We start from the raw sequence: 230,686 nt of genomic DNA, 5'->3' as shown, positions 1-230,686 counted from the left end.
TTATTAGGAGTGTATTTAAAAGATAATATATATTTTAATCTTGATGTAAGCCAGATGAGAAGTTTAATAGGCATGAATTTAAGTAGTAAATATGACTCTATTTCATTAGGAAAAGATTTAAATATATATATATGCAATCAAAGTAAAGTAAATAAGGTAATAATGAATGTCGATAATATTAATAGAGTGATTAATCTTTATTTAGAAACTAGTAATCATAGTTTTTTAAAGCATATTCTGATTGAAGTATCAAATCTATATAGGCAAAAGAACTATATAAATTATATAATAGATTGCGAAAGAGAAGAGGATATTAAAATATTATTTGATAACAATGTATTGGAGAAAATAAATGGAAATTAGAGAAATATTGAACGAAGAAAGTGTTATTTTAGACTTAAAATCAACTACAAAAGAAGGTATAATACAAGAATTAGTAGATAAATTATACGATAAAGGAAGTATAACTTCAAAAAATAAGTTCATAAAGGCATTAAAACATAGAGAGAAGATAGGTTCTACAAGTATAGGTTATCAGATGGCCATGCCACATGGAAAGACAAAGTATGTAAGGAAAGCATCTGTAGTAATAGGTAAATCTAGAGAAGGTGTAGATTGGCCAAGTATAGATGGTTTACCTGTAAAAATAATAATTATGTTTGCTATGCCACAATCTGAAGGTAATGAAGATATAATATTAATGTCTAAAATAGCTTATATTTTAGGTGGTGAAGATATAAGTGAAAGGATTTTAAGTGCATCTACCAAAAAAGAAATAGTAGGTGTGTTTTGTGAAGTGTAGATATTGTATAAACTATAAATTCGAATTTATTTTGGAATATTGAATTAATCTAAAAGAATCTGATAAAATCTACAGGAATTATAACTTTTATAAAAGATAAAATTATTTAAAATGTACATCTAATTAGGGGTGTGCTTTTTTTTATAACAATAAACAAAAATAATAATATGAAGATTTTTTAAACTTAGACTATAAAGATGGCAAATATTTTAGAATAGGTTGATTTTTTATTATATGAAAACTATACTGTTTTAAAATCTATGAAAAGTTTATGTAATAGAGATATTAAAGATTTAATGGTAATCAAATTCTTTACCAATGAATATAAAAAACATCTTCGTGTTATAATAGTTTAAACTAATAAACGAAAGGTATGTGGATGAATATGAAACACCAACATATAATTGAAGTTAATAAAGATCTTTGTATTGGATGTGGACTTTGCAAAAATGATTGTCCAGTAAATAATATAACTATAGAAAATAAAAAATCAGTAATTAAAAGGCAAGACTGCCTAATGTGTGGTCACTGTGCAGCAATCTGCCCAAAAGAAGCTATTACATTGACGGGATTTGATGAACCACCAATAGAACTTACAAATAAGCCAAAATTAGACCCAGACGAATTATTAATGGCAATTAAATCTAGAAGAAGTATCCGTAAATTCAAAGATAAAGAAGTTTCTCCAGAAATAATAAATCAAATTATAGAGGCAGGTAGATATACACCTAGTGCTAAAAACTCACAAGATGTATCATATATTGTTTTGGATAATAAAAAAGCAATATATGAAAAGGAAGCAGTGAAGTTTTTTAGAAAAATAAAACCTATTGCAAACATTGTTGTTAAGCATTCAAAGGAAGTTCCAATTGATGATAACTTTTTTTTCAAGAATGCTCCTAATGCAATAATGATAGTTACAAAAGATAAGATTAGTGGTTCACTTGCAGCATCAAATATGGCATTAATGGCAGAATCTTATGGTCTAGGAGTCTTATTTAGTGGATATTTTTCAGATGTAGCAAATAATTCACCAAAGTTAAAAAAACTTTTAGGTTTAAAACACAAGGAACATGTAGTTATGACACTAGTGATTGGATATCCAGATGTTAAATATAGACGTACTGCACAAAAAGAGACAGCAAGTGTTAGATACTTATAAGGTATGGAGGTTTTTATGGAAAAAGAATGTCAGCAAAGAATACAAGAAATAACATCTAAATTTAAAGAATGTCGTAAAGCTATTTCTGCTATGGGTGATGAAACTAGACAGTTGATTTTAATTACACTCCTAGAGAGTGACTTTAATGGTATACGAGTAGGAGAAATTACAGAAAAAACACATCTTTCTCGTCCTGCTGTATCTCATCATCTTAAAATATTGAAAGAAGCAGAAATTGTTAATGTACGTAGAGAAGGAACGAAAAACTATTATTATCTTGATTCAAAAGAATCACAATGGAAATCACTAACAGAATTAATAAATCTTATATTTATTGGAATACAACATATTGGTGAAAATGATGTAAGAAAAGGTGAGTAAAGCAAAGTGACTTAACAAAAGGAAGTGTCTCAAAGTGAACTTTTTAGTTCATGAGACACTCTTTTTTGTATGAAATCAAATATATTTTCAGCATTTCAACAATGAAAAAGAGGCTTATCTTGTACTGCACCCCAATTGTTGGACTAAAAATCTAACGATTGGGGTGTTTCTATATGGCTAAATACGATTTTAATTTCAAATTAAAAGTAGTTAAGTCCTATTTAAATAGAGAAGGAGGATATGCTTCAATAGCAAAACAATATGGAGTTGCTAGCCATTCTCAAGTTGAAAGATGGGTTAATACGTATAATACATTAGGAGAGGATGGACTAAAAAGAAAAAATAAAAATACTTTTTATACTATACAGTTCAAGCTAGATGTTATAAACTATATGATAACAACTAAATCTAGTGCACAAGAAGTCGCTAACCATTTTGGAATGAACAATAGTACACTTATAGCAATATGGAAACAAAAACTTTTACATGGTGGTGTCGATGCCTTGTCTAAAACGAAAGGAAGACCATCAATGAATAAAAACAAAAACACTAAAGAAAAAAATAAATTAACAAGAGAACAAGAATTAGAATATGAAAATAAACTTTTAAAAGCGGAGCTTGCATTTCTAAAAAAGTTGCGTGCTTCAGGGATGAATGTTCCCGAAAGGTTAAAAAACAATACGAAGCAAAAGTAATTTATGATCTTCGTAAGGACTTTAAACTCTCCATTCTTCTTGAAGCTACTAAATTTCCTAAATCAACATATATGTATTGCCAGAAGAGATTTGATATTGAAAATCCAGATAAAGATATTGAAGAAAAAATCATGTCTATTTTTAAAGAACACAATGGCAGATATGGCTATCGCCGAATTACAGCTACATTAAAAAATAGTGGTATCCTTATTAATCAAAAGAAAGTTAGACGTATTATGAGAAAATTAGAACTTAAATGCATAGCATTTTCTCGTAAATTACGTAAATATAATTCCTATAAAGGTACAATTGGTAAGGTAAAAAATAATAAAATAAATAGAAGATTTAAAACATCAATTCCACATCAGAAAATAACAACTGATACATCAGAATTTAAAATATATACTACTGATAAAAATGGAAATTTAATTATAAAAAAAGCATATCTCGATCCATTTTTAGATATGTTTAATGGAGAAGTTTTATCATTTAGTATCTCAGATAGACCTAATTTTAAATCAATAAGTGATGCTTTAAATGAAACCATCAATATTACAAAAGATTGTCCTTATAGAAGAACTTTTCACTCAGACCAAGGTTGGGCATATCAAATGAATAAGTATGGCAAAACACTTAAGAAAAATAAAATATTTCAAAGTATGTCTCGTAAGGGTACATGCCTTGATAATTCTCCTATGGAAAATTTCTTTGGAATAATGAAGCAAGAAATGTATTATAGAAAAACATATAAAAGTTTCAACGAATTAAAGACAGCTATAACAGAATATATTTACTATTATAATAACAAAAGAATTAAAGAAAAATTAAATTGGCGTAGCCCTGTTAAATATAGACTTGAATATGAATCTAAAGTTACATAAAGTAAAAAAACAGGAATGAAAATTCCATTCCTGTATAAAGTCCAACTTTTGGGTCTCAGTACATCTCTCTATTTTGAGACAGCCACTTTTATAATGATTTAAATGATAAAACTGTATTATTTTAAATAGTACCTTTCTTTATTTTGGGTATTATTTTTATACTCAATAGCTTCAGCAGGGCAACCACAAATACATGCCATACAATGAGTACAGTTATTTCCCCAAACTGGTTTTTGATTTTTTAAATTAATATTATTTAAAGGACATAAGGATACACATTTTCCACAGCTAATGCATTTATCAGTATAGTGAAATCCTTTGGCATGGACAAATATTTTATAAAAAGCTACGTTTGTTATACCACTTTTAATTTTACCTCCTAAGCCACTAGGGGTAATAGTTTCAAACTCATTCTCATTACGTATATCAGAAATAATTTTAGATATTTGTTTATCTGCTTCTTTAATCATTTGCTTTGATGTTTCTTTATCTGTTGTGGAAAATAAAGCTATATAATTTTCTGGCATTTTAATTTCTGCCATACCTTTTAATTGCCACTCTTTATATTTACATAGCTTTTGGATATAGTTTATGGCTTTTGCTGTATCACCTCCACAAGTCATTATGAAGTAAACTTTGTTGTTTCCTAAAAATTTTATTTTTTTTATAAAATCTGTAACTACGATAGGCAATCTCCATGCATAAGTAGGGCATACAAATATGAATGGCTTATCTGTTGATATTAAGTCATCTGTTTTTTCTTCTTTTATAAGTTGATTTAATGATATTAGTTCATCATTTAATTCTTGTGCAATTTTGCGAGCTACATATCGGCTATTACCAGTACCGCTAAAATATAAAATCATGATTATATCTCCCTAACTATTTTTTATTTTAATCCTTAATACTTTTGTTTTAATAAAGTAGTTTATGGATATATTGCATTATAATAAATATAAAATTTACTAGTTAAAGAAATTATAGCACATTAATCTTTTTTATATTTATTGGTAAAGAATTTGATTACCATTAAATATTAAGTTTAAATTTATAATGATTTAAATTATGTACTTAAAATATAGGTTTCATTGATTTAATAGATACTTTGTATTAACTAAGGTGTAAAATAGATTATATAATGGGATATTTTTCAAATTTATACTTATATATATTGATACAAGAAACTCAAAAAATAGTATTAACTATTAATTGAAGTGAGGTTTACATAAAATTTTTAAACTTAATCGAAGAAAGCTGAAAGAGTCAGTATTAAAAAACGACTGTATTTATACGTGAGAAAGTAGATAGTTAGTATATATAATATAAAATCACTTGATAATGATAAAAGTTAAGACTTATGGTTCTTAAATATGTTATTTAAAAATAAATATAAAAATCTTCGAAATAATTGTTTTAAATAATTACGTTTGTTAATATTATAATGGGTGATGAAAATGGAAGTGACTCATGGTAAAGATATATATATTAATAATCAGAAAAAACAATTAAAGTGAGGTGATAGTAGTGGAAAAAGCTTATAAGTTTAGAATGTATCCAAATAAAAAACAGCAAGAGTTAATTAACAAAACCTTTGGATGTTGTAGATTTGTATATAATAAGTATCTTGCTAAAAGAATAGAAGTTTATAAAAACGATAAAGAAACTTTTACTTATAAACAGTGCAGTTCTGATTTGACCAATTTAAAAAAAGAATTAAAGTGGCTTAAAGAACCTGACAAATTTTCACTACAAAACGCCTTAAAAGATTTAGAAAACGCATATGAAAAATTCTTTAAAAAAAAGTCAGGATTTCCTAAATTTAAATCAAAGAAAACTAATAGATTCTCATATAAAACGAACTTTACAAATGGAAACATCATGTACTTTAGTCAATATATAAAATTACCTAAACTTGGTATGGTTAAAGTAAGGGATAAACAAGTTCCTCAAGGGAGAATACTTAATGCTACTGTATCTAAAGAACCAAGTGGTAGATATTATGTATCATTATGCTGTACTGATGTAGATATTGAAGCCTTTGAAAATACTAATAATCAGATAGGTCTAGATTTAGGAATTAAAGAATTTTGTATCTCAAGTTGTGGAGAATTAGTAAGACATATTTTAGTATGCAAAATTCTATGAAGCAGGAAATCTGTGACTTTAGTCATGGGAGGTTCAGAATTCTAATATATAATGGTTTAATCTAAACTATAAAAAAATATTTCATGACATAATATACATTAATTTTTAGACATAAGAAAGGAGAGGATATCTATGGCAATATATTTAGAAATGCCTAAATTAATACACGAGTTTCCTTTTCGTAGTCTATCAAATGAAGGAGAAGTATTAACAACACCACACTGGCATAAGGAAATAGAGATATTACTTATAACAGAAGGCGTAGTAAATTTATTTATAAATGATAAGCCTATGCAACTAAAAAAAGGCGAGATAGTGATAATAAACGGAGGTGATATTCATTATATATTACCATCACCAGTAAGTGAAAGATTAGTATTTCAATTTGACATATCTTTTTTTAATGATTTAATTTTATTAAATGAGGAAAAAGAAAGCTTAATTAATTTATTCAGTAGTATAAAAAAATGTAGTAGAGATTGGACATCAAAAATAAGAAAGTCAGTTTTCGATATATTGATAGACATCTATAATGAAGACATGTATAAAATAGAAGGATATAGCTATGCAATAAAAGGTAAAATGTATAACTTAATTTCTATATTATACAGAGAGATTCCTAGAGAAATTGAAGAAAATACAGCAGAATATGAAGTGAACTCTAAAGAGATACTAGAGCGATTAAGCGATATATTCAAGTATGTAGAAAAAAATTATAAACAACCTATAAAATTAGAGGATGTATCTTATGAAGCAGGGTTTAGTGTATATTATTTTACTAAATTTTTCAAGAAAAACACAGGAAAAACATTTATAACCTTTTTAAATGAATATAGATTAGAAAAGGCAAAGTGGATATTGCTTAATAATAATATATCTATTATAGATTTAGTTGAAGAAGTTGGTTTTGGAAGTACAAAAACTTTTTATAGAATATTTAAAGAAAAAATCGGAGTCTCTCCATTGGAATTTAAAAAAAGATATAATAGCTTGAAGAAAAAATAAGATTCTTATATAGGAATCTTATTTTTTTATATATAAATATACAGCAATATATGAGAATAAGATAACAATAATGAGGATATAAAAATGTATTTGCTATGTATATAATTATATATACATAGATATCTAATATTAATATGTACTATGAAAATATTGAAAATAGGTAATATCAATTATAATGAGTTAAAAAATATAATTGAATTATTTAAAAGATATAGTTATAGAAAAAAATCTTATAACTAAATATGAGATAGATATTATAAAACTTTATATTGTGAAAGAGGTAGATGTATGAAATTAGATAAAGATTTTTTATGGGGAGGAGCAATTTCAGCCAATCAAAGTGAAGGATTTTATTTAGGCTGGGGAAAAGGTTTGTCGCAATTTGATAAACTTCCATTAAATGATAAGAGATTAAAAGATGTATTTTTAGATGAGGATAATATTTTAAATGAAAATAATCAATATTATCCAAGTCATATAGGGATTAAATTTTGTGAAAATTATAAAGAAGATATAGCAATGTTAGCAGAATTAGGTTTTAGATGTTTTAGATTTTCTATCTCTTGGTCAAGAATATTTCCAACAGGAGAGGAAAGTGAGCCAAATGAAAGGGGATTACAACTTTATGATAATATAATAAAAGAATTGAAAAAATATAATATAGAACCATTGATAACTATAAGTCACTTTGATATACCTTATTCTCTTGTTGAAAAATATTCAGGGTGGGCAGATAGAAAGGTAGTTAACTTATATGTTAAATATGCTGAAATTTTAATGAAAAGATATAAAGATGATGTCAGATACTGGATTCCTTTTAATGAAATGAATATGATAATGCATATTCCATATATAGGAGCTGGATTAACTTTTATAAATAATGAAAATCAACTTCAAAAGAAGTATCAAGCAGCACATCATCAATTATTAGCTAATGCAAAAACTATAGAAATAGGAAAACGTATCAACAGAAAGTTTAAGTTTGGATGTATGTTAGCTGCTGGAAAAACGTATCCATATACATGTAAACCAGAGGATGTATTTGCAGCGTTAGAGCATGAAAAGCATAATTTATTTTTTTCTGATGTTCAAGTTAGAGGCGTATATCCGAGCTTTATGAATCATTATTTAAAATCAAATCAAATAAAATTAATAATAAAAGAGGAAGATTTACAAATGCTTAAGGATAATACTGTAGATTTTGTATCTTTTAGCTATTATTCTAGTGCTTGTAGTTCAGCTAGAGCTGAAGGCTTAGAAAAGTCAAAGGCAAATGGACCAGAAACCATAAAAAATCCATATCTTCCAAAGTCAAATAGTGTATGGCAAAATGACCCTGTAGGATTAAGAATAACTATGAATCAATTATATGAAAGGTATCAGCTTCCTTTATTCATAGTAGAAAATGGGCTGGGTACTCAAGATATTGTAAATGAAGATGGAAAAATAATTGATGATTATCGTATAGATTATATGAAAGAGCATATAAAAAATATGATTCTTGGAGTAATTGAAGATGGAATAGAGCTTATAGGTTATCTTATGTGGGGATGCATAGATGTAACTAGTGTAAGTGAAGGAAAGATGACAAAACGATATGGTATAATTCATGTTGATTCTGATGACTATGGAAGAGGTTCATTTAAAAGAACTAAAAAACAAAGTGCTTTTTGGTATAAAAAAGTAATAGAAACAAATGGAGAAATTTTATTTAATGATATGGAAACTCATGTATAATTCATTTAAGAAAGGAGTGCTATTATGAGTTTAATACTTAATACTAAGAATCAACTTATAGAGCAAGGGCTTAGTAAAGATATAATAAAATCCAATGAAACATTGTTTACACTAGCTAATGGGCATTTAGGAATTAGAGGGAATATTGAAGAGTCTGATTTTAATAATGAGTATATAGATAATATAGGTACATATGTAAATGGATTTTATGAATCATCTCCAATTACATATGGAGAAACTGCTTATGGTTATGCAAAACAAAATGAGACTATCTGTAAATTACCTAATGCTCATATAGTAAACTTCTCTATTGAAGGAGATTACTTTGATTTATCAAAAGGTATTACAAGTGAACATACTAGGATACTAGATTTAAATGAAGGGACTCTTACACGTTCATTTATATGGGAAAATTCTCATGGGAAAAAAGTTAAAGTATCTATAGAAAGGCTAGTATCTCAAGACATAGAAGAATTAATGATGATTTCATACACAATAACACCATTAAATTTTAATGGAAAAATAAACTTTAAAAATAAAATGGAAAATAATGTGGAGAAATTTAATTGTGAAAAAGTATATGACCCAAGGGTGGCATCTATAAATAAGAATCAATTTAAAATTGATATAAAAAAATATAATGATAAGTATTTTATGAATTTAATTACAGAAACAAGTAAATTAGGGTTATGGTGTGGATTTGATTCATATATTACTTGTGGAAATATTATAAATGAGACCTATAATGTTTTAGATGAATGTATAGAGCGAGAAATAGAAGTTTATGCCAAAGAAGGTGAAAGGTTAAATTTAGAAATTGTTGTAGGATATGGCAGAGTATATTCTGATTTGAATCTAAATGAAGAATGTTTAAAATCAGAAGAATATCTAGATTCATTAGAATATTTACAATCAGGAGAGCGTTTAAAATCATTAGAATTGGTTTTAAGAGAGGCACGTAACATTGGATTTGATAAAGTTAAAAATATTCAGAGAGAGAAAATGAATGAATTTTGGACAACTTCTAATGTAGAGATTGAAGGCGATAAAAGACTTCAATTAGGAATAAAAACTAATTTATTTCATATTTATCAATCGGCAGGAAGAGATGGAAAGACTAATATATCAGCTAAAGGTCTTACAGGTGATGGCTATGAGGGTCACTATTTCTGGGATACAGAGATGTACATATTACCATTTTTTATATATACTCAACCATCTATTGCTAGAGCTTTATTGGATTATAGATATTCAATTTTAGATGCATCAAGAGAAAGAGCTAGAGAGCTTGGAATAAATAAAGGTTGCTTATATTCATGGAGAACTATAAGTGGGAATGAATGTAGTGCATATTATCCAGCAGGAACAGCACAATTTCATATAAATGCAGATATAGCTTATGGGATTAGAACGTATTTTGAAGCAACTAATGATGAAGAATTCATGATGCAAAATGGCTTGGAAATTCTTATAGAAACAGCGAGATTTTGGTTCGAATTTGGAGATTATATAGAAACAAAAAATAATAAATTCTGTATAAATGGGGTAACAGGTCCAGATGAATATACAGCAATAGTAAATAATAATTACTATACTAATTTAATGGCTAAATATAATTTGACATATGCAGCACAGATGGTAGATAAATTTAAACATAATTTATATTCAAACGAAGTGTTTAGAAAAATTAAATTGCAAGAATATGAAGTAAAAAACTGGATAAAGGCAGCTGAAAATATGTATCTACCATATGATGAAAAGAAGAAAATAAGCAAACAGGATGATTCATTTTTAGAAAAATCAGTGTGGGATTTTAAAAATACACCAAAAGAAAAATATCCATTACTTCTTCATTATCATCCATTAACAATATATAGATATCAAGTAAATAAACAAGCGGATACTGTACTTGCAGCATTACTTTTCCCTGAGGAGTTTAGTGTAGAACAAAAAAAGATAGATTTTGAATACTATGAAAAAATAACTACTCATGATTCATCTTTGTCAAGGTCAATATTTGGAATGATGGCAAGTGAAATTGGAAATCATGAAAAAGCTTATAGCTACTTTATGGATACGGCATTAATGGATATTAATAACATACAAAAAAATACAAGTGATGGAATACATGCTGCTAATATGGGTGGAACATGGATGAGTTTAGTATATGGATTTGCAGGAATGAAAATAAAAAATAATAAATTAAGTTTTGAACCAAGGATTCCTAAACATTGGAAAAGCATTAAATTTAATATATTATTTAGAGATAGTCTAGTTTCTGTAAATATAGAAGAGAATAAATCTTGTTATAAGGTAATAAAGGGTAGAAATATAACCATATTACATGATAATAAAGAAATAAAATTATCAAAAAATGTAATAGAAGTTAATAGTTGTTTTAAAAGGAGTAATTAATATGAAAGCAGTTTTATTTGATCTTGATGGAGTTATAACAGATACTGCTAAGTATCATTTTGAAGCTTGGCGTGATATAGCAAAATCTTTAGATATAGAAATAGATGAAACTTTTAATGAAAAATTAAAAGGCATAAGCAGAGAAGAATCATTAGATAGAATATTAATATGTGCTAACAAAGTAGATAGTTATACTAAAGAAGAAAAGTTAAGGATGTGTGAAGAAAAAAATAAAACGTATATAAAGTTAATAGGTTCATTAACATCTAAGGATATATTACCAGGAATAAGTAAACTTATAAAAGAACTTAGAGAAAATAATATAAAATTAGGAATAGCATCTGCCAGTAAGAATGCACCTAAAATATTGGAATCTTTGGGGATAAAAGATGAGTTTGACTGTATAGTAAACCCATCTCTATTAGAAAGAGGAAAACCATATCCTGATATTTTTATTGAAGGGAGTAAGATGCTAAATTTAGAACAACATGATTGTATAGGAATAGAAGATTCTTATTCAGGTATTAAAGCTATAAATGATGCCAATATGACATCAATTGGTGTAGGAAAAAAAGAAGTACTAGGAAAATGTGACTATATTGTAGAAGATACTGGTTTATTGAGTTACAATACACTATTACAAGTTTGGAGTAAAAAGGTCGGTTTAGCTTAAGATTATATTAAAAATTATTTTAAAAGAGGGGATAAAGCATGAAAAATAAATATGCAAATGTAGCCTTATTGATAATCGATGGACTTGGAGGAAAAGATAATATAATTGACTTGACTCATTGCATGACACGATTAAGGTTTATATTAAAAGATAAAAAGAAAGTGAATGTAGATGAATTAAAATCTATAGATAAAGTAGTTGGAGTAAACTCAACTTCAACTCAATACCAGGTCATAATAGGCAATGAGGTAGGGGTTGTATTTAATGCACTAGTAAATGAGGGGATAAATACTAATGGAGATATTAAAACTGATATAAAAAATGAAAATAAGAAAAATAGTATTTTAAATAATATATTAGATACAATAACTGGTTGTATGACACCTATGATACCAGCTCTTACAGCGTCAGGTATGATAAAGGTTATATTATCTCTTTGTACTACTTTTAATTGGTTATCATCAAATTCAAGTACATACAGAATATTAGATATAATAGGAGATGTAGCATTTTACTTTATGCCTATAATACTTGCAATAAACGCAGCTAAAAAATTTAATGTTAATACGTCAATAGCAGTTATAGTAGTAGGTGTATTTTTACATCCAAATTTTTCAGCATGGGTATCAAGTGGGGACCCTATATCATTTATAGGAGTACCAATTCAGGGTGTTATATATGCAGCATCTGTTATTCCAGCACTTTTAACAGTATGGATGATGTCATATATAGAAAAATTTATTGATAAATTAATACCTAGTATGTTAAAAACGATTTTAAATCCAACTTTAGTATTATTAATAAGTGCGCCAATAGCATTAATTGTAATTGGACCAATAGGAAATTTCTTAGGAGAAGGATTAGCTAGCATAATAAGTTTACTACAAGGAAGGTTAGGATTTGTAATGGTTTGTTTATTAGCAGCTTTAATGCCATTTATTGTTATGACAGGAATGCATCATGCATTGACTCCTATATTTATATCAGCATTTGCAACTACAGGGCAAGAATCACTTATATTAATAGCACAAGTTTGTGCTAATTTAGCGCAAGGTGGGGCGACATTAGCTGTAGCACTAAAAAGTAAAGATAGTAAGATGAAACAGTTAGCATCAGCTGCATGGATATCAGCTATTATGGGTATAACTGAACCAGCTCTCTATGGAGTTACATTAAAACTCAAAAAACCTGCTATGTTAGCATCTATAGGAGCAGGAATTGCAGGATTATTTGCAGGAATTAATCATGTAACCTTATATGTTCCGCAAAATAGTATAATGGCAGTACTTGGACTATCAGGAGAAAAAGGGACTTCAAATATAGTAAATGGGCTTATAGTTATATTTATAGCATTGGTTGCTCCATTTATTATGACATATGTTTTTGGAGTTGAAAAAAATGTTAAGGAAAGTACAGATAAATTAAGGAAGTGTGTTAAGTAGTATGAATAATAAAAGTGATTAACCTATAAAACTTAGTAAATAATAGTTATATAATAATTAAGATAAACTCAATTTAAAACTTAAAAAAATAATGATAAAATACTAGTCTTTATTTACTGGTATTTTTTACTTTAGTGAATAAATTCATCAATTATGATTTAACTACTAAAAAAGATGAGTTTTGAGGGTATATTCATAAGAAATATTGGACATTTATAATATTCTATTGTAATTTGTTTGAATAAGTTATCTATTTATAATATAAGGTATTATAAATAGATAACTTTAAATGTATATAAAATTAAATAAATACTAGAATAATTATTATATTTTTATGAAAGCTTTAGATATTTTTATAGAAGTTAGTAAAATAGAGATACTAATGTATATACTTCTAATACATAATAAAATTTTATAGTCTTATAATGATGCAGTACTTATAATTAACAATACATACTAAATGTGAGATACTTATAGATGTACATTATGTATAAGAAAGTTATGGTATATCTACATACAATATAATATTATATTTAGTTTTTAATGACAAAATAATATTAAAGATTGAGAAGTATTTTAAAGTATATGAAATAAAATAAGTAAATCAAATCAACATATAAGTTTTTAATTGAATAATTATTTGAAAAATAAGGTTGTACGTAGTACTATATTAATATAGAGTATTAAATTAGTTATCAATATAAGATAAAAAAGTGAAGTTTAATTTCTCTAAACATTGACATAAATATATTAAATTTTAGTAAGAAATTTCAAGGAATAATAGTATTGCTATATATTTAAACTTAAGCTAATAAGGGTAGAACAAAATATCTCTAGGAATTAATATATTTCAAATTCTAGAAAAGAAAATAGAAAAATATACAAAAACTAAGGATGTGAAGTAATGGCTAATAAGATCGATAACGTTAAAATTACTGATATATATATTGATAATAATAGACTTTGGAAAATATATGATAGGGATTTAAAACCGCTATTAGAGTCAATTAAGGAAGAAGGTTTAATATCTCCAATAGCTGTTCAAGAAAGAAGTGGTAAATATAAGTTGATAGCAGGAGAACATAGACTTACTGCTTGTAAACAGTTGGGATGGGAGACAATACCAGCACAAATAATAGAAAGAGAGTATGAAGATAATGAAATAGAAAATGCAAGACTTACCATATTAGAAGCAGATGAAAATTTAAAAAGAAAGTACCCAGATTTTATAGCTGAAGCTCATATATTAACTAAAAGAAAAGAAGCCTATGATAAAATAGTTGGGTATAAAACAGGTGGATTGACACCTGAAGAATATAAAAAAAAAATAGGAGGTAAAGTTACATCACTGTTAAATAGTAGAACACCATTAACAGATAGTGAATTAAAAGAACTTGATTTTCTTGAAAAAGATTTAGTTAATGTAAAAACATTTGCACAGAATACGATTGACAGTACTGGCGGAAGTGAAGGTAATATAAACTCAAAATTAAAAATTGCAAAAATAATACCTAATGAAAAGGCTAAGGAAATAAAGGCAAATAATATAAGTTCAAAAACACTAACATCTATAGTAGTAGGTATAAATGAAGAAGAGATTAAGAAAGCGTCTGAAATACATCTTGATACAATAAAAAGTATAAAAATTCCTGAAGATTCTAATATAAATACTTTATATCAAAAGGCTATAAAGAAAACCAAAGATGAGTTAAAAGATAAGTATTTTCAAAGAAATAATCCAGTTGAGTTTGCTGAAAGAGTATCTAAGAAAATACATGAAGTAATAGATATTGAAGAAAAGAAAAAAGAGAATAAAATAGTTCAATTAACTCAAAATGATTTGGAGCATATAAATACAGCACTAGCATTGCTAGAAAACGCAGAAAAGCTGTCTATAATTGTAGATGATAGAATTGTGTTTACAAAATATATTAAATAATTTATTATTTAGGAGAGAATATGAAAACTACAATAAGAAAAGAAAAAGAAATAAAAATAAAAGAAATTTATGTAGCACAAAGATTTAAAGATGAAGAAGATAAAGCTAACTTAGATAATTTAATTGAAAATCTAAAATTTCATGGAATGATAAATGCCATCAATGTGTGGGAAGACCACAATGGAAATTACCATTTAATAAGTGGATATCATAGATTAACAGCATGCAAAATATTAGGTAAAGAAACAATACGTGTAACTATTGATACTACAAAATATAAAAATGAAGTAGATGCTTATAGGAATCATAGACAAGAAAACCTTCATGAAAATGGAATAAGAAAACATCACACAATATACCAATTATCTAAAATATTTGATGAGCTTCAAGTGTTATATGAACAAATAAACCCAGATAATAAATTTGCAGAGGAAGAATATTTAAGGGCAAGAAAAAGAGAAAAGATGGCAAAAGAATCTTTAAAAGGTAGGAAAGCAAAAGAAGAACAAGAATATTTCAAAAGAGAAATCGAAAAAGCTAAGCAAATACAAGAAAAAACTAAGTCACCTCTGCAAAGGTTAATTGATGATAGAGGGTTTTCAGAGGTAAAGGCTAAGCAAATACAATTTATAAATGGTTTAGACAAAATAATGCCTAATTTCTCTAAAAAAATGGAAGCTTCTAATATATCTGAGAATAGAATATGGAATTTAAGAAAAATGTTTAAAAAAGAAGATGTAATAGATCAATTTAAAAAAATTAATACTACAAGAGATATGAATAATTGGGTTAGTAAATTAGAGGGAAAAAAGGAAGGCTCTAAAATAAATGTATCAGAAATAGCAGATGAAGGAAATGGTATTGTTAGACTAGGAACAAAACATTATGTATGCTACTCTGATACAGAACATTTGGTAAGAAAGTTTAACTTTAACATAAGAATGGTTGTAGATGATAATGATGTAGCTAAAGCTGCAATAGAGGTATTAGGAATAAATCATGTGAAAGCACTAATTGTTTGTACAAATGATACAGCTCATGAGTTGATATTAAATGCAATAAAGAAATAATATTTAGTTTATTTAGAATAGTATATTTGAACTATAACTGTTAGGGCAGAAAAAAATACATATTTTGTGAATTAAAGGACTGTAGATAGGTTTGTTTTTGGACAAATACATTTGCAGTTTTTTAATATATTAAAATGGCTAAGTTTTAAGTAATATTTATTTTTAAAAATTTAATATACTAAGAATAAAAAATACAAAAAAATAAAAATAAATACATAGATACTATAGATATAATGTAAGATTAAATAAGAAACATATTATCTAAGTTTTAGAATTTATATTAGACAAAAAATTTAAATAAACAATAGAACGTTTAGAGCAGTCACCTAGTAAATTAAAAGCTTCTAATAGTGATATGATTAAAAAAGTTGTGGTTATGGATTGTATGTCAGTTAAGGAATCAACACTAAAAGTACTTTCATAAGAATATAATAGAAAAAATGTAAATAGTTTATTGGTTATGTCATAAAAAGTGGGAGCTAATATTAACTGCTAAAGGCAAGAACTAGCTATACATATCATGTAAAGGCGAAGCTAAAATTAGACTAAATTAGTTGGCAAATGGTAATGTAAAATAATTTGTGCTTCAAGGTTAATAAAAATCTTCTTTATGGCAATGATTTAAATATAATCAAATGTCGTAAAGGAGATTTTTTATGAATACTTTAAGAAAACAATTAGTCAAAGAAATTATATCAGATGGAGAATTTATAAAATCTGGAGATATAAGTAGCTATCTAAGAGATATGTTCAAAGATATACTACAAGAGATGTTAGAACAAGAAATGGCATTAGAGCTAGGTTATGAAAAGGGCGACAGCCATAACAAGAATACAACTAATAGAAGAAATGGATATAGCAAAAAAACTGTAAAATCACAATTTGGAGATTTACAACTAGACGTTCCAAGAGACAGAGATAATGACTTTAACCCAGTAGTCGTTCCTAAAAATATTAGAGATATTTCAGGAATCGAAGAAAAAATAATATCACTTTATGCAAGAGGTATGTCAACAAGAGATATACATGACCAGATATTAGATTTATACGGTATAGAAATTTCAGCTGATCAAGTAAGTAATATAACAAATATTATAATTCAAAGAGCTAAAGAGTGGCAAAATAGACCTCTTGAACAAGTTTATCCTTTTGTATTTATGGATGCAATTCATTACAAAGTAAGAGATGATGGAAAAATAAAAAATAAAGCTGCATATGTAGTTCTAGGAGTAAATAAGGATGGTTTCAAAGATATTTTAGGAATATGGATAGGTGAAAACGAAACTTCAAAGTTTTGGTATAGTGTTTTAACCGATTTAAAAAATAGAGGTGTTAAAGATATACTAATTTTTAGTGTTGATGGATTAAATGGCTTCAAAGAGGCGATAGCCGCAAGTTATCCTAATTCTATAATACAAAAATGTATAATCCATCAGATAAGAAATACTTTTAAATATGTTTCATACAAAGATTCAAAAGCATTAATAAGTGATTTTAAATCTGTATATAAAGCAGTTAATGAACAAGAAGCCTCATCGGCTTTAGACAAAATAGATGAAAAATGGGGTAAATAGTATCCTTCGGCAATTAAAATTTGGAGAAATAACTGGGATGTTATAGCACCATTTTTTAGTTTTCCTGAAGAAATAAGGACTATAATGTACACTACAAATATAATTGAAGGACTTAATAGACAGTTTAGAAAAGTCACAAAAACAAAGTCCACTTTTCCATCAGACGATTCACTATTAAAAATATTGTTCTTGGCAAGTGAAAATGTGATGAAAAAATGGACTATGAGATATAGAAACTGGGATAGTATATATAATCAGTTATCTATATTCTTTGATAATAGAATATAATTTTAAAAAATCACATTCTAAAAATTTTCCATAATATATATGTTTTCTAAAAATATTTAGAAATATCCCAGTATATATTTTTTACAATTTATTAGAATAAAATTCATATATTAGGAAATATTAATAGTAAATAAATAATTGTTGCTATAAAGTAGAAATTATCTTTAAAAGCACAAATTAATTTACAGTCTCTTGCAAATAAAGAAGAGATAACAGAAAATATGACTATAAGATTATATAAAAGATATTATTATAAGTATAAATAGTTATCTATTCATTAAAAATTCAACTAAAAGTTTGATTTATATTATGGAATTAGTAAGATTTTTGGAAAGTAGAAAATTATATCTCAACAATATTTTAAATACAAAATAAATAATAAAAAACGTACCAAAAAATTAGTCTAATATCATAACTAATAGCTATATACCTACATTTACAAAACCTAATAAAACAATCAAAAAGACACTTAGATACTTTACCCTTATCTACTAATTTTAAATGAACATATATGAATAAACTGTAATTACTCTATTATATAAAGTTAGAATTACTTTTTTTGGCGAGATATATCTTTATAAAAAATCAGTTATTTATTAAGTATATAAATTAAATACAAAAAAGAAATTAAATAATTTAATTACTTTATAAAGAGAGTGTAGAGTTTAATTTCTCTACAGTTTCTATTTTTTATTTTCAATAAAATGAGTGTAAATATCTATAGTTGTATTAATATTAGAATGTAAAAGCAAATGTTGAAATATTTTAAGAATAGTATCAGTTTTAAATAATCTAGTAAGATATGTATGATTTAGATTATTGAACTTGATTGATTCAATATATTATTTGAGTAATTCTTCAAGATTTAAATTGCATTGATATTAATATAATTTATTCAGTATAAGGTTGACATTTATACATAATATTAATATAATTCAATTAAGTACAGATGAGTAAATGGAGATGAGTAGATGGAATTGACAAAAAATGAAATTGAAATTATGGAAGTATTATGGAGTGAGCAACGTCCACTTACAAGAACAGAAATAGTGAACTTATCGGTTGATAAATCATGGAAAGATAGTTCAATACATATTTTACTTAACAGCTTATTGAAAAAAAATGCTATTCGTGAGGCTGGATATGTTCGAACTGGTAAAGGATTTGGCAGAACGTTTGAACCTACTAAATCAGGAGAACGTTATTATGCAGGTATATTAGCAAAAATTGCGAGAAAAACAAGTATATCTATGCTTTTTTCTAAACTTATTGAATCAGAGGATATTACAGATGAAACTATTGAAGAACTTGAAGAATTATTGAGGAAAAAAAGAGGATAGACTAAATGTTAATATCTGGAGTTAGTATATATTCATTTATGAGTGCACTTGTATTTTCTAGTTTTGGATTGTTATTAATTGCAGTATTAAGAAATCGTAATTCTTTCTTAATAAAGAATAGAACATCATTACTATTACTGTTATTAGTACTTTCAATAGTTCGGCTATTGCTTCCTCTAGACTTATATAATACATTGCTTATAGAATCTGATACATTTCTTCCATGGATACAGACAGTATTGGAGAAGACTATATTTAATGATGTAACTTTTGGAGAATTGATAGTGATTATATGGATTGTAGTAGCTATTATATTTTTTGTGATATCAATGTTATCTTATATAGCAGAGCATAGAAAAATAAAAATAGACTTTACAATAAAGGATGAACAGGTAGAGAAAATAGCGAAAGAAGAGTTTGCAAAAAATTCTGTTATTAAAGTATCTCGAAATATTGATACTCCTAGAGTTACAGGTATTTTAAAAGCATATGTATATCTACCACCTTTATCTTTAGGAGATAATAAATTAAGATATATAATTCAACATGAAATACAACATGTAAAGGGGAAAGATATCTTAATTAAACTTTTCTACACTCTACTAAGATCTATACTTTGGTGGAATCCAGTTATTCATATTTTTAATAGTGAAGTTGACAGTTTACTAGAACTAAGGTGTGATTTAGCAGTTACAAAACATATGGATTATGATGGAAGAATGGTATATTTACAAACTATTTTAAATGTTTTAAAGCAAACTAAAAATAAAAGAGAAAAATTTAGATTACCATCTTTTTGCAAAAACAAAAATACTCAGCTAATAAAACAAAGATTTGAAGTTGTTCTTAATGAAGAATCTCAAAAAGATATTAAGGAAAAATTAATTACTATATGTTTAGCATTGCTTTTATTCATATTTTCATATTTCATAATATTACAACCAGTTTCTTATCCACCTCAAGAGGAGCTTGTTTCAGAAGTTGCAATTACTAATGAAAATGCATATTTATTAATACGGAAAGATGGAAGCATAGATCTTTTTGTTAATGGAGAGTTCTTTGGAAAAGTAACAAATGATGACTTGGAAGCACAGCCAATTTCAGATATAAAGAATATTAGAAAAGAAAACTAAGGAGGTTATAATATGAAAAGTACTATGAAAAAAGGCATTTTTGGATTACTACTGGTAATTATGTGTGTAGCTGGAACAGATATGGTTTATGCTAGTGAAGTAGGTATTGCCATTAAAACAGATTCTTATAAGTCTGTAGATACAAAAGCAGAACAGCTTAAATGGTATTATAGAATCCATAATGGTAAAAAGCAAAAACGTCTTTGGTCAATTACATATGGATATTGGAAAACTAATTGGATTAACGTGTAGATGATTTATAGAATGTATTGATTTTAAAATTATGTAAAAAGAGATTAACATATAATAAATACCAATAAGGGTTTTTATGTAAAAATAAGTGTAATTGTTAGAGCAGAGTGCCTAAACATTTACACTTATTTTTAATTTGTATTTATTAGTAAAATTTAAAGTCATTTTAGAAATTCAAAGTAAGAATTTAGTGAAAATAATTAGATATAATAAAAATTATGGAATTATATTGACATAAATGCATTGGTATTATATGATTACATTAACGCATGATAATACAAATTTATGTAAGAATAAAGTATGTTTACTATGAATCATCAATAAATTTTATAAGGTTTTATGCATTTGGACTATTTTAGTTTTTATTTAAGCTGTTACTTTTAAATGATCAATTGTAGCAAAATTATCGATAATAGACAATAATATAAAAAATGATTTAAATCAATCTGTTAAATTTAACGAATAATATTATTAATAATTTAAAATATCGTAAAAAATAATTAAGTAGTGTTATCCTAGGAATGAGTTTAACAAAAATCATATGATAATCTAAAGAATTAGGAGAAAATTGTATGTCTAAAAATTATTTAATGGGATGTGGAAATGAGCAATGGAAGGAAGGAAAGGCATATGAAGTTACATTTATTGTAACTGAAGATTGTAATTTACGTTGTAGTTATTGCTATGAAGTTCATAAAAATAATAAAAAACGTATGTCATTTGAGATAGCAAAAAAAAGTGTCGATTATATATTGGATAATGAGGAATTGTATGATGCTCCAGCTGTAATATGGGATTTTATTGGTGGAGAACCTCTTCTAGAGATTGAGTTAATTGATAAAATTAGTGACTATATTAAGATTCAATCTTATCGAAAGAAACATAAGTGGTTAAACGATTATAGATTTAATATTGGAACTAATGGTACGCTTTATAATCAACCCCTGGTTAGTAAATATATTAGGAAAAATAAAGATAAACTTTCTATAAGTATGACTATTGATGGAACTGAGAGAAAACATAATTTACATAGAATATATGAAGACGGTAGAGGTTCATACAATGATGTATTCAAAAACATACCCAAATGGTTATCAGATATGCCAGACTCAACTACAAAAGTAACCTTTGGAAGTGAAGATTTGATATATTTGAAAGAAAGTATAATTCACTTATGGAATTCAGGTTTAAAAGATGTGCCAGCTAATGTAGTTTATGAAGATGTATGGAAAGATGGAGATGATAAAGTATTTGAAAATCAATTAATATCTTTAGCAGATTATGTAATAGATAATAAACTTTGGAATGAGGTGAATTGCACATTATTTGATGAAAATTTAGGTGGTCCAATAACTGATTTTAATCTAAAATCTAATTTTTGTGGAACTGGAAGGATGTTAGCTATTGATGCTAATGGAGATTTTTATCCTTGCTTAAGATTTTCTGATTTTTCATTAAATGACAAATGTGGTAGATCAATAGGAAATGTTAATGAAGGAATTATATTAGATAAAGTTAGACCATTTTTAGCCCTATCAACTGAAAATATAAGCAAAGAAGAGTGTATAAAATGTGAAGTGGCATCAGGATGTGCTTGGTGCCAAGGTTCTAATTATGATTGTGCAGATAATTCATCAATTTATAATAGAGCTACATACATATGTAAGATGCATAAGGCAAGAATTAGAGGAAATAACTATTACTGGGATAGGTTAAAAAGAGAACATAATATTCGCAGAAAGATTGAACCAAAGTTCAAGAAAAATATGTATTTTATACTTTCTGATGACTCTGTAGAACATTGTAGCTACTCTAGTAAATCAAATTCAGAAAATATTATGAGCAAAGAATTGTTAAAAAAGGCATTGAATTACTGTGAAAAGAATTTTTTCAAACCAATTATTTTGAATTCAAAAACCCAAGAGAATATTATTGACTTAGATAGTTTTTCGGTATTATCAAGAATTGAAATAAGGGATTTAAAAATCAAGCCAACATATAAAAATACAAATGAAATTGTATGTTTAAATATAGAGGATATTGATGAATATATTGGTGGAAGGAATTGCATTCTTAATATTTATTCTTCCCAAATTAATCAAATATATATTAGCATTAAAAAATTATTGGAAAAGTCAAAAAGAATTAACTTAGTTTTCAAAGGTAATATTAATGAGATCGACTTAAAACTATATGAAGGTGAACTTTTTAAAATTAAAGATTTATTAATCAAGCTTTATGAGCGAAAGCAATATAAAGAGGTTAATGTTATTACAGATAGAATATTTTTGAATAAAATGGACAATTGTGAATGTGGAGAGAATAATTATGCTATTGCTCCAAATGGGAATATTTATATTTGCCCAGCATTTTATTTTAATAATCCAGAAGATTTTATAGGTAATATAGATGAAGGAATAACAGAAGATAAATTATTTAATTGTGATATGGATCACTCTCCTGTCTGCTTAGCTTGTGATGCATATCAGTGCAATAGATGTGTATATCATAATATAAACTGTACTGGAGAGTACAATATACCTGGACATAAGCAGTGCGAAAAAAGCCACATTGAAAGAAATACCTCTATGATACTACAAAGACTTATAAAAGATTATAAATTACCTATAGATTTAGAGGAAGATATTAAACCATTAGATTATTCTGATCCAATTGAACTTATTCTTGGAGAATTAGATGTTAATCCATATGCAAGCATAAAATAAAAACTTAGGGGGATATAGAAAATGAATTTAATAACAACTATTTCTAAAGAAGATAACGAAACTTTAATAAATATAGTTGAAGAAATTAATACTTTAAGGAATCTTATGATTACATTGACTGAAGAAAATAATCTTTATAAAGAGAACAGTGATTTATATAAACAGATAACTGAAGATATCAAAGAAGCAAATCATAAATATACTTTATATTGGGAAATGTTAATCAAAAAGTACAATCTTAATTTAGAATTAGCTAATAAATATACTCTTAATTTCTCTGATTGTAGTATCTATTTAAATGAGTTTGATGAAGATCAAATGTTTTCTGATGAAGGTTATAAATGTGAAAATATATAGATAATATGAAGTATATTAAACAAATATAAAAAGAAAGAGGGGGATATTATATGAAATTAGATTCAAAGAATATTGAAACTTCAGTTGACCCAAGATGGTGTCCATGTAAAAATGCAGGTTGTCAGTTTTCTTGCATGAAAAAATGTACAGGATGCTTGGGTTCATGTGAAGGAGGTTGTAAAGGAAAAGTACTTATTCAACCATAATTGTTTATTTTAATAAAACTTGTATAAAGGGGAGTGTTAAAATATGAAGCTTGACAGTAAGATAGTTAATGATAACATAAATCCAAGATGGTGTCCATGTAAGGGTAATTGTGTTGCGAGTTGTAAAGGAACTTGTATACTAGGTTGTCACGGATGTGTAGGCACTAGATAAAAACAAAACATGTTTATAACCTTATGCATTCTAATTTTAATATACTTTTAAATTTAGCAATGTGTCTAATAAAATTACAGTACTTAAAAAGCTCCATGTTTTATGAAGATTCATAGCATGGAGTTTTTCAAAGTTATAAAAATGTTACTTAGAGGTGAAAATATATGGTCTCTGAAATTAAGAAAATTAAAAATTATAAAATATTTATAAAATACATAAAGCCTTATAAGTTAAGATTTATATTTTTATATTTAGCCACAATATTAAGTAATGTAGCAGATCTTTTTCCTATTTATTTTCTAGGTAAGATTATAAATTATGTAACAGAAGGAAAGTTTGATGGTATTGTCAAAATAATTTGTTTTCTATTTATTATTTTTATGATAAATTCTTTCTTTAGTATTATTGAAACTTATTTAACTAAGTGGTTAATATTTAGAATCAATCAAGATATAAAAGCTGATATTTATAAAAAGAGCATAGAGTTATCTATAATTGATTTCAATATGTTAGGATCAGGACATATTATATCACTAATTGAAGGAGATAGTGAAACCATATCTAATTTTTTTGTGGTTAAAATAATAGAAGTAGTTATTGCAATTATTAAGTCTATTGTTTCGTTATTTTTTCTACTTTATTTGTCAATACCATTAACAATAATAGCAATAATATCATTTCCAATAGGATTTTTGGGTTATGTAATATGTGGAAAGAAAATAAACATAAAAACTAGTTTATTAAGACAGCTAGGTGATGAATTGTATTCATTTCTTAATAATTCTTTAGATGGAATTAAAGATGTGAAAGCTTATACAATGGAGCAAATTATGTACAAAAAATTTAAAAATTATATAAAACGTTATAGGGAATTAAATATGGAAATTGCAGTTTTAGATATTATTGTAGGTTTTTTAAATTTATTTATTTCTTCATTAACAGAATGGATTATTATAGGTTATGGGACTTGGTTAATAATATATAATAAATTTACTATAGGTTCGTATGTCGCCTTTAATGGTTTTTTAGCAACATTTTTTGATGGAATCAAAAGTATATTAAATATTAACTTAGTTTATCAAACCGTTATTGCCTCAATAGATAGAATTTCTAACTTCTTTGATATTTCTATAGATCATAGTAATAGATATTTGATGATTAGCAAAATTAGTGGAAGAATATTATTTGATAAAGTTCATTTTACTTATCCGAATACGAATAAAAAAATATTAAGTGATTTTACAGCTATTTTTGAACCAAAATCATTATCAGTTATTGTGGGATTAAATGGAGCAGGAAAAAGTACCTTGTTTTCATTGATTGAACAATTTTATTTGCCTAACAATGGTGATATATATATTGATAACAATAACATTCGAAATGTTGACTTAGATAACTTAAGGAAGAATATTTCAATAGTGCATCAAAGACCTGTCATGATTAACGGTACTATAAAGGAAAATTTATTATATGGAGATATTAATGCTACGATAGAGAAAATAAATCAAGTTTGTGAAAAAGTAGATTTAGCAAAATTTATTGAAGAACTACCTGATAGATTTGATACAATTTTGGAGGAATTATCAGGTGGACAAATGAAAAGAATAGCTATTGCTCGAGCATTAATAAAAGATCCTAAGATATTATTAATGGATGAAATAACTTCTGATTTAGATGGAAAAAATGAAAATGAAATTATGTGTCTTTTAGATGAGTTATCAAAGGAGAAGACAATCATAATAATTTCTCATAGAATTACTTCTATAACCAATGTACCCAATATTTATGTTTTAGATAATGGTCACATTGTTGATAGAGGAGACCATGAATCTTTATTAAAGAGATGTCCTATATACTCTGTTTTAATTAATAATCAATCTTAAAAGTTTTGTATGAAAGGAAATAATGGTATGAAAAAAATGATAATTGAAGTTTCAAACTTATCTAAAGTTGTAGACTTGTTAAACACAGAACTTACTATACTAAGGAATATAGATTTATACATAGAAGAAGGAGAATTTGTTTCTATAATGGGTGCTAGTGGTAGTGGGAAAAGCTCTCTAATAAGTATATTAAGTGGTCTTGATAAAAACTATACTGGAAACGTGAAAGTTTGTGGTGAGAATTTATCGAAATTAACTGATGATGAACTTGCTGAATATAGAAATAGAAAGATAGGGATTGTATTTCAATCATTTAACTTAATTACATCAATGTCTGTTGAAGAAAATATAAAATTGCCATTGATTTTTTCTGATAATAAAGATTATAAAATAGTAGATAAGATGATTAAAAAGGTTGGGTTGACATCCAAAACAAAAAATAATATTAAACAGTTATCAGGTGGTGAGAAGCAAAGAGTTGCTATTTCAAGAGCTCTAGTTTGTTCTCCAAATATACTCTTTGCTGATGAACCAACTGGATCATTAGATAGTACTAATAGTCATGCTATAATGAAATTGTTTAAGAATATAAACAATGAATATGGTACTACAATAGTAATGGTTACTCATGATATTCAAATGGCAGAATATAGTGATAGGATTATAAGTATTAAAGATGGAACTATTATAAAATAGGTGGTGATACATTGATATTTCATGAAGTTTATAAAATATATAGTAAGAATAGTTTGAAGAATAATAAATTATTAAAAATCTCTTGTATAATATCTATTGTATTTGCCACATCAATATTACTTTTTACAAGAGTGTTAACGGATACATATTCAAGTGAAGTTAAGAGAAATATGGCTATAACAAATGGTGGAGATATAAAAATACAAAATATAGAATATAATAAATACTACTTTACAAGTGAACAAATAGGTAAGTTAGAAGAATTAAAAGATAAAGAATCTATTGATTTTCAGTTGGGAAGTAGTATGAATACAAATATATTGTCAAATGGTATGATTGAAAGTACTGAATTGACTGTAGTAAATAATATAAAAATGCAAAATACATATTTAAAATTAAGAAATGAAAATGATATAGTTTTATCCCAAAAAACAGCTAATAAATTAAATGTAAATATAGGAGATAAAGTGTTTTTAAAACTACATTCTTCAGTTTATGATGATACATATTTTAAAGTTAGTGATATAATACCAAAACGGTTTTCATTAAGTACAGCTCAAAAAGAAGCAGAGGTTGGCCAAGAGGTAGTTGGAGAAAGTTATGTATATTTGCCTAATGAAACTAAATATAATGTGGCTTATATAAATATAATAAACAAAGAAAATGTGAAAAATATTAAAAATGAAATAAAAAATGTATTTAAAAACCATTTTGAAGTTAGAACAACTGATGAACTAGAACAGTCAATAATAAAGAGAATATCTATGCAATTAGATTCAATAAATTTAATTGGAGCTATTTCATTATTAATCACTGGAATTTGTCTATGTTCTACATTTATTGTATTTATTTTAAATCGAATACATGATTTTTCAACTTTTAAGGCTTTAGGAATTAAAAAAAGAAGTTTATCTTTTCTAGTATTTACTGAACTTATGTCAATTACTATAAAGGGGATTATAATAGGTATTATTTTGGGGATTCCTATAACTATATTCTATATTAACTTACAACATATTAATCTATTTAATATTTCTATTTTGAGTATTATCAAAAATATTTTCATTTCAATAGTTATTATAATAATTGAAACATCAATATTCTCATTAATTCCTATAAGTTTTGTTAAAAAAATACCTTATGAAGGAATAAATAGAGATAATAGTATGTTGTCTTCATATAAATTTAACTTTATTCCAGATATAATTCTTGTAATATTTTTAACAAGTATTTCTTTTACAATATATGTGAAGTCCTTTCTAGGTATTTTTTTTATTTTAGGATTAATACTACTAGATTTATTGGTATACAGTTTGATATATGCATTATTAAAAATGGTATGTTTAATTAAAAAAATTATTAAAGGAAAATACTCGATTACTTTTATATATCTTAATAATGATTGTAAAACCAATGCTTTTAGCTCTAGTCTATTAACAATAACAATAATATTTGTTTTGTTGTTGTTTATGATATCTGAAATAACCTTTGCTATGTTTAGCAATTATGAAGTTGATAATAGTATAAAAAATTCAATTGTATATCAAACAACTTTAGAAGGAAAATTAATTACAGATAAAAAACTTATCGAAAATGATATAGATTATTTTCAATATTATCCAATTAAAATAGATAGTATAGAGTCAGTAAATAATATTTCTGTTAATGATTATATTGAAAAATTTCCATATGAGAATAGAAAAGATGTAATGAATGATTTAAATGACTTAAGTGTTGATTTATTCAATACTAAACAGACAATATTAAAAAGTGATTTAGAGTATGGAAACTGGTTCAAAGAAAATGATAAAGAAAATAGTATAATTATAAATAATTATCTTCATAGATACTTAATAGATTATAAACTAGGTGATACTGTAAAGTTAAGAATTAATGGAAAGGATATAGACTTTAAAGTAATAGGATTTTTAAGTCCAAAATCATTGAACAAAGGTGTAGATTTAGGATATATAAATATAAATGAAAATATTTCACCTAAAACCCTTGATTTATCTAAAAATCAACCAGTAATATATTTTTTTAAAGAAAAGTTAGATAACACTTTACTTAGCAAATTATTACATAATGATAAATATGCTAATTTAGAGGACTATAATGATTTTGCTTATTCTATGAAAACATATGTTGATGATCAAAAGTCATTACTTTTGAATATTATATTTGCTGTGTCATTGTCAAGTATACTTCTAATACTAACATCTCAAATAATTATTTTTATAAGGAGAGTACTAGATTATCAAATTATGTATAGAGTAGGAATGAGTAAACGAAAATTGATAAAAATAGGTTTATTAGAAATGATAATTGTATCAATTATCCAAAGTATTCTTATAGCAATTTTTTATGAACTATTTAGATTCTTACTAATTTCATTGTTACAGAGAGATTATAATATTAATTATTTATTGATTTTAATAGAATTTTTAGTAGTATTGTCTATAAATTGTTTTATATTTATATTGGCTCAAAGAAATATTAAATTAGACTTATAAATTTTTTATTGATACAAATCTAGTATAGATTTTAAGTCAAATGAAGAGGTTAATAATTGAATTTATAAATCGAAAAACGACCTCTTGTGAGAGATTAAATTACTAAAGGAGGTCGTTTTTTATTACAGAAATAAATAAGAGATAGAGAATAGTTTAGAGGTCAGAAAGAAAATATAATTTAAAACATATAACAACATATAATCTTCTAATAAATAAAGGATTTAATGTTGTTGATTTTAAAAATTATAATAAAACTATTAAAAATGAACTCTATTAAATTAATATTAATGAGAATAATTATTATAACTGACAAAAAGCAACACAAAAGATTGATGCAGTATATGGAAATAAAAAGTTGACAAAATATGTCTGATGTTTTATCATATTAATTGGAATTAGGTAGTAATTGTTTAAGTACAAGCTAAGCTTATTCATTAATAATAGCAGTATCCTAGGAAGGAGTATGCCCATTATTATGGATAAGCTTTTTTTATGCTTAAAAGGAGGATAATCATGATAATTAATAAGATATTAAATAATAATGTTGTAATCACATTAGATGACAATGATGAAGAAATTATTGTCATGGGTAAAGGAATTGGTTATCAAAAATCAAAAGGAGATTTGATAGATAAAACTAAAGTAAATAAAGTATTTAGAATATCAAATAAAGAAATATCGAATAAGTTACAAGAATTACTTAACAATATTCCTATAGAACACATGAAATTATCTAGTGAAATTATAGAGTATGCCCAAAAAAAACTAAATAAGAAGTTAAATGAAAGTATTTATATATCATTAAGTGACCATACATATTCTGCGATTCAAAGAATGAAAGAAGGAATAAACGTAAAGAATGCAATACTTTGGGAAATTAAAAGATTTTATAAAGAAGAGTTTGAAATTGGGATGAAAGCACTAGGTATTATTGAAAGCAAAACACATGTAAAATTACCAGAAGATGAAGCTGGATTTATAGCCTTTCATATAGTAAACGCTCAGTTAAGTGAAGGTCATACCTTAGCATCTGATATCACAAAGTTAATACAAGAAGTACTTAGTATAGTTAGATATCATTTTAGGATAGAGTTTCATGAGGAATCAGTATTTTATTATAGATTTATAATGCATCTTAAATTTTTTGCACAGAGATTACTTTTAGATAGTGAACATGAAGGTGAGACAGACAAAGAATTATTAAACATTATTAAATCTAAATATAATAAAGAATTTGAATGTGTAGCTAAGATTAAAAATTTTATTAAAAAACAATATAACTACATATTAACATATGACGAGCTTATATATTTAACTATACATTTAGCTAAAGTAGTTAAAGATTCAAATGTGTAAGCTGAATAATTTTTAGTAGTAATATAGTAATAGCTATTGAAAGGAGTGATACTAAAAAAACTATACCTATGGTTGGATGGTAACATTGAGTTGGCCAAACCTTCAAATTTCAAAAAATTAATTTAAAGAAATATGGAGGAAAAAATGGGAAAATACAAACAATTAGCACAAGAAATAGTAAAAAATGTTGGTGGAAAAGAAAATATTAGTGGATTAGTACACTGTATTACGAGATTACGTTTTACATTAAAAGATGAAAGTATAGCAAATGATAATATATTAAAAAACATGGAAGGTATTGTTACCATAATGAAAAGTGGAGGACAGTATCAAGTAGTCATAGGAAATCATGTTGAAGCTGTCTATAAAGATGTAATTGAAATAATTGATTTAGATGACTCAAGTGCAAATTCAGAAACTAAAAAATCAAGTAGCATGCTAGATAAATGTATCGATATAATATCAGGAATTTTCCAGCCAGTACTAGGAATAATGGCAGCCTGTGGTATGTTAAAAGGTTTTAATGCTTTATTTGTAGCAATGGGGCTATATAGTGATGTATCTGGTGGATATATGGTAATAAATGCAGCGGGAGATGCATTGTTTACATTCCTTCCTTTATTTTTAGGATATACTTCAGCTAAGAAATTTGGTCTAAAACCAATGTTGGGATTAGCACTAGGGGCTGCAATGTGTTATCCTGCTATACAAGGTAGCAGTATATCAGTAGGTACAGATGTTATGTACACTTTATTTAAAGGAACAATGTTTGCATCTCCAGTATACATTGACTTCTTTGGACTACCAATGATATCAATGGATTACACTGGAACGGTCGTACCAATTATATTTATAGTGTACTTTGCATCTAAGTGTGAAAAATTATTTAACAAGTTTATTCCAGATTTAGTTAAGTTTTTCTTTGTACCAATGCTTACATTATTAGTAACATTACCTGTTGCACTTATAGTTATAGGTCCTATAGCAACATTTGGTTCTACACTTATTTCACAAGTTGTAATTTCGATAAGAGATTTTAGTCCATTATTAGCAGGTGTTATAGTAGGATTTACTTGGCAAATTCTTGTTATTTTTGGTATGCACTGGGGATTCATTCCTGTATATATAAATAATGTTATGACTTTAGGATACGATAATGTTATGATGCCATTCTTTGCTTGTACATTTGCAAGTTCGGCAGTTGTATTAGCTATATTTTTTAAGACTAAAGATAAGAAGTTAAGAGAGATGGCAATACCAAACTTTATATCTGGTATATTTGGAGTTACCGAGCCAGCAATTTATGGAATATTATTACCTTTGAAGAAACCATTTATAATAAGTTGTATTGCTAGTGGTATTGGGGGGGCTTTCTATGGATTCTTTAATCTTAGAAAGTTTATAACTGGAGGAATGGGCATATTCGAACTTCCAGCAATGATTGAACCAGATGGAGGAATGGGTAACTTAATAGTAGCTCTTTCTGGTATAGCTATATCAATGATTGTAGCTTTTGTATTAACTATGGTTTTATATAAAGATGAGCAAGTAGGAGAAGCTAAAGAAGTAAAAAATAAAGTAAAAGAAGAAACAAAAGAAGTTAAGTCTACTAAATTAGAAAGAGAAGTAGTAGCAAGCCCTATAAAAGGTGAGGTATTAAATTTAAGCGATATAGAAGATGCGGCATTTGCATCTGGTGTACTAGGTCAAGGTATAGCTATAGTACCTAGTGATGGAAAAGTAGTTGCACCAGTAGATGGATTGGTTACAACTTTATTCCCCAGTCTACATGCTATAGGAATTCTTTCAGATGAAGGTGTTGAAGTGCTTATTCATATTGGATTAAATACTATTCAGTTAGAAGGAAGAGGTTTTGAGGCATGTATAAAGCAAGGTGATAGAATTACAAAAGGTCAAACTATATTAAACTTTGATATTGATATAATAAAGAAATCGGGATATAGTGTTGTAACTCCAATTGTTATTACAAATTCATCACAATTTTTAGATGTGGTAGAAACAGAAAGTAAAAATGTCGAATTAGAAGATAATCTGATTACAGTTATATTTTAGTAAGAGATTAAAGTATTAATAAAAGACTAAAGCATTAGCGTAAGTTAATGCTTTAGTTGTAATTTTAGGAGGCTTAACTATGAGTTTTAAAAAAGATTTTTTATGGGGAGGAGCTACTGCAGCTAATCAATGTGAAGGTGGATATAATGAAGGCGGAAGAGGGTTAGCAAATGTAGACGTATGTCCAACAGGAAAAGACAGAACAGCAGTTATTACAGGAAAATTAAAAATGTTTGATTTTGATGATAAGCATTATTATCCAGCTCAAACTGGCATCGATATGTACCATAATTATAAAGAAGATATAAAACTATTTGCTGAAATGGGATTTAAAGTATATAGAATGAGTATTGCATGGAGTAGAATATTCCCAAAAGGTGACGAAGATGTGCCAAATGAAAGGGGTCTTCAATTTTATGAAAATATATTTAAAGAATGTAAAAAATATAAAATAGAGCCATTAGTTACTATTACACATTTTGATTGTCCAATGCATTTAATTAAAAAGTATGGTGCATGGCGTAATCGTAAGATGATAGGTTTCTATGAGAGACTGTGTAATGTTATTTTTAGAAGATATAAGGGGTTAGTTAAATATTGGTTAACTTTTAACGAAATAAATATGATTCTACATGCTCCATTTATGGGTGCTGGTATTTGTTTTGAAGAAGGTGAAGATGTTGAAAAGATAAAATATCAGGCTGCTCATCATGAACTTGTAGCTAGTGCAATTGCAACTAAAATAGCACATGAAGTTGATGCAAATAACTTAGTTGGATGTATGTTTGCAGCTGGAAGTGTATACCCTTATAGTTGCAATCCTAATGATGTATGGGAAGCTACGAAGTTAGATAGAGAAAATTATTTTTTTATAGATGTACAATCTAGAGGAAAATATCCTAATTATGCATTAAAGTATATGGAAAAAAAAGGTATTACACCAAAAATGAAACCTGGCGATATTGAATTATTGAATAAACATACTGTAGATTTTATTGCATTCTCATATTATAACAGTCGCTGTGTTAGAACTGATGAAAATGCAGATGATGTAGCTGAAGGAAATATATTTACATCTGCTAAAAATCCATACCTTTCATATAGTCAATGGGGATGGCCAATTGATCCATTAGGTTTAAGAATTACATTAAATCATGTATATGATAGATATGAAAAACCACTATTTATTGTAGAAAATGGATTGGGTGCTAAAGATATAGCTGATGAAAATGGTTATGTAGAAGATGATTATAGAATTAATTATTTAAGGGAGCATATAAAAGCTATGCATGATGCAGTTTCTATAGATGGTGTAGATTTATTAGGATATACTATGTGGGGTCCTATTGACTTAGTAAGTGCTAGCACAGGTGAAATGGAAAAGCGTTATGGATTTATATATGTAGATAGAGATAATATTGGTAATGGAAGTTTGAGAAGAACGAAAAAGAAAAGTTTTGAATGGTATAAGAAAGTAATTGCTTCAAATGGTGAAGATTTATATTAAATAAAAAACTATAAAGATAGCTTTAAATTTAAAATGTACCCTATAGAGTAGATACCTAAAAATCATCCTATAGGGTATTTTTGTATATAATCAAGGAGACAATGGAGGGGTTAATACTTAATAGAAAGTGTAATTATAAATATAGCAATTGATATAATAATAAAACTTATATAGATACATATATTATTACAATAATTAAGGGAATCCATGGGAATAAAAAAGATGATTTCTATTAAAAACAGAAATCATCTACTTAATGTTGCATAGCTTTAAATATTTTATAGATTTTAAAAAAATATTTATTTTTTGCTTTGCTTTAAACAAATATCTATACAGTTATTTAGCCATTTAATTTGACCTTCTTCTCTTATAATAGCTCCATCTAATACAAGATAATCACCAAAATAATCATCATAAAAAGCGGGAATTTCAGTATAAGCATCTTTTTGACTTATTAGGAATTCAAGTCGTTTACTGTGCTGAATACGTTGATTTTTAAGTAAAGCAATCCTACTTTCTAAATCTAAATTATTATAAAAATATACTCTCAATCTAAATTTATTTTTAGGAGTAGGTTCCATTGGCATGTCTTTAGATAACCAAGTTAAAAACTCATCTTTTCCTTTTTCGGTTATGTAGTAAACTTTTTTTTCTAACACATCACCACTAATTTCAACTTCATGAACTATTAAATCTTCATTAGTTAATTTTTTTAACTCTGGATAAATTTGGCTATGTTTTGCACTCCAAAATTCATTTAATTGAAAATTAAACTCTTTACTTAAATCGTATCCTGTCATAGGCTTTCTATTTAATAGTCCCAATATTGCATATTTAAGGGTTCCCATATTTCACCTCTTTAGTTTTATTATCTATCAATAAGTCTATTATATCATTATTTATAAAAAAATAGGTTAAATAAAAAACTAAATACAAACATGTAAATAGTTACATGTTTGTATTTACATGAAAATATTATTATGATAATATTAACATAAATAAAATGAATAGATTGAATTATTTGGAGGGGAGAAAGTAATGAACTATACTAAAAAAAGATGGATTATATTAATCGCAAGTTGTTTTATCAATTTGTGCATTGGGTCAATTTATGCATGGAGTGTATTTGCTACACCTATGGCAGAATACTTAAGTGGAATTAATGGAACAGTATTTACTGCAGGAACTTTAGCAATAGTATTCACAGTTACTAATTCTGTTGGACCTATAACTATGATTACTGGAGGAAGAATAAATGATAAATTTGGTCCCAAGAAAGTTATTTTTGTAGGCGGTCTTATATTTGGTATTGGAATGATTTTATCTGGATTTTCAAAAAGCTTGCCAATGTTAATATTAACATATGGAATCATACTAGGGCTTGGGGTTGGTATGGTATATGGATGTACAATAAGTAACTCTGTTAAATTTTTCCCAGATAAACGTGGCTTAGTAGGGGGAGTAACAACTGCTGCTTATGGATTTAGTTCTGTAATTATACCACCAATAGCAAATAGTATAACTACTAGCTTTGGTATTACAACAGCATTTAAATCAATAGGAATTGTATTTCTTATAATTGTATGTGGAGCATCATTTTTTATTGAAAAATGTCCAAATGATTTTGTACCAGAAGGATGGACACCACCAGTTATGAAAGGCAAACAATTAAAAAATAAAGATTGGAAAGAGATGCTTTCTTCATCTATATTCTATGTGATGATTATTTTATTAACATGTGGAGCATTTTACGGATTGATGTGTACATCAATGGCATCTGCTTTAGCACAAAATATGATAGGAATGACATCAGCGACAGCTGCAATTGCAGTTTCTGTTTTAGCTTTATTCAATACAGCAGGTCGTATTGTAGCAGGTTATATATCAGATAAGATAGGTAGAATAAATACTTTATCAGTGGCATTTATAATTTCAATTGTAGGTTTATTGTGTTTATCAACTTCAGTACAAGGAGATATAGTGAAGTTTTACATAGGAATTTCTATTATAGGAGTATGTTTTGGGTCATTTATGGGTGTATTCCCAGGTTTTACAGTAGACCAGTTTGGTCCTAAAAATAATAGTGTTAATTATGGAATCATGTTTATAGGATTTGCATTTGCAGGGTATATTGGACCTACAGTAATGAAAAATGTTTATGCAGTAGATGGTAATTATACAAGAGCCTTCACAATAGGAATTGTTATGGCAATAATAGGCTTAGGATTAACATTTGTTTATAGATTTGTAAATAATAAAGAAATATCCAAATATCAAAGTAAAAAAATAAGTTAATATGGAGGGAAATAGTATTATGAAAAGAAAATATCCAAATTTATGTAAGCCAATTCAAATAGGAAATGTAATATTCAGAAATAGAATGTTTTCTGCACCAATGGGTGGAACAGATATAACAGCTGATTGTACAATAGGACCAAAGTCAACAGCATTTTATGAATTAAGAGCAAAGGGTGGAGCTGGGGCTGTAACTATAAGTGAATGTATGGTTCATCCAGAAACTGATGGTTCACATGCGTATCATTTAGATTTAAAAATAGTTGATTCTTTAGCTAGTTTTACATATACAGCAGATGCTATAAGACGTCATGGTGCAATACCAAGTGTGGAACTATCACATTCTGGTCAATATGCAGGGACTTACTTAGTTGATAAAAACAAGAAGCAAGGTTTGTCACAATATGGAGTAAGTCCAAGTATAAGGGCTGATGGTTTAGAAATAAAGGAATTAACCCAAGAATTAATAGATGATATAGTAAAATCTTATGGTGAAGTTGCAGGTCTTGCTAAAAGAGCCGGATTTGAAATGATAATGATTCATGGAGGGCATGGATGGTTAATCAATCAATTCTTATCACCATACTTTAATAAAAGAACTGATAAATATGGAGGGACTTTAGAAAATAGAGTACGCTTTGCACAAGAAGTATTAGATAGTGTTCGTAAAGCTGTAGGTCCAGGATTCCCAATAGAGTTTAGATTAAGTGGTTCTGAATTATTTGAAGGTGGATATGATTTAGCTGAGGGTGTTGAAATATCTAAGCTATTAGAGTCAAGAATTGACTTACTTCATGTTTCAGCAGGAACATATCAAAGAGGATTTGGAATAACACATCCATCTATGTTTGTACCTCATGGATGTAATGTTTATCTTGCAGCAGAAATCAAAAAACATGTAAATGTACCAGTTGCAACTCTTGGTGGATTAAATGACCCAGCTCAAATGGAAGAGATAATAGCAAGTGGAAAAGCTGATGTAGTTGAAATGGCAAGAGCATTATTGGCAGACCATGAACTTCCAAGAAAGGTAATGACAAATAGAGATGAAGATATAGTTAAGTGTTTAAGATGTTTCACTTGTATGGCTGAAAGAGCTGCAACTTCCACTAGAAGATGCACAGTAAATCCACTTATAGGTCGTGAAATAGAAGGTATGGAAATAACTCCAGTATTAAAACCTAAAAAAGTTTTAGTAGCAGGTGGAGGTCCAGGGGGATTAAAAGCAGCAATAACAGCAGCACAACGTGGTCATAAAGTAATACTTTGCGAAAAATCAGATGCATTAGGTGGAATATTAAAAGGGGAAAAAGCTATACCTTTTAAATATGAAATGTATGAACTTGGAAATACTCTTAGTAAATTAGCAAAAGATGAAGGTGTAGAAATACGCTTAAATACAGAAGTTACTAAAGAGTATGTAGAAAAAGAAAAAGTGGATGCCTTAATAATAGCAGTAGGTTCATCTCCACTAGTTCCACCAATTTCAGGGCTTGATGGTGATAATGTAGTAGTTGTAAACAATTATTATCTAGAAAAAAATAAGGTAGAAGATGCAAAAGAAATAGTAGTACTTGGTGGAGGTCTTGCTGGATGTGAAACAGCAATACATTTAGCTAAAGAAGGTAAGAAAGTTCATTTAGTAGAAATGAGAGGTGAACTTGCTCCAGATGCAAATATAAGACATCGTCCAATACTTTTAAGTGAAATAGAAAAACAAGGTGTTGAAGTACATACAGAGTTTAAAGGATTAAAAGTGTCAGAGGAGGGTGTTCTTTGTGCTGATAAAAATGGTAATGAAATTTTAGTTTCAGGAACACATGTTATATGTGCGCTTGGTCAAAGGGCTAATCGAAATACAGTAGATGAGTTAACAGATTGTGCTCCATATGTGGCACAAATAGGTGATTGTGTACGTCCATCTACTATAACAACTGCAGTATACCAAGGATATCATGCAGCACTTGATATATAATATATGTGAAGTTTATAAAATAAGAATAAAGTTTGAATAGTGAGTAATAGGTAGATTTTTGCAAAAATAAATCTATCTATTCTCTTTTTTAACAAATTAATAATTGTAGATATGATTTTCTATGAAAAAAGTAAAATTTGCATTGAAAATAATACTAATTTTTTCTATGATTAGGAATTCTAGATATAATTTTAAAACAAGAGAGGCGAAGGATTTATAGAGTGACTATAATATAGCATTTAATAGTATCAATTTAGTATGTAAACCTTATAAGGAGATTGTTTGACAAGCTTATACTTATCAAGTTTAAAAAATATCTAGGAAATCGTTGACAGATTTACGTAGATAGTATAATATATAGAATATAAAATTAAACGAAAAAGAATTCTAATTATGGCGACGTAGTCATAATTTTGAGTATGTTACTGATTAGCAGGCAGAACTCAAGTATATATGTATAGAGGAATACTCTATGCATATATACTTGAGTTCTTTTTATTGAAAGGAGGAAGATATGAAAATAATTCAGATTTTAAATAATAATGTAGCTTTAGTAAAAAAAGGTAAAAACGAAATTATTATATTTGTTAAGGGCATTGGCTTTAAAAAAAGAGTGGGACAAGTAATAAGTGAAAGTGAAATAGAGAGAACTTATATACTAGATTCATACGATATGCTAGAACACTTTAGCTATCTACTACAAAACTCAGATTCTAACAACATAGTTCTTATTAATGAAATAATTGAATATGGTGAAAAAGTTTTAAATATAAAGTCAAGTGATTATCTAAGTTTAACCTTACTAGACCATTTAGAATTTTTGCTAAAAAGATGTGAAAAGAATCAGTTTATAAAAAGCCCCTTAGTATGGAATGTTAAAAGGTTTTATCCAAAGCACTTTGAAATTGGCATGCATGCACTAAAATTAATTGGTGATAGTAAGGGAATTAATCTTCCTGATGATGAAGCAGTATCAATAGCACTTCATTTTGTAAATATGGAAGTAAATAAAGAATCTCATGATGACACAGTTGTGGAATTAAGGACTTTAGGAGACATAGTTTCGATAATAAAATATCATTTTAATGTAGAGTTAGATGAAACTTCAACAAACTATATGAGATTTACAACTCATCTACAGTACTTTATACAAAGAATTATGTCAGATGAAGCTTCAACAGATGAAGATGGTTCAATAGATTTATATAAACAAGTAAGTAAACTTTATCCGAAGTCATTTGGAAGTGTTCAAAAAATAAGAAAATATATAAAATCACAATTTAATGTTGATATATCTATAAGTGAAGAAACCTATTTAATGTTGCACATAAATAGGGTGACTCAAAGACTGGAGGTAAAATCAGATGAAGTATAAAGATTTAAATGAAAATATAATAAAACTTATAGGCGGAAAAGAAAATATAAAATCGGTAGCACATTGTGTTACTCGTTTAAGACTTACGCTAAATGATAGAAGTATAGCTAAAACAGAAGAAATTAAAAAATTAAACGGAGTGATTGATGTAGTTTCTAATGATGTAGCTTACCAAATTATAATAGGAACTCATGTTGTAGATGTATATAACGAGTTTATGTCTATGATAGGTTTAAGTTCAAGTGAATCAAGTGCAAAGAGTGAAAGAAAAAAAGGAGTTGGAGGTATCAAAGGTATATTTAATTCCATATTTGTGGTAGTTTCAGAGACTATGACTTCAGTAATTGAGGTATTACTTGCAGCCGGTATACTTGCAAGTATATTAGCACTTTTAAATATGTCAGGTATACTTCAGAGTGATAGTCCTACGTATCAAATATTAGATACATTAAGAAGTGCTACATTTCACTTCTTACCAGTATTAATTGCAATAGCATCAGCAAAAAGACTTAATGTGAATCCCTATATAGCAGTAGTGTTAGCAGTTACTCTACTATCTTCATCAATAGATGGTGTAGAAGGGTTAAATCTATTTGGTATAAACTTGCAGGCTACAACTTATGCAAATAGCTTTATTCCAATACTTTTAGGAGTATGGGCAATGGGAATTATAATTGGAGGTTTGAAAAAAATATTACCTAAAGCACTACACTATTTTTTAGTTCCAGTATTATCTTTAATAATAACTTTATCAGTTACATTAACTATATTTGGACCTATCGGTATGTGGATTGGTGATGGATTAAACTATGCATGTATGTTTTTAATTGATACATTGGGTAATTGGAGCGTTGTTGCACTATATGCAGCTTTGCAACCACTCTTAATAGTTTTTGGTGCAGCAAATTTTACTATGCCTATAGCTTTAAATTCCGTGACAACATTAGGATATGACCCAATTTTTATGGGGGCTGCAACAATATCTGATATTGCAGTTTGTGGTGCAATGTTTGGATATTTCTTAAAAACTAGAAATAAAGAGCAAAAGCAGTTATTTGGTACAGTAAGTTTTAGTGCACTTATGGGAGTTACAGAGCCTTCAGTGTTTGGTGTGTTTATGAAATATAGAAGACCATTTGTAGCAGTAATGATAGGTGGAGGTCTAGGTGGTTTAATAGCAGGTTTAGCACAAGTTAAAACCTATGGAATGGTTTGGGGATTAGCAGCATTACCAACATATCTTGTTGGAGGAGAGGTATCTAACTTTACATTTATGATAATAGGTGTAGTAGTATCATTTGTGGCAGCAACAGTAGCTTCTTACTTATTAGGAATACCTTCAAATGAAAAAGAATTAGAACTAGTAATCGACGAAAATAATTCAAGAACTATTAGTATTGGAAATGTTGCAAAAGGTCAGGTAATTGCACTTGAGGAAGTTAATGATAAGGCATTTTCCTCTGGAGCATTAGGTAAAGGGATTGGAATTATACCTAGTGAATCAAAATCAACTGTTATGTCTCCTGTAGATGGAACTATAACTATAGTATTTCCAACTAAACATGCCTATGGTATAGTGACTGACGAAGGATTAGAAATATTAATTCATATTGGGATAGATACTGTAAACTTAGATGGAAAGTTCTTTGAAAGTCTTGTAACACAAAATCAAAGAGTTAAAAAAGGAGATACTTTAGCAGTATTTGAATCTGATAAAATTATAGAGGAAGGATTTGATTCGACTATAATAACTGTAGTTACAAATACTAGTGATTATTTAGATGTAATTTCATCAAATGATGAATCAGACGAACTATTAACTGTAATAGTATAAATTTTAGGAGGAGAAATTCATGAATTTTAAAGATACATTTTTCTGGGGAGGAAGTATTGCAGCTCATCAATGTGAAGGTTCATGGGATGTTGATAACAAAGGACCTGCAATTATGGATTTTGTAACTAAAGGCTCTTATGAAACACCGAGAGTAATTACTGATAAAATAGACGAAAAATTAGATTATCCATCTCATAATGGAATAGATTTTTATAATAGATATAAAGAAGATATAGCCCTATTTAAAGAAATTGGATTTAGTGCATTAAGAATATCTATAGATTGGTCAAGAATTTTTCCAAATGGGGATGATGAAAATCCTAATGAATTAGGGATTAAATACTATGAAGGCTTAATAGACACTTTAATAGAAAATAATATAGAACCTATTGTAACACTATATCATTTTGAATTACCTATGAAGCTAGTACATAAATATGGCTCATGGAATAATAGAAAGCTTATAGATTTGTATTTAAAGTACAGTGAGACTGTAATGAGAAGGTTTGATGGCAAGGTAAAGTACTGGGTTACATTTAATGAGATGAACCATATTGACCCTCAAACAGAGCACTCGGATATTTTTACTTATATGATAGCAGGTATTAAGTATAGTGAGATAGAAAATAAGGCTCAAACATTGGCAAATATAGGGTACAATATGACTTTGGCAGGTGTAAAGGTTGCAAAGTTGGCTAGAGAAATCAATGTAAATAATAAAGTTGGATGTGTGTTTGGACTAAATCCAATTTATCCATATAATTGTAATCCTAGTAATGTGTTAAATGCATTTTTAGATAATGACCGTGACTATTATCAAATTGATGCAATGTGTAATGGAAAGTTTCCTCAATATAAATTAAGAGAATATGAAAAAAATAATATAAATATTGAAGTGACTGATGAAGATAAAAAAGCATTTGAAGAAGGTAGATTAGATTTTATAGGGCTTAATTATTATTTTTCAAGTGTGTCTACTCCAAAAGAAAATTTATCAGGTGATAAATCTTTATTTGGGGGAATTCAAAATCCATATTTGGAACAAAGTAAGTGGGGATGGGCAATAGACCCTATAGGTTTAAGATTTACTTTAAACTATATTTATAGAAAGTATCAGTTGCCTATCTTAATTACAGAAAATGGGTTAGGGGCGTATGATAAAGTTGAAGAAGATGGAACTATAAATGATGATTATAGAATTGAGTATTTAAGTAAGCATCTGTCTCAAATGAAGTCTGCAATTGAAGATGATAATGTTGAATGTTTTGGATATTTAATGTGGGGACCAATTGACTTAGTTAGTGCAACTACAGGTCAGATGAGTAAAAGATATGGATTTGTATATGTTGACTTAGATGATGAAGGTGAAGGTAGTTTTAAGAGATATAAGAAAAAGTCATTTAATTGGTACAAAGAAGTGATAAAATCTAATGGAGATAATTTAAATTCATTAGATATATAAAATAAAATGTGTACTCTCCTAAAAATGGTGGTAATAAAGAAGTTAAGTCTAATTACTACTATTGGAGGTACACATTTTTTATGTATAGTAAAAGTGTCTAATTCTATAATTATTTAAACTATAATAAATGGTGATAATTAGAATTTTAAATATTGCTATACAAATGATAAGGAATATTTTTTATATTTAGAAAAAGAAGTATTAAAAAATATATTGAAGTAGATGTTTAAAAATGATTTTATCTACAAATATAAACAAAGTATAATATAAACTATCATTTTAAGATTTATTTGAAGGTGGTGGTTTATAAATGGGAGTACTACTAAATAGGTTGCTAAATATTTTAAATAATGGAAAAACTGAATCTACATACTATCATATAGCAAATATTTTAATATGTAATTATGACAAAATTAAAGATATGACAATATCAGAAGTAGCAGAATTATGTTTTGTTTCAAAGTCAACAATATCAAAATTTACAAGATATGTTGGATTTGAAGATTTTTCCGATTTAAAATCGGCAGCTGGATATAAAAGTAATAAAAATCAAAATGTATTAAATTATAATGATAATATACTAGGGTATCTTGATGGTCATAGTGTTGAAGATTATATAAATACAATAATGAAAGATTTAGAAGATTTAAAGTTAAATATTCAATATAATAAAATAGATGAACTAGCTAAAGATTTAATCAAGTATGAAAGCATTGCAGCATTTGGTGTGCTTTATTCTCAGTCTGCAGCTATAGATTTTCAAACTAAATTAGCTTATAACAATAAATATATTTTTTCTAGATTGGATGATATAAAACAACATGAATTTATCAGAAATGCAAAAGAGGATACTCTAATAATTATATTCACAAATTCTGGTGATTATATAAAGAAATATCAGTTGATAGGAGGGAATATAAATAAGGGAGTTTTTAAACAAACAAAAGCTAAAATTGTTGCAATTACATCAAATAAAGAACTAGAAAAAAGCCCATATGTTGATTTATGTATCTGTTTTGGGCATAAGTCAAGTGTTCAAACACATCCTATAATATATCAGGTAATTACAGATATTATTGTATCTAGATACAAAGAACTAATAAATAGCAAAAAAACGTGGTGACCTAAATATTATACCACGTTTTTTTATTTATAATCATAAAGTTTCCAAAAATCGAAAATTATAAGGTAAAAAAAGTATGATGATATAATTCAATTACAAGAATGAAAACGATGTCCAGAAAGGATTGTGAAAGGGGAGAATCATATGGCTAAAAAAGACTACCGAGATTTAGCAAAAAAAATTGTTAAAGAAGTTGGGGGAGTTGAAAATGTAAACTCATTATTTCATTGTGTTACAAGGTTAAGATTCAAACTTAAAGATGAATCTCTGGCAAATAAAGAGGTTATTAAAAAAATAAGTGATGTATTAACAGTTGTAGAGGGAAATGGACAATTTCAAGTTGTTGTAGGGAATAATGTATCAGATATATTTAATACTATATTGAATATATATCCTGAAATAAGGAGTGAAAAAGAAAATAACAATGATAAAGGTGAAGAAAATACAGGAAATGTACTTACACGTATGTTTAATGTAATGTCATCAATATTTAATCCAATAATTATAGCACTTGCAGGTGCAGGTATGATTAAAGCACTGCTTGTAATATTGACGACATATAACTTCATGAGTACAGAGTCAAGTACTTATAGTATTTTAAGCGCTACAGGAAATAGTGTATTTTACTATTTACCATTATTTTTAGCATATAGTTCAGCAAAAACATTTAATTGTAATGCATTTATATCTGTTGCTATAGTTGGAGCTTTACTGGAGCCAAATTTTACAGGGCTTATGCAAAACACAGGAGATGTAGTTAGTTTCTTTGGGATACCAGTTGTACTTATGGGATACTCAGGAACAGTTATACCAGCAATCCTTACCATTTACATTTATAGTTATATAGAAAAATTATTAAAGAGATTTATACCAAATAGTATAGAGATATTCACTTTATCTATGGTTGCTTTATTAATAATGGTATCATTATCATCTATGGTGATAGGTCCAGTTGGGGTTATATTAGGAAATGGAATGGGAGATATAATAAATTTCTTAAGTGATAAGAGTGGTCTTTTAGCAGGTGCTATTGTAGGAGCAGGGTGGACATTTTTAGTAATGATGGGAATTCACTGGGGAGTAGTTCCTATAATGATAAATAATATAGCAAATTTAGGATATGATGTTATAAGACCTATGATAGCAGCAGCAACTTTTGCTAGTGCAGGTGTAGCACTAGGAATATTTTTTCGTTCTAGAAATAAAGAAACAAAAACATTTGCAGTATCAACTATGATACCAGCATTATTAGGTGGTATAACAGAGCCTATAGTATATGGGTTAAGTGTAAAATACAAAAAACCATTAATAGCACAAGTAATAGCTGGAGGTATAGCAGGAGCATTTATGGGATTATTTAAAACAAAGGCAATAGTATATGTATTCCCAGCACTTACTACTCTACCTGCCTTCTTTGGAGATACATTTGTTATATACATAATAGGTATAGCAATGTCATTCTTTTTATCTGCAATTTTAACTTATATATTGGGTTTTGAGGAAGAAGTAGTAGAAAAAGAAAATAAAGTACAATTAAGTAATGATATAGAATTACCAGTTTGTATTGAAGGTACATTAGTAAACCTTGAAGAAGTAAATGATTCTGTATTTGCAAGTAAATCTATGGGAGATGGTATAGCAGTAATACCTTCAAAAGGGATAATAAAAGCTCCAGAAGATGGAACTATAGAAGTTGCTTTTCCAACTGGTCATGCAATAGGAATGAGATTTGATGATGATACTGAAATATTAGTTCATGTAGGTATAAATACTGTTGAAATGAATGGTGAAGGATTTGAACTTTTGGTAAGACAGGGCGATAGAGTGAAAAAAGGTCAAGAGTTAATTAAATTTGATATAGAAAAGATAAAAAGAAAAGGCTATGACACAACTACCATGATAATAGTAACAAGTGGTCAGTATGAAGTTGTAAGTAATATATCAAAAGAGGTCTTAGAGGAGGTATAAAATGGGTTTTCAAAAGAATTTTTTATGGGGAGGAGCAATATCTGCAAATCAAGCAGAAGGAGCTTGGAATGTTGATGGAAAAGGAATGTCAGTAGCTGATGTAGCTAAGTACAAGCCTAACATAGATATAAAAGACTATAAAAGTCAATGGCATGTGGGAATCAAGGATTTGGAAGAAGCTATGAATACAGAAGAAGATACTTATTATCCTAAAAGAAGAGGTATAGATTTTTATAATAGATATAGAGAAGATATAGCACTATTTAAAGAAATGGGATTTAAAACATTAAGAGTTTCAATAGCTTGGACTAGGATATTCCCAAAGGGTATAGAAGAAAAACCAAATGAAAAAGGGCTCCAATTTTACGAAGATTTATTTAAAGAGTTAAGAGCAAATGATATAGAGCCATTAGTTACACTATCACACTATGAAATGCCAATATATTTAGTAAATAATTATAATGGGTGGATATCCAGAGAAGTTGTAGATATGTTTGTAAAATATTCAAAAGTATGTTTTAAAAGATACAAAGGCTTAGTAAAATACTGGTTAACTTTCAATGAAATAGATAGTGTATTTCGTCATGCATTTACTACAGTAGGGGTGTTAGAAGAAAAGTATAAAAGTAAAAGAGAAACAGAAGAAGCAATATACCAAGCACTGCATCACCAATTTGTAGCAGCTTCATTAGCTACAAAATATTGTCATGAGATAATAGAAGATTCCAAAGTTGGATGTATGGTTACTAAAACTTTAACTTATGCAGAAACATGTAATCCAGATGATGTAATATTAGCTCAAAGAGACAATAGAAATAATTCTATGTATAGTGATGTACAAGTATTTGGAGAGTATCCTATCCATATTAAAAGATATTGGGAGAAAAATAATATAAAGGTGAAAATGCTTGAAGGGGATGAAGATATATTAAAGCAATATACAGCAGATTTTGTAGCCTTTAGTTATTATATGTCAATGGTTCAAAGCATAAATGCTGAAGAAAGAGAGAAAGTTGGAGGTAATTTAGTAACAGGGGTTAAGAATCCATATTTACCAACCAGTGAATGGGGATGGCAGATAGATTCTAAGGGGTTAAGAATAGCACTTATTGATTTATATGATCGTTATAGAAAACCACTATGGATAGTTGAAAATGGTGTAGGGTCATATGATACCGTAGAAGATGATGGGTCGATAAATGATGATTATAGAATAGAATATTTTAAAAATCATTTTGAACAAATAGCTATAGCAATAGATGAAGGTGTTGAATGTATGGGTTATACGTCTTGGGGGTGTATAGATATTATTAGTGCATCGACATCTCAAATGAGTAAACGTTATGGATTCATATATGTAGATCAGGATGATATGGGAAATGGTACTAAGAACAGAGTTAAGAAAAAATCATTCTATTGGTATAAAAATGTAATAGCTACGAATGGAGAAGTTTTAGATTTCTCCACGGATATGGTAGTAGGGCAGAAATAAGATAAATAAAAGTTAGGTACTAATGCTAATTAGTATCTAGCAAAGCATTTAAAATAAAGTGTAGGATTTTTAAAATAAAGTGTGTATTCTTCCTAAAAGTAATGACAATTAAAATTATTATACAAAGGAGAATGCACATTTTTTATGTCTATACTTAAGTAAATATTTAGACACATTCATAGTATGATTTATTCATTACATAAAAATAGTATGATTTACTCACTATATAAATTTATAAAATTTCTGGAAAAATGTCAGAATATATTGACAAAGAAAAGGTTTGAAATTATAATCTATGTTAAGAATAGTTCGACAATATAAAAACTAGTGATTTTATAAGTAGCAAAATTATTTTTATTGTTAATTTAAGAATAATTTAGGACTACTATAAAGATAAAGGTATAGACGTTATTATATGATAAGTTATACTTATCTAGAAAGAGTTTTAAAGTATAGTTTATCATTGATTTAATATAATAAATGATTTTTGTTTCTGGGAATAGTTTCTGGGAATAAGATATCTAAATTCACTTAGAAATAATCTAATTTACAAATGAGGGGAGGCACTAGTAGATAAAGTTTGTACATAGAGAAGACTTAAAATTAAGTGTATTCTGATAATATTAATTTAATGGGTGTATTATTATTTTATTTTAAGTATTTTGAGAATAATTTAAGACGTTTATAAAATATACATTCTATATTTAATATTTAAATAAATATAAGTCTTCCAACATGTATATTAAAATTTAATATAGTTGTAATATAATCCTGCATTTATAAAATAATGTAGAAAGTAAAAATTAAAAAGAAATCTAGTAAATTAATAATTATGGTTAATATTTAAAGCGTTAACTCTAGTTATATTTATTTAGCTATTTTAGGAATAATTTGAGACGTATAAAATGTCACCAAAAAAATCAAGCTATACCACATGTAGTTAAGAATAACTACAGAATATACATTTTATAATTATTGTTTTATTGATAAAAAATTATTATATTTAGGAGGAAACAACAATGGAAAATTTTTGGAATCCACTTACTTGCTTTACTGTATGTGTAATGATTTATGCTTTTAGTGAGTTTTTATCTAAGAAAACAAAAGGTGCAATTTCAACATTGCTATTTGTATGTATTATATTTTTACTAGGATTTTGGACAAATATTCTACCAAAAGACATTACAGGAGCATCAGGTATATTAGCTGCAATGAGTAACTTTGGTATAGCTTTATTAATAACTAATTTAGGAACACTTATAAATCTTGAAGACTTATGTCATGAATGGAAAACGGTTGTAATTGCATTAGTAGGTATTGTAGGAATAGGGGTTGGTTGTTTAACAGTGGGTAGTATGTTGTTTGGTAGAGAGTATGCTTTAATAGCAGCTCCCCCAATAGCAGGTTCTACTGTTGCTGGTATTATTGTAACAACTGTTGCAGAAGCAGCAAATAGACCTGAACTTGCAGCATTTGTAATTCTAGTATTATCATTTCAAAAATTTTTTGGAATTCCAATAACTACATATTGTATAAATAAAGAATTAAAATTTAAAAGAGATAGTGGAGATTTTTTGAAAGATGAATCAAAAAGTAATTTTAAGCTTCCAAGTATGAGAATTTTTAAAGAAGATTCAGGTAAAAAATCATCTACTCTAGTATATCTTGCAAAACTTTCATTTGTTGCTATGATTGGTAATTTTGTAGGATTAGCTACTCTGATACCAGGATTTACTCCTGCAAACTATTATTTAAATCCCAATATAGCATGTTTGTTAGTAGGATTAATTTTTACAAGAATAGGTTTTTTAGAAAAAGGAATTTTAGATAAATCTCAATCTAATGGGATTATAATGTTTGGTTGTATGTTAATGTTACCTGGAGGACTTGCTAAGGTAACTCCAACAGCATTGTTTGGAATGATTGTTCCAACTATAGGAATACTTGTTGTAGGTTCTGTATTTATAATATTATTTACTGCGATTGTAGGAAAACTATTGGGATACTCTCCAAGAATGTCAGCTGCAATTGGTGTAACTTGTATGCTTGCTTATCCAGCAACACAGATAATTTCTAATGAAGGTATTGATGCTATGGAAGGAACTGAAGAAGAAAAACAAAGAGCAACAGATTATTTGTTACCAAAGATGATTATAGGAGGATTTGTTACTGTAACTATTGCATCAGTGGCATTTGCTAGTATAATAGGTCCAATTATATTTGGTTGATAGGAAATAGACTTATAGGGGGTAGAGGTAATGATAGGAAATATATCTATAAATGAGATAGATAAAAAAAGATTTAAACTTGATGATTTGAGTAAGAAAATATGGAAAAATCCTGAAAAATCATTTAAAGAATTTAAAGCGTGTGAAAATACAGCAAATTTTCTAAGAAGTGAAGGATTTGATGTGGAAGTAGGTGTAGGAGGTTTAGCCACAGCTATTAAGGCTAGTTTTGGCTCAGGCAAACCAGTTATAGGTTTTATGGGAGAATTTGACGCATTACCTGGTTTAAATCAAAAAGTTTCAACAAAGCAAGAAGCATTTGAATTAGGAGCTTATGGTCATGGATGTGGACATAATTTATTATGTACAGCACATGTAGGAGCGGTAGTAGGACTTAAAAGAGAAATGATAGAAAACAATTTAAGTGGGACTATAGTATTTTATGCATGTCCAGGAGAAGAGCAATTAACAGGTAAAGGATTTATGGCTAGAGGTGGAGCGTTTGAGGGTTTAGACTTGGCTATAAATTTTCATCCAAATAAAATTAGTGAGGCTACAATTGGTATTTCAACAGCTGTTAACTCTGTAAAATTTCATTTTAAGGGAAAAACTGCACATGCAGGCTCAGACCCTCAAAATGGAAGAAGTGCACTAGATGCCGTAGAACTTACTAATGTAGGAGCTAATTATTTGAGAGAGCATGTTACTTCTGATGTAAGAATTCATTATACAATTACAGATGGAGGAGTAGCACCCAACATAGTTCCTGATAAAGCATCAGTATGGTATTACACAAGAGCTTTAAGTAGAGAAGCTGTAGAAAATACATATGAAAGACTTATAAAGGTAGCAAAAGGAGCTGCAATGATGACTGAAACTGAGGTTGAAGTAGAGTTTTTAGGAGGATGCTATAATACTTTAAACAATCATGTTTTAGCAAATCTTGTATCAGAATGTATGGATGAGATTAAACAAGAGCCTTGGACTCAAGAGGAATTGGATTTTGCAGCTAAGTTAGATAGACAAAGCCCACAACAATATAAGGCTATGATAAGTAAATATAATTTACCAGAAGGAACTCATCTATATTATGGTGGAGGAAATGTTACAAACTTTAATAGTTATGGCTCTACTGATATTGGAGATGTAATGCATATAGTCCCTACAGCATACTTTTTTACAGGATGCACAAATCTAGGTGCACCAGGTCATAGTTGGCAGTTTACATCTTGTGCAGGAAGTTCCATAGGAGAAAAAGGTATGATATATGCAGCGAAAATTATGGCTATGTTTGGAGCTAAAATATTAAACAATCCAGAGATAGCTAAAAAAGCAAAAGAAGAATTTGAGAAATCTATGAATGGGAAAACATACAAATGCCCTATTCCAGAGGATATTCCGACTCCTTAAAAGAGATATAAAGTTTAAATTATAATTTTTATGCCAGTATTGTTTCCTTATCAAAAGAAAGTGGGATTTTGCTGGCTATCCGATTAGGAGGAAGAGATATGAAAAATTTTTTTAGAGAAGCAAAGTCAATAGAAGGTGAGATTATTAAATGGAGAAGATATTTACATGAAAATCCTGAAACTGGTTGCAATCTACCAATAACAGTTGCATTTGTTACCAGTACTTTAAAAGAAATGGGATATTCTCCAAAATTAACGTCTAATAATGGAATAGTAGCTGTTTTGGACAGTAATAATGATGGAAAAACATTATTGTTAAGGGCTGATATGGATGCTCTGCCTATTATGGAGGAGACGGATTTACCTTTTAAAAGTAAGAATAAAGGTGCATCTCATAGTTGTGGACACGATAATCATACAGCAATGTTATTAGGTGCAGCCAAAATACTTATGGATAATAAGCACTTACTTAAAGGTAGAGTAAAGTTTGTATTTGAACCAGATGAAGAGACTACTAGAGGTGCAAAATCAATGATTGCTGATGGGATATTAGAAAATCCTCATGTCGATGCAGCTATGGCATTTCACAGTATGGTGGGCAAATTTCTTAACACAGGTCAAGTGGCTTACTCACGTGGTCCAGCTATGGCATCTGCAGATATATTTGAAATAACAGTAGAAGGAAAAGCAACTCATGGAGCAAGCCCTGAATTTGGAGTGGATCCAATAAATATAATGTCACACATACAAATAGCATTAAATACTATACTCTCAAGAGAAAAACCTCAGAAAGAGCCTGTAGTTTTAACTATTGGAATGTTCAATGCAGGAAGTGTACCAAATGCTATACCAAATAAAGCATCTATGTCAGGAACTTTAAGAACGTTTAACCAATCTGTTAGAGAGAAATTAAAAAATAGGATTATTGAAATATCTACGGGAATAGCTAAATCATTTGGAGGAAGTGCTAAGATAGAGTTTAAAATGGGTACTCCTGCAGTTATAAATGATTTAGACATAGGAGATGAGATTGTATCTTATGTTAAAGAGGTTATAGGATATGAAAATGTAATAGACTTTCCAGCTGCAATGGGTTCAGAAGATTTTTCAGAGATTTTACTAAGGGTACCAGGAGTACTTTTATGGATTGGAATGGGAAGTATTAGCCAGGGATATAATTTTGGTATGCACAATCCCAAGGCAGTTTTTAATGAAGAGGGATTAGTTTACGGTTCAGCTTTATTTGCTCATTGTGCAGTAAAATGGTTAGAAAATAATTTTAATAGATAATAGCATAAATTATTGTTAAATATCACAAAAGGTATATCTTAAAAAATAAATATTAAGATATACCTTTTAAAAAATTATATATAACTTTATTTTACATCAGATGATAAAATATTTTTATGTATTCTAGATTTTAATATTTATTTTCTGATATAAATAATTTGTATACCCTTTCAGGTCTACCTTTTGTTGAGTTTTGTTTTTCATATAATATAGTAGCATTTCCAGACTTTAAGAGACTACTTAGAAATCTATTGGCAGTTCTTACTGTTACATTTAAACATGAAGATAATTCCTTAGGAGTAACTTCATCTCTTTGTAGAATTTCAGTAACGGATATAATCTTTTGAATAGTAAGAGTAGACAATTTAGAATTTTTAGCGATTGTATTTATGTGTGGAGTTACTTTATTTGAAACAGTAAGTAACTTATCACATAATAAAGGGCCTATTGTCTCATAATTTTCATTAACTAAGAAACTGTAATTTAAAGGGTTTATTTTAGATTCCTTATTAGCACTTATGGCACTAGACATAGCTTGTTTTATATCATTACCAATTCCATATCCAACACATACCTTAATATTTATACTATTTTCAATAGATTCTTTTATATAACACGTAGTAAAATTTTTAGTTAATGATTTAATAGTTTCACATTTAGTGAAGATTTTAAAAGAGCTACTATTTTTTTCAATTATAAAATCGGTTAATTTATCTTTTTTTATGCTATTTAATATTTTATAAACTTGGTCTAAAGTATAATCGTTGTAATTTGTATCTTTAACTGTTATATATATTACACTTGGTTGATTTCCCTTCATTCTATGTAAATGAATATCTTTTATTAAGTTGTTAAAAGTACTTTTTAATAAATCTATGTCAGGGTATATGAAATGAAAATTTACTCCTGCATCTTGTAACATAGGAACAATACTACTGAAACGAGTAGTAGAAAAATCAATTTTACCTTCATTCCATAAATTAATATGTTTTTTTGCAATATTTTTTTCGAGTTCTGCTATATCAGATAAACTCATTTTAGATGCATTTTCATCAATACTATCCATTAAGTCTCCAAATGTGCCATTTGATAAATAATATGATATATCTTTTGGATTATCTGCCCAGTCCATTAGGTCAAAGTATGCTCTAGAAAAATCTAATGTACTGTATTTAAAGATAAGTTTTAGAAACATATCGTAGTAACTTTGTAAATCAGTACCAAAATCAACTAAAGGTTTTTTAATAGTCCCAACCTTTTTTGTAATAGCTTTTTTGGGGATAGGACCACTAACTGCAAATCCATCAAACCTATCTTCTATTTCTAAATATAAATCTCCAACATGAGAAAAATCTTTATAGATATATATTTCAATTTCTGCATTAATATTTAACTTTTTTATAGAATTATCTACAAACTCTTTTAAAAATTCGGTTGTTATGACTGCTATTTTCATCATAGATTACTTCCTTTTCAATTATTATAGTTATTTTATATTAAATATTACATTAATCTATTGTGTTAGTTAAAATCATATTCAATTAAAATAAAGAGTTCTTTATAAAAAAACAATTATTTAGATAGAGTAGTATTTATTAACTTTAATTTGATTTAAGTTATTATAATCTTACTAATTTTATAATTGTAGATTTAACTACTTTATGTTCTTTTATTGTTTATGTCGTTGATTTAGAATTTATTTTAACTATTTATTTTAATTGAAGTTATTTGGTTTTTAAATCCTTTGCTTAATCTTTATTTTTCTAGTCATGATAAAAGTATTTTCATTTGTATCACTATATATAATAATATCATGACAAAATATTTGTTGTCTAACTAATTATAATCTATCCAAAATGAAAATGGGTATGAGACATTATTACGGAAAATCTTATTAGTATTAAAGTCTATTAAGTGACTGTCATATAACAATTTATAATTTTATTTAACAGCCACTTAAGTACTTAAGAGTAATGGAACCTAGTGTATATCAAATTATAATAATTTCCTAGTAAAGAGTTGAAAAATAAGGTAGTCCATTTTTATACTTAATATCTGGGTTACCTTGAATAAGTGGATATAGGTAATCTAGAGCTTCGTCAGTCACATAATTACATTCTTTATTTATCCACTTTCTAGGAAAATACTTTGTCTTATTAGCTATTTTAGAAATATCAGTATGACTAACTTCATACTTATAAGGAGTATTGCCTATTCTGTTGATGGTAGCCATAACTCCTGTATATCCTTTTTTAGAAAGTTCTAGTCCATATGCACCAACTTCAGATGCTTGTTTTAAATCAGTCTCTGAAGCTAGATGTATAGCACATCTTTGTATTACACCGAGCTCTAAAGTCTTTACTCTTGTTGTGATTGATGAGGATACTATAAGGTTCTTTAAATAGTTACTTACTCCGCCTAATTGAGAATGACCAAACTTATCGTGAGCAGATGTTTTTTGCTCACATATAAAGTTGCCGTCTTTATCTCTTATACCTTCTGATGCAACTATATAAGCCTTATTTTTTTCTTTAAATATTTTTCTAACATCTTCTATAAACTTATCTTCATAGAAATCAATTTCTGGAAGGTATATTAAATCAACTAGTGGGGTATCGTTGAGTCTAGCTAGTGAAGAAGAAGCTGCTAACCATCCAGTATCTCTACCCATAGTTTCTACTATAAATATTCCGTTATTTTTATATATAGAAAAATCTAAGTACGTTTCCATTATTAGTGTAGAAATAAGCTTTGCAGCAGAACCAAATCCAGGGCAGTTGTCAGTTCCCAATAAATCATTATCTATTGTTTTAGGAATTCCTATAAATTTTATTTTACAAGTAGTGTTTTTGCAGTATTGGGAAAATTTCATGACTGTGTCCATAGAGTCATTTCCACCTATGTAAAATAATGTATCTATTTCATATTCATATAGTATATTTATAACTCTATCATAATCATAAGAATTTATCTTATAATCAGCAAGCTTATATCTACATGAACCAAGACCAGAAGAAGGGGTTTGTTTTAAATTTAGTACGTCTTCCTTATTTAAGCATTCTGAATCTACTATATTTTTATTTAATATACCTTCAATCCCATTGATACCAAAATACACTTTGTCAAAGTATTTAGTTTCTAAATTTTTTTCATAAATACCAATTGCAGAAGCATTGATAACAGCTGTAGGACCTCCAGATTGGGCAATAATACAGTTTCTCATTTTACATCTCCCTTTCATTAATATTGTTATGAATGGTACTTTTTATTGAGTAAATTTATATTTATAGTCTGATTATATATTAAGTGAACTAGCTATATCAATTGAGCTAGTATAGATAATAAATACCATAAGAATGTGGTAAAAAACTAACTTTTTATACATAATTAATGTCTATAATTTGCCACAATATAAAGGTACTTTTAAGGAGTAGTAAAAGTGTTGTGAAAAAAAATATATCAGTGTAATATTAATTTACAAAGCAAAATAAGTTCACAGTTCATAAAAGCAGAGTAAGTTCATATAAGAAATACGTACAACAATAAAAGTAGTACTAGATTAAGAAATATCAAAAACTAATATTTAATGCTAATTAAAGAAAAATATGGAGGTACATAAATATGAAACACATAAAAATAGCAGCAGGATTGGCACATGTAAATTACGGTCACATATCAGCCGTAGTTAAGGAAGCGATGGATGCAGGTGTAGACTACGTGCATTCAGATGCAGCAGATATGCATGATTTGAAAAATATGCAACTTATGGGTGGTCATCAAATAATAGAAGCAATAAGACCAGTAACAGATAAACCAATAGAATGTCATATATACACAAGAGATTGCGATAGATTATTTATAGAAAAAATAGCAGCAGCAGGATGCAACATGTTGATAATACCAGCTGAACATTTCTTAGGAGCTCCTCTTGCATACATAATAAATTACTGTAGAGAATTTGGTATGAAAATAGGATTAACAGTTGGATGTTACACGCCACTATGCTTTGTTGATGAAGCTATATATGATATAGATAGATTGCAAATAGTCGTTCATGGTGTTGATGAAACTGATGGAAAAGATAACTGGGGATGGAGAAAGAGTGCAGTTGATTTAGTTAAAAGAGCCAGAAAAATGATAGACGAAAAGAATCCTAAGTGTGAATTGGCAATAGATGGCGGACTAAGAGCAGACAATATGGAGCCATTAATAGAATGTAATCCAGATGTTGTAATATTATCTTCAGCAATATTCAAGGATAAAGATGGCATAACAGCAGGTGTTAAGAAGTGTAGAAAAGCTATAGATGAAGCAGCTACAAAGTTTGGTTTAGAATAAGATAATAAACTATAATAAAAGAGATGCTTTCTTAATGTTTTAAGGAAGCATCTCTTTTATGAAAAATTATAGGAGGTTAGACTAATTTAATTTATTTTTTATACTGAAATAATACACGAGATATAAGTAGGAGGTTATTAAATGAAAAAAGAAATGATAAAAGACTATTTATTGATAACAATATCAGCATTTTTAATGGCATTAGCAGTTAATTTTTTCTTTGCAGAACATACACTAGCTCCAGGAGGAATAACAGGATTATCAGTTGTACTTAGTACATTTTTATCAATACCTGTTGAGAATATATCTTTAGGAATATCTATGCCACTTTTAGTAATGGGAGTATTATTTTTAGGTAAGGGATTTGGAATAAAAACATTATATATAACTCTTATGGGGCCATTATTCTTAAAAGTAATACCACAAATTCATATAACTGACAACTTATTAGTAGCAGGAGTGATAGGTGGATTATTGGTGGGAACTGCTATAGGTATAGCCATAATAAGAGGTTGTAGTACTGGTGGAACTGATTTAGTTGCAATGCTTATTAATAAGATAATTAAATTTCTGAAGTTGCCAGTTATATTATTTATGCTAGATGGATTTATAATAGTCGCGTCTGGAATAATAAGTAAGAATTTTATGATATCTATATATTCATTAATATCTTTATTACTCATAATAAAGACAATAGGATTTGTAACTACAAAGTTTGATAAAAATACTGAAGAAACTAATAATATAAATAGTACTTGTACTCAATAAAAATAATAAAACTTACTTTAAATATAAAAGTTTAAATATAAAGTTTAAATATAAAAAAAGGAGGTGTCTCAAAATGAATTTTTTAGTTCATGAGGCACTTTTTTTGTATGAAATCAAATATGTTTTTATCATTTCAACAATGAAAAAGAGGCTTATCTCTATGTTGGATATGTCCCTGTCAAGTAGACAGACTTAAAAAAGGCTATCTTTACGCACAATGAGTTCGATATTCAATCGGACTCATTCCGTTTTTTAATTGTATTCTTTCATTATTATAAAAATAAATATAATCATTTATTAGACTAATCATTTTCTTTGGATCTGTAGTATCAATTAAATATATTAATTCAGATTTAAAATGACTGAAAAAACTTTCTATAGGAGCATTATCCCAGCAGTTGCCCTTTCGGGACATTGATTGTATAATACCATTATCCTTAAGCCTTTTAGAGTAAGATCTACTTGTATATTGTGAACCTTGATCTGTATGTAAAATACAATCTTTAGCTAAATTCATATTTATTAGTTGATTTACTGTATTATTAACTAATTTAGTATCCATTTTTGTACTTATCTCATATGCCACTATTTCACCATTAAATAAATCTTTGGCTACATTCATATATAAGAATTTTTTACCGATAGGTATGTATGTTATATCCATACAAATTTTTTCTAATGGTTGATTAGCTCTAAATTCACGATTTAATATATTATCATATATCTCATATGATTTAAACTTACGTCTATATACTTTCTTTCTAATAATAGATTTAATACCTAGTTCTTTCATCAACCTATATACTCTCTTATGATTAATAGGGCTATCAAGTATTTTATTTAAATAAGTACAAATTCTTTTTCTACCGTAAGTTCCTCTATATTTTTTATGTATTTCAATTATATAATCCTTAATAATTCTATCTTTGATACCCCTATCGGAAGATTTTTTAGAATAACTTAGCCATTTATAGTAACCGCTTCTTGACACACCTATCAACTTACACATACTAGAAATACTATACTTCCTAGACATAAGTTTAATTGTTTTAAATTTATCGCTTACTTTGACTTGTCCAATAGGGTACTTAACTTTTTTAAGAATTCATTCTCCATGCGTAAGTACTTCAATTCTTCTTCAACAGATTTAAATTTTCTATTATCATTTTCTAGACTAATATTTTTAAATCTGCCCCTAGTTTCATCATTAAACGCAGTTTTACCTTTATTTTTATAATCTTTTACCCAGTTTTGAACTTGTGTTTTGCTTCTTATATTCAGCATCTCAGCAATTTTGTATGATGAGTATCCTTCTTTTATATATAAGTTTACAGCTTTTAGTTTAAGTTCTTTGCTATATTTTTTGTGTTTTTTAGACATAGAAAAACCCCCTTAGAGTATACGCTTTTTAGACCTATTATAATAGCCTTTTATTTAAATGTCTACTATAAGGGGATTATACTAATGTTGAGACAAACCCATTTTTTACTTATTTATAAGATAATATTTTATTTTTTTCAGAATATAGTTTTTTTATAATTGTACTAAGCCTAGAAATATCATTTTTACTTAAAAGAGCATTTATATTTATCAGCTCAGCATGATGTTCAAAGTCTACAGGAGCAGTAGTTAGTATTAAATCCACATCATCAAAGTTTGTAAATGAAATAGAAGATAGAGGTATAGATTTAACTATATTAATTTGATTAAACTCAAAACTTAATTTTTGTACTAGTAAGTTAGATACACCATCACTGCAATGACATATTAAAATAGTATTTAGGGGAGACTTGCTTCTATCTATTGCTGATATTAAATATAAAGCAAGATGTCCTATTTCATCCTCATTAACTTCATAATTCATCAACTGTTTAATAACAGTATTAGACTCTTTAGCAGCCTTGTACGTATAAGGGAATGTTCTCTTTATATCATTTAATATGGGATTTGTAATAGTAAATCCATAGTTTATTCGGTGTAGAACTGACTTAAGGTGATTAGCAAGAGATTTTATTAATATTAAATCGTCCTTTAAGTTTAAATTTAGTATATCTCCCCAATGAGTAGCTATTGCTTCAGATAGATTATACTCTGTAATCTCTTCATTTCTAAGAGGTTCAAGAGTAGTAGTTTTCTTTATGGATTTAAGTAATCCTTCTATATGAAGAAGGATATAACAGACTTCCTCATCAATAAATTCTACATCAAAAGCTTCACTTAGATTGGAGCATAAGGTTTTTGATTTTTCAAAGCATTCATGTTCTAATAATTCTCTAAAGAAACTTTCAGATAAGTTAATATATCTATTAATTGAAATTCTCTTAATACATATAGCTATATGTATTAAGAAATTTATATAATACTCATCACTAAGATTACTTTTTTCTACTTGTAAAGTGTGTAGAGTGATTTTAGATAATTTCTCAAAATTATAGTTGAATAACTCCTTAAATATTTTTGTTGAAGGAGTGTCATTACATTTATCAGATGTTGAGAATAAGATTTCTTTAAGTTCAGTATAACTTTTATTAGTAGTAGTAAGTTCAAAAACTGCTTTTCTAATATCTTTTTCTTTACCTTCTAGATATACACCATTGTTGGTTTTTCTAACTAGCGTTACTTTAAAGTTTTGCAAAAAATTTTGAATAACTACCAAGTCCTTATGCACAGTGGCTCTGCTAACATGTAGTTCATTGCAAATGTCACGAATCCTAAACTTCGAATTTTTAATGAATAATTTACTCAGAATATATCTTTTTCTATCTTCAGGAGAATATGCATATATACAATTTGATTTATCATTGATATCTCTAATAACTTTAAGTTTTATATCTTCATTACCTAGAATAATAACTCCTGAACCTGTTTTTTTATCTAGAGATAAATTAAACTCTAAAAACCATTCATCTAAAATAACAAGGTCATTACGAATAGTTTTATTACTAACATTTAATTCTTGGGCAATAGTATCTACAGTAATATAGTCTGAACTATTTAGTAATAATTCTGCAATATCTAATAATCTTTTGTTCAATGCAAACCCTCCTAAATCTTAGTTGCTATTTATTAACTTTAGACCAATCTTTTTCAAAAGTTTTAGTCCCATCTACTGTAAGCTGGTTAAAAGAAGCTTTTTTAAATAAATCATATGTTACAGCTGCATAATCACATCCACAAATAGATGCTTGAGTTAAGTGGAATACATTTTTAATAGAAGCTGCAACAACCTTAGTATTATATCCATTTATTGATATAAGGTCACATATTTCTGTAAGATTTTTTATACCATCGTACCCATTTTCATCATTTCTACCTATAAAAGGGAATAGGTAGTCAGCACCTGCGTTTACAGCCAATGATGCTTGATTTGTATTGAAAATCAAAGTACATGCAGTTTTTACACCTTTACGATTCAATATGTTTATAAGTTCTAAGCCAATTTCAGAAAAATTTATTTTTATTATAATGTTATTGTTTATATTTGATATATTATCACAAGACTCAAGTAATTCATATAAATTATTTCCTATAACTTCAGCAGTTAATATTTCTGGATTTAAATTAGTACATGTTTCAATGAATTCATAAAAATTTACATTTTCTTTAAGATACATAGATGGATTAGCTGTTATTCCTTTAAACCCATACCTTAAACACTTTTGAATCTCATCAAGATTCGCACTATCTATTAAATATTTCATAATTTAATTCTCCTTTAAGTTATTTATTACAATAAAAGCACTCTTTTATTAGCCATAATCCTCTTCTGAAGGCAATAATTTTTATTTATTAAGATATTAAGTTAATTATACAATAAGATTGTTTATAAAATTATCCCATGACTACTTAATAAAATTTACATAATGATATGGTAATAATAAAACGTTGATTGTTTATTAATTTCCATAAACTTTAGTAAATAAGAGTTAACAGTTAAAGTATTGCCTTAAAAATCCTGTGATAGGTATAATTTGAATATGAAGGCAATAATTTAAGGGAGGAAAAATATGATTAACTTTTATCAACCATCAAGAATAAATTTTGGACAAGGAACTTTAAGCGAGTTACCTAGAATAATAGGAAAATATGGAAAGAAATGTTTGTTAGTTACTACTCCAAATGTAGAGCCATTAGACAAGCTATATGAAAGAGTTAGATTAGATTTAATGGGAAAAGGTATAGAAGTTGTACACTTTGATAAGGTAGAGCCAAATCCAACTGTAGAACTAATAAATGAAGGATTTGAATTAGCTAAAAAAGAATCTGTAGATGTTATCTTAGCTGTTGGTGGAGGTTCAAGTATAGATACTGCCAAAGTATTAGCCTTAACTTTTGGACTAGAAAAAATAGATTGGGATTATATGTTTAGTACATATACAAATCCATTTAAAATATATGATAAAGTAAGTGAAAAAGAATTACCATTAATTGCTGTATCAACTACTTCTGGGACGGGAAGCCAAGTTACACAAGCAGCAGTAATATCAAGAGGAAGTGAGAAAAATACAATATTCCATCAAAATTGTTTCTCAAGAGAATGTATAGTAGACCCAGAACTTATGCTAACTTTACCAGAGAGAATTACTGCATCAACAGCATTTGATGCCTTTACTCATGCATTTGAAAGTTACATAAACCCAAATGCTAATGATTTTACAGAGATAATGTCTGAAAAATCTATGGAATTAGTTATTAACTATTTACCTAAAGTAATGAAAGAAAGAAATAATATAGTATACAGAACAAAATTGGCAATGGCAGATACACTAGGTGGAAGTTCATTAGCAAATGCTGGAGCAGCAGCACCACATCCTCTAAGTGAAATAATAGGTGGAGTTACGCATATTCCTCATGGTGAAGCTTTAGCTATAGTGTTTCCAAAGTTTGTGGAAAAGTTCTGTGAAAATAATGTAGCTAAATTTGCTAAAGTAGCAAGAATGTTCAACGGAGAATTAGAAAAAGTAGAAGATAATGAAGCAGCTAAAGCTTTAAAAAATGAAATAGAAAGCTTTTTAAAGAGTGTAGGGCTTAAGACAAAAATGTCTGAGTTTAATGTAACAAAAGAACAGTTAGAAGAAATAGTAGGCTATCCAGTTTTAGGTTTTTTACCATTTGGAAAAAAAGAAGACCTTGTTGAAATATTAGAAAAATCTTACTAGGATGTGATACAAATGAATTATAAATTAATTTGTACTGATATGGATGGTACTTTATTGGGAAAGGGATTTGAAATATCAGAAGAAAATATTAAAGCATTAAAAGAAGCTATGGAAAAGGGGATTAAAGTAGCCTTAGTTACAGGAAGACCTTATAATGTTATGAAATATTTTACAAGTGTCTTAGGTGATGATATATATATTATATCAACTAATGGGACGTATTTTAAATTACTAGGATACGAGTATAAGAAGGTGTTAAGTAAAGAGTCTCTAAAAAAAATATATACAATAAGTGAAAAATATAATTTAAATAAACATTTTAAAGGATGTAAAATAGTCATATCCAACAATGAAATAGGTCAAGAACATCCATATAGACTAATAAATAGTAAAAATAAAGAAGAAGATAGAATTGAAATAATAGAAAATGCAAGCTGTGAAACTTTATTAGAAAGAGCTGAAGATGAGATTTTAAAGTGTATACTTTTCTCAGAAAACGTAGAGTCTTTAAGAGAAGCAAAGGAAGAGTTTAAAAAGCAAAAAGATTTAGAAGTGGTAAGTTCTGGAAAGTTAAATTTTGAAGTTATGAGTAAAGGTACTTCAAAAGGTATTGCAGTTAAAAAATTTTGTGATATATTAGGTATAGATAGCAAAGAAGTTATATGTATAGGTGATAATGAAAATGATATATCCATGATTGAATTTGCAGGTCTTGGTATCGCTATGGGAAATGCTACAGATGAAGTAAAATCTATGGCAGATTTTGTAACTGATACTAATGCAAATAATGGTGTAGCAAAAGCTTTAAGAAAAGTATTATCATAAAATTTTATAATGTGGAGAGTGTGTTATGTTTAATATATTTAAGAAAAAAGAAAATAAAATTGAGAAAATATACAGCCCTTTTAAGGGAAATTTAGTTAACTTAGAAGATGTTCCAGATGCAGTTTTTGCCCAAAAGATGATGGGAGATGGAGTAGCAATAATACCAAGTGAAGGTAAGTTATATTCTCCTGTTGATGGTGAAATAGTCAATGTATTTGATACAAAGCATGCAATAATGATTAAGAGTAACGATAATACAAATATGTTGATACATGTAGGTTTAGAGACAATGTCACTAGAAGGAAAGCCGTTTGATGTTAAGGTAAAGGCAGGAGATAAGGTAAGAGCTAAAGATTTAATAATGGAAGTAGATTTAGATTTTATAAGGTCAAATGATTTAAACATAATAACTCCTGTAGTTATAATGGATGATGCTAATTCTGTTAAGAGAACAGTAAAAGATAGACTAGAACCTGGAAATGTAGATACTAATAGTGTAATAATGGAAGTTGAATAGATATAAGAAAGGGGCTGTCACATTAGAAAATAATGTTACATCCTTTTTTTGTTTAAAAAAATAAATCCCACATTCAAAAGAGCTCGAGATTCTTGTATAATAATTGTATGCTAAAACAAAATACTATACATATCAACTATACTATTTATGGTGATAATTATCAATTTAAATTACCACTAAATATTGATTACATGATTCCAAAAAATGATTCTGTAAGGTTATTAAGTCAAATTATTGAGGAGATGAATTTAGAAAAATTATAATATATGCAAACATGAACTGTATTTATTTTTTACTAGTAAGTAAAAATTTAATTGCACAGTTTACAAACTTTCTTGGAGGTAATAAAGAAAGTTCAAAGGATACTCTATTTATGAGATATAAACAATAGTTTGAGATTGCTAAATGACACAAAAATATTTTTTATGTGGTAGAATTGTAAGGGGAGGAGTTTATGGAATTATTTGTATTGGAAATGTCACAGACGTTATTAACTGTATTTAAAATTTTAGTATTTAAAAATTTCCTTGATATTTATCAAAATAAAAAAAGAGAAGATAAAGAAGTAAGAAGCTCTCTTTGGAAACTTATAATATTAGTTGTGGTTTTAGTTTGTCTGAATAATCATTTTCATTTGAATAGAATAGTTAAATTAGGTTTGTGGTCGATAGAATTAAGTTTGTTACAAATTGCATTTATTTGTATAATTATATATTTTTGTAAAAAAAATTATGAAGTGAAGTTCTGGAAAACACTTATGTTTTTTATAGTTTATAGAAATATACTTTTTATTACTGGAAATATAATTTATTGGGGAATTACATTTTTTTGTATGGTTATTGGTTTTGGTAGTGATAACTATCCAAGTGTATTAGTTTTAATTTTACGTGAAGTACTAGTTTTTATCATTTTATTTGTATTAAATTTAATATTAAAAAAATATAGAAATATTTTTAAAGATAAAAAATACATAATAAGTATATTAACTGTTATATTTTTAGTAATGTTTTTGTATATATACAATTTTATAGATAAGTATATTTTGGTATATGTAGTTAAATTTAAAAATTCAACATATAAATATATATGGAGTTCGATAGATAGTTTTTTATATCAAAATATAATTCCATCATTGGTTGTGATTGTTATACTTTTAATATTTACAATTAAGAAGATGAAAGAATCCATAATTTTAGAAAAGGAAAAAGCAGTGATAGAAGAAAAAATAAGAGCTCAATACAATTACTATGAAAGAATAAAAGAAAATCAAGGTAGAACTAAACGACTTTATCACGATTTAAAAAATCATTTGGTCTGTATCAATAATATTGATGCAAATGAAAATGCTAGTAGATATAGCATGGAACTTCAAAAAGAAATAGAGAAGATAGAGTATATATATAATACTAAAAATGATATACTAGACATTGTACTTAAAGAAAAAAATGATATTTGTATAGATAATAATATAGATTTTTTTGCAGATATAAATTTTGAAAAATGCAACTTCATGCAAATGATTGATGTGTGTAGTATTTTTTCTAATATATTAGATAATGCAATAGAAGCATGTTTAAAGATAAAAGATAATGAAAGAAAAATATATATAAGAGGAACTATAGTTAAAAATTATTTTGTATTAAAGAGTGTGAACTCAAAAATAAATGATATAAAAACAGATGATAATAATATTCTAAGTAGTAAAAAAGATAAATATCTTCATGGAATAGGTTTAAAAAGCGTTGAATATTCATTGAATAAGTACAATGGAGAGTTTAAATTTAAGGATTTTGGTAATGAATTTGAGCTAGATATTTATATTCCAATAGAAAGTGAAGTGAATTTGGACTATGAAAAAAATAGTATTATGTGAAGATGAATTAAGCCAACAAAAGTTGATAAAAGGGTATATCGAAAAAATTTTCGAAAGCAGAAATGAAGAATATGACCTTTTGATTTATAGAAATGGAGAAAGTTTAATAGAAGATTATCCAAAGAATATAGATATATTTTTATTAGATATACAATTAGAAGAAATTGATGGAATGACTTTAGCTAGAAAAATAAGAAGTATGTATGATAAAAATGTAGAAATTATATTTACAACATCTTTAATAGACTATGTACAAGAAGGATATGAAGTAAGAGCTTATAGGTATTTGCTAAAGCCTATAAAGTTAGGTGACCTAGAGAGGCATTTGATTTCTTGCTTCAATGAAATAGAGAGAAACAAGGGTAAAGAGTTAATTTTGAGTTCTAAAACCGAAATATTTAAGATAAACACAGCAGATATTTATTATATCGAAGTTTTGAAAAGAGAAATAACTATACATACAAAAACATCCAAGCACTCTATTAATATGACTATGGATAATATAGAAAGCAAAATAAACCAAAAAAATTTCCATAGATGTCATAAAAGTTATTTGGTCAATTTGGACTATGTAGTAAATGTAAAACAATATGTAGCTACTATGGAGAATAAAGAAGAAGTTCCTATAAGTAGATATAGATTTAAAGAGTTTAAAGAGGTATACCTTGAAAGCCTTTTAGCAGTATTATAAAAACTAAAACATGACAGTTGTAACATTAAAATGTACAGTTGTGCATGGTTCATTGTACATAAAAAAAATAGATGCTATCCTTTAGTCAAAGAAGGATAGCATCTATTTTTTGCGTATAAAAAGTATATCTTTGTTTATTAAAAGATAAAATAAGTTGTTAATAAAGGTAGATATATTAGTTCAAGTGAACTAATTAGCATTAAATAAATATATATTAATCAAAAAGGAGGCAATTATGAAAGGTATTTTTACATTAGCTTTTTCTTATCTGAGAAAGCAAAAAGGGAGAAGTTTTTCTATAATAATAGCAATAGGGCTAGCTACATTGATATCATTTTCTAATATAGTTCAAAAACAAACAGATATAAAATTAGGAACTGAAAAATTACATGAAATATTTGGAACTTATAATTATGAATACAATGATATTGATAATCAAGCACTACAAAAAATATTGAATGACAATACTAGTGATATTACATATAGGTTTAAAAATAGAGTCTCTAAGACAATCAATTTAGGTAGTATTGTTTATAAAAATGGAGTTAAGAGTATTCTTAATACATATAGTCCATATTATTTAGAAGAAAGCAAGTATGAACTTATAAAAGGGAGAGCACCAAAAAATGAAAATGAGATAGTTTTAGATAATAGAGCTATAGAGGAAATGAATTTAGAAAATAAATTAGGTGAGGAAATAGACTTTAACATAGTTAAAAAATATAAAAACACTGATGGAAAACAAGAGATATACAATAAAAATCATAAATTTAAGTTAGTTGGAATAGTCAGTAGACATAAAGACTATTATCAGGAGTATAAAGAATATACACTTAGAGCTTTTACAGGTGGATATACAAATTTAATATCAGAAAACCTTATTACTAAAGGTGGATATACAAATTTAATATCAGAAAATCTTATTACTAATGATGGTTTTTTAAATGTAGAAAATGAAAAGCCTACAAAGGAGAATCTGTATAAAAGGTTGGACAAATACGGTCTTACAGAGTATAACTTTACTGTGAATGTAGGTTTAATTCAAGGACTAAATTCTATTGGTGTTAGTGAAGAGGCAATAAGCTATGAGATAAGGAAGATGCTATTACCTATAGCTGTATCAGCGCTTTTAATATGTAATATTTTTATGATGACTTTATTTGATATGAAAAAATCAATAGGTATGTTGAGAGCGATAGGTGCTAAAAGGCATCAAATATGTTCTATAATTTTTATACAGAGTTTAATACTGGTAATAATTGGTGTATTATCTGGTTTTTTAATTGGAGGAGGTTATGTATATAATTATATATCTAAAGTTTATCCTCAAAATCCAAGTCTTTATATAACCAAAGAAGCAATATTGATACCAATATTAATAGCAGTAATTATGGTTTCTATTTCAAATATAGTTACTATATATAAGGCGTCCAGAGTATCTCCTGTAGAAGGTATGAAAAATAATGACTTTAGAAAACCTAGAAATAGATTTTATTATAAATGGATAAGAAAAGTATTTAATATAACTGGAGATATGGCATATAAAAATACATTTAGATTTAGGACAAGAACTATTCTTTGTATATTATCTATGGGATTAGTTGGATCTATGTATATAACTGCATTATCAAATTACAATAAAAGTGATATGGGTGTAATGCATATACCAAGTCAAAATATTGGTGAGTATGATATAAAACTAACTAAAGATAATTATAATGTGGAAAATGCTTTAGGGATGTACAGTAAGAGTGATATAAAAAAAATTAAAAATATAGACGATGTAGATGATGTAGATGGAAAATTAGTGTTATCTGGGTTTATGAATAAGAATGAATCACATTTAGAAGTTAGGGGTTATACAGAGAAAGATTTGAAAAAATTAGATAACTACATAGAGGAAAAAAGTGATGAGAATAATAGTGAGTATATAAATGTTTTGATTAACAATCATACTTTTGGAACCAATAAACCAATAGATAAGAATTTGAAAATTGGAGAGCTGATTGAAATAAAAATACCATCAGTAAATGATGGAAAGTTAAGTTATAAAGTTGAAAAAGTTAGAATTGCTGGTTTCTTAGATAGAAAGTGGATTTTAAATAATTCCTATGGAATTATGATAACGGTAATAATGCCAATAGAAGAATTATCCAAATTGACTAATATAAGTGATGTTAATGTAATAGGCGTGAAAGCTTCTAGTGGAAAAGAAAAGGAAGTAGAAAATAAAATAGAAAAAATTATTGGAAGGAAAGATTACAATAATCTAGAAAGTAGAGCGAAATACAAAGTAGAACATGAAAAATCACAAGAAATTGTTGAAATGCAAAGTATGTTTTTATTATTACTTATGTCTGTAGTAGCTTCATTAAATATTTACTACACTATAAAAACAGGAATACTAATTAGAACTAGGGAGCTATCCACTTTGAGAAGTATTGGTATGAGTATGAAAAAGATAAAAAGCATGCTTATTAAGGAATCATTAATTTATGCATTTCTTAGCTGTATAATAGGGTCTGCTCATGCTATATATAAAGGATACAAAGATGTATCTATGGTTAATGAGGTTATGGAAGTTGGATTTGGCGCTAAGAATCTAGAAAAATTTGAAGTGCCTTTTAATGAAATAGTAATATTTACTTTTTTAGTGATAGTAGTTTGCATTATATCAGTACATTTGTCTAAACAAAAACTAGAAAAAATGAGTATATCAGATGGAATTAATAAGGATGAATAAGGAGGAATTAGTATGACGATATTAAAAGTAGAAAACTTAAACAAAGTTTATGGTAAAAACGAAAATGAGTTACATGTTTTAAAGAGTATAAATTTAAATATAGAAGAAAATAAATTCATTGCTGTAGTAGGTGCTAGTGGCTCTGGAAAAAGTACATTATTAAATTGCATGGCAGGTCTTGATAAACCAACTGATGGAAAAATTTATTATAACAATGAAGAAATAAGTAATATGCCAGATGGAAAACTGGCTGATATAAGGATAAATAACTTTGGATTTGTATTTCAAAATTTTAACTTAGTACCAGTTGTTAATGTGTATGACAACATAATAATGCCTTCGTTATTAGAAAATAAAAAAATAGATAAGAACTATCTAGAAAAATTACTAGAGAGACTACAAATAAAGGATAAAATAAAAAAATTTCCTAATGAATTATCTGGAGGTCAACAACAAAGGGTGGCTATTGCTAGAGCGCTTATAAATAAACCTAAAATTATATTTGCAGATGAGCCTACAGGAAATCTAGATACAAAGTCAACAAAAGAAGTTATGAGTATATTAAGAGAATGTGTGAATGATTATAATCAAACACTTATAATGATAACTCATAATGACATGATAGCTAAAGAAGCTGATATTTGTATAAAAATACAAGATGGAACAATAATGAATTAATTTAATATATAAAAAATAAAACTCTAATAATATTAGGGTTTTATTTTTATATAAAAGTTTAAGAAGTAATAAAAAATAGAATATGAAAATTCAAGAAAGGAGTTGAATTTAAAATTTGATTAGAAAAAAATCAATTTTGAGATAACTTCTTTTTTTAATAAGTTTTACTGGAATAAAATTATATTAAATCTAGATAAAACAGGTCAATTAAAATGTTAATAAGTAGTATAGTATAATTTTGTCATAATCTGTTGATTATTTACCGTATCATTATGGTAATTTAGAGAAGTATTTGAAATATTGAAAAAATAATATTCAAAATTTATAATGTAGATATGAACTGAAATGCTTTGTAAAACTAATATAAAGGGGTGATAAATAATTAAGATGATAGTAAATAAAGAGCTAATTATTGATTATTTAAAATCCAATCAAGAGAACATAGTAAAAGATATTGCGAGTCTAGTTGAGATACCTTCAGTTAGAGATGAGAGTACAGTAGATGTAAATCAACCATTTGGGATAGAAACAAGAAATGCCTTTGATAAGCTTATTCAAATAGCAAAAGATAAAGATTTTGTTGTAAGAGACTTTGATGGATATGCAATTCATATAGAATATGGAGAAGGTGAAGAAGTAGTGGGGGTGCTTAATCATATAGATGTGGTGCCAATATATACAAAAGAGTTGTGGAAGAGTAAACCTTTTAAAGTCTACCAAAGAGATAACTATCTTTACGGAAGAGGAGTTAATGATAACAAAGGACCTTTAATAGGGGTTTTATATGCATTACTTTTCTTAAGAGAACTTAATGAAAAGCCAAAGAGAAAGATTAGATTGATAGTAGGTGGAGCTGAAGAGACGACTTGGGAATGCATGGAGCATTACTTTAGTGTCAATGAACAGCCAAAATTTGCATTTTCTCCAGATGGAAACTTCCCAATAGTAAATGGAGAAAAAGGTATTTTATACTTTAATCTAAGAAAGAAAATGGATAAAGATAAACTTAGGAATCACAATTTAGTTGATATAAGGTCAAACAAAGAAGATGGATTTGTATGTGATAAAATCGAAGCTGTTTTTAAAACTAATGACAAGAAAGAGTTAGTAGAATTATTAGATTATTATACAGAGATAGAAGAACTAGAAGAAGAGAAAGTATTAGTAAGATATATAGGAGAAAGAGCTTTATCGAGAAACCCACACAGGTCATATAACTGTGCATTTAATTTAGCAAAAGATTTAGAGAAAATTAAAAAGTTAAATGATAAAGGAATCATAATAAAAGATATTTTAAATTCATACTTTACAGATGATAATCATGGAAAAAAATTAGGACTATATACAGAAGATGTAGATATGGGAGTTTCTACAATATGTATAATGAGTATATTCTTAGAAAAAAATGAGTTGAATATGAAAATAGATTTTAGATATCCTAAGGGTATAAGTTGGGAATTTATAACTAATAGAATTAATGAAATTGGAAAAAAAGAAAATTTAATAGTTGATATATATAAAGATTTAAAATTATTGTATGTAGAACCAGACAGTGAATTAATAAATAAATTATCAAGTGCATATAAACAAGGTTTTGGAAAAGAAGCAGAACTTTTTACGAAAGGAGCTGCATCTTATGCAAGAGTATTAGAAAATGGAGTTGCATTTGGACCCACAATAGAGGGAGATAATCCAAATTCACATCAGGCAAATGAAAATATAAGTATAGACACATTATATAAAGCGATAGAAGTATATATATATGCATTATATAGCCTGGCATTTCAATAAAAATGGAGGAAATAATACTATGAAGGATAAATTACAAGTACTTTCTGGAGCAATGATGATTCCTGTTATATTACTTGTTGTAGCAGGAGTATTTATAGGATTAGGGTCAGCTTTTGCAAATATGGAAAACGTTTCTGCGTTGGGGCTTAGCGGACTAATAAAAGAAGGGTCATTTATAAATGTATTCTTTAAAGTAATAAATGACCTGGGGTTTATGGTAATGGGATACTTACCAATATTCTTTGTTACTGGTATAGCTTTTGGATTATCTAAAAAGGAAAAAGGATGGGGTGCATTAGGAGGAATTGTTTTATTTATAGGAATGCACACAGTTATAAGTACATTACTAGCAGCAAATGGTATAAATTCAGATACAGTTACAGCAGAAGCATTTATGTCATCTGGATTGAGCGAGGCAGAAGCATATAGCCGAAGTTCCTTATATGGTTCTTTCTTAGGAATATTTTCATATGATTGTAGTATATTTGGAGCTATAATAGCTGGATTTGTAGCTAGTACAGTACATAATAAATTTGTTGACATAGAACTTCCTAGTGCATTATCTTTTTTCTCAGGTTCGAGATTTTCAATGATTATGATGTTTATAGCATCAATAGTATTGGGTACAGCAATGTACTTTATATGGCCACCAGTAGGTTTAGCATTATCTAAGCTTGGTAATTGGATAGGTTCTAGTGGATTATTAGGAACATTTACTTTTGGAGCAATGGATAAAGCTTTATTGCCATTTGGCATACACCATTTAATTGCATTCCCTATAGAATACACAAGAGTTGGTGGAACAATGGAAGTAGGTGGAGCAATTTACGAGGGTGTTAATAATATAAGATTGGCTCAAATGGGAGACCCAGATACACTATCTTATATAACTCGTAACTTTACAACAGGACGCTTATTAATACATTTTGCAATATTACCAGCAGCAGCTTTGGCTATGTATAAATTAGCTGACAATGTTAATAAGAAAAAAGCAATAAGTATATTGATACCAGCAATAGTAACAGCTATGTTGGTAGGGGTAACGGAACCAATAGAGTATACATTCTTATTTGTTGCACCATTATTGTACTTTGCAGCATATGTACCACTAGCAGGATTGACATATGTATTTACAGAAATGTTTAATGTTTCTATAATGGGAGAATCATTTAGAAATATGTTTCCCAATTTATTACAACCTCAAAAAGTGGATGCGTTACCTTTATTATTTTTGATACCAATATTCTTTATAGTTACGTATATAATATTTACATGGGCAATCAAGAAGTTTGATATAAAGACACCAGGAAGAAGTTCAGAAGAAGTTAAGCTTTATAGTAAGAAAGAATACAGAGAAAAACAATCTGGGGATGCTGTTAAAGCTACAGACAAAGGAACAGTAGAAGATAAAGATACAGAACTTGTATATTCTATAATAGAAGGTTTAGGAGGAAGTGGCAATATAAAAAATATTACAAACTGTGCAACTAGACTTAGAGTAGAGTTAAATTCAATTGATGGATTCTATGAAGATAGTTTCTGGGTAAATGAATTGGGTGCAAGTGGAGTTGTTAGAAAGCAAAATTCAGTTCAAGTTATATTTGGACCAAGAGTTATTACAATAGCATCAAAAGTTAAAGCTGTATTAGGTGTAGATTAATAGATATATAGCCATGCAAATTAGATTAGTTTGTATGGTTTTATTTTTTACTTATTTAATAATAGGTAGAGTATGCTTAATAATTGGTAATAAAAACAGTAAAAATTTGAATGTATCAGATAAAAAAGAATTGTTACTATAAAAAATTAGATAAATAGTCATACAAGCTAAAATAAGGACGCTTCTCTATTTTTATGCTATAATTTAAACATATTTATAAAAATTAAGGGGAAAATGATGCAAGAATCAAAACAACTAATTATAAATTCAAAATATAGTAATTTATTAAATGAACTAAAGAAAAGCTTAAAAGAATGTAAAGCCTTTTATTTTAGTGTAGCATTTATAAATTATAGTGGAGTACAGTTGTTGCTAGATACATTTAAAGAGTTAGAAGAAAAAAATGTAAAAGGCAAGATAATAACTACTACATATCTAAATTTTACAGAGCCAAAAGCATTAGAAAAAATAAAAGAATTTAATAATGTAGATATGAAAATATTCATAGCAGATAGAGAAAAAGGTTTTCATACAAAGGTGTACATTTTTGAAAATGCAGACCATTATAAAATTATAATAGGTTCTTCAAATATTATTCAAAGTGCATTAAAAAGCAATATAGAATGGAATGTAAAGATAGTTTCAAAAGAAGAGGAGCCATTTATAAAGGATGCATTAAAGGAGTATGATAATCTTTGGAATATGAGTTCAAATCTTAATGATGAAGTGTTACAAAGATATATGTTATTTTTGAATGAAATTAAGAGAACAGAATTAAAAAGAAAAATGGTGTTTGATAATTTTGTACCTATTAGACCTAATAAGATGCAGATAAAAGCTATGGAAAATCTAGAAAGGCTAAGGGTTCATGGAGAAAACAAAGCTTTAGTTATTGCAGCTACTGGGACAGGGAAAACATATATGTCCGCATTTGATGTGATGGAATTTAAACCGAAGAGATTATTATTCATAGTTCATAGGGAAGAAATTTTAAAGAAGTCAAAAGAAACATTTGATAGATTATTAAGAGAAAGAAATTTAAAAACAGGTTTATTTACTGGCAATAAAAAAAACTATGAGGCAAATTATCTATTTGCAACAATACAGACTATGAATAAGCATTATACTGAATTTGAAGAGGATTATTTCAATTATATTATAGTTGATGAAGCTCATCATAGTGCTAGTAAATCATATCTAAATGTTTTGAATTACTTTAAACCTCAGTTTACATTAGGTATGACTGCCACTCCAGAGAGATGTGATAGTTTAAGTGTATTTGAGCTTTTTGATAATAATGTTGCCTTAGAAGTTAGATTGCATGAAGCACTTGAAGAAGATTTAGTAATACCATTTCATTACTTTGGTATAACAGATGTTGAGGGTGTAGATTTAGAGGATATTAATTTAGATGATACATCAGAGTTGGCTAAACGTTTAATGATACATAAAAGAGTAGATTTTATTATTGAAAAAATGAAATTTTATGGACATGATGGACAGTTTAGAAAATTATTAGGATTTTGTGTAAATATAGAACATGCAAGATATATGGCTGAAGAGTTTAAGAAAAGAGGTATAAATAGTGTTGCACTTTGTGGCGAGGATTCTATTGATAAAAGACAAGAATACATTAAACTACTAGAAAGTAATAAGGATAGCTTACAGGCTATATTTACTGTTGATATTTTTAATGAAGGTGTTGATATACCTTCTGTAAATACAATTTTAATGTTACGACCTACTGCATCTCCTATAATATTCATTCAACAATTAGGGAGAGGACTTAGAAAAAGTGGAGATAAAGAATTTTTAACAGTACTTGATTTTATAGGAAATCATAATAAGACATTTTTAATAGCTATAGCTTTAAATGGTGCAAGATATTATGATAAGGATAGTATAAAAGTAGCTGTAAGTACTGATTTTGCTAATATACCAGGATGCACTCATATTCAAATTGATGAGATTTCCAAGGAAAGGATTCTAACACAAATTGATGGAGAAAATTTCAGGTCAGCAGAATATTTGAGAGAAGAGTATAATCAGTTCAAAATCTTATGTGGAGGAAAAGTACCATATTTGTTATTAGATTATATAAAATTTGATGGCTCACCAGACCCAGTTAAGTTTATAGATAAAGATGGGACCTATTTAAGTTTTGTAGGTAAAACAGAAAAGGATGATAGTATTAAAACTTTATTAATGGATGAAAATTTTGAAAAAATATTAAGAGAATTAAATACTAGTCTACCTTTAAAAAGAATAAATGAATTTATTATACTTAAATATTTATTAAATCATGATAGTATTAGCATAGAAATGGCAAGTAATGAAATATTGAAGTATATTAATAAAGTAGACCATGATAGTATAATTCATGCTTTTGAATGTTTAAATCATCAATATTGTGATTCATCAATAATAAAAAATAAGGTTAAACTAATAGAGTATGAAAGGAATACTTTATATAGAAGTAGTATATTTAATCAAATAATTAATGATAAAAAATATAGAAAATATATAGAGGATGCTATTAATTACGGTATTATTAGATATGAAAAAGAGTTCAAAGAAGATTATTATGGAGTACCATTCTTAAAGTTATATGAACAGTACAAAATGATTGATATAGCATTACTTTCTAATTATAGAAAGATTCATTCTTCATTTAGGGGTAGTGGACTTTTAGCTAATGGGAATGAATATTTCCTGTTTATCGATTTGCATAAGGAAGAAGGAATAGACGAAAGAATAAACTATAAGGATAAATTTTTAAATCAAAATTATTTTCAGTGGCAATCTCCAAATTCTACACGACAGTTGACTGATAGAGGTAAGAATTTAATTCATAATAAAGATAGAAAAGTTAACTTACATTTATTTGTGAGAAAATATAAAGAAATAGATAAGAAGGCACAGCCATATATTTATATAGGTAAGGGTGACACTGTAGAATACAGTGGGGAGAAACCTATAACAATGAAAATAAAACTTCATCAAGAAGTTCCTGTTAAAATATATAGAGAATTTATAAAAAAAGTAGAGATAATGAAATAGGGATACATCAATATATCCCTATTTCATTATCTCTTTTACAATAGGGATATCTGCAGGAGCCCATACTAAAGAGCTTAAATTTTCCTTTGAAAGGAAAACTAACTTAGAATGTTCATTAGGAGTAGGAAACCCTTCTATTAATGAACATTTTATACCAATTAAGTTTACTATAATTTTTTCATATTCATGAGTGTTTTCAGCAAATATAATATCTGCTTTTACTTTACAACTTAATTCTTCTTGTATTTCTCTTTCTATTGCATAAAACAAAGATTCCCCTTCTTTAACCTTTCCACCTGGAAATTCCCAGTAATTTGGTAGAGACATATTTGGGGCTCTAAGAGCGCATAGAATTTCATTATCCTTATTTTCTATAATTGCAGCAACAACTTTTATTGTTTTTTTCAACTAAATCACCTCATAAAATAAAATACCATAATTAATAAATTTAAACAAATTTAAAATTATAGAGTTAATTGTAAGTACAGTAGTGTATATTAATTTTGTGAAGGATTTACTCATTTGAAGCAAAAGTCATGGATGGTGAAAAAATTGGAGACATAATAGATATAAAATTACCTGTATATTAAAGATAGTATTAAAAAGTATGAAATATTTAAGGTTGAAGTTAGTGCTATTATGAAAGAAGTTTATGTAATATGTTAAGATGTGAATATTTATACCAATGGAGCACAGTTAATATTTAGATAAGATGACTAATAGAGAATTAACAGGCCAAAAGGTTATAACAAGATTTATGTAATGACTAAAAAAGGTAGGTTATATCTAGTTTACTTATACTTTCTATAGAGAACATTTTAAAAGTAAATAAAATAGACTATTGAAATTTTAAATTAGGTATTTATAAAGTATCAATACCTAATTTGTTTATCTAAAATATTGATTTAATTAATAACATATCATCTTATATTATGTTTTAAATAGGTTTTTCTCTGTTATATCTCTAGGAGCAGACTTAAATTTATCAATTTAATGAATTACATACTAGACAGTAAATAAAATGTACAATAGAAAACACCTTAAGGTAATTTAAAAGTTATATGGTAAATATCAAATTCAATTCTAAAGTATTTACTCTGAAAATATTTACAGTCTAGACATATTATGCTACAATTATCTACAATAAATAAAATTTAATAAGAATTACCTCATCTAATAAAAAGATTGAGGTAGAGGTTGCATTTACTAAGAGTAATATTGAAGAGGTCGGAAACCAATGAGACAATATAAAAGGAGTAAGTGCCGAAGTGCTAGTGTCCAAAGCTAGTGCTGGGACTGTATTTAATAAGTACAGTACTGTCATCAAAATTATCCCGAATTTTGATGGAGAGCTATCTTAAATAAGATAAAGGGAAGATGCAGGTATGTTGTATTTAGCACATTTAGCTCAACATGTATCCATGTTGAGCTTTTTTACATCTATACAAAATAGGATAAAAAGGGATGCAATAATAAAATATTTTAATTTAAAAAGTGGGGAGATTAAAAGTGAGTAGTTTAAAAAAGAAAAAGTTTACTATGCCTCAAACACTTACTATAATATTTTTATTAATAGTAGTGATGGCAGTTCTTACTTGGATAGTACCAAGTGGAAATTTTGAAAGGGTGGATATAGACGGAAGATCAGTTGTTGTAGCTGGAACTTATGAAAAAGCACCATCAAATCCACAAGGGATTACTGATGTATTTACAGCACCTATAAACGGATTTATAGATGCGGCTGAAGTAGTTGGGTTTGTTTTGATAGTTGGAGGAGCTTTTGGAATAGTTAATAAAACAGGAGCTATAGAAGCTATTATAGCTCATACTGTCAAAAAAATGAAGAGGTTTCAATTTTTAATAATACCTATCTCAATGATTCTATTTGGGCTAGGTGGAACGACATTTGGAATGAGTGAAGAAACACTACCTTTTTATATGATATTTATTCCACTCATGACCAGTATGGGATATGATTCATTAACAGCAGTGGCAACGGTATTTGTAGGAGCAACAGCTGGATTTGGGGCAGCTACGACTAATCCTTTCTCTGTAGGAATAGCACAAGCATTGTCACAAATAACACCAGGTTCTGGAATAGAGTTTAGAGTTGTTATGTTTATAATATATATGACTATATCTATAGGATTTGTTATGATATATGCCAATAGAGTTAAAAAAGACCCTAAAAAGTCTTTAGTACACGATATATCACTAAATCAAGAATCAATGACTAATAGTGATACTAACATAAAAGAATTTACAAAAAGAGAAGCTATGGTAATATCAATTTTCGTGGTAGGTATGGCGATTATGATATTTGGAGTTTTAAAGTTAGAATGGTATATAACTGAGATTGCAATGATATTTACAGCAATAGGTATAATATCAGGAATAGCATCAGGGCTTAAACAAGATGAAATAGTTAATTCATTTATAAATGGAGCAGGAGATTTAATGACAGCAGGGCTATGTATAGCATTTTCTCGTGGAATCGTAATAATAGCAGAAAATGGATTTATAATAGATACAATTTTAAATTCTGCAGCAAATTTATTAAATGGACTACCAAAAACTATATTTATAAATTTAACTTTCTTAATAGAAGGTTTGATAGCATTTTTAATACCATCTGCTTCAGGGCTTGCATCACTTACAATACCTGTACTTGCACCACTTGGAGACTTAGTTGATGTATCTAGACAAATGATAGTTACAGCTTATCAATTTGGTATAGGTGTAACTAACCTAATAACACCTACATCAGGTGTTTTAATGGGAGCATTAGCAGTAGCTAATATTCCTTGGTCAAAGTGGGTTAGATTCATAGTTCCTCTAATGGTAGTATTAACAATTCTTGTAATGGTATTCTTGACAATAGGATTATATCTAGGATTATAATAGGAGGTAAGTTATGATAGAGAATGTAAAGAAAAGAGCTTATGAGATAGAGGATGAACTTGGAAAAGAAATTGAAGAAGTATGTGATTTTATATTCAATACCCCAGAGCTAGGTGAAGAAGAATATATATCATCAAAGTACTTAGTAGAGAAAATGAAGGAATATGGATTTGATGCAACTTATCCGTACTGTAATATGGATACTGCTTTTAGAGCAGAATTAGGAGATAGTGATGGTCCTACTATAGCATTTTTAGCTGAGTATGATGCACTTCCTGGATATGGAGAAGATAAAGAACCAGCTCATGCTTGTGGGCACAACTGGATTGCAGCATCTACACTAGGAGCTTGTATAGTATTAAGTAAATTAAAAGAAAATTTTAAAGGAAAAATAGTACTAATAGGAACACCAGCTGAAGAAACAACAGGAGGAAAATGTGATTTAGTTAAAGCAGGAGCTTTTGATGATGTTGATGTAAGTTATCAGATGCATATAGAAGCTTTTAATAATATAAACTGCAAGGCTTTGGCAATAGATTCATTAGAGTTTAGTTTTGAAGGGGTATCAGCACATGCAGCTAGTCATCCTCATATGGGAGTTAATGCGTTAGATGCAGTACAACTTACTTTTGCTGGGATAAATGCACTAAGACAACATGTAAAATCAGATGTTAGAATACATGGGATAGTTTCAAATGGAGGAGAGGCTCCAAACATAGTTCCAGAAAAAGCAGCCTGTAAATTTTTCGTAAGAGCTGCTGAAAGAAGTTATTTAGATGAAGTAACTAAAAAGGTTATAAACTGTGCAAAAGGAGCAGAGTTAATGACAGGAGCTAAGCTTTCCTATAGATATTTTGAAAATTCTTTTGACAACATAATAAATAACAAAGTGCTTCAAAAGATAACAAAGAATAATTTGATTGAGGTGGGTATAACAGATATATTAGAAGGTAAAGATGGACCAGTAGGTTCTACAGATATAGGTAATGTAAGTCAAGTTTGCCCTACTATGTATACAGAAATAGCTTTAGATATAAATCCAATGGTGTATGTTCATGAAAAAGAGTTTCTAAACTATGCAAATTCTGAGGAAGCTTATGATAAACTTCACAAAGCAGTAAAAGCAATGGTAGGATGTGCATTAGAAATTTATCTAGAAGATGGACTACTTGATGAGATTAAGAAAAATCACTTAAACTAAAAATAAAATAAATGGGTATTACTTAAAAAATGGTAATACCTTTTTTATTTTGTTTATTGATAAAAATAATATTTTTGTGGATTCAATTTATATAGTTTGTTTAAAATTAAAATATTGAGAAAAAGTTGACACTAAAAAATAAATTTGCTAACATATAATAAATAATAATTAAAATAAAATACAAACGGATAGTGATTGTTTAAATACAAGCTAAACCTATTTATTACTCAGGATTCATGGGAGTCTATTTAATGTGTAATAAATAGGTTTTTTTTTATGTAATAAATTACATTTTAAATATTCTAAATAATTAAAAAAGATTTATTTTAACTTAATGCTAGTAAAGGGGGCATCACAATGATTATTGAAAAAATACTCAATAATAATGTAATTATTACAACTGATGAAAATCATAAGGAAATAGTAGTTATGGGAAGAGGTTTAGCTTATAAAAAACGTACAGGAGACCATATATCAAAAGATAAGATTGATAAGATATTCAAACTTTCAGATCCAAATATATCTGATAAATTTAAAGAATTAATAGCGGATATTCCTATGAGATATATGGAATTATCAGATGAAATAATTTTATATGCTAAAGAAAAATTAGGGAAAAGATTAAATGATAGTATTTATATTTCTTTAACAGATCATATGTATACCGCAATAGAAAGAGCTCATGAAGGAGTAAATGTGAAAAATGTATTACTTTGGGATATAAAAAGATTTTATAAAAATGAATTTAAAATAGGTCTAGAGGCTTTAGATTATATAGAAAAAAATTTGAAATTAGACTGCCAGAAGATGAAGCTGGATTTATAGCACTACATATAGTTAATGCACAAATGGATCAAAATATAAAAATTATATATGAGATTACACAAATAATACAAGAAATTGCAAATGTGGTTAAGTACCATTATAAAATAGTATTTGATGAGGATTCAGTTTATTATCATAGATTTATTACTCACTTAAAGTATTTTGCAGAAAGAATTGTTAGTAATAATTTACATGAAAATAATGAGGATGATTTATTAAATGTAATAAAAGTCAAATATAAGAATGCTTATAAATGCATAGAAAAGTTAGATGAGTTTATACATAAAAAATATAATTACGATTTAACAGATGAGGAAAAATTATACTTAACTATTCATGTTGAAAGAGTGGTAAGCAAAAGTATTAAGTCAGATATAAACCCTAATAATTAGGTTTATATATATTGGGTGGTGACATTAAGTTGGCCAAACCTTCATATTTCAAAAAGAAAATGGAGGAGAAAAAATGAGAAAGTATGAGCAATTATCAAAAGACATTATTGCTAACATTGGTGGAAAGGAGAATATTAGCAGTTTATCTCACTGTATAACGAGACTACGTTTTAAGTTAAAAGATGAGTCAATAGCAAATGATGATGTACTAAAAAAGATGGATGGTGTAGTTACTGTAATGAAAAGTGCAGGTCAATACCAAGTAGTTATTGGTAACCATGTTCCAGATGTTTATGAAGTTGTGTGCGATTTGGCTGGATTAGGAGGGGATGCAATAGATAATTCAGATTCAGACGTACCAAAAGGATTACTTAATAAGTTTATAGACATAATATCAGGAGTTTTTCAACCAATACTAGGAGTATTGTGTGCTGCTGGTATGATAAAAGGATTCAATTCAGTATTTACAGCACTGGGTTTGTATGGAGAAACTGATGGTGCATATATTATGTTAAATGCAATTGGAGATGCGATGTTCCAGTATATGCCGATAATTCTTGGATATACAGCTGCCAAGAAATTCAAACTAAAACCATTTATCGGTATGCTTATAGGTGCAGTTTTATGCTATTCAGGTATTCAATTAGATACTCTAGCATCTACAGGTCAACCTTTATACAGTTTATTTACTGGAACAATATTTGAATCACCAGTATATATAACTTTCTTAGGACTACCAGTAATAGCAATGAACTACACTTCAACAGTAGTTCCAGTAATTTTAATAGTATTATTAGCATCTAAGTTAGAAAAAGTGTTTGCTAAAATAATACCAAATGTAGTAAAGAATTTCTTTGTACCAATGGCAGTTTTACTAGTTTCTTTACCCTTGGGATTTATGGTTATAGGACCTATAGCTACCTATGCTTCCAATATAGTTGGGAATGGATTTTTAGCATTATTTAATTTCTCATCAATTTTATATGGTGTATTAATTGGTTTATTATGGCAAGTGCTTGTAATATTTGGACTACATTGGGGGCTAGTACCAATAGCTATTTCAAACGTTATGACTATGGGGTTTGATACAATATTAGTGGGAGCATTTGTACCATCTTTTGCACAAACAGCAGTAGTAGCAGCAATGTACTTTAAATTAAAAGATAAGAAAATAAAAGAGTTGTGTATACCTGCAATTATTTCAGGGATATGTGGTGTAACAGAGCCTGCAATATATGGAATAACTTTACCAAGAAAAACACCATTCATATATAGTTGTATAGGTGGTGCTGTAGCAGGAGCTGTAATGGGAATAATGAATGTAAAAAGTTATGTAATAGGTGGACTTGGAATATTTGGTATACCTAATTATATAAATCCAACAACTGGAGATATGGCAGGTGTTTATGCAACGATAATAGCAATAGTAGTAGCTATTGTAGTAGGATTTGTGTTAACATTCTTTCTTTGGAAAGATGATACTATAGTAGAAATTTCTGAAGATGATAATGGGCAAGGCGTTGTAGAAAAAAACAAAAGAGAAGTAGTATATAGCCCAATAAGAGGAGAAGTAAAGGCTTTGGAACAAATGCAAGATGCAGCATTTTCAACAGGTGTATTGGGAAAAGGTGTAGCAATAACACCCAAAGAAGGAAAAGTAGTAGCACCATTTGATGGGACTGTAATGACTTTATTTCCTACAAAACATGCAATAGGAATTATATCTGATAATGGTTGTGAACTACTTATACATATAGGGTTAAATACTATTCAGTTAGAAGGTAAATATTTCAAATCTTTTGTTAATCAAGGAGATAAGATTCAAAAAGGTCAGACCTTAATAACTTTTGATATAGAAAATATATCAAAAGAAGGATATTGCTTAGAAACACCAGTAGTTGTTACAAATTACTCTGATTATGTGGATATTATAGAAAATACACAAAAGTATGTAAATAGTAGCCAAGAATTGATAACTGTTCTAGCGTAAAAGATAGGTTTATTAATTAAGAATTGGATATACGTATTTTTATTTAAAAATAGATTTACTATAAATAAATTATTGGAGGTAGAGTTATGGCACTTAGAAAAGATTTTTTATGGGGTGGAGCAACAGCCGCAAATCAATGTGAGGGTGGATATAAAGAAGGTGGCAGAGGTCTTGCTAATGTTGATGTTACACCACAGGGAAAAGATAGATTTCCAGTTTTGGCTGGGAAAATGAAAATGTTTGAATGTGATGATGAGCATTATTACCCAGCACATGAAGCAATAGATATGTATCACAATTACAAAGATGATATAAAATTGTTTGCAGAGATGGGCTTTAAATGTTATCGTATGTCAATAGCATGGACTAGAATATTTCCAACAGGAATTGAGGAGGTTCCAAATGAAGAGGGACTAAAATTCTATGAAGATTTATTTGATGAGTGTTTAAAGTATGGGATAGAACCACTTGTAACAATTTGCCACTTTGATGTTCCTATGTATTTAGTAGAAAAATATGGAGCATGGAGAAATCGCAAATTAGTAGATTTATATGTAAAATATTGCGAAGCTATATTTACAAGATTCAAAGACAAGGTGAAGTATTGGCTAACATTTAATGAAATAAATATGATACTTCATTTACCATTTATAGGTGCAGGGCTATATATAGCAGAAGGTGAAAATGAAGAACAAACAAAATACCAAGCTGCTCATCATCAATTAGTTGCAAGTGCATTAGCTACTAAACTAGCTCATGACATAAATCCAGAATTTAAAATAGGGTGTATGTTAGCAGCAGGAAACACTTATGCAAACACTTGTAACCCATTAGATGTATGGAAATCTATAGAAAAAGATAGGGAAAACTACTTTTTTATAGATGTACAATCTCGTGGAGAATATCCAAGATATGCACTAAAAGAATTGGAGCGAAAAGGAATAGATATAGTGATGGAAGAAGATGATAAAAAGATACTTAAAGAGAACACAGTAGATTTTATATCGTTCTCATATTATTCATCAAGACTTACAAGTGCAGACCCTGAAGTAAATATTTTAACAGAAGGAAATGTTTTTGCAAGTCTTAAAAATCCATACTTAGATGCGAGTGAGTGGGGATGGCAAATAGACCCACTAGGGCTTAGAATAACTATGAACTCTTTATATGACCGCTATCAAAAACCATTATTTATAGTTGAAAATGGACTAGGAGCAGTAGATACTCCAGATGAAAACGGCAATATAAATGATGATTATAGAATTGATTATTTACGTGCTCATATAAAAGCTATGATAGATGCCGTTGAATTAGATGGTGTAGAATTATTAGGATATACTCCGTGGGGATGTATTGACTTAGTAAGTGCTAGTACTGGAGAAATGAAAAAGCGTTATGGATTTATATATGTAGATAAAGATAATGATGGAAATGGAACTTTAAAACGCAGTAAAAAGAAGAGTTTTGACTGGTATAAAAAAGTGATAGCATCAAATGGTAAAGAATTAGAATAGGGGGTATATAGATATGGCATTTAAAAAAGATTTTTTATGGGGTGGAGCAACAGCTGCAAATCAATGTGAAGGAGCTTGGAATGTAGATGGGAAAGGTCCATCTTGCTCAGATATGTGTACAGGAGGTTCTCATACAGTAAGTAAAAGAATAACAAGAATTATAGAAGAAGGGACGTTCTATCCAAGTCATGAAGCAATAGATTTTTATCACAGATATAAGGAAGATATAGCTTTATTTGCAGAAATGGGATTTAAGGTATTTAGATTTTCAATAGCATGGACTAGAATATTTCCAACTGGAATGGAGAAAGAACCAAATGAAGCAGGGCTTAAGTTTTATGAGAATGTAATAGATGAATGTTTAAAATATAATATAGAACCATTAATAACAATATCTCACTATGAAGTACCCTTCGCAATAACAGAGAAATACAATGGATGGGTTTCAAGAGAGGTAATAGGCTTATATATGAATTACTGTGAAACAATATTTAAAAGATACAAAGGAAAAGTAAAATATTGGTTAACATTTAATGAAATAAATTCAGCTACTATGCCTATGGGAGGATACTTATCGCAGGGGATATTAAATGAAGGGACTACAGATTTTATAAACCAAGTAGATATACCTCAACTTCGTTTTCAAGGGTTACATCATCAATTTGTAGCAAGTGCTAAGGCTGTTAAGTTAGCTCATGAAGTAGATTCAAATTACCAAGTTGGATGTATGCAAATATTTGCAACAATGTATCCTTATACTTGTAATCCAGATGATGTAGTTAAAACTCAAAGAGACAGTAGAGTAATGAATTATTTCTGTGGAGATGTACAAGTGCGTGGCGAATATCCAACTTATATGAATAGGTATTTTGGAGAAAATAATATTGAAATAAAAGTGGAAAAAGGAGATTTAGAAATTTTAAAAGAAGGTTGTGTAGATTTCTATACATTTAGTTACTATATGTCTACATGTGTAAGTAGTAATTCTAAAGAAGCTAATACAAGTGGCAATATATTAGGTGGAGTAAAAAATCCATATCTTAAGTCTAGTGAATGGGGCTGGCAAATAGACCCTAAAGGACTTAGATATGCACTAAATGAAATTTACGATAGATATAGAATACCTATGATGGTAGTTGAAAATGGTTTAGGAGCTTACGATAAAAAAGAACCTAATGGAGTAATAAATGATGACTATCGTATAGAATATTTAAAAGAGCATATAGAGCAAATGAAGGAAGCTGTAGAAGATGGTGTTGATTTATTTGGATATACTCCATGGGGATGCATAGACTTAGTAAGTGCATCTACTGGTGAGATGGCTAAGAGATATGGATTTATATACGTAGATAAGTATGATGATGGAAGTGGAGACTTATCTAGGATTAAGAAGAAGAGTTTTAACTGGTATAAACAAGTAATAGAATCTAATGGTGAAAAGTTATAGTATGTAGATACTGTTTATGTTTATAAGAGTAGTAAATAGTGTCAATATAATACAATTTTTTATCATAAAGAAAGATGGAGTAACGATTCGTTATTCCATCTTTTTTATAATGAATTTAAAAGGTAAAAGTGATATATGATTTGTATAATTTAATCTATAAAAATAGATTAATAATATAAAGACTTATAAGCTATAAAGGTTAAGTTTGTAGATACTATTGAGAAACTTTAAAATAAAAAGTAAGAAAATTATCAAATTGGCACAATTTTTGCTCTACATAAATGTAAAAAATGCAGGATTTTTTGGTAGTGTAAAAGTGAAAACCAAATGTGTATTATAAAAGAGTAGAGTATATTTTAAAAGGAGTAATAAAATGAAAACAATAGCAGTAGTAACTGATGGTCTATCTAAATTAGAATGTTTTTTAAATAAAAATCTAGAACTGATATTTAAAGATAAAGTAATAATAAAAAACTATTATTTAAATAAAATAACAGAAAAGGAATCGATAAAAGGTGACATAATATTAGTAATGATAGATGATAGAGTATTAAAAATAAAAAAATATGTAAAAGATGTCTCAAAAATAATAACTATAAATAGGAGTATAAAGCAAAAGGAGATATACAAGTTATTTTCATTACCAGAAGGAATAGATGTATTAGTAGTAAATGACAATAGTCATACTATATTGGAAACAATATCTAATCTATGTAATATAGGAATAAATCACTTAAATTTTATACCATATAATCCTAATGAAGAATATAGAAACATTAAGATAGCTATAACGCCAGGAGAGGCAGATTTAGTTCCTAAATATATAGAAGAAGTTATTGATTTAGGGCATAGATATATTGATAGTTCAACCTTTATTCAAATAATAGCAAAACTCAAATTGGATGATAAGGAAATTACTGATAGGTTAATTAAGTATACAGATGAAGTGATTAGTTTATATTCGGGAATAAATACTAAATATAAGGAACTTACTATAAAAACAGATGAATTAAATTCCATAATAAACTTGTCAAACTTAGGTATGGCAATGGTATCAGATAAGGGAAACGTAATTATCTGTAATAATAGTTTAAGTGATATACTAGATATTCAAGGTGATATTATAGGAAAAAATATAGATGAATTAGAGAATGAGAATATTAAAAAGATTTTTAGGTTAAGTAAGGCACATGATGAAGTTATAAAGCTTAATAATAAATATTTAAATGTAAATAAATATAATATAGAAAGTTTTGGAAAGGTTACTGGATATTATTTTTGTATTCAAGAAATAACTTACATAAGAAAATTAGAACAAAACTTATCAAGGAAGCTTAGAGAAAAGGGTCAAGTGGCTAGATATACTTTTGATGATATAAAAACAGTATCACTGAAGATGGAAAGAACTAAGGACTTAGGTATGAAAATAGCTGAATCTGATTATACAGTTCTTATAACTGGAGAAAGTGGAACAGGAAAAGAACTAATGGCTCAGTCTATTCATAATGCATCACCAAGGCATAGTCAACCATTTATAGCAATAAACTGTGCAGCTATGCCAGAAAATCTACTTGAAAGTGAACTTTTTGGATATGAAGAAGGTGCTTTTACAGGAGCTTTAAGGGGAGGTAAAAAAGGCTTATTTGAACAGGCTAATAACGGAACTATATTTTTAGATGAGATAGGGGACATGCCTATATACTTACAAAGCAAATTACTTAGGGTATTACAAGAAAATCAAGTCATGAGAGTTGGAGGAGAAAATGTAATAGATATTGATGTTAGAGTAATTGCAGCTACAAATAAAAATTTGTTAGAAATGATAAAAGAAGATAGATTTAGAGCAGATTTATATTATAGGATAAATGTATTGCCTATAAACATACCACCTTTAAGAGAGAGAAAAGAAGACATAGAATTTATGTTAAAGTATTTTATGAAAAGAAAGAAGAAAATTAGTCAAGATGTTGAAGATATTATTAATTCATATCAATGGCCAGGTAACATAAGAGAGTTAAAAAATACAGCTATGTATATTAATATTATGAGCTCTGAGTATACTATTTTAATTAATGATTTACCTCATAATTTACTAAATATAACTGAGGATTATAGTAAAGAAATAAGTATATTAAAAGATAGAACATCTATAGAAAAAGTAAAATTAGTAATGAAATGCTTAAGAAATGCTAATAATCTTAATAAAAACATTGGAAGAAATAGTATTGTCAATTTAATAAATGAATTAGGTTATGGTATAACTGAAGGTGAGGTAAGGGGGATACTTAATATCCTTAAAGAGTTAGATTTAATAATATGTGAATCAGGTCGAAAGGGAAGCGAATTAAATAGAAGAGGTAAAAATATATTAAATATTATTTAATAGGTAAATAAAAAGGAAAGTATAAATACCTATTTTACCTATTAATTAAGTTTAGGAGTATTTAAAAAAGTCAAATTAAACAGAAGAAAAAAATATAAATTAATAAAGTTATTTATATTACTAGTATTTAGAAAAAGTATTTCTAAAATGAATTATAATCTTCAAATAAATAAAATATTGGTATGCTACTTGCTCTTTAATAGAAAAGTAGCATTTTTTATTGTTCATAAATAAGTTAAGGGGTGAAGAAAGTGGTTAAAAAGAAATATCCAGTGATAGGAATATCAGGTAATTTATTAATTGATGAGGGGGGAATGTTTCCTGGCTATGAAAGGGCTTATGTAAATAATGACTATATACAATCAGTCGTTATGTGTAAAGCTATACCATATATTGTACCGATTGTATATGATGATGAGATTATAAAGGAGCAAGTATCTAATATAGATGCGCTTATACTATCTGGAGGACAAGATATAAATCCACTTATATGGAAAGAGGAACCTCATAATAAGCTAGGTGCAATATCACCAAAAAGAGATGTTTTTGATATGAAACTATTAAAACATGCTTTAGATATGAAAAAACCCGTTTTAGGTATATGTAGAGGAGAACAAATTATAAATGTAGCTGAGGGAGGTAGTTTATATCAAGATTTATCTCTAATTGAAGGAGCATATATTAAACACAATCAGCAACATTTATCTAATGTACCTACACATACAGCACAGATAAAGGAGGGTACAAAGTTATATGAAATATTAGGCGAAAAAGAAATTTTAGTTAATAGTTTTCATCACTTAGTTGTCAATGAAGTAGCTCCAGGATATATTGTTTCAGCTACAGCTAAAGATGGTTTAATTGAAGCTATAGAAAAGGAGGGAAGTGAGTTTGTAATAGGGATACAATGGCATCCAGAAATGATGACTAGAGATTATGATAATATGAAAAAAATATTTATGGCAATAGTTAAAGAAGCATCTAAATAAAAATAATTATGACTATATTAAGTTGGGTTTGGAGGGAATAACAATGGAAAAAGGCATTAAGTTAGGTTTTTGGAGTATTGTATTATTAGGAATCAATGCAATAATAGGGTCAGGTATATTTGGGTTACCTGGCGATGCTTATACAGATATAGGTCCAGCAAGTATATTAGTATTAGTTTTTTGTATGTTTTTAGCTGTTTCTATTGCTTTATGTTTTGCTGAAGCAGGTAGTTGGTTTGATACTGATGGTGGACCATATCTTTATGCAAAAGAGGCGTTTGGAGATTTTATTGGATTTGAAGTTGGATTTATGAAGTGGATAGTTAGTATGATTGCTTGGGCCACTATGGCAAATTTCTTTGCTGTAACACTATCATCTGTATGGCCTCAAGCAGCAGAACCACTTACTAAGAATATAATAATTGGTATATTAGTTGTAGGGCTTGGGATTATAAACTTTATGGGAATGAAACAATCTAAGCATTTAAACAATATAATGACTATAGGAAAATTATTACCAATAGTTTTATTTATAGCTGTAGGATTATTTTTTATAAAAGGTTCTAATTTTACACCATTTGTAATAATACAAAAAGGTCAAAGTGCATCATCAGCTTTTGTAGCAGTATCCATAACTTTATTTTATGCTTTTACAGGATTTGAATCTTTAGCTGTTGCAGCAAAAGATATGGAGAATCCTAAGAAAAATGTACCTAAAGCATTGGTAATGGTAATGTTTGTGGTATCAGTAATATATATGCTTATACTGGGAATAAGTATAGGCGTATTAGGCAATGGATTAGCAGGGTCAGCTACTCCTGTTGCAGATGCTGCTATTAAGATGTTGGGTCCTGTAGGTGGGTATATAATTACAATAGGAACTATAGTATCTGTTGGAGGTATAAATATTGCATCATCTATATTTACACCAAGGTCTGCTGCTGCTTTGGTTGAACAAGGATTAATGCCTAAGTCTATAAGAAAAACTAATAAAAATGGAGCTCCGTATATAGCAATTATAGTATCTGTTATAGGAACTCTACTAATAGCGTGGTCGGGTTCATTTACAACATTATCTCAAATAAGTGTTGTATCTAGATTTATTCAATATATTCCTACCTGCTTAGCTGTATTAATATTAAGAAAGAAGTATGCTGGTAAAGATGTAAATTTTAGGATACCTGGAGGAGCGATTATACCAATATTTGCAGTTATTATAAGTATATTATTACTAATAAAAGCAGGTATCGATGAACCTATGAAGATAGTTTGGGGATTAGGTGGAATGATAATTGTAGTTCCTATATATTTCTATATGACTAAAGTATACTCAAAGAAATATAATGATGTTGAAGTCAAATAATTCTTGTAATTTGCAGAGATTTTATAAAGATTATTTTGAGTTTAGGATACTCGGTATAACACTTTGGTGTTATACCATTTTTTACATAAATAACTTTATTTTTTGACTGCTCTAGTTGCATAGAATGTAAATATTAAAAATAGGCTTAATATAATTTTATTTATAATATATCATTATACTTTCGTAAGGTTTTATTTCCATTTCACTCTCAATTGTACCTCTAGTATAATTGGTTTCAAGTATCGTGTAGTTTAATTTATTCAAATAAGTTTCAGGTAATTTATACACTACATTATCATGAGTAAAGTTACTTATAACAAGGAGATTTTGGTTTTTATATTCTCTTTCATAAATAAATAGATTTTTATGATTTTCATCTAACAATCTGTAATTACCTTCTGTAAAAATATCATATTGCTTACGATATTTTATTAATCTTTGATAAGTGTAAAATACTGAACGAGAATCCTTAAGTTCATTTTCTACACTAATATTGTCATTATTAACTTTTAACCAAGGTTTATGATTAGAAAATCCCTTATAAATAGTATTATCCCATTGCATAGGAGTACGAGCGTTATCTCTAGATTTTTGTTGAAGTATAATCAATGCTTCCCTTTCATCAATACCAGATTTAATCATATCATAGTATGCATTCTTACTTTCGGCATCATCATATTCATCTATTTTAGTAAAGTAGGCATTTGTCATACCTATTTCTTCACCCTGATATATGTAGGTAGTACCCTGTAAACCAAATAGTGTTATAGCTAACATCTTAGCACTTTCTTGACGAAAAAATCTATCATCTCCAAATCTAGATAAAGCTCTAGGTTGGTCATGATTAGAGTAAAATAGAGCATTCCATCCTTTTCCTTCATACATTTTATATTGGAAGTCAGATTGTGCTTTTCTTAATTTATCTAAAGAAAACATTTTATTAGTCCATTTTACGCCTCCTTTATAGTCTGTTTTCATATGATGGAAGCTGAAAACCATAGATAATTCTTCTCGATTTTCTCTAGTATAATTAATACACTCTTCGGGTGTAGTAGATGACATTTCACCTACAGTAACTATGTTTTTAGGTTTGAAAACTTTTTGATTCATGTTATGCAAATATTCATGTATACGAGGACCATCAGCGTAGTGAGTTCTTCCATCTCCTTTTGGACCTGTTATAGGGTCATCAGGTAATCCAGGTGTTTTAGATAATAGGTTGACTACATCTAAACGAAAACCATCAATACCTTTATCAGCCCAAAATTCTAGTATTTTGTAACATTCTTCACGGACTTTTTCATTTTCCCAGTTTAAATCAGCTTGAGTTTCTTCAAATAAATGTAAGTAGTATTGATTCGTAGTCTCATCGTATTTCCAAGCAGTTCCACTAAATCTAGATATCCAGTTATTAGGGACAGAACCATCAGGTTTAGTGTCCTTCCAGAAATAATAATCACGATATGGATTGTCTTTGCTTTTTTTAGATTCTTTGAACCACTTATGTTCAGTAGATGTATGGTTTAAAACCATATCCATCATTATTTTTATGTCTCTTTTATGAGCTTCTTTTAAGAGTTTTTCAAAGTCGCTTATTGTGCCATATCTTGGGTCTATATTATAATAATCTTCTATATCATACCCATTATCTCTTTGAGGTGAAACATACATAGGAGTCAACCATAATAAATCAACACCTAAAAAAGAAAGATAATCTAACTTTTCTATAATACCATTTATATCACCTATACCATCATTGTTGCTATCTTTAAAACTTTTTGGATATATTTGATAGACAGTTGCTTTTTTCCACCAATTTTTCATACTTGATACCTCCTGTAATTTATAACTTAATTATAATATGTTTAAACAAATTGTCAAGTATAAAACTAGTACTAAAGTTATAACATGGAAAAAACTAATATTTGTATAAACATATAATTGCATAGAGAATAGTGAAGTTGCTGTGGTATAAATAGGTAATGTATTAGGTTTTTAATTTCATTTTATAGTGAAATTAAAAACCTTTTAAAAGTATTGTGTAGAAAATATAATAACAATATAAGCATCTTACACAAATCGATATTAAATTATACAATGATAAAAAATGAAATAATTCTACAGTATTTTTTAGAATGTAAGAATAAAAACTATTATGGATAATAGGGAGGTGTAAGAATGCGAATATTAAATATTATAAATGATTTAAATGACACAAATAAGTATCTATCTATAACGTATTTTATAGATAAGTATTCTGTATCTAAAAGAACACTACAAAATGACTTTTCGTATTTATCTAAAGTATCTAGTAATAAAGGTTTTAAAATAATACAAAAAAGAGGATTAGGCTATTTATTAGAGATTAAAGATAATGCTTTATTTGAAAAATTTAAAGTTGAGTTGTCTGAGTATTTAGACCAACCTAAGTTAAACGCTGAAAATATAATTTCATGTATTATCTTAAATGAAGATTATATAACTATTGACAAGATATTAAGAAAGTTAAAGACAAGTAGGTCAGTAGTAAAAGGATATAAAGAAGATATTGATTCTTATTTAGAAAAATATAATCTTAATCTAGAAAGAAAGTCTCACTATGGATTAAAAATTATAAATAGCATGAAAGAAAGGAGAGAATTAATAGTAGACCTTTATATAAAAGAAAATGAAATTATAAAAGAGTATATTGATAGTAGTCTGGAAAACGATTTTAAAAAAATTCAGGAAAAATTTATTAATAACTTAAAGGAAAATAATTTGACCATAAATTATATGGAGCTAAAAGAAATACTATCTTGGTTAAAAGTAACTATGTATATAGATAAGCAAGCTAAATTATTAGAACTAGATGATAATACCAATGAATATGAATTAAATTTATCTAATGAAGATTACAAGATATTGCAATCTTTGATAAAGAAAAAAGCTAGACAAAAATTTAGCACACAAGGAGGTGCAGATAGCTTAAGAGATGACTTAGAAGATTTTTTAGAGAAATTTGATTAAAAAATAGCTACGCATACTCGTGACTTTAGTCGTGAACTAGTAGCTAAGGTAGTCAGCATATAGGGAAACTTATATGTAGAGATAGGATAGAACCTATCCAATACTACTTGAATTGCTAAAAACCCCTAAAGCTAACCAAACTAAAACATAAGGATGAAATAAACCTAAGTGTGAAAGTTACGAAAGTAGAAAAAATTGGTTAGATGGTATAAGGTTAAACCCTAAGTACTTTAAAATGGGCAATCAGCAGGTAAGCTCCGAATAGGAGAAACTTCAACGACTATTCCTCTTGAGGGAAGTACACTACAAGCTATTGGTAGTGGAAGTGGGTAGACCTTAACGGATAATGCCGAAGGATAAGATATAGTCTGTGCTTACATGAAAGTGTAAGAAGTTCATAAGAGAACTGCATAGGTAGTAGCGAACTTATGTGAACGACAACCTCAAAAATGATAAAAGTTAAGACTTACGGTTCTTAAATATGTTATTTAAAAATAAATATAAAATTCTTTAAAATACTTGTTTAAAAAAATTGCGCTTGTTAATATTAGGATGGGTGATGAAAAATTGAAGTGACCCAGATATGTATATTTAGTACAATACCATATAGCATGGTGTGTAAAATATAGACTTCCAGTATTAACAAATGAAATTGAAGAAGATTTAATTAATATATTTAGTTGCTACTGTATCATAAAATACAGGGGAGCAGATAAGAAAATATATTAATTAATCAGAAAAAACAGGTAAAGTGAGGTAATAGTAGTGGAAAAAGCTTATAAGTTTAGAATGTATCCAAATAAAAAACAGCAAGAGTTAATTAACAAAACTTTTGGATGTTGTAGATTTGTATATAATAAATATCTTGCTAAAAGAATAGAAGTTTATAAAAATGATAAAGAAACTTTTACTTATAAACAGTGCAGTTCTGATTTGACCAATTTAAAAAAAGAATTAAAGTGGCTTAAAGAACCTGACAAATTTTCACTACAAAACACCTTAAAAGATTTAGAAAACGCATATGAAAAATTCTTTAAAGAAAAGGCAGGATTTCCTAAATTTAAATCAAAGAAAACTAATAGATTTTCATATAAAACTAACTTTACAAATGGAAACATTATGTACTTTAGTCAATATATAAAATTACCTAAACTTGGTATGGTTAAAATAAGGGATAAACAAGTACCTCAAGGGAGGATACTTAATGCTACTATATCTAAAGAACCAAGTGGTAGATATTATGTATCATTATGCTGTACTGATGTAAATATTGAAGCATTTGAAAATACTAATAATCAGATAGGTCTAGATTTAGGAATTAAAGAATTTTGTATCTCAAGTTGTGGACAATTTATAGAAAATCCTAAGTATCTTAAGAAGTCATTAAGAAAACTTTCTAAATTACAAAGAGAATTATCGAGAAAAACAATCGGTAGTTTAAATAGAAATAAAGCAAGGTTAAAAGTTGCAAGACTTCAAGAACATATAGCTAATCAAAGGAAGGATTTTCTACAAAAATTATCTACTAAATTAATAAAAGAGAATGATATTATTTGCATAGAAGATTTACAAGTAAAGAACATGATTAAAAATCGTAAACTATCTCTCTCTATTTCTGATGTGTCGTGGTCAGAATTTGTTCGTCAATTAGAATACAAGGCTAATTGGCATGATAGACAAATTGTAAAGGTAGGTAAGTTCTTTGCAAGTTCGCAAATATGCAATAAATGTGGGTACAAAAACGAGGAAGTGAAGAACTTAAATATAAGAGAATGGATTTGTCCTTGTTGTAATGAAACTCACGATAGAGATATAAATGCAAGTATAAATATATTAAAAGAAGGATTAAGACTAATAACAGTTCAAAATAAATAACTTATGTAAGAACCGTAGGAACTGCGGGGATAGCCTGTGGAGAATACATATTTTAGTATGCAAAATTCTATGAAGCAGGAACCCTGTGACTTTAGTCATGGGAGGTTCAGAAAGAAAATAATACATATTTTAATGAAGATGAAGAATTTAAAAAGTCATTACTAAATCATTTGACAGAATTATTAGAAAGGTCAACCTTTAGTATATCTTATCAAAATCCACTTATAGATGAAATACAAATTAAATATCCAGTTGCTTTTAATATAGCTATATTACTAGGAAAAATAATGTATAAAAAGTATAATGTTAAAATCCAAAGAGATGAAATTGGGTTTATAGCTACATACTTTGCTATGAATATGGAAAAGCAAGCTATCTATGAATTTAGAAAGTATAATTCAATAGCAATAGTATGCTCATCAGGTGGTGGAAGTGCTCAGTTAATAAAATTTAAGATAAGTAGTTTGTTTGAAAAAACTAATATAAAAACTTTCTCTCTTATACAGATGAAAGAATTAGAAAAATTTAATCCAGATATTATCTTCTCGATTTGTGAACTAGATATAAAACTAGAAGTACCTATTGTATATATAAAAGAACTTTTAGATGATTATGATATTTTAAGAATTAAAGAGTTGATTATGTTTGAAAAATTTAAGGAGTACTCTTTAGAAAATAAAGGTCAAGCATTTATCAGTAAATTTTTAAGAAGTGACTATTTTAATATAGACAATGATTCAATAGATTATATTGAATGTTTAGAAGATATGTCTAAAAATATAGAATTAAAAGGTGCAGGAAATTATGGATACTCTGAGAAGGTTTTGAAAAGAGAGTCCTTTGCAACAAATATATATATAAATGGAGTTGCAACACCTCATCCTATAGATATTGATGGAAATGAGAATTTAATTTCAGTAAAGATTTTACAAAATCCAATAGTATTTGAAGGTAAAAAAGTTTCTTTAATATTTATGATTTGTTTAAAAAAAGAAAATATTGGACTTTATAAAAAAATTAGTAGCAGTTTATATGAAATAATGAATGATATAGAAACTGTTCGACTACTTGTAAATGCTAAAACATTCAAAGAATTTGTAGCTTTAATAAATCAAAGAATATAGAGGGTAATCGTATGAGTATAGATTATTTAAAAAAACTATGTGAGGCAGATGGAATAGCTTCAAATGAACAAGAAATAAGGGAGATATTAGCTGAGAATATAAATGGAGAAATTAGTTTTGATAACTTAGGAGGTATGATAGTTCACCATAGAGGTGAAGGATTAAAAATAATGTTTTGTGCTCATATGGATGAAGTTGGATTTATGGTAAGACATATAAGTGATATTGGAATGCTACATTTAATTACTGTTGGTGGAGTTAAAGATAGTGCAAAGTCTTTCCAAAAAGTAAATATAAGCAAAGTTGATGGGACTAAGGTAAAAGGGCTTATGAATTGTTCATATGATGAAAATCACAAAGTAAAAGATGTATATGTAGATGTAGGAGTAAGTACAGCTAAAGAGGTTGATGCTTTAGGCATAAACATAGGAGATATAGTATGCTTTGCTAGTGATAGTGAAATGTTAAGTGAAAATGTACTTATGGCAAAGGCTTTAGACGATAGAGTAGGATGTTATGTACTTAAAGAGATAGATAGAAGAATTAATCAAATAAAAAAGAATGACAATGATGTATACCTTGTGTACACAAGTTCCGAAGAAGTTGGGATAAGAGGAGGTAAAACGGCATCAAAAGTAGTGAATCCTGATGTAGTGTTTGCTATAGATGTTGCTTGTGCACCAGATTTAATTAGAAATTACACAAATCAACGCCAATTATCTAAAGGCTGTATGATAGTGCATTATGATAAGACAATGATTCCTAATAAAAAGTTCTTAAATTATATGAAAGACTTGGCAACTAAGTATGATATAAAATTCCAGTGCGATATGTTTAGTGGCGGAGGAACAGATGCTGGAAATGCACATCTAGTAAATGAAGGAAAATTAGCTATAGTTTTAGGTGTTCCTTTAAGATACTGTCATGGAAATTATTCAATGGTAGATATGAGGGATGTTGAAGAGGTTATCAATTTATGTACTGCTGTTATTAATGATATGAGTATGGAGAAGTACAGTGATATATTAAAGTTTATTTAACAACATAGGAGGTAAGCATGGAAAATTTAGAAGTGAAAATAATGGAGATAATAGTTTCTTCAGGGGATAGTAAAACAAAGTCATTTGAAGCTTTAAATAAAGTGAAAGAAGGTGATTATGAAGGAGCTAGAGCTTGTATGGAAGAAGCTAGAAAAATAGATATAGAAGCTCATAATGCACAAACTGCATTAATACAAAGTGAATTATCTGGAGATTGTGAGAGTAAGTCAATGGTGAGTTTATTAATGGTACATGCTCAGGATCATTACATGACTTCACAGTTATCTAGAGATTTAATAGAAAAATTAATAGATATATTTGAATCTAAGGAGGCGTAAAAATGAGAATAATATTATGTTGTGCAGGTGGATTTTCGACTACAATGCTAATGAAAAACATGGAGAACACTGTAAAAAATAGTAAAAAATTAAATTCTGATGATTTTGAATTTAAAGCAATACCAGTAGATTTATTAAAAAATGAGGTTGATAATTGTGATGTACTAGTTATAGGACCACAAATAGCTCATAGACTTGATTACATAAAACCTATACTAGAGCCTAAAAATGTACCATATGTAATAATAGATCAAAATACATATGGAAAAATGGATGGTGCAACTGCACTTAAGATGGCATTAATAGCTCACAAAAAAGCTAATATGTAATATTCATTAAAGTATACTATGATGACGGGGGGAAAATAATGTTTAAAAAGTTCGAACAATTTATGAATAAGCATCTTACACCAATTGCACAAAAGATGGACAAGCAACATCACTTAAGTGCAATTAAAAAGTCAATGGTGGCAATGACTCCAATACTTATAATAGGAAGCTTAAGTCTTATGCCAGAGGCTATAGGAAACTTAGCAGAAAAGGCTATGGGAGCAAATGCTATAACTTCATTTATAACAAATAATATGGACTCGTTACAACTTCCATTTCACTTAACTATAGGAATGATGGGATTTTTAGTATGTATGTGTATAACGTATTTCCTTTCAGAACACTATAAGCTTTATGTGCCAGGAGCAATGTCTTTAGCTGCCGTTGGTTTTCTTTTAATGAGTTTTAATTTTACTGAAGATGGTGGAATGGATATTAAATATATGGGAACTAAAGGTTTGTTTATAGCAATGGTGGCAGGTGTATTAGCTGTTGAGTTGTATAGATGGTGTAAAAAGAAAAACTTTACTATACGTATGCCAGAAAGTGTGCCTGATTTTGTATCAAGTTCATTTGAATTAATACCTACAACAGTAATAATAGTTGGAGTATTTATGGGTATAAGAATAGTGACTTTACAAGTGTTTGGAGTACTGCCTCCAGAAATACTTACTCAATTTTTAGCTCCATTAGTTGGTTCTTTAGATAATCCATTTACATTTGCATTTATAACATTCTTAGGAATAACATTATTCTTCTTTGGAATACATCCATCCGTATTATCGCCAATAACAGCACCAATAACAGCACAATTTTTAGCTGAAAACTTGGAAGCTATGGCAGTAGGTCAATCACTACCACACTTCTATACAGGAGGAATGGTAAGTGCATTTGCAAACTTTACAGGAACAGGAGTAACATTTGGTTTGGTATTTTGGTATTTAATGTCTAAGAGAGTAGATTTCAAGCGTATAGGTCAAGTTTCTTTAGTACCAGCATTATTTGGCATAAATGAACCTATATTATTTGGTGGACCAATAGTTTTAAATCCGACATTCTTTTTACCTTTTGTAATTGGAGGAACTATACTAGGAACATTTCCAGCATTCTTGATGCATGCAGGAATATTGGCCAAACCTTTTTTCAACCCTCCATATTTAGGAGTATTTATAGAAGGATTCTTAGTAAATGGGCATTGGCTAACTCCAGTAGTTCAAGCAGTTCAAATGGTGGGCTCTATATTAATATGGTATCCATTCTATAAAATGTATGAAAAGCAATGTGATGAGAGAGATACTAAGCAGGCTCAAGAAGTTCAAGAAGAATCTGTAATATCTCCAGAAGATTTAGGTTTATTAGGTGATTTAGATTTCTAGAAATATAATTTAAGCATATAAATAAAAGCTGTGAAAATAGAGCTACAAATCTATATTCATAGCTTTTATTTTATAGAGTAGCAAGATATTTTAATAATAAAAGATAATCAATATTTGATTTTAGATGGAAGATATACAAATTAAACAAAAAATACTCCATCAAAATCTAATAAATCACACTTTAATGTTGTATATGAGAATTATATTGGAGAATTAATATGAAACACAATTTTGATGAAGTTTATAACCGCAAAGGTACTTATTGTACACAGTGGGATTATATACAAGATAGATTTGGTAAAAAAGATTTGATTCCATTTTCTATTTCAGACACAGATTTTACAATACCTAAGCCAGTATATGAAAAGTTAAAAGAGATGTTAGAGCATCAGATATATGGATATTCTAGATGGAATCATAATGATTTTAAAGGAAGCATTGCAGGATATTATAATAGACGATTTCAAGCAAAAATAGAGAATGATTGGGTATTATATAGCCCGTCAGTTATGTATTCAGTATCATTACTACTTAGATTACTTTGTAACAACAAAAAGAAAGTAGCTACATTTAATCCTATGTATGATGCATTTTTCAGTGTAATAGAAGAAAATGAATTTGAGTTAGAAAAAATACAATTATATGAAAAAAATGGCAAATTTAATATAGATTTTAATGAGTTTGAAGATAGTGTAAAAAATTGTGATGTATTATTGCTATGCTCACCTCATAATCCAACAGGTAAGGTTTGGAAAGAAATTGAATTAGGATTTATAATAAATACTTGTAAAAAATACAATATAAAAATTATAAGTGATGAAATACATGCTGATATAATCATGCCAGGAAATAAACATTTACCAATAGTTAAATATTTAAGTGAATATAAAGAGCTATATTTAGTGTCTTCTGGAAGTAAAACATTTAATTATCCAGGGTTAATAGGTTCATATGCTGTTATACCAAATAAAAATATATATGATGAATTTTTAGCAATAACAAGAAGAAGAGATTTTCTAAACTCTGTAAGTTTACCAGGTATGTATGCAACAATGGTTTCTTACAATGAATGTGATTATTATATAGAACAACTTGTCGAATACATAGATAATAACTTAAGTTATGTGTCGCAGTTTATAAAAGAGAATTTTGAGGATATTAAATTTACAAAGCCAGAGGGTACTTATTTGGCATGGATAGATTGTAGAGATGTTCCATTTACTTGTGAAGAAATACAAGAGTCTTTAATTAATATTGGAAGAGTAGGAATAATGAGGGGAGAAGTATATGGAAGTGAGAAATATTTAAGATTAAATTGTGGCTGTCCAAGAGAAAAATTAAAAGAAGGTCTTGAAAGATTTAAACTGAGTATAGACTATTTATACCTTAATAACAAGTAGTTTAAAAAATAAACTATTAAAAATAGATAGGGACAATTTGTTCCTATCTATTTTGCAAGTGACAAAAAATTGATTACTAAAATGAATAATTTTAATTTGATAAAATAAAAGAAGATGATTCAAATTTTTATTTTGAGACATCCTCTTTTAATATCTTTGAGTAACATCCATGAATATAAATGTTTCAGGTGTATGCTTTGATTCTGTATATTCAAAAAGCTTTCCATCATCAGTATATACACTATTTCTAATAACACCCACACAATTATAATCATTTAGAGGTAATGTTTTTAACTCAAGCTCAGTAGCTTTTTCAATTTTAAATATCTTTCTGGATGAAACAATTTTTGTTCCTAGATGCTCTTCTATATATTTGTAAATAGAGCCTTGTGCTATAGAAACATCAAGGTCTTTAACTACACTACATAGAAAATAGTTAATGTCGAGTATTTTAGGTATGTTATCAATATATCTTAGTCTGTGAAGGTGATATACTTCACTACCAACCTTAAAACCTGTCTTTTTGGACAATTTCTCATCAACCAAAATTTTGCTGAAATGAAGAACACTAGTAGCAGTATTAACCTTTTTATCTTCTACAATCGACTCTACACCCTTGAAATTGTGCATATTTAGAAAAAAATCATTAGAAAAACTATTTTCTAATACTACAACACCCTTACCTTTTATACTTTGGACGTATCCTTCTGTGTTTAACTGGGAAATTGCTCTACGTACAGTGTTTCTACTACATGAAAATCTTTCAATAAGTTGAAGTTCAGTAGGCAACATCATATTACTTTTATATTTACCATTAAGTATTTCTTCTTTTAAGACTTCATATATCTCTGAAAATTTATTTTTAGCCATATACCCCTCCTTAAAGGTTTTTAGTAATATTAGTAAACTGATATGAACAAATTATATCAAATGTGTTTAGACATGTATAGTGAAAATGAAATTATATAAACCATAAAAAGGATAAAATTAAACTATTTTGTGAGTTGTTTTAAATATATGATTAAACATATTTTAAAAATGAAAAATTTAATCTAAAAAAATAGGCTAGATATAGCAATATACTCAAAAGAATTTAGATATGAACTTAAATGAAAAAAATAAAACAAATAAAAAATATTGACAATTTGTTTAAACAAATATAATATTTAAAATATAAAATGTAAATAAATCGTTTTCACAAAAAAATAAATCGAAAGAGAAAGGGGATTGGATATGAAGAGATTCTTAAACAAAATGATGCAACAACTATCACTTTTAGGTAAGACTATGCTGGTGCCGATAGCTGTAATGCCAGCAGCAGGTATACTAGGATTATTATTTGGGTCAAATATGCTTAATGTCCCAGCTATATCTAATATATCTAATATAGTATTTTCAAATGTGGACTACTTATTTTTATTAGGAGCAGCTAGTGCCTACTCAAAGTCTAAAGATAAAACAAGTGTAATGGTTGCAGCAGTAGTTGCATATATGATATTTAAGTCAAATTTAGAGTTATTGAATGATACATTAAATGCAGGTGTATTTGGTGGGATAATTGTTGGAGCTTGTATAGCATGGACTTACAATAGAACATATAAAGTTAAAGTTCCTGCGTTTTTAAGTTTCTTTGCAGGAGAAAAATGTGTAATTACACTAGCACCAATAGTAGCTTTAATTTTATCATATATATTTAGTTTATTATGGATATATCCACAAGCTGCAATGAATCAATTTGGTTTTTGGTTGGGAGGAGCTGGTGCAATAGGAATATTCTTATTTTTATTCTGTAACCGTGCACTAATACCAACTGGATTACATCAAGTTTTAAATGCTTACATACTATTTGAAATGGGGGAGTATACAACATCAACAGGAGAAGTTATAAGAGGGGAGATTCCTAGGTTTATGGCAGGAGACCCAAATGCAGGATTCTTCTGGACAGGATTTTACATAATTATGATGTTTTCAATACCTGCTATTTCATATGCTATATATAAAACAGCACAAGATAAAAATAAACAAGAAGTAAAAGGAGCAATGACGGCTGGAGCATTGACTTCTTTTATGGCAACAGTAACTGAACCTATAGAATTTTCGTTTTTGTTTGCATCTCCTAAGCTGTATATAATTCATTCTTTTTATTCTGGTCTAGGAGGAGTTGTACTATATTTATTGGGGGCTCGTTTGGGTTCATTTAATGGGGCAAGTATAATTGACTATATCTTAAGCTTTAGTTATGGGGATAAATCTTGGCTAGTTGTACCTATAGGGATTGTATTCTTTGCATTATATTATGTAACATTTAAATACATAATAATAAAAGACAATGTACAAACACCAGGACGTGAAGTTGAGATAGAGATAGGTAATAATGTTAGTGAAGAAGAAAAAAACTTACAACTTTCTCATAGTAATTTTTCATATATGGCTAAGCAGATAATTAAAAATTGTGGTGGTTATGAGAACATAGTGACACTAAATAATTGTATGACAAGATTACGTTTAGAAGTTAAGGATGCAACACTTTTGAATGATGATAATATAAAAAAAACAGGGGCAAAAGGGGTAATTAAATTGAGTAATACATCAGTTCAAATTATTGTAGGAACGGATGTTGTTAAAGTGAAGGATGAAATGGAAATGCAACTTGATGAGTTAAGAAAGCAGGCAGAAGCATAAAATGAAAAAATTAGTAGTTAGGGCAGATGATATAGGATATTCAGAAGGTGTTACACTAGGAATAATATCTTCTTATAAGAATGGTATTGTTACAAGTGCTGGAATCATGGTGAATATGCCTTTTTCAAGACAAGCTATAGAAATGGTAAAAAATGATGATATATGTTTTGGTTTACATGTTAACTTAGTAATAGGAGAACCTTGTTGCAAAGAACATATTAAGATAAAGAATTTGTTAGATGAAGGTGGAAAATTTGTTTCTAGCAAAATAAGAAGAACGCAACTATTGACAGGTAAAGAGGTTTTTAATTATGAAGAAGTATATGAAGAAGTTTGTGCTCAAATTGAAACTTACAAGTGGTATATGAATAAGTTGCCTGAATATATTGATATACATGGTATAGAAGAAGATGTATCAATATCGGCAATGTGTGATGCTGCAAAAAAATACGGTATACCAAGTTGTCCCTATTATTTAGATTCATGTATTAGTATGCCAAGTAAATATCCTCAGAATGATTTTTACAAGTTAAACAAATCTTTTGTTAAATTATTTGAAGAAAAATATATAAATTTAGATAAAGATATAACATTGATGGTTACTCATCCAGGATTTATAGATTATAGTCTTATAAAATCATCCTCTCTTGTTCAAGAGAGAGTATATGAACATGCAATGTTATGTGATAAGGAAGTTAAAATGTGGTTAAGAAGAAATAAGATTGAGTTGGTTGATTTTAAAGACATTTTAAAGGCTAATAATTATATATAAAGAATAGATTAGCTAAAATGTTAATTAAAAATAAGTATTTGAAAAAAATGTGTATTTCCTAAAAGAATATTGATAGAGATGTATCAAAATAAAAACTTGAATCATCTCTATCAATATAGGAAGTGCACATTTTTTATGTATAATAAAAGGAGTAGTATGCATTAAAAAATTAAAAATATTAAATTATAATAATATTAACGAAAATTTTAGATAATATTTTTGAATTTTACTTATGAATAATAAAATAGATGGAGGAGAAACTATGGAATTTTATGAAAGAGCAAAAAAATATGAGTATAAATTTACAGATACAGAGGACATGATAATTGAATATATGAGAAAAAACAAAGAAGAAGTAATAAAATTATCAATACAATCTTTAGCAGATAAATTTTTTACTGTGCCAAATACCATAGTTAGGTTATGTAAAAAGATGGAGTATGATGGTTTTTCTCAACTAAAAAATAATTTAAAAGAGGAGTTAAAAGATGAGAATAAGGAGGTTAAAGATGGCTTTGAATCAGACATAAAAAAGACATTAGAGCTAATAGATTATGAAAAAATAAATAAAGTAGCAGATATGATTCAAAAATCTAGGAGTATTATAGTTTATGGAATAGGTCAAAACATTCCTTTGTGTGAGATATTAGTAAAAGAAATTAGAGGTGGTCATAATAATATAACCTACTATAGCCAAAGACATGAAGTACTTCATGATATAGGAAAATTAGGTGAACAAGATATGTTTTTTGCCCTTAGCTTAAGTGGAGAAACGAAAGAAGTGATAGAAGCAGCAAAGATAGCAGTTGATAAGGGATGTAAGGTAGTAGCTCTAACACATATATGTGAAAATAAATTACAACAAATTGCGGATATAAGTTTATATTGCTATTCAACAATTAGACAAGTAAATGGATATAATATATCAGATAAGGTTCCAATCATGATGATTATGAGAGCGATAATAGAGCAGTACTGGTTAAGATAGAGGTTTGTGTATAAATACACAAATCTTTATTTTTTAAGAAGAAATTGTGTGTATAATTTCAAAAAAACATTTTCATGATTTATTTTATGCTATATTCATAACATTAAATGATTTAAGGAGGGCGTAATTTTGGAATTTAAGAAAATCACAAATGAAAACCTTGTTTTTTTAAAACAAAAAGTAAAAACAAAGGAAGACGCAATAAAGTTCTTAGCAAGAAAGCTATATGATGAAGGTAAGTTAACATCTTATGAGGAATATTTAGAAGCTGTAATGTATAGAGAAACTTTATCTCCAACAGGTTTTGAAAAAGGACTTGCAATTCCTCATGGAAAATCTAAGTCAGTTAAAGAGGCAGCATTTGCAGCTATGACTTTAGAGACACCAATAGAGGACTGGGAAAGTGTAGACCCAGATAATAAAGTAGAGTTAATATTTTTGATAGCAGTACCAGAAAATGAAGGTGGAAATACACATATACAAATACTTTCTGAGTTAGTTACTAGATTGTCAAATGAGGATTATATGAATATGTTGTTAAATTCAAAAACTAAAAAAGAATTATTTGATAACTTAGATATAGAAGAAAAGAAAGAAAAAACAAAAGAAGAGATTATAATTCAAAATAAATCAAAGAAAATTGTGTTAGCAATAACAGCGTGCCCTGCAGGTATAGCACATACATATATGTCAGCAGAAGCATTAGTTAAAGCTGGTAAAGAAATAGGTGTAGATGTATATGTGGAAAAGCAAGGAGCTAATGGTATGGTAGACCCTCATACTCCAGATATAATAAAAAAGGCAGAAGCAATAATATATGCAACAGATGTAGCACCTAAAAATACAGAAAGATTTGAACACTTGCCAAGTGTAAAAACTTCAGTAGCAGCTCCACTAAAAAGAGCAAAAGAAATAATATATGAAGCTTTAGAAGTATCACAGAAACAAGGCAAAGGTGAATATATAGAAAAATCATCAGATACATCATATAATGAAAAATCATCATGGAAAAAAGATGTGAAATCAGCAATACTTACAGGAGTATCTCATATAATACCACTTATAGTGGCAGGAGGTATGATACTTGCATTTGCAGTATTAGCATCTCAGGCATTTGGTCTACAAGACTTGTACAATCAAGAAGGTTCTTGGTTATGGCAACTTAGAAAACTTTCTAGTGGTATGTTAGGGACATTAATGGTTCCAGTATTATCAGCATACATGTCTTACTCACTAGCTGAAAAACCAGGTCTTGGACCAGGGTTCGCAGCAGGTCTAGCAGCAGATTTAATAGGTAGTGGATTTCTTGGAGGTATGTTAGGAGGTTTACTTGCTGGTTATATAGTAAGATTCTTAAAGAAGAATATACCAGCTAAAGGTACGTTAGCAGGATTTGTAAGCTTCTGGGTATATCCAGTGGTTGGTTCTTTGGTAGTAGGTTTGTTGATGTTATTTGTAGTAGGAAAGCCTGTAGCAGCACTTAACAATGGTCTTATAAATTGGCTAAATGGAATGACTGGAGTAAATGCAATACTACTAGGTGCAATAATAGGAGCTATGGTTTCATTTGACCTAGGTGGACCAATAAACAAAGCAGCCTACACATTTGCAATAGGAGCAATAGCAAGTGGTAACTTTATACCTTATGCAATATTTGCATCAGTTAAAATGGTTTCAGCTTTTGGAGTTACAATAGCTACTATTTTAGGTAGAGATTTATTTTCAGAATCAGAAAAAGAAATAGGAAAGCAAACTTGGATATTAGGATTGGCTGGAATAACTGAAGGTGCTATACCATTTATGATAGAGGACCCAATTCGTGTTATACCATCATTAGTAGCTGGTTCAGCCATAACTGGTTCTATAGTAGCATTCTTCAATATAGGGCTTCAAGTGCCTGGAGCTGGTATATTCTCATTAGCCCTTTTAGAGGGAAGTATGTCAGGAGTTATGGCAGCATCAATATGGTTCTTTGCAGCAGTATTTGGAGCTATAATATCAGCAGTGTTATTAATAATAACTAGGAAACAAAAAAATCAAAGAAAGATGAATTATTAGAGATTTAATTATATTAATAAAATAAATATTGAAAAATTATGTAAACTCAGTAATATTTTTATTTGATTTTTAATTAGACAGAAAATATTATCAGATAAGTTTTGGAGGATAAATAATGAAAAAAAATGTACACATAGTTCCTCATATGCATTGGGACAGAGAGTGGTACTTCTCAACCGAGGAATCTAGAATATTACTTGTAAATAATATGGAAGAAATCATGGATATGTTAGAAAATAATCATAACTATCCATATTATGTGATGGACGGTCAAACTGCTATATTGGAAGATTATCTAGCAGTTAAACCTGAATATAAGGATAGAATAAAAAAATTGGTTCAAGAAGGAAAGTTAATAATAGGTCCTTGGTATACTCAAACTGATGAAATGGTAGTTGGTGGAGAGTCAATACTTAGAAATTTATTGTATGGAATAAAAGACTGTGATGAATTTGGAGAATACATGAAAATAGGATATTTGCCAGATTCATTTGGGCAAAGTGCTCAAATGCCACAAATACTAAATGGTTTTGATATAAAATACTCAATGTTTTGGAGAGGATGTTCTGAAAGAAAAGGAACTAATAAAACAGAATTCAACTGGAAGAGTGATGATGGGTCTTCTGTTTTGGCTCAAATACTTCCATTAGGTTATGCAATAGGGAAATATCTACCAATGGATGAATACGAGTTAAGAACAAGAATGGATAAATACTTACCAGTCCTTGATAAAGGAGCAACTACAGACCATATAATACTTCCAAATGGGCATGACCAAATGCCAATTCAAGAGAATATATTTGAAGTTATATGCAAATTAAAAGAATGTTATCCAGAGAGAGAATTTTTCTTAAGTAGATATGAAAATATATTTAAAGAACTAGAAAAAAACGAAGACATAGATACACTAAAAGGGGAATTTCTAGATGGGAAATATATGAGGGTGCATAGAAGTATATTCTCAACAAGAATGGATATAAAAGCAGCAAATGCTAGAATAGAATCAAAGATAACTAATATTTTAGAACCATTAGCTTCTATTGCATATTCTCTAGGTTTTGAATATCACCATGGATTAATAGAGTTAATTTGGAAAGAAATAATGAAAAATCATGCTCATGACAGTATTGGATGTTGTTGTTCAGATAAAGTTCACCAAGAAATAATGAATAGATTTTTCTTAGCTGAGGAAAAAGTAGACCAATTAATAATATTTTACAAGAGAAAAATAGCTGATGCTATGAGTTGTGAAATGGCTTTAGACAAGTTAGTAGCATTTAACTTAATGCCTTATGATAGAAATGAAACAGTAAGTGCCCAAGTTATAACTAAGATGAAAGCATTTGAAATATTTGATAGAGACAATAATAAGTTGGATTTTGAAGTGATACACAAAGAAGAAATAGATGCAGGATTAATAGACCGTCAAATAGTTCACTATGGAAACTATGACCCATTTATGGCATATACAATAAATTTTAAAGATGAAATACCTGCAATGGGGTATAAGGCATATATGATAAAAGAAGTTGACCATATGCCAGAAAAAGCTTACGAAGTATGTGATATGGTAGACAATGACTTTTATACTATTCAAGTCAATAAAAATGGAACATTAAAGATATTTGATAAAAAATTAAACAAAACTTTTGAGAATGTATTATTGATGGAAAATGGAGGAGATGAAGGAGACGAGTATGATTTTTCACCACTTCCAAATGAGAAATTAATATTTAACGATAATTTAGTAGCAAACCATACTATAAAGAAGAATAGATTTAATAATGAGATAAAGATAAATTATAGGTTAAAAGTACCAAAAGATATACAAGCTAGAAAAAATAATATAGTAGACTCATTTATTGACTTTGATATAATTATAAATGTTCCAAATGATAAAGCCATAATAGATGTAGTATTCAATATGAATAACCAAGCAAGAGATTGTAGAGTTAGAACTTATATACCAACGAATATAGCAGCAAAGTTTTCTGTATCTGATAATCAGTTTGGGCATATAAAGAGAAATGTGTATGATGATGCTATGGAAGTTTGGCAACAGGAAGGATGGAGTGAAAGACCAGATTCTATATATCCAATGCTAACATTCGTTGGATTATCTGATGAAGAGCATGGAGTAGCTGTTCTTACAAACAGTACAAGAGAGTTTGAAATAGTAGGAGAAAAATTTGATACGATAGCTGTAACTCTATTTAGAAGTGTAGGATTCCTAGGTAAAGAAGAAATGGTAAGACGTCCAGGTCGTCCATCAGGAATAAAGTTACCTACTCCAGATTCTCAAATGATAGGAAATATAAAAATAGACTTAGCAATAGTTACTCATGAAAAATCTACGATAGAAGCAAATGTTGCAAACATGGCTAAAGAATATCTAACAAAAATACAAACTTACAATAAAATGCCATATAATGCTATGAAATTGAATCAATCAGGAATAGAAGTGGATTATTCATATAGTTTATTCAAAGAAACTAATAAGGAACTTGTGTTAAGTGTTGTGAAAAAGGCTGAAAAAGAAGATGCATTAGTAGTTAGACTATACAATACTAAAGAAGAAACAAAATCAGCTAACATAGTATTTAACAAAAATATTAAAATAGCTAAACAGGTTAACTTAAATGAAAAGGAATTAGAATTTTTATCAATAGATAAGAATTCTGTAAGTGTAGAGTGTACAATGAACCAAGTTAAAACTATATTAGTTAAGTAATGATATAAGGGTCAAATATGTTTTATATATATTTGACCTTTTTTACAAAGTAAAAAGAAGATAAATAGTATAAGTTATATACAAAGGAAGATGTAAGGTATAAAATATAAATTATACTTAGAAAATTGTATCTCTAAAATAATGTATGTTTAAAATAAGGAGTAGATAAATATGAAAGTATTAATTTCTATAGATTCCTTGAAAGGAAGCTTATCTTCAATAGAGGCAGCAAATGCAATAAAAAGAGGAATATTAAAAGTTAAAAAAGATGCAGAAGTAAAGATATTACCACTTGCAGATGGTGGAGAAGGAACAGTAGATGCTTTAGTGCAAGGAATGAATGGTGAAAAAGAAACTATAGAAGTTACTGGACCAATAATTGAGAAAGTAAATGCTACATATGGATTATTAAAAGATACAAATACAGCAATAATAGAAATAGCTCAAGCATCAGGACTAACATTAGTTCCAACTGAACTTAGAAATCCTTTATACACTACGACTTATGGTGTTGGAGAAATAATAAAAGAAGCAATAAATAAAGGATATAGAAATTTTATAATTGGAATAGGTGGAAGTGCTACCAATGATGCTGGAGTAGGTATGCTTCAAGCTCTAGGGTTTGAATTTTATGATTCAAATAACAACTTAGTAAAGCTGGGAGGAAAAGTTTTAAATGAAATAAGACACATAAAAGTAGGTAATAGATTAAAAGAATTAGATGAATGTAACTTTAAAATCGCTTGCGATGTAAATAATCCACTGTTTGGAAAAAATGGAGCTGCATACATATATGGGTCTCAAAAAGGTGCAACATTAGAAATAATTGAGGAGTTAGATAATGGTCTTAGAAATTTTTCTAAAGTAGTCGAAAATTGTTTAAATAAAGATATAGCTAATGTAGAAGGGGTAGGAGCAGCAGGAGGATTAGGTTTTGCGTTTTTGGCATTTTTAAACTCAAAATTAGAACCTGGAATAAAAATAATATTAGAAGAAATTAAATTAGAGGAAGAGTTAAAAGATGTAGACTTTGTTATAACTGGCGAAGGTAGATTGGATAATCAAACTGCCATGGGCAAAGCACCAATAGGAGTTGCAAAACTGGCAAAAAAATATGGCGTAAAAGTAATAGGTTTGGCTGGAGCAACAACAGAAGATGCAGTTAAGTGTAATGAAGAGGGGATAGATGCTTATTTTTCTATAGTAAATAGAGCTATGACAATAGAAGAAGCAATGGATAAAGAAACTGCCAGTGGTAATATGACTGCCACAACCATACAAATATTTAATCTTATAACTAGTGTACAACAATCAAAAAATAGGTCATATTAAAAATAATGTATATTAATTAAAAAAGAAAGCTATCACGTAAGAATTTAAACTTTTCAGCGTGATAGCTTTTTAATTTTGCAGTAATAGTTTTAACAATATATATGTAAGTACATGGATTTAGATATTCTGAATAAGATAAGCTATTCTATTCATAAAACTACTATAGCTATCTGCCTTAGTAAGTTCTTTAACATTATTCCACTCAGATAGTATTTCAATAAAGCTTTCGAATATGTAATTGAATTTTTCTTTTTCTTTTTCATTTATGGGTATCATGGCTATAATTTGTACTTTTTCCCTACCCCATTTAACTGGTTTATCGTTGACAATTAAACAGACACCAGTTTTTAAAGCATCCATTTTCATGCTATGAGGAATTGCTACGTTGTTATTAAAAGCAGTTGAAGACATGTTTTCCCTTATAAGAACATCATCTACATAAGTAGTTTTAACATATTTATTTTCGTATAGAATATTTCCCATAAATTTTATATAATCTTTAGCACTATCTAAATATATATTTTTCATAAATAAAGACTCACTGAAGTACATTTCTAAATGGTTTTGTACAGTAAGTATGTTTTTTCTATCTTTAATTTGAATAAATTTACTTTGGATATTATCATAATCTTTTCTATTTGGATAAGGATTTATATAGACAAAAGGTATGGGGCATCTATTACTAATTGGTAAGGTAGTGATGACCATGTCTACTTTGCTATCAAAGTCTAGATTATGAATATCTGAAAAAATTTGAATAACTTCTATAGATTCATTAAATCTTTTTTCAAGGTCTCTTACTATTCTTAGTTGTAAATCATAGTAATTTGGAGTAATTAATGCACAAAGAACTTTATCTTCTAGTAGTTTTTGTCTATCAAAGAATGAGCCTACATGGAGAGATATATACGATATTTCATCTTCATCTATCTCTATATTTTCTAAAATTTGAATCTGATTACAAATATAAACAGATATGTCGTATATCAGAGGATAGGAATCTTTCAACTTCTGAGGTATTTGATTTCTCAAAACTTGATTATTCTTAGCCCTACTGATTAAGTTTTTTACGTGAAGAGTAAATTTTACAACAAATTCATCATCAGATAAATCTATAAAGTATAAATCATATACATTTTTAATTATTTTTTTAGTTAGATTAACAAAATGTTCGTTTATATAATTTGACAAAGACTTAGTATCCATTTTATGATAGTTTAAAACTGTGGTTTTGTTTGTTAACTGAAATACTAAATAGTATAATTCTGTACTAGTTAAAGTTATGTTGTACTCTGATTCTAAAAAATTTGATATATCTTTTGCAATATTTACATCTATATTATTGTCTATATAGTTTACTACTTCAACAGGCTCTATGTAGTTATTCTTTTTTATTCTATCTATAGTTATCATTAAATGAAGAAGTATGTTATTTATAGCATACTCATTTATAAATAAATTGTATTTTTTTAATATATGTATTATATTTTCTTTTAGTTTAGTTAAATTATACTCTTGATATATTTTTTGTACATCAAATAAGCTTAAAAAATCACTTCCTGTTTCTTTAAATATTATAGAGCTCATTAATTTACGCTTTGCAGACTCATTTCCAACTAGTTTCAATAAAAATCTAGATTGTTTTATTTTTAAATTATAACTTCCTATAAATTTATTGGCTTTGACTATGTCACTTTCAATGGTAGCTGAACTAACGAATAATTCTTCACTTAAATCAAACATATTAATTCCATTACTGTTAACTATAAGTTCTTTTAAAATTAAATTTAACCTATTATCAGGTGATGTATTTTCTGAACTATCAATTTTAGTTTGACAATTATTATTAAGGTTAACTTTGTATCCTTTTTTAGAGGACAGTATAAATTCACCAGTAGAATTAATTTCGTTTACATATTTTCTAATCGAACGTGTTGATACATTAAGGTAATTAGCTAATGTGGATGAATCTATCCAATCATGTTGCGTTTTTATGAAATTTAAAAATAGCTCTTTTTTAGATGTTTTCATTAGATTCCCTCGCATAGTTTTAAAATAAAATCTGTATGATATAGTATATTATATAATTGAATGTACGTATTATAAGATACATTATACTATATATTAATATGCCTAATTAAGAGTAAATGATTTCCTATTATTAGGAAATATATTTATGTGAAATGAGCTTATTTAGGAAGTACAATATAAGCACAATTAAATAAAAAATTCATTAAGAAATAAATTAATGGATAAAAATACTGGAGGTATCAATATGAAAAATATAAGAGTATTGTTGGCGTGTGGTTCAGGAGCAAGTACAGGTTTTATGGCAACTAGTATGAGAAAGAGTGCAAAGAAAAAGGGTATAGAAGCAGATATAAAAGCTAGAAGTGAGTCGGAGATAGATAAGTATTTACCAGAAATAGATTGTTTATTATTAGGTCCGCACTTAGATTATATGAAGGAAGAAATTCAACAAAAAGCTAATGAATATAATGTGCCAGTAGCATGTATATCTAAAACTGCATATGGAAGACTAGATGGGGCGAAGGCTTTAGAAGAAGCATTAGAGTTAATATCAAACAAATAAAATACTTATGGGGAGAGTGTTTATGAATAAATTTATAGATTTGTTAAGTGAAAAATTTACTCCTGTTGTAAATAAGATAACTAAGAATATATGGGTACAATCGGTTCAATCAACTATAATGAAAGTTTTACCTATGGTATTTGTAGGTTCTTTAGTAACTATAGTTTCTGTCTTGAAAAATTACATAAGTTTTTTGCCTGATTTAAGCCCAATAAATCAATATACATTTGGGCTTTTAGGATTATTTATAGCATTTTTATTGCCTATGGAAATAATGAAGAATAAGAAATTTGAAAGTATGAGTGTAGTTGCAGGTCTTGCAGGAGCAGGATTGATGCTAATGATGATTCGACCAGAGATTACAGAACAGGGTGCTTTATTTAACTTCAATAGATTCGGAGGAGAAGGGATGCTTGTGGCACTAGTTGCAGGATTATTCTCTGGATTAATAATGTCTTTATTTGGTTCTTTTTCATTTTTCGGCGAAGATTCAGCACTTCCGGATTTTGTAAGTAAATGGTTTGACAGTATGTTACCTATAGCAGTGATAATGTTTATAGGTTGGGGATTAATTTATGGGCTTAACTTTGATGTGTTTGAAATAATAGTTAGAATATTTAAACCAGTATCAGATATAGCACAGACATTACCTGGATTTGTACTCTTAAACTTCTTAGTAGTATTTATATATTCCTTAGGTATAAGTGGATGGGTACTATCCCCGATAACTTATGCAATTCAGCTTAGTGCAATTGCAGCCAATGCAGCAGCTGTAGCATCAGGTGGTGTGGCAACTAATATATATACTTATGAAGTTATTCAAACAGGTTGGATAACTTTAGGGGGATGGGGAGCAACATTACCATTAGTATTAATGATGTGTATATCCAAAGCTAGTAGAATAAAAGCAATAGGAAGAGCATGTGTCGTTCCTTCAATAATGAACATAAATGAACCAGTAATGTTTGGAGCTCCAGTAGCATGGAACCCATTTTTAATGTTGCCTATGTGGATAGGTACAATAGTAATATCAATAACTACTTATTTATCAATGAGTATGGGATTTGTTACAATTCCAAGTAAGGTGTTTAATTTATGGTATGTTCCTTTTGGTATATCTACTTTTATGGTAAATCAAGATGTTAGAGGTCTTATTGTTTTAGCAATAAACATAGTATTACTATTTATGATATGGTATCCATTTTTTAAAGCTTATGAAAAAGAAGAACTAAAATTAGAGAGTCAAGAAGCTTAAATTTAGATGTTGAAAGGAAATTATAAATATGACAATTGAAGAACATATAATAGATGAAGAGTTAGTAGAAGTAGCAATGCAAATAATACTTCGTGCAGGTGAGGCTAGAACAGAAATTAAACAAGCTCTTAGTGATTTAGAAAAGTTTGATTATAAAAATGCTGATTTAAAACTAGCTAAAGCAAAAGAGTTTATGACAGAAGCACATAGAGCTCAAACTAATATCATACAAGGTGAAGCTAGTGGAGAAAAAAGAACTCATTCCCTGTTATTTGCACATGCTCAAGATACTCTTATGACAATATTCAGCGAATTAAATATAACTATGTCTTTAGTAGGAATAGTAAAGTCTATAGAATATAAGGTAAATAATTTAAATAATAAATAGAATAAGGAGTGATTAAATTGAGTAAGTTTCCTAAAGATTTTTTATGGGGTGGAGCTGTAGCAGCTAACCAATTAGAAGGTGCCTGGAATGAAGGTGGAAAAGGGTGGTGCTTAGCTGATGTACATATATATGATAAAGATAGAGATATATCTAAACATTATGAGTCTGATATGACTATAGAAAAAATAAAGTTTGCTATGAAAGATAACAATGGGCATTATCCTAAGCGTAGTGGAATAGACTTTTATCATACATACAAAGAAGATTTAAAGCTTTTAAAAGAACTAGGGTTAAAGTGTTTTAGATTTTCAATAAACTGGGCTAGAATATTTCCAAATGGAGATGATTTAGAGCCTAATGAAGAGGGGTTAAAGTTTTATGATAATCTTATAAATGAAGTAATAGATAATGGTATGGAACCTATTGTAACACTACTTCATTATGAGACTCCTTTAAATTTAGTATTAAAATATAAAGGATGGTCTAATAGAAAAGTAGTAGATTTCTTTGTTAGATATGCAGAATTAATATTAAATAGATACAAAGATAAAGTCAAATACTGGATAGTTATAAACCAAATAAATCTAATATACCATGAGTCATTTAATTCAGTTGCATTTTGTGTAGACCAGGTAGATGATGTAGAAGAGGCTAAATATCAAGCTATTCATCATCAATTCATAGCTACAGCTTTAACCAAGAAGCTTGGAAAAGAAATAAATTCAGATATGATGATAGGTATGATGATGGCAGATTGTACATCCTATCCAGAAGACTGTGACCCTGAAAATGTAGTATTTGCTTTAAAAAGAAATAGGATACAATATTTCTTCACTGATGTAAGTTTTAGAGGGGAATATCCAGCTTATATTAAGAGGTTTTTCAAAGAAAATAATATAAATATAGTTATGAAGGAAGGGGATGAAGAGGTATTAAAAGAAAATACTATGGATTTTCTAGCTCTATCATATTATTATTCTACAACAGTTTCAGCAAGTAAAAATACTATGAATCCAATTGATAATATAAAAAATCCATACTTAAAAGCAAATCCGTGGGGATGGGCAATTGACCCAAAAGGGTTATATAATACTTTATCTCAATACTATGATAGATATCAAAAGCCAATAATGATAGCTGAAAATGGATTTGGAATGCATGATAAATTTGAAGATGGAAAAGTCCATGACAATTATAGAATAGATTATTTAGGAAAACATATAGAGCAAATAGGTGAAGCTATAGCTGATGGAACGGAAATATTAGCTTATTGTATGTGGTCGCCAATAGATATAGTAAGTTGTTCATCTCAAGAAATGGAAAAGAGATATGGATTTATATATGTAGATATAGATAATAATGGAAATGGAAGCAAAGAACGTTACAAAAAAGATAGTTTTTATTGGTATAAAAATGTAATAAGAACTAATGGAGAAGAATTAAAAGAAAAAGTAGATAGTTTTTAAACATAAATAATCCCTCTTATAAATACTATGTTATTAATACAGTTTTATAAGAGGGATTATAATTATAAATAAGGTGGTTTATTAATTATGAATGTCATAAAAAAATTTATATTTGTAATTTTAATTATAAATATACTGGGATGTGGTATATCTCTTATACTTCAGTCAAGCCTTGGTAGTGATGCAATTACACTTTTAAATGAGGGTATACATATAAAGTTAGGTATAAGTTATACAATAGCAGGGCTAATATATAATGGAACTCTATTACTTATAGCATTGCTATTGAATAAAAAAAGTTTGGGATTAGGAAGCTGTGTTTATGTACTAGTAGCAGGAATATTTATAGATTTGTATATATACTTATTATTAGATTTTAATATAAGTAGTTTAGGGATTATCATTAGAATAATGAGCTTTATAATTGGACATATACTTATGTGTAGTGGATTTGCAATGCTTATAAAATTTGACATTGGAATGAGCCCTTTAGATGCTATATTAATCTATATTGAGGGCAAATTTAAGTATCCATATAAAGTTTTAAAAACTATAGCAGATGTAATATTTTTAATTTTAGGTGTATATTTAGGAGGAAATTTAGGGTTTGGAACTATATTTTCAATATTATGTACTGGAACTACAATTTCAATTGTTAGTAAGATGATTTCTGTTAATAAAAAAAGGTATTACTCAAATATATAAATTGATAAGTGAGAGTATAGGATAATGTTTATGAATCATTTTCAATAATTCGAGTTAATTTGAGGTCGTAAAAATTGGAGTTACTCATTTTCAGTAATTGAGTAACTCCAATTTTTATTACAAAATACTCTAATAATTACATAATTAATTGAAGCATAAAATTATTATATTATAAATTTACATATATAGACATTGACTAAATCTTAATTGTATATAAAAATAAGTAGTTAAGAGGTAATATATTATATTACTCGATAAATTTAGACAAATAAAACTTATATAAGGGGAGATAACATATGATAATTGAGCTAAATAAAAGTAATTCTGAAAATCTAACGAAGACGGAACTTGAAATAATTAAATTTATAAATGAAAATGAATCAATATTACCAGAATTATCTATAGTAGAGATTGCTCATGAAACATATTCATCTCCAGCAACCGTTTCAAGAGCAATTAGAAAATGTGGTTTAAATGGATTCAATGAACTTAGGTATAGATTAACAGTAAAAGATGAAAATGATGATATACAAAATATGGGGGATATAATAAATAAATCCTTTATAGAAGCACAGAGAGTTATAGAACAAATATCTTTAACTACACTAATCAATATAATAAAAACTATAAATAAATCTAGTAAGATATATATTTTAGCAAGAGGGCTTACTGAATATGTAGCAAAAGAGTTTAGTCTTAAATTGCAATTACTTGATTTTAATATTGTTTTTATAAATGACCCCAACATAATGAAAATAAAATCTAAATCAATAAAAAAAGACGAACTTATAATTATATTTTCATTGAATGGAAATACCATAGAGCTTGTAGAATCAGCACAGAATGCCAATTTAGTTGGAGCTAAAGTTATAACTTGCTGTTGTAGTGAAAGTGCAAAACTTATAAAGTATTCGGATTTATATATTGTAGGATACAAACATGAACATATATCAATTTCTGAATATGAAGTATCCTCCAGATTGCCCTTGTATATTATATCTAGGATAATTATAGATTATATGGTCAGATATAATAATTCTGAAAATTAAATTAAAAAGTCTATGAAAATCGATTTTCTATTTGTGAAAAGATTTTCATAGACTTTTTTATTATAATGAAAACATACACAGCATAAGCAAGGGGGAAGACAATGATATATACATTAACTACGAATCCAGCAATAGATATGAATATATCTACTAATGGTATAAAGAGGAAATTGGTAAATCGTACATCAAATGCTGTATATTCTCCTAATGGAAAGGGATTAAATGTAACATTTGTACTAGGTCATTATGGTATAGAATCTAAGATATTAGGATTCTTTGGAGGATTTTCAGGAAAATATATAGTTGAAGAAAGTGAAAAGAGAGGATTTGATGTATTGCCTACCTGGGTAGAAGATACAACTCGTATAAATATATTTTTAAACGATGGAAGTGATGAGTTTAAATTTGTAAACTCTGGGTCGTATGTAAACGAAAAACAAAAACTAGATATGCTAGAGAAGATAGAGTCTTTAGAAGATATAAGCTATTTATCAATAAGTGGAAGTTTACCGCCTGGTATTGATGATAGTTACTATGAAGATATATTTAAGATTTGTAAAAATAAAAGTATAAAGACAATACTCGATATAAGTTCACCAAAATTAAAGGAGTTGTTACAGTATAACCCATATTTAATAAAGCCAAATGATGAAGAAATCAAAGATATATTTGGAATTATTGTAAGAGATGAAGAAGATATTAAGGATGTACTTAAACTACTGCATTTAAAAGGTGCTCAAAATATACTGCTAACTTTAGGAGAAAAGGGTTCTTATTTTTACAATGGAAAATCAATTTATTATGCTAGTGCTCAGCCAGTTACAGTAGTCAGCTCTGCATGTGCTGGAGATTCTGCATTAGCTGCTTTTCTAAGTATATGGTTGGAAAATCCAGAAGATATTGAATATGCGTTAAAAAGGTCGGCAGCAACAGGAGCAAGTGTGGCTGAAAGTAATGGTATAGGTAATTTAGAGAATGTGGAAGATTATATAAAAAATATAAGAGTCAGAAAGGTGGTATAAAAATGGGAAAGAAGATGATTCTAGGGGTAACAGGTTGTCCAACTGGAATAGCTCATACTTTTATGGCAGAAAAAGCATTAAAAAATTCAGCTAAAGAATTAGGCTGTGATATAAAAGTTGAAACGAATGGAGCCATAGGTGTAGAAAATAAGTTAACAGCAAAAGATATTGAAATGGCAGACGCAATAATAGTTGCTTGTGATAAAAACGTTGATATGGACAGATTCAATGGAAAGCCAGTAATAGAAGTGCCTGTTAAAGAAGGTATACATAAAGCTAATGAACTTATACAAAGGTGTATTGATGGAAAGGTACCTATTAGAAAGGGAAGTTCATCAAGTAGTAAAGTTGCAGAGGAAGGAAATTTATCATTTGGTCAAAAGTTATATAAAGACTTAATGAATGGTGTATCTCACATGTTGCCTTTAGTAGTAGCAGGTGGAGTACTTACTGCCATATCATTTTTATGGGGGATTTATTCATTTGACCCAAATTCAGAACAGTATAATCAAATAGCAGCTACATTAAAATCTGTTGGTGGATATTCTATGAATTTGATGGTTCCTGTATTGGCAGCATTTATAGCTCAATCTATATCAGGAAGACCTGGTATGTTAGCAGGTCTTGTTGGAGGAATGATATCCTTTGACACAGGTTCGGGCTTTTTAGGTGGAATTATAGCAGGATTTTTAGCAGGTTACTTAGTTAAATTATTTGTGCATGTATTAAGAAAATTACCAAGACAGTTAGAAGGGCTAAAATCGATTTTTATAATTCCTATAGTCAGTGTAGGTATTGTTGGTGTAGCCATGCTATTGCTTGGAGGACCATGCTCAGCACTTAACAATGCTATGATGAACTTTCTTTCAGGATTACAAAATTCAAGCCCTATAATCTTAGGAATAGTAATAGGATGTATGTCAGCATTTGATATGGGAGGTCCAGTAAATAAAGCAGCATATGTAACTGGAACTATGCTTTTAGGACAGGGGAACTATTTATTTATGGCAGGTGTATCGGCAGCTTGTATAACACCACCCCTAGTAATAGCAATAGCATCTACTTTATTTAAAAACAGATTCACAGAAGAAGATAGAGCAGCAGGATTAATTAACTATATACTAGGTAGTACACATATAACAGAAGGAGCAATACCTTTTGCGGCAAAGAATCCATTAAAAGTGTTGCCAGTACTTATGATTGGTTCATCAATATCAGCAATTTTAACTTATATAATGAAAATAGAAGTACCAGCTCCACATGGAGGATTTTTGGTTCTAGGATTAGTAAATAAGCCACTTTTATGGGTAGGATGTATATTGGTAGGTTCATTAATAGGTGCTGTACTTTATATGATGGTTACACCTAAAGTAGTAGATAACAAAGCTACTACAGAAAATACAACTAAAATTAAAAATGAGGATGAGCATAAAAGCACAGATAAAATTACAACATTGGAAAACGTATCTAATGATATGTCTTTATATAGCGAAGAAACAGTAGTTTTAGATATTAAGGGAAAAAACAAAGCAGATGTAATTGATGAAATGGTTGAAATACTTGAAAAATCAGGTGTTCTTTCAGATAAAAATAAGTTTAAGGAAGAAATTTATAAGAGAGAAGAAATATCGTCTACAGGTTTTGGCATGGGGATAGCAATACCACATGCAAAAACAGATGCAGTAAAAATACCACGTGTAGCAGTGGGTGTATCAAAAGAAGGATTTGACTTTGAATCAGAAGATGGAAATCTAGTACACATTATATTTATGATAGCAGCTACGGACAATGGTGATAATTTACACCTAAAGACATTATCTCAATTATCTTCAAAGTTAATGAATGAAGAGTTTTTAAATGAATTATTAAATAGCAAGACAAGTAGAGAAATAGTATCAAAATTAAATAATGAAGAAATCAAATCAATATAAACATATAGGAGGATGAATTATGGCATTAGTGACAACTAAACAAATATTATTAGATGCACAAGAAGGGCATTATGCAGTAGGAGCATTTAATGTTGAAAATATGGAGATGGTTATGGCAGTAATAGAGGCTGCTGAAGAACTTAAATCACCTGTAATACTACAAACAACACCTTCAACAATAAAGTATGCAGGATTAGATTATTATTTAGCAAATGTAAAGGTAGCATCAGAGAAGGCAAGTGTTCCTGTAGCAATGCACTTAGACCATGGTTCAAGTTTTGGACTAGCTATGCAGGCACTTAGAGTCGGGTATACTTCTATTATGATTGATGGTTCTCATGAAAGTTACGAAGATAATATTTCAATATCTAAATCTGTTGTAGACGCATGTATGCCTTCAGATATACCTGTTGAAGCTGAATTAGGTAAAGTTGGAGGAAAGGAAGATGACTTAGATGGTGGAGATGGTGGAGCATACACAGACCCATTAGAAGCAAAAGAATTTGTAGAGAGAACCGGAGTATCATCTTTAGCAGTAGCAATAGGTACAGCACATGGGCTATATAAGGGAGAGCCAAAGCTTGATTTAGATAGATTATCTGAAATTAGAGAGGCTGTATCAGTTCCATTAGTATTACATGGTGGGTCTGGGATACCAGACGAGATGATTAAGGAATCTATAAAAAGAGGGATTTGTAAGGTTAATTATGCAACAGAGTTAAGGATTGCTTATAGTAATGGGGTTAAGGATGTGATTAATTCTGACCCAGAAGTAATTGACCCTAAGAAATATGGTAAAAAAGGTTTAGATTCAGTTAAAGAGTTTGTTAAGAGTAGAATGGAAGTTTGTGGATGTGTAGGAAAAGCAATAGGGAAAGTGGAGTGTTGATAATAAAGGGAAATAATTAAGTAAGATTAGATTAAGGGGGTGTCTCAGAATGAATTTTTTAGTTCATTTTGAGACACTCATTTTTTTGTTTATATATTATAGGTTTTTTTTATAACCTTGGATATCCGATGTAATTTTAATTTCCATTGTTTAACTTCTGCTGACTAAATATTTAGTAATATAAACAAATATAAAACTAAATAAAAATATGAATAATAATAAATATTTACTAATTTAAAAATAAGTGATAATATAAAAATATAACTAAATATTTACTAAAAATAAAAAAGAAAATGAAAATTTATATGGAGGGGATTATGGATAAACAGATTAAAAGGTTAGAAGAAAAATCAAATCAAATAAGAAAAGAAATATTAGATGTTGTATATAATGCAAAAGCAGGTCATATAGGAGGTGCAATGTCTAGTACTGATATCTTGACAACTCTTTATTACCATGTAATGAATATAAGCCCTGAAAACGCAAAAGACTCAAATAGAGATAGATTTATATTAAGTAAAGGGCATATAGCAGAAGCTTTATACTGTGTGTTGGCAGATAAAGGATTTTTTAGTAAGGATAAGTTAAAAACCTACAGCCAATTTAATTCAACACTTATAGGTCATCCAAACAATAAAAATGCAGGCGTAGAGGTCAATACAGGTTCTTTAGGTCATGGTCTTTCATTAGCTGTAGGTATGGCTATAGCAGGAAAGCGTGATATAAAAAGCTATAGAGTTTTTACTCTTATGGGAGATGGTGAATTAGCTGAAGGGTCTGTATGGGAAGGAGCTATGGCAGCTAGTCATTATAAGTTAGATAATTTAATAGCGGTTATAGATAGAAATAAATTGCAAATATCAGGAGCTACGGAAGAAGTTATGACACTTGAAAATCTTCAAGATAAGTGGGAGAGCTTTGGCTGGGAAGTAGTTCAGGTAGATGGAAATGATATAACAGAATTGGTAGAGGTTTTCGATAATATGCCACTGAAAAAAGATAAGCCAACAATTATAATAGCTAATACTATAAAGGGTAAGGGAATATCTTTTATGGAAAATAACGTAAAGTGGCATCATGGAGTACCAACTGAAGAGCAATACATAAAGGCAATTAAAGAGTTAAAGGGGGAGAAATAGATGAACAATATAGCAAATCGTAAAGTAATCTGTGATACTTTAGTTGAGATGGCAAAATATGATAAGGATATAATGGTTTTAACTAGTGACTCTAGAGGTTCTGCTTCAATGACAGAATTTGCTGAGTTATATCCAGAACAGTTTGTTGAAGTTGGTATAGCAGAGCAAAATCTAGTTAGTATTGCATCAGGATTAGCATCTTGTGGAAAGAGGGCTTATGTAGCTTCTCCAGCATGTTTTTTATCAATGAGAAGTATAGAGCAAATAAAAGTAGATGTAGCTTACTCTAAAAATAATGTTAAACTTATAGGAATAAGTGGGGGTGTAAGTTATGGAGCTTTAGGAATGACTCATCATTCTCTTCAAGATATAGCAGTGACTAGAGCGATACCAGATATACAAGTACTGCTTCCAGCTGACCGATATGAGACTAAGAAAATGATACAAGAATTGTATAAAAGTGATATTCCTGCTTATATAAGAATAGGAAGAAATCCTGTTGAAGATGTATATGAGAATGAAGAATTTGATTTTAAAATAGGTAAAGCTAACGAATTACATAGTGGAAATGACATAACAGTGATAGCAACTGGCGAGACAGTAAGAATTGCTCTAGATGCATCTATAGAACTTGAAAAACATGGTATTGGATGTAGAGTAATAAATATGCATACAATTAAGCCTCTGGATAAAGAAGCTATAATAAAATCTGCTAAAGAGACGAAGGGAATTATAACAATAGAAGAACACAGTATATATGGTGGGTTGGGAGCCGCAGTATCAGAGGCTGTAGTTCAAAACTTCCCAATTAAAATGAAAATGTTAGGGATAGCAGATGAATCTCCTATAACAGGTAACAGTAAAGAAGTATTTAACTATTATGGACTTAATAGTGAAAATATAGTTAAAATAGCTAAAGAAATGCTATCTAATGAAAGTTAATGAGGAAAAAGCATGGATAAAAAGTATATATTAACTATAGACCAAAGTACATCAGGAACAAAAGTGTTACTGATAGACAATAAAGGAAGAATAATAAATAAATTATCCAAGAAACATACTCAATACTATCTTAATGATAGCTGGGTAGAGCATGACCCTATTGAAATATATAATAATGTAATTTATTTATTAAAGGAAATAATCATAGCTAATGAAGTGTGTACAAAAGACATAGCTGGTATTTCCATAACAAATCAAAGAGAAACTGTAGTAGTTTGGGATAAAAATACAGGGAGACCTGTATACAACGCAATAGTATGGCAATGTAGAAGAACTAGTGATATATGTCAAAACTTGAGTGCATATAAAAATGAAATACAAGAAAAGACTGGTTTAAAATTAGACCCTTACTTTTCAGCTACTAAGGTCAAATGGATATTAGATAATGTGACTGGAGCTAGAATTAAAGCTGAGTGTGGAGATTTATTGCTTGGTAACATTGATTCATGGTTAGTCTGGAAGCTTACTAATAGGAAAAGTCATGCTACAGACTATACTAATGCTAGTAGAACATTATTACTTAATATAAGAGATTTGAAATGGGATGATAGACTATTGAATATATTTGATATACCAAAGAGTATGTTACCAAAAATATATCCATCAGATGAAATATTTGGAGAAACTAATATTGAAGGATATCTTTCAGATAATATTAAGGTTAGTGGAGTAATTGGAGATTCTCAAGGTGCTTTGTTTGGTCAAAGATGTTTTGAAATAGGCATGGCAAAATCTACATTTGGTACTGGCAATTCTATAATGATAAATGTAGGTGAAAATTTTATACCCTCTCAAAATGGAATTGTATCGACTGTTGGATATATTACTAAAAATATAATTAATTATGCAGTTGAAGGAATTGTAAATTCTAGTGGAGATACAATAAACTGGATAAAAAATGAACTAGGTTTATTTTCGGATTTTGAAGAGTTTAATAAAGCTGTCGAAGAAGTTAAAAATAATGAAGGAGTATATTTTGTACCAGCATTTATAGGAATAGGTGTACCCTTTTGGAAACCAAATGCTAGGGCATCTATAGTAGGTATATCTAGAAATACTACTAAAAAACATATAATGAGAGCTGCCATGGAGTCAATTGCATATCAAGTTAAAGATGCTATTGATATATTAGAATCGGAAAGCAATATAACAGTTAAAAATTTAAGTGTTGATGGTGGAGTTACAGTAAACGATATGTATAATCAATTTTTAGCAGATTTACTTGATTGTAAGATTGATAAAAATAAAAATCAAGAGTTATCAGCTTTAGGTTCTGCATATTTAGGAGGTATAGGGTTAGGTATTTGGAATGGTATAGAAGAAATTAAAAAATTACCTAAAGATATAAAAAACTATACTTCTAATATAAGTGAAGAAAATAGAGAAAAACTATATAGAAAATGGACGAATGCAATGAAAAGCGTATTATATATGACAGAGTTGAACAGTTAAAATGTTAATTGATAGGAGAGATAATATGATAGAGTATAAAATAAAGCTAGGAGTTGCACCAACTCGCAGAAATATATTTAGTAAAGAGGAAGCTATAAAGTATAAACAATTAATAAGCAAGAAATTAAAATCCATGCACATAGATTTTGTTGATATAAATGATATAAATGAAGAGGGGTTATTATTTAAAGAGTCAGATGCAGAAAAGATTGTTGATAAGTTTAAACAGGAGAAAGTAGATGCATTATTTTTTCCACATTGTAACTTTGGTACTGAGGATTTGGTGGCAAAAGTTGCTCATAAATTACATCTACCAGTTCTTTTATGGGGTCCTAGAGATGAAGCTCCACTGGAAGATGGAACAAGACTTAGAGATAGTCAATGTGGTCTATTTGCTACAGGTAAGATACTTAGAAGATTTAAAGTTAAGTTTACATACATACCAAATGCATCTCTGGAAGATGAAGCTTTTGAAAGAGGAGTAAATAACTTTATTGCTGCAGTTAATGTAGTAAAAGAACTTAAAAATTTAAGAATACTTCAAATATCAACTAGACCGTTATCTTTTTGGACTATGATGTGTAATGAAGGTGAACTACTTGAGAAGTTTGGAGTTCAAATAAATCCAATTTCTTTATCAGAGTTTGTTAGTTGTGTAAAAGATATAGAATCTAAAAATGATGAAAAATTAAAAGAAACAATTCAGTTCCTAAGAAATAATTTAGAAATAAATGCTGAAAATGAAAGTGTAGTTAGGGTGGCAGCACTTAAGTTGGCATTTAACCTTTTAACTAAAAAGTACGGATGTAAAGCAGTAGCCATTCAATGCTGGAATGCCTTACAAGAGGAGCTTAAGATAATGCCTTGTATAGCAAATGCTATTCTTACTGATGAGGGAATACCAGTAGTTTGTGAAACTGATATACATGGAGCGATAACTTCCGTTATAGCTCAATCTGCTGCAATGAGGAAAACACCACCGTTTTTTGCTGATTGGACAGTAGCACATCCAACCAATAAAAATGGAGAATTGCTTCAACATTGCGGATGCTATCCTATATCTTTAACTAAAGAGGGCGAAAAAGCAAAACTTGGAACTCCTTTTGCCCTTGAAAGTGGATGCGTAGGTTCATCATTTGCAGAGATAAAAGGAGGGAATATATCTTTATTAAGATTTGATGGAGATAATGGAGAGTATTCTTTGCTGTTAGGACATGCAAAAGGAATAGAAGGACCTTATATACAGGGAACATATCTTTGGGTTGAAGTAGAAAACTTAACAAGGTTAGAAGATAAGCTTGTAACTGGTCCATATGTGCATCACTGTGTTGGAATACATCATGATGTATTACCTGCTATTTATGAAGCTTGTAAGTATTTACCTGATTTAAATCTAGATTTTTATGATGATGTAGAAGAGGATGTAAAGTCATGGATAAGAGGAGAATAAGATGTTATTTATTAAAAATTGAAAAGCATCACTAAAATAAAAATATTTACTAAATATTTAGTTTTAGTGTTTATTTTATTTAATTATTGCCTTATACTATAATTTATGGAGTGTGAATTTAATCATTTAATATAGAAAAGGTAGTGATAAAATGAATAGTAAAACTATAATGCAAGATATAGCTAAATTAGCAGGTGTATCACCAGGGACTGTTTCAAATGCATTGAACAATAGAAAGGGTGTAGGAAAAGAAACCAAAGAAAGAATAATTAGAATAGCAGAGGAAAAAGGTTATTTTAGAAATCAGAAGAAAAATGAAGATAATGCAATTAGACTAATAGTATTTAAAAAACATGGTTATGTTGTTTCTGATACTCCTTTTTTCTCTGCACTTATAGAAGGTTGTGAAAGAGAGTGCCGTAATAATGGTTATGAACTCTTGATTTCTCATGTTAGAGATGATGTTAATTCAAAAGAGAATATCGATACAATAATAAGACAAAAGAATGTAGATGGTATTTTATTGTTGGCAACAGAAATGAATGAAGAGGATTTAAGATTTTTTGAAAATTTAAGCATATCTATACCTATAGTTATAGTAGATAGTTATCATGAAACTAAAAGTTCAGACTATGTTTGTATAAACAATGTCAGTGGTGCGTATTCTGCTGTAAAGTATTTTGTTGAAAAGGGACATAAAAAAATAGGTTACTTAGGAAGTTCTAGAAGTATAAAGAACTTTGAATACAGAGCAACTGGATTTGATAAGGCTCTAAATGATTTGAATATAGGACAAAATCAAGAATATAAGTTTTTATTAGAACCTACTATAGATGGGGCTTATAATGACATGAAAAAGATAATAGATGAAAAAGTAGAGCTACCAACTGCATTATTTGCATTCAATGACATAATTGCTTTGGGAGCAATGAAAGCAATGAATGAAAAAGGAATAAAAATTCCCGAAGATGTATCCATAATAGGATTTGATGATATAACTTTTAGTGCACTTGCCAACCCTGCACTAACAACTATTAAGGTACAGACAGTAGAACTGGGTAAAATAGCTGTAAATAGACTTATAGACAAGATTAATAATCAAATTAATTTGAAGTTAAAGATAGAGGTAGAAACAGAATTGATAGAAAGAAATAGTGTTAAAGATATTAATAAGTAATAGTTTTAATTTTGTTTAAGACTATTGTTAAGGAAGAGGGGTGTAATAGTGAGTAAATTACAAGTAGCATCTGACAATAGAACTTTTACTTTGGATAAAGAGTATTTTTTTTATTTAGCAGATACATGCTGGAGTGCATTTACAAATATAGATTTTAATGAGTGGAGATTTTACCTTGAGAAGAGGAAACAGCAAGGTTTTAATACTCTTCAAATAAACATACTTCCTCAATGGGATAGAAGTACTAAGCAAAATGAGTTATTACCATTTGATATAAATGATGATGGAGCTTTCGACTATTCAACTTTGAATAAACTATATTTTGAAAATGCTAGAGAGATGTGTTTATTAGCTAAAGAATATGGATTTCAATTAGCTTTAGTTGTATTGTGGTCAAATTATGTACCAGGGACATGGGCAAGCGCTATTATGGATAAAAATATAATACCTATATCGTTTTTGCCAACTTATTTTGATGTAGTGAATAAAACTTTTAATGATATGAACCCGATTTATTTAATTAGTGGGGATACTGATTTTGAAAAAGAAGAAAGTATAGAATATTACAATAAAGCATTAGAATTTTTTAATAAAGTATCTCCAAACACCTTAAAAACTCTCCATATCAGAGGGAGGCTAGAGGAAATACCAGAGGTATTAGTAAGTAAAATTGATTTTTATATGTATCAGTCAGGACATAATAGTTCATTTACCAATATGCCTTACTATTTAGCAGAAGTATTTTACAGTAAATATCCATGTAAACCAATCTTAAATTCAGAACCATGTTATGAGCAGATGGGTTATAGTAGAAAGGTGTATGGCAGATTTAATGACTATGATATAAGAAAGGCAGGATGGCAAAGTGTACTATCTGGAGGTTGTGCTGGACTAGCGTATGGAGCTCATGGAATATGGAGTTGGCATACTAGTGATGCAACATTCTTTATGGAAATAGGAGAAGCTTTTGACAGCCCTTTATTGTGGCAAAATGCGCTTCAATTACCAGGAGCTTTTGATTATGGTATGTTAAAGTACCTGCTTGAACAAAACAATTTAAAAAATATTATCCCTAAAAATAATCTTGTTGTTAATGATACAAGTGAAATAAGATATGCAACCAATGAGGATAAATCATCTGTTGTATTATACATACCAATAAATACTAATGTTAAAATAAGTGAAAATTTATCAGAGTATAAATTTTATTTATTTGATTTAGAAACAAAAAATATTCTTAGTCCTTTAATTGAATTTAAAGAAGATAGTACTTTATTTAAAATGCACTTATGTAATAAAGACGTAGTAATTATAGGAAAAAAATAAATATTGTAATAAATTTTGAGAATCCTAAGCACATAAAATATGGCTTAGGATTTTCTTGTTTGATAAAAAAATAAAAGAAAATTAAATAAATATTTAGTTTGAAAATAATAAATATTTACAAAAATAATCAGGTATGCTACTATAAAAATATAAAGAATATTTGGAATTAGAAAGGAGTGAAAACATTAATGTTCTAACAAGTGATGTTGACTTCTTAAAGCATGATTTGATTAGATTTAATATCCATTGATAGTTTGAAAATTATGAAAAAAGTTTATATAAGTAAATATTTAGTACTAGTTAATCTACTTGAACTAAATAAAGTAAAAATATAAGCTGAATAAGATGTTTATAATTATCTTGAAATCGTTTTCAAAAAGATTAGTAAGTAATTCAAAACATGTAAAAGAGAAGTTGATATAATAAGTTATTTGAGATAGAAATTGATTTTATATTGAATGTGGGAGGTTTATTATGTCTACAAAATATTGTGACCTATCTAAAGAGATAATTGAAGGAGTTGGTGGATTAGAAAACATATCATATGTTACTCACTGTGCAACTAGATTGAGATTTAAGTTAAAAGATATAGGAAAGACAAATACAGAAAAGCTAAAGAAAAATAATGGAGTAATAGCAGTAGTAGAAAGTGGTGGTCAGTATCAAGTAGTTATAGGAAATCAAGTTTCTGAAGTTTACAACCAACTGGTAAAAGGAACTATGTTTGAAACACAGGTTGATAATGTAGATGATAAAGAGAAAACAAAAGAAAAGCTTATTGATAGATTCATATCTGCTATATCTGCAATTTTTTCTCCTTTAATGATGGCTCTTTCAGGTGCTGGTATGTTAAAAGCTTTATTAATATTAGGCACTACAGTAGGGATTTTACAAGAGAATAGTGGCACATATATGATTTTGTATGCAGCAGCAGATGCAATTTTTAATTTTTTACCTATAGCTTTAGCATTTACATCAGCTAAATATTTTAAGGCAAATCAGTTTTTAGCATTTATCATTGGAGCATCATTAGTATATCCTAATATAGTTGGTTTATATAATGAAGGTCAAAGTATAAGTTTTTTAGGATTGCCAGTTATTCTAGTAAATTATACCTCTAGTGTCATACCAGCGATTATTAGTGTATGGGCACTTGCTAAGGTAGAAGCATTTTTAAATAAAATAATACCAAGTATATTAAAAGGTTTTTTAGTTCCCTTACTATGTATATCAATTATTGTTCCATTAACATATTTAACTATTGGACCAGTTACAAGCTATGCAGGAGTGTATTTAGCTGATGGATATAAGTGGATTATGAGTATAAATCCTATAATTGCAGGAGGTTTAGTATCTGTAATATGGCCAACAGTAATAATATTTGGATTGCATTGGGGATTTGTACCTATAGTATTAAATAATATAGCTACATATGGTAGAGATACTTTATTTGTAATAACTGGACCTAATAACTTTAGTCAAGCTGGAGCTTGTTTGGGAGTATTTTTAAAAACAAAAGATAAGGATTTAAAAGCTATAGCAGGACCTGCAGCAGTTTCGGCAGTATTAACGGGAATAACTGAGCCTGCAATATATGGAGTCAATTTAAAATTTAAAAAGCCTTTTATTATTGCAAGTATATTTTCTGGAGTAGCAGGTGCTATAACAGCAGCAGCAGGTACAGGTGTAGGAGCATTTATTGGGACAAGTTTAATTACATTACCTGCATATATAGGTGTTGGTTTTGTTGGTTTCTTAATAGCATGTGCTATTGCTTATGTAGGGTCAGCTGTTACAACTTTTATATGGGGATTTAATGATAGTATGATTTCAGCAGAAGTTGATGATAAGAATATTTCAAATTCAACATCCAAAAATGTAGTATTAAAGAGTTCATTACAAGGGGAAATTATATCTTTGGAAGATGTACCTGATAAAGTTTTTTCAGAAGGAACTATGGGAAGAGGGATTGCAATAAGACCATACAAAGGTGAACTATATGCACCTGCAGATGGAGAAGTAAAACTTGTTTTTCCTACAAAACATGCTGTAGGGTTTGAAACTATTGAAGGTGTAGAGATATTAATGCATATAGGAATTGATACAGTTGAACTGGAAGGAAAGTATTATGAGACACATGTTAAAGCTGGCGATAAAGTTAAAGCTGGAGATTTGTTAGTTACATTTGATATTGATAAAATTAGTGAAGCTGGTTACTCAACAATAACACCAATTATTGTAACTAATTCATCAGAGTTCCAAGATGTAATAGTAAACACTAATAATAAAGAGTTAACGGTAGAATCTAACTTATTAACTGTAATAAACTAAATATAGTTACCAAGGAGATTCACTTTTATAAGCATAAATACTTACATATCTATATGTTTAAGAAATGAATGTTAATCCATTTAAATCTGAAGATAATAATCTTCAGATTGGTATAGATAGTAAAAAAGTAAATTGTATAGATATATTTCTCAAAGATTACACTGTAAGCAACATTTAATATTAAATAAAGGGAGATGGTAGTAAATGAGTAGATTTCCAGATGGATTTTTATGGGGTGGAGCAGTAGCTGCGAATCAATGTGAAGGTGCATATAACGTTAATGAAAAGGGGTTAAGCATACAAGATGTAACTCCAAACGGAATTATGACACCTAGAACTGAAAAGCCAACAGAAGATAACATGAAGTTAGTTGGTATTGATTTTTATAACAGATATAAAGAAGATATTAAGTTATTTGCAGAAATGGGATTTAAAGTATTTAGAACATCAATAGCATGGTCTAGAATTTTTCCTAATGGTGACGAATTAGAACCAAATGAAAAAGGTCTTAAATTTTATGATGACTTATTTGATGAGTGTATAAAATATAATATAGAACCATTAGTTACTCTATCTCACTATGAAACACCGTTATATTTAGCAGAAAAGTATGATGGATGGATAAGTCGTGATTTAATAGATTTTTACTGTAGATATGTAACTACAGTTTTTGAAAGGTACAAAGATAAAGTAAAGTATTGGCTTACATTTAATGAAATAAATTCGATAGTACATGAACCGTTTTTAAGTGGAGGAATCAATACTCCTAAAGATAAATTAACAAAAAGTCAAATATATCAAGCTATACATCATGAGTTAGTAGCAAGTGCAAAAGCAGTAAAGATAGGTCATGAAATAAATCCTAATTTTAAGATAGGATGTATGGTGTTATCTATGCCAGTTTATCCATTAACTCCAAACCCTGATGATGTAATTTGTGCAATGGAAAAGGAACACGAAAATTTATTCTTTGCAGATGTTCATGTTAGAGGTAAATACCCAAGTTACTCAAAACGCTACTTTAGAAAAAATAACATACATATAGATATAATGGATGAAGATATTGAGATATTAAAAAATACAGTAGATTTTATATCTTTTAGTTACTATATGAGTATTTGTGAAAGTTCAGATAAGACTATTAAAGGTAGTAAAGGAAATATCATGGGAGGAGTGAAAAATCCGACATTAAAAGAAAGTGAATGGGGGTGGCAGATAGACCCGCAAGGTCTTAGATATGTACTTAATCAATTCTATGATAGATACCAAAAGCCATTGTTTATAGTAGAAAATGGATTGGGAGCAATTGATGAATTAATAGTAGGAGAGGATGGAGAACCTACAGTTAATGATGACTATAGAATAGACTATCTAAGAGAGCATTTAAAACAAGTAGCTGAAGCTATTGATGATGGTGTTGAACTGATGGGATATACTACATGGGGATGTATAGATTTAGTAAGTGCATCAACAGCAGAGCTTAAAAAACGTTATGGATTTATTTATGTAGACCGCAATGATGATGGAAGTGGTACTTTAAATAGATATAAAAAGAAGAGTTTTAATTGGTATAAGAAGGTTATAGAAACAAATGGAGAATATTTATTTGAATAGATATACAAAATGTAGTGAAATTGAATATGTAGAGTAAAAAAGGAGCTGTTGCATTAACAATTATAAATTGTTATGTGATAGCTTTTTTTATAAATATAGGAAAAAAGCTAAAAAAGACCTATAAAGTAGCGTAGAAAATACCTAATATATCGTTAAAAAATAATATAAACTATACTTAAGTTGAAGCAAAACTAATATTAGTCGGAGGAGGAATATTAAATTGAAATTTAGCAATGGAATGTGGTTGAACAAAGAGAATTATAAGGTTTTACATCCTGTTGAGCTTTATGATATGTATATAGAAGATGTAAAATTAACAGCATATTGTCCGTTTGTAAAAGTAAATACAAGAGGAAACACTTTAGATGGAGGAATGTTAACAACAGAAATATCTTCTCCTATGGAAAATATAATTAAAGTCAGAATTACTCATCATGCAGGAGAAAATGAGCAATCTTATTTCAAATTAAATGAAAAAACACCAGATATTAAAATAAAAGAAAATGATTATAACTATGAATTTATATCGGGTAGCTTAAAAGCACAAATAGGAAAAGGTGAAAACTGGGGAATTAAATTCTATAATAATGATAAGTTATTAACTGAAACAAGCAAAACAGGTACTGCCTATATTACAACAGACAAAAAAGAAATTTATATGAGAGAACAATTAGCACTAGGAGTCGGGGAGTTAGTATATGGTTTGGGAGAACGTTTCACCCCTTTTGTAAAAAATGGTCAAGCAGTAGATGTTTGGAACCAAGATGGTGGAACTGCAAGTGAACAGTCATATAAAAATATACCGTTTTACTTAACAAATAAGGGATATGGAGTTTTTGTTAATCATTCTGAAAATATATCTTTTGAAGTAGGTTCAGAGTCAGTTAGTAAAGTTCAATTTAGTGTAGAAGGTGAATCACTTGAATATTACATAATAGGTGGAAATGACCTAAAAGAAGTTATAAACAACTATACAAATTTAACTGGAAAGCCAACACTTCCACCAGCGTGGTCATTTGGTCTTTGGCTAACAACTTCTTTCTGTACAAATTACGATGAAGAAACAGTAATGAGTTTTATAGATGGAATGTTAGAAAGAGATATACCACTTGAAACTTTCCACTTTGATTGTTTCTGGATGAAGGAATTTGAATGGTGTAACCTTGAATGGGATAATAGAGTATTTCCAGACCCAGAAGGAATGTTAAAAAGAATTCATGATAAAGGTATAAAAATTTGTGTTTGGATAAATCCGTACATAGGTCAAAAATCATCTCTATATAAAGAAGGTGCTGAAAAAGGATACTTTGTCAAAACTGGAAATAATAAAATATGGCAATGGGATAGATGGCAAGCAGGTATGGCTTTAGTAGATTTTACTAACCCAGAGGCTTGTAAGTGGTATAAGTCACACCTTGAAAGATTGATTGACATGGGAGTAGATAGTTTTAAAACTGACTTTGGTGAAAGAATACCTATTCAAGATGAATTCTATGGAATAGATGCACTAAAATACGGTATAAAATACTACGATGGGTCAGACCCTAAGAAAATGCATAATTACTATACTCATTTATACAATAAGCTAGTATTTGAACTTTTAATAGAAAAACTAGGAAATGAACAAGCATGTGTGTTTGCGAGGTCAGCAACAGTTGGAGGACAAAGCTTCCCAGTACATTGGGGAGGAGACTGTTTATCCAATTATCCTTCTATGGCAGAATCATTAAGAGGTGGATTATCTTTAAGTCTTTGTGGATTTGGATATTGGAGTCATGATATAGGAGGATTTGAAGAAGGGTGTACAGCTGATATTTATAAAAGATGGACTCAATTTGGTCTTTTATCATCGCATAGTAGATACCATGGAAATGTTGAGTACAAAGTACCATGGGTATATGATGAGGAAGCTGTTGAAGTAACTCGTAAATTTGCTAAATTAAAAATGAAACTTATGCCTTATTTATTCAAGTATGCTGTTGAAGCAAAAAATACTGGCATACCTATGATAAGACCTATGGTACTTGAGTATAGTGATGATGAAACTTGTATAAACCTAGATCGTCAGTATATGTTTGGTGAAAGTTTATTAGTAGCTCCTATATTTAGTAATACCGGAGATGTAAGCTATTATTTACCAGAGGGTAGATGGACAAATTTATTAAGTAATAAAGTACTTGAAGGTAGAAGATGGTACAAGGAAAATCATGATTATATGTCACTACCTTTAATGGTTAAAGATAATACTATAATTCCTATAGGATATAATGATAAAAAACCAGATTATGATTACTTAAATGATTTAGAGATTAACATATTTGAATTAAATGAAAATAATAGAATAGAAACGATACTATATAACTCACTTGGAAAAGAAGTAGGAAAAGTATCTGCAATAAAAATAAGAAATAAAATAAGTGTTCAAACAAAAGGAATAAGTGGAAATTATAAAATAGTTCTTAGAAATATTAATGCAACATCTGAAAATGCTAAATGCAAGTACAATTCAGAAATAGGAACAGTGGCACAAGCTAAAGATAGTGAAGTCATATTTACAGTAATGAGTAATTTTTAAGCATTTAGAATTAGGCAGTACTATTATAAAATGAGCTGGTATAAATTTATACCAGCTCTAGGATAAGGGGGTTAATTACATGGAAAATAATATGAAGCAACCTATTATAGCAAGTGACAAGCTTTCAGGGAGAGAAAAGGTCGGTTATGCTACAGGAGATTTAGCATGCAACTTAATATTTAGCACAGTTGGAGCATTTTTAATGTATTTTTATACAGATGTATATGGATTAGCTCCAATGGCAGTATCTATGATTTTTTTAGTAGCGAGGATTTGGGATGGTTTGAATGACCCTATAATGGGTGTTATTGTAGATAGAACAAAATCAAAGCATGGTAAATTTAGACCATATCTTTTATACGGTGCATTGCCGTTTACATTACTAGCTATTTTATGTTTTACAGTGCCAGATATATCTCCTACTGGTAAATTTATATATGCATTTGTTACTTATATAGGATTAGGGATGGTATATACGTTAGTAAATGTACCTTATGGAGCATTAACATCAGCAATGACACAAGACTCTACAGAACGTGCAAACCTTTCCGTAGTAAGAATGTTCTTTGCATCAGTAGGAACTCTTATAGTAACTTATGGTGTTCCTAAGTTAAGTATAATATTAGGGGGAGGAAATTTAGCCAAGGGTTATCAACATGCAATGATAATATACGGTGTAGCAGGTGGATTATTACTATTATTCTGTTTCTTCACTACTAAAGAAAGATATAGTGTAGTAAATGAAGATAGTGAAAAAGCTGGGTTTAAGGATATAATAGTTTTACTTAAAAATAACAAGCCATTAGTTATATTATCATTAATATTCATATTGATGTTTGGTATTATGTCTATAGTAGATGCTGTGGGTATATATTTCTTCCAGTATGTATTAGGTAGAGAAGACTTACTTCCAACATATATGATACTAGGAAAGGGTGCTGTGTTAGTTGGGTATGCTGTTACTCCACTTTTATTAAAGAAATTTGATAAGAAAGAAATAATATTTTGGTTTACTGTAGTTACCTTATCTCTTCCAATAGGAATGATGTTCTTAGGAAAAGAACATATAACTTTAATTATGATTCTTAGAGTAATTCATGGTATAGCTTATTCTAGTACTGGAATAATGTGGAGTTTAGTTCCAGATACTATTGAATATGGTGAATTAAAAACAGGAAAGAGAAGAGAAGGTATAACTTATTCTATAATAGGATTCTTCTTTAAGTTTGGTATGGCTTTAGGTGGATTAGTTCCAGGTGTGGTGCTATCTATGACAGGATATGTTGCAAATACTTCTCAAACTTCACAAGCTTTGTACGGTATTCGCTCTATAAATGGTGTTATACCAGTAGTACTTACAATAGCTATGTTAGTACTTATAAGGATGTATCCATTAACTGAAAAAAAATGTAGAGAGGTAATAAGTGAATTAAGAAGTAGATAATATATATAGGGAGTGTCTCAAAGTGAACTTTGTACTGCACCCCAATTGTTGGACTAAAAATCTAATGATTGGGGTGTTTCTATATGGCTAAATACGATTTTAATTTCAAATTAAAAGTAGTTAAGTCCTATTTAAATAGAGAAGGAGGATATGCTTCAATAGCAAAACAATATGGAGTTGCTAGCCATTCTCAAGTTGAAAGATGGGTTAATACGTATAATACATTAGGAGAGGATGGACTAAAAAGAAAAAATAAAAATACTTTTTATACTATACAGTTCAAGCTAGATGTTATAAACTATATGATAACAACTAAATCTAGTGCACAAGAAGTCGCTAACCATTTTGGAATGAACAATAGTACACTTATAGCAATATGGAAACAAAAACTTTTACATGGTGGTGTCGATGCCTTGTCTAAAACGAAAGGAAGACCATCAATGAATAAAAACAAAAACACTAAAGAAAAAAATAAATTAACAAGAGAACAAGAATTAGAATATGAAAATAAACTTTTAAAAGCGGAGCTTGCATTTCTAAAAAAGTTGCGTGCTTCAGGGATGAATGTTCCCGAAAGGTTAAAAAACAATACGAAGCAAAAGTAATTTATGATCTTCGTAAGGACTTTAAACTCTCCATTCTTCTTGAAGCTACTAAATTTCCTAAATCAACATATATGTATTGCCAGAAGAGATTTGATATTGAAAATCCAGATAAAGATATTGAAGAAAAAATCATGTCTATTTTTAAAGAACACAATGGCAGATATGGCTATCGCCGAATTACAGCTACATTAAAAAATAGTGGTATCCTTATTAATCAAAAGAAAGTTAGACGTATTATGAGAAAATTAGAACTTAAATGCATAGCATTTTCTCGTAAATTACGTAAATATAATTCCTATAAAGGTACAATTGGTAAGGTAAAAAATAATAAAATAAATAGAAGATTTAAAACATCAATTCCACATCAGAAAATAACAACTGATACATCAGAATTTAAAATATATACTACTGATAAAAATGGAAATTTAATTATAAAAAAAGCATATCTCGATCCATTTTTAGATATGTTTAATGGAGAAGTTTTATCATTTAGTATCTCAGATAGACCTAATTTTAAATCAATAAGTGATGCTTTAAATGAAACCATCAATATTACAAAAGATTGTCCTTATAGAAGAACTTTTCACTCAGACCAAGGTTGGGCATATCAAATGAATAAGTATGGCAAAACACTTAAGAAAAATAAAATATTTCAAAGTATGTCTCGTAAGGGTACATGCCTTGATAATTCTCCTATGGAAAATTTCTTTGGAATAATGAAGCAAGAAATGTATTATAGAAAAACATATAAAAGTTTCAACGAATTAAAGACAGCTATAACAGAATATATTTACTATTATAATAACAAAAGAATTAAAGAAAAATTAAATTGGCGTAGCCCTGTTAAATATAGACTTGAATATGAATCTAAAGTTACATAAAGTAAAAAAACAGGAATGAAAATTCCATTCCTGTATAAAGTCCAACTTTTGGGTCTCAGTACACTTTTTAGTTCATGAGGCACTCTTTTTTATATTAAATCAAGTATATTTTAATCATTTCGACAATGAAAAATAGACTTATTTATATCTTGAGACAACTTCTTTTTTAGTTTTATTTATTTGTTGTCGTTTTTGACTTGGTGTACAATTATATATTTTCTTAAATAACTTCATAAATTGTTTATAATTATAAAAGCCATTGTTTTGAATAATATCTAATATATTATTATCTGTATTTATAAGGTCACTGTACATCTTTTCAAGTCTGATATTGTTTACATAAGAGGTAAACGTTATTCCCATATGTGTTTTAAAAAATCTAGATAAATATTGAGGTGTTAAGTTTACAACTTCACTTGCTGTAGATAGAGAAATTTGCTCTTTGTAATTTTCTTTTACATAATCAGTTATAATTTTTAATCTATCAAAATATTTATCTGTATTTTTGTAAGATATTGAATCTATAGAAATTGAATAATTCCCATATAAAATATATAAAAATTTATATAATAAAATCTTTGAGTTTAATATATATAGTTGAGGTTCTTTGCTATATACCTTATATAATTCATTTAAAGTATTTTTTAATTTATTTACAGTAGCATCATCAACATTAGTAAGCAATTCTTTATAATTAATACGTAACTCATTTATATTAGGTATATTTTCTTCTAAAAATTTATAAGGAATTTGAAGAACTATAGATTCATTACTATCAGAACAAATAGCTGAATGAATTTGCTTTGGATTTAATATTACTAAATCATTTGCTTTTAAATTTAATCTTTCATTATCTATAAAAAGATTAAAGCTTCCATTAAGTATAAGAATGACTTCAAGACTATAATGCCAGTGTTTAACTGTAAAACTTCCGTTATCAATAGATAGATAGAGCTTCACGCCTATATCATCGTGGATATTTACCGATTCATGTTTAAGTGTATTCATAATAGACTCCTAAAAAAGCAATTTTTTGATTTTCAATGAACATCTAATGTATATAAATATTATCACAGATATTAAAAAGTTTAAATAAAAAATATTAAAAATTACTTTCTATCACTTAATTAGAAAATTATACCAAATTTCGGAAAACGATTGACAAATAAATTCAAATAAAGTATATTATTCGTAAGTTAGTTTAATGTACAAATGAATTATATATATAATATAATTTATAAGATAGTGATATTAAACGACATTATTTAACTTAAGATACATAAAAATAGAATATCATATCATTGATTTAGGAGGGTAGCTATGATAAAAATATCTGAAGATTATATTGAAAAAAGGTTTGACAATGAACTATTGCGAATAGAAGCATGGGGGAAAAACTCTTTACGTATCAGGTCATTTGTAGACCAAAATTTTGTTGATGAAAACTATGCTCTTAACGAAAAACCTAAGTTAAATAAAGACGATATTATGATTAATAAAAATGAAGATGGAAGCACAATCATTAAAAATGGAAAGATAAAAGCTATCTTAGACCATAGAGATAGAATTACTTTTTACAATGATAAAAATGAAGTATTATTGAAAGAATATATTCGATTAAGAGCTGTAAAACATGATGATGGTGGAGAAGATGTAGGGACAATTGAAATTACCAAAGACTTTAACTCTACTCTCAAATTAAAATCAAGAGAATATCGACCAAGTTATAGTGGAGAATTTGAAGTAACTACTAGATTTGAATCTGAGCCCTCTGAAAAGATTTTTGGAATGGGACAATATCAACATAAATTTTTAGATTTGAAGAATACTGTGCTGGAATTAGCCCAAAGAAATTCTCAAATATCAGTTCCTTTTTATATTTCTAGTTTAGGTTATGGATTTCTATGGAATAATCCAGGGATTGGAAAAGTATCTTTTGCCAAAAATATTACAGAATGGAAGATGTTTTCTACAAAATTTATAGATTATTGGATTACTTGTGGAGAAAGTCCAAAAGAATTAAACAAAAATTATTCTCAAGTTACAGGCACTGTTCCTATGATGCCTGAAAACCTTTTGGGGCTATGGCAAAGTAAATTAAGATATAGAACTTCAGAAGAAGTTTTAGATGTTGTGAAAGAATATTCTAAAAGAGGAATTAAACTTTCATCAATTGCAATTGATTATTTTCATTGGCCTAAGCAAGGTGAATATAAATTTGACCTAGATTATTGGGAAAATCCTAAAGAGTTAGTTAGGAAACTAAAAGAAGAGTATTCAGTAGAGCCAATGGTATCTGTATGGCCTACAGTTCAAAGTGATGCAGAAAACTACAATGATTATTTAGAAAATGGATATTTAGTTAATGTTAATCGTGGTGTCAGAATGACAATGCAAATTCAAGGAAATACAGTCTTTGTAGACATGACAAACAGAGACGCGAGGGAATATGTTTGGGATAGAATAGATAAAAATTATAAACAGCTTGGAATTGATTATTATTGGTTAGATGTAGCTGAACCAGGATATTCTGTTTATGATTTTGATAACTATAGATATAAAAAAGGAAATGTTTTAAGTTGTGGTAATATTTATCCTATTGATTATTTAAAAATGATTTATTATGGTTTACATGATGATAAAGAGTCTATTGTAACTCTTGTAAGAGGAGCTTGGGCAGGGGCTCAAAAGTATGGAGCCTTAGTATGGTCTGGTGACATTGATTCTAGTTTTGAAGCTTTTAATAATCAAGTTAATACAGGGCTAAATATGGGACTAGCAGGTATACCATGGTGGACTACTGACATTGGAGGTTTCCATGGAGGAAATCCTAAAGACCCAGAATTTAGAGAACTTATGGTGAGATGGTTCCAATATGCTACTTTTTCACCAATTTTGAGAATGCATGGAGATAGGTTGCCTCATAGCAAACCATTATCAAATAAAGGTGGAGGCTCAATGGTAACTGGAGCTCCTAATGAGATATGGTCTTATGGTGAAGAAGTTGAAATAATTCTTACAAAGTTCATAAAAATTAGAGAAAGTTTAAAAACTTACTTAAAAAAATTGATGAAAGAAGCACATGAAGATGGAACACCAGTTATGAGAACTTTATTTTATGAATTTCCTGAAGATGATAAAACTTGGGAGGTTGATAATACATATATGCTTGGAGATGAAATTTTGGTTGCTCCAATAATGAATTATAAAGATAGAAGTAGAGAAGTATATTTACCAAAAGGACATACATGGGAAAATATATTTAGTGGGGTTAGTTATGAAGGTGGGACAACTTATGAAATTGAATGCCCACTTGAAGAAATTCCTATTTTCTTAAAACAAGATTGTAATTATAACTTTGAAGGACTGAAAAATATTTTGAGTGAGGTGAAAGCATAATGGAGACACAATTATGGCAATTATTATTAATCGTACTATATGGATTTTTTATAAACTATGAAAAAAATTCAACAATGTTTGGAACATATCAACCAGTAACAGCAGGTTTTATTACTGGTCTTATCTTAGGAGATATAAACACAGGGTTATATATTGGAGGTACATTGCAACTATTATCATTGGGTATTAGTAACTTTGGTGGAGCATCAATACCTGATTATCAGACAGCCAGTATAGTAGCCACATTTATAACTATTACGACTAAGCAAGAAGCATCTGTAGGAATATCTATAGGTATTCCAGTTGCTTTATTGATGGTACAGTTAGATGTTCTTAGAAATACTATTGGTATATGGCTAGTTCATAAAGCAGAAGATGGAGCTAAAAAAGGAAATTATAAAAATATAACATATATGCAAATGTTAGGAGTATTATTAACAGCAGCTACGACAGGTATTCCAGTTGCTCTATCTGTAATATTTGGACCTTCTTTAATTAATACTATTTTAAAATATACACCTGAATGGTTAACAGGTGGTTTGACAGTAGCTGGAGGATTACTTCCAGCAGTAGGAATAGGATTATTACTTAGATACCTTCCTGCTAAGGAGTATTTTAGTTACTTAGTAATTGGCTTTGTTTTAGCAGTATACATGAAAGTACCATTATTAGGTGTAGCTTTAATTGGAGGAGCAATTGCACTTATAATTTACAAGAAGAATTTGGAAAATCAAGCACAACATTATACTGTAGTAGGAGGTATGGACGAAGATGAGTGATAAGGTATCATTAAATAAATCAAATGAAAAAGTTAAAAAAAGTGTTTTATGGCGTTGGTTTTTTACTAGTTCTGTTTCTTCAAACTATGAGAAGATGCAGGCTTTAGCATACTGTTATGCAGTACTACCATTTTTAAAAGTAGTATACAAAGATAATCCAGAAAAGTTGCAAAACGCTGTATTAAATCATCTACAGTTTTTTAATACTAATCCATGGGTTGCACCTTATATTTTGGGTATTAATGTAGCAATGGAGGAGTTATCAAGTGAAGGGACTGAAGAGGCTGTTGCTTCAATTAAAACAGGCTTGATGGGACCAGTAGCAGGTTTAGGAGATAGTTTATTTGTCGTTATTCCGTGGACAATTTTTGGAGCTATAGCAGCTAATATGGCAATAGACGGAAGTCCGTTTGGAATCTTACTGTGGATTATAGTGAGTGTAGCATTGAAATTATTAAGTATACCATTATTTAATGCTGGTTATACATCAGGTACTAAGCTAATATCTTCAATCGAAAAAAGTTTGAAGATTTTAACTGAAAGTACATCTATTTTAGGCTTAATGGTGGTAGGTGCATTAATACCTTCAGTAGTAAAAGCTAATGTCGCTTTGAACTTTCAACAAGGTGACTTTACAATGAAAGGTCAAGAAATATTAGACCAAATTATGCCTGGTTTAGTTCCTGCAATTTTAGTTGTAATTGTTTACTTGGCTCTTAAAAAGAACATAAAACCTATATACTTAATTTTAGGTGTGATGGTTGTTTCAATAATTTTATATGCGTTAGGTATTTTAAAATAAGGAAAGGGTGGTATTAGATATGGAAATGAAAGGTATTAAAAATATTCGTATAGATGACCGTTTAATCCATGGTCAAGTTGCAACTATGTGGAGTAATAAGTTAGGTGTAACAAGATTAATGGTAGTAAATGATGCAGTAGCTAACAATTCTGTTCAAAAACAAGTTTTAAGAATGGCTACACCTGCAGGAATAGCATCATCTATAATTACAGAAGAAACTGCTATAAAAAATATTACTGCTGGGAAGTATGAAGGACAAAATGTATTATTAATTGTCAAGTCTCCTGTTGACCTTATTCCATTTGTGGGGGCAGGATTAAAAATACATAATATAAATGTAGGAAATATGTCAAGTAGAAAAGACACAACAGTACTAAAACCTAATATCAGTGTTACTGAAGAAGAGAAAGAAGCATTTAAAAGACTTTTAGATGAAGGAATTGAAATTACAACTATAATGACACCAGATGATAAGAAAACTTATCTTGTAGATATTTTATAGATTTAGAGAGGTGTATTAAAGTGAATAGTATTATTTTGATGAGTCATGGCAACATGGCTAAAGAAGTCTTAAATTCCGCAAAAATGATAATAGGAAATTCTATAGATTATCCTACTGTAAATATGAAGCAAGATGATGGAATTGAAGGGACAATAGAAAAACTAAAAAAAGCTTTAGAAGTATATAAGGAAAGTTCAGAAATAATTATAATGGTGGATTTACTAGGTGGAACTCCTTGTAATGCTGCTTTATTAGTAGCCAATAATGATAGTAGAATTAAAATTATTTCAGGGTTAAATTTAGGTATGGTTATTGAATCAGCTTTTTTAGACACAAAAGAATTGGCAGTAAAATTAGAGAAGATAGGTAAAGAGAATATTTCTATAGTTGAACCAACTACAAGTTTATTATCTGATGATGAGTAGGAAGATTATATTGATATTTAAAATAAAATACTTATATTAATATTTAATTAATATACAACTTCTTAAAAAGATATAGCTAATCTTGTGTAAACTATATAATAGATTTAATTTTAGAATATATAATTTAAAGGGTTATGCATGTATATAGTCATAACCCTTACATTTAATTCATCAAAGTTAAATTTTGTATATTCAAAAAGCTCTTGATATTTACAGCAGAACCACCATATAGAGATGCCTCAGACCCTAATGATGAAATTTCTATATTTATGCCTTTGTTAAAAGAGCTAACTAACATATCTTTTGTAATTTGCAATATCTCAGGTATATCTCTTATTATTTGACTATTTAAATATATTATCTCAGGAGCATAAGTTGCAATAGCATTATTTATAGCTATTGATAAATAACTACAAAACTCATGGACAACTTTTTTAGTATTCTGGTTATCTTCATAGTATAATTGCCTTAGCACATTAGAGTCTATCTTAGGAATATTTTCTAAAGAAGAAAGTTTTTCAAATACTTTTTTCTCTGAACAATACTGTTCTAAACAGCCACGGTTTCCACAAGGACATAGTTTACCATTAGGCATGATAATAGTATGACCAATTTCTCCACTCATGCCATTTCTGCCATTATATAATTCATTATTTATTATAATTCCTGAACCAAATCCCCTATGAATACTCAGGCTAAGTAGTGAGTTATGTACAGTTGAGAAAGTACTCTCAGCTAAAGCTGTTAAGTTTGCTTCGTTTTCTATATGAATAGGGAAGTCGTACTTTTTACTAAGGATACTATGTAAGTCAATCTCATTAAGATTGTAATATGGAGTAAACAATATTTTATTTTTACAAGTAATCCCATGTATAGCTAAAGTAAGCCCTATTAACTTATAAGGAGTGTCTATTTTGGATATGTTATAGCTATTTATAATTTCATCTATTAATTGTATAACGTTATCTTTATTTACTTGTATATCTGTTAATTTCTTAGAATTTATGATAGTTCCATCTAAGTAAGATAGAGAAGAGAATATATAGTCATATCCAATATCCATACTTAAAGAAATCCCTGCACATTTATTAAATACTAATAATATGGGTTTTCTTCCGCCACTATGAGTACTATTTCCAATTCCTATTTCATGAACTAGAGATTCATCAATAAGTTTTTTGGTAATAGCAGATATAGTTGCTTTATTTAATCCTATAGTAGAGGCTATACTTGCTCTAGAAATAGGAGCATTTTTTATAATTTGTTCAAGTACCAATCTTTCATTCATTTCTCGAATAGTGTATTTATCAGTAACCAATTTGATATTCCTCCTTAAAATAATATTGTAATACTTTTTAGACAAAAATAAAAGGCTATTTTGCATTGACAAAGATAATTAAATATTTTATTATTAGTTCATAAGTTAGTTTAATATACTAACAAAAATAAAGCAAGTAAAATATAAAAAAAATAGGGTAGGAAAACGATAATTATGAAGTGGTGTCTCAAGGAGGGATGAAGTTGGAGTATGTATTAGGTGTGGATATTGGTACATCAGGTACTAAAACAGTTTTATTTGATAAGCTAGGAAATACTATAGAAAGTTGTACATATGAATATCCTCTTATACAAGAGAAAACAGGTTGGGCAGAACAGGATGCAAATGATTGGTGGGAAGCTGTAGTCGAATCTATAAGGCATGTGGTTCAAAGTTCAAAGATAAGTAGTGAATGTATAAAAGGAATTGGATTATCAGGGCAGATGCATGGTCTAGTTATGCTAGATAAAGAAGGTAATACTCTAAGAAACTCTATAATATGGTGTGACCAACGTACAGTAAAAGAGTGTGAAGAGATAACTGATTTAGTAGGTAAAGAAAGACTGATTGAAATAACTGCCAATCCAGCACTTACAGGATTTACAGCATCAAAGATACTATGGGTTAGAAATAATGAACCTGATATTTATAAGAATACTAATAAAATACTTCTTCCAAAAGATTATATAAGATACAAATTAACAGGAGAATATGCTACAGAAGTATCAGATGCAAGTGGTATGCAGTTGCTTGATATAAGAAAAAGAAATTGGAGTGACGAAGTACTAGAAAAGCTAAATATAGATAGAAATCTTTTAGGTAAGGTTTATGAATCTCAAGAAATTACAGGATATGTAACTAGAGAGGTGGCAAATTTAACAGGGCTTAAAGAAGGAACAATAGTGGTAGGTGGAGCTGGAGATCAAGCAGCAGGAGCTATAGGAAATGGAATCGTTAAAGATGGAGTAGTCTCATCTACTATTGGTACATCAGGTGTAGTATTTGCATATACAAAAGAGCCAAAAATTGATAAAGAGGGTAGAGTTCATACTTTCTGTCATGCAATACCAAATACATGGCATGTTATGGGTGTTACTCAAGGGGCTGGATTGTCATTAAAATGGTTTAAAGACAATTTTTGTCAAAGTGAAGTGGAAGTTTCAAATTCTTTAGGTAAAGATGTATATGAGATTATAAATAGTCAAGTAAGCCAAGTACCAACAGGATGCAATGGACTACTTTACTTACCATATATGATGGGAGAGAGAACTCCTCATCTTGATCCTTATGCAAGAGGTGTATTTTTTGGGTTATCTCCAATCCATTCTAAAAAAGAAATGGCAAGGTCAATAATGGAAGGTGTTTCGTATAGTCTTAAAGACTGTATGGATATAATAGAAAACCTTAATATAGAAGTTAATGAAGTAAGAGCCTCAGGTGGAGGTGGTAAAAGTAAAGTATGGAGACAGATGCAAGCAGATATGTTTGACCAAGCTGTATATACTATAAATTCAAGTGAAGGACCAGCACTTGGAGTTGCAATTCTTGCATTAGTAGGAGCTGGAATATACGAAAATATACAAAAAGCTTGTGATATTATAATAAAAACTTCAACTAAATTAGAGCCAATAAGTGAAAATGTAGATACATACAAGAGATATCACAGGTTGTATAAAAAAATATACAAATCTTTGAGAGATGATTTTAAGTCATTAGATGAAGTAGTTAATTGTAAAAATAAATAACTAAAATAGCTTAAAAATGAAAATAAAAATAACGATAGAAAATAGTTTTAAATTAAGAAAACATATTATGTAGATTATATTTATAAAATATTGGGAGGATATAAAATGAGTGAAATATTTAAAGGAATAGGACAGATAAAATTTGAAGGAGTAAAATCTAACAATGAGTTAGCATTTAGATACTACAATCCTGAACAAGTAGTAGGTAATAAGACTATGAAAGAACATTTAAGATTTGCAATGAGTTATTGGCATACTTTATGTGGAGAGGGTAATGACCCATTTGGAGTAGGCACAGTAGAGAGACCTTGGAACAATATGACAGACCCAATTGAAATAGCAAAGATTAAAGTTGACGCAGGATTTGAATTTATGTCTAAAATGGGAATTGAGTATTTCTGTTTTCACGACAGAGATATAGCTCCAGAAGGAAGAGATTTAGAAGAAACAAATAAGATACTAGATGAAATAGTTGAGTACATAAAAGTTAAAATGGGAGAAACAGGAATAAAATTATTATGGGGAACTGCTAATATGTTTGGAAATCCAAGATTTGTTCATGGTGCATCTACAACATGTAATGCAGATGTTTATGCATATGCAGCAGCTCAAGTTAAGAAAGCTATGGAAGTAACTAAGTATTTAGGAGGAGAAAACTTTGTATTCTGGGGTGGAAGAGAAGGTTATGAAACTTTACTTAACACTAATACAGAACTTGAAATGGATAACTTTGCAAGATTCTTACAAATGGCTGTAGATTATGCTAAGGAAATAGGATTTACCGGACAATTCTTAATAGAGCCTAAACCAAAAGAGCCTACTAAACACCAATATGATTTTGATACTGCTACTGTTTTAGGATTTTTAAGAAAGTATAATCTAGATAAATACTTCAAAATGAATATAGAAGCAAACCATGCAACACTTGCAGGTCATACTTTCCAACATGAATTAAATATAGCTAGAATAAACAATGTTTTAGGGAGTATAGATGCAAATCAAGGAGACCTATTATTAGGATGGGATACAGACCAATTCCCAACAAATATATATGATGCAACACTTGCAATGTATGAAGTGTTAAAGCAAGGTGGAATAGCTCCGGGAGGATTTAATTTTGACTCTAAAGTAAGAAGAGCATCTTTTGAGGTAGAAGACTTATTCCTAGCTTATATTGCAGGGATGGATACATTTGCAAAAGGATTATTAATAGCTCATAAATTATTAGAAGATGAGGTATTTGAAAACTTTACTAAAGAAAGATATGCAAGCTTTAGTGAGGGTATAGGTAAAGATATAGTAGATGGTAAGGTTGGATTTAAAGAGTTAGAATCTTATGCACTGAAAATGCCAGTTATAAAGAATAAGTCTGGAAGACAAGAAATGTTAGAAGCTATACTTAACAGATATATATATGAAGTAGATACAATTTCTAATAAGTAATTGTGTAGTAATTAAACTTGGATGTTTGAATAAAATAACAGGATATGTTCTTGTTTTTATTCTAAAACAGAAAAAGATAAGTGTTTGTAAAAATTCTCATAATCATGATAAATTAAGGATATAGACTTAAGTGCAATTAGTTTATATCCTTAAAATTTCCATCAAAAATAATCATTTCTATAGTTATCAATATTTTTAGTTATAAATATCTTTCTCAACTAAGAACCAAAAAATCAGTAAAGTATCCCGATTTAAGCCATTATAATGGATAAGTTTTTTAGCATATCTTTTTTAGCATATCACTGATAAGAATTTACTTTCAGGATATGGCAGTAAAATAGATTTTTGAATATGATTGTTATTTTATAACTTTCATGAAATAATTTTGAAAATACAAATAAAAATTTTTTAAAGAGAGTAATCGTGGAATATATCTTCAGGAATTTCTTTTAATTGTTTAGGTGATAATAAAATAATGATACAATGTATTAAAATATAGAATTTGAAAGTTGATGGGAATTATATGAAAAAGAAAGTATTATTTTTAGTAATTATTTTAGCATTTACAATCTTATTAGGTAATTCTACTTACTCTCAAAAGAATCAGTTATCTGAAGAGGAAAAGGTAGAGGATTTTAATTATGTATATAATGTTATAAAAACAGGATATCCATATCTAGATGTAAATAAAACGCTTAATAATATTGATTGGTTAGAAAATAAGGATAAATATACAAAAAGAATAAAAAGTACTGAAAATGATGAAGAATTTATAGAAGAATTGTCATCTATATTATCTGATTTAAATAATAAACATACAGAATTAATAGATAATAAGAAACGATATGAACTTTTTAAGAAATCATACTCTAATAATGACTGGTATGATTTTCTTAATGATAAAAAAGTTGTAGATAGATATGACTCTATAAATCCTAAAATAAAAATGCCAAATGAGATTCTTGTAAAAAAAGAATTAATTTTAAAGGATGCTGTTAATGGTAAGATTGGATATATGTATTTACCATCAATGTCAGCAAAGAAGGAGTCTTTAGAGAATGATTTAAAAGTAGTTGGAGATTATATTAACAGTTTAGAAAAACATAAAGCCTTAATTATTGATGTAAGAGGGAATTTAGGTGGAAGTGATAGGTATTGGCAAGGAATTGTATCTAAACTCATAAAAAATGATGTTAAAATAAATGGCTATAGAATTTATAGAAATAATAACGAAATAGTAAAAAAATATACCAATGCAAGAAATATAAAATTAAATCCTATAGAAAATTTACCAATAAATGTAAAGGAAAATGCACCTAAAGAAATTATAAAAGGCTTTAATAGTTTTGAGGATACTTCTTATGCTATAAAATCTACAAATGATTTAAAATTTAAAGGGAATATATACGTACTTATCGATAAAAAAGTATATTCATCATCAGAGTCGTTTGCAATGTTTTGTAAAGAAATTAAATTGGCAACTTTAGTGGGTGAAACCACTGGCGGAGATGGAGGTTGTATAGACCCCGTGTTGTTTAATCTAAAAAATAGTGGTCTGATAGTTAGAATGGCAAGTTGTATGTATTTAAATAAGAACGGAATCTGCGATGAAAAATTTAAAACCATTCCAGAATTTAAAGTAAAAGATTGTAAAAGAACCAAAAATTTTAAAGATGATAATTGTATAAAAAAGGTACTAGAACTTGAAAATATCAACTATTAGATAAAAGAACAGAATCAAAAAATACATTTTTTAAATTAGCCTATTCTTTTTTCAACTGTCATTGATAAGGGTAACACTTAAAAAACTACCAACTAAGCCAGTATTTCTTATAATAAATTTTATGGGTTGAATATGAAATATAAGAATATGCTGTAATTTAATGTTGAATATTGTTATAATACTTATGACGGTTTTTACTTGGAGGAGGTAATAGTTTATGAGATTAGAAGAAATGATTTTTTTAAATTATAATAAATTGAATGAGACAGATTTATTAATATGGAAATATATAACTGCAAATAAAAAACATTGTAGTAAGATGTCAATAAATGAACTTGCTATGAAATGTAATGTGTCTCGTGCAACTATTACAAGATTTGTTAAAAAATTAGATTTAAAAGGTTTCAGTGAATTTAAAGTATTATTAAGCTGGGAATCAGAAAAGGTTCATGTCATAGAAAATCAGTCATTTGATATTGCGTGTAATTCAATAATTAAGTATGTTGAAGATCAAAAAAATAAAGATTATGATGCATTGTGTAAACTTCTTTATGAATCAAGAACAATATACGCTTATGGTTCAGGTGATATTCAAAATGTGGTTGCAAAACAGATAAAGAGAATGTTTTTATCATGTCAAGAAATAATATATGATTTTGAGGGAAGAACATTTGACGATTCTTTTTACAATATTGTTAGTAAAAACGATGTCATGATTATTATATCCCTAAGTGGCGAGAATGAGAATACGCTTAATATTGCTAGAAGATTAAAATTAATAGGAACTAAAATAATTTCAATTACAGAGTTTAAAAATAATACCTTAACTGATTTAAGTGATGAATCAATTTATATTTCAGCTACTAATATCTCATTTTTACAAATGCACCCTAGTTATAAACTAACAATGTTATATTTTATATTGATTGAGTTACTATTTATTAAATATAGTATTTATAAAAGGCATAGAATGATTACAGAAGGGATTGATTGCAAATTGTAGTCATTCTTTTTTTTATGAAAATTTGAACATAAAAATGTGCAAAAACTTATTTGATTGTGAATAATCTCCAAATACAGTCTAAAGATTGTATATATTTATTAACATGTTAAAATAATAGATGTCTAAGGCCAAGGATAAAATAAAAATATAAGGGGGGAGTAATTTATATGATGAAGAAAATACAACGTTTTGGAGGGGCAATGTTTACTCCAACATTATTATTTGCTTTCGCTGGTATAATGGTTGGGTTCTCAATTGTATTTCAAAATCAGTCAATTATGGGTTCGCTTGCTACACCGGAAAATGTTTGGTACCAATTTTGGGGTGTAATATCCAGTGGAGCTTGGATGGTATTTAATCAGCTGCCATTATTATTTGCTATTTCTTTACCAATAGCACTTGCAAAAAAGCAACAAGCAAGAGCTTGCATGGAAGCTTTAGCAACATACTTGACTTTCAATTATTTCGTAGGTTCTATGTTAAGTTTTTGGGGAAAAAGCTTTGGGGTTGATTTTGCAGCTGAAATAAGCACTGGAAGTGGACTCGTAAGCATTGCTGGTATTAAAACATTAGATACTGGTATGATAGGTGCTTTATTAATATCAGGAATTGTGATTTATGTTCATAATAGATTTTATGATAAAGAACTACCAGATTTTATTGGATTATTTAGAGGTTCATCACTTGTAGTTGCAATTTGTTTCTTTGCTATGATACCAGTTGCATTATTAACTTGCTTTATTTGGCCACATGTTCAAAATGTTATTAGGCATTTACAAACATTTTTTATAAATAGTGGAAATATAGGAGTTTGGTGTTATGCATTCTTACAAAAGATTTTAATACCAACTGGATTGCATCATTTTGTATATGCACCAATTTGTTATGATAATGTTGTTGTTCCAGGTGGAACATCAGTATATTGGGCTACCCATATTCAGAATTTTCAAACTTCAAGTCAGACTCTAAAGGAAATGTATCCAATTGGATTTTCATTATCTGGCTTATCAAAGGTGTTTGGTTCATTAGGTGTATTTGGTGCTTTCTATGTAACTGCAAAGCCAGAAAAGAAGAAGAAAGTATTAGGTTTAATGATTCCTGCTACTCTTACTGCAGTATTAACTGGAATTACTGAGCCGTTAGAATTTACATTTTTATTTGTAGCACCGCTTTTATTCTTAGTACATGCATTTTTAGATGCATGCTTGCAAACGATTTCATTTGCTTTAGGGGTTGTTGGTGATTTTGGTGGAGGAATTATTAACTGGGTTGTATTAAATTGGCTTCCACTTGGAATGTATCACTGGAAGGTATACATTATTCAAGTTGTTATAGGGATTATATTTTCATTTATTTGGTTCTTTGTATTTACTTTCTTAATTAAGAAATTTGATATGAAAACTCCTGGTAGAGAAGAAGATACTGAAGAAACAAAACTATATACTAAAAATGAGTACTTAGAAACTAAAGATGAAAAAGGAAATAAATTAAGTAAAGCATCTCAACAAGCGGCTGAATATATAAAATTAGTTGGTGGAGCAACAAATATTGTAGATGTTACAAATTGTGCTACAAGATTGAGGTTAACTTTAAAAGATGACTCAATCATTTCTAAAGAAGAAGAATTTAAAGCAGTAGGCGCACATGGTCTAGTGCATAATGGAAAAGCTATTCAGATTATTATTGGGCTTTCAGTTCCAAGTGTAAGAGAAGAGTTTGAAAATTTATTGTAAAGGAGATATAAAGATGGAAAGAAAAAGACAAAGAATACTAATTGCTGGAGGGGGAAGTACTTATACTGCTGGAATTGTAACAATGCTAATTGAAAGTATTGATAAATTTCCTATTGAATCAATTAAATTATATGATAATAACGATGAGAGACAGAGAAAAGTTGCTGAAGCATGTGCAATAATTGTTAGAGAGAAAAATCCAGAAGTTAAGTTTAGTTATACAACAGACCCAAAAGAAGCATTTACTGATATTGATTTTGTAATGGCACAAATTCGTGTTGGTTTATATGCTTTACGTGAACAAGATGAAAAAATTCCACTAAAATATGGGGTTGTTGGTCAAGAAACTTGTGGAGCAGGTGGAATTGCTTATGGATTAAGAACAATAGGACCAGTAATCGAAATGATTGATTATATGGAAAAATATTCTCCAAATGCTTGGATGCTTAATTATTCAAATCCAGCAGCTATAGTTGCAGAAGCATGTCGTGTATTAAGACCAAATTCAAGAATTATTAATATTTGTGATATGCCAGTATGTTTAGAGGAAATATTTGCTAGAATTTTAGGTTTAAATTCTCGTAAAGATTTTGATGTTAGATACTATGGATTAAATCATTTTGGGTGGTGGACAAGCATTAAAGATAAAGAAGGAAATGATTTAATGCCTAAATTAAAAGAATATTGTGCTAAAAAGGGATATGAGGAATTTACGCCTCAAGGTCAACACAAAGAATCTAGTTGGTTAGAAACTATGAGAGCGGCAAAGAACTTATTGGAAATAGAACCAACTACATTACCCAATACTTATTTAAAATATTATTTAATGGCTGATGAAACTGTTAAACATGCTAATCCAAATTATACAAGAGCAAATGAAATTATGGATAGAAGAGAAAAAGATACATTCGAAGAATGTGAAAGAATTGTAAAAAATGGTACAGCAAGAGATACATGGTTTGATGCAAATGAACATTCTCAATTTATTGTTGAATTAGCTTGTGCATTAGCATTTAATACTCAGGAAAGATTTTTACTGATTGTTCCTAATAATGGGGCTATTGAAAATTTTGCAGATGATGCAATGGTTGAAATTCCTTGTCTTGTTGGAAAAAATATGGTTGAACCTATGTCTATAGGTAAAATACCGACTTTCCAAAAAGGTTTAATGGAACAACAAGTTGCTTCTGAAAAATTAGCTGTAGAAGCATGGATAGATAAAAGCTATCAAAAATTATGGCAGTCATTTACTATGAGTAAAACTGTTCCAAGTGCAAAAGTAGCAAAAGAAATCTTAGATGAAATGATTGTGGCTAATAAGGATTTCTGGCCAACTTTTAAATAAGGAGAATAAAAACATGATAACAAATAAAATAAAAAATATCACAGTAGTATTAAAAGATGAAAATATATTTCTTTCAGTGATAATGGGTTATTTTCTAATATTGCCTGTTCTATATATAGTGTATTTAGAATTGACATCATTATTTACAAATGTTTCATTTTCACAACTTTTAAATAATGATGTTAATGCAAGTTTAAATTTAGTCTCTAACTTTAGTGCAGTATACAGTGCATATGTTATTTATAATATAAAAAAGAATAAAGATATAAAAGAAAACATGATTGCTTTCTATTTAGTCTTATTAGGGCAGGTATTCCAAATTTACACAATAACTATTGTTATCATGTTTACCTATGTTTATAAATTTGTTGGAATTAAACAAATCATAAGCAGTATTAAAGAACTACAATGGGGAAAGAGCTATAAAGCTCTTTTTTCCTCAGTTGCAGTATGTTCAATATCGTTATTTGTAATGATAATCAGAATAAAGTTAATTATGTAGAGGAGTGTTTATAATGTTCTTTAAAAGAAAAAAAGAAGCAATTACAATTAATTCCTATATTGATGGAAAAATAATTAATCTTGAAGAAATTCCTGATAAAGTATTTTCAACTAAGGTAATGGGGGATGGATTTGCTATGATAGCAAAGGATAATGTTCTTAAATCACCCACTAGAGGAATAATAAATTTTATTGCTCAAACTAACCATGCTATAGGAATTAAATTGAAAAATGATGTTCAAATTCTTATTCATATTGGATTAGATAGTGCAACGATAAAAACAGAAAAATTTAAACTAGAAATTAAACAAGGTCAAGAAGTTAATATGGGTGAAAAATTAGTAGAAATCGATAACAAGTTACTTGAAAATACTTTATATATTCCTTTAGTCATTATAGAAAATCCTAATAAGGTAAAATATCATCTTTCAAACTTAAATCATGAGGGAAGTAGTGGTATTAAAGTTATCAGCTTTGATTAATTATGATTAATAAAGCGATTAAATTTAGATTTATCATATTCTATTTTCTCTCATATATTATTTTTGCCTTTGCATCTACAAAATTCACACCTTTTTTATCAAAATTAGGTTACTCAGCATTTGAAAGAGGAATTATATTATCGAGTTATGCAATAACCAATATATTATTTCAATTATTGTTTGGAGTATTGGCTGATAAGTATCAAACAATGAAAAAAATTGTTTTAATTAGTCTATCAGTTTATGGAATTGCATCAGTTATTATGTTTTCTACTGAATCTGCAACTTTTATAATATATTTGTTACTTGTTGCTTTATCAGGAGGATTATTAAATACTTGCTGTAGTTTATACGATACTTGGATAATAGGTTGTGGAGATAGGCTTAATAATTATTTGTCATTCATTAAGACTTTTGGGTCAATTGGATGGGCTATTGGAAGTATGGTAGCATCTTACTTGATTCTTAAGTTCTCATATTTTGGATTATCTGTAGCTATTGGTTTCATTGTAGTATTACTTATTATAAATATATTATTATTACCTGATATTGAAAAGATTAACAAGAAAATAAGTGTAACTAATAAAGATATTATTGAATTATTAAAAGATAAGCAATATATTTTACTGGTATGTATTTTATTTCTGCTATACTCAATGGTGGTAGCAAATAACTGTACTGTAATAGATAAAATGATATCTTTAAATGCTACAAATTCTCAAATATCTTTAAAGTGGTCTTTACAGTCATTATTGGAGATACCAACATATTTGGCTGGCTCTTATTTATTAAGGAAATATAGTAGCTTAAGCTTATTAAAATTAAGTGCTATTATGATAACAGTTCAGTTTTTATTGTTTGCTTTAGCAAGTGATTCGAATATAATTATTGTACTATGTGTTTTTCAAGTGTTTTCTACTCCTTTAATTTTAATTACGTCAAAAACATTAATATTTGAAGTTTCACCTAAAAAACTTAGAAGTAGTAGCCAGTTAATAGCTTTAAGTATATTTATGGGTGGCTCATCTCTAATTATTCCAACTATTGCTGGATTCTTGAGTATTAATATTGGTTATAATTATACATTAATGGTATTAAGCCTTTTTGGATTCTTAGCTTATGGCTTGATAGTATGTTTAAAAAAGAAACTTTTAAAGTGAAAAATTATAAATGTTTCAATGTCTAAGAGAAATACCATTTGTTTATAACACCTGTATCTGATATAGTTAAGGTGTGGTTTTTGGTTTTTCACAGAACAATTATCGCATATATTAGGGGGTTCTTACGAACCTCTTTTATTTTTTCTACAAATAAAGATGAATAAAATTTTTATTTTAAGACATTCCCATTATGATTATGATAGTCTTTTATCTATGTTACAAAAGTGTAATGCTAGCAGTTAAAATGTAATATTTACTTAAGGATTTATTTACATAAAACCTTTAAAATAAATATATATTAAAAAATTAGCAACTGGAGGCTATTATTACGAAAGAAATATTAAAAATAAAAAATATATCAAAAGATTATGGAATAAAAGGATTTAGAACAAATGTATTAAAAAATATATCTCTTACAGTCAATGAAGGTGATTTTATATCGATAATGGGTCCATCTGGTGCAGGTAAAACAACATTACTCAATCTGATGTCTACGCTTGACAAACAAACTTCAGGAGAAATAATACTAGATGGAATCAACATATCGAAAGTGAAAAATAATGAACTTTCGAAATTAAGAAGAGAAAAAATAGGATTTATATTTCAAGACTATAATCTATTAGATAACATGAAACTAATGGATAATATAGCACTTCCTCTAGCACTAGGAAAAAAGAAAAGTAAAGAAATAGAATCTAAGGTATTTTCTATAGCCAAAAAATTTGGATTAGAAAATCATTTAGATAAATATCCTTATCAACTATCAGGAGGACAAAAACAGAGAGGTGCAGCAGCTAGGTCATTAATTACAAATCCAGCAGTCATATTTGCTGATGAACCAACAGGTGCTTTGGACTCTAAATCAGCGTATGAACTTCTAGAATCATTAGAAAGAATAAACAGAGAAAACAACTCTACTATTATAATGATTACACATGACCCATTAACTGCAAGTTATTCAAATGAAGTGTATATGATAAATGATGGAAATATAAAGTGTAAATTAAACAAAGGAAGTAGTAGAAAAGAATTTTATGGGAAAATTATGGATATGCTAGCCTCTATGGGAGGTGAGATGTAAGTGAGTATACTTGGGATTGCTTATAATAATTTTAAGAGTAACATAAGAACGTATCTAGCATTTTTTATATCTATGGTTTTTTCAGTAGTTGTGTTAATTAATTTTGAGTTATTAAGATATGGTGATGCTATAAATGTATTACAAGGAGAAAATAAAAGATTTACGCTATCAGTGTTAGTGGCTGTGATAATGATACTATCAGTATTTTTATTTTTCTTTATATGGTATGCAACAAATATATTTTTTAAGAATAGGTCTAAAGAAATTGGAATATTGTCCTTTATGGGTTTGGATTTATATACTATAGGAAAAATATATTTTGTAGAAAATATGCTTATAGGAATAAGTTCTTGTATAACAGGAATAATTATAGGAATAATAACATCCAGATTTTTTCAAGTAGTGATAATAAAGTTATCTGGATTTGATATAAAGGTATCTAATGGGCTTAGCATAGAAGCTATACTGTATGCAACTTTAATATTTATTTCTATATTTATAATAATGGCTATAAAAGGCTTTATAACAATATGTAGAAGTAGTGTAATAAATTTAATTAATACATCTAAAAAGCAAGAAAAAATACCAAAGATAGGAATAGGTATATATATATTAGCTATGATATCGATTATAGTAATAGGATATGGTTATTATCTTTCTACTAATATAAGAACTGGAAATATAACTAGTGTAATACCTATTATAGGTATAATAATAATAGGTACTTATGGTCTATTTAAATCAGTTGTGCCTGTTATATTTGATATTATAATAAAAAATAAAAAAATATTATTCAATGGAAATAATATAATTGCAATAAACAATATAAATTATAGGTTAAATAAAAATTATAAAACTTATGCTATAATAGCAATAATTATAACTACTACAATATCCACTCTTGGTGCTTCAGTTGCAATGAATTATGTATATAAGAATGCAAAAGAGCAGAGAAATATATACACTGTTAGCATAGTTTCAATGAATAAAGACGAAGTGAATAAAAAACAAATAGAGAATATAATAAAAGATACTAATAAGATAAAATATTCAGTAAATCCAGAACTAACAGTTTTAGAAAAAACAGATAGTAAAGAAACTTATGATACAACAGATGCTATAATGAAATATAGTGATTTTTGTAATATTCTTAAAGTAAATGGTAATGGTGAAGAATTAAAGGAGTATAGTGAGAAATTAGTTAGAGGAAATAGTGTAATAGAGTTAAAGAGTCCTCAAACGATAGTATCAATGGCTACAAAAGAAGCTAATATAAAACTTGATGGACAGTTATATAGTATTTCAAAGGGAGGAGTAAAAGTTCCAGTATTAGGTACAGGATTTAATAAAAGTATTATAGTAGTAAATGACAATGCATATTTCAAATTAAGAGATAAGGGTCAACAAGTATATTTTTATGGAGCAAAGGTGTCTCAAGAAGAAGATAGCCAAGTAATGTTCAGCAATATTGAAAAGAATTTAAGTTTAAAAAATGGATATATTATGAATGGATATAAAGGTCTAAATGAGGGTCAATGGATGAAATTTGCATATGTAGTGCTTGTGTTTTTATTCTTAGTATTTGCAATTGTAGCTGGAAGTATAATATATATGAAAATATATAATGATGCATATGAAGATAAAGACAAATACAAGATTTTATTAAAAATAGGCACTACAGAAAAAGAGATAAATAGAGCTATACTTAAAGAAGTAGCTATATTTTATACTTTACCAATGTTAAGTGCAACAATATCTAGTTATTTTGCATTGAGATTAGCAGGAGATTTATTGATGGCAAATTTATTTGGTATATATATACTAAGTTTAGTTATATGTTTGATAATTTTCATAATATATGGAGCAGTATCTGTTAATAAGTTTAAGAGTGTAGTATATAAAAATTAGTTGATAGAGTAGTAAAAGACAAGGTAGATTCTTACAATAAGAGTCTCCTTGTTGTTTGATTAATAAATTTATATAAAATATGTTGTGATATTAATAATTTAAAGAGTTAGGTTTTGATGATTTTAAGTATAGATTAAATAGACATTAGTTTAGATGGTATAGATGAGGAGACATATTTGATAATAAGATTCAATCAAATAGTAGTATTAAACATATATAATTACAATATCTATATATAATTAAACCTCAAAAGAAGAAAAGCAAAATATAGATATAATTTGTTATGAAAAAAAATTACACTAAATTACATTGACACTGAAAATATTTTAAGGTAATATTTAGCTAAGACAAAAAACATAATAAAATTAATTTAAATGCATTTTATGAAAGTGAATTGGTGTAGTTAAAATGAAGCTGATGATGCATTACATAAGGCTCATAAAGTTCAAACTAGAATAATCCAAGCTGAAGCAGGAGGAGAAAAAACAGAATTGTCTGTATTATTTGTACATGTACAAGACCATCTAATGACAGCTATGGAAGCTAGAAGCTTAGTCGAACATATAATAAAATTACACAAAAAAATAGATGCTAAGTAATTTGATATATTGAAAATATATGCCTTGTGCAATAATGTACAAGGTATTTTTAGTACAAAATATTATAAATTTAAGGGATGATAATTATGTATAGTGTAGGTTTGATGTCAGGAACTTCTTTGGATGGTATTGATGCAGTATTAGCTGAAATTAGTGGAAGTGGATTAAATACCAAAATTAAGCAAATTGAATTTATAACTCTAGAAATTCCTAAAGACATAAAAGAGGAAATAAGAAATTGCTGTATAGAAGATAAATCAAGTGTTGATTTAATTTGTAGCTTAAATTTCAAGCTTGGATATTTATTTAGTGAAGCTGTAAAAGCAGTATGTCATAAAGCAAATTTTGATGTAGAAAACTTGGATTTTATTGCATCTCATGGTCAAACTATATTTCATATACCTAGAAGTTATAATAACTTTATATCTTCAACACTTCAAATAGGCGAGCCAGCAGTTATAGCTCATGAAACAAAGACAAAAGTAATATCTAATTTTAGAACTATGGATATAGCTGCAGGTGGAGAAGGGGCTCCGTTAGTTCCATATAGTGAATTTTTATTATATAGTGATAAGAATAAAAATATAGCTCTTCAAAATATTGGTGGAATAGGAAATGTCACTGTAATACCCAATACATGTAATATAGATGATGTATTTGCCTTTGATACAGGTCCAGGTAATATGATAATAGACGGGGTTTGTCAAAGATTGTTTGACAAAAAATACGATAAAGATGGATACTTTGCATCAAAAGGTAAAATTAATGAAGAAATGTTGAAAGATTTGATGAGCCATAAATATATTAGCCAATCACCACCAAAAAGTACTGGAAGAGAAGTATTTGGACAAACATATTTAGATAAAATGCTTAACAAATACAACTATATAGATAAACATGATTTAATAGCAACAGTAACTATGTTTACAGCAAGAACTATCTATGATAATTACAAAAACTTTGTGATTCCAAAGGTTAATATAGATACTTTATTAATTGGAGGGGGAGGAGCTCATAATGCAACCTTGATGGGGTATATAAAAGGCTTGTTACCAGAAATTGAGGTTTTGACTCAAGATGATTATGGATATTCTTCTGATGCAAAGGAAGCTTTAGCATTTATAATCTTAGGAAATGAAACATTAAATAATTCATTCTCTAATGTAGTATCCGCTACAGGAGCAAAAAATAAAGTTATTTTAGGTAATATAACACCAAATCCTTTTGGAGGTAAATAGGTATGTCTAAGAATAATAAAAAAAAGAAAAACAAGCAAAATAACAATTATAAAAACAATAAAAACAGGCAAGAGAACTTAAATACTAAAAAATACACAGAAAAAAAGACAAAAACGGATTACAATATTCCAACCATAAGTTTTAAAAGTGGGCTAATATTAATGGCTTCAGCACTAATAGGTACTATAGCTTTTCCATTTCTCTTATCAATGTTTGGAATAAATTATAAAATTGGAGTTGTTATAGGAAATACAATAATTACTTCTTTTGCAGTTGCGTATACTAGATACTTTATTGAAAGCAAGAGAGGATTTTCTTTGGGATTTTTTAGAATGTATATTTTATTTGCATTATCGTTTGCAATAATAGGCTATTTCTGGATATATAAAGGAATACATATTTAAAAGATTACTTAATATTTAGTTTAAAAAGGGAGTATAGAAAATATGTTTGAAAAAAAATTACATTTAGATTTGAAAATTATGAAAAAATATGTGAAAATGTATTCCTGCAAATTAAAATACATGTTATAATGAATAAAAAGAAATACAAAAACAGGAGGGAATAAAGATGAGAGTATTATTTGTTTGTTCAGCGGGGATGTCAAGTTCTATAGCAGTTAATGCACTACAAAAAGAAGGTGCAAAAAATGGCATAGAGATAGATGTATCAGCTATTGGGACTCAGGAGTTTGAGGATGAAATTAAAAATGGATGGGATGTTGCTATGGTAGCTCCGCAAGTAAGACATAGATTTGATTACTTAAAAGGTTTTGCTGATGAGATTGGTGTTCCATGTGCATTGATACAAGCACAAGCTTATAGTCCACTAGGAGGGGCAAAGTTATTAAAACAAGTTCAAGAGCTGTTGGCAAATAATATATAGAATATTATTGCAGTTATTGAAAGAAAAATTTTACAATAAATTGCCGAAAAGCCTCCTTCTTTAGATTTGGGGATGAAAGGCAAGGTTCTAATTATTTGGGATTAAAAAATAAATATCAGATGGGGAGAAAAAAGATGCTAGATAAATTTACAGAATTTTTAGACACTAAATTGTCAACATCTATGGCCAGGTTGGCAGAGCAACGTCATTTAAGGGCTGTAAGAGATGGAATAGTAGCTTCATTACCACTTATAATAGTTGGTTCATTTTTCTTGATATTAGCATTTCCTCCGTTACCAGATTCATGGGGAGTGACTCAGTATCTAAAGGCAAATGCAGTTACAATATTACTACCATACAGAATGACTTTTTTTATTATATCGGTATATTCTACATTTGGCATAGGTTATAGTTTAGCAAAGTCATATAAGTTAGATGGATTGACAGGAGGTTTATTAGCTACAGCCACATTCCTTTTGACAATAGTTCCTACTGCAATAGATGGGCTTGCACCTGATTTATTGAAGATAGTTGAAAAGAGTCCAGAACTTTTAGCTTGGTATAATTCCATACCTCAAGGATGGCAAATGCCAATGGCTAACCTTGGCGGAGGCTCAATGTTTGTTGCTATTGTAGCATCTATAATAGGTGTTGAGATTTATAGATTTACTGACAAATCTAAGTTTAAGATAACTATGCCAGATGCAGTTCCAGCATCAGTTACAAGGTCTTTTGAAGCTTTAACACCAGCTGCATTAATAATAATATTAATGGCTATTATTACTTATTTCTTAGGATTTGATTGGCACGGATTCATAGCTAAATTAGTAACTCCATTAGTTTCAGCTACTGACACATTACCATCAGTAATTGTACTAATATTTTTAATAACGTTTTTTTGGTCATTTGGAATACATGGTGTATCAATAATCGGTTCATTAGCAAGACCTTTATGGATACAATTATTAGATGCTAATACAGCTTCATATGCTGCAGGTCAAGCAGTTCCAGGAATTGCTGCTGAGCCGTTTTTTCAATGGTTTATATGGGTTGGAGGTTCTGGAGCTACAATAGGCTTGGCTTTACTTCTTGCGTTTAGAGCAAAATCAGCTTATGGAAAATCTTTAGGAAAAGCAACTGTAATACCAGCAATATTCAACATAAATGAACCAATAATATTTGGAGCTCCAATAGTATTAAATCCAATATTAATAATACCATTTGTTGTAGCTCCAATAGTAATGGGAACAATTTCATGGTTTGCAATGAGTGCTAATTTAGTATCTAGAGTAGTAGTTACTGCTCCTTGGACGTTACCTGGACCGGTAGGAGCATACTTAGCCACTGGTGGGGATTGGAGAGCTTCAGTTCTTAACTTAATATGTATAGTTATATCAATAGTAATCTACTATCCATTTGTAAAGATGTATGATAATAGGTTACTTCAAGAAGAAAAAACAGGGGAGCAAGAAGTTTATTAGTTAATTTTAAACTATATTAAATTAAAATAAATTTTAAAGTATAACAATTTTGAAATAAATCGAAAAGATACTTTGTTGATTATTTATAAAAAAAGAAAAGTTTACCTTTTCTTTTTTTATAAATATACATGAAATTTTATTTCATCAAGTGGTGGAAAAAATTTCAAATAACTTGAAATAAATTTAAATATATAACAGAATACAAGGAGAGACAGAAATGGGAAGGTTAGGAATATCAATTTATCCAGAAAAGACAACAGATAAGGAAATATATGATTATATAGATAAAGCAGCTGAAAATGGATTTACACGTATATTTTCATGTTTATTATCTGTTGAAGATACTAAAGAGAATATAATCAAAAAATTTAAAAATATAAATGAATATGCTAGATTGAAAGGCTTTGAAGTGATACTTGATGTAAATCCAAGGGTTTTTGGAGAATTAAAAATAAGCTATAAAGATTTAACTTTTTTTGAAGAGACGAAGGCAGATGGAATAAGACTTGACATGGGATTTACAGGTTCCGAAGAGGCATTAATGACTTTTAACCCTCAAAATATAAAAATAGAAATAAATATGAGCAACAATACTCATTATATAGACACAATAATGGACTATCAACCTAACAAAGAAAATTTGATAGGGTGTCATAACTTTTATCCACATAGATATAGTGGATTAAATTTAGAACACTTTATAAAATGTACAGAAAGATTTAATAAGTATGGATTAAGAACAGCAGTTTTTGTAACAAGTCAAAATGAAACCACATTTGGACCATGGCCTGTAACTGATGGGCTTCCAACAATTGAGATGCACAGAAATCTACCTATAGATATTCAAGTAAAGCATATAATAGCTATGAATAATATAAATGATATAATAATATCAAATTGTTATCCAACATATGAGGAGCTTAAGGTATTAGGTTCTATGAGAAAAGATATGGTTACATTTGATGTAGCAATAGAGGAAAATATACGAGAAGTTGAGAAGAAGATACTATTTGAAGAAATACATTTTAATAGAGGGGACATATCTGACAATCTGATAAGGTCTACTCAATCTCGTGTTAAATATAAAGGATACAAATTTGAACTATTTAATGCTCCTAAAATGATAAAAAGAGGAGATATAGTAATTGAAAGTAGTGAATATGGACACTATGCAGGAGAGTTACAAATAGCTTTGGCTGATATGAAAAACAGTGGTAAATCGAATGTAGTAGGATGTATAAGGAAAGAAGAATTATTTATATTGGATTATATTAAACCATGGCAAAAGTTTAATTTTAAGCCTTCAACAAAATGATTTATTATGGGGATATAATTATCAAGGTTAGAATTAAATTGTGTTTAAAAATTTAATATTTAGAAAATGAGGAAATGGTATGTTAATAAAAACTTTAGAAAATTTAGTTACAGAAGGTAGAAATAAGAATACATTACAAATAGATAAAGAAGATACATTAGGTATAATAGAATTAATAAATAACGAAGATAAAACTGTAGCTTATGCTGTTGAAAAACAAAAAGAAAGTATCGCAAAAGCTGTTAATATAATAGTGGATAGAATGAAGCAAGGTGGTAGATTATTCTATATAGGAGCAGGTACTAGTGGGAGAATAGGAATACTAGATGCCACAGAATGTCCCCCAACTTACGGAGTTGATTTTGAGCTTGTTCAAGCTATAATAGCTGGTGGAAACCAAGCAATATTTAAAGCAGTAGAAGGTGCTGAAGATGATAAAGAACTAGGAAAGCAGGATATAATAGATAGAGGAGTTACCTCTAAAGATGTTATATGTGGTATAGCTGCATCAGGAAGAACACCTTATGTAATAGGAGCTATGGAATATGCTAGGGAATTGGGATGTGCAGTATTATCAATAACTATGAATCCAAATAGTGAGATGAGTAAAAAAGCTGATTTACCAATAAGTATTATCGTAGGAGCAGAAGTAATCATGGGTTCAACTAGAATGAAAAGTGGAACAGCTCAAAAAATGGTTTGTAATATGTTGACAACAGCTTCTATGGTTAAAATGGGTAAAGTGTATTCAAATTTAATGGTAGATGTCAAAACGTCAAATGAAAAGTTAGTTGAAAGAGCAAAAAGGATAATAATGATAGCTACAAATGTAGAATATAGTGTAGCTGAAAGGTTTTTAGGAGAGGCTGGTAATAGTGTCAAATTAGCTATATTTATGATAAAAAGTGGTCTAGATATGGATAGTGCAAAGAAAATTCTTGATATGCACAAAGGTTATATAAGTGAAGCTTTAAAATCTATAGATATATTTTAAAATTAATATACTAATAATCTTTCAATATTAAAATCAAAGTATTGGAAGTTTATTTTTAAGTATGTGAATATTTATCAGACATTAGAGGAGTGAAATATGTATTTTTTAGGTATAGATGGTGGAGGAACTAAAACAAGATTTACATTAACAGATGAAAATTTAAAAATAGTGGGGAGTATACTTAAAGGAACTTGTCATTATAATCAAATAGGATTTGAGAATCTAACAAAATTATTAATAACTGGGTTGGAAGAAGTTTGCAAAGATGCTAAGATAAATATAGAAGAAATAAAGTATGCATTTGTTGGTCTTGCTGGATATGGGAAAATAAAGGAAGTATTATATGCATTAGAATTAGCAACAAAAAATGCATATAGCCATATAAATTATACTCTGGGCAATGATGTAGAAATAGCTTTAGCAGGTTCTTTAAATGGAGAAAAAGGTATAAATATAATTGCAGGTACTGGTTCAATAGCACAGGCTTTAGATAAAGATGGGAATCTTCACAGGTGTGGAGGATGGGGCTATGTATTAGGAGATGAAGGGTCTGCGTATTATATAGGAATGACTACTCTAAAAATGTTTACAATGCAGTCTGATGGAAGATGTCAAAAAACAAAATTATATGATTTAATAAAAATACATCTTGATATAGAGAATGATTATGACATAATAAAATATGTAAATGATGAAATACAAGGAGATAGAATAGAAATAGCAAAGTTTGCTACCATATGTTTAAAAGCAGTTATTGAAGGTGATGATACTGCTAGTAAAATATTTGATGATGCAGCTTATGAACTAAGTAGGCTTGTAATAGGATTAGAGCATTACTTTGAAAAAGATACAAAGATAAGAGTATCATACTCAGGTGGAGTATTTAATTCAGGAGATTTAATATTAGAACCACTTAAAAATTATTTAGATAAAACGAGATTTGAGATAGTGAGACCAGTGTTAACTCCAGACTTAGGGGCATGTTTACTTGCAAAAAAGAAATACTATGGTAGATAGGTAAGGCGGTGAATTATGAGTTGCATTCTAAAATTAAAACAAATATATGAAGACTTAACAGAAGTAGATAAAAAAATAGCTGATTATATACTGGATAATACAGAAACTATTAGTAAACTTTCTGTATCAGAGTTAGCATCAAATTCAAAAACAAGTACAGCAAGTATTGTTAGATTTTCTAGAAAAATGGGATATTCGGGTTTTGGAGATTTAAAGATTGAAATAGCTAAAGATTTAATAGGAAAAGAAAATGATTACACATATGTAGATGAAAATTATGATTGTAATATAGATAGTGTTATAAATAAAATTACGAATAAAAATATAGAGACTATTAACCAAACAAGGTTACTAAATGAAAAAGATATAATAAAAGAAGCAGTTGAACAGATAATAAAGGCTAAAAATATATACATATTTGGAGTTGGTGGTTCGGCTTTAGTAGCACTAGATTTGCAGATGAAACTTTTAAGAATAAATAAACAAGCATTTACCTCTTTAGATAGTCATACACAACTTATGGTATCTTCCAATGTAGAGAAAGAAGATATAGCTATAGCAATATCTTATTCTGGAGAATCAAAAGAAGTAATAAAGTCTATAGAAAATGCAAAATTAAAAGGATGCAAGGTCATTTGTATAACTAAATATAGTGATAATCATCTTAGTAAGATTAGTGACTTAAAGTTAGTAGTTCCAAATATAGAAAAAAGACTTAGAGAGGGTGCTATTTCTTCGAGAATAGCAATGCTTACATTGATAGACATAATATATATTTCTATAATTCAAGAAAATTTAAATGAGGCAGAACAGAAATTGCTAGAAACAAGAAGAATACTTGATTATTTAAATATTGATAACGCTTAAAATTAGGTCATATATTAACCAAACAATGAAGTTAGAATATGAATATAAGTCGATAAGAAATAGATAAATATTTAAAATATTGACTTACTCAATAACAATATATAGTATTTTTATAGATGCATCCTATATTTTTCCAAAAAGTGTATTGAATATACAAATTATAATAGATATAATGTTATTGGGGGGAGAATGTATAAAGTGTATACAAAATTGGTTTTAACTGTATTATTGACAATTCTATCTATTCTCACAATTATAATAACTGAAAAAAGGTTTTATTTACTACATGATAATGGTTTTGAATATATTAATCATCATCATTTTCTTAATCTAACAGCAAAGGTAGTGATTTGTTAGTTATATTGTATACTAATTATGTAGAAAATATCGACTAGATTTCCCATGAAATTTAAACATTTCACGAACGCATGAATGGAGAAACGAATATGTTGACAATTCACCTTTTTAAATCCAAAATGAACCTCATTAATGGCACGAAATAGGAAGTAACAATATTTTGTAAAGGAGAATACTAAGTATGAAGAAGTTTAGGAAATTAGCTGCAAAGCTGTTGATTACAACAATGGTTTTAACCTCAGGTATGAGTATGACAGTTTATGGTATGACAGCCAAAGAAGTAACAGCAAAGACACCAAAAAGCTATATAACTGGAACTAATAGCATATATGGTCCGAAGCTGTCACAAGCACAATTGAATTCAGTAGCACAAGCAACCGCGGATTTTATGAACAAGAAAATCACAAAGAATATGACTACAGACGCTAAGATTTTAGTTGCCTATAATCACATTAAAAATAACACAACATATGTTAACTGGAACGCAGTAGAGGGAGCCAATACTGCTTATACATTGGTTACTAAAAAGGGAGCATGCTCTGGAATGGCTAGGAGCTTCAAAGCTTTATGTGACGCTATGGGAATTGAATGTTATTATGTCCATAGTACATCAAATGACCACCAGTGGAATCTTATCCGTTTTGGTGATGGGCGTTTGTATCACGTAGATATTGATGCTAATAAATCGGCAGGAAAGGACATCATATATAAGAGTCTTAACCACCCATTACCATTTGACAAGAAGGCATATCCAGAAGTTGGGGCAGTAGTACAGACGACAAAACCAGAACAGACACAGAAACCAGCACCACCTGGTAAGCATACTATGCAAGCACATCAAGAAGGGTCAATAATTGTTGGAAATTTTGGAAAAAATGGAGAAGATATAAATGAGAAACATATAACATATCAGGGTGTTCGATGTAGTTTAGTTAATTCATCAGTAAATACAATTACATTTTCTGGAAAGGAATCAAACTTAGACCCATCAAAACATACATATACTGTAATAGGATTTATGAACACACCAGATGGCATGTTTGCATTAGCGCCAGAAGGTATACCTGTTGAATATCCTTTTGAATATGATAAGCCTTTTTCTTTAGATTTTAGTGGTAAGAACCGTTCTGGTGCAGAATTAGCGAAGTACTGTAAAGAAAATGATGTGACTATTAAAATAGAAATCGCTAATACAGAACTTAATAATGGAATTGGTCAAATAATATATGTTCGATATGAATAATGATTCATTCATGACAGTAGAATAAATTATAAACATTGCGCCCTCTTACTAGGGGCGCATTTAACATTATATCTGATATTTCATAGTCAGGTCAACTACTGGATTTCGCCTCTTTTTATTTAAAAAAATTATTATCTCTAAGAACTTGGGCACGTCTACGATTAATTAGAAACTGTTTTAATTCAGTTAAACAAAAAAATAAAATAGCTCTATTTTCAAATTCTGTTCTATCAACAGGTAGAGGTTGGTTTTGCATACTGTGCATTAATCTATTCAATTCTTCAAGAAGAAGATTGCCTGTTTCAGCTTCAAATTCGGTATAACCTATCTTATGTATGAAAGCAGATAGAATATGAGCTTGCGGTGGTGTAGAATTTAGTTGAGATACATAACTATACAAATTTTCTAATATATCCCGTTGGCTTTTTATAATATCCATATGCTCTAAGAAGAATCTAGTGTCACTTAATAAAGTATTATTAATATTATCATAAGTTTCAGAAATACTTCTATCAATAAGCGAATTTAGTGTATATAAATCTCTACTATATCCATTTTCTTTTTTAGGATTTACAATAATATCTGCAATGTCTATAAGTACAACGCTCACTTCTTCCTGTAACTTTTTTTGAACTTCATAGATTTTATGTATATTTGTTGGAATGTACATGTTTATTATGACACCTATTCCAGTTCCTACTGCAAATATCCCAGCTTCGTTTAAAATCCACTTAATAGATGTTTCTCCTTGGATGAAGTAGTGGGATGCGATGACTACACACATAGCAATGACATCTTGAATATTTAATAAAAAACAAAGTGGTATAATTATAAATATAAATATTGAAAATGAAGTCAAATTATATCCTAAAATATTAAAGCATAAATAGGAAAAAATAGTACATAAAAGAAAACCATAAAACTTTCCAATAAAGCCTTTAAGAGTTTCTTTTTTAGTGTCTTTTACTGTAAGTAGTACTATAACTCCAGCAACCATTGAGTATTCTAATTTTAATAGCCAAGCAATAAATATAGCAAGAGAACATCCAAGAGATAATTTTATTACTTTAAGTGAATTAATTTTGTTCAAATGTAAACCTCCTGTAAATTAATATAATAAAGACAATTTTAACATAAAATTAATGTTGCTCGAAATACAATTAAGTATACTTAATTATTTTATTGCCCTATTTATTTGAATACAATCAATATATTTTTATTTTATGAAAATTCTATTTTTTCTATGTAGGTCATGCTTTTACAAATAGTTGGTTCTACGTTTGGAAACTCTTTTACTGAAATACCCCAAATTACATTGCCTTCTCGAATGCCTTTTTCAGCACAAACGTTCTAAAAGGCATCTAAATCAATCGGTATATAATCTTTTACCAATTCTCGTCCTGTGCGTAGAGAGTTACTAACGAAAAACCAATAATCTTTTTTGTCCAGTTCTTCCAACCCCATTTCTCGGCAAAAGCCACACTTTAGATGTTCGCTTGGTTTTGAGCCACTTTCACACTCCCATAGTTTCATAGCGTTTTCATAAGTATCTAATTCACAAGAAAAACAAGCTAACACTCTTTGAAAAATAAGTTTGTACGGAAACCATTCTTTTTCATTTTTGTGTTTAGGAACTAATGCTCCATTTATTTCTCCTATAAAAGTCATATTATCAATATTGTCATGTGAAACAACATCAAGATATATGCATTCTCTTCCATGCAAAACACCTAAATCAGTATCTATTTGAATTGATTTCTCCATCTGCTATCCTCCCTACACAACTTCTAATTTATAGTACTATTATACTTCTATGTAGTATTACAGACAAGAAAAGACATTGTCCATAATCAGTGAAAAACTTCCGCTTACACTTTCTTTTTCCTCTTGATTACAATTAACATATGATGAAAAATTTATCCTTCAGCAATTTGAACAGAAATTCGGGCTGACAGCTTTTACTTCACAAGTGTAAATATTGCCATTGACGACGAATAGGAGATGCTATTTTTTACGGCAGAACAAGTAAAGCGAAAACAGTTTGAAAAAGTTATTGATAAGTTAGACACAATCTAGTGCAAAAGAGTTTGGCATATGCTATCATATAGTCATATCAGTCCACATAGGAAAGGATTAAGACAGCATGTTAGAAAATAGAAGAGACAATAAAGGCAGAAATGAGAAGTTTTAAATAATCTTAATTTAATGAACTTAACTATTATTTATAATTACAAATTGGAGGAGATAAGATGAAAATTACTGAAGGATATATGCCTTTTGAAGGTTTTAAAACCTATTACCGCATAGTAGGAGAAAATACTGAAGGAAAGAAACCATTAGTGTTACTTCACGGAGGTCCAGGTTCTACACACAACTATTTTGAAGTATTGGATAAGATAGCTGAGAGTGGTAGACAAGTAATAATGTATGACCAAATTGGTTGTGGAAATTCATTTGTAGAAGGGCATCCTGAGTTATTTAATGCTGACACTTGGATAAAGGAGCTTATTGAACTAAGAAAGCACCTAGGACTTGAAGAAATTCATCTATTAGGTCAATCTTGGGGGGGTATGCAGGCTATTTGGTATGCTATTGAATATAAACCAAAAGGGATTAAGTCTTATATTCTTTCATCCACTCTTTCTTCTGCAAAGCTCTGGGAGAAAGAACAAAAAAGAAGAATATCATATATGAGTGAAGCTGACCAAAAAGCATTGCTTGATGCAGTAAATACTGGAGACTACTCCAGCAAAGAATATGATGACGCATTAGAAAGATTTATGGAAATGTATTGTGCAGGTGAAGTGACAGAAGATTCTCCAGAGTGCCTAAGAAGACCTAAAAAATCAGGTTCTGAAGCATATATTGTAGGATGGGGACAAAATGAATTTTCTCCTACAGGAACTCTTTCTGGATATGAATTTACAGATAGGTTGCATGAAATAAAAGAACCTTGTCTAATAACTAGTGGAGCAATAGATTTATGTTCACCATATATTGCAAAAACTATGTATGATAGAATTCCTAATAGTAAATGGGAGTTATTTGAGTATTCAAGACATATGCCATTCGTTGAAGAAAATGATAAATATATAGAAGTACTAACTGAGTGGCTAGATGCGAACGATTAAAATTATATAAATATATATATAGAAAGATGGTGTCTCAAAATGAACTTTTTAGTTCATGAGGCACTCTTTTTGTGTGAAATCAAATATATTTTCAGCATTTCAAAACTGAAAAAGCAATGAAAAAGAGGATTATCTCTATTTTGAGACAGCATTTTTTGTTGTTAATATTAGCATTGTATTTTAAATTTTATAAATAATGGAAATGTATTTATGCTTATATACTTGATTTTATTAGTTTTTAGAAATTTTTTTATATATTGGTATAATTATTCTGTTTAAATTTGCTTAAAAAGTATATTAATTATAATAAGAAACCATTATATAAATAGGAATAGATTATTATAATTAACATAGATATAAAAATAATTATAGAAAGAAAGGCACATTATGGAAAAATCAAGAGTTATTGAAATGATAAAAAATAATCCTAATATTATAGCTACTATAGATAATCCAACTGACGAAATGAAATTATTAGCTATTAAAGAAAATGGGCTTGTACTAGAATATATAGATAATCCAACTAGAGAGATGCAAGAATTAGCAATAGATAATAATATTAGAGCAATTAAATTTATAGATAATCCAACAGAAGATATGATGATAAAAGCATTAAGTGAGGGATGGAGTATACTGGATTATATCAAAAACCCAACTGACAAAGTTATTGAGATGGCTATAAATCAAGCAGGATGGGCAATTAAATATGCTAAAAATCCAAGTGAAGAGTTACAATTATTAGCAGTAAGAAAAAATTACGATTCAATAAAGTTTATAAAACAACCTTATGAGAGTGTACAAGAGGAGGCAGTGAGAATAAGTTATGATGCCTTGAGATATATAGATTCACCTAGTTATAATGCAGAACTGATAGCTATAAAAAATAATGAAGCAGCTATTAGTTTTATAACTGATTTAGATAAGAATAAAATGTTGGAATTTCTAAAAGTGAATATCTTAGTGATTAAGTACATTATAAAGAAAATATCTAAAGATGAATTGGAAGGAGTATTAAAAGAAGTACTATCAAAGGAAGATGTTGAGGAGAAGTATATCCGAGATTTTTTAAATTGTAGTGTTATAGATAGAAATAGTGAGAATATGCCAATAGATAAAATTATGTTTATTTATAAATACGGAAGTAAGACAGCAAAAAAAATAGCTGTAGATGAGAAATTAAAGATTATGTAGGAGAGAGAAAAATGAATTTTATAGACACATTAAAAAGCGTTGATTTAATATTATCCACTGGAGAAGTACCTTTAATAGTAGGTGAAAGTGGGATAGGAAAAACAGCTTTAGCAAATAAGCTTGCAAAAGAAAATGATTGGAGTTTAGTTGTTATTGATGGAAACCTACTTAAAGAGGGTGAAATAGGTGGTCTTCCAACTATAGAATCTTATGTAGGAGTTAATTCTGATGGATATAAGACTGAAAAGAAAACAACAGTATATGCTGTTCATAACAAATTAAGAGAAATTGATGAAGAGATATCTAAAAGTAAGACAGTTCTTCTATTTATAGATGAGATAAATCGTTGTGAGCATACAGTACAGCAAGAACTTATGAATTTAATTTTAAATAGAGAAATTAATGGATATAAATTACATGATGATGTAAAGATTTTAGCAGCAATGAACCCATCAAGTAAATATGGTTCAGATTTTGATTATCAAGTAGTAGATATGGATGCAGCTCAAGAAAATAGGTTTGTTTGGTTAAATATGGAGAGTGACCATACACAATGGATAAAATGGGCAATAGATGAGGGTATTGAAAGAAAAGTTATCGAGTTTATTTCCACTTTTCCAGAATACCTGCATAAAATAAATGAAGATGATGTAAGAGCTACTCCTAGAAGTTATGAAAGAGTATCTAAAATTTATAAAGTTTATAAGGAAAAAAATAATTCTATTCCTAGAGCAGTATTTTTAAATGTTATAAAAGGTAATGTAGGTAAGGTTATTGCAGAAGAGCTTATAAGTTTTATTGAATCAAATTCTAAACCATTAATATCTTACGAAGATGTTTTTTTAGGAGAATCTATTGATGAGTCTATTATAGAAAGAGTAAAAAGTGAGAGTCATACAAGACTTTATCTGTCAGCTATGAATATCTTAAAAAACTTAGAGCTAAATATTAAGAATGATAAATATGAATCAAACCACTATATTAATAGATTTATTGAGTTTTTAAAAATGTATCCTGTAGATTTAATGATAGGAATTATGAAGGATATTAGAAACAGTTATATTGAAGTATATAAAAAAGCTATAGAAAATGAGGAGTTTGTAAAATCATATTTTGAATCTTATAGTTTAATAAGGGGATAATGTATGGAAAATTATTTTGATAAACAAGCAAAAGAGCTTTATAATAAAGCAAGTAAAATTATAAATACTCATTCTATGTTAAAGGCAAATCGTGCTAATGAGAAACTTGATATAGATATACCACAAGATTTTAAGTATGAGTTTTTTAGTCTTGTAGATAAAGTGAACTTAAGTCTCATGGAAGAAGAGGATAATTTTTATGGATATTTTTTATTTCAGATGTCAAGAGAAATAAGATTTGATATAAGCAGTCCTACAGGTGTAAATTTTAAAGGAGCTAGATATGTTATATATTTTAATCCAATAATCTTTTTAACACTTGATATAAAGCAAATGGAAACTACAATTAAACATGAAATTCATCATATATTATCTATGCATTTGATAAGAGCAAATGAGTTAAAAGGAAAGTATAGTACATTGGCTATTAATATGGCAATGGATATAGTAGTAAATAAATTCCTAAAAAATTTACCACCATATGCAACTACTTTAGAGCGGGTAAACTTAAAATATTCTTTAAAACTTGAACCATATGAACCCTTTGAATATTACGTAGAAAAGATTCAAACTGAATTAGATTTACTAGAAGAGGATGAAGATGGCGAAGAAGATGATAGTGATAAATACGGAGATGTAGAAACTGATTATAGCCCAGAAAAAACTCATGATATCTGGGATGAATCCAATGAGATAGACGAAAATACTCTTAGAGAATTTACTGAAAAATTTATTAATAGTTCTCAAAAAGGTAAAGTTCCTGCTTATTTAGAAAGTATGATATCATCACTTAAAAACAGCAAAGGTGAATTGCCATGGAATTTATATCTTAATAGAATAATGGGAACAGTTGAAAATAATAAAAAGAAGACTATAACAAGAAGAAATAGAAGACAACCAAGTCGTTTAGATTTGAGGGGTGAGCTTAGAAGTCATAAGGCAGAAATAGCAGTTGCACTTGATATAAGTGGAAGTATTAGTGGTGAAGAGTTTAAACAAGCGATTAAAGAAGTTCTTAGTATAGTGAAAAACTATAATCATGAAATTACAATTATAGAGTGTGATAATGAAATTAGACGTGTATATAAAGTGAGAACTGAAAAAGACGTAAAAGATAGAATTAGGATAGGTGGGGGAACTAGATTTTCTCCAGTCTTTGAGTATGCTAATAATAAAAAGGTTAATTTGTTGGTTTACTTTACTGATGGTAAGGGTGAAAATAAGCTACAAGTAGTACCTAGAGGCTATAAGATTTTATGGGTTGTTTCTGGAAGGGGAGATAAACTTTCACTAAAAGAGCCTTATGGGGCAGTTAAAAAACTTACTAAGGTTGAAGTAAAGAATGAAATGTTAGAGATAAATGATGTAAGAAATGATGGATATTCAATGAATAGCCAAGCACCAATTTTATAAGTATTCACAGGGGATAAACTATTTTAATTTATACTTGATATGCCTATTATGAAAACCTAAAAAATACATTAACCAATGGTTAATGTATTTTTTAATTTTAATAATGTAAGTTTTACTTACATTAAAGTCTCAAAATGTGTTAAAATATAATATATAGCAGATAGTTTTGGCAAGGTGAATTAAATTGTCAGGACTATTTTTTTATTAAGGATGGTGATGTTTTGTTTAAGATTGATGATTATATAATGTATGGTATGACAGGAGTCTGCAAAGTACTTGATATAACAAACGAACAGTTTACAAATGGAATAAAAAAAGATTATTATGTGTTGAGCCCTATTTATTCCAGTAATACAGTGATAAAAATTCCTGTAGATAATGAAAAAGTACCAATGAGAAAGTTACTTTCTAAAATTAATGTGCTTTCATTGATAAATGATATTCCTAATATGGATACATCATGGATAGATAATGAAAAAATAAGAAGTGAACAATTTAAAAAAATTCTCAGAAGTGGTAAATGTGAAGAGTTAATAAGATTAATAAGAAGTATATATCATAACAGGGAGTATGTAAAATCTATTGGTAAAAAAACACATCAAGCAGATGATAATATAATGAAAGAAGCTGAAAGATTATTAAATGAAGAATTTGCAACTATTTTAGATATTTCTCCTAATGAAGTTAGTTCATATATTTCAAGTCACATACCTCAATAAAGTATTTTATAGTATCCTTTATTTAATCTATTTTAGGTATTATGTATGTTGGTTTTGATAAAACTTATTTGACAAGACATTAAATAGACCTGTTGAGGATGATAAATAATCAGTAAATAATTATTCTGTTTTATAGATTAATCTATAAAAATAGTATTAGATTGATTTATAGTTGGTTAATAATAAAAATAAAGTTTTACTTTTAAGTACATTATTGTGATATATTATTATGATATGTATTGAAGTATATTTATTAAATAAAAAATATACAAATAAAAATACTAGCTTTAGTTAGCTAGTATTTTTATTTGTTTTAAATCAGATAGAAGATTAATACATAATTTCCCCAGTTAAGATGGTATAAGCACTTCCTCCAATTTTCACAGAAGTTATGTTATTGTTTTCTTTAGCTATATTTACATATACTTTTCCAGGTCTGTTTATAAAGTTACCTTCCTCACCAATAAAACTAGTTTTGTTTAAAATATTATGATGTACTATATAAGATGATACACAAGCATTTCCAGTTCCACATACAGGGTCTTCTGTAACTCCAACATATGGTGCTATAGATCTTAAATGATAGTCACATTTTTCATCTATAGTTTCTATACAAAATGGAGTTATACCGATTAGATTATTATCACCACTAAAGTTTTTGATTTTATTTAAATCTGGAGAGATATTTTTTAAATCATCTAAAGATTTTAATCCAAATACAAGCCACCAAAGTCCAGTATTTACCTTCATAATTGGATACTCAAGAAGTCTATTTTCATGTACACCTATCATTTGTGCAAGTTCTTTTCTGTAACTATCTAAATTTTCAAATTCAGGGGGATTCTGTTCCATCATAAATATATTTTCATTATTTATTTTTTTTAGTTCTACGGATAATACACCAGCTTTTGTTTCTTGATAAAATATACTCTTACTGGTATCAAGTTTTCCTTCTTCCAAAAGTGCATGGAAAGTCCCTATTGTCGCATGACCACATAAATCAACTTCTAAGCCCGGTGTGAAGAATTGTACTTTAAAATCTGCAATGTTTGACTCTGAAACGAATGCAGTTTCTGATAAGTTCATTTCTTTAGCTACACTCTGCTTGATTTCATCAGAAACAGTAGATGCATCAGTAACGACGCCAGCAGGATTTCCACCAAAAGGTATAGTTGTAAAAGCATCAACCTGTTTAATCTTAATTTTGTTCATTTTTATAGCCTCCTTTTATTTTTTCTGAAATATAAATTTCATGTTTTATGTATTGAGTTCCAATATATAAAATATTAGAGTTTTTTGTCCAAATTGAAATAGATTCACTGCTTTCAGATAAGTTTCCTGTCAATATTTCATTATTATCTACAATTAAAATAATTCCTTTGTAAAGTATTTTATTTTCAAGTGTAGTTTTATTGCCTCCATGAATGTGAACATTACCAAGACCTTCTAGACTTTTATTTTCTAAAAGTAGTATTTCAATGTTAATATTTTTTTTAGAAGCAATTAAAAGGTCTTTTTTTAGTTCAAGAACTTCTTCATAAGGAGAAGAAATTATAATTTCTTGTTTTGCACTATTTATCATTTCTATTGCTTTTTTTAAGATATTTTTATATCCTTTTATGTTTAAAACGTATTCTATGCTTTTACCTTTATTTAGTATCTGTAAGTTGTTCTTTAGATTGGCTATAGAATTATTAAATTCTTCCTTCTTATTTTTTAATAACTCATTAGGGTTTATAGGTACATATTTAATAGGGTCAGTTCCAACATTGACAATTATATTATTGTTTAATAGTTTTGTTATATTTTCGTAGACTTTTGATTGTGGAACACCTGATAATTTACTTATTTCATATCCTGTTAGAGGATTTTCCTTTAATAATGATATGTATATTTGAGATTCGTATTTAGTAAATCCTATATTTTGTAATTCAGTAACTATATTATCCATAGATAAACTCCTTTTAAAAATATTAGTAACTACCTATGTAGTTATTAATTTAATTTTATAATTTAGATAAGAGAATGTCAACTATATTAAGTATAAAATAAAAATATATTAGAAATATTTGACCTTATAAATACATTTATCATAATACTAAGTCTACTAAAAACAGGTGGTTACAAAAAAGTGTCTAATTGAACTGTTACATAGGTCGTAGTATATTAATATCAAGAAAACAATAAAGGAGATATATATTATGGCAAAAATAATAAATAAAAATGAATTTATAAACGAAGTAGAAAATAAAGAAGGATTAGTAGTTGTAGATTTTTTTGCAACTTGGTGTGGACCTTGTAAGATGTTATCACCAATATATGAAGCTTTAGGAAATGAGATGGCTGAAAAAGCAAGCTTTTTAAAGGTGGATATTGACCAGAGTATAGAACTAACTCAACAGTTTGAAGTGTCTACAGTACCAACTGTAATAATATTTAAAGATGGAAAACCTGTAGATAGATTAATAGGTTTTATACCTAAAGATAATTTGAAAGACAAAGTTGAATCATATATGTAATTAAAATAAATTATATGTACAAACAGGGGGTGTCTCAAAATGAACTTTTTGGTTCATGAGGTACTCTTTTTTGTATGAAATCAAATATATTTTCATCATTTCAACAATGAAAAAGAGGCTTATCTCTGTTTTGAGACAGCACCTTGTTTATAGTATAAATGTTTTATGTAGTTACAAATAAGTACCTAATTGCTAATGATATTGACTGTTGATATATTATTTATATAAAAGAAAAAGGAAAGGTTATAAAAAATAGGTGAGATTATGAGATACGATATTGCAATAATAGGAAGTGGTCCCGCAGGACTTGCAGCTGCTATAAATGCTAAAATTAGAAACAAAAATATAATTTTATTTGGAACTGAAGAGATAAGTCAAAAACTTATAAAAGCTCCTTCTATAGAAAATTATCTAGGAATTGGTAACATAAGTGGTTTAGAACTTAAAGATAAATTTAAAAAACATATAGATGAGATGGGAATAAAAATAACCCCAAAAAGAATCAATAATGTATATAGTATGGGTGAATATTTTACATTAGTTTCTGGAAATGATACATATGAATCAACTACAGTTGTATTAGCTACAGGTATTGAATATGGAAAAATGATAAAGGGAGAAGAAGAATATCTTGGAAAAGGAGTAGGATATTGTGCAACATGTGATGCTATGTTGTACAGAAATAAAAAAGTAGCTATAATAGGATATAATCATGAAGCAGAAGAAGAAGCAAATTTTTTAAGTGAAATAGCAAGTAGTGTATACTATATACCTATGTATAAATTAGAAAATAAAATCAATAGTAGTATAAATGTAATAAATGATAAACCTTTAGAAATACAAGGTGAAAAACTAGTGAATAAATTAGTATTGAGAGAAAATGAGCTAGATATAGATGGTATCTTCATTATAAAAGATAGTGTATCACCGAAATATATGGTTCCAGGATTAGAAATAGAAGATTCTCATATAAAATCAGATAAGAATATGAATACAAATATCGAGGGTTTATATGTAGCAGGAGATTGTGCTGGTAAACCATATCAATATTTAAAATCAGCAGGTCAGGGTCAGACAGCTGTATCTAGTGCAATTTCTTATCTAGATAAGCAAAAGATAAAAAAGTCTATGCTTGTTGATGCTTATTAGTTAAAAGTAAATTATTAGTGATACTAGTTTTAAATTTATAAAAAATAAAATTATGGAATTTTTATATCCATCATCAATAATTATAAATTGTTATTTATGGTGGATATAATATTGAAATATATTTAAAATTAATAAAGATTACAGGTATTATTTTTTTAATACATCCTCTCAACATTAATAAATGTTATTTCAAAATAAAGATTTAATATAAAAAGGTGAATTCTATTAGATGGATTCATCTTTTTGTATTGTGGAGAATATTAAAAGATTGAATTAGCTCAACTTAAATTTGACAAGTATAAGTATTTAGATAATAATAATGCTATGTTTTGTTTAAAATATAAATAATTATTAAGTGAAGTTAACATTCAATAAACATTCATTATATATAATATGTAAATTGATATTTTATTTAGGAGATGATTATGTGAGAGTATTAATAATAGAGGATAATAAGGAACTTTCTTATAATATAAAGTCAGGTTTGGAAAATGAAGGATTGGTAGCAGATATAGCAAATTGTGGATTAGATGGAGAAGAAAAAGCATTTATAAATGACTATGATGTTATATTATTAGATTTAAACTTGCCAGATAAAGATGGAATAGAGATATTAGAATTTTTTAGAAGTAATAATCTAAATACGCCCATAATAATTGTAACAGCAAGAGATGGGGTAAACGAATTGGCAAAAGGTCTGGATTTAGGAGCTGATGATTATATAGTAAAACCATTTCAGATTATAGAATTAAGAGCGAGGATACAAGCAGTTATAAGAAGATTTTATGGTAGGACAAACCCAGATATAAAAGCAGGTCCTATTACAATAAATCCAGCATCTAGAAAAGTATATGTATATGGTGAAGAAGTAAAGTTAGGCACCAAAGAGTTTGATATAGCAGAATATCTTGCAAGTAGATATCCAGATATTGTATCAGGTGTGGATATATCAGAACACGTCTATGATGAATATTTTGACCCTTTATCATCTGTATTAAGAGTACATATAGCTAGATTAAAAAAGAAATTAAAAGAAGTTGCAGGTAAAGATATAATAATAACTACTAGAGGGATAGGATATTCTATATGCAAGGATTAAAGGATAAAAAAACTATTGTGTTAATTTTATATTCTGTTATAGTTTTTATAATTTTTACAGTAGGTCTAAAATATATTATAAACATATCAGATATAGATAATAACTTAATTTCTAGAGATTTAACTTCATCTAATAGCGAAATGACCTTAAACAATTCTTATGTCTTAGATAAAGTGGAAATGAGTAATTATAATCTTATACTTAAGAATAATTTTAATGTTGTAATAATACTATTTTTTGCCTTTATAGTAACATCTAACTTTATACTTTTATCAATACTAAATCGATTGGATTTTAAAGCAAGAATAGAAATATTAAATAATATAAATAACATTGAAGATGAGAATGAAATATTGACTATAGACCCTATTATGTCTAGAGTATATAAAAATTTAAAAAATAAATTTGATTCTCATATTGAGGATTATAAAAGATTGAATTCATATTTATCACATGAACAAAAGAATGCAATATCTACACTTAGAACGAGTCTAGAACTTAATGGAAATGAGGAATTATTAAATACTCTTGATAAGGTTTCAAATAGCGTAGAAGATGTACTTGCAATAAGTGATATAAAAAATAATGAGGATATGTATGAGGTAGATATAGCTTTAATATGTGCACAAGTGTGTGATAATTATTCTACAGTGTATAGTAATTTGAAATTTGATTTTGAAGAAGATGAAAATATGAGTATCTATGGAAAAGAAAAGTGGATTTATAGAGGAGTATCCAATCTTTTAGATAATGCAATAAAATATGGTGAAGGTAAGGATATATATGTAAATGTAAAAAATCAAAAGGGAAGTGTCATTGTATCAGTAAAAGACAATGGAATTGGAATGAAACAGCATTATATAGATAAAATATTTTATGATAGGTATAGAATAAATGAATTAAATAAAGATGGTTATGGTATAGGTCTTAGTTTAGTAAAACATGTATGTAATTTATGTAATGGTTTTATATGGGTTGAAAGTGAAGAAAATAAAGGTTCAACATTTTATTTAGTGTTTAAAGAATATAAGTAACAATTAATAAAGATTATAATAATATTGCTAACATAGTATTAATTGATAAGAGGAGATATAAAGTGTATATTTTGAATAATGCAATCAAAAACTTGATTAGAAATAAAGTTAATAGTTTATTTAGAGTAGTTATTATATTATTAATGGTTTTATCAATAGCTGTTTCCTCGATAATAAATTTAAGTGTATCCATTATAAGTCAAAAATATGAGAAAAAACTTGAGTCAGAGGTCAGTATTAAATTTGATGAAAAAAAAATTGTTCAAAATGATTTAATAGAACCTTTGATAGGATATAATGCTTTAAATTTAGATGACTATCTAAACTTTTCAAAATCAAAATATGTAAAGAAAATGTCACTTATAGGAAACATTGTGTTATACATTGATAACGATAAATATGTATCTAGTAATAATAAAAACCTTATGTATAATAATATAGCTATAAATTGTGCAGTTATGGGATTTACAGATAAAAATAAAAGTCTTAAATATTATAATTTAGATATAAGCAAAGGAAGCGTATTTCAAAAAGACAATGAATGTATAGTAAGTGAAGATTTTCTAGGGGTTAATAAGCTTAAGGTTGGGGATACAATATCTTTATTAAGTGATTATGATACTAATGTGAAGTTAAATTTAAAAATAGTAGGTGTATATAAGAAAAAAGATAGCAGTAAAGTAGAAAATGCTCAAGACATAGATATATACAACAATATATTAACCTCATATAATACTTTAGTAATGTTTGAAAAAAAGATTAAACCAGAAAGTAAGATGATTTATACAAGTGCTAGTTTTTTACTTAGAGATTCTAATAGTAGAAAGGCTTTTGAGAAAGAACTAAGAAATAAAGGGCTAAGTGATGTATATAAAGTTACTATAGATGAGTTATCATATTATAAATTAATAACACCAATAAAACATTTGTCTGGTGTAGCCTTTACGTCTACTCTTGTGATACTAGTGTTAGGTGTAATATTATTGATTATAAGTTCCACAATATCAATAAGAAAAATAAAATATGATATAGGTGTGTTGATACTAATTGGAATGTCTAAATTTAAGATAATTAGAAGCTTTATTTATGAAAGTATTATAATAATTTTGATATGTATTGTACTTGGATTAGGAATTGCAAGTATATTAGAAAAAGCAATATCAAATTATGTTTTTGAATATCAATATAAATACAATGTAACATATAATGACTCTTTGTTTAATCAAGGGGAATATAAAGATATAAGTATAAATGACTTCAACACCAAACAAGAGATGAAAAACTTAAAAGATAAATCAACTTTAAATTTTATGTTTAAGATAATATTTATAGCAATGATATTAATATTACTGACTAGTACAGTATCTATATATAGTACAATTATGTTTCAGCCAATACAAATAATTTATGATAGAAATTAGGTGAGGTATATTGTCAATACTTAAATTAATTGATATTAATTATAAATATGAGGGTAGTAGTAATTTTGTATTAAAAGATGTGAGTGTAGAATTTGAAACTGGAAAAATGTATGTTATTATAGGAAAAACCAGAGCAGGAAAGAGTACTTTGTTGTCTATAATATCAGGGATTGATGATTGCACTAGTGGAAGTATTATGTATAAGGGTGAAGATTTAAAAAGAATAAATAAAAATATTTATAGAAGCAAGTATGTAGGGGCAATATTTAAAGATTATAACTTGTTAAATGATGCTACTGTTTTAGATAATATTATTCTAACTATGCTGATTGGTGGAAACAGAGAAAAGAATAAAAATGAAATTGTATATAGAATTCTGCAAAAAGTAGGAATTGATAAAGATAAAGCAAATTGTAAAGTGAAAGATTTGTCTAACTATGATAATAAGAGAGTCTGCATTGCTAGGGCATTATCTAATAATCCTGACTTAATAATTTGTGATGATATTATAGAAAATACTGATGATAAAAGTGAAAAAAGTTTGGTAGATATATTTTACAAATTAGCATCTAAAGATAATAAATGTGTGATAATAACTACAACTTTGGATAAAATTGCTTTACGTGGTGATGAGTTATGGGGAATAAATAATGGTAAATTGATGTTTATAAAAAGTATAGGAAATTTAAGATACTAAATTACACGAAAATGAGCTACAGTTGGGGGAAACTGTAACTCATTCTATTTTGGGGGAGATAGGTTGAACTTATTGGTTATCCGTATCATATTTTTAGTATGGTCACTTATTTAAATTTATATACATTTTTTTATAAATTTTACATAAAATGTTAAATACTAATTGAAATTAAAGATAACTATGACTAGCAAACTTCTAAAAATAGTGAAGATATAACTAAATAAAAATAGTTAAAATGTACTGTACATAATTAGAAGAAGGATTTTCTAAGTTATTATAAATATATAAGTATAATGACTTAACAAAAAATATAAATATTATTATAAAATATATTATAAAAATTGTGGTTTAATTTATATAAATTTAAATTTATATTAGTTAATATATATATTTGATAAAAGATTAGCAATATACTATAATCTGAATTTCAATACATATATGTATAATTTAAGTTGAAACACTTGAAAATACTGGAAAATAATTTGAAATTAGTTTTAGAATATAAAATGTCGATTAATTTTAATTAATTGAATATACAAAAGAAATATTTGAATATATTTAAATAAAAAAACGATAAAATATTACAATTTGATTGAGAATAATTAAAATATTTTGTTATTGTAGTATTATAGTGTAAAATGCAAAATATATTCGAAAATAAAACTTTAAATATTGACATTAAATTAAATATAATATACTATGTAAGTGTGATGAGAGATTTTTTTTAGAGGGGATTTATAGTGAATATAAAAAAAATATTTAATAACAATGTCGTAGTAAGCTCCCTAGAAGATGGCACAGAAATAATTGTTACTGGTGCTGGGGTTGGATTCAAGAAAAAAGTAGGAGATTTGATAGATGAAAATTTGATTTCTAAGAAATATTTTGTTCAAGATAATCAAAAAGACAAATACAATCAAATACTTAATAAGACCTCTATTGAATACTTTAAAATTTCAGAAGAAATTATAGAAAAGGCTAATGAAGTTTTAAATACTCAAGTGAATGATTCAATAATATTAGCCTTAACTAGTCACATAGAATTCGCTGTCCAAAGAGAAAAACAAGGTATAAAATTACCAAACTTAATCTTGAATGAGACAAAACAACTTTATAGAGAAGAATTTGAATTTGGATTATGGGCAATTAATGAAATTGAAAAAAAGATAGGAATAAAATTGCCTGAAGATGAAGCAGGATATATTGCCATTCATGTAATCAATGGCTTGGAAAGTTCTCAAAAAGATGAAGGTATTAATATACTTGAGTTTTCAAAACAAGTTATTCAGATAATTGAAGAAGTACATGGGTTTAAATTAGATGTAAATTCACTAAATTACACTAGACTTATAACTCACTTAAAGTTTTTTGTTCAAAGGATTTTAAGAAAAGAAACTTATAAAGATAGTGATATTGAAGATATGTACAAGTTGGTGAATAAAAATTATAATAAACCTAAAATATGTACTGAGGAAATTGCAGCATTGGTATTAGACAGGTTTGAATATAAAATTAGTAAAGAAGAAGAATTATATCTAATGATTCACATAAATAAAATAACAAACAGTGGTTGTTAGGATTGTAACTGATAAGCAGGCAAAACCTAAGTCATTGAACTTAACTATTAGATTAAGTTTTTTGATTTAGGCTTTTTTATTAAATACAGACAGTGACTTTTAGGATTGTAACTGGTTAAGCAGGCAAAACCTAAATCATTGAATTTAACTATTAGGTTAAGTTTTTTGATTTAGGTTTTTTTATTAAATACAAGCAGTGACTTTTAGGATTGTAACTGGTTAAGCAGGCAAAACCTAAATCATTGAATTTAACTATTAAGTTAAGTTTTTTGATTTAGGTTTTTTTATTAAATATAGACAGTAACTTTTAGGATTGTAACTGGTTGAGCAGGCAAAACCTAAATCATTTAACTTAATTATTAATTGAGTTTTTTGATTTAGGTTTTTCTATAAATTTGATTATGTTTTTAGATAAAAATAGGAGGGTAAAATTATGAAAAAAAATAAGTTAGGTTTATGGAACTTCTTCCAAATGTTAGGAAAAACGTTTATGTTCCCAATAGCACTACTTAGTGTTTCAGGGATGATGTTAGGGCTTGGTGCAGGTTTTACAGACCCTAAGATGATTGCCATGGTGCCGTTTTTAGGAAATGAATATGTTAACTTAGTTTTAAACTTCATGCTGACAATAGGATTATTTGCATTTAATAATTTGGGAGCATTATTTGCAATGGCGATTCCATTAGGATTATTAAAAAAAGAAAAAGAGTTTGGAGCCTTTTCAGGTTTAGTAGGATTTATAGCAATGCATATAGGTACAAATTTTTATTTAACAAGAGCTGACTTATTAGTACCAGTAGACCAAATGTCAACTAATGGTCAAGCTATGATTATGGGGATACAAACATACAATACAAGTGTTTTAGGTGGTATTGTAGCAGGTCTAATTGTTTATGCAATATATGATAAAGTTAGTAATTTAAAAATGCCAGAATCATTAGGATTCTACAGTGGTCCAAGACTAGTTCCAATTGTTAGTTTAATAGTTATGAGTATTGTTGGATTATTAATACCTATTGTTTGGCCACCATTTTTCAATGCATTCCAAAATTTAGGAAAATGGATTTCTTCAGCAGGACCATTGGGATATTTCTCATATGCAGTAGCAGAAAGAGTTACAATTCCATTTGGATTAAATCATCTTGTAACATCTGTATTCCGTTTTACACCAATAGGTGGAACTGCTGTTATTGATGGAGAAACATACTTTGGTACATTGAATATGTTTATGGCATATGTAGAGAATAATCAGATTATACCTCTTGATTTAGCTGGTAAAATGGAACAAGGTAAACTAATGATTCAATATGGATTAGCTGGTGCTGCACTAGCTATATATTGTACAGCAAAACCAGAAAATAGGAAAGCACTTAAAGGGCTTTTAATATCAGGAGTGTTGACAGTTATTATAGGTGGTATAAGTGAGCCAATAGAATTCTTATTCTTATTTATCTCACCAGCACTATTTGCCTTCCATACATTTATGAATGGTTTAGCAAACATGGTACTTCCATATTTGGGTGTATTAATGGGATTTACAGGAGATTTAATTGCTTTTATAAGTTTTGGTGTGTTAAGAGGTACAGCTACAGGATGGCCAATAGCAGTATTAGTAGCAGCTTTATACTTTGCAATATACTATTTTGTATTTAAGTGGGCAATTATTAAGTTTAATATAAAGACGCCAGGACGTGAGGATAAAGAAATAAAAGTATCTGAGGGAAATGGTTCAGATTTTAAAAATCTATCTACATATAAAGGACAGCAAATGATAGCTGCTTTAGGTGGACAATCTAATATATTATCACTAGATAATTGTGTAACGAGACTACGTTTAAAATTACAAGATGTATCACTAATAAATGAGGATGCAATTAAAGAAGCTGGTGGTATAGCAGTTGTTAAATTGGATGAACACACAATACAAGTAATTATAGGAACTCAAGTGTATTCTTTGAGAAAGCAGATGGATAAAGCTATGGAAGGTCATTTGGAGGCATGTAATGATTAACTTTGATAAAAAAATAGACCGATTGGGTACATATTGTACCCAATGGGATTATGTAGAAGATAGATTTGGAAAAAAGGGGTTACTTCCTTTTACAATATCAGATATGGACTTAGAGTTTCCACATGAAATAACAGAAGTCTTACAAGAAAGATTAAATCATAGAGTTTTGGGATATAGTAGATGGAAACATGATGATTTTAGAAATTCAGTTACGAATTGGTACATTAAAAGATTTAATTGTAGTATTGATAGTAATTGGATATATTACAGTCCTAGTGTAATGTACTCAATTAGTAAACTTGTTGAGATATTTAGTGATGAAGGAGATGGAATCCTGATAAATACTCCTGCATATAATGCTTTTTATGATGTTATATCAAATAATAATCGTAATATTATAAAATCGCCTCTTGTAAATGAAGATGGATTCTATTTGATTGATTTTGAGGATTTTGAGAAAAAATGCAAAGAGTCTAAGATATTTATTTTATGTAATCCCCATAATCCAACTGGAAGAGTGTGGAGTGAGTTAGAGCTCGCTAAGATGATAGGTATTTGTAAGGACAATAATGTAAAGATAATATCAGATGATATACATATGGATATTGTATATGATAAGAGAATGACTCCTATTTTAAAGGTTGCAGATAGTTATTTAGATTCTATATTCATCTGTACATCGGCATCTAAGTCTTTTAATATACCAGCATTGACTGGCTCGTATGTGATTATACCAAATGAAATTATTAGAAATCAATTTGAAAATATCACTAGATACCGTGACTTTGTAAATTCACCCGCAATACTAGCAATTCTAGCAACAATGGTTTGTTATAATGATTGTGAATATTGGTTGGATGAGCTATTAAAATATCTTAAAGAGAACCTTGAATATACAATTAATTATATAAAAGATAGTTTAGAACCATTAAGGTTGATTATGCCAGAAGGTTGTTACTTTGCTTGGATAGATTTTTCTGAACTTAAGATAAGTAGTGAGAAATTCCAAAAATTATTGATGAATATTGGAGAAATTGCTATTATGTCGGGAAATGTATATGGCGGGGAAAGTGAGTTTTATTTAAGATTAAATGTAGCATGTTCAAGAGAAAAACTTGAAGATGGTTTAAATAGAATAAAAAAAACTATAGATTATATTGAAAAAAATATTTAATAATAGAAAGGAAGATAGTTATGAGCTATTTAAAAACAATGGTTGATGTTATGACTACTGAAATGAATGCCATAAAGTGTTTAATAGATGAAGTAGGTATTGAATATGAAAGTATAGTTAATGAAATTGCCAAGTGTGAAGGTAAAGTAATTTTTATGGGTGTAGGTAAATCTGCACATATAGGCAAGAAATTGGCAGCTACATTTGCTAGTACTGGGACACCAAGTTTTTTTGTACATGCAACAGAGGCAGTACATGGAGATTTGGGAATGATTGAAAGTAAAGATATTACAATTTTAATCTCAAATAGTGGAAATTCTATGGAAGTAGTAAATTGTATAAGGTATGTTAAAGCAATAGGTTCTAAAACAATTGCATTTACTTCAAATAGAAATTCAGTATTGGCAAAAGAGTGTGATTATGCTTTAATATACCCTGCAAAGGATGAAGCAGACCACTTAAATTTAGCACCAACAACATCATCTACGATTACTTTGGTTTTAGGAGATTCTATTGCATGTGCATTATCTAAGAATAGTAACTTTGATTCAGGTGATTTTTATAAATATCATCCAGGAGGAAGTCTAGGTGAGAAGCTAAAAACAGCTAATAATGGTTAAAAGTAAAAAAGGAGAGTATATTTTATGTTCAAAATGTTTAAAAAAAAATCAATAAAATCACCCATATCAGGAAAAGTAATAGAGTTATCTAAGATACCAGATGCTGTGTTTTCTCAAAAACTTATGGGAGAGGGTGTAGCTATAGATTCTACAGGAGATATTTTCTATGCTCCAATCAATGGAAAGATAGCAGTGATAGCAGAGACTAAACATGCATTTGTAATAGAATTAGAAAATGGAATGGAGCTTCTTATTCATGTTGGTTTAGATACTGTAAATTTAAAAGGTGAAGGTTTTGAGGCATTGGTAAGTGTGGGAGAACAAGTGAAAGAAGGAACACCAATATTAAAAATTGACCGTTCTTTGATTGAATCAAAGGGTATATCACTTATTACTCCAGTTACAATAACTAATCATTCAGAGTACAATATGAATACATATAATGTAGGAAATAGTGTTGAAGGTGGGAAGGATACTGTAATTGAGTTTAAATAAAGAACTAAAATACAAGATTAATATTTATAAATTTATGTTTTATAAGATTGATTGTATAGATTTGTTGTATAAAAAAGAATTCTTTAATTATAAATTAAGGAGTTCTTTTTATTTTGTAAATATTGGTTAGATTTATATAGAAAAACACTTAATAGTAAATAGAATAAATAAGTATTCGTATAGCTAAAAATTTAAATAGTTTTGTTTAAATATATTTTTGTATTTTGTAATTTCAAATTAATAAATAATTAGATTTTATAAACAAAAATTAAAAATGTTGACTATATTAATAAACTTTAATATAATATATTTATGAAAAATGTAAATTATGAAATGGAGGTGCTGACATGAAAATTGAAAATCTTTCTATCGATGATATTAAACGAGGCTATATATTTAATCATGATTTAAATTGTTATAGTTGTATTAAATGTACAAAAACATATGAAGTAGGAGAAATATATAAAATAGGTAATAGATTCTTTGAAGCTTCAAAAGCTATTGAACTTCATATGGAATTAGAACATAGTGATTATTTAGAGCAATTACTTAATAGTGATTCAAAGTACAACACACTGACTGAAAATCAAAAACAATTATTTCAATTATTTATTAGTGATTTACCAGATAAGGAAATCGCAAAAAAGGTTGGAGTGTCCACCTCTACTATACGTCATCAAAAATTTATGTTCAGAGAAAAAGCAAAACAAGCTAAGTTATATTTAGCACTATATGAATCTGTATTTGAAGATAAATCTAATAAAGGTAGCACTATAATACCAATCCATGAACATGCTAGAATGGTAGATGAAAGATATGTAGTAACTGAAGAAGAGAGAAAACACATTTTAGATACATCATTTGAAAGTATGAATCCTTTAAAATTAAAAGTATTTTCTTCAAAAGAAAAGAAAAAGGTCGTAATTTTATCTAAGATTTTGGAACAATTTGAGCGTGGGAAGCAATATTCAGAAAAGGAAGTTAATCAGATTTTAGAATCTATATATGGTGATTTTGCAACAATTAGAAGATATTTAATTGAATATGGTTTTATGAGTAGAAATAAAGAATGTACAAAGTATTGGTTAACGTAATTAGAATAGTAAATTCTACTAATATATAATATTATTTTTATCTATGGGAGGAGTCAAATATGAATGATGAATTAAAATCTATTTTATACAGTAAAGGTGTAGATATTGTTCGTTTTGTTGATATATCTGAATTTCCAACAAGTCAAACACAAGGTTTCTCTAAAGCAATTTTATTTTGTATAGGGTTATCGAAAAAATTTATTACAGATATATACAATAACTTACCTACAGATAGTGATGAGTTCTTGGAAAAAGAGGAAAAAGTAGAAGAGTTAGCTGATTGGATTTCAAAATATATTCAAAGTAAAGGATATAGAGCATATTCTCAATCAGAGAAAAATAATCTAGAACATGGATATTTTGAAAAAGCTTATATTAATCCAGAAATGCAATCAGGGATTAGCCCTTTACCACATAAGACAATAGCAAATATTAGTGGTATTGGATTTATGGGTGATTATTACGGAATATGATTAGTGATAATATGTTGTAGGTTATGATTTATTGTAACTAAGAGTATTATAGAAATTCATGTAGTACCTAAGAACCCCGTGCCTTTAGGCGTGGGAGTTTCAGGAACCTATAAGTGGTTCATGGTTTGACCCAGTTAGACCTTAAGATAATTTGTTAAGGAGTTGGTATTATTATCTGCCCATTTTGTAAGTCTAAAATGAAAGTAGGGTACATAAAGAATAGTAGTGAGATATTGTGTTGGACTCCTGAAAATGGAGATTCTGGTATCTTATGTAATTCTACTGGTAAAGATGGAATAGCTTTAGCAAAATTCTCTTTTTTAAAAGGTTCTAAGGCTAAAGCATTTTATTGTAATAAATGTAATAAGTGTATAATTGATATTGATGATAATATCTAAAGAAGAGTCACTCTGAGCTGAACTATACCCACTGTTTTAGACAGTTTTACATATTTCAACTGTTTCCTAAGAGGGGGATAGTTTAGAATGAGTGTTTTTTTATTGGTATTAAATCATATTGATACAAAGCTTAACTATTTTAATCATTATATAAAATTTGTATTGAAAAATTAAGAATAACTTAGCAATAGTGGAAAATATAATTAAATTATAATTATATTATAAAAATGAAAATTGTCCTCTCAAAATTCCAAAAGAGAGTAAAAGTCACTTCAGTTATAGTCAAAAAAATTTGTTTCTGTAAAAATAATTTAACTCTAAAGAGGAGGAATTAATCATGAAAATTGAAACTAAAACTCCAGATTGGATTAATGTACTGGAATTAAACAGTAAAATAGACATTACTGGAAAATATGATGTAAGTAATATGATACAAGATATTGTTTCTGATAAGTCATTAGAAGGTTCCATTATATACTTTCCAAAAGGCAATTATTTATTTGAAGAAGGTATTAAAATTGGTCAGCAAATAACACTTCAAGGAGATTCTTATTATGGAGGAGATACTCAATTATCAAATTCAGATAGCAAACAATCAATCATAGGAACAACCAATTTTATAACCCGAGGAGTTTCTAATATGAGCATTATTACATTGACAGGAAAAAGTCAATGTATCAAAAATATTAATTTTTATCACGATAGTCATGATATAGAAAAAATATTACCTAAAAATGTATCTGCTATTAAAGAGTATGAAGGAACACAATGCCTATCTCATTTTGAACACCTGTTTATTTCTGGATTTTCAGGGACAGGAATTGAGATTCCAGATTATTCAACTGGCAATGATATTATTGTTACTTCATGTGGTCTTGGTATGAAGATAGGAGAAAAATCGATGCTTTCTAGTAGCAAGATTTACGAATGTAAAAATGGAATAGAGATTACTACTGGTGTCAGTTTAAATAATGTGAGAATAGAAGAAATAAGAGAAATCGGTATAAATAATAAAGGATTTGGTTTTAACCTTATTATGAATCTTATAGTAGACCAATGTGGATATTGTGGATTTATGTTTGAAAAAATGTACCATAGCCAGATAACTGCAAGAATTACTAGATGTGGTCAGTATTATAAAAATGTTGATTATGATACTTATGAGAATATGCAAGGTAGAAAAGAAGAAGCGTATTCCATTTTTTATGGAGATATTTTAGAGAATTGCAATATTGTATTGATGAATAGTAATATTGATACTTTAGAAAGTGATTCACTTAATGAACATAAGATATATGTAATCAAGGCAAATGAAACTAACAATATAATGTTAACATGTTTTGCTGAAGCGGATGACTTTATACATTGTGCAAAGGGCAATTTATTATTAGAAAATGGTAGAAATACTTATAAATTTTATAACGGTGAGATTTGTTCTGTAGGAGGTGTTCAAATTTCTGATATAGACGAAAAAGATTTAATTAAGATAATTGAAAACACTCTGTATATAGATGATGGAGGTAAGTATTTAATGGTTCCTAGATTAAAAAAGAATACTGTAATATATTCAGTGCTAGATTCGGCAGAAGAAATAAATAAATTACATGGAGGAACATGGGAGCAGATTGATGTAAAATCATTGGCTGGGGAATATATGTACTATTATAAAAAGATAAAAGATTAATTATGAAACTAGGAGGTAGTGAGTAATGGAAGAGCCTATAATAATTAAAGATACAAGTGGTTGGATTAATGTCATAGATTATGGAATTTGTAATGATGAAACAAAAGATGTAAGTTTCAGGTTGCAAGAAATTATGGATACTGCACCAGAAGACTCTATCATATATTTTCCAAAAGGAAAATATTTATTTGAAAATGGTGTTAAGATTAAGAAACGATTAACTTTATGTGGGGATTCTTATATTTTGGCAAATGTTCCTAAAAACACCGCTGGAGTAACACAGTTTACTTTTAAAGGAATGAAAAGCCCTAAAAGTGAAAATGTAGCAATTATAACAGTAAAAAGTGTAAGACACTGTATTAAGAGTATTTGTTTTTATTCAGATAGTTGTTATAGAGATATGACACCTAATCATGAACCTCCAACAGATGGAAAACCTAGATTCCACCATGATGTAATCATTAATTATAGAAATATATCAGCTGTTGTATGTGAAGATAAACAGGGAGAACCAGGTCATTATGAAAACCTCTTCTTTAGTGGTTTTTCTGGAAGTGCGCTTGACATGCCTAATAATTCTACAGCAAATGATATTACGGTTTTTACATCAGGGCTTGGAATTAATACAGGAGAAAATTCAATTATTGCTAACAGTAAGGTTTGGGGTTGTGTTGATGGAATGATAATTTCTACTGGAACTTTTATAAATGGTATGAGAGTGGAAGAAATAAAAAAAATTGGGATTAAAAATATTGGTAGAGGTTTAAACTTTATTACAAATGTTACAATTGACCAATGTGGATATTGTGGATTTTGGTTTGATTCTATTTCCAATGTTCAAATATCAGGAAATATCACAAGATGTGGGCAATATTATTATGATGTAAGTTATGATACTTATTTAGAATTAGGCAGTAGAGCTAAAGAAGCATATTCTTTACTTTATGGAAATTTATTGGAGTCAAGTAATATAGTTTTGTCAAATACCAATGGAGATAACTGGGAAGATTTCAAAGAAAATAAGCATAAGGTGTATATTATAGAGGCACTTGAAACTAAGGGTGTACTATTAACATGCAATATAGATGCTACTGATTGTATTATTAGGTCAGAAAAAGGAAATCTAACATACAATAATACGCGACAAACTGTTAGATTTTATAATGGAAGATTAAGTAGTATCAACGGGATTGGTATATCTGAAGAAGATTATGAAGATAAAGTCAAGATAAAAGATGGAAATATATATATAAATAGTAAGGACAAAATTATTAAAATGCATAAACCAGAGGTGGGTGACATTATGTCAACAACTCTTAAAAATAAAAATACACTTTCTGCTCATTATGGAGGAACATGGGAGCAAATTGGCGAAAAAGTAGAGTTTGGAATAACTGTATATTATTATAAGTTGATAGAAAAATAAGAAAATATGTAGTATTTGGATAGAAGTGTTTTATTAATGAGTTAGTTACTATGGTCTAAAGGGTTTGGTGATAGTGTAAATTGAATAATATAAAAAATTGATTTGCTACTAATGGTTCATAAAATTTTGATATTAAGTAAATTAGAAAGGAATATATAGTATTATGGAAGGAAGAACTGGGGTTAAAGATGGAAGATGGATTAATGTAGTAGAAAGAGGTGTTAAAAATGATGGTATGTATAATGTAGGTCCTGATTTGCAGGATATTATTGATGAAATAGAAACAGATTTTTGTGTCTTGTATTTTCCAAAAGGTAAATACTTATTTACAAGTGGTGTTAAAATTAACAAAGAAATTGTATTGCAAGGTGATTCTGATTCATCTACAGAGGCTACGCAATTTATAACACGTGGAGTAGAAAATATGAGCATTATTACATTGACAGGGAAAAAACAATGTATTAAAAATATAAATTTCTATTCTGATAGTTGTGAGATAAAGGTTAATGATGAACCTCCAACAAAAGGTAATCCTAAATATCATTATGAGATGATTATTAATAAGAATGAAAAGAATGTTGAGATGAATAATGTATCGGCAATCATGTATGACAATAGTAATAATATGATTAACGGTCTAGGACATTATGAAAATATCTATATAAGTGGTTTTTCGGGGACAGGAATTAGGATACCATACTACTCAATTGTAAATGATATTACAGTTTCATCTTGTGGTTTAGGTATTGATACAGGAATAGACACAATTATTTCTAATAGTAGAATCTCTAAATGTCAAAATGGAATGAGGATTAGGACTGGTACTAGTATAAATAATGTAAGGATTGAAAAAATACAGAAAGTTGGTCTTATAAGTAGTCAAGTTAAGAATTATGAGGGATATGGAAGTTATAAAATTAATAATATTACTATTGACCAATGTGGGTATTGTGGTTTTTCATTTGATTCAATGAAAGGTAGTTACTTTTCTGGTATTATAAGAAGGTGTGGACAATATTATTATAATACAGATTATGACACATATCTAAATATAAAGGGTAGGGTAGAGGAAGCATATTCTTTATTTTATGGAAATTATTTTACAGAATGTAATATTAATTTAGTCAGTGATAATAAGGACAACTGGGATGATGGATTAGAATATAAACATAAAGTTTATGTATTTAAAACTTTTCAAATACCAAAGTTAACATTGAGATGTAATATAGATGCCTACGATTATATCGTTAAATCGGTACATGGAGGAGGTAATTTAATGTTACAAAATAACTTTAACAATTATATATTTATTGACTCATCTAGTCCAGAAATTATTAATGGAATTAACTTTAATTATCAAAAAAATGGAAACTTGTTACGGTTAAATAATGGTAGGTTGAGTTATAAGAATGGAAATGAAGAAATAGCTGTATTCAGAGCTAATTATGGTCTTATTGTAGCATCAACAGATTCAGAATGTGAACAGATAGAAGCTAGCTATGGAGAAAAATGGGAGAAGCTTGGCTCTGAAGTAATTGGAAAAGAAACAGTATATTATTATAGACATCATGAACCAGATAAAACAAACCAACTACAATAAAATTGTATTATATAATGATATAAAGTTTTAATATATAGTGTTTACCTTTAAGGTGATATTGATATAATTGTAGAGTATTAAATTTATTAAAAAGTAAAATTGTAGGGTGCTTAAAAATAGCACCTTTTTTAGTTTTATTATAAAATTAGTTTTAGAAGTTTAGGAATAATATATATTTATTTTTAAAGAGTTATAAACTTATAAGGATATTTTAAATGCTAGAAATAAACCAATAAATCATACTGGAATTATTTTAAAGGTTTTGATTAAATTAAGTACTTGGAGCTATAATTATGTTAAAATATATTAGAACATAATTATTATGGAGGTTAAATATGATAGTAAGCGTGAGTAGAAGAACTGATATACCTGCTTTCTATAGTAAATGGTTTTTTAACAGACTTGAAGAAGGTTTTGTCTATGTTATTAATCCAATGAATCCAAAGCAGGTTAGTAAGATAGAGTTAAATCCACATACTGTCGATTGTTTTGTATTTTGGACAAAGGATGTAACTCCAATGATACATGATTTAAATAAATTAAAAGACTATAAATATTATTTTCACTATACTATAACATCATATGGCAAAGAAGTAGAGACACGTATTTTAGATAAAAGAAAGGTAATAGATTCATTTAAGGAATTGTCTAGAAAAATAGGCAAAGAAAGAGTAATTTTAAGATATGACCCAATTTTTTTAAGTGAAAAGTACACAGTAGATTATCATATCGAATCATTTGCAGCCTTATGTAATCAGATTGATGGATTTACAGAAAAATGTATAATAAGTTTTATCGATTTATATAAGAAAACAAAATTTAATACTAAATCATTACATATAAAGCAGATAGAAATTAAAGAAATAGAAATATTATCAAAAGAGATTTCTAAGATTGCTCATAAACATGGTATAACACTTGAAATGTGTTCTGAAGAATATAATTTAAGTAAATTTGGGATTGGAAAAAGTAAGTGTATTGATGATAGGTTAATATCAAAAATTATAGGTAATGAAGTAGATGTAAAAAAAGATAGTACACAAAGAGATATTTGTGGATGTGTTAAAAGTGTCGATATAGGGCAATACAATACTTGTAGACATTATTGTTTGTATTGTTATGCTAACTTTAATTATACGAAAGTAGAAGAAAACTGTAGGCTTTATAAAGAAGATAATAAATTACTTATAGGTACTTTAAGAGATGATGCAAAAATAAGCATTAGAGATATGAAGACTGTTAAAATAGATAAGAATAAACAAATTAGTATATTTGATTAAAAATAAATATATTAAGAATATAGATACTTGTAATAATTAAATTAAACTTAATAGATATTTTCTATATAAAAAAGGTGGTCATAATATGTCAATTTGACCATCTTTTTTATATAATTAAAACACAAATAATTTAGTAACAAAGGAGGCATAATTTGAATTTACTAAAGAAATATCCTATACCTATTGCAAGTTTAATTTTATCAATATTTACTTTAGGTAACTTATTACAATCTTATAGTGAATCATTACATAGTGTAATTGGATTTATAGGATTTATTTTATACGCAATTTATATAGTTAAAATAATATTGCTTAGAAAGGGAGTTAAAGAGCAGTTAGAAAATCCTTTAATTTCAAGTACATTTCCAACTATAACAATGGCAACAATGATATTTGCTACATATGTAAAACCACTATCTTTAGAGTTAGGTATTATAATTTGGGGAATAGGAATTGTGGGGCATATGGTATTGATAGTCATGTTTAGCAAGAAATTCTTAGTTAAATTCTCAATAAAATCAGTATTTCCATCTTGGTATATAGTCTATGTTGGAATAGTTGCAACCAGTGTTACAGCACCAGCATTTAATCAATTTTTAATTGGTAAGATTGCTTTTTGGATAGGATTTGTATCTTATATAGTTCTTATACCAATAGTTTTAAAAAGAATATGGATAATCAAGGAAATGCCTGAAGCATCTTTGCCAAGTATAGCTATATTAGCAGCACCAGGGTCACTATTATTGTCTGGATATATTAATTCTTTTTCCGATAAAAATAGCGTGATGTTATACTTGCTATTTATACTGTCAATGGTATTTTATATTATAGTTTTAGGATACTTACCAAAATTATTAAGATTGCCTTTTTATCCAAGTTTTGCTGCATTTACATTCCCTATGGCAATAAGTGCTATGGGTGTGAAACTAATGAATGGTTATCTAACTAAATTAGGTCATCCTGTAAGTTGGGTTTTATATGCTTCTAAACTAGAAGAAATAATTGCTACAGTGATTATTTTATATGTTTTAGTTTTATTTATTATATATCTTAGTAAATCAGAAACTACATCTAAAGCTAAATAAAAATTATTAAATATAAATATTTAATAAAAATATTAATATCGATAGATAGAAGTAACATTAATTCTAGAGGTTTAATTTAGCTTAATTTTATTGGAGGATAAACAAATGAAAACAAAGGAAGAATATTTAAAAGAGGTTAGAACAATATCAGAAGAATACTTTAGAAAGGGAGAGTTTTTTTGTTCTGAAGCAGTTCTTCAAACGATAAATGATGCTTTAGGACAACCTTTGAGTCCAGAGATAACTAAGTTAGCATCAGGATTTCCAATAGGGATTGGAAAATCACAATGTCTTTGTGGAGCAATATCTGGAGGTGAAATGGCCTTAGGTATTGTATATGGAAGAGTTCATGGTGAAACTATGAATCCAAAGATGTTTGAATATGCTAAGGATTTACACGATTATATTAAAAAGGAATATGGTGCAACATGTTGTAGAGTTATTACAAAGAAGTGGGATGGTGATAACTTTATGTCTCCTGAAAGGAAAGAACATTGTATTAAAATAACAGGTCAAGTTACAGAATGGGTTGCAGATAAACTTATAGAAGATGAAAAACTTAATATTAAATAGCAGAATAGTAGATTATGAATTTTTAAAGTCAAACTTACTCATAGTGTAGATTACTTAGCACTTTAGTTACGGTAGAAAGTTTTATAAATTTTTAGCATATGTATTTAATGAAACAAATATTCCTTTAGAGAGTAGTTTAGTTTCATAAATACATATGTTATTATTTTAAGGATATAACTAGATTTATTTAAAATAAATTGAACCAGTTAATTTATATGTATAAAAATATGCATAGATTTGTGTGAATAAATACCTATTTTATAATACTCAACATAAGGACACCAGACATGATTAATATTATGCCAATAAAAATAGCAAGCCATTCTTTTTTATTCTTCTTCTCTTTAAATAATATAATCCCCCCTAAAGTAGCTACTATTACACAGCTTTGAGAAATAGAAAAACTTATTGTAACTCCCAATACATTAGTCGTTATAAACATACCTAAATTTGCTATTGACCACAATATTCCAGTAACTAAATTGAATAAAACATTTTTTTTATATACAATCTCTTTAGAAAAATACTTAACAATAATAAATGAAGTTATCAACATACCAACAGATTGTGGTAATATAATTCTGTATCCTTCGATTGAAAATATTTGATTAGTTATAACATATAATGATAAAAATAAAGAGGATAATAATACAATTCCGACACATTTTAACATATTGTTATCGGCAGATTTTTTAGTTTGATAATTTGTAAGAAGTATACCAATTATTATACAAAATATCGATAAAGAACCAATCAAGAACATTTTAGAACTAGTCCACTCATTAAATAAGATTACAGCTAATAATGTTGTAAAAGTTAATTGTGAACCATTTGAAATCGGCATTACCTTAGATACACTAGAAATTTGGATTGCTTTAAACTGCATCAGTTGACCTAAACTCCAGAATATCCCAGAAATCATACTTATATAAAATGAAAAAAATGTAATTTCAGGATGTATAACCAAAATTATTATAGTGGAAAATATAAACGCACTTATGGAGGTACCTAAAAGTTGTTCATAAGGAGAACTCTTCTTTAGATTTGCAACTATGGGCATTAATCCCCATCCCATTACAGGAAGTAAAGAAATAATTATTGTTAGCATTAGGTTATTTCCTTTCATATTAAATTTAGACAGCTTTTAATTTATCATCTAAAATCAAAGTGTTCAATACATAAAAATTACCGTATTTAATCAGGAAATATTAGTAGTTTTTTAGAAAAACATTTTCCATTAAAATAAAGACAAGGGGAAGGAGCAAAATTGAAAATGTTAACTGATATGATTCAAAATCGTGAAATTAAAATAATAAAGTTTTTATTAAAAGAAGGTCATACAACTGTAAAAGCAATAGCAGATGATTTAGATGTTTCAGAAAAAACAGTTTCAAAATCTCTTAAAGAAGTACAAGTAGTGCTTAAAAAGATAGGTCTTTCTTTAGTGAGAAAACCTAAGGTAGGTGTTTATATTGATGGAGATTTAAAAAAAATACTTCCTTACCTAGATAATAAAGGAAGTCAAATTCCTACAACCAGACAGGAGAGGGTTATTTATATATATTCAGTACTGTTAAAAAGTAATGATTATATTACTATACAACAACTTTCTGACGAACTATATATAAGTCGTGGAACTATTGAAAGAGATTTAGCCGAAGTTGAAAAACTGCTAAAAAATGAAGGAATTTCCATATATAAAAAACCTAGTAAGGGAATAAAGTTAAATATAAGTGAAAGAGATAAAAGGCAACTTACTGCTAAGTTTATACATAAATTTTGGAGTAGAAACTGGTATATTAAGCAAGAGCAAGAAAGCTTTTATCAAGCATTTGAAAAGATACAAGCAGATGTAAATGGTATTTTTTCTGAAGATGATTTATCTATAATTATAGATATTCTTAGGAACTTCAGTAGAGAAAGAGAATTTGAGTTTTCTGATTATGAATTTCAGTCATTGGTTATTCATCTAGCCATAGCAGTAGAGAGAATTAGAAGAGGTGAATATATAGAAGAAAGTTTGCATACTGGGAATATAGAAAATAATCAAATGTTAAATACCAATTATTTAGCAACACAACTAGAGGAGAAGTTTTCTATATTATTGCCAAAATCTGAAATTGGATATATAAATCTACATTTAGTAGCAGCTAACCAACATAGAGATACTACTGAATTAAAAAATACTTCAGTTAATCCTTATGAGACAAATACAAATAATATCTCAAATCTTCGAGAAATTATTAAAAATACATTGTATGAGACAGCCTATGACAAGGATTTGATTGATGGATTGACTACGCATGTCCATTCATCAATAAATAGATTGACATATGGGCTTAGTATTAAAAATCCATATGTAAATACAATTAAACAAAACTTTTCTTTATCATTTGAACAAGCTTTAGATTTAAAGAAAGTAATTGAGTTTATATATGATATTAGGATAAATGATGATGAATGTGCTTATATAGCACTGCATTTTGAAGCTTTTAGGGAAAGAATAAAAGAATTTCCACAAAGTATTAGAGTAATTTTGGTGTGTAGTACAGGACTAGGTTCATCTAGATTATTATCTGCAAGAATAAAAAAATATTTCCCTAGGATAAAAATTGAAAAAATACTTTCTGTGCAAGAATTAGTATCCAGTAAAATTGATGCAGACTTAGTAATAAGTACTATTTATTTAGAGTTAGAAAATATTCCAACAATAGTAGTTAGCCCTATTTTAAACGAAAGTGATATAAGAACATTAGAAAGGAATATACAGAATATTTCAAGAAATACTTATAAGAAATATAAATCTTTCAAAAATTTAATATTTGAAGAAAACATTTTATTAAATATGGAAGTTTCAAATTATGAAGATGCAATTAAATGTATAACAGGTAACTTGGTAAAAAAAGGTTTTGCAAAAGAAGGTATAGCTGAAAGTGCAATTGAGAGAGAACGTTTATCTTATACATCTTTTCAATCAATAGCTACACCTCATGCTAGTCCTAGCTATATTAAAAAATCTAATATATCTGTTGCAACTTTAAAAAATCCTATTATATGGGGAAGTGAAAATGTAGAAGTTATTTTCTTTATTTCATTAGAAAATGACAAAAACTTAGAGCTTGATGAAATATATGAAGTTTTTTATGATTTCATTGACAATAAAAAAAATATAAATGACATATTAAGTGCAACTTCACCAAAAGAAGTGTACGATTTGCTAATGGAGGAGAATATATAGTGAAAATATCAGATGTATTGAAAAAAGAACAAATTGTTTTTAATCTTAATACAATTACAAAGGAAGAAACAATAAAAAAATTAAGTAGTATATTTGTTGAAAATGGGATTGTGGATAATGAAGAAGAATATGTTAAGTCTGTTTTAGAAAGAGAAGAACATGCAACTACAGGTATTGGTAATGGTATTGCTATTCCACATGGAAAAAGCAATGCTGTCAAGAAATCTTCTATCATATTTGCAAAAACTAAAAATAAGATTGAGTGGGATGCTTTAGATGAAAAACCAGTAGATAATATTTTTTTACTGGCTATAAGTAATATTGATAAGGATAGTAATCATCTTGTATTATTATCTAAACTGGCAACTAAGCTTATGGATGATGATAATGTGGATGCACTAAAATTAGCTAATTCAGCACAAGAAATAATTAATATATTTAATGAAGGAGAGATGTAGACATGAAAAGAAAAATTATAGCAGTAACAGCATGTGCAACAGGAGTTGCACATACATATATGGCAGCACAAGCATTAAAGAAAGCTTCGAAAAAGATGGGACACCTTATAAAAGTTGAAACACAAGGAGCTACAGGTATCGACAATGAATTAACTGCAAAAGATGCACAAATTGCAGAAGTAGTAATATTTGCAGTAGATACTAAAGTTAGAAATGCTGAACGTTTTGAAGGTAAAGAAATATTGGAAGTACCAGTTAATGCTCCTATAAAGGATGCAGAGAAAGTAATAAATGATGCACTAAAGTTAATTGACACTAAATAAATGGGGGGAAATATAATGTTAAAAAAGATAGTCTCTGAGTTAAAAAAGCATGTCTTAACAGGAATTTCATATATGATTCCATTAGTAATTGCAGGAGCTATGATAATGGCAATATCTCGTGTAGGTGGTTCTTTCTATAACATACCAGATATATGGGATGCAAAATATGCAGAAAATGCTAATAGTATTGTAAGAATATTACATGATTTAGATGGCTTTGGGGGAACTGCTTTAGGATTAATGTTTCCTGTAATTGCTGCATTTATAGGATTTTCTATAGCAGATAAATTAGCTATAGTACCAGGTCTTGTTGGTGGGATGATTGCAAAAGATATAGGGGCAGGTTTTTTAGGTGCTTTGGCAGTTGGTTTAATAGCAGGATACACATGTTTATTTATTAAAAATCATGTCAAGTTACCAAAATCAGCAGCTTCAATAGTTCCAATATTTATAGTACCGGTCTTTGGAACCTTAATCACTGTCATATTAATCAATTATGTTATAGGTATTCCTTTTGCAACATTAAATACAGGATTAGAAAATTGGTTAAATGGGTTATCAGGCACAAATCAGATACTAATGGCAGCGATTATTGGAGCTATGATGGCGGTTGACCTAGGTGGACCAGTTAATAAAGCAGCTTTGACTACTTCACTTGCATTATTAACAAGTGGAATTTATGCACCTAATACAGCTGCAATGGTAGGAATCGTTATACCACCATTAGGATTAGGTCTTGCTACTATATTGGCAAAACAAAAATATAATAAGCAGTTACGTGAAGCTGGTAAATCATCTCTTATAATGGGGCTAATTGGAGTAAGTGAAGGAGCAATTCCTTTTGCAGTAGAATCTCCATTAAAAGTAATACCTTCATGTGTAATTGGAACTGCAATCGCTTCAGCTATGGCAGTTGGCTTAGGTTCAGTAAATGCAACTCCAATTAGTGGATTTTATGGGTGGTTTACAGTAGAAAACTGGCCAATGTATATATTATCAATAGCAGTTGGAACAATAATTGTGGCTGGTTTAGTTATAGTATTACGTGGAAATCCAGTTATTGAAGAAGATGAATTTGATGATGAGGATTTTGACGAAGCAGAGTGGGAAGCTTAAATTTAAATATAAAGAACAGAGGAGAGTAAATGATAAAAGCGCATATTGTTAATCATACACACTGGGATAGAGAATGGTATTTTACCTCTGGAGATGCATTAGTACTTAGTGAACAACTATTTACAGATATCATTGACGAACTAGAACGTAATCCAGATGTAAGTTTTGTACTTGATGGACAACTTTCTATTTTGGATGATTATGTACAATTACACAAAGAAAAGATAGAAATTATTAAAAAGTTAATAAAAGAAGAAAGATTACATATTGGACCATGGTTTACTCAAACAGATGCATTCTTTGCTAGAGGAGAGTCTATCTTAAGAAACTTAATGATTGGAATTTTTGAAAGTAAAAAATATGGTAAGTATATGAAAATTGGGTATTTGCCAGATACATTTGGATTTAATGCCCAGATGCCTATATTATTAAAGCATGTAGGTATTGACAATATATTCTTTTGGAGAGGTATACATCTTGGTAAACAAGTTCAATCACCATATTTTAAATGGAAAAGTTTAAATGGAGAAAGTTATATATATGCTGTAAATATGCCACATGGATATGGAACTGGTATGCTGTTAGAACCTTCATCAAAGTATGTTAATGGACGTTTAGACCCAGCTATTGATTTTATTAAATCATATAGTGATGTAGATGAAGTATTAATACCTTCAGGAAATGACCAGCTAAATATAATTGGTGATTTTAAGAATAAAATTAAAGCGATTAATGACATTGGAAAGTATTCATATATAACAAGTTCATATCAAGCGTTTTTGAAATATGTAAAATCCATAGAGTCATTAGAAAGTTATAGAGGTGAATTTAGAGAGCCTGTACTGGCAAGAATACATAAATCAATTGGTTCTAGTAGAATGGACATAAAATTAGCATGTGACAAACTAGAAAATAAGCTGATTAAAAGAATAGAGCCGTTATTAGTGATTGCTAAAAAGAGCAAAATTGAAATAAGCAATCAATTACTTATAGATACATGGAAAAAACTTTTAGAAGGACAAGCACACGATAGTTTAGCTGGATGTGTAACTGATACTGTAACAGATGATATTCTTCACCGTATAAGAGAAGCAAATGAAATATGTGACAGTATTGAAAATACTATTGTTAAAAAAATTTCAGAAGGTCTAAAACTATCTAAAAATGATATTTTATTATTCAATACAGAAGCTAAAATTTTTAATGGATATAAAGAGATACAAGTTATAAGTGATAGTAAAAATATTTGTTTTAGAGATAATTTAGATGCAACTATAATTGAAGAAACTTATGTTAAGCCAAGAGAAAACGTATTAGAAGAAACACCTGCTGGTAATATATTTATTGAAGAACCAGGTTATTATATATTAAAAGTAAGAATAAATGTAAAGCTTCCTGCACTTGGATATAAAGTTATTAGTTTTGAATCGAGTAATGAAGAGATGTTGTCACTTAATAAATCTAATGATACTTTTATATCTAATGATAACTATAAGGTAATATATAAAGATGGAGCCTTAAATTTACAGCTTAAAGATGAAACTTATATATCAAACTTTTTAACATTAAGGGACAGTGGAAATGCTGGAGACACCTATGATTTTTCTCCATTGAAAGATGATGAGGATATAAAACTATTATTTGATAAAGTGTCTACAGAAAAAACTTTAGGATATGAAAAAATAGTGGTTGAAGGTACTACTTTGCTACCATTGACACTAGAAGATAGAAAAAACAAACATCTTAATGGAAAATTAAATGTAAAAGCGAGTATTATCTTATCAAAAGAGAATCCATTGATAGATATAAAACTTTGTGTTGATAATACAGTATATAGTCATAGACTACGTGTTCATGTAAAAACTGGTATAAAAGATAATAAAAACATAGCATCATTACCATTTGGATACATAACAAGAGAAAATGGAGTTTTAGACAACTGGGAAGATATTTATAGTGAAATGCCTGTAGATTTAGAGCCTTTGGAAAGCAATATTACGCTGACAAATCAAAATAGAAGTTGTACTGTATTTACTAGAGGAATAAAAGAGTATCAACATGTTGAAGATGAAATTGCATTGACCTTGCTTGCTACTACAGATGAACTAGGAAAGCCGGATTTATTATATAGGCCGGGGCGTGCTTCTGGTGACACAACTAAAAAGGGTCATATAAGAATTAAAACCGAGAAAGCCCAAATACTTAAAGAAGTAGAATTTTCATTTGCAATATATATGAGTTCCAAACCATTTGATGAATCAGAAGTTGCAAGTTTAACTCATAATTATCTACAGGAATGTGTAAATTATCAATTACAAGACTACAATTTCTTTTTATATCGTATAGATAATAAGATTCAAAAATCAATTGTTGAAAAATCTGTAAGTAGAGAATTGGAAATAATATCTTTACCAGAAAACTATCTTGTGTCAGCCTGTTATCCTTCTTACTATAGTAAAGAAAAATTTGTAATAAGATTGGAAAACCCAACTAGTAAGAAAATAATATTAGATGAGCAAATATTTAAAAGAAGAAACGGGAAAATAGTAAATGCAATAGAGGAATTAGAAGAAGAACAAGTATATGAAATAGCACCTTTTGATGTTGTTTCAATATTATTAGATTTATAAATGTAAGAATAAGTTTATTATTCAAGTGAGTGTCTCAAGATGAACTTTTTAGTTTATGAGGCACTCTTTTTTGTATGAAATCAAAGATATTTTTATGTAGTTACAAAAAAGTGACCAATTGTTATGTATTTATAAAACTGATATATTAATTATATAAGACTTAAAATAGTTGGTTGTATGAGTATATACAATAAAAATTTTAATTAAGTAAAGATAGGTGTATTTATGGAGTTTGTAAATACACTTCTATAAAAGCTTATCTAATAATTAAATAAAGAAAAGAGGAGAATAAAATGTACAACATAGATGATATGATATATGATTGTCCAGTAGAGGCTTTATCAAGTATATTGGGTAAAAAGTGGGTAGCTATAATAATATGGGAAATACAAAAAGATAAAAAACGATTTGGAGAGTTGCAAAGAGCTATACCAGAATGTAGCAAGAAAATGTTAACTCAACAATTAGATTTTTTAATTGAACAAGGAATTATAGTCAATCAAAAAAAGATGGTTAATAATATTGTAGAGTCAACGTATTTTTTAAGTGAATCAGGATTACTGTTACTTCCTGTTATGGAAAAAATGATTATGTGGAGCAATAAAAATTTAAATTGTAATAAATAAATCATAGAATTTGTTCTCGAATTAATAAGGATTCAATTAAACGATGAGTATAAAAAGGTATTAAAGTTACATAATTTTTTAATTAGATTCTGATTTGAAAATAAGATTGTAATATTGAAAACAAAATAAGGAGGAATTTTAGTTTGCAAAATGTAAATTTATTTTTAGTATTTATAGAAGGTATAGTATCTTTTTTTTCACCATGTATATTGCCAATCTTACCTATTTATTTGAGTATATTGTCAAATAGCAGTGTAGATAATCTAAAAGAAGGAAAGACAAGCTTTATAGGAAGTTCTCTATTTAAAAATACTATATTCTTTGTTCTTGGAATATCAACGACATTTTTTATATTAGGTTCATCAGTAAGAGTATTGAGTATGTTTTTTAATGAGAATAAAGATTTAATAATGTTCATTGGTGGGATTATAATTATTATCATGGGATTATTTTATATGGGAATAATTAAATCTTCAATATTAAATAGAGAAAAAAGATTTAATGTGAAGTTTAAAGAAATGAAAGCAATAACAGCTTTTTTATTAGGTTTTACATTTAGTTTTGGGTGGACACCTTGTATTGGTCCAATATTGGCATCTGTATTAGTAATGGTTTCAAGTTCAAGTAATCATCTTAGTGCCAACCTTTTAATAGCAGTATATACTGTTGGATTCATTTTGCCATTCATAATTACAGCTATGTTTTACAGTAAACTATTTAAAGCTATAGATAAAATAAAGTCCAATATGGAAATTATTAAAAAAATAGGTGGACTTATACTTATAGTGTCAGGTATATTGATGATGGTAAATGGGTTTGGAAGTATAAGCAAACATTTTAATATGTCACAAAATAGTAAAATTGAAAGTAAGCAAGAAGAGAATAAACGAGAAAATTCTAATGATAAAGAAGAAAACTCAAGTAATAATGATAGTCAAAAAAACTCTAATAATGAAGACAATGATACAGGGGCTAATGATGAAGATAGGATAAAATCTATTGATTTTACTTTAACAGACCAATATGGTAAAACACATAAATTAAGTGACTATGAAGGTAAAGTTGTATTCTTAAATTTCTGGGCTACATGGTGTCCTCCATGTAAAGAAGAAATGCCTCATATAGAACAATTATATAAAGACTATAAGAAAAATAATGAAGATGTAGTAATCTTAGGAGTAGCTTCACCTAACTTAGGTAGAGAGGGTTCAAGGGAACATGTTGTTAACTTCTTAAAAGAACAAGGATATACTTTCCCAGTTGCGCTTGATGAAGATGGAGCATTAGCATATCAATATGGAATTAATGCTTTTCCAACTACATTTATAATTGATAAAGAAGGATATGTAACTCAGTATATTCCAGGAGCTATGGATAAAGAGACTATGGCATCTTTTATTGAAAATCAGAGAAACAAGTAAATTAAAATCTTTAAGTATAAACTTATAAATAAATGTAAGGTTACAAAAAAGTGCCTAATTGTGCTATCCATATAATCTTGTTATAGTAAATGTATAAATAACACAGGAAAGGGTTGAATTATATGAAAAAAACATTTGATGCAATAATAATAGGATTTGGAAAAGGTGGAAAAACATTAGCAGGAGATTTGGCAAACAGAGGATTAAAAGTAGCCTTAATAGAAAAGTCAAACAAGATGTACGGTGGAACTTGTATAAATGTGGCATGTATACCAACTAAAAGCTTGGAGAATTCAGCAAATAGTGTAAAGGCAAAACATATAAATTCTTGGGATGAAGCTCAAGTTGAGTATGAGAAAGCTATAGATAAGAAAGAAACTTTAATTACAAAACTTAGAGAAGCTAACTATAATAAATTAAATTCAAATGACAATGTAACTATATTTACAGGAATGGGAACTTTTATTGATGAAAAGACGGTTCAAGTTAAAAATGAAACTGAAATTTATGAGTTAGTAGCAGATAAGATATTTGTTAATACTGGCTCAAGACCATTTATACCTAATATTAAAGGTGTTGATAATAAGAATATAGTATATGATAGTGAGTCTCTTATGAATCTAAGAACTCTACCTAAAAAAATGACAATAATAGGAGCTGGTTTTATAGGTCTAGAGTTTGCTGGTATTTACAGTTTATTTGGAGCAGAAGTTACAATACTAAATTCCAATAATGGTATTTTACCAAATGAAGATACTGAAGACTCCGAAGAAATAATAAAATTACTTGAAAAGAGAAATGTAAAAATTATAAATAATGCAAAGATAAAAGAGATTAAAGAAGTTTCTAAATTAGCTATAGTAGAATATGAAGTAGATGGTAAATTTAAAGAATTAGCAAGTAATATGATACTTGTGGCTACAGGAAGAAAGGCAAACACTGAAGGTCTAGGATTAGAAAATGCAGGTATAGAATTAAATGAAAGAGGATTTATTAAAGTATCAGATGCTCTTAAGACTAATAAAGAGCATATATGGGCTATAGGAGATATAAATGGAGGTCCACAATTTACTTACATTTCATTAGATGATTATCGTATAATTATTAATCAGCTATTTGGAAATAAGACTAGAACAACTAGCGATAGAAAAAATATACCAAATTCTATATTTATAAGCCCAGCATTCTCAAGAGTTGGACTTAATGTTAAGCAAGCTAAGGAAAAAGGATATGAAGTATTAGTAGCAAAGATGCCAGTTGAAGCAATTCCAAGAGCTAAGCAGATTGGTAAGACAGATGGGTTTATAAAAATTGTAATAGACAAAAAATCAAATAAGATACTTGGAGCTACTATGATATGTGAAGATTCAAGTGAGATTATACATTTAATTCAATTAGCTGTAGATTTAGAAGTAGAGTATACATACTTAAGAGACCGTGTTTATGCACATCCAACTATGACAGAAGCTCTTAATGATATTCTATCTCCTAATATGATAAAAGAAGTATAGTATAAATTTAATATATAAAGCCTAAAATTATCATTATAAATAGATTTTATAGAAAGGATACTACAATAAATTATTAATAGTATCCTTTTTATGTTGCAAAGTTATAAATATAATGTAGAATTTATTATTTTGTATTATAAATTGGAGTTAAATTGTATAATTTAAATATTGGATAATTTAAATGGATAAGAAATAGCATCAAGAATTATTTTAAAAGTTTAAATACTCCATATTTAATGTAATAGGGTGGGATGTTTAAAGTAAGGTGGTGAAATTATATGAATAAGGTATCTAAAAGAGGTTTTGATGTGAGTGATAAAAGGTGGTTTTCGAGTAAAGAATTAATAAGGCTTATAAAAGCAAAGGAAGAAATCGAATGGTTAATAAATAGGGATTACAAAATAGACCCAGTTGTTACCTTTGTTGGTGATAGATACCAGTTTTCTATAAGACAAAGAGATGCATTAAAAAGGGCAGTATGTACTAGTGAAAAAAATATGATAAGACAATCAAAGAGGATTTCTCTAGATAAAATCAAAGAAGGAATTATGCATATAGATGGTTTTAATTTGATAATAGCTATAGAGGTAGCGTTATCTGGTGGGACTTTAGTAATAGGCAGTGATGGCAATATAAGAGATTTAGCAGGTCTTAGGGGAACTTATAAGATTATAGATAAGACAGAAGAAGCTTTGAATTTGATTGGGAAATTTTTTAATAAATACAATGCACAGAATCTTAAATTTTACCTAGATGCTCCAGTTTCTAACTCAGGGAATTTAAAGTATAAGATATTGGAACACGCCAAAACTTGGGGAATTGAAACTGAAGTAGAACTAGTAAAAAATGCAGATGTTGTGCTGGAAAAGTTAGATAGAGTAGTTAGTAGTGATGCAGTTATAATTGATAAGTGTATAAGTTATTTTAATGTAGCTAGAGGTATAATTGAAGAGTATATTAAAGATTGCAATATCGTAAATTTAAATAAATAGATGAATATAAGTGAGAATATATAAGTATATATGTAGCAATATTACTAGTATATACAAGCAAAGTTTGAAAATAAGAGAACGAATACGTATCGAATTTCATAAAATGTTGTAAAAAGACATATGAGAGGATGGATATGTGTGAAATTAACTAAACTAAATATTAAAAAATACAGAGCACCTATATATAAATATGCTTTAGCAAATGTAAATTTGAGGTCTGCTAAATCTACTAATTCAAGTATTATAACTGTAATACCTCAGGGAGCTAAAATGGAGGTATTAGATGAGGAAGATGACTGGATTAAGGTGATGTACAATTCTCAAGAAGGATACGTGTATAAGGATTTGATATCAGTAAGTAAATATGCTTGGAGTAACTTAAACTTAAGAGAAGATAAGTCTACAACTTCCAATATAATTACAGTGATTCCTGAAAAATCTAGGGTTGAGGTCATTCAAGCAGATGGAGATTGGAGTAAGGTTGTATATGACGATAAAACAGGATATGTTTTTAATTATTTCTTATCAACTGATGGAAATAAACCCAATGAATTAGATTATAAGGATTTTTATACTGATATGGTTAAATTTGTTAATGGAAATAATATTAAAAGTACTAGCGATTATCTAATTGTAACAGACCTTAGAAATAAATATACTTATATTTTTAAGAAAGATAATGGAGGCTGGGGACAACTTTATAAGTGGCAATGTACCATAGGTAAGCCTGAGACTCCAACTATAACAGGTATGTTTTATATAAGTGGAAGAAAACCTTCTTTTGGGACAGATGAGTATTCAGTTAAGTATGCTACTCGAATTAAAGGTGGATATTACTATCATTCTGTACTATATGATTCAACAGGAAGTTATATAATAGACGGCAGACTTGGTGAAGCTCTTAGTCATGGATGTATAAGATTAAGTACGGAAAATGCAAAGTGGATATACGATAATATACCAGATACAACAACAGTCATAATTCATTAAGAAAATGTTTAAGTTGTTTATTAGGGTAATGATTCTTAAATAAGTAAGATTATATACTAGCATCTGATAAAGAGTACAATTTAAAAAATATAATAAGAGAGTGCCATTAACAAAATAAAGCTATTTTAAGGCACTCCCTCATAAATATACATGATTAATTTGGGGTAGGTTGTTATACTTAAGATATTTTTATAAACAGTTCTATAATCTTGTCTTTATCAAAGAAAACAGGATTAGCTCCAGCAAAAGTGTCTTTCATAGAGTTTTCTGCAAGCAATTCAAAATTAGGGTTATCAACGCCTACATCTTTTCCCAAGTAATATTATAAAAAACAAAGTTACTGTAATTAAGTCAGCAACTTTGTTTTTTATTGTACAAATCAAATAAATACATTAGTTTAAAATAAAACTTTTGATTATTACGATTTTTAATATACCTTATATACAAGATATTAATCTAATTTATTACAATGTCTTCATTGCGTTCTTCCATCATTGATTGAATATTTTTCTGAGCATTTAAAAGTAATTTTTTTATCAGTTCTATTTTTTCTTCACTAGCTCTAAATAATGGTAGTGTTACACTAACAGCAGCTCTTATACATCCATTTTTTCTTATTGGTACAGCAATACATTTTAGGTGTTCCATTGACTCCTCACATTCTGAAGCTATTTGTGTTTTCTGAACTTCAAGAAGCTGGTCATATAAAACATTGAAATCTGTAATTGATTTTTCAGTAAAGCCTTTTAGACCATCTGGATATAAACTTATTAGCTTTTCCTTGTCAAAATCACATAAAAGAGCTTTGCCAAGACCTGTACAGTTAGCAGGTATTTTTTTTCCAACATAAGAAATAAGTCTAATTGGTTCTGGAGAATCTACTTTGCCAATATAAAGAACTTCATTATTGTCAAGTATACCAAGCTGACAAGTCTCAGAACAAGAATTAACTATATTAGTCATTTCGTCAATTATATAGTTAAAAATAGTTCTTTTTTCAAAAAATGAAGACCCTAATGTGTAAGAACGTATCCCTATAGAATATTTGGATGTGTTTTTATCAATAGTAATATATTTTCTAGCACTAAGTGTATGAACTATAGGAAAGATGCTACTTTTTGGAGCATTGATAGCATCTGCTATTTCTGTAAGAGTATATCCATTTTCGGATTCTGCTAATGCTTCTAAAATATCTAATATCCTAGCTGTTGGGCGATGATTATCTGAAGTCATAAATTTCCCCCTCTTTTTATTAATTTAAAGTATTAGAATATGTTGATTTTAGCACAATATGCAATATTTTACAATGTAGAAAATAAATATGTAGATTTGAATATAAATGAGTTCTTAATTCAAACACAGATAGATATTTTTTTAGAAGGTTATACATTAAAAATTAGTTTTTAAATAATTTGTATTTTTACATATAATGAAGTCATTTGATAATACACAATATATTATCAGATAATTTGAAAAAATTTTGACAAAAATTTATTTTTTTATTGACTCATAAATAGGAAAATGCTATCATTAACTCAAAGATTCGTAATTAAAAACTTAGTTCTTAAATACGAACCAAAACGGCCGTTAGAATTAAAGCTAAAAACTTAATAAGAGTAATTAAATATCATGTTTTAGGAGGAGTAACTTTATGATAATGGATTTTATTAAAAAAATTCCTGCAGGTATGATGATAGTGCCAATGTTTATAGCAGCTTTCATTAATACCTTTTGTCCAGATATTGTGCAAATAGGTTCATTTACGACAGCAGTATTTTCAAGTGTTGGGTCTGCAACTATAATTGGGGTTCAACTGGTATGCTTGGGAACTCAGCTTCAATTTAGAGAAATGCCAAAAGTTTTAAAAAGAGGTGGTATACTTCTTGGTTCTAAATTTGCTATAGGAGCTTTAATAGGTATACTTATAGGAAAATTATTTGGGATGGATGGAGTACTTGGTCTTACAACTTTAGCAGTTATAAGTGCAGTTACAAATAGTAATGGTAGTATATATCTTTCACTAATGACTTCATATGGAGATGAAACAGATTGTGCAACTATGAGTTTACTTACTTTAAATGATGGTCCATTTTTTACATTAATAGCTCTTGGAACTTCAGGTCTTGCAAATGTACCTTTGATGTCATTATTAGCTGCAATAGTGCCAATACTTGTTGGTATGATAATAGGTAATTTTGACAAAAAAATGAAAGAGTTTTTGGAACCAGGATGTAATTTACTTGTACCTTTTGTAGGATTTGCACTTGGTAGTAGTATAAATCTTGCAAGTATACTAAAAGGAGGTTTATCAGGAGTACTACTTGGATTAATATCTGTATTTGTAGGAGGTATATTTATAGTATTCTGTGATAAATTTATAGGAAAACGTCCAGGATATGCAGGATGGGCTGTAGCTACAACTGCTGGAAATGCAATTGCTGTACCTGCTGCTGTTGCATTAGTTGACACATCATGGCAACCATATGTTGCAACAGCGACAACCCAAGTGGCAGCCGCAGTAGTTGTCACTGCAATATTAGTACCTCTTATAACTAGTTGGTGGGCTAAGAAGTATGGATGTCCTAAGTTTCCAAAACAAAATGAGGATGGGACAATAACAGCTTAATTCATATTACAATGAACTGTTGTTGAAATAGTAAATTCTTTAATTAGATTTTAGGATGCTAATAAAATTATATTATTTATAAAGGAGAACAAGAATAATGATAAATGCAGTGATAATTGATGAAAAAGATAATGTTGCAGTAGCTATTGAAGCAATAACTAAAGGTAGTGAAATTAGTTTTAAATTAAAAGATAAAACAATAAAAACTATTACAGCACTAGATGATATAACCATTTATCATAAATTGGCTATAAAAGATATGACCCAAGGTGATAAAGTTACTAAATATGGTGAGCATATAGGAGAAGCAAATCAGGAAATAAAAAGTGGTCAACATGTACATATTCATAATGTTAGAAGTGTTAGAGAGGACTTGGATAAACAAGTTATGACTAATATATAAAATAATATTTATAGAGTTATAAAAGTTGTATTCATTGCTTTTAGTATTGAATAGTTGTTAAATAGGACTTTAGCTGTTTAATTAGTGAGTGTAATAAAAATTATAATATATGAAAATTATAAAAAGTATATAAACTATTTTAGGAGGAAATCGGTATGAAATTTTATGGATATAAAAGACCAGATGGAAGAGTTGGCATAAGAAACCACATATTAATATTACCTACTAGTGTGTGTGCATCAGATACGACTAGAATAATAGCATCACAGGTTCAAGGTGCAGTTACCTTTAATAATCAAAATGGATGTTCACAAGTACATTCAGACCAACAATTAACTATGGATGTTATGGCTGGTTATGCAGCAAACCCAAATGTATATGGTGTAATAGTTGTATCTTTAGGATGTGAAAATTGCCAAAATGATTTGGTAGTTGATGCAATAAAAGAGAGAACGAATAAACCGATAAAAACTCTTGTAATACAGGAAGAACATGGAACTTTAAAAACTATAGAAAAGGCTGTTCGTTATGCTAGAGAAATGGCGCAAGAGGCTTCTTTACTTAGAAAAGAAGAATTTCCAATATCTGAACTTATACTAGGAACTGAGTGTGGTGGGTCTGACCCAACAAGTGGATTAGCTGCAAATCCACTAATAGGTGAATTAAGTGATAGACTTGTTGATTTAGGTGCAACATCAATTTTAAGTGAAACTACTGAATTTATAGGTGCGGAACATATATTAGCTAGAAGAGCAGTGAATGAAGAAGTAAAAGAAAAAATATTGCATATAGTACATAGATATGAAAATTCATTAAAATTGGTTGGGGAAGAAGTTAGAGAAGGTAATCCATCTCCTGGAAATATAGCTGGTGGTTTGACAAGTTTAGAAGAAAAATCGCTTGGTTGTATACATAAAGGTGGTCATAGACAAATAAGTGAAGTATATGATTATGCTAAACAAATTGATAAAAAAGGTCTTGTTATAATGGATACCCCTGGAAATGATGCTTCATCTGTTGCTGGTATGGTAGCAGGAGGAGCACAAATAGTAGTGTTTAGTACAGGAAGGGGAACTCCATCAGGAAATCCAATAGCTCCAGTAATAAAAATAACTGGGAATAAAATAACTTTTGCAAATATGGAAGATAATATGGATTTTGATGCTAGCCCAGTTATATATGGACCACAAACAATGGAAGAATTAACAGATGATTTGTTAAATATGCTTGTAGATGTAGCAAATGGAAAACAATCAAAAGCAGAGTCTCTTGGATATACTGAAATGGCAATAGCTAGAGTATGTAACTATGTATAATATTTAAGAAAAACTAAATACATAGAATTTTGATAAAGGGTGAGATTATGAAGTTTGTCAGTTTTACTGAAGGAGAAAATAAGTGTAAAAGGTCTGGAGTTTTTTCTAAAGATGAATTATTTATTATAGACATTAATTCTTTAAATCTTAGTAGAAATTTTAAAGATTTAAATGAATTGGTTCAAAATATATCTAAAGAAGATGTTATTAAGTTGAAAACTATTATAAATGAAGGTACATTTTACAATTATGATGTTTTTAAAAGAGATAGATGTACTGTACATGTTCCTATAGAAAAACCAATACATGATATTTTGTGTGTGGGAGTAAACTATAAAGAGCATCTTGAAGAAACTCAAACTCACTTTGATGATAGTTTTGAAGAACCCCAAAAAACGGTTTATTTTACAAAACGTGTAACGAAAGCAATAGGACCAGAAGATGAGATAGATGGTCATTTTGATATAAATAATCAACTAGACTATGAAGTTGAACTTGGAGTAGTAATAGGTAAAACAGGTGTTAATATTAAAAAAAAAGAGGTAGAAGATTATATCTTTGGTTACACTGTTATAAATGATATTTCTGCTAGAAAGTTGCAAAAAGAGCACGTTCAATGGTTTAGAGGAAAGGGATTAGATACATTTACCTCTTTAGGTCCATGTATCTTACATAAAAGTGCAGTTCCTTTTCCTATAAAACTTAAGGTATGTAGTAGAGTAAATGGTGAAGAAAGACAAAGTTCTAATACAAAGCTATTCATATCAGACGTTTCAGACATAGTTTCAGAACTTTCAAAAGGTATGACTTTAGAGGCTGGAGACATTATAGCTACTGGAACACCTTCTGGAGTAGGGATGGGTTTTTCACCTCCTCGATATATGAATAGTGGAGATGTAATTGAATGTGAGATTGAGAGTATTGGAATTTTAAAAAATTACATTAAGTAAATGTTTTAATGTAATCAATGTTAAGACAGGGTCTAATGTATTAATGAACATATTAAAATAAATTTTAGGAGTTTAAATTATGAAAGCAGAGTTTTTGACACCGGTTGTTACAATATTTGATGAAGAAGGAAATTTAGATAAAGAAGGAAATAAAAAAGTATACGACTATCTTATAGATGGAGGTGTAGATGGACTAGTTATAATGGGAAGTACTGGAGAGTTCTTTAATATGTCTATGGATATGCAAAAAGAACTTATAGATTTAGTAACTAGTTATGTAAATAAGAGAGTAAAAGTGTTTATAGGTACAAGCCGTATGTGTGTAGATGAATCTATAGAGCTTTCAAATTATGCACATAATAGTGGAGCAGATGGAGTTATGATAATAAGCCCTTATTATTTCTCTCTTGATGATGATAGTATTGAATTGTTTTATAGTGAAATAGCTAAAAATACAGAAGCAGAAATATATTTATATAATTATCCAGATAGAACTGGCTATGATTTAAGTCCAGAACTTACACTAAGACTTGTGAGAAAGCATAAAAATATAGTTGGATATAAGGATACAGTAACTTTGATGGGACATACCAGAGAGTTAATAAATACTATGAAAGCAGAGTTCCCAGAGTTTAAGATATATAGTGGTTATGACGAAAATTTTATACATAATCTAATGTCTGGAGGAGCAGGTTGTATAGGGGGACTATCAAATTTAATTCCAGAAGTTTGTTCTAAATGGGCTGAAGCTTATAATAATAGAGATATGGATAAGGTTATAGAAATTCAAAAATATATTAATAAAGCAATGGATTTTTATTCAATAACAAACCCATTTATACCAGCAATGAAAAAAGCTATGAATATTAGAGGATTAAAAGTAAGTGATTATATGACTGCTCCTTTTATAAAACCAAATGAAAATCAAGTATGTGAGATTAAAAAATTGATGAATGAATTAAATATATGCTAAATCAACCTTGCAAAGTTGCCAACAATAAACTACAATTATCTTAACAAAAATTAAATTAAATAATACTAGGGTACTAGATTAGTTTAATAGGGAAAGTGATGAAAATTCACTACAGCCCCCGCTACTGTATACGGATACGAAATCAAAATCCACTGAGATTTGTAAGAGATTTTGGGAAGGATGATAGAGGGAAAGCCGTGAGTCAGGAGACCTGCCCAGTATTACATAGGTTCAATTTAGGGTGGAAATTGTAATTTATAATAAAATGAAAATATCAATTCATTTTTTGTAAAGTTGATATATAAGACTTCTCCTTTCTAAATTAGGAGAAGTTTTTTATTTTATTAAAAGGTTATACTTATTAAAGATGACTTTAAGATAATTTTAATAAGATATATTTTAAAAAAGTATATATTATTAAAGTTTTTTAGCCACTCATAAAAAATAAGATATTGGAGTGAAAGAGATGAAATTTAAGGTAAATGTTTTAAAGCAGTTTTTTTTAATTGTTATGGTAGTTTTTTTAGTTGGAGGTCTTATAGGATGCAGTAAAAATGATAAAGATAATACACAAGTTAGTAGTGGTAAGAAGTTAGAATTAAAATATGCAAGTGGGTTTAGTGTTGAGGATTTAGAAGATGGAATTAAAAAAGTGACTGATGGAGATAATAGAGAACTAATTTTAATTCCTAAGAAGATTAAAATTCCTAAAAAGTATAAAAATTCTAATATAGTTAGAACACCTGTAGATAATGTACTAATAGCATCCACAACACAAGCTTGTTCTCTAAGAACAATAGGAGAACTAGATAGTATAAAAGCAGTGACAACAGAAGAACAATATTGGACTATAAAAGAAATTAAAGATTTAATGAATGATGGAAAGATACATTATGTTGGCTCAAACTTAGCACCAGATTATGAGAAAATAGTAGACTTAAATCCTGATTTAACTATAGTGAGTAGTGGTTTATCAGAAGCTGATACAAAATTTATTGATAAACTAAAAGAATTAGGGCTTAATTATGTTGTAGATAATGAATATAAAGAGCAAAATCCATTTGGAAGAATGGAGTGGACAAGTTTGATAGCTGCCTTTTATGATAAAGAAGATATAGCTACTAGTGAACTAGATAAAACAGTACAAAGGATAGAAGAAGTAAGTAAAAAAATAAAGAACAAAGCTAAGCCTAAAGTTGTATGGGCATCTGTATATGAAGGAAATGCTTATATAGCGCCTAAAGATTCATATGTAGATAATATGATAAGAATGGCTGGTGGAATAAATGTATGTGCTTCAATAGATTCAAATGAAGGACGAGTGAGCATTGAACAATTACATGAAGTTGCAAAGGATGCAGATATATTTGTATACTCATCAAGTTCAGATTATGCCCCAAACTTAGACTTTATAAAATCTAGCACACCTATATTGGCTGATTTAGATGTTGTAAAAAATGGTAACTTATGGGTATTTGCTCCAGATTATTATCAATCAGTAGATAAGACTGATGAATTAATAGTAGATTTAATTGAGATGTTTCATCCAGGTACTACAGGTGAAAAAATCAAACATTATATAAATTATGATAAATAATATAGAAGACGACACTAAAAGATGAGTTTTATGGATTTTAGTTAATATAGGTTGTTAAGAGGAGTATATAAATGGATTTTATCAATAAAATGAGAATAAAGAATACTACAGTATTTATAGGACTAATTATAAGTATGATACTTACTTTTTTAGTGTGTGTAGCATTTGGCTCTGTAAAAATTGAGCTGAAAGAAATAATAGATGTTGTATTAAGAGGTATGGATAATACAGAGCATTATAAAATAATATATAATATAAGAATTCCTAGAGTACTTGCAACTATGGTAGGTGGAGCATGCTTAGCAGTATCTGGTATTTTACTACAGATATTTTTTAAGAATCCAATAGTTGAACCATATATATTAGGTGTATCTTCAGGTTCTACTTTGTCAGTAGCACTTATGATTTTGGGAGGATACACATTGGGATTTGAGAGTATAAATTCAATGAGTATATTTGTAGCAGCATTTGTAGGAGCTTTAATTGTAATGTCTATAGTCATTTTATTTGCAAATAAGGTAAAGAATATAACAACTCTTTTAATAATAGGAATTATGACTGGATATGTGTGTAGTGGTATAACAAACGTATTACAATCATTTGCAAATAGTGAGAAACTAAAAGAATTTACTATATGGTCTATGGGAAGCTTTTCTGGATTTACATGGGAAAAGGTAGAAATACTTATAATAGTTGGTATGTTAGGTCTTTTGATGACTATATTCATAATAAAACCTTTAAATGCTTTTTTATTAGGAGAAGAGTATGCAAAAAGTATTGGTATAAATATAAAATTTTTTAGAGTTTTTATAGTATTTATATCTAGTATATTGGCAGCAATAGTATCGGCATTTGCAGGACCTATAGGATTTATTGGACTTGCAGTGCCTCAAATTTCAAAATTGATATTTAAGACGTCAGATAATAGGGTACTAATACCAGTAGTAATCTTTTTAGGAAGTATAGTTACAGCCCTTTGTGATTTAATATCAAGAGTAATTTTGTCACCAGTAGAGTTACCAATAAGTACAATAACATCTTTGTTAGGAGCACCGATTGTAGTAATGCTATTGATGAAAAGGAAGGATAGGACTTAGATATGTTGAGAACTAATAATTTAAGTGTAGGATATAATAAAAAAGTAGTTGTGAGTGATATAAATATAGAGGTAAAAAATGGAGAAATATTATGTCTTTTAGGAAGTAATGGTGCTGGAAAAACTACTATATTAAGGTCTTTATCTAAACTTATAACGCCAATAAAAGGGGATATATATTTAAATGACATAGATGTAAATCATATATCAAGAAAGGCATTATCGAAAAAAATGGCTTTAGTGCTTACAAATAGATTATTAGGTGATTTAATGACTGTACAAGATATAGTTAATATAGGAAGGTATCCATATACAGGATTTTTTGGTAGTTTATCTAAAAAAGATTTAATACTGGTAGATGAAGCATTAGAATCTGTAGATGCACTACACTTAAAAAAAAGATATTTTGATGAACTAAGTGATGGAGAAAAACAAAAAGTATTGGTTGCAAGAGCCTTAGTTCAAGAGCCAGAAATAATTATATTGGATGAGCCGACAACTCACTTAGATATAAAACATAGGTTAGAGCTTATAAACATACTAAAAAAATTAAGTAAGGAAAAATCAATTTCAGTAATACTTTCCTTACATGAAATAGATATAGCATTAAAAAGTTGTGATAAAGTTGCTCTTATAAAGAATAATAAAGTCATAGCTTATGGTCAACCTGAAGATGTAGTGGATGAAGATATCATAAATTCACTTTATGAATTGGATGATAAAAATTTCAATAGTCTATTAGGTGCCGTAGAGATTAGCAATAAATCTAAAAATGAAGTTTTTATAATTGGTGGTGGTGGTAAAGCTACACCAATTTATAGAGTTTTTACTAAAAAAGGTATAGGTCTATACTCTGGAATAATACATGAAAATGATATTGATTATGAAATTGGTAGAACTATGGGCATAAAGATGTTTACAGAAAAGCCATTTGAGTTGATAAGTGATGAGAATTTCGATTTGGCCATTAAGAGCCTAAGTAATTCTAAGGTTATAATAGATACTGGATTTAATATAGGTGAAATAAACAAAAGGAATATAGATATTATAAAAGAGGCTTTGAAGTTAAATAAAAAAGTTTATTCTTTTAGAAATAGAGATGAGAGTCATAAGTATTATAATAATCTGTACAATAATATAGAATATATAGATAAAGTTTCCCAAATAGTAGATAGTATTAATATGAATAATTTACTATAACCTTTAAAATAAAATGTACTTGTGAACTATAAAATATAAAAAGTGGGTGTCTAAAAATGAACTTTTTATTTCATGAGGCACTCTTTTTGTATGAAATCAAATATATTTTCATCATTTCAACAATGAAAAAAGGTCTATCTCTATTTTAGTATAATCCCCTTATAGTAGACATTTAAATAAAAGGCTATTATAATAGGTCTAAAAAACGTATACTCTAAGGGGGTTTTTCTATGTCTAAAAAACACAAAAAATATAGCAAAGAACTTAAACTAAAAGCTGTAAACTTATATATAAAAGAAGGATACTCATCATACAAAATTGCTGAGATGCTGAATATAAGAAGCAAAACACAAGTTCAAAACTGGGTAAAAGATTATAAAAATAAAGGTAAAACTGCATTTAATGATGAAACTAGGGGCAGATTTAAAAATATTAGTCTAGAAAATGATAATAGAAAATTTAAATCTGTTGAAGAAGAATTGAAGTACTTACGCATGGAGAATGAATTCTTAAAAAAGTTAAGTACCCTATTGGACAAGTCAAAGTAAGCGATAAATTTAAAACAATTAAACTTATGTCTAGGAAGTATAGTATTTCTAGTATGTGTAAGTTGATAGGTGTGTCAAGAAGCGGTTACTATAAATGGCTAAGTTATTCTAAAAAAACTTCCGATAGGGGTATCAAAGATAGAATTATTAAGGATTATATAATTGAAATACATAAAAAATATAGATTAACTTACGGTAGAAAAAGAATTTGTACTTATATAAATAAAATACTTGATACCCCTATTAATCATAAGAGAGTATATAGGTTGATGAAAGAACTAGGTATTAAATCTATTATTAGAAAGAAAGTATATAGACGTAAGTTTAAATCATATGAGATATATGATAATATATTAAATCGTGAATTTAGAGCTAATCAACCATTAGAAAAAATTTGTATGGATATAACATACATACCTATCGGTAAAAAATTCTTATATATGAATGTAGCCAAAGATTGTATTTTACATACAGATCAAGGTTCACAATATACAAGTAGATCTTACTCTAAAAGGCTTAAGGATAATGGTATTATACAATCAATGTCCCGAAGGGGCAACTGCTGGGATAATGCTCCTATAGAAAGTTTTTTCAGTCATTTTAAATCTGAATTAATATATTTAATTGATACTACAGATCCAAAGAAAATGATTAGTCTAATAAATGATTATATTTATTTTTATAATAATGAAAGAATACAATTAAAAAACGGAATGAGTCCGATTGAATATCGAACTCATTGTGCGTAAAGATAGCCTTTTTTTATTATTTATGTATTTTATATATATCATTATAAAAAGAAGTTACTTTACAGATAATCTATAGCTTCCTCTCTAGTTAGAAAAAAGTGAATTCCTGTAGTTGATTCTTTCCATCTATTTTCATTAAAATCTTCAGCTACAATCATTTCTCCTACTCTATATATAAAATTTTCATCAGCATATGCACGAGCAGTTTTAAAAGATTCTTTGCCATCTATGCTTGTAATTGACAGTACTTTTGCTTTATTACATCTACAAGCATTTGATGTAGCAGATACTCTTTTTGCGTCACTCGGTATTAATAATTGTACCATTCTAAAATTAAAACATTTTTTATAGCCTATAAATGCTCCCGTTTCAGGACAGTATAATTTAAAAAAACGAGTATTTTCATCTGATATTACTCCGTCCAAAGTAGCATATTCTAAATTAGAATTTTCTAAATTAGCCCCTCTAATATCTGATTTAGATAAATCACAAAATCTAAAATTTGTACCACCTAAGTCTGCATTTTTTAGTATAGAATTTTTTAATGAACAATCCGAAAAATAAGAATTCTTAAAACTAGAGTTTTCTAAATCTGCTTTTTCTAAATTTAAATTGATAAGGTCAGACCACGAAAAGTCAATATTACTTAAACAGTATCCCGTTAAGTCCATGTTTTCTAATCTTAATTCTTTTAAATCTGCTTTTTCTCCGTCATTATTGTTTTTAAGCCATAAATAATGTTTCTCAAGTGCTTTTTCTAATTCTTGTTTAGAAATAGTTTTCATTAAAATCACCTTCACGAATTTATTTTTATATATGTAGTAGCAAAATAGTCATATATTTAATTATATAACAATAAATAAAAAACTTATAAATAATATATAGAATATAATATTTAAAATATTTTGTTTTGAATATATTATAATATATTTTTAGACTATTTAGAGATAATTTGTACTTTTAAACATACCATAATAAGTTTGTATTGTTTTATATTTGAGTTTATAAAAATTTATTTAAACAAAAATAATATCAGTGATACAATAATAAAAGTTTAGATATAAAAAAATTTGTGTATATACTATATGTAGTATATAATAGATAAAGCACTGACTATATGTAGTGCTTTTGTTTTTGAAAAATACTTATTATATTCCGATAGTTATAGGTTATTTTGGGGATTTCAACTAATAAATACTAAAAGAAATAATAAGCAAATTAAATGAAATTATAGCACAAGATTATGTTAAAAGGACGGTAAATAATGAATTGGATAGAGCTTAACAATCAAGTGATAATTAAAAATGAACAAGGTAAGTATCAGTTAGAAAAGGACAAGGAAGCCTTAAGTAGTTACATAGAAGAATTTATAAAACCAAAGTTGAGAAAATTTAATGACTTAGAAGAAAGATTGAAGTATTTAATATATGAGGGTTATTATTCAAAAGAAATAATAAATCAGTATAGTATGAAGTTTATTAAAAATATATATGAGATTATTGATAAACATCAGTTTGAATTTCAATCATATATGAGTGCAAATAAATTTTATCAAAATTATGCATTAAAAAGCAATGATGGAAAGGAAATATTAGAAACATATAATGATAAAGTATTAATTGTAGCTTTGACATTAGGAAATGGTGATGAGAGTTTAGCTCTAAACTTAGCAGATAAAATAGTAAAACAAGAATTTCAACCAGCCACACCTACTTTTTTAAATGCTGGAAGAAAAAGAGCTGGGGAAATGGTGTCCTGTTTTTTACTGTCTGTAGAAGATAGTACAGAAGGTATATCATATGCTATATCTTCATCAAATCACTTATCAAAGATTGGTGGAGGAGTTGCACTAAATTTATCTAAACTTAGAGCATCTGGTGAATCTATCAAAGATATAGAAGGTGCAGCTGGGGGTGTTGTTGGAGTAGCTAAAATGTTGGAACAATCATTTAGTTATTTTAATCAAATGGGAGCTAGACAAGGTTCCGGTGCAGTTTACCTTACTGTATTCCATCCTGATTTTGAATTATTGATGGATACGAAAAAGATAAATGCTGATGAGAAAATAAGACTTGCTACATTGTCACTAGGAGCTATAATACCTGATAAGTTTATGGAATTAGCAGAAAAAAATGAAATTGCATATGCATTTTATCCTCATACTGTGTATAAGAAATATGGAGTTTATCTTGATGAGATAGAAATGAATGAGTGGTACGATAAATTGGTTGATGACAAGGATA

General features: G+C 28.3%; 179 protein-coding genes, 9 pseudogenes and 1 riboswitch (2 of these 189 running past the window's edge). Of the genes and pseudogenes, 166 read left to right on the top strand and 22 right to left on the bottom strand.

Annotated elements, in window-relative coordinates:
- The 5 genes and pseudogenes from JJC02_15230 to JJC02_15210 all read left to right on the top strand — a co-directional run.
- A protein-coding gene (locus JJC02_15230; protein ID UDN54225.1) for a transcription antiterminator crosses the window boundary here: on the top strand, window positions 1-363 show its final stretch. The gene continues 1,545 nt to the left of window position 1, outside the view; 363 of the gene's 1,908 nt are visible here — the last part of the coding sequence; its start codon lies beyond the left edge, outside the window; the stop codon is at window positions 361-363.
- Window positions 353-802 carry a PTS sugar transporter subunit IIA gene (locus JJC02_15225; protein ID UDN54224.1) on the top strand — a complete coding sequence of 150 codons (450 nt, stop codon included), beginning with the start codon at window positions 353-355 and terminating at the stop codon, window positions 800-802. The genes JJC02_15230 and JJC02_15225 overlap by 11 nt, the downstream gene beginning before the upstream one ends.
- A gap of 385 nt (window positions 803-1,187) precedes the next feature.
- The gene (locus JJC02_15220; GenBank protein ID UDN56437.1) at window positions 1,188-1,964 is read left to right on the top strand and encodes a nitroreductase family protein; all 777 of its coding nucleotides are present in this window, start codon (window positions 1,188-1,190) and stop codon (window positions 1,962-1,964) included.
- Between the two features lie 15 nt (window positions 1,965-1,979).
- The gene (locus JJC02_15215) at window positions 1,980-2,345 is read left to right on the top strand and encodes a winged helix-turn-helix transcriptional regulator (GenBank protein ID UDN54223.1); all 366 of its coding nucleotides are present in this window, start codon (window positions 1,980-1,982) and stop codon (window positions 2,343-2,345) included.
- 173 nt (window positions 2,346-2,518) lie between these two features.
- A pseudogene (locus JJC02_15210) lies at window positions 2,519-3,921 on the top strand (IS3 family transposase).
- A gap of 116 nt (window positions 3,922-4,037) precedes the next feature.
- Here the strand turns inward: JJC02_15210 and JJC02_15205 are convergent.
- Window positions 4,038-4,787 carry an EFR1 family ferrodoxin gene (locus tag JJC02_15205; protein UDN54222.1) on the bottom strand — a complete coding sequence of 250 codons (750 nt, stop codon included), beginning with the start codon at window positions 4,785-4,787 and terminating at the stop codon, window positions 4,038-4,040.
- 649 nt (window positions 4,788-5,436) lie between these two features.
- On the opposite strand from JJC02_15205, the pseudogene JJC02_15200 reads away from it, so the two are divergent.
- The 21 genes and pseudogenes from JJC02_15200 to ascB (JJC02_15100) all read left to right on the top strand — a co-directional run bounded on the left by JJC02_15200 (window position 5,437) and on the right by ascB (JJC02_15100) (window position 34,423).
- Window positions 5,437-6,030: pseudogene (locus tag JJC02_15200) on the top strand (helix-turn-helix domain-containing protein).
- Between the two features lie 168 nt (window positions 6,031-6,198).
- Window positions 6,199-7,071 carry a helix-turn-helix transcriptional regulator gene (locus JJC02_15195; protein ID UDN54221.1) on the top strand — a complete coding sequence of 291 codons (873 nt, stop codon included), beginning with the start codon at window positions 6,199-6,201 and terminating at the stop codon, window positions 7,069-7,071.
- A 288-nt stretch (window positions 7,072-7,359) separates the two neighbouring features.
- Window positions 7,360-8,808 (top strand): family 1 glycosylhydrolase, encoded by a 1,449-nt coding sequence (locus JJC02_15190; protein ID UDN54220.1) that lies wholly within the window; start codon window positions 7,360-7,362, stop codon window positions 8,806-8,808.
- Window positions 8,809-8,832: 24 nt separating this feature from the next.
- On the top strand, window positions 8,833-11,223 hold the full coding sequence (locus JJC02_15185; GenBank protein ID UDN54219.1) for a glycoside hydrolase family 65 protein: 2,391 nt from the start codon (window positions 8,833-8,835) through the stop codon (window positions 11,221-11,223).
- A gap of 1 nt (window position 11,224) precedes the next feature.
- Window positions 11,225-11,896 carry a beta-phosphoglucomutase gene (gene pgmB, locus JJC02_15180; GenBank protein ID UDN54218.1) on the top strand — a complete coding sequence of 224 codons (672 nt, stop codon included), beginning with the start codon at window positions 11,225-11,227 and terminating at the stop codon, window positions 11,894-11,896.
- Window positions 11,897-11,934: 38 nt separating this feature from the next.
- Window positions 11,935-13,338, top strand: a complete 1,404-nt coding sequence (locus tag JJC02_15175) for a PTS transporter subunit EIIC (protein ID UDN54217.1) — start codon at window positions 11,935-11,937, stop codon at window positions 13,336-13,338.
- A gap of 904 nt (window positions 13,339-14,242) precedes the next feature.
- Entirely contained in the window at window positions 14,243-15,277 is a 1,035-nt protein-coding gene (locus JJC02_15170; protein ID UDN54216.1) for a ParB N-terminal domain-containing protein, read from the top strand.
- Window positions 15,278-15,297: 20 nt separating this feature from the next.
- Entirely contained in the window at window positions 15,298-16,347 is a 1,050-nt protein-coding gene (locus JJC02_15165) for a ParB N-terminal domain-containing protein (GenBank protein UDN54215.1), read from the top strand.
- A 656-nt stretch (window positions 16,348-17,003) separates the two neighbouring features.
- Window positions 17,004-18,209, top strand: a pseudogene (locus JJC02_15160) (IS256 family transposase).
- A 971-nt stretch (window positions 18,210-19,180) separates the two neighbouring features.
- Window positions 19,181-19,549 (top strand): BlaI/MecI/CopY family transcriptional regulator, encoded by a 369-nt coding sequence (locus tag JJC02_15155; GenBank protein ID UDN54214.1) that lies wholly within the window; start codon window positions 19,181-19,183, stop codon window positions 19,547-19,549.
- Window positions 19,550-19,743: 194 nt separating this feature from the next.
- Window positions 19,744-20,682, top strand: coding sequence for a M56 family metallopeptidase (locus JJC02_15150; GenBank protein UDN54213.1), 939 nt, complete (start codon window positions 19,744-19,746; stop codon window positions 20,680-20,682).
- Window positions 20,683-20,694: 12 nt separating this feature from the next.
- Complete coding sequence (locus JJC02_15145) at window positions 20,695-20,934, top strand: hypothetical protein (GenBank protein UDN54212.1); 240 nt, start codon at window positions 20,695-20,697, stop codon at window positions 20,932-20,934.
- A 572-nt stretch (window positions 20,935-21,506) separates the two neighbouring features.
- Complete coding sequence (locus JJC02_15140; protein UDN54211.1) at window positions 21,507-23,660, top strand: radical SAM peptide maturase, CXXX-repeat target family; 2,154 nt, start codon at window positions 21,507-21,509, stop codon at window positions 23,658-23,660.
- Window positions 23,661-23,681: 21 nt separating this feature from the next.
- Complete coding sequence (locus JJC02_15135; protein ID UDN54210.1) at window positions 23,682-24,017, top strand: CXXX repeat peptide modification system protein; 336 nt, start codon at window positions 23,682-23,684, stop codon at window positions 24,015-24,017.
- Window positions 24,018-24,067: 50 nt separating this feature from the next.
- Entirely contained in the window at window positions 24,068-24,223 is a 156-nt protein-coding gene (locus tag JJC02_15130) for a hypothetical protein (protein ID UDN54209.1), read from the top strand.
- Window positions 24,224-24,559: 336 nt separating this feature from the next.
- Window positions 24,560-26,278, top strand: a complete 1,719-nt coding sequence (locus JJC02_15125; protein ID UDN54208.1) for an ABC transporter ATP-binding protein — start codon at window positions 24,560-24,562, stop codon at window positions 26,276-26,278.
- Between the two features lie 36 nt (window positions 26,279-26,314).
- Window positions 26,315-26,974, top strand: a complete 660-nt coding sequence (locus tag JJC02_15120; GenBank protein ID UDN56436.1) for an ABC transporter ATP-binding protein — start codon at window positions 26,315-26,317, stop codon at window positions 26,972-26,974.
- A gap of 11 nt (window positions 26,975-26,985) precedes the next feature.
- Complete coding sequence (locus JJC02_15115; GenBank protein UDN54207.1) at window positions 26,986-29,487, top strand: ABC transporter permease; 2,502 nt, start codon at window positions 26,986-26,988, stop codon at window positions 29,485-29,487.
- A gap of 513 nt (window positions 29,488-30,000) precedes the next feature.
- Window positions 30,001-30,843 (top strand): PRD domain-containing protein, encoded by an 843-nt coding sequence (locus tag JJC02_15110; protein ID UDN54206.1) that lies wholly within the window; start codon window positions 30,001-30,003, stop codon window positions 30,841-30,843.
- A 144-nt stretch (window positions 30,844-30,987) separates the two neighbouring features.
- A complete protein-coding gene (locus tag JJC02_15105) occupies window positions 30,988-32,916 on the top strand; it encodes a PTS glucose transporter subunit IIA (protein ID UDN54205.1) in 1,929 nt (642 codons plus the stop codon).
- A gap of 79 nt (window positions 32,917-32,995) precedes the next feature.
- Entirely contained in the window at window positions 32,996-34,423 is a 1,428-nt protein-coding gene (gene ascB / locus JJC02_15100) for a 6-phospho-beta-glucosidase (protein UDN54204.1), read from the top strand.
- Between the two features lie 299 nt (window positions 34,424-34,722).
- Here the strand turns inward: ascB (JJC02_15100) and JJC02_15095 are convergent, their stop codons facing one another.
- A complete protein-coding gene (locus tag JJC02_15095; protein ID UDN54203.1) occupies window positions 34,723-35,271 on the bottom strand; it encodes a PadR family transcriptional regulator in 549 nt (182 codons plus the stop codon).
- 190 nt (window positions 35,272-35,461) lie between these two features.
- On the opposite strand from JJC02_15095, the gene JJC02_15090 reads away from it, so the two are divergent.
- From JJC02_15090 to JJC02_15040, 11 genes are all read left to right on the top strand, one after another.
- Window positions 35,462-36,718, top strand: a complete 1,257-nt coding sequence (locus JJC02_15090) for an OFA family MFS transporter (GenBank protein ID UDN54202.1) — start codon at window positions 35,462-35,464, stop codon at window positions 36,716-36,718.
- Between the two features lie 19 nt (window positions 36,719-36,737).
- Window positions 36,738-38,693, top strand: a complete 1,956-nt coding sequence (locus tag JJC02_15085) for an FAD-dependent oxidoreductase (protein UDN54201.1) — start codon at window positions 36,738-36,740, stop codon at window positions 38,691-38,693.
- A 514-nt stretch (window positions 38,694-39,207) separates the two neighbouring features.
- A complete protein-coding gene (locus JJC02_15080; GenBank protein UDN54200.1) occupies window positions 39,208-40,068 on the top strand; it encodes a PRD domain-containing protein in 861 nt (286 codons plus the stop codon).
- Entirely contained in the window at window positions 40,058-41,902 is a 1,845-nt protein-coding gene (locus JJC02_15075) for a PTS glucose transporter subunit IIA (protein UDN54199.1), read from the top strand. The genes JJC02_15080 and JJC02_15075 overlap by 11 nt, the downstream gene beginning before the upstream one ends.
- Before the next feature lie 19 nt (window positions 41,903-41,921).
- A complete protein-coding gene (locus JJC02_15070) occupies window positions 41,922-43,364 on the top strand; it encodes a family 1 glycosylhydrolase (protein ID UDN54198.1) in 1,443 nt (480 codons plus the stop codon).
- A gap of 310 nt (window positions 43,365-43,674) precedes the next feature.
- On the top strand, window positions 43,675-44,487 hold the full coding sequence (locus JJC02_15065) for a MurR/RpiR family transcriptional regulator (GenBank protein ID UDN54197.1): 813 nt from the start codon (window positions 43,675-43,677) through the stop codon (window positions 44,485-44,487).
- Between the two features lie 144 nt (window positions 44,488-44,631).
- Entirely contained in the window at window positions 44,632-46,455 is a 1,824-nt protein-coding gene (locus JJC02_15060) for a PTS glucose transporter subunit IIA (protein ID UDN54196.1), read from the top strand.
- Between the two features lies 1 nt (window position 46,456).
- The gene (locus JJC02_15055) at window positions 46,457-47,947 is read left to right on the top strand and encodes a glycoside hydrolase family 1 protein (GenBank protein ID UDN54195.1); all 1,491 of its coding nucleotides are present in this window, start codon (window positions 46,457-46,459) and stop codon (window positions 47,945-47,947) included.
- 1,019 nt (window positions 47,948-48,966) lie between these two features.
- Complete coding sequence (locus JJC02_15050) at window positions 48,967-50,175, top strand: hypothetical protein (protein UDN54194.1); 1,209 nt, start codon at window positions 48,967-48,969, stop codon at window positions 50,173-50,175.
- A gap of 30 nt (window positions 50,176-50,205) precedes the next feature.
- Window positions 50,206-51,585, top strand: coding sequence for an amidohydrolase (locus JJC02_15045; protein UDN54193.1), 1,380 nt, complete (start codon window positions 50,206-50,208; stop codon window positions 51,583-51,585).
- 98 nt (window positions 51,586-51,683) lie between these two features.
- The gene (locus tag JJC02_15040) at window positions 51,684-52,874 is read left to right on the top strand and encodes an amidohydrolase (protein UDN54192.1); all 1,191 of its coding nucleotides are present in this window, start codon (window positions 51,684-51,686) and stop codon (window positions 52,872-52,874) included.
- 130 nt (window positions 52,875-53,004) lie between these two features.
- On the opposite strand, the gene JJC02_15035 is transcribed toward JJC02_15040, so the two are convergent.
- Window positions 53,005-54,333 carry a hypothetical protein gene (locus tag JJC02_15035; protein UDN54191.1) on the bottom strand — a complete coding sequence of 443 codons (1,329 nt, stop codon included), beginning with the start codon at window positions 54,331-54,333 and terminating at the stop codon, window positions 53,005-53,007.
- 549 nt (window positions 54,334-54,882) lie between these two features.
- Window positions 54,883-56,097: a 6-phosphofructokinase gene (locus JJC02_15030; GenBank protein UDN54190.1), complete on the bottom strand. Its 1,215-nt coding sequence runs from the start codon at window positions 56,095-56,097 to the stop codon at window positions 54,883-54,885.
- Between the two features lie 398 nt (window positions 56,098-56,495).
- Between JJC02_15030 and JJC02_15025 the strand changes: the two genes are divergently transcribed.
- Together JJC02_15025 and JJC02_15020 are read left to right on the top strand one after the other, a co-directional pair.
- Complete coding sequence (locus JJC02_15025) at window positions 56,496-57,212, top strand: pentose-5-phosphate 3-epimerase (GenBank protein ID UDN54189.1); 717 nt, start codon at window positions 56,496-56,498, stop codon at window positions 57,210-57,212.
- 141 nt (window positions 57,213-57,353) lie between these two features.
- A complete protein-coding gene (locus JJC02_15020) occupies window positions 57,354-57,980 on the top strand; it encodes a YitT family protein (protein ID UDN54188.1) in 627 nt (208 codons plus the stop codon).
- 208 nt (window positions 57,981-58,188) lie between these two features.
- Here JJC02_15020 and JJC02_15015 read toward each other — a convergent pair whose 3' ends face one another.
- The 4 genes from JJC02_15015 to JJC02_15000 form a co-directional block, all read right to left on the bottom strand.
- Entirely contained in the window at window positions 58,189-59,085 is an 897-nt protein-coding gene (locus JJC02_15015) for an IS3 family transposase (protein UDN56435.1), read from the bottom strand.
- Window positions 59,043-59,360 (bottom strand): transposase, encoded by a 318-nt coding sequence (locus tag JJC02_15010; protein ID UDN54187.1) that lies wholly within the window; start codon window positions 59,358-59,360, stop codon window positions 59,043-59,045. The genes JJC02_15015 and JJC02_15010 overlap by 43 nt, the downstream gene beginning before the upstream one ends.
- A 109-nt stretch (window positions 59,361-59,469) precedes the next feature.
- Window positions 59,470-61,014, bottom strand: coding sequence for a transcription antiterminator (locus JJC02_15005; protein UDN54186.1), 1,545 nt, complete (start codon window positions 61,012-61,014; stop codon window positions 59,470-59,472).
- A 25-nt stretch (window positions 61,015-61,039) separates the two neighbouring features.
- Window positions 61,040-61,681, bottom strand: coding sequence for an aldolase (locus tag JJC02_15000; protein UDN54185.1), 642 nt, complete (start codon window positions 61,679-61,681; stop codon window positions 61,040-61,042).
- Window positions 61,682-61,987: 306 nt separating this feature from the next.
- On the opposite strand from JJC02_15000, the gene JJC02_14995 reads away from it, so the two are divergent.
- The 10 genes from JJC02_14995 (at window position 61,988) to JJC02_14950 (ending at window position 76,977) form a co-directional block, all read left to right on the top strand.
- Window positions 61,988-63,139 carry an iron-containing alcohol dehydrogenase gene (locus JJC02_14995; protein UDN54184.1) on the top strand — a complete coding sequence of 384 codons (1,152 nt, stop codon included), beginning with the start codon at window positions 61,988-61,990 and terminating at the stop codon, window positions 63,137-63,139.
- 12 nt (window positions 63,140-63,151) lie between these two features.
- Window positions 63,152-63,964, top strand: coding sequence for an HAD family phosphatase (locus tag JJC02_14990; GenBank protein UDN54183.1), 813 nt, complete (start codon window positions 63,152-63,154; stop codon window positions 63,962-63,964).
- 25 nt (window positions 63,965-63,989) lie between these two features.
- Window positions 63,990-64,481: a PTS glucose transporter subunit IIA gene (locus tag JJC02_14985; GenBank protein ID UDN54182.1), complete on the top strand. Its 492-nt coding sequence runs from the start codon at window positions 63,990-63,992 to the stop codon at window positions 64,479-64,481.
- 454 nt (window positions 64,482-64,935) lie between these two features.
- Window positions 64,936-66,354 carry a GHKL domain-containing protein gene (locus JJC02_14980; protein UDN54181.1) on the top strand — a complete coding sequence of 473 codons (1,419 nt, stop codon included), beginning with the start codon at window positions 64,936-64,938 and terminating at the stop codon, window positions 66,352-66,354.
- Window positions 66,332-67,045: a response regulator transcription factor gene (locus JJC02_14975; protein ID UDN54180.1), complete on the top strand. Its 714-nt coding sequence runs from the start codon at window positions 66,332-66,334 to the stop codon at window positions 67,043-67,045. Before JJC02_14980 ends, JJC02_14975 begins: the two co-directional genes overlap by 23 nt.
- 235 nt (window positions 67,046-67,280) lie before the next feature.
- A complete protein-coding gene (locus JJC02_14970; GenBank protein ID UDN54179.1) occupies window positions 67,281-69,788 on the top strand; it encodes an FtsX-like permease family protein in 2,508 nt (835 codons plus the stop codon).
- 12 nt (window positions 69,789-69,800) lie between these two features.
- Window positions 69,801-70,466, top strand: coding sequence for an ABC transporter ATP-binding protein (locus tag JJC02_14965; GenBank protein ID UDN54178.1), 666 nt, complete (start codon window positions 69,801-69,803; stop codon window positions 70,464-70,466).
- A 387-nt stretch (window positions 70,467-70,853) separates the two neighbouring features.
- Window positions 70,854-72,257, top strand: coding sequence for a M20 family metallopeptidase (locus tag JJC02_14960; protein ID UDN54177.1), 1,404 nt, complete (start codon window positions 70,854-70,856; stop codon window positions 72,255-72,257).
- Complete coding sequence (locus tag JJC02_14955; protein ID UDN54176.1) at window positions 72,229-73,917, top strand: PTS transporter subunit EIIC; 1,689 nt, start codon at window positions 72,229-72,231, stop codon at window positions 73,915-73,917. The genes JJC02_14960 and JJC02_14955 overlap by 29 nt, the downstream gene beginning before the upstream one ends.
- Window positions 73,918-74,154: 237 nt before the next feature.
- A complete protein-coding gene (locus tag JJC02_14950; protein ID UDN54175.1) occupies window positions 74,155-76,977 on the top strand; it encodes a DEAD/DEAH box helicase in 2,823 nt (940 codons plus the stop codon).
- A gap of 18 nt (window positions 76,978-76,995) precedes the next feature.
- On the opposite strand, the gene JJC02_14945 is transcribed toward JJC02_14950, so the two are convergent.
- Entirely contained in the window at window positions 76,996-77,385 is a 390-nt protein-coding gene (locus JJC02_14945) for a (deoxy)nucleoside triphosphate pyrophosphohydrolase (protein ID UDN54174.1), read from the bottom strand.
- A gap of 1,101 nt (window positions 77,386-78,486) precedes the next feature.
- Between JJC02_14945 and JJC02_14940 the strand changes: the two genes are divergently transcribed.
- The 9 genes and pseudogenes from JJC02_14940 to JJC02_14900 all read left to right on the top strand — a co-directional run bounded on the left by JJC02_14940 (window position 78,487) and on the right by JJC02_14900 (window position 91,982).
- Window positions 78,487-79,878 (top strand): YfcC family protein, encoded by a 1,392-nt coding sequence (locus tag JJC02_14940; GenBank protein ID UDN54173.1) that lies wholly within the window; start codon window positions 78,487-78,489, stop codon window positions 79,876-79,878.
- Window positions 79,879-79,891: 13 nt separating this feature from the next.
- The gene (locus JJC02_14935) at window positions 79,892-81,079 is read left to right on the top strand and encodes a M20 family metallopeptidase (protein ID UDN54172.1); all 1,188 of its coding nucleotides are present in this window, start codon (window positions 79,892-79,894) and stop codon (window positions 81,077-81,079) included.
- Window positions 81,080-81,436: 357 nt separating this feature from the next.
- Window positions 81,437-82,296: pseudogene (locus tag JJC02_14930) on the top strand (PRD domain-containing protein).
- 73 nt (window positions 82,297-82,369) lie between these two features.
- Window positions 82,370-84,286, top strand: coding sequence for a PTS glucose transporter subunit IIA (locus tag JJC02_14925; protein ID UDN54171.1), 1,917 nt, complete (start codon window positions 82,370-82,372; stop codon window positions 84,284-84,286).
- Between the two features lie 86 nt (window positions 84,287-84,372).
- A complete protein-coding gene (gene ascB, locus JJC02_14920) occupies window positions 84,373-85,800 on the top strand; it encodes a 6-phospho-beta-glucosidase (protein UDN54170.1) in 1,428 nt (475 codons plus the stop codon).
- A gap of 13 nt (window positions 85,801-85,813) precedes the next feature.
- Complete coding sequence (locus tag JJC02_14915; protein ID UDN54169.1) at window positions 85,814-87,247, top strand: glycoside hydrolase family 1 protein; 1,434 nt, start codon at window positions 85,814-85,816, stop codon at window positions 87,245-87,247.
- A gap of 373 nt (window positions 87,248-87,620) precedes the next feature.
- On the top strand, window positions 87,621-89,630 hold the full coding sequence (locus JJC02_14910; protein ID UDN54168.1) for a sigma 54-interacting transcriptional regulator: 2,010 nt from the start codon (window positions 87,621-87,623) through the stop codon (window positions 89,628-89,630).
- Between the two features lie 242 nt (window positions 89,631-89,872).
- On the top strand, window positions 89,873-90,619 hold the full coding sequence (locus JJC02_14905; GenBank protein UDN54167.1) for a gamma-glutamyl-gamma-aminobutyrate hydrolase family protein: 747 nt from the start codon (window positions 89,873-89,875) through the stop codon (window positions 90,617-90,619).
- A gap of 43 nt (window positions 90,620-90,662) precedes the next feature.
- Window positions 90,663-91,982 carry an amino acid permease gene (locus JJC02_14900; protein ID UDN54166.1) on the top strand — a complete coding sequence of 440 codons (1,320 nt, stop codon included), beginning with the start codon at window positions 90,663-90,665 and terminating at the stop codon, window positions 91,980-91,982.
- Between the two features lie 156 nt (window positions 91,983-92,138).
- Here the strand turns inward: JJC02_14900 and JJC02_14895 are convergent, their stop codons facing one another.
- Entirely contained in the window at window positions 92,139-93,806 is a 1,668-nt protein-coding gene (locus tag JJC02_14895) for an alpha,alpha-phosphotrehalase (GenBank protein ID UDN54165.1), read from the bottom strand.
- A 354-nt stretch (window positions 93,807-94,160) separates the two neighbouring features.
- On the opposite strand from JJC02_14895, the gene JJC02_14890 reads away from it, so the two are divergent.
- From JJC02_14890 to JJC02_14850, 9 genes and pseudogenes are all read left to right on the top strand, one after another.
- Window positions 94,161-94,991: an HTH domain-containing protein gene (locus JJC02_14890; protein UDN54164.1), complete on the top strand. Its 831-nt coding sequence runs from the start codon at window positions 94,161-94,163 to the stop codon at window positions 94,989-94,991.
- Between the two features lie 606 nt (window positions 94,992-95,597).
- Window positions 95,598-95,666, top strand: a pseudogene (locus JJC02_14885) (IS200/IS605 family transposase).
- Window positions 95,667-95,756: 90 nt separating this feature from the next.
- A complete protein-coding gene (locus JJC02_14880; GenBank protein UDN54163.1) occupies window positions 95,757-96,866 on the top strand; it encodes a transposase in 1,110 nt (369 codons plus the stop codon).
- A gap of 170 nt (window positions 96,867-97,036) precedes the next feature.
- Window positions 97,037-97,990, top strand: a complete 954-nt coding sequence (locus JJC02_14875) for a PTS sugar transporter subunit IIA (GenBank protein ID UDN54162.1) — start codon at window positions 97,037-97,039, stop codon at window positions 97,988-97,990.
- Window positions 97,991-98,001: 11 nt separating this feature from the next.
- On the top strand, window positions 98,002-99,030 hold the full coding sequence (gene ypdE / locus JJC02_14870; protein UDN54161.1) for an aminopeptidase: 1,029 nt from the start codon (window positions 98,002-98,004) through the stop codon (window positions 99,028-99,030).
- 17 nt (window positions 99,031-99,047) lie between these two features.
- On the top strand, window positions 99,048-99,368 hold the full coding sequence (locus JJC02_14865) for a PTS lactose/cellobiose transporter subunit IIA (GenBank protein UDN54160.1): 321 nt from the start codon (window positions 99,048-99,050) through the stop codon (window positions 99,366-99,368).
- A gap of 2 nt (window positions 99,369-99,370) precedes the next feature.
- Complete coding sequence (locus tag JJC02_14860; protein ID UDN54159.1) at window positions 99,371-99,697, top strand: PTS sugar transporter subunit IIB; 327 nt, start codon at window positions 99,371-99,373, stop codon at window positions 99,695-99,697.
- A gap of 38 nt (window positions 99,698-99,735) precedes the next feature.
- Window positions 99,736-101,073 (top strand): PTS sugar transporter subunit IIC, encoded by a 1,338-nt coding sequence (locus JJC02_14855; protein UDN54158.1) that lies wholly within the window; start codon window positions 99,736-99,738, stop codon window positions 101,071-101,073.
- A gap of 218 nt (window positions 101,074-101,291) precedes the next feature.
- Window positions 101,292-102,473: an aminotransferase class I/II-fold pyridoxal phosphate-dependent enzyme gene (locus JJC02_14850; GenBank protein UDN54157.1), complete on the top strand. Its 1,182-nt coding sequence runs from the start codon at window positions 101,292-101,294 to the stop codon at window positions 102,471-102,473.
- A 147-nt stretch (window positions 102,474-102,620) separates the two neighbouring features.
- On the opposite strand, the gene JJC02_14845 is transcribed toward JJC02_14850, so the two are convergent.
- Entirely contained in the window at window positions 102,621-103,343 is a 723-nt protein-coding gene (locus JJC02_14845; protein ID UDN54156.1) for a GntR family transcriptional regulator, read from the bottom strand.
- Between the two features lie 384 nt (window positions 103,344-103,727).
- On the opposite strand from JJC02_14845, the gene JJC02_14840 reads away from it, so the two are divergent.
- From JJC02_14840 to JJC02_14815, 6 genes are all read left to right on the top strand, one after another.
- Window positions 103,728-105,155, top strand: a complete 1,428-nt coding sequence (locus JJC02_14840; GenBank protein UDN56434.1) for a PTS transporter subunit EIIC — start codon at window positions 103,728-103,730, stop codon at window positions 105,153-105,155.
- A 1-nt stretch (window position 105,156) separates the two neighbouring features.
- Window positions 105,157-105,927 carry a ChbG/HpnK family deacetylase gene (locus JJC02_14835; protein ID UDN54155.1) on the top strand — a complete coding sequence of 257 codons (771 nt, stop codon included), beginning with the start codon at window positions 105,157-105,159 and terminating at the stop codon, window positions 105,925-105,927.
- A 262-nt stretch (window positions 105,928-106,189) separates the two neighbouring features.
- On the top strand, window positions 106,190-106,915 hold the full coding sequence (locus JJC02_14830; protein ID UDN56433.1) for a MurR/RpiR family transcriptional regulator: 726 nt from the start codon (window positions 106,190-106,192) through the stop codon (window positions 106,913-106,915).
- A 129-nt stretch (window positions 106,916-107,044) separates the two neighbouring features.
- A complete protein-coding gene (gene mngA, locus JJC02_14825; protein UDN54154.1) occupies window positions 107,045-108,973 on the top strand; it encodes a PTS 2-O-a-mannosyl-D-glycerate transporter subunit IIABC in 1,929 nt (642 codons plus the stop codon).
- Between the two features lie 115 nt (window positions 108,974-109,088).
- Window positions 109,089-111,704, top strand: coding sequence for a mannosylglycerate hydrolase (mngB, locus tag JJC02_14820; protein ID UDN54153.1), 2,616 nt, complete (start codon window positions 109,089-109,091; stop codon window positions 111,702-111,704).
- A gap of 171 nt (window positions 111,705-111,875) precedes the next feature.
- Window positions 111,876-113,036: a glycerate kinase gene (locus JJC02_14815; GenBank protein ID UDN54152.1), complete on the top strand. Its 1,161-nt coding sequence runs from the start codon at window positions 111,876-111,878 to the stop codon at window positions 113,034-113,036.
- 117 nt (window positions 113,037-113,153) lie between these two features.
- Here the strand turns inward: JJC02_14815 and JJC02_14810 are convergent, their stop codons facing one another.
- Window positions 113,154-115,067, bottom strand: coding sequence for a transcription antiterminator (locus JJC02_14810; protein ID UDN54151.1), 1,914 nt, complete (start codon window positions 115,065-115,067; stop codon window positions 113,154-113,156).
- A gap of 244 nt (window positions 115,068-115,311) precedes the next feature.
- Between JJC02_14810 and JJC02_14805 the strand changes: the two genes are divergently transcribed.
- The 20 genes and pseudogenes from JJC02_14805 to JJC02_14710 all read left to right on the top strand — a co-directional run bounded on the left by JJC02_14805 (window position 115,312) and on the right by JJC02_14710 (window position 141,330).
- Complete coding sequence (locus JJC02_14805; GenBank protein UDN54150.1) at window positions 115,312-115,629, top strand: PTS sugar transporter subunit IIB; 318 nt, start codon at window positions 115,312-115,314, stop codon at window positions 115,627-115,629.
- 7 nt (window positions 115,630-115,636) lie between these two features.
- Window positions 115,637-116,884: a PTS sugar transporter subunit IIC gene (locus tag JJC02_14800; GenBank protein UDN54149.1), complete on the top strand. Its 1,248-nt coding sequence runs from the start codon at window positions 115,637-115,639 to the stop codon at window positions 116,882-116,884.
- 28 nt (window positions 116,885-116,912) lie between these two features.
- Complete coding sequence (locus JJC02_14795) at window positions 116,913-117,272, top strand: PTS lactose/cellobiose transporter subunit IIA (GenBank protein ID UDN54148.1); 360 nt, start codon at window positions 116,913-116,915, stop codon at window positions 117,270-117,272.
- An 8-nt stretch (window positions 117,273-117,280) separates the two neighbouring features.
- Window positions 117,281-118,738: a glycoside hydrolase family 1 protein gene (locus tag JJC02_14790; GenBank protein ID UDN54147.1), complete on the top strand. Its 1,458-nt coding sequence runs from the start codon at window positions 117,281-117,283 to the stop codon at window positions 118,736-118,738.
- Window positions 118,739-118,825: 87 nt separating this feature from the next.
- A complete protein-coding gene (locus JJC02_14785; GenBank protein ID UDN54146.1) occupies window positions 118,826-119,443 on the top strand; it encodes a hypothetical protein in 618 nt (205 codons plus the stop codon).
- Between the two features lie 296 nt (window positions 119,444-119,739).
- The gene (locus tag JJC02_14780; GenBank protein UDN54145.1) at window positions 119,740-120,492 is read left to right on the top strand and encodes a MurR/RpiR family transcriptional regulator; all 753 of its coding nucleotides are present in this window, start codon (window positions 119,740-119,742) and stop codon (window positions 120,490-120,492) included.
- Window positions 120,493-120,593: 101 nt separating this feature from the next.
- Window positions 120,594-121,514, top strand: coding sequence for a 1-phosphofructokinase family hexose kinase (locus JJC02_14775; GenBank protein UDN54144.1), 921 nt, complete (start codon window positions 120,594-120,596; stop codon window positions 121,512-121,514).
- Window positions 121,515-121,516: 2 nt separating this feature from the next.
- Window positions 121,517-123,445: a PTS fructose transporter subunit IIABC gene (locus tag JJC02_14770; protein UDN54143.1), complete on the top strand. Its 1,929-nt coding sequence runs from the start codon at window positions 121,517-121,519 to the stop codon at window positions 123,443-123,445.
- A 19-nt stretch (window positions 123,446-123,464) separates the two neighbouring features.
- The gene (gatY, locus tag JJC02_14765) at window positions 123,465-124,334 is read left to right on the top strand and encodes a tagatose-bisphosphate aldolase subunit GatY (protein ID UDN54142.1); all 870 of its coding nucleotides are present in this window, start codon (window positions 123,465-123,467) and stop codon (window positions 124,332-124,334) included.
- A 317-nt stretch (window positions 124,335-124,651) separates the two neighbouring features.
- On the top strand, window positions 124,652-125,473 hold the full coding sequence (locus JJC02_14760) for a transketolase (protein UDN54141.1): 822 nt from the start codon (window positions 124,652-124,654) through the stop codon (window positions 125,471-125,473).
- On the top strand, window positions 125,474-126,415 hold the full coding sequence (locus JJC02_14755; GenBank protein UDN54140.1) for a transketolase family protein: 942 nt from the start codon (window positions 125,474-125,476) through the stop codon (window positions 126,413-126,415). It begins immediately after the preceding gene.
- Between the two features lie 12 nt (window positions 126,416-126,427).
- Window positions 126,428-127,927: a glycerol kinase GlpK gene (gene glpK, locus JJC02_14750; GenBank protein UDN54139.1), complete on the top strand. Its 1,500-nt coding sequence runs from the start codon at window positions 126,428-126,430 to the stop codon at window positions 127,925-127,927.
- A 25-nt stretch (window positions 127,928-127,952) separates the two neighbouring features.
- Entirely contained in the window at window positions 127,953-129,377 is a 1,425-nt protein-coding gene (locus JJC02_14745) for an L-fucose/L-arabinose isomerase family protein (GenBank protein ID UDN54138.1), read from the top strand.
- Between the two features lie 151 nt (window positions 129,378-129,528).
- Complete coding sequence (locus JJC02_14740; protein UDN54137.1) at window positions 129,529-130,554, top strand: substrate-binding domain-containing protein; 1,026 nt, start codon at window positions 129,529-129,531, stop codon at window positions 130,552-130,554.
- A 48-nt stretch (window positions 130,555-130,602) separates the two neighbouring features.
- On the top strand, window positions 130,603-131,880 hold the full coding sequence (locus tag JJC02_14735; protein ID UDN54136.1) for a DUF4038 domain-containing protein: 1,278 nt from the start codon (window positions 130,603-130,605) through the stop codon (window positions 131,878-131,880).
- A gap of 474 nt (window positions 131,881-132,354) precedes the next feature.
- Window positions 132,355-134,211, top strand: coding sequence for a PTS glucose transporter subunit IIA (locus tag JJC02_14730; protein UDN54135.1), 1,857 nt, complete (start codon window positions 132,355-132,357; stop codon window positions 134,209-134,211).
- Between the two features lie 204 nt (window positions 134,212-134,415).
- Window positions 134,416-135,825 carry a glycoside hydrolase family 1 protein gene (locus JJC02_14725; protein ID UDN54134.1) on the top strand — a complete coding sequence of 470 codons (1,410 nt, stop codon included), beginning with the start codon at window positions 134,416-134,418 and terminating at the stop codon, window positions 135,823-135,825.
- Between the two features lie 220 nt (window positions 135,826-136,045).
- Window positions 136,046-138,400, top strand: coding sequence for an alpha-xylosidase (yicI, locus tag JJC02_14720; protein ID UDN54133.1), 2,355 nt, complete (start codon window positions 136,046-136,048; stop codon window positions 138,398-138,400).
- 79 nt (window positions 138,401-138,479) lie between these two features.
- A complete protein-coding gene (locus JJC02_14715) occupies window positions 138,480-139,844 on the top strand; it encodes an MFS transporter (GenBank protein UDN54132.1) in 1,365 nt (454 codons plus the stop codon).
- Window positions 139,845-139,927: 83 nt separating this feature from the next.
- A pseudogene (locus JJC02_14710) lies at window positions 139,928-141,330 on the top strand (IS3 family transposase).
- 138 nt (window positions 141,331-141,468) lie between these two features.
- Here the strand turns inward: JJC02_14710 and JJC02_14705 are convergent.
- Window positions 141,469-142,338 (bottom strand): helix-turn-helix transcriptional regulator, encoded by an 870-nt coding sequence (locus JJC02_14705; GenBank protein UDN54131.1) that lies wholly within the window; start codon window positions 142,336-142,338, stop codon window positions 141,469-141,471.
- Between the two features lie 312 nt (window positions 142,339-142,650).
- Between JJC02_14705 and JJC02_14700 the strand changes: the two genes are divergently transcribed.
- From JJC02_14700 to JJC02_14680, 5 genes are read left to right on the top strand one after another with little or no spacing between them, the layout of a single operon-like run.
- On the top strand, window positions 142,651-144,729 hold the full coding sequence (locus tag JJC02_14700) for a glycoside hydrolase family 31 protein (GenBank protein ID UDN54130.1): 2,079 nt from the start codon (window positions 142,651-142,653) through the stop codon (window positions 144,727-144,729).
- Window positions 144,729-145,508, top strand: coding sequence for a PTS sugar transporter subunit IIC (locus tag JJC02_14695; GenBank protein ID UDN54129.1), 780 nt, complete (start codon window positions 144,729-144,731; stop codon window positions 145,506-145,508). Before JJC02_14700 ends, JJC02_14695 begins: the two co-directional genes overlap by 1 nt.
- Entirely contained in the window at window positions 145,501-146,310 is an 810-nt protein-coding gene (locus JJC02_14690) for a PTS system mannose/fructose/sorbose family transporter subunit IID (protein ID UDN54128.1), read from the top strand. Before JJC02_14695 ends, JJC02_14690 begins: the two co-directional genes overlap by 8 nt.
- A 19-nt stretch (window positions 146,311-146,329) precedes the next feature.
- Window positions 146,330-146,812, top strand: a complete 483-nt coding sequence (locus JJC02_14685; protein UDN54127.1) for a PTS sugar transporter subunit IIB — start codon at window positions 146,330-146,332, stop codon at window positions 146,810-146,812.
- Between the two features lie 38 nt (window positions 146,813-146,850).
- A complete protein-coding gene (locus JJC02_14680; GenBank protein ID UDN56432.1) occupies window positions 146,851-147,237 on the top strand; it encodes a PTS sugar transporter subunit IIA in 387 nt (128 codons plus the stop codon).
- Window positions 147,238-147,400: 163 nt separating this feature from the next.
- Here JJC02_14680 and JJC02_14675 read toward each other — a convergent pair whose 3' ends face one another.
- The gene (locus JJC02_14675; GenBank protein ID UDN54126.1) at window positions 147,401-148,555 is read right to left on the bottom strand and encodes an ROK family transcriptional regulator; all 1,155 of its coding nucleotides are present in this window, start codon (window positions 148,553-148,555) and stop codon (window positions 147,401-147,403) included.
- A gap of 197 nt (window positions 148,556-148,752) precedes the next feature.
- On the opposite strand from JJC02_14675, the gene xylB reads away from it, so the two are divergent.
- From xylB to JJC02_14565, 22 genes are all read left to right on the top strand, one after another.
- Window positions 148,753-150,300, top strand: a complete 1,548-nt coding sequence (xylB, locus tag JJC02_14670) for a xylulokinase (protein ID UDN54125.1) — start codon at window positions 148,753-148,755, stop codon at window positions 150,298-150,300.
- Window positions 150,301-150,405: 105 nt separating this feature from the next.
- Entirely contained in the window at window positions 150,406-151,743 is a 1,338-nt protein-coding gene (gene xylA / locus JJC02_14665; protein ID UDN54124.1) for a xylose isomerase, read from the top strand.
- Between the two features lie 523 nt (window positions 151,744-152,266).
- Window positions 152,267-153,466 carry a peptidase S41 gene (locus JJC02_14660; protein UDN54123.1) on the top strand — a complete coding sequence of 400 codons (1,200 nt, stop codon included), beginning with the start codon at window positions 152,267-152,269 and terminating at the stop codon, window positions 153,464-153,466.
- Between the two features lie 217 nt (window positions 153,467-153,683).
- The gene (locus JJC02_14655) at window positions 153,684-154,469 is read left to right on the top strand and encodes a MurR/RpiR family transcriptional regulator (protein UDN54122.1); all 786 of its coding nucleotides are present in this window, start codon (window positions 153,684-153,686) and stop codon (window positions 154,467-154,469) included.
- Window positions 154,470-154,636: 167 nt separating this feature from the next.
- A complete protein-coding gene (locus JJC02_14650; protein UDN54121.1) occupies window positions 154,637-156,202 on the top strand; it encodes a PTS transporter subunit EIIC in 1,566 nt (521 codons plus the stop codon).
- Window positions 156,203-156,215: 13 nt separating this feature from the next.
- Window positions 156,216-157,547: a 6-phospho-alpha-glucosidase gene (locus JJC02_14645; protein ID UDN54120.1), complete on the top strand. Its 1,332-nt coding sequence runs from the start codon at window positions 156,216-156,218 to the stop codon at window positions 157,545-157,547.
- A 13-nt stretch (window positions 157,548-157,560) separates the two neighbouring features.
- Window positions 157,561-158,049 carry a hypothetical protein gene (locus JJC02_14640; GenBank protein ID UDN54119.1) on the top strand — a complete coding sequence of 163 codons (489 nt, stop codon included), beginning with the start codon at window positions 157,561-157,563 and terminating at the stop codon, window positions 158,047-158,049.
- A 13-nt stretch (window positions 158,050-158,062) separates the two neighbouring features.
- Window positions 158,063-158,530 (top strand): PTS glucose transporter subunit IIA, encoded by a 468-nt coding sequence (locus JJC02_14635; GenBank protein UDN54118.1) that lies wholly within the window; start codon window positions 158,063-158,065, stop codon window positions 158,528-158,530.
- Between the two features lie 2 nt (window positions 158,531-158,532).
- Entirely contained in the window at window positions 158,533-159,690 is a 1,158-nt protein-coding gene (locus JJC02_14630; protein ID UDN54117.1) for an MFS transporter, read from the top strand.
- Window positions 159,691-160,015: 325 nt separating this feature from the next.
- Window positions 160,016-160,771 carry an ABC transporter ATP-binding protein gene (locus JJC02_14625; protein UDN56431.1) on the top strand — a complete coding sequence of 252 codons (756 nt, stop codon included), beginning with the start codon at window positions 160,016-160,018 and terminating at the stop codon, window positions 160,769-160,771.
- Window positions 160,772-162,679 (top strand): ABC transporter permease, encoded by a 1,908-nt coding sequence (locus JJC02_14620; GenBank protein ID UDN54116.1) that lies wholly within the window; start codon window positions 160,772-160,774, stop codon window positions 162,677-162,679. It abuts the gene before it with no gap.
- A gap of 455 nt (window positions 162,680-163,134) precedes the next feature.
- Window positions 163,135-163,278 carry a PTS lactose/cellobiose transporter subunit IIA gene (locus JJC02_14615; protein ID UDN56430.1) on the top strand — a complete coding sequence of 48 codons (144 nt, stop codon included), beginning with the start codon at window positions 163,135-163,137 and terminating at the stop codon, window positions 163,276-163,278.
- Between the two features lie 77 nt (window positions 163,279-163,355).
- Entirely contained in the window at window positions 163,356-164,516 is a 1,161-nt protein-coding gene (locus JJC02_14610; protein UDN54115.1) for an anhydro-N-acetylmuramic acid kinase, read from the top strand.
- Window positions 164,517-164,518: 2 nt separating this feature from the next.
- The gene (locus tag JJC02_14605; protein ID UDN54114.1) at window positions 164,519-164,920 is read left to right on the top strand and encodes a hypothetical protein; all 402 of its coding nucleotides are present in this window, start codon (window positions 164,519-164,521) and stop codon (window positions 164,918-164,920) included.
- A gap of 166 nt (window positions 164,921-165,086) precedes the next feature.
- Window positions 165,087-165,401 (top strand): PTS sugar transporter subunit IIB, encoded by a 315-nt coding sequence (locus JJC02_14600; protein UDN54113.1) that lies wholly within the window; start codon window positions 165,087-165,089, stop codon window positions 165,399-165,401.
- 134 nt (window positions 165,402-165,535) lie between these two features.
- Window positions 165,536-166,882, top strand: a complete 1,347-nt coding sequence (locus JJC02_14595; GenBank protein UDN54112.1) for a PTS sugar transporter subunit IIC — start codon at window positions 165,536-165,538, stop codon at window positions 166,880-166,882.
- Between the two features lie 217 nt (window positions 166,883-167,099).
- Window positions 167,100-168,197 carry a DUF871 domain-containing protein gene (locus JJC02_14590; GenBank protein ID UDN54111.1) on the top strand — a complete coding sequence of 366 codons (1,098 nt, stop codon included), beginning with the start codon at window positions 167,100-167,102 and terminating at the stop codon, window positions 168,195-168,197.
- Between the two features lie 79 nt (window positions 168,198-168,276).
- Window positions 168,277-169,191 carry an N-acetylmuramic acid 6-phosphate etherase gene (gene murQ / locus JJC02_14585; GenBank protein UDN54110.1) on the top strand — a complete coding sequence of 305 codons (915 nt, stop codon included), beginning with the start codon at window positions 168,277-168,279 and terminating at the stop codon, window positions 169,189-169,191.
- Window positions 169,192-169,287: 96 nt separating this feature from the next.
- Window positions 169,288-170,208 carry an acyl-CoA reductase gene (locus JJC02_14580; GenBank protein ID UDN54109.1) on the top strand — a complete coding sequence of 307 codons (921 nt, stop codon included), beginning with the start codon at window positions 169,288-169,290 and terminating at the stop codon, window positions 170,206-170,208.
- A gap of 15 nt (window positions 170,209-170,223) precedes the next feature.
- The gene (locus tag JJC02_14575) at window positions 170,224-171,075 is read left to right on the top strand and encodes a MurR/RpiR family transcriptional regulator (protein ID UDN54108.1); all 852 of its coding nucleotides are present in this window, start codon (window positions 170,224-170,226) and stop codon (window positions 171,073-171,075) included.
- Window positions 171,076-171,264: 189 nt separating this feature from the next.
- The gene (locus JJC02_14570; protein UDN54107.1) at window positions 171,265-171,432 is read left to right on the top strand and encodes a hypothetical protein; all 168 of its coding nucleotides are present in this window, start codon (window positions 171,265-171,267) and stop codon (window positions 171,430-171,432) included.
- Between the two features lie 181 nt (window positions 171,433-171,613).
- Window positions 171,614-172,675 (top strand): transglutaminase domain-containing protein, encoded by a 1,062-nt coding sequence (locus tag JJC02_14565; protein UDN54106.1) that lies wholly within the window; start codon window positions 171,614-171,616, stop codon window positions 172,673-172,675.
- Window positions 172,676-172,790: 115 nt separating this feature from the next.
- On the opposite strand, the gene JJC02_14560 is transcribed toward JJC02_14565, so the two are convergent.
- Both JJC02_14560 and JJC02_14555 read right to left on the bottom strand, forming a co-directional pair.
- On the bottom strand, window positions 172,791-173,765 hold the full coding sequence (locus JJC02_14560; GenBank protein ID UDN54105.1) for a hypothetical protein: 975 nt from the start codon (window positions 173,763-173,765) through the stop codon (window positions 172,791-172,793).
- A gap of 131 nt (window positions 173,766-173,896) precedes the next feature.
- Window positions 173,897-174,265, bottom strand: a pseudogene (locus JJC02_14555) (hypothetical protein).
- Window positions 174,266-174,924: 659 nt separating this feature from the next.
- Between JJC02_14555 and JJC02_14550 the strand changes: the two are divergent.
- The 5 genes from JJC02_14550 to JJC02_14530 all read left to right on the top strand — a co-directional run bounded on the left by JJC02_14550 (window position 174,925) and on the right by JJC02_14530 (window position 180,271).
- The gene (locus JJC02_14550; GenBank protein ID UDN54104.1) at window positions 174,925-175,806 is read left to right on the top strand and encodes a proline iminopeptidase-family hydrolase; all 882 of its coding nucleotides are present in this window, start codon (window positions 174,925-174,927) and stop codon (window positions 175,804-175,806) included.
- Window positions 175,807-176,193: 387 nt separating this feature from the next.
- The gene (locus JJC02_14545; protein UDN54103.1) at window positions 176,194-176,997 is read left to right on the top strand and encodes a hypothetical protein; all 804 of its coding nucleotides are present in this window, start codon (window positions 176,194-176,196) and stop codon (window positions 176,995-176,997) included.
- Between the two features lie 11 nt (window positions 176,998-177,008).
- Complete coding sequence (locus JJC02_14540) at window positions 177,009-178,139, top strand: ATP-binding protein (GenBank protein UDN54102.1); 1,131 nt, start codon at window positions 177,009-177,011, stop codon at window positions 178,137-178,139.
- Window positions 178,140-178,142: 3 nt separating this feature from the next.
- Window positions 178,143-179,552, top strand: coding sequence for a hypothetical protein (locus JJC02_14535; protein ID UDN54101.1), 1,410 nt, complete (start codon window positions 178,143-178,145; stop codon window positions 179,550-179,552).
- A gap of 221 nt (window positions 179,553-179,773) precedes the next feature.
- A complete protein-coding gene (locus JJC02_14530) occupies window positions 179,774-180,271 on the top strand; it encodes a CarD family transcriptional regulator (GenBank protein UDN54100.1) in 498 nt (165 codons plus the stop codon).
- 330 nt (window positions 180,272-180,601) lie between these two features.
- On the opposite strand, the gene JJC02_14525 is transcribed toward JJC02_14530, so the two are convergent.
- Together JJC02_14525 and JJC02_14520 are read right to left on the bottom strand one after the other, a co-directional pair.
- The gene (locus JJC02_14525) at window positions 180,602-181,483 is read right to left on the bottom strand and encodes a PhzF family phenazine biosynthesis protein (protein ID UDN54099.1); all 882 of its coding nucleotides are present in this window, start codon (window positions 181,481-181,483) and stop codon (window positions 180,602-180,604) included.
- On the bottom strand, window positions 181,470-182,222 hold the full coding sequence (locus JJC02_14520; protein ID UDN54098.1) for a TrmB family transcriptional regulator: 753 nt from the start codon (window positions 182,220-182,222) through the stop codon (window positions 181,470-181,472). Before JJC02_14520 ends, JJC02_14525 begins: the two co-directional genes overlap by 14 nt.
- A 250-nt stretch (window positions 182,223-182,472) precedes the next feature.
- On the opposite strand from JJC02_14520, the gene trxA reads away from it, so the two are divergent.
- The 20 genes and pseudogenes from trxA (at window position 182,473) to JJC02_14420 (ending at window position 203,680) form a co-directional block, all read left to right on the top strand.
- Window positions 182,473-182,790 (top strand): thioredoxin, encoded by a 318-nt coding sequence (gene trxA, locus JJC02_14515; protein ID UDN54097.1) that lies wholly within the window; start codon window positions 182,473-182,475, stop codon window positions 182,788-182,790.
- 264 nt (window positions 182,791-183,054) lie between these two features.
- Window positions 183,055-183,939 carry an NAD(P)/FAD-dependent oxidoreductase gene (locus JJC02_14510; protein ID UDN54096.1) on the top strand — a complete coding sequence of 295 codons (885 nt, stop codon included), beginning with the start codon at window positions 183,055-183,057 and terminating at the stop codon, window positions 183,937-183,939.
- 427 nt (window positions 183,940-184,366) lie between these two features.
- Window positions 184,367-185,038 (top strand): response regulator transcription factor, encoded by a 672-nt coding sequence (locus JJC02_14505; protein UDN54095.1) that lies wholly within the window; start codon window positions 184,367-184,369, stop codon window positions 185,036-185,038.
- Window positions 185,026-186,072, top strand: a complete 1,047-nt coding sequence (locus JJC02_14500) for a HAMP domain-containing histidine kinase (protein UDN54094.1) — start codon at window positions 185,026-185,028, stop codon at window positions 186,070-186,072. The genes JJC02_14505 and JJC02_14500 overlap by 13 nt, the downstream gene beginning before the upstream one ends.
- A gap of 62 nt (window positions 186,073-186,134) precedes the next feature.
- Window positions 186,135-187,493, top strand: a complete 1,359-nt coding sequence (locus tag JJC02_14495) for an FtsX-like permease family protein (protein ID UDN54093.1) — start codon at window positions 186,135-186,137, stop codon at window positions 187,491-187,493.
- 10 nt (window positions 187,494-187,503) lie between these two features.
- On the top strand, window positions 187,504-188,190 hold the full coding sequence (locus JJC02_14490) for an ATP-binding cassette domain-containing protein (protein UDN54092.1): 687 nt from the start codon (window positions 187,504-187,506) through the stop codon (window positions 188,188-188,190).
- Window positions 188,191-188,930: 740 nt separating this feature from the next.
- Window positions 188,931-189,767 (top strand): PRD domain-containing protein, encoded by an 837-nt coding sequence (locus JJC02_14485; GenBank protein ID UDN54091.1) that lies wholly within the window; start codon window positions 188,931-188,933, stop codon window positions 189,765-189,767.
- A gap of 433 nt (window positions 189,768-190,200) precedes the next feature.
- The gene (locus tag JJC02_14480) at window positions 190,201-191,778 is read left to right on the top strand and encodes a PTS transporter subunit EIIC (GenBank protein UDN54090.1); all 1,578 of its coding nucleotides are present in this window, start codon (window positions 190,201-190,203) and stop codon (window positions 191,776-191,778) included.
- Window positions 191,771-192,952: a pyridoxal phosphate-dependent aminotransferase gene (locus JJC02_14475; protein UDN54089.1), complete on the top strand. Its 1,182-nt coding sequence runs from the start codon at window positions 191,771-191,773 to the stop codon at window positions 192,950-192,952. Before JJC02_14480 ends, JJC02_14475 begins: the two co-directional genes overlap by 8 nt.
- A 20-nt stretch (window positions 192,953-192,972) precedes the next feature.
- A complete protein-coding gene (locus JJC02_14470; GenBank protein UDN54088.1) occupies window positions 192,973-193,572 on the top strand; it encodes an SIS domain-containing protein in 600 nt (199 codons plus the stop codon).
- A gap of 24 nt (window positions 193,573-193,596) precedes the next feature.
- Window positions 193,597-194,067 carry a PTS glucose transporter subunit IIA gene (locus JJC02_14465; GenBank protein ID UDN54087.1) on the top strand — a complete coding sequence of 157 codons (471 nt, stop codon included), beginning with the start codon at window positions 193,597-193,599 and terminating at the stop codon, window positions 194,065-194,067.
- A 347-nt stretch (window positions 194,068-194,414) separates the two neighbouring features.
- On the top strand, window positions 194,415-195,161 hold the full coding sequence (locus tag JJC02_14460; protein ID UDN54086.1) for a DUF2087 domain-containing protein: 747 nt from the start codon (window positions 194,415-194,417) through the stop codon (window positions 195,159-195,161).
- A gap of 59 nt (window positions 195,162-195,220) precedes the next feature.
- Window positions 195,221-195,616 (top strand): annotated as a pseudogene (locus JJC02_14455) (epoxyqueuosine reductase).
- Window positions 195,617-195,831: 215 nt separating this feature from the next.
- On the top strand, window positions 195,832-196,032 hold the full coding sequence (locus JJC02_14450) for a hypothetical protein (protein ID UDN54085.1): 201 nt from the start codon (window positions 195,832-195,834) through the stop codon (window positions 196,030-196,032).
- A gap of 337 nt (window positions 196,033-196,369) precedes the next feature.
- Window positions 196,370-197,716 (top strand): glycoside hydrolase family 55 protein, encoded by a 1,347-nt coding sequence (locus tag JJC02_14445; GenBank protein ID UDN54084.1) that lies wholly within the window; start codon window positions 196,370-196,372, stop codon window positions 197,714-197,716.
- A gap of 25 nt (window positions 197,717-197,741) precedes the next feature.
- Window positions 197,742-199,142 carry a glycoside hydrolase family 55 protein gene (locus JJC02_14440; GenBank protein UDN54083.1) on the top strand — a complete coding sequence of 467 codons (1,401 nt, stop codon included), beginning with the start codon at window positions 197,742-197,744 and terminating at the stop codon, window positions 199,140-199,142.
- 163 nt (window positions 199,143-199,305) lie between these two features.
- Window positions 199,306-200,742 carry a glycoside hydrolase family 55 protein gene (locus JJC02_14435; protein ID UDN54082.1) on the top strand — a complete coding sequence of 479 codons (1,437 nt, stop codon included), beginning with the start codon at window positions 199,306-199,308 and terminating at the stop codon, window positions 200,740-200,742.
- A gap of 335 nt (window positions 200,743-201,077) precedes the next feature.
- Window positions 201,078-202,022 carry a DUF1848 domain-containing protein gene (locus tag JJC02_14430; GenBank protein ID UDN54081.1) on the top strand — a complete coding sequence of 315 codons (945 nt, stop codon included), beginning with the start codon at window positions 201,078-201,080 and terminating at the stop codon, window positions 202,020-202,022.
- Window positions 202,023-202,174: 152 nt separating this feature from the next.
- Complete coding sequence (locus JJC02_14425) at window positions 202,175-203,107, top strand: TDT family transporter (protein UDN54080.1); 933 nt, start codon at window positions 202,175-202,177, stop codon at window positions 203,105-203,107.
- Window positions 203,108-203,212: 105 nt separating this feature from the next.
- Window positions 203,213-203,680 (top strand): C_GCAxxG_C_C family protein, encoded by a 468-nt coding sequence (locus tag JJC02_14420; protein ID UDN54079.1) that lies wholly within the window; start codon window positions 203,213-203,215, stop codon window positions 203,678-203,680.
- A 253-nt stretch (window positions 203,681-203,933) separates the two neighbouring features.
- Here JJC02_14420 and JJC02_14415 read toward each other — a convergent pair whose 3' ends face one another.
- Window positions 203,934-204,788 carry a sugar uptake protein gene (locus JJC02_14415; protein UDN56429.1) on the bottom strand — a complete coding sequence of 285 codons (855 nt, stop codon included), beginning with the start codon at window positions 204,786-204,788 and terminating at the stop codon, window positions 203,934-203,936.
- Window positions 204,789-204,953: 165 nt separating this feature from the next.
- Between JJC02_14415 and JJC02_14410 the strand changes: the two genes are divergently transcribed.
- The 10 genes from JJC02_14410 (at window position 204,954) to JJC02_14365 (ending at window position 216,985) form a co-directional block, all read left to right on the top strand.
- The gene (locus JJC02_14410; GenBank protein ID UDN54078.1) at window positions 204,954-206,918 is read left to right on the top strand and encodes a transcription antiterminator; all 1,965 of its coding nucleotides are present in this window, start codon (window positions 204,954-204,956) and stop codon (window positions 206,916-206,918) included.
- Window positions 206,918-207,376 (top strand): PTS sugar transporter subunit IIA, encoded by a 459-nt coding sequence (locus tag JJC02_14405; GenBank protein UDN54077.1) that lies wholly within the window; start codon window positions 206,918-206,920, stop codon window positions 207,374-207,376. Before JJC02_14410 ends, JJC02_14405 begins: the two co-directional genes overlap by 1 nt.
- 2 nt (window positions 207,377-207,378) lie before the next feature.
- Complete coding sequence (locus JJC02_14400; GenBank protein ID UDN54076.1) at window positions 207,379-207,699, top strand: PTS fructose transporter subunit IIB; 321 nt, start codon at window positions 207,379-207,381, stop codon at window positions 207,697-207,699.
- 15 nt (window positions 207,700-207,714) lie between these two features.
- The gene (locus JJC02_14395) at window positions 207,715-208,815 is read left to right on the top strand and encodes a PTS fructose transporter subunit IIC (GenBank protein UDN54075.1); all 1,101 of its coding nucleotides are present in this window, start codon (window positions 207,715-207,717) and stop codon (window positions 208,813-208,815) included.
- Between the two features lie 29 nt (window positions 208,816-208,844).
- Window positions 208,845-211,445 carry an alpha-mannosidase gene (locus tag JJC02_14390; protein UDN54074.1) on the top strand — a complete coding sequence of 867 codons (2,601 nt, stop codon included), beginning with the start codon at window positions 208,845-208,847 and terminating at the stop codon, window positions 211,443-211,445.
- Window positions 211,446-211,738: 293 nt separating this feature from the next.
- Window positions 211,739-212,071 (top strand): helix-turn-helix transcriptional regulator, encoded by a 333-nt coding sequence (locus JJC02_14385; GenBank protein UDN54073.1) that lies wholly within the window; start codon window positions 211,739-211,741, stop codon window positions 212,069-212,071.
- A 143-nt stretch (window positions 212,072-212,214) separates the two neighbouring features.
- On the top strand, window positions 212,215-213,492 hold the full coding sequence (locus JJC02_14380) for a redoxin family protein (protein ID UDN54072.1): 1,278 nt from the start codon (window positions 212,215-212,217) through the stop codon (window positions 213,490-213,492).
- A gap of 122 nt (window positions 213,493-213,614) precedes the next feature.
- Window positions 213,615-215,003, top strand: a complete 1,389-nt coding sequence (locus tag JJC02_14375; protein ID UDN54071.1) for an NAD(P)/FAD-dependent oxidoreductase — start codon at window positions 213,615-213,617, stop codon at window positions 215,001-215,003.
- 278 nt (window positions 215,004-215,281) lie between these two features.
- The gene (locus tag JJC02_14370) at window positions 215,282-215,995 is read left to right on the top strand and encodes a DUF434 domain-containing protein (protein ID UDN54070.1); all 714 of its coding nucleotides are present in this window, start codon (window positions 215,282-215,284) and stop codon (window positions 215,993-215,995) included.
- Between the two features lie 120 nt (window positions 215,996-216,115).
- Window positions 216,116-216,985, top strand: coding sequence for an SH3 domain-containing protein (locus tag JJC02_14365; protein UDN54069.1), 870 nt, complete (start codon window positions 216,116-216,118; stop codon window positions 216,983-216,985).
- A gap of 178 nt (window positions 216,986-217,163) precedes the next feature.
- On the opposite strand, the pseudogene JJC02_14360 reads toward JJC02_14365, so the two are convergent.
- Together JJC02_14360 and JJC02_14355 are read right to left on the bottom strand one after the other, a co-directional pair.
- A pseudogene (locus JJC02_14360) lies at window positions 217,164-217,295 on the bottom strand (lactaldehyde reductase).
- Between the two features lie 146 nt (window positions 217,296-217,441).
- Window positions 217,442-218,218, bottom strand: coding sequence for an IclR family transcriptional regulator (locus JJC02_14355; GenBank protein ID UDN54068.1), 777 nt, complete (start codon window positions 218,216-218,218; stop codon window positions 217,442-217,444).
- A 418-nt stretch (window positions 218,219-218,636) separates the two neighbouring features.
- Here JJC02_14355 and JJC02_14350 point away from each other — a divergent pair, with 418 nt between their 5' ends.
- The 10 genes from JJC02_14350 (at window position 218,637) to JJC02_14305 (ending at window position 228,443) form a co-directional block, all read left to right on the top strand.
- Entirely contained in the window at window positions 218,637-219,611 is a 975-nt protein-coding gene (locus JJC02_14350) for a 2-keto-3-deoxygluconate permease (GenBank protein UDN54067.1), read from the top strand.
- A gap of 97 nt (window positions 219,612-219,708) precedes the next feature.
- The gene (locus JJC02_14345) at window positions 219,709-220,014 is read left to right on the top strand and encodes a UxaA family hydrolase (GenBank protein UDN54066.1); all 306 of its coding nucleotides are present in this window, start codon (window positions 219,709-219,711) and stop codon (window positions 220,012-220,014) included.
- A 155-nt stretch (window positions 220,015-220,169) separates the two neighbouring features.
- Window positions 220,170-221,330, top strand: a complete 1,161-nt coding sequence (locus JJC02_14340; GenBank protein UDN54065.1) for a UxaA family hydrolase — start codon at window positions 220,170-220,172, stop codon at window positions 221,328-221,330.
- Between the two features lie 47 nt (window positions 221,331-221,377).
- Complete coding sequence (locus tag JJC02_14335; GenBank protein ID UDN54064.1) at window positions 221,378-222,280, top strand: fumarylacetoacetate hydrolase family protein; 903 nt, start codon at window positions 221,378-221,380, stop codon at window positions 222,278-222,280.
- Between the two features lie 79 nt (window positions 222,281-222,359).
- Window positions 222,360-223,253 (top strand): dihydrodipicolinate synthase family protein, encoded by an 894-nt coding sequence (locus JJC02_14330; GenBank protein UDN54063.1) that lies wholly within the window; start codon window positions 222,360-222,362, stop codon window positions 223,251-223,253.
- Window positions 223,254-223,304: 51 nt separating this feature from the next.
- A riboswitch (cobalamin riboswitch) is annotated at window positions 223,305-223,487 on the top strand.
- A 232-nt stretch (window positions 223,488-223,719) separates the two neighbouring features.
- Window positions 223,720-224,850, top strand: coding sequence for an ABC transporter substrate-binding protein (locus JJC02_14325; GenBank protein ID UDN54062.1), 1,131 nt, complete (start codon window positions 223,720-223,722; stop codon window positions 224,848-224,850).
- A gap of 71 nt (window positions 224,851-224,921) precedes the next feature.
- Window positions 224,922-225,947, top strand: coding sequence for an iron ABC transporter permease (locus JJC02_14320; protein UDN54061.1), 1,026 nt, complete (start codon window positions 224,922-224,924; stop codon window positions 225,945-225,947).
- A gap of 2 nt (window positions 225,948-225,949) precedes the next feature.
- Window positions 225,950-227,146 (top strand): ABC transporter ATP-binding protein, encoded by a 1,197-nt coding sequence (locus JJC02_14315; GenBank protein ID UDN54060.1) that lies wholly within the window; start codon window positions 225,950-225,952, stop codon window positions 227,144-227,146.
- Window positions 227,147-227,376: 230 nt separating this feature from the next.
- Window positions 227,377-227,694, top strand: a complete 318-nt coding sequence (locus tag JJC02_14310; protein ID UDN54059.1) for a transposase — start codon at window positions 227,377-227,379, stop codon at window positions 227,692-227,694.
- A 26-nt stretch (window positions 227,695-227,720) separates the two neighbouring features.
- A complete protein-coding gene (locus JJC02_14305) occupies window positions 227,721-228,443 on the top strand; it encodes a DDE-type integrase/transposase/recombinase (GenBank protein UDN54058.1) in 723 nt (240 codons plus the stop codon).
- A 59-nt stretch (window positions 228,444-228,502) separates the two neighbouring features.
- Here the strand turns inward: JJC02_14305 and JJC02_14300 are convergent, their stop codons facing one another.
- Window positions 228,503-229,228, bottom strand: a complete 726-nt coding sequence (locus JJC02_14300) for a pentapeptide repeat-containing protein (protein UDN54057.1) — start codon at window positions 229,226-229,228, stop codon at window positions 228,503-228,505.
- Window positions 229,229-229,707: 479 nt separating this feature from the next.
- On the opposite strand from JJC02_14300, the gene nrdE reads away from it, so the two are divergent.
- Window positions 229,708-230,686: the 5' portion of a class 1b ribonucleoside-diphosphate reductase subunit alpha gene (gene nrdE / locus JJC02_14295; protein ID UDN54056.1), read on the top strand. 1,121 nt of this gene lie beyond the right edge of the window; 979 of the gene's 2,100 nt are visible here — the first part of the coding sequence; its start codon is at window positions 229,708-229,710; its stop codon lies off the right edge, out of view.

The organism is Clostridioides sp. ES-S-0054-01 (assembly GCA_021561035.1).
In the GTDB taxonomy this organism is placed as follows: Bacteria; Bacillota; Clostridia; order Peptostreptococcales; family Peptostreptococcaceae; genus Clostridioides.
This window is presented reverse-complemented; position numbering and strand designations above follow the sequence as displayed.

Bases quoted from the DNA above. Each gene is read 5' to 3' on its own strand.
- JJC02_15225 (UDN54224.1), top strand. From the start codon at position 353: ATGGAAATTAGAGAAATATTGAACGAAGAAAGTGTTATTTTAGACTTA.
- JJC02_15220 (UDN56437.1), top strand. From the start codon at position 1,188: ATGAAACACCAACATATAATTGAAGTTAATAAAGATCTTTGTATTGGA.
- JJC02_15215 (UDN54223.1), top strand. From the start codon at position 1,980: ATGGAAAAAGAATGTCAGCAAAGAATACAAGAAATAACATCTAAATTT.
- JJC02_15205 (UDN54222.1), bottom strand. From the start codon at position 4,787: ATGATTTTATATTTTAGCGGTACTGGTAATAGCCGATATGTAGCTCGC.
- JJC02_15195 (UDN54221.1), top strand. From the start codon at position 6,199: ATGGCAATATATTTAGAAATGCCTAAATTAATACACGAGTTTCCTTTT.
- JJC02_15190 (UDN54220.1), top strand. From the start codon at position 7,360: ATGAAATTAGATAAAGATTTTTTATGGGGAGGAGCAATTTCAGCCAAT.
- JJC02_15185 (UDN54219.1), top strand. From the start codon at position 8,833: ATGAGTTTAATACTTAATACTAAGAATCAACTTATAGAGCAAGGGCTT.
- pgmB (UDN54218.1), top strand. From the start codon at position 11,225: ATGAAAGCAGTTTTATTTGATCTTGATGGAGTTATAACAGATACTGCT.
- JJC02_15175 (UDN54217.1), top strand. From the start codon at position 11,935: ATGAAAAATAAATATGCAAATGTAGCCTTATTGATAATCGATGGACTT.
- JJC02_15170 (UDN54216.1), top strand. From the start codon at position 14,243: ATGGCTAATAAGATCGATAACGTTAAAATTACTGATATATATATTGAT.
- JJC02_15165 (UDN54215.1), top strand. From the start codon at position 15,298: ATGAAAACTACAATAAGAAAAGAAAAAGAAATAAAAATAAAAGAAATT.
- JJC02_15155 (UDN54214.1), top strand. From the start codon at position 19,181: ATGGAATTGACAAAAAATGAAATTGAAATTATGGAAGTATTATGGAGT.
- JJC02_15145 (UDN54212.1), top strand. From the start codon at position 20,695: ATGAAAAGTACTATGAAAAAAGGCATTTTTGGATTACTACTGGTAATT.
- JJC02_15140 (UDN54211.1), top strand. From the start codon at position 21,507: ATGTCTAAAAATTATTTAATGGGATGTGGAAATGAGCAATGGAAGGAA.
- JJC02_15135 (UDN54210.1), top strand. From the start codon at position 23,682: ATGAATTTAATAACAACTATTTCTAAAGAAGATAACGAAACTTTAATA.
- JJC02_15130 (UDN54209.1), top strand. From the start codon at position 24,068: ATGAAATTAGATTCAAAGAATATTGAAACTTCAGTTGACCCAAGATGG.
- JJC02_15125 (UDN54208.1), top strand. From the start codon at position 24,560: ATGGTCTCTGAAATTAAGAAAATTAAAAATTATAAAATATTTATAAAA.
- JJC02_15120 (UDN56436.1), top strand. From the start codon at position 26,315: ATGATAATTGAAGTTTCAAACTTATCTAAAGTTGTAGACTTGTTAAAC.
- JJC02_15110 (UDN54206.1), top strand. From the start codon at position 30,001: ATGATAATTAATAAGATATTAAATAATAATGTTGTAATCACATTAGAT.
- JJC02_15105 (UDN54205.1), top strand. From the start codon at position 30,988: ATGGGAAAATACAAACAATTAGCACAAGAAATAGTAAAAAATGTTGGT.
- ascB (UDN54204.1), top strand. From the start codon at position 32,996: ATGAGTTTTAAAAAAGATTTTTTATGGGGAGGAGCTACTGCAGCTAAT.
- JJC02_15095 (UDN54203.1), bottom strand. From the start codon at position 35,271: ATGGGAACCCTTAAATATGCAATATTGGGACTATTAAATAGAAAGCCT.
- JJC02_15090 (UDN54202.1), top strand. From the start codon at position 35,462: ATGAACTATACTAAAAAAAGATGGATTATATTAATCGCAAGTTGTTTT.
- JJC02_15085 (UDN54201.1), top strand. From the start codon at position 36,738: ATGAAAAGAAAATATCCAAATTTATGTAAGCCAATTCAAATAGGAAAT.
- JJC02_15080 (UDN54200.1), top strand. From the start codon at position 39,208: ATGAAAATAATTCAGATTTTAAATAATAATGTAGCTTTAGTAAAAAAA.
- JJC02_15075 (UDN54199.1), top strand. From the start codon at position 40,058: ATGAAGTATAAAGATTTAAATGAAAATATAATAAAACTTATAGGCGGA.
- JJC02_15070 (UDN54198.1), top strand. From the start codon at position 41,922: ATGAATTTTAAAGATACATTTTTCTGGGGAGGAAGTATTGCAGCTCAT.
- JJC02_15065 (UDN54197.1), top strand. From the start codon at position 43,675: ATGGGAGTACTACTAAATAGGTTGCTAAATATTTTAAATAATGGAAAA.
- JJC02_15060 (UDN54196.1), top strand. From the start codon at position 44,632: ATGGCTAAAAAAGACTACCGAGATTTAGCAAAAAAAATTGTTAAAGAA.
- JJC02_15055 (UDN54195.1), top strand. From the start codon at position 46,457: ATGGGTTTTCAAAAGAATTTTTTATGGGGAGGAGCAATATCTGCAAAT.
- JJC02_15050 (UDN54194.1), top strand. From the start codon at position 48,967: ATGGAAAATTTTTGGAATCCACTTACTTGCTTTACTGTATGTGTAATG.
- JJC02_15045 (UDN54193.1), top strand. From the start codon at position 50,206: ATGATAGGAAATATATCTATAAATGAGATAGATAAAAAAAGATTTAAA.
- JJC02_15040 (UDN54192.1), top strand. From the start codon at position 51,684: ATGAAAAATTTTTTTAGAGAAGCAAAGTCAATAGAAGGTGAGATTATT.
- JJC02_15035 (UDN54191.1), bottom strand. From the start codon at position 54,333: ATGATGAAAATAGCAGTCATAACAACCGAATTTTTAAAAGAGTTTGTA.
- JJC02_15030 (UDN54190.1), bottom strand. From the start codon at position 56,097: ATGAGAAACTGTATTATTGCCCAATCTGGAGGTCCTACAGCTGTTATC.
- JJC02_15025 (UDN54189.1), top strand. From the start codon at position 56,496: ATGAAACACATAAAAATAGCAGCAGGATTGGCACATGTAAATTACGGT.
- JJC02_15020 (UDN54188.1), top strand. From the start codon at position 57,354: ATGAAAAAAGAAATGATAAAAGACTATTTATTGATAACAATATCAGCA.
- JJC02_15010 (UDN54187.1), bottom strand. From the start codon at position 59,360: ATGTCTAAAAAACACAAAAAATATAGCAAAGAACTTAAACTAAAAGCT.
- JJC02_15000 (UDN54185.1), bottom strand. From the start codon at position 61,681: ATGAAATATTTAATAGATAGTGCGAATCTTGATGAGATTCAAAAGTGT.
- JJC02_14995 (UDN54184.1), top strand. From the start codon at position 61,988: ATGATTAACTTTTATCAACCATCAAGAATAAATTTTGGACAAGGAACT.
- JJC02_14990 (UDN54183.1), top strand. From the start codon at position 63,152: ATGAATTATAAATTAATTTGTACTGATATGGATGGTACTTTATTGGGA.
- JJC02_14985 (UDN54182.1), top strand. From the start codon at position 63,990: ATGTTTAATATATTTAAGAAAAAAGAAAATAAAATTGAGAAAATATAC.
- JJC02_14980 (UDN54181.1), top strand. From the start codon at position 64,936: ATGGAATTATTTGTATTGGAAATGTCACAGACGTTATTAACTGTATTT.
- JJC02_14975 (UDN54180.1), top strand. From the start codon at position 66,332: ATGAAAAAAATAGTATTATGTGAAGATGAATTAAGCCAACAAAAGTTG.
- JJC02_14970 (UDN54179.1), top strand. From the start codon at position 67,281: ATGAAAGGTATTTTTACATTAGCTTTTTCTTATCTGAGAAAGCAAAAA.
- JJC02_14965 (UDN54178.1), top strand. From the start codon at position 69,801: ATGACGATATTAAAAGTAGAAAACTTAAACAAAGTTTATGGTAAAAAC.
- JJC02_14960 (UDN54177.1), top strand. From the start codon at position 70,854: ATGATAGTAAATAAAGAGCTAATTATTGATTATTTAAAATCCAATCAA.
- JJC02_14955 (UDN54176.1), top strand. From the start codon at position 72,229: ATGCATTATATAGCCTGGCATTTCAATAAAAATGGAGGAAATAATACT.
- JJC02_14950 (UDN54175.1), top strand. From the start codon at position 74,155: ATGCAAGAATCAAAACAACTAATTATAAATTCAAAATATAGTAATTTA.
- JJC02_14935 (UDN54172.1), top strand. From the start codon at position 79,892: ATGATAGAGAATGTAAAGAAAAGAGCTTATGAGATAGAGGATGAACTT.
- JJC02_14925 (UDN54171.1), top strand. From the start codon at position 82,370: ATGAGAAAGTATGAGCAATTATCAAAAGACATTATTGCTAACATTGGT.
- ascB (UDN54170.1), top strand. From the start codon at position 84,373: ATGGCACTTAGAAAAGATTTTTTATGGGGTGGAGCAACAGCCGCAAAT.
- JJC02_14915 (UDN54169.1), top strand. From the start codon at position 85,814: ATGGCATTTAAAAAAGATTTTTTATGGGGTGGAGCAACAGCTGCAAAT.
- JJC02_14910 (UDN54168.1), top strand. From the start codon at position 87,621: ATGAAAACAATAGCAGTAGTAACTGATGGTCTATCTAAATTAGAATGT.
- JJC02_14900 (UDN54166.1), top strand. From the start codon at position 90,663: ATGGAAAAAGGCATTAAGTTAGGTTTTTGGAGTATTGTATTATTAGGA.
- JJC02_14895 (UDN54165.1), bottom strand. From the start codon at position 93,806: ATGAAAAATTGGTGGAAAAAAGCAACTGTCTATCAAATATATCCAAAA.
- JJC02_14890 (UDN54164.1), top strand. From the start codon at position 94,161: ATGCGAATATTAAATATTATAAATGATTTAAATGACACAAATAAGTAT.
- ypdE (UDN54161.1), top strand. From the start codon at position 98,002: ATGAGTATAGATTATTTAAAAAAACTATGTGAGGCAGATGGAATAGCT.
- JJC02_14865 (UDN54160.1), top strand. From the start codon at position 99,048: ATGGAAAATTTAGAAGTGAAAATAATGGAGATAATAGTTTCTTCAGGG.
- JJC02_14860 (UDN54159.1), top strand. From the start codon at position 99,371: ATGAGAATAATATTATGTTGTGCAGGTGGATTTTCGACTACAATGCTA.
- JJC02_14855 (UDN54158.1), top strand. From the start codon at position 99,736: ATGTTTAAAAAGTTCGAACAATTTATGAATAAGCATCTTACACCAATT.
- JJC02_14850 (UDN54157.1), top strand. From the start codon at position 101,292: ATGAAACACAATTTTGATGAAGTTTATAACCGCAAAGGTACTTATTGT.
- JJC02_14845 (UDN54156.1), bottom strand. From the start codon at position 103,343: ATGGCTAAAAATAAATTTTCAGAGATATATGAAGTCTTAAAAGAAGAA.
- JJC02_14840 (UDN56434.1), top strand. From the start codon at position 103,728: ATGATGCAACAACTATCACTTTTAGGTAAGACTATGCTGGTGCCGATA.
- JJC02_14835 (UDN54155.1), top strand. From the start codon at position 105,157: ATGAAAAAATTAGTAGTTAGGGCAGATGATATAGGATATTCAGAAGGT.
- JJC02_14830 (UDN56433.1), top strand. From the start codon at position 106,190: ATGGAATTTTATGAAAGAGCAAAAAAATATGAGTATAAATTTACAGAT.
- mngB (UDN54153.1), top strand. From the start codon at position 109,089: ATGAAAAAAAATGTACACATAGTTCCTCATATGCATTGGGACAGAGAG.
- JJC02_14815 (UDN54152.1), top strand. From the start codon at position 111,876: ATGAAAGTATTAATTTCTATAGATTCCTTGAAAGGAAGCTTATCTTCA.
- JJC02_14810 (UDN54151.1), bottom strand. From the start codon at position 115,067: ATGAAAACATCTAAAAAAGAGCTATTTTTAAATTTCATAAAAACGCAA.
- JJC02_14805 (UDN54150.1), top strand. From the start codon at position 115,312: ATGAAAAATATAAGAGTATTGTTGGCGTGTGGTTCAGGAGCAAGTACA.
- JJC02_14800 (UDN54149.1), top strand. From the start codon at position 115,637: ATGGGGAGAGTGTTTATGAATAAATTTATAGATTTGTTAAGTGAAAAA.
- JJC02_14795 (UDN54148.1), top strand. From the start codon at position 116,913: ATGACAATTGAAGAACATATAATAGATGAAGAGTTAGTAGAAGTAGCA.
- JJC02_14785 (UDN54146.1), top strand. From the start codon at position 118,826: ATGAATGTCATAAAAAAATTTATATTTGTAATTTTAATTATAAATATA.
- JJC02_14780 (UDN54145.1), top strand. From the start codon at position 119,740: ATGATAATTGAGCTAAATAAAAGTAATTCTGAAAATCTAACGAAGACG.
- JJC02_14775 (UDN54144.1), top strand. From the start codon at position 120,594: ATGATATATACATTAACTACGAATCCAGCAATAGATATGAATATATCT.
- JJC02_14770 (UDN54143.1), top strand. From the start codon at position 121,517: ATGGGAAAGAAGATGATTCTAGGGGTAACAGGTTGTCCAACTGGAATA.
- gatY (UDN54142.1), top strand. From the start codon at position 123,465: ATGGCATTAGTGACAACTAAACAAATATTATTAGATGCACAAGAAGGG.
- JJC02_14760 (UDN54141.1), top strand. From the start codon at position 124,652: ATGGATAAACAGATTAAAAGGTTAGAAGAAAAATCAAATCAAATAAGA.
- JJC02_14755 (UDN54140.1), top strand. From the start codon at position 125,474: ATGAACAATATAGCAAATCGTAAAGTAATCTGTGATACTTTAGTTGAG.
- glpK (UDN54139.1), top strand. From the start codon at position 126,428: ATGGATAAAAAGTATATATTAACTATAGACCAAAGTACATCAGGAACA.
- JJC02_14745 (UDN54138.1), top strand. From the start codon at position 127,953: ATGATAGAGTATAAAATAAAGCTAGGAGTTGCACCAACTCGCAGAAAT.
- JJC02_14740 (UDN54137.1), top strand. From the start codon at position 129,529: ATGAATAGTAAAACTATAATGCAAGATATAGCTAAATTAGCAGGTGTA.
- JJC02_14730 (UDN54135.1), top strand. From the start codon at position 132,355: ATGTCTACAAAATATTGTGACCTATCTAAAGAGATAATTGAAGGAGTT.
- JJC02_14725 (UDN54134.1), top strand. From the start codon at position 134,416: ATGAGTAGATTTCCAGATGGATTTTTATGGGGTGGAGCAGTAGCTGCG.
- JJC02_14715 (UDN54132.1), top strand. From the start codon at position 138,480: ATGGAAAATAATATGAAGCAACCTATTATAGCAAGTGACAAGCTTTCA.
- JJC02_14705 (UDN54131.1), bottom strand. From the start codon at position 142,338: ATGAATACACTTAAACATGAATCGGTAAATATCCACGATGATATAGGC.
- JJC02_14700 (UDN54130.1), top strand. From the start codon at position 142,651: ATGATAAAAATATCTGAAGATTATATTGAAAAAAGGTTTGACAATGAA.
- JJC02_14695 (UDN54129.1), top strand. From the start codon at position 144,729: ATGGAGACACAATTATGGCAATTATTATTAATCGTACTATATGGATTT.
- JJC02_14690 (UDN54128.1), top strand. From the start codon at position 145,501: ATGAGTGATAAGGTATCATTAAATAAATCAAATGAAAAAGTTAAAAAA.
- JJC02_14685 (UDN54127.1), top strand. From the start codon at position 146,330: ATGGAAATGAAAGGTATTAAAAATATTCGTATAGATGACCGTTTAATC.
- JJC02_14680 (UDN56432.1), top strand. From the start codon at position 146,851: ATGAGTCATGGCAACATGGCTAAAGAAGTCTTAAATTCCGCAAAAATG.
- xylB (UDN54125.1), top strand. From the start codon at position 148,753: ATGAAGTTGGAGTATGTATTAGGTGTGGATATTGGTACATCAGGTACT.
- xylA (UDN54124.1), top strand. From the start codon at position 150,406: ATGAGTGAAATATTTAAAGGAATAGGACAGATAAAATTTGAAGGAGTA.
- JJC02_14660 (UDN54123.1), top strand. From the start codon at position 152,267: ATGAAAAAGAAAGTATTATTTTTAGTAATTATTTTAGCATTTACAATC.
- JJC02_14655 (UDN54122.1), top strand. From the start codon at position 153,684: ATGAGATTAGAAGAAATGATTTTTTTAAATTATAATAAATTGAATGAG.
- JJC02_14650 (UDN54121.1), top strand. From the start codon at position 154,637: ATGATGAAGAAAATACAACGTTTTGGAGGGGCAATGTTTACTCCAACA.
- JJC02_14645 (UDN54120.1), top strand. From the start codon at position 156,216: ATGGAAAGAAAAAGACAAAGAATACTAATTGCTGGAGGGGGAAGTACT.
- JJC02_14640 (UDN54119.1), top strand. From the start codon at position 157,561: ATGATAACAAATAAAATAAAAAATATCACAGTAGTATTAAAAGATGAA.
- JJC02_14635 (UDN54118.1), top strand. From the start codon at position 158,063: ATGTTCTTTAAAAGAAAAAAAGAAGCAATTACAATTAATTCCTATATT.
- JJC02_14630 (UDN54117.1), top strand. From the start codon at position 158,533: ATGATTAATAAAGCGATTAAATTTAGATTTATCATATTCTATTTTCTC.
- JJC02_14610 (UDN54115.1), top strand. From the start codon at position 163,356: ATGATAATTATGTATAGTGTAGGTTTGATGTCAGGAACTTCTTTGGAT.
- JJC02_14605 (UDN54114.1), top strand. From the start codon at position 164,519: ATGTCTAAGAATAATAAAAAAAAGAAAAACAAGCAAAATAACAATTAT.
- JJC02_14600 (UDN54113.1), top strand. From the start codon at position 165,087: ATGAGAGTATTATTTGTTTGTTCAGCGGGGATGTCAAGTTCTATAGCA.
- JJC02_14595 (UDN54112.1), top strand. From the start codon at position 165,536: ATGCTAGATAAATTTACAGAATTTTTAGACACTAAATTGTCAACATCT.
- JJC02_14590 (UDN54111.1), top strand. From the start codon at position 167,100: ATGGGAAGGTTAGGAATATCAATTTATCCAGAAAAGACAACAGATAAG.
- murQ (UDN54110.1), top strand. From the start codon at position 168,277: ATGTTAATAAAAACTTTAGAAAATTTAGTTACAGAAGGTAGAAATAAG.
- JJC02_14580 (UDN54109.1), top strand. From the start codon at position 169,288: ATGTATTTTTTAGGTATAGATGGTGGAGGAACTAAAACAAGATTTACA.
- JJC02_14575 (UDN54108.1), top strand. From the start codon at position 170,224: ATGAGTTGCATTCTAAAATTAAAACAAATATATGAAGACTTAACAGAA.
- JJC02_14570 (UDN54107.1), top strand. From the start codon at position 171,265: ATGTATAAAGTGTATACAAAATTGGTTTTAACTGTATTATTGACAATT.
- JJC02_14565 (UDN54106.1), top strand. From the start codon at position 171,614: ATGAAGAAGTTTAGGAAATTAGCTGCAAAGCTGTTGATTACAACAATG.
- JJC02_14550 (UDN54104.1), top strand. From the start codon at position 174,925: ATGAAAATTACTGAAGGATATATGCCTTTTGAAGGTTTTAAAACCTAT.
- JJC02_14545 (UDN54103.1), top strand. From the start codon at position 176,194: ATGGAAAAATCAAGAGTTATTGAAATGATAAAAAATAATCCTAATATT.
- JJC02_14540 (UDN54102.1), top strand. From the start codon at position 177,009: ATGAATTTTATAGACACATTAAAAAGCGTTGATTTAATATTATCCACT.
- JJC02_14535 (UDN54101.1), top strand. From the start codon at position 178,143: ATGGAAAATTATTTTGATAAACAAGCAAAAGAGCTTTATAATAAAGCA.
- JJC02_14525 (UDN54099.1), bottom strand. From the start codon at position 181,483: ATGAACAAAATTAAGATTAAACAGGTTGATGCTTTTACAACTATACCT.
- JJC02_14520 (UDN54098.1), bottom strand. From the start codon at position 182,222: ATGGATAATATAGTTACTGAATTACAAAATATAGGATTTACTAAATAC.
- trxA (UDN54097.1), top strand. From the start codon at position 182,473: ATGGCAAAAATAATAAATAAAAATGAATTTATAAACGAAGTAGAAAAT.
- JJC02_14510 (UDN54096.1), top strand. From the start codon at position 183,055: ATGAGATACGATATTGCAATAATAGGAAGTGGTCCCGCAGGACTTGCA.
- JJC02_14500 (UDN54094.1), top strand. From the start codon at position 185,026: ATGCAAGGATTAAAGGATAAAAAAACTATTGTGTTAATTTTATATTCT.
- JJC02_14480 (UDN54090.1), top strand. From the start codon at position 190,201: ATGAAAAAAAATAAGTTAGGTTTATGGAACTTCTTCCAAATGTTAGGA.
- JJC02_14475 (UDN54089.1), top strand. From the start codon at position 191,771: ATGATTAACTTTGATAAAAAAATAGACCGATTGGGTACATATTGTACC.
- JJC02_14470 (UDN54088.1), top strand. From the start codon at position 192,973: ATGAGCTATTTAAAAACAATGGTTGATGTTATGACTACTGAAATGAAT.
- JJC02_14465 (UDN54087.1), top strand. From the start codon at position 193,597: ATGTTCAAAATGTTTAAAAAAAAATCAATAAAATCACCCATATCAGGA.
- JJC02_14460 (UDN54086.1), top strand. From the start codon at position 194,415: ATGAAAATTGAAAATCTTTCTATCGATGATATTAAACGAGGCTATATA.
- JJC02_14450 (UDN54085.1), top strand. From the start codon at position 195,832: ATGAAAGTAGGGTACATAAAGAATAGTAGTGAGATATTGTGTTGGACT.
- JJC02_14445 (UDN54084.1), top strand. From the start codon at position 196,370: ATGAAAATTGAAACTAAAACTCCAGATTGGATTAATGTACTGGAATTA.
- JJC02_14440 (UDN54083.1), top strand. From the start codon at position 197,742: ATGGAAGAGCCTATAATAATTAAAGATACAAGTGGTTGGATTAATGTC.
- JJC02_14435 (UDN54082.1), top strand. From the start codon at position 199,306: ATGGAAGGAAGAACTGGGGTTAAAGATGGAAGATGGATTAATGTAGTA.
- JJC02_14430 (UDN54081.1), top strand. From the start codon at position 201,078: ATGATAGTAAGCGTGAGTAGAAGAACTGATATACCTGCTTTCTATAGT.
- JJC02_14420 (UDN54079.1), top strand. From the start codon at position 203,213: ATGAAAACAAAGGAAGAATATTTAAAAGAGGTTAGAACAATATCAGAA.
- JJC02_14415 (UDN56429.1), bottom strand. From the start codon at position 204,788: ATGCTAACAATAATTATTTCTTTACTTCCTGTAATGGGATGGGGATTA.
- JJC02_14410 (UDN54078.1), top strand. From the start codon at position 204,954: ATGTTAACTGATATGATTCAAAATCGTGAAATTAAAATAATAAAGTTT.
- JJC02_14400 (UDN54076.1), top strand. From the start codon at position 207,379: ATGAAAAGAAAAATTATAGCAGTAACAGCATGTGCAACAGGAGTTGCA.
- JJC02_14395 (UDN54075.1), top strand. From the start codon at position 207,715: ATGTTAAAAAAGATAGTCTCTGAGTTAAAAAAGCATGTCTTAACAGGA.
- JJC02_14390 (UDN54074.1), top strand. From the start codon at position 208,845: ATGATAAAAGCGCATATTGTTAATCATACACACTGGGATAGAGAATGG.
- JJC02_14385 (UDN54073.1), top strand. From the start codon at position 211,739: ATGTACAACATAGATGATATGATATATGATTGTCCAGTAGAGGCTTTA.
- JJC02_14375 (UDN54071.1), top strand. From the start codon at position 213,615: ATGAAAAAAACATTTGATGCAATAATAATAGGATTTGGAAAAGGTGGA.
- JJC02_14370 (UDN54070.1), top strand. From the start codon at position 215,282: ATGAATAAGGTATCTAAAAGAGGTTTTGATGTGAGTGATAAAAGGTGG.
- JJC02_14365 (UDN54069.1), top strand. From the start codon at position 216,116: ATGAGAGGATGGATATGTGTGAAATTAACTAAACTAAATATTAAAAAA.
- JJC02_14355 (UDN54068.1), bottom strand. From the start codon at position 218,218: ATGACTTCAGATAATCATCGCCCAACAGCTAGGATATTAGATATTTTA.
- JJC02_14350 (UDN54067.1), top strand. From the start codon at position 218,637: ATGATAATGGATTTTATTAAAAAAATTCCTGCAGGTATGATGATAGTG.
- JJC02_14345 (UDN54066.1), top strand. From the start codon at position 219,709: ATGATAAATGCAGTGATAATTGATGAAAAAGATAATGTTGCAGTAGCT.
- JJC02_14340 (UDN54065.1), top strand. From the start codon at position 220,170: ATGAAATTTTATGGATATAAAAGACCAGATGGAAGAGTTGGCATAAGA.
- JJC02_14335 (UDN54064.1), top strand. From the start codon at position 221,378: ATGAAGTTTGTCAGTTTTACTGAAGGAGAAAATAAGTGTAAAAGGTCT.
- JJC02_14330 (UDN54063.1), top strand. From the start codon at position 222,360: ATGAAAGCAGAGTTTTTGACACCGGTTGTTACAATATTTGATGAAGAA.
- JJC02_14325 (UDN54062.1), top strand. From the start codon at position 223,720: ATGAAATTTAAGGTAAATGTTTTAAAGCAGTTTTTTTTAATTGTTATG.
- JJC02_14320 (UDN54061.1), top strand. From the start codon at position 224,922: ATGGATTTTATCAATAAAATGAGAATAAAGAATACTACAGTATTTATA.
- JJC02_14315 (UDN54060.1), top strand. From the start codon at position 225,950: ATGTTGAGAACTAATAATTTAAGTGTAGGATATAATAAAAAAGTAGTT.
- JJC02_14310 (UDN54059.1), top strand. From the start codon at position 227,377: ATGTCTAAAAAACACAAAAAATATAGCAAAGAACTTAAACTAAAAGCT.
- JJC02_14305 (UDN54058.1), top strand. From the start codon at position 227,721: ATGTCTAGGAAGTATAGTATTTCTAGTATGTGTAAGTTGATAGGTGTG.
- JJC02_14300 (UDN54057.1), bottom strand. From the start codon at position 229,228: ATGAAAACTATTTCTAAACAAGAATTAGAAAAAGCACTTGAGAAACAT.